Origin of the sequence: Streptococcus suis, from assembly GCF_029616525.1 — a bacterium.
In the GTDB taxonomy this organism is placed as follows: domain Bacteria; phylum Bacillota; class Bacilli; order Lactobacillales; family Streptococcaceae; genus Streptococcus; species Streptococcus suis_AF.
The window spans coordinates 1-181,284 of the sequence record NZ_JANFME010000002.1; the positions used below are offsets into that span (position 1 = coordinate 1).

A 181,284-nucleotide genomic window follows, 5' to 3' on the forward strand; every position below is an offset into this window, starting at 1 on the left:
TTAAAAAACGGATTTTGATTGCTTTGAACATAAAGAAAGAGAGAACGAAGTTCGTCATCTCTAGGTGTTAGCTTTTCATCTACCCACTACAGTTGACAAAGAGCCGACAGTTTTAGGTTGGAGATGAAGCTAACTCTGTTCGCCTCAGTGCTCATCGAAGGAATCAAAGATATACTAAACGACTATACAAAAAGAGAGAATCTTTCGACTCTCTCCACACCTTATTTCGTTTTTTCAACCTTCAAGATTTTTACATCATAGCTACCAGCAGGTGTTTCAATTGTTGCAACATCTCCTGTTTTTTTACCAATCAAAGCATGGCCAATTGGGCTTTCATTTGAAATCTTGTTTGCAAAGGCATCTGCACCTGCAGCACCAACGATATGATAGACTTCTTCCTCGGTCTCACCAACTTCTTGAACAGTCACAGTCTTACCAATTGCCACTTCATCCGCAGCAACTGCATCACTGTTTACGATTTCAGCATAGCGAATTTTTGTTTCGATTGTTGAGATTTGACCTTCAACAAAAGCCTGTTCATCTTTAGCTGCTTCGTACTCAGAGTTTTCTGAAAGGTCTCCGTAAGAACGAGCAATTTTAATACGTTCAACAATTTCTGGTCGACGAACTAGCTTTAGTTCCTCTAATTCTTTTTCTAGTTTTTCCTTTTCTTCCAAGGTCATTGGATATGTTTTTTCTGCCATTTGTCTTTCCTTTTCTTTTATTTTTCATGAAAACAAAATTATGTGGAAAACCACATAATTTTGTTGTAAAAATTTACTCATTATTAAGATGTGCATTTACATACTTAGCAACGTTTTGATTATGTTCATCAATATTATTTGTAAAGTAAACATTTCCAGTTGTAACATCTGCTACAAAGTAAAGATAGTCTGTCGTGTTGGCATTAATCACTGCCTCGATAGCCGAAAGGCTTGGACTATCCACTGGTCCAGGCATCAATCCTGGTGTCCAATAAATGTTGTATGGTGACTCAATTGATGTATCAATCGCTGCATCTTCTGCTAGAGTTGTTTCTTGACCAAGTTTACCCTGAGCATACAAGATTGCAATATTGGATTGTAGAGGCATTGCTGCATTCAAGCGGTTAAAGAAGACACTTGCAATGTTTCGACGATCTTCATCAGTAGAACCTTCTTTTTCAACCAAAGATGCCAAGGTAAGAACTTCATTTACAGTCAAATTCTTAGCAGCAATCGTTTCATAATATGGTTGTAAACGATTATCCATCGCGGCAATCATTTGCTCAACGAGCTCTTCGATAGTTGTTTCATCGCTGTATTCATAAACCGCTGGGAAGAGGTAACCTTCCAACTGATAAATAACTCCACTATCAGCAGCTGGTAAGCTGGCAAACAATTTTGGATAAGTAGCAACCATTCGATTAATAAAATCTTGGTTGGTCACAGTAGCCATAAATTGTTCTGTGGTAAATGGTGTTTTATCATTTTTATCTTCTGTCTTGGTATTATCTGTAATAGCCTGAGCAATTTGTGTCAGTGTATACCCTTCAACAATCAAAATCTTACCTGCGGCTTCTTTTTGAGCTGTCGGAGTGCCACTTTCTTGAAGTGCTTTGGCGATGTCATCCACAGACATATTTTGTTTTAAATTATAAAAACCACTTTGGAAATTATTATAGCTCTTAATTTTAGAGTAGTAATTAAAAATAGTAGCATTCTTAATCAACTTGTTATCAACTAAAATTTTACCAATTTCTAACGTTGAAGACCCTTCTGGAATCTCTACCTGAATAGCTTCTGTAGCTTTGGTATTGACTGGTTCCAGACTAGATTTTACCCACATATAGCCAGTAAGACCTGTCACTAGAACTGCCACTACAATAATCGACATGATAACAGAGACAATGCGTTTAGCGGCTTTATCCTGTTTTTGGCGACGTTGCTTGTTTGCTCTGTGCGACGATGATCGTCTAGACTGTGTTGGTTGCATCTGCTCTTCTGTCGCTGCAACTGGAGCTACTGACTTCGTTGCCACAATTGTTTCTTCCAGTGAGATAACCTCTGTATCACCCGTTACAGCTGATACATCTTCCGTTGGAAATTCCAAAAATGTATCTTCCAAAGAAGACTTCTCTGAAAGGACAGGCTCAACTGGTTCGGAAACCAATGAGCTTGATGGAGCCTCATCAAATTCTACAGTATTAGCAGCTACAAGGTTTCGTAGCTCTTCCAAGTTCCGCTCCACCGTATCTTGAGGAACCGGACTTGAAATGACTTCTTTTTCAATCACAAAAGTCTCTGGAGTTGCCAAAGTTTCTGATGTTGGCTCTTCAATACTTTCCGTCATAACTTCTGATTCTTGCTGTTCTTCTGGCAAGTATGAATCAGGGAAAGCAATACCTTCTACTTTTACAATTTCAGTCTCTCTATGGGGGGCTTTTTCTTCGGCAAGACTAGGCTGGAGCTCGTTGATAATTTCGTTACGCTTATCAACAAGAACATCCGCTGATTGTTCCGCCAAACGTTTCACCTTCAATTCTTCCAAATCTCGTAAAATTTGATCGCGGAAGCTTGAAGACTGCGTGTTTTTTTCATTCGTATCCTTTGTCACGCTGTTACTCCTTTCACACAGTTACTATACATTATATCTTAAAGGCTTATGAATTGCAAGAACTTCCCTTTCTACAAGGCTTTCCAATACATATCACTCCACATTTGTCCTCCAAATTGCGACAAGGAGGGGCCAAAGTCTTCAAACTGGTTCATTTCATAGTAGCCAATCAAATACTCCTTACAGGTCAGGGAAACTCCTTCAAATCCTCCCGCTGAAGCCACTTCTTTTATGGCTGCCAACAAAAGAGTCCCCACTCCCTGTCCCTTATAGGTATCCGCTACGGATAGACTGGCAATAGCTAGGTGACTGCCTGTCGGCATGTCACTCTCTGTCAAGTAAAAAATATCGTCTGTAACAGTCTGCGAAACAGAGGGACAGGATAATAAATATCCTGCTATTTCCCCATCGTGTTCCATTATTAAACAGGTTTTACTCAAAGCATTCAGATAAATTGCAAGAACAGACTCAGCTATCCGTTCTTCTTTAGAAAAATTGGCATTTTCAATCAAAACAACTTGTTCTAAATCCGAAGGAGTAGCAAAACGAATTTCCATAATTTTCTCCCTTATATAGCGGAAAAACAGGGGCCATAGGCCTCCGTCTTTCTTTTTATTGGACGTTATTTGTGAGATTTGACAAGAGTCTTTCGAAGGAGTATTCATAGGACTGAATATCACCAGCTCCCATAAATACATATACTGCATTGTCATGGTCTAAAAGTGGTGAAGTGTTTTCAACTGTAACAAGTCCACCTTTTTTGTTGATTTTAGCCGCCAAATCTTCTACCTTAACCTGACCATTGTCTGTTTCACGCGCTGAGCCATAAATTTGAGCAAGGTAAACTGCATCTGCTCCATTCAAAGCATCTGCAAACTCATCGAGAAGCGCAATGGTACGAGTGAATGTATGTGGTTGGAAAATGGCTACCAACTCCTTGCTAGGATACTTCTGACGTGCCGCATCAATAGTTGCAATGATTTCCGTTGGATGGTGAGCAAAGTCATCAATGATAACAGTATCATTGACAATTTTCTCCGTAAAGCGACGTTTGACACCTCCAAATGTCTTCAAATGTTCTGCAACCAGTTGCAAATCAAATCCAGCAATATAGAGATTAGCAATAACAGCTGTTGCATTCATCACATTATGCTTACCAAAGGTTGGAATTTGGAATTCTCCCAACTCTTCTTCACCATGGCGAACTTTGAATTGTGAACCACTTGTAGAAGGCTTCAAGTCATAGGCAACAAAATCGTTGTTTTCCTCAAAACCATAGTAATAAATTGGAGCATTTGCCGTGATACGACGAAGTTGCTCATCTTCACCGAAAACGAAGAGAGCTTTTTTTACTTGCTTCGCATAATCATTGAAAGCATTGAAAACATCCTCCAGACTAGTGAAATAATCTGGATGGTCAAAATCAATATTGGTAATGATGCTGTATTCAGGATGGTATGGGGCAAAGTGACGTTCGTATTCATCGGATTCGAACACAAAATACTGAGCATTTGCCGAACCGCGACCAGTACCATCACCAATCAAGAAGGAAGTATCTGTGATATTGCGCATAACATGTGCCAATAATCCCGTTGTAGAGGTCTTACCATGGGCACCAGCAACACCGAGGCTCGTAAAACCTTTCATAAATTCACCTAGAAATTCATGGTAACGTTTGTAGGTATAGCCCTGGGCATCAGCATAAGCGATTTCCACATTGTTATCTGGACGAAAAGCATTACCAGCAATCAATTCAACATCTGCTGTAATATTTTTCTCATCAAACGGTAAAATCTGAATCCCAGCTTGTTCAAGCCCGCGTTGTGTAAAGTAGTATTTCTCTACATCACTACCTTGAACCTTATGCCCCATTTGATGCAACATAAGAGCAAGTGCGCTCATACCTGATCCCTTAATTCCGATAAAATGATAGGTTTTTGTCATGTTATTCCTCTTCTATATGTGTCAAATTCAATTCTTGTGCCACTTGGCGATCTCGTTGTTGTCTGCGCTCAGGATAATTGTAAACCTGACTCTTTCTTAAAAAGTCATACGAATTTTTCTTTATAACCTGCTCCTGTTCTCTATCTTCTTTCTTCAAAGAATAGACAGCTGGCATATCAGCGAGAATATAGTCTGTCTGACGTAAGTTGTCCGCCAAACGTGTCAACCGACCTGCCTTAGATTCAGTTGTTGAAACGACAGGAGGTTTCACCACAACTTTAGCTGGCGCTGGTTTTTCATCTCTTAAGTAGGTTGCTGATCGTTTTTTCTTCAAGTCTTCTCTAGCCTGTTCGCGAGCCAACTGCCCCTGTGTTTTCACTGGAGAAGGCTTCGTTTTAGTCAGTTGCTGAAGGCGTTCCTTGCGAGAATAATGGCTTGGCTTAGCTTCAAACAGAGGAGGCAGAAGCTCATCTTCCGTTTGTGCTACTGGTTTTGCCGACGCAACTCGCTGTGAATCGGTAGACCAGCTAAATTCCTTTTCTTGATAGGGTCCCCTGATATTGCTAATCAGGTCGCTCTCATCATATAAACTCATAATTGGATTTTCTCCAACTAGTATCTCATCATCTGCGACTAGTGGAAATCTTTTTTCATGTCTAATCATAAGTCATCCTTTCGAACCCTTATTATACCATACTTAGGCCTTATTTCCTAATTCTACGCTGAGTCAACTGATTCCATATCACTCAATCCCTAAAATCTCACGAATATCCTCAACCGTCAAATTCGCTCGGCTTTCATTGCCATCAAGGACTGTTTTGACAAGGTTCTTTTTATTTTCTTGCAATTCTTGAATCTTCTCTTCGATTGTCCCTCTAGTAATCAGGCGATAGCATTCAACCTTTTCAGTCTGCCCCATGCGATGAGCCCTACTGATAGCCTGAGCTTCCACGGCAGGATTCCACCAAAGGTCGACTAGGATGACTGTGTCTGCACCTGTCAAATTCAAGCCAACGCCACCTGCTTTCAAGGAAATGAGAAAGGCATCTCGACTTCCTGCATTGAAGGCCTGTGTCATTTCTTGACGTTGGTTAGCAGGGGTTGAACCAGTCAGAGTATAGGATGTCATCCCAATTTCTACCAGCTGTTCTTCTATTTTTTCCAGCATATTTCTGAATTGAGAAAATATCAAGACCCTGTGTTCACCTTCTTTTAGCTGCAAGAGTAATTCTTTCAAACTATTAAGTTTGCCACTCTCACCACTAAACTCTTCCATGAAAAGGCTGGGGGTATCGCAGATTTGACGTAAGCGAGTAATTCCTGATAGGATTTCTATCTTGCTACGATTGATTTGAGCATCATCTGCGCCAGCTATTTGAGTCCGCATTTGTTGAAGCTGAGCTAGGTAGATGGCTTTTTGTTCATCTGTCAGTTCATTAAGTACATTGACCTCTATCAAATCAGGCAATTCCTGAAGAACGTCTTCCTTATGACGTCTGAGAACGAAGGGTTGAATGGTCCGCGCAATGTCCTTGGCTGCTAATTTACCGAAGTCTTGTTTGCCTGGCAATAAACCTGGTAAGACAATTTGGAAAATGGACCAGAGTTCCGTCAAATGGTTTTCAATCGGCGTACCTGAGAGGACAAAGCAATTCCCAACCTCAAACTCACGCAGAAGCTGTGCAATCTTAGATTGGGCATTCTTCATGACCTGCGCCTCATCTAAAATGAGGTAGTCAAAGCGTTCCTGTCTATAGAGTGCAACATCCTGTCTGAAGGATGGATAGGAGGTAACTAAGACTTGGTGACCATTGGCAATGATTTCTTCACGCTGTTCCTTGTTTCCATGGACAACAGCCACATCTAAACTTGGAGCAAACCGCTTACACTCATCTAACCAGTTATAAATCAAGCTAGACGGTGCCAATATTAAAACTTTGGAATCTTTTGTCATCCGACTGGACAGAAAGGCGATAGTTTGCAAGGTCTTTCCAAGCCCCATGTCGTCAGCTAAAATTCCACCAAAACCATACGTATCCAGCATAGTCAACCACTTAAGCCCTGTCTGCTGATAATCCCTAAGTGACGTTGTTACTTCCACAGCAGGAAGCGGGAACAAATCCGGCTGAGCTAGATAGCTTGCCATTTCCTCAAATTCCTTGGAGAAACTGACTTGGTTGAATTGTGACAAGGATTGAGCCAATTGGTAACCGGCAAGAGCATGGACTTGTACCTGCCCCTCCTTACCATGACGGGCCCGCAGATAGATTAGGGTTTGACTGATTTTCTTGGTTTCCTCATCAAAAACAAATACCTTACCACTCGGGCTAGTATAGTGATCCTCTTGATTCAGCAAGGCTGTAATCGCCTGATTGATTTCAGATTGTTCAATACCTGATAAGTCAAACGAAATATCCAAAAGTGATCCGTTACGCACAATTTCTAATTGTGGTTTGGCTTCAATATATAAAGCCTGGAGCTTTTCTACTAGATGAACCTGCCCCATTTTTTGTAATATAGGCAATTGTTGTTGGAAAAATGGATAGATCTCCTGCTGACTAAGAGCCGCTCTCTGAGCATGATATGTTCCCCTAAAGCCAGCTAAACGAATAGCCTGATAGACCCTCTCCAAATGTTGGAAATGGCTGGCAAAAGGCAGGAGAGCCAAATCTTCTTCACTCCTTACCTTACGTCCATCAAAATCCAAAACCAATTGGAGTGATAAACTTTCATTTGCCTCCATCTGAATATGAAATTCTGGCTTGAAATCATGAATGATGAAGCGTTTAGGTGCCTTAACAGTCCCAATTGTCTGCAAATCCAGCAAGCTTAAAGCCAGACGATTTTGGTCAGGGAAATCCACCTGCACTTTTCTCAAACCTGATTCAGTTGGAACAAGTTCGGAAATTTGGTAAATCAGATGTTCTTGATGGCGATTGACACTATAAACCGTGCCATTTACTAAGAGATAGCGCCCATGAAAAAGAGGTCGGACTGTTTTTTCGTGAATAACCATTTCAATCATCTGCGTGTGAACGGTCACCTCAAAATGATAGAGCCCTTCCTCCCCTGTCAACGGAAGAACCATCAAGGAGGAATAGGACTGCTGTTGATAGGAAAAGTTAAAATGTTCTAGCTGATTTAACAGCTCCAACCCCTCCTCAAAATAGGCTTGTGGCAGACGAAAATGTCGTCCAAAATGAGTAAGAATATCCGAATCTATACCAACTTTCTCTGGTACCAAGGCCCAGAGAAAATCCAGGAGAGCCTGACTTGGTTCATCAAAATTTTCATAAGTAACTTGCTCATAATAATTTTTACCTATCTGATAGTGACCGTTGGCTTTCACAATGCGCAAAAAAGCTCCGATGTCCCGCACAATGTACGAACGTGTATCTGGCAAGCGGGTAATTTTCAAGGTCCAATCTATCTGACGATCATAGGGCAATAAGCTCCCTTCAACTGACAACTGATACTTAAGCCCCAGTTCAGGTTCTGGCCGCAAAATTTCATCTAAAAAGAGACCGCCAAAATAAGTCCGACGGACGGTTTCCTTATGTTGTTCACCATCTTCTTTCAAAGACTGCTTCATATCCTTGCCTGAGGCATCATTTTTTAAAAAATACTCCGTGGCAGCCAGGTGTTGACAGTAGCCTTTGCTTTGAAATAACTGGCAACTACACTGTAAATCGCTATCTGCATCGCCGTAAGTAAAGCGCTCACCAGCAATATCCAGCACCATCTTTCCATTCTCACTATGAAGAACAGTCAGTTTTCCAGCCTCGTACAAATCAATTCCTTCTTGGCGAATCCGCCCTGGCATCATGCGACCCATTCTAACTCCTTTATCCTTCAACCAATCATCAGCTCTTCTGTAAAATATATCTAAAATATTATCTTTTCATTATAGCATATTTTCAATTTGAATTGTTTAAATAGGTATCAAAAAACACCAGCTGGTAAACTGGTGTCTCTAATGAATAGCTAAATAATAAATCGTTGCTTGCCACATTTTTAAGATTGTTTTTCCGCTTTTTCAAAGCCAAAATAGGGCAAATAGCAGGAAAACAACTGCCACTACTACGTTAATCAAGCCTTTTCCATCCAAGAAAAACTTGAAAAAGAAGACGGTCACACAAGTGAGCAAGGCAAGGAGTAAGACATGAATCAGAACTCCCAACCAACCTAGCCAGTAGCGAATTCCAAAGGGAGGGTGTTTCTTTTCATCGAAGTCTGCTAGACCAGTCAAAAACTCAACTAGCAACTCACCAAAAAATTCCATACTAGACTTCCTTTCTCAGCTGTCGGTAATATTTGGTTCGTCGAATCATCATCTTGATAGCCTTAAAGGAAAGTAAGGTTAGCATACTAGCCACGAATAGACAAAAAAGGAATATCACAACCAATGGCTGTTTATACTGATTATAGACCATAATTGAACCACCAGTAAAGGCGATAAAATAGGATACCAAAGTCACCAAATTGAGCCAGATGCAAGCCACCAGTCCTAGCCAATAACGAAAGCCGAAAGGCTTATACTGACTGTCTTCATAAAATACAAGAAAAAATGATGAAAAAGAAAGCAATATCAAAAAAGAACGCCAAATCGGAACCGCTACCATACCAACACCTCCAAGTCCATTCTAGCATATTTACGAATAGGTGCAAAGAAAAAAGAGGTTGCCCTCTTTATTTCCGTTTCCGTGCAATCAGATGAATCGGTGTTCCTTCAAATACAAAGGCCTTGCGGATTTGATTTTCCAAGAAACGCATATAGGAGAAGTGCATGAGCTCTTCTTCGTTGACAAAGACCACAAAGGTCGGTGGTTTGGTCGCAACCTGAGTCGCATAGAAAATCTTGAGACGTTTCCCCTTGTCAGTCGGTGTTGGATTGATGGCAATCGCATCCATGATGACATCGTTGAGAACAGCCGATGGAATACGGGTATTCTGGCTTTCACTGATGGCCTTGATCATCTCAGGCAACTTATGCAAGCGTTGTTTGGTCAAGGCTGATACAAAGATAATCGGTGCGTAAGACAAGTATTGGAACTGGTCACGAATATCGTCTTCCCACTGCTTCATGGTATGGTTGTCTTTTTCAAGCGTATCCCACTTGTTGACCACGATAATCATTCCCTTACCAGCTTCATGGGCAAAGCCTGCAATGCGTTTGTCGTACTCACGAATGCCTTCTTCGGCGTTGATAACCATCAATATGACATCCGAGCGTTCAATGGCACGCATGGCACGCATAACAGAGTATTTCTCCGTATTTTCATAGACCTTACCAGACTTGCGCATCCCTGCGGTATCAATCATGGTAAATTCTTGACCCTCTGGGTCTGTAAAGTGCGTATCAATGGCATCACGAGTCGTTCCAGCAACAGGCGACGCAATCACGCGCTCTTCACCCAAAATAGCGTTAATCAAACTTGATTTACCAACGTTTGGACGACCAATCAAGCTGAACTTGATAATATCTGGATTTTCTTCTGCTTCTTGGACTGGCAGATTTTCAATGATAGCGTCCAAGACATCCCCTGTACCGATACCATGCACAGATGATACTGGATAGGGATCCCCAAGACCAAGCGAATAGAAATCGTAGATGTCGTTCCGCATTTCAGGGTTATCGACTTTATTGACAACCAAAATGACTGGTTTGTTGGTCTTATACAGGATACGCGATACATATTCATCGGCATCTGTCACACCTTCTTTGCCTGATACAACAAAGACGATAACGTCCGCTTCATCCATGGCAATCTCAGCCTGATGCTTGATTTGTTCCATGAAAGGTGCATCCACATCATCGATCCCACCTGTATCAATTAAGGAAAACTTACGGTTAAGCCACTCACCAGTAGCATAAATACGGTCGCGGGTCACACCTTCCACGTCTTCTACGATAGAAATACGTTCCCCCGCAATACGGTTAAATAGTGTTGATTTTCCAACATTGGGACGTCCAACGATGGCGATAGTTGGTAGAGCCATAGCTCCTCCTCTTCTAGTTTACAATAATTTATTTTTTTCTAATACAGCCCTGGTTTCAGGCTGCTCTGGCTGACCAAACTGGGCAACCATACGCTCCGACCAGGTTTCTGTCTAGCGGGCACCTGCATAGTCTGTCTGGACTTGGTCGTAGGCTTGGATGACTTCCACGCCTTGCTCCACATATTCTTCCTGAAAGACAATGGCTTCGCTTTCCAAACGTGGTTTAACAGGATGGTTTTGGGCTGGTCGACCCAGGGCAATGCAGAAAATTGGATAGGTATAATCTGGCAAGTTGAACAGCTCTGCTACTGCCAAGGCCTTATGGCGAATCATACCGATAAAGACGCCACCGTAACCTAAGCTTTCCGCTGCCAAGAGGGCATTTTGCCCTGCTAGGCTCGCATCAACAGAAGAAATCAGGAGATTCTCTGTTCCTTTGGCATCAAAGTCTGAACCATGGAGTTGAGCCGCCTTGCTGGCACGATTATGGTCGCCCACAAAAACCAGAATAGCCTGAGCCTGTAAAATAGCTGGCTGGGGCACAAAATCATAGAGAGCCTGTTTTTTCTCCTCCGACTGCACCACAATGATGGAATAAGACTGGAAATTCTTCCAGCTAGACGCAGCTCGCCCTGCTGAAATAATAGCTTGCAAATGTTCCGCCTCAATTGGCTCCTCAGTAAAACGACGGACGGAAGTATGGTTCAGCATCAAATCAATGGTTTCATTCATCGGCGGTTATTTCCTTTCAAATGCAAATCGCGAGCCAGATAGCGAATCCGCTCCATAACCCGTTTGGCCTGCCAGGTCTCATCACCAGACTTGCCAGAGGCGAAATGACGCTCCAAATCATCAAAGGAGAAATTGGAGGTAAAGAAGGTCGGCAGATTTTCCTGCATGCGGTATTGAAGAATGACCTGCAATACATCGTCACGTACCCACGGACTATGTTGCTCCGCTCCGATGTCATCTAGCACCAAGACCTGAGCCATCTTGATTTCATCAATTCGCTCCTTGACAGAACCATCTTTGATGGCATTTTTTATGTCTACCACAAAGGTTGGATAATGGAGCATGGTGGTTGATTGAAGATGGGTCTTGGACAAAAGGTTGGCTAAATAAGCCATCAAATAACTTTTTCCAATACCGAAATTGCCATAGATGTAGAGCCCTTTTGGTTTTTCCTCAAATCGTTTGACAAAATCTGCAATAGCCAGCATGACTTCTACACGATTTTCATCGCTCTTATCAATATCCGCCACGGTTACATTCTTCAAACTCGCAGGCATATTGATGAGCTGGATACGGTTCTTGATAGCTTCCAAACGACGGTATTCGACCAATTCTTTTGTCTCAAGATAGGAAACATCCGCATAGCCCTCATTCATAACCAAAACAGGTTGATACCCCTTGGCAATATAGGATTCATCCTGCTTGACAAAGAGGTCACGCTGACTGATATATTCCAAAAACTTAGAAATGGAGAGGGTGATTTCCTGCTGGGTCAAACCCTCTTTTTTGATAAAAGCAGCGACTTCAGGATCGCTCACGATCTCCTGATAGAGTTGCTGATAAGATTTTGGACTTGGATTGGTTGTTTGCGACAACCTGTCTTGAACTGATTTCATCAGCTACCTCCTTTGTTTTCCATTTCTTCTAATTCACGATAAAGAGCCGCCAACTTGGCTTGACCTTCCTGCGTTTGTCCTTGCTGAACCTCTTCCTTACTCCACTCAGGCACATTGCTTTTCTGTGGCTGGCTCGACTTGGTAACAACTTGACCTGTCTTCAACTCTCTTAGGTAAAGAACAGCTGCCTCTGCACTGCCAATTCCCTTGTAGGAAAAATCATTGCCCAGCTTCATAGCGTATTTTTCATTTAGATTGGCTGAGTCCACCTTGTTAAAGGTATAGAGGACCAAGACATTGATAACTTCGTCAAGCAGACCCAAATTGGCCAAATCCGTCAAGCATTTTCGTTCTGTTCCTGTCACCGCTGCCTTGCGTTGCTCCTTGATAAAGGACAGGAAGGTTAGGCTGGATTTTGATTTCGCTTCACGAACAATAGCTTGTTCTTGGGCAGTGAGGTTGGCGCTTTCTGTTGGCAATGACTGACGTGACTGCTGCAAGCGTTTGGTCGAGATCGTCTGTCCAATAGCTGTTGCTTTAGCCTGCCGATAGGTTTCCAACCAGGTCCACCCTGCCTGCTCTGCTATGTAACTAAGCGCAATAACATCCTCAGCTTCATCCTGAAAAAGAAGCTTATCTTTAGCCATTAATGCCTTGAAGGCAGACCAGTCAAAATCATGTTTCGATTCAAAAACAACTGGAGCCTGCCCATCCATGGTAAAGACCTGAGAAAATGTTTTTGAAATATTTTGTTCTTGATTGGGTTGGTGAACAAGCAGATTCTCCATGCTTGACTCTCCAATCTTCCTTGCCAACAAGTTCTTATACAAGGGTTTCGCTAAAAAACTCTTTACGGTCAGAGGGGCTTGTAGCGCCAAACCTGTTAATTCATCTGCACGATAGAGTTCTAGGAGCCCCATGGCAGTCAGAACATCCAGAGCCTTCTCCAAACGATTCATCCCAAAATCCATGTGATTGAGAATGACAGTCCATTTGTAACGTCCTTGCCCTTGATCGGCAAAACTATAAAAGTAATAATAAAGCGCTAATGCATCAAAACCGATAATCGGCTGGTAGCATTGGCTAAGACTGACAATATCAGGTGTAAACGGGCTGATTTTTATATAGGCAAATAAATCATTTGGTTTCATCTTTTTTTCCCGGTTTTACCTTACTTCCTTTGGAGATCATCTGCTTAAGCAAATTTTCTAGCTCTCCAACATCTTTGAAAGAACGATAAACCGATGCAAAACGCACATAGGTGATTTCATCCAATTCGACCAATTCTTCCATTACCAAATTCCCAATGACATCGGATTCTATTTCACTATCACCTTGTGCTCGAACCTTCTGTTCAATCCGATTCACCACTTCATCAATATCATCGGTTGACACAGGGCGCTTTTGAGCAGAGCGAATAATCCCATTGAAAATCTTTTCACGTGAAAACTGCTCTCTAGTTCCGTCTTTTTTCACAACGACTAGAGTTTTCTCTTCAATCCGTTCATAGGTGGTAAAACGTTGACCACATTGGTCGCAGGAACGACGACGACGGATGGTATTGCCATCTTCAGCCTGACGACTATCAATGACACTTGATTTCAAACTCTGACATTTTGGACAACGCATACTCTTTCTCCTACATAAACTTTATCACTTCAGTATAGCATAAAAATGACAAAAATAAAAGAAAGCGAGAATTACTCACTTTCTACCAATAATTCATCTTGCTTTTTCAATCGACTGGCAACCCATTCACGAACCAGGCGGTAGACAACCGCAAAAATTGGGGTAAAGAAGACCATACCAAGTAGGCCAAACAAATTACCACCAATCAAGGCTGCAGCCAGGGTAAATAGGGTCGGAAGACCAACTGATTGACCAACCACGCGCGGGTAAATCACATTCCCTTCAATCAACTGAAGAATCTGGAAGAGTACGATAGACCAGAGTGCCAAGAGCGGATTTTGTACCGCCACAAAGAGTGCACTAATCAAACACGCTGAAAAGGGACCGATATAAGGTACAAATGATAGGACCCCAGCCAAAATACCAGCCATGCTGGCATAAGGAATTCCTGAGAGCGAATAACTAACAAAGACAAGTGTCCCAATGATACACGCCTCAACAATCTGACTCATCAAGAATCGGTCATAGGTATCAACAATAACTTCTCCAATATAGTTCACTACTCTGACAGCCTTCTCCGGCAAGGTAGCCTGCAAGAACTTTCTCGTCATCGCCTGCAAGTGTTCCTTGCTCCCTAAAATCGCTAGAGTGAAGAAGAAAGCCATTATCAACGTCATAGTGTTCGAAAAAATCCCCGTCACATTGGACACCAAGCCAGATAAAATCGGTGTGACCAAACTTGAAATAAGTGTTAAATTCTTCAACTGATCCAAAAAGCTGGCAATCTGGTCTCCGATTTGTCCCGACAAAAGACCATTTGATTCAAGAAAATTAGTTAGAGCATTTACCGATTTTGGAATGGCTGTGCTGCTAACCGAAACCAGTTCTGAAACAGTCGTCACCAATGTAGGAAGAACAATCACCACCAGTCCTGTCACAATTAAAGCAAATCCAATTAATACTCCAACAATTGCCAAAGACCGCTTGGATTTCTTTAAAAAAGAAATTTTTTCAAACTGATCTTCTAATTTTTTCATGGGAACATTGAGAATAAAGGCAAAAATAGCTCCAATAAAAAGCGAATTCATACTACCTAATAATTGTTGAATAGCTCCATAAATACTAGACCAGTTGAGAACAGCTAACAATGTCGCTCCAGATAAGAGTATCAATATGACTTTTTCTTTAAATGATGTATTCATAACTTTTCCATTCTTACTTATTGGCTATTATTTTATCACACGCTTATAGAAAAAGAAAGAGGGAAAGCTTCCCTCCTCTCTACTCTAAATCAATCGCGCATGGCATATCCGACACCACGAACTGTTTTTATATATGAATCTTGATGTGGCAAATCCAGTTTACCACGTAGATAGCGAATATATACATCGACGACATTGGTCTCAGAAGCCGCTTCATATTTCCAAACACGCTCAAGAAGTTGTTCTCGACTAACAGGCTCTGGGCTATTCATTAAGGTCGCCAACAGATCATACTCTCGGCGGGTCAAATTAATCAATTCATCACCTCGAGTCACTGTTCGATTTTGAAAATCAACCTTCAAATCACGATAGGCCGCATGCATGTGAACCTGTTTACAGTTATTGTCAATAAAATCACGACCACGAAAAATCGCAGAGATTTGCTCCACTAAATCACTGATGACAAAGGGCTTCACTACGTAGGAAACAGCATAAGAGAGGACTTCTTCCCCATATTGACTAACTTCTGTCGGCTCAACTACCACAATCATGACCGTGGCTGGTTTTATCGCTAATAGTTCTGTAGCCAATTCCTTGCTGGACATGTCTGAAAGCTGAAAACTCATCAGAATCAAGTCAAAATCCGTTTCATGTGCCAAGGACATAGCCTCTTTCCCTGTCGATGCATAATCAACAAGATAGTCTTTTTTCTGCAATTCCATGGAAACAAAATGCGAGAGATTGCGTTCTTTACCAGCAATCAAAATTTTCTTAGCCATTGTCCATCCTTTTCTATTCTTTCAAATGGTGTAGGAATCGTATTATGACTAGAAAGAAGGGCGCTTCCACGCCCATCTTTTCTATTTTGATTCGCTATACCAGTCGTAATGGAAGATTCCTTCTTTATCTTTACGGTTATAAGTGTGAGCACCAAAGTAGTCACGTTGTGCTTGAATCAAGTTCGCTGGCAAGTTTTCAGCACGGTAGCTATCGAAGTAGGTAATAGCTGCTGAGAATGTTGGTACAGGAACTCCTGATTGAACTGCCAAGGCAACAACATCACGAACTGCCTGTTGATACTTAGCTGTTACATCAAGGAAGTACTCATCCAAGAGCAAGTTTGCCAAGTCTTCATCACGTCCGTAGGCATCTGTGATTTTTTGCAAGAAGCGAGCGCGGATGATACAACCTGCACGCCAGATTTTTGCGATTTCACCAAATGGCAAGTTCCAGTTGTTTTCTTTTGATGCTACGCGCAACTGTGCAAAACCTTGTGCATAAGACATGATTTTTGAGAAGTACAATGCTTGACGGATTTTTTCTACCAATTCAGCCTTGTCGCCTTCGTATGCAAACGGAGCTGGTTTTGGAAGGACCTTGCTTGCTGCCACACGCTCATCTTTGTAGGTTGAGATATAACGAGCAAATACAGATTCTGTAATCAATGACAATGGCACACCCAAGTCAAGTGATGATTGACTTGTCCATTTACCAGTTCCCTTGTTACCAGCCGCATCCAAAATGTAATCAACGATTGGTCCATCTTGACCTTGATCATCCTTACGCTTCAAGATATCAGCCGTGATTTCAATCAAGTAGCTATCCAATTCGCCTTTGTTCCACTCAGTAAAGATGTCAGCCATTTCATCCACTGATAAACCGAGTAAGTGTTGCATGAGGTCATAAGACTCCGCAATCAATTGCATGTCGCCATACTCGATACCGTTGTGTACCATTTTTACGTAGTGACCAGCTCCATCTGGACCGATATAAGTCACACATGGTGCCCCATCTTCTGGTGCTTTTGCTGAAATTTCTTCCAAGACATCTGCAACCAATTCGTAAGCCTCTTTTTGACCACCAGGCATGATAGATGGACCTTCAAGGGCTCCTTTTTCACCACCAGATACACCTGTACCGATGAAGTTAATACCTGAGTTTGCCAATTCTTTTGAACGACGGATAGTGTCTTCGTAGAAAGTATTACCACCATCGATCAAAATGTCACCTTCATCCAAGTGTGGCAAGAGCGCTTGAATGGTTGCATCTGTACCAGGACCAGCTTGGACCATAAGCATGATGCGACGTGGTTTTTCGATAGATGCCACAAAGCTTTCCACATCGTAACTTGGTACCAAGTTTTTACCTGGGTTGCTTGCAACAACATCTTCTGTTTTATCAGCAGAGCGGTTGTAAATAGCTACTGAGTAGCCACGTGATTCAACGTTAAGCGCAAGGTTGCGGCCCATAACGGCCATCCCTACAACACCAAAATTTGCTTTAGTCATTTGTTTACTCCTCTAATTTGTATCTCTTTTATTATACACCGAAAGCTTAAAATTGACAAGAATTTTCAGATAATTTAACTATCTTGCCAATCTGAGTTAGTCCTCATCTCCAAATAACCCTTGTAATTGGGCAAAAGGACTATTGGCCTCTTTTTTCTCTTGAGCTTTTTGTTGAAAATCTTCTTCAGTCATTAAAGCCCAAGCTTGACCAGATGGTAGTTCCTGTCCAGCTTCTTCTTCAGGTGTCAAGACTTTGATTGGTATAGCCAGTAAAATATTATCTGCTACACTCTCATCAAGGACAATGTGGTCATCTTCTACTACCAGTACCATATCCTCATCAATCAAATCTTGTTCTTTAAGAACTGCTTCATTGGCAACAAAGAGTTCATTGACGTTTTGGACCTCATGCAAAACAACTGGTTGCAAAGAACGACTGGATGCCAAGGTAATATCATAAGTCATCTGATAGTCCAAGAAAAAGAAGCCTGACTCAAATCGAACATTACCAGATACTTGTACAGGTGACAATCCTAGAACTTCACCATTTCGAGCTTGCAATTCTTCCTGTAAATCCAAGGTTTTATCAAAGGAGATTCCATCTGGATTTTTCTGAATATCGTAAATATGAAACATTGTATTCCCCTATTCAGCTAGTTCTGTGATGTAGTTATAGACTTCTTGTCCAGCAACCGCTCCATTTCCAACAGCCGTCGCAATCTGACGCAGTTGATTTTGGCGAATGTCACCGATGGCATAGATGCCTGATCGAGTCGTTTCCATCTTTTCATTAGTGATAACCCAACCAGCTTCGTCTGTAATTCCTAGGTCCGCAACTGTATCAGTCATCGGATCCAGACCGACATAGATAAAAACACCTCCGAAATCAAGTTCACTGACTTCTTCAGTTTTCACATTTTTGATAACCACGCTTTGTACACGTAAGTCATCGCCCTTGATTTCTTCGACTACACTATCCCAGATGAAGTTAATTTTTTCATTGGCAAAGGCGCGATCTTGGATGACTTTTTGAGCACGAAGTTGGTCACGGCGGTGAACAATTGTCACAGACTCCGCAAATTGCGTCAAAAAGAGAGCTTCTTCAACCGCAGAATCTCCACCACCGACAACCAAGAGTTTTTGTCCACGGAAGAAGGCACCGTCACAGACTGCACAATATGAGACACCACGGCTATTGTAAGTATCCTCACCTGGAATACCTAACAAACGGTGTTTTGCCCCCATGGCTAGAACGACTGTCTTTGTCTCCAAAACACCATCCTCAGTAATCACTTTCTTAATTTGTCCTTCTTCCTCAATACGGACTAGGGTGCCAAAAATATGGTCCACACCGAATTTTTCCAAGGGTTCAAACATTTTTTCAGCCAAGGCTGGACCTGAAATATGGTCATAGCCTGGATAGTTTTCAATTTCCGCAGTATTATTCATCTGACCACCATAAATACCACGTTCCAAAAGAGCTACCTTTAAATTGCTACGCCCTGCATAAAGAGCTGCAGTCATCCCCGCAGGACCCGCACCAATTACAACTGTATCGTACATATACTTTTTCCTTCTACGCTTTAAACATTAATAAGATTCCCACTACTCCAAAGGCTGCAATGGGGATTGTCATCACATTAATCATCAACAAATCAAACAAGAAATCTTGTCGTTCTTGCAAGGTTTTATCCACACCCTTTGTCGCACGCCAGATGAACCAGACCAGACTAGAAGTGATAATCAACAAGGAAGCTATTAGCAATCCTTGTAAATAAAAACTTAGAATGTTTTGTAACATCTTTTTCCTCGATTACTTTAAAAGGTTTGACGCTTGGCTTTACGTTCTGCACGACCCTTTGCACGCGCTTCAACTCGCTTGGTCTTGCGACGTTTTTCATCAACAGCCCATTGAATTTTCTTCTTGTAGCCTGGTTTGACTTTTTTCTTTTTCTTCTTGACCAAGCCAATCATTTCCAAATCTAGTTTTTCACGAGATTTTTCACGGTTAGCACGGCGGTCACGGTCGTAGGTATCGACAAATTCGCCATTTTTCATTTCTTTTGGCAAGAATTTGATATTGAGTTTTTCTAGCTCTCGAATATCTGCATCATCGCTTGGCTGATAAAGGGTAATGGCAATGCCTGATAAACCATTACGACCTGTGCGCCCCACACGGTGGACAAAGAAGGAAAGGTCTTGAGGAATTGCATCATTGATGACATGACTGACGCCCTCAATATCAATCCCACGTGCTGCTAAATCCGTTGCAACAATGTATTGATAGTCCAAGTTCTTCACCTGGTTCATCATCCGCTTGCGCTCACGTGGAGGAATATCCCCATGAATCTTTGCGACACGAAGACCATTCGCAGTCAAATAGCTATGCAATTCATCTGCACGTGTCTTTGTATTGACAAAAATCATGGCCAAGTAAGGTTGCATGAGCTTGGTTACTTCCAAGATTTGAGCATTACGGTCACGCCCCTTGGTTGAAATCAGCCAGTTTTCAATGGTATCTGAAATGACCGTATGGGTCTTGATTTGTTCCATGACTGGATTGGACAAGTATTTTTTCAAAAACGGTTGGAGTTTCTGCGGAATGGTCGCTGAAAAGACCATAAATTGTAAGTCTTTTGGCAGGCTGCCAGCAATCTTATCAACTGTTTCCAAAAAGCCCATGTCCAAGGTCATATCTGCCTCATCCACCACAAAGGTTTTGGCTTTATGGATAGCAAGGTCACCTGATTTGACCAAATCATAGATACGCCCTGGTGTCCCAACAACAATGTGAGGCTGACTAGCTTGAAGCTTGTCAATTTGACGGTTCTTATCCGTACCGCCAACATAATTGGTCACACGAACTTCGATGTCCGAATGACTTGCCAACTGGCGTGCCGCTTGATAAATCTGAGTAGCCAGTTCACGAGATGGGGCTGTAATAACAGCCTGAACTTGGTCCAATTCCTCACTTAATTTTTGGAAAATAGGGATCAAGAAGGTATGGGTCTTACCCGAACCTGTTTTTGATTCCCCTATCAAGTCTCGCCCTGACAAAACAACAGGAATCAATTTCTCCTGAACTTCTGTCGGTTGGACAAAGTTAATTTCTTTCAAAGCCTCCTGAATATAAGGCTTGAGTTTCATATCTGTAAATTTCATAGTTCCCTCTTTAGTTGTACTGCTCTCTATTATAGCACGATTTAGGTGGACAAGCAAAAAGGACGGATACCCGCCCTAATCAACTCTCGCTTGCTTCAGTAAATTCTGCCTCAATAATTCCAAGTTCCTTCTCTTCTTCCAAACTTGCTTTAAAGGCCTCAGTGAGTTCTAATTCGCCATCAAAATCACCATTTATTTTTTTCACAAATGTGTCTGCCAACATCCCTCCCATGGGCTGGAAGGTAAAATAGGTCAAACCTCCTGAAATCAGACCACCCAAAATAGGAACTGCATTGGCAATGGTCTTTTCAACAGTCTTTTTGGTAATTTTCACACCAATCACTGCGGCTACCTTTTTCACCAAGGGATGGGAGCGGGAAAGAACTCGACTGGTCAAAAAAAGAGTTCCCATCACTTCCAAAAAGTAGGTTCGGGCTAAAGTAGTCCACTGGACTATTTTACTCCCACCCCCGTACAGCTCCAACTGTCTGGAAGACAGTTGGAGGTTGGAAATAAGGCGAACTCTGTTCGCAACAGTCGTAGAGGTCAGATTTGGAGTGTAAGACACGAACAAATCTGCCAATCAACCACTGCGCTGAGATGTTGACACGAACCCTGAGAAGCGAGGTTGGGCTTTTTGCCCAGCCTACAAAGCCTGCATAGCTACTTTTTTACCGATATTAGCTCCGACAGTCTTGGATACTTTATTGAGAAGAACTGCTGAACCACCTGCTCCAAACATGACACCAATGTAGGCAATAATGCGGATTTGAACCTCTTCTGAAATTTCCTTCCCTTCACCAACAAATAATTCATCTTCACCAAAAAGATAAGCGATTTGTTGCGACAAATTCAAGGCAAAACCAAAATACTGAGCTATATCAGCAGTACCTGCCGCCACCGCTGTAAATGGATTCCCCGGTAAACCAGCTGCGAAAGAAATCAAAGATGTTTTCGTAGTCATATCATTAATGATTTTTTCAGCTTCCTTACGCAAAGCTTTTGTAGTGAAGACCGCCGTTGGTCCATCCGCAATAATTTTATCTAGATAGGGACTATCTTTAAAACGAGTCTTCAAAAATTCTTCCCGATTGACTTTAACCATAGGAAGTTGACTAGCAGCTGTCATGGTTTGAATAACCACTCCATATAACTGTTCTTGATTGAATTGTTCCATTTTTATCCTCCACCAATTCTCTCTATCCCCCCCGACCATATTTGTCAAGGTAAAAAAACAGCATTTCTGCTGTTTCTGAAAATCTATAGATAAAGAATAGCCAGGGTAATCAAGCTCATGACAAGTCCAACTGACCATAAAAAGAAGTCAACCTGCCATTCACTCCATTTTTCAGACTTACCAGTCAAACCACCTAATTCTAAATGGTGGTGGAAAGGAGTCATTCGGAAGATACGACGACCTTCTCCAAAGCGTTTTTTGGTGTATTTGAAATATGAAACCTGCAACATAACAGATGATGTTTCAATAACATAGACCAGACCGATTAGAAGAAGAGTCCATTCTTGACGGAGGGCAATGGAAATAGTCGCTAGCATGCCACCAAGTGCCAAACTTCCCACATCACCCATGAAAATCTTGGCTGGTTTACGGTTATAGACGAAGAAACCGAGCAAACCACCAATCATGGTTACACAGACCAGAAGAATATCAAATTTCTGCTCATTGTAAGCAATGACTGAGTAAGCTAACAAGCTGATAACAACTGAGATAGAAGCCAAACCATCAATGCCATCAGTCAAATTGACTGCATTAGAAAAACCGACTAACCAGAACAAAACAAATGGTAGATAGAGTACTCCTAGATTGATAATATGCCCAAAAACATTAAGTTCACCACCACCTGAACCTCGTACATGGACAAAGTAGAAAACTAGTCCACCCAAGATTTGCAAGGCTAGCTTTTGTTTGGGATTGAGTCCCTCATTGATTTTACGGAAAATTTTCAAGAAATCATCCAAAAATCCAACTAGTCCATAAAGGGCTAGTATGAAGAGAATGGCTAAGACGCCACCCGTTAGCATTTTCAAACTAGCCGCAAAGAGGAAGCTAACAATAATCGCTACTACCAGAAAGACAGTTCCACCCATGGTTGGGGTTCCGGCCTTAAACTGGTGTTGCTTCACATCCTCATGCATCTGCTGACCTTCGATGCGTTTGGCTTGATAAAAGGTAATAAAACGTGGTATCAGGATAACCGTTACTATAAAAGCAACTACTCCCGATAAAATTGTAAATTGCATATTAGTCTCCTAATGTAACTGTAATATTCTTAGTTTTGTTTAGCTTTGTACCAACTTCGACACTTTGATCAATAACTTTCGCCCCCTGACCTTCATAGGTCACTTCAATGCCGGTCCATTCAGCAATCAAGTCCATATTCTCTTTTGTAACAGCGTACAAATCCGGCATCTCTTCAAATTTGTTAGTTAGCAAGAGTACCTGTTGATTAGCTGATACTGCGGTCCCCTTCTCTACAGAAGCCTGCTTGATTTCAGAACCATTCCCCAGAATGACTGGTTGCACTAGATTTCGACGTAATTCTTCTGCTGTTTCACCAGGTGCCTTACCGACAATATCTGGCAACTTATATTCCGTCTCATTTGTCAAGAGTGAGAGATTAGAGGCTGGCACATCTAAATTTAAATTATCTTTTAGTAGCATAGCTTCTTTCAAAGTCGGGCTTACAATAGTATTCCACGATAAGACACTCAATACTTCTGGTTGACGAATAGTCACATACATGATAAATTCTGGATCCTCAGCAGGAATCATGGCTACTACTGAGTTAGTATAGGCTCCTTTTATGTAGCCTAGACCATCTTCACTTGCAATCTCCGCAGATCCTGATTTCATGGCAATATCATAGCCTTCAACCTGAATAGCCGGTCCTTGTAAATCGTGAGAATATAAGGTACCAAAGACTGGGTCCGTTCCAACATTTATCATATACCCTAAGGTAGCATCTGCCGCCTGCTCTGAGACTGGATTTCCGATTTCTTCTTTCGTCGCAATTCTCACTGAATCAGAATTTGGATTGTAGAGAGCAGAAATAAACTTCGGCTCCAACATAATTCCGTTATTTGCAATGGCTGAGAAGCTTCGAAGCATTTGAACTTGGTTAGCTGAAATACCTTGACCAAAAGTTGACATTGCGATTGTGACAATATTGTCTTCCGGAACTAAGCCGGGTGCTTCATCTCCCATTCCGAAACGCGTTGGATAGCCATAACGAAATTTTGTCAGGTAATTTAGCCATTTTTCGTCACCCATTTCTTGTTGTAACAAAGTCATTCCGACGTTACTTGAGAGTGAAAAACCCTGAGCAAAATTTAACGTAACAGCTGATTGGCCAGCGTTTAAAGTCCAGTCATTGATTTTTGCGTCTGCAATTACGTATTCATTATTTGTGTAATATGCATTTGGATCAAATGTACCATTATCAATTGCAGAAGCTACTGTCAAAACCTTCATGGTTGATCCCGGCTCAAAGGCTTCTTGGTAAAGTAACGAACGCTCTAGCAAACCTTCCTCACCAAGACCTTCTTTGGTATCCGAATCATAACTTGGACGTTGTGTGGTCGCTAAAATTTCTCCTGTCTTGGCAGAAACAAGTGTTGCGTTTGCATACTTACCTTTTGCCGTATCAAAGAATGTATTCATATTGGTTTCTAAGGAACGTTGTAAATCTGCCGAAATTGTTGTATATACATCTTGGCCATTAACCGTTTCTTGTTCGACAGATTCCGTACCAGGCAGTACCCTACCTTGACTATCTTTTTCATAGATAACCTTACCATCTTGACCTGCAAGGATGTCATTCAAATAATATTCCATCCCACTCATACCTTGAAGACTATGACTACCATCCTTATTTTCAATTAAGTTAGCCAAGCCAACAAAAATTGAGGCAAAATTTCCATTCGGATACATCCGTCCTGGACTAGCATTAAAGGCAATCCCTTCAATACCTGCCGCCTTCATCTCTTCTTGGATTGAGGACATCGTACTATAGGAGATATTCTTACCTAAGGTCCCAAAGTATACCTGCTTCAGTTCAGGTTGATTCAGCTGCTCCATAACATAATCTGTCTCCATTCCGAGATGCTTTTTAAAGATTTCTGCTACTTTGCTGAACTGAGAAGACTGCACATATAAAACTTTTTTCAGTTCTGACACATATTCTGTGTCAATGATTGCATAGACTGTATAGGTCGTTGAATCTTCTGCAATAGGAATTCCTGTACGGTCGTATATCGTCCCCCGTTTAGCTTGAACGGTAACTTCACGCTGGTGTACCGCATCAGCTCTCTCTGACAAGTCCACCCCAAATTTACTATCGGTGCCGATAATATAGGCAAAGTTGATTAAAAAGAGAAAAAAGACGAAAACCGTCAAAAGAAGTAGACTCTGTCCTACTCTTCGACGATTTTTTGACGGAACATATCGTTTTTTCAAGACATACCGCAAGAGTTTATTATTTCTTCTGGGCATTATTCGGCTACTCCAATATTGTCATTATTAAAAGTTAATCCAGCTTTTTCAGCAATTTCCATCAAGCGAGCTGAACGTGTCAATTCATTGACAGCTTGCTTAGCATCGTTGATTTCAATCTGTTTTTGGCTAATATCTTGATTGACTTTGGCCATGCTAGATTGAAGTTGCAAAAGCCGCGTTTGCATAAAGATAATTCCTATCGCAAGGGCTAATCCAGATAATACGATGCTTGAATAGAAGGCTTTTTCTACACGTGTGAAGGTTCTAATTTTATCACCGATAACCCGCATAGTGGCTTCTCTACGTTTTTCTTGCAACATAGACTCTCTCCTATTTATGTACTTTCTTAGCTACACGCAGTTTGGCTGAATGCGCACGATTATTATCTTCTAGCTCCTCTTGACTTGGCAAAATCGGCTTACGATTGACCAATTCAAGTGGCGCCTTCAAGTCGTCTGGAATAAATGGCAAACCTTTTGGAACATCAATCGTACTTGCTTCCTTAAAGAGTTGTTTGGTCAGACGATCTTCTAAGGAATGGAAAGTAATAACAGAAATTCGTCCATCCAGAGCCAATAAGTCAATGGCCTGCTGGATAGATTCGTCTGCTGCTCCCAACTCATCGTTGACCTCAATCCGAATAGCTTGGAAAATCTGCTTAGCAGGATGCCCCTTCTTCTTAAGTTCCTTGGCTGGCTTGGCAGATTTGATCAGCTCTGCCAACTCAGTCGTTGTTTCAATCGGCTTGACCGCACGCGCCTGTTCAATCTTACGAGCAATCTGCTTGGAAAATTTATCCTCACCGTATTTAAAGAAAATCCGTACCAAGTCGTGATAGTCATAGTTATTGACCACATCATAAGCCGTCAAATGTCCATCACGGTTCATCCGCATATCAAGTGGCGCATCTTGTTTGTAAGAAAAGCCACGCTCCCGCTCATCCAACTGTGGACTAGATACTCCTAAATCATAACAAATCCCATCAATCTCTGTTACACCTAGCTCCGCCAAGCGAGTCTTGAGATTGCGAAAATTATCCCTGATAAAGGTCACTTGTCCTTTTTCAATGTAGGATGCCAAGCGAATATGGGCATGATCAATAGCAGTCTGATCCTGATCAAAGGCATAAAGATGCCCCCCATCCGTCAACTGACTGAGCAGATACTCACTATGCCCTGCTCCACCCAGCGTTGCATCTACATAAATTCCATTTGGTTTGATGTCTAACATATCGACTGTCTCATGCAAGAGAACAGTTGTGTGATTAAATTCCTTGGTCATATCTTTTCTATTGTACCACAAATTAAAATAAAAAGTTGTTGCAAACTTTTTACAAAAAAACTGTCAAATATAGTTGACAACTTATATGAACAGGTATATACTAACAGTAAAGAAACATGTCACATATAGTTGACATCAACAGGGAGGTCTCCCACATTTTTTTACAACCAACTGTCGCATATAATTGACATCGTGCCTAAGGATAGCTAGTCTATCCTCTCTCTTTACAATAGAGTGTCGCATATATTTTACACGAAAGGAGAACCCATGAACCGTGTCAAAGATTACCGCCTACTGCTAGGGATTTCCCAGCTGGATCTGGCCAAGGCCATCGGCGTATCCAGGCAGACCATCAATATGATTGAAAACAACAAGTACAACCCCTCGCTAGACCTCTGTATCAACCTAGCCAAGGCTTTACAGACCGATCTCAATAGTCTCTTTTGGAATGAATAGAAAGGAAAATATCATGAAAAAGAATATACGTCAAGCTCTTATCTCTACCCTTATTTTTATCCCTCTCTTTGTCCTCTTTCAGCTTTGGGGCAATAGCGGAGCAGACATCTTGCACACCATCAGCCAAGCAAAATTTTGGCTACAATTGCTGATTGCTGGGACCATCTACTTCTTAGGCTTTGTTTACATCTTACCATTGTTCGATCAAAAATAAGGAGCTGCTTATGAAAAAAGAAACCTTTCAAGATAAATTAATCAAACGATTTTACGGTATCGCGGGGCCCTTGGATGAATTTCGCAAAAAAGAAGCCTTCCGTCTAGGCAATACCTGCTTTATCCTGCTCTTTTGGGCCACCATGGCTCTCACCCTACTGGCACTTGCCTTATCCAAACGATTCCCAGAAGTCGTTGCATTTGGCTATCCCGTTGCCCTGCTCCTAAGCTATCTAGCGACTAGTACCTACATCATGTTTAAACTGCGTAACAGTCAAGTGGACAGTTTAGATGTAGAAGAGCTGACTACCAAGGAACAAAAGCAGCTCAAGGGAGCAAGTATCAAATTCGCCCTCTATTTCACTACCGTTATGTACATTTGGGCTGTTGTTTTTGGTGCCTGGATGGATGGGCTCAACCCGCTCGACCATTTATTTGACTTCCGAAAATTCCTAGCAGCCTGTCTAGGTGGTATTTTCACGGGCATTACTCTTGAAATCATGTTACGCAAACGCATGAAAAAGGCAGAAAAACTAACTGTCAGCTCTGCTATTGCCAAAGAAGAACCCAAGTGGATCCAGAATATGATTAAACGTTTTTATGGTATCCGCGGTCCTTTAGACGAATACCGACGGGCCGAGGCTGATGCTATCGGTGGACAGGCCTTTATCTACTACTTCTACTTCCTTGCTCTTGGAAATGCTGTCGCCTACTTCCTAGCTATCCGCTATCCTGTGGAGGTGGCTACTTACTATCCAATGATCATTGCCTTCTTCAGTATTATCCTAATTGGTATCGTTAATATGCGCACCCTCCATGCTGACCTATCTCAATATGACGTGGACGAACTAAGTCCTGAGGAAAAACAAGGACAGACCCTCAATCCACTGGTTTTGGGACTGGGAGTTGCCCTGCTATCTAGCCTCTTTGCTGGGCTGGCAGACCTCTTTAGCCTCCAGCTTCCCCTACTGGCTTCCATCTTCCACGTAAAATCCCTCCTCTTCGGTGGCATGATGGGCCTCTTTGCCAGTCTAGCCCTGTCTGCCCTTGCCTATCTGCAAAAATTGGAGGCAGACACGACCAAGAAAAAATAAGGACCTAACGCCATGAATAAAACTTTTACACCCAAACAAACCTGTCGATTCTTTGTTCTATTTTATGGTTTATTTTCTGCCTTCTTCATCTACTCTTACATGGTCAATGAGCCGATTAACGGTTCATTCTTGCTCATGCTACCGACCATCCAAATCATCAAATCCTATCAAACAGCAGAAGAAAAACGCTACTTTATCATTCAAGCCATCTTTGCCCTGTTTGCCATGACCTTGACCTATTCCGTGGGCATTTGGCTAGGACATGCCAAACCACTTATCCTCATCCTTCCTGCTGGATTTGCTGCCGCTATTCTTTATCGGATTTATTTCAAAAAGGAGAAAACAGATGAACGTTGACAACCCGAAATTCATACTCACTTTGATTGTTCTCTCCTATACAACAATTTGTAGCCTGTATATACATAGCTACCTTACTGGGGACAATCCACCAATCTTTATCTTACCGTTCACTATACTTCCAATCTTGAATAGTGACTGGCAAACTACCAGTCCAGAATCAAATGCTGTCCAAGAAGCTATCCATCTTTATCGTAAACCACTGCTCTGGTTTCTCTTTGCAGGTTTTGCCCTAACTTTCTCCATTGTATTTTTCGCTGGAAAAATTCAGCCACTTCATGCTGGATTTTGGGGAATGTTAGCCATCCTACTCTTCTTTAGACAATTGAAAAAGTAATCTGTATCCAACATTTTACAAAGTAGTATTTTTTCTATAAAATAGATTCTATATGACATTCAAATCCATTCTCAAACAACTCAAACTATTTGATTATATCTTAATCGGATTCACCCTAGTTTTATCCTTTCTTCCAGCAATTTTTACCTACACACATCTGACTACAGATGCAAATGAGGCAAAAACAATTGCCTATGTCCGCATCAATGGTGAGGTGGTCGACCAATTTGAATTATCAAAGGACACACCACATCAAGAAAAAACCTACTACCCCAATGATGGGCAATACAATATCATTGAAGTTGATGGCGAACGCATTCGAGTCAAGGAAGACAATAGCCCAGACCAAATTGCCGTTATGACCAGCTGGATAAGCCAGCCGGGTCAGCTCTCCGTCTGTCTGCCCCATAATCTCTTGATTGAAATCAAATCCGTCGGCGGAGAAAGCACTGATGAAGAAGAACTCATTTTACCACTATAGTCTTTTAGTTTACTTTTAGTACTAGCTCCAAAGGTTTGGGAAATCTTTGGAGGTTGGAGATAAAGCGAACTCTGTTCGCATCAAAAGCCGCAGGCATAACTCAATGCTTTCTTATTTCTAGGCATTAACTTGAAACAGTCCCCCAGACTGTTTCAATCAGGCAAGGCGAGTTCAAATACTCCAGTGGAGTGTTTGAAGTTGGAAATTAGGAAACAATGTTTCCTCGCTCGTCGAAGTAATAAAAGAAAAACTAAATGACGATATAACAAAGAAGACACAGCCAGATGAACGACTGTGTCTTTCCTTTTTAGAAAATAAGGGCTAAAGCAAGTATCACCACATATAACAGCGCAAAGAGTACAAAACTCTTTACTGCCTCGATAAAGGTTTCCCGTTTGACTTGCTTTTTCAAAAATGTTTCTAGACTCTTATAAGCAGGCCAAACTCCGATTAAACCGGCCAGTGCCCAAATTGGTAAGAATCCTATCAGACAGTAGATTATCCACAGCAACCATGGTAAACTTGCCAAGACAAAATACAATTTAAGAGCATTTTTCTTGCCAATATAGTAAACCAGAGTATAACGATGGTTGCGAATATCTTCCTCTAAATCACAGGTGTTGTTAGCCAACATGATATTGGCAATCAAGGTTACCAGAGGAATGGACATGAAAATAATTTCTATTATTTTTGTCCAAGAAAATTGCAAGGTCATCCACTGACCGCTCACTTGGCTGGTCAGTAGCAAACCTGGTTGCTGAATAAATACAGCAAGAAAGAAGATGCCGAATCCCATGGTTACTCCAGAGAAAACTTCACCCAGTGGCATTCTCGAAAGCGGAATAGGTCCAAAGGTATAGAAGATACCAATGAGGAAACAGAGAGCTCCCATCGGTAGGAGGAGCCAACTGGTCCGCCATACAAGGAGTAATGAAACCAGTAGAGAAAAAATAAGTAGGGCAAGGACGATTCCAATCATCTGACGAAAATCTAGGGAGAATTTTCCAATCACATTGCTTTCCTGACGATAGATTTCATCTTTGGCCTTGTGGTAATCCATGCTATTGTTGATGGCAGTTGTACACATGTCAAAGCTGAGTACGGCGAGAACGAACAAAAATGTATTGAGCCAATTGAATGCTTGATAGCGATACAGACTCCATAAAATCCCCAGGGTCATGGGAAATACACTGGCAACTTTAGTTTTAAGTTCAACAAATTCTAGAAATACAGGCAAACTGAGCCCTTTAGTTGATTTATTCATTGACAAGATGATACTCCTCATTCGTTAATTCAAAGCTTTCTTTCAAGCCATCACTCAGATGAACCCCCTGCTCCTTATCGATGAAAACAGCTTCTACACCGTCAATCTGATTGATAAAGTCAAGACCTTTTTCCACACCTAGTAAGAAGAGAGTTGTGGATAAGGCATCTCCTTGGATAGATGTTTTGGAAAAGACTGTCACACCTGAAATATCGTTTTCCACAGGATAGCCAGTTTTGGGATCAAGAATATGGTGATATTTGACACCGTCCACCTCTAAGTAGCGCTCATAAATACCTGAGGTAACAACCGAATCATGTGTCCCTGGCACAGAACCGACCGTTGATCCACGCACTTGGTCTGGGTCTTGAACTCCAACATTCCAACCATTTTGTGTCGTTGGCGAATCCCCCATAACCACTACATTCCCACCTAGATTGATGATAGCAGTCGTAATCCCTTTGCTGGCAAACAATTCTCTAACCTTATCTGCAATGTAACCTTTGGAAATGGCTCCTAATTCTAGCGTCATTCCTTCTTTGATAAAGACAGTCTTCTTCTCCTTATCTAAAGCAATGTCTTTATAATTGATAAATGGCAGAGCAGCTTTGATTTCCTCATCACTCGGCTTACGTGCATCCTCATCTCCAATTTTCCACAGATTGCTCACAGCTCCAACGGAAATGTCAAATAAGCCCTGACTTTCCTCACTCATCTCAATAGCTGTTTCAATCACTTCAAAGGTACGTTCATCAACCTTGACAGCTTCTTTTCCTGCTGCCTGATTGATGCGGTAGACATCTGCCCCTTCCAAGTTTGTGGACAACAAACTTTCCATCTCCTTGATATAGGAAATAGCTTCATCCATCACTTCTTCCTGATCCTCATGATAAATACTCAACTGCACTACTGTGTGAAGTAAGCTTTCACTACGAGTCAACGGAGTTTTCACAACAGATAGACTTTCATTTTGATTACCACCACAGGCAACAAGCAAAATAGTCACTAAGCTAAACAGTAACAAACCTAATATTTTTTTCATTATCTCACCTTTCTAATAGAAAAAACACAGTAACCAGCCTAGGGCTACTGTGCCTACATTCTACTGACCGATATTAGTCAAGCGTGATGGTGTCTGTATTACCTTCTTCAGCAGCTTTCAAAAGTGCTTCTGTCGATTTAATGAAGTTTTCAGATGTACTTGTCGCACCAGATACTACTTCTACATCAGCACTTTGTGCAGCAAGTAACTCTTCATCAAGTTTATCTGTTGCTTCAGCAGATGATACACCTGATTTTTCTTTCATAGTAGTATTGTATTCTGCATTTTCTGATTTCAAATTACCATCTTTGTCTTCATAATCTGCAGTTGATGCTGTGATTTTTCCACCTTCAATGGTAATTTCATGCACAAATTTCCATCCACGTTCATCATAGCCAGTTTCAGCTTTATAAGTACCATCTTTCCAAGTTGATGAAGTTGATTCAGAAGCTGAAGAAGATGACGAAGTAGTTGAAGAACTACTGCTTGAACCACATGCTACCAAGGTGAGGGCAGCACCAAGAACCACCAAACTTTTTAAGACAACTTTAGTTGTTTTCATAACAATACTCCTTTTGTTATTAAATAGTTTATATGTATAATGATATACCTAATTAAAGAAAATGTCTAGTCATTTTTTAAAAATATTGACTAAAAACAGTTTTGACAACACTCTCCAATGGTTGGATAGAAGATCGATCAAGTCTATCTAAATAACTTCTCATTTTTCTCAGATAAGCTGTAAGTAATCCTTCGGTTTTCGCAAGTGCATTCGTTGCAAACAACCTTTCTGTTATCACTTCCAAGTCCTCTTGATTTGGAGATTGGATGTAGCTCTGTAAGAGCTGACGAATAGAATTATCTTCTTGCATCGCAAATAATAGAGGAGCAGTATAGATACCATTTTGAATATCTTGAAGTCTAGGCTTTCCAGACTCCTCAACTTCTAATTGATAGTCAATCAGATCATCACGAATTTGAAAAGCCATACCAAGTGCTTGACCTACCCGAAAGGCTAATTTACTTTCTTTTTTAGATTGACCTTGTACAAAACTCCCAAGTTGGCAAGAAAGACCAAATAGAAAGGCTGTTTTACCTTGTATTTGCTTGAGATAAGTCTTCATCGTCATATTGGCGTCAAATTGATTAATTAGCTGTGATAGTTCCCCTCGAAGAATTGTTTCCATCAGCTTATCATTGCCCAAATCCAAATCATCTTGTGAAATATCTAGAAAACGAAGACCTTTTCCAAGTAAGCGACCAGAGTAGGCCAGAAGATAATCCCCTGTATAGATAGCAATTCGATTAGAAAATTGTTGATGAGCCGCCTCTACTCCTCGTCTTTTATCTGCTCCATCAATCACATCGTCATGAATCAGAGTAGCAAGATGCAAAACCTCCAGATGAGCGGCAAAGTAGAGCTTTGAACGGCTTATTTCTCCTTCCGACAGTTGTGCAAAGAGTAGGCAGAGACCCGCACGTAAGTATTTTCCAGGGGCCTCCACATATTCAACAACCTTGGACTTAATGGCAGGATGTAAGACCATCATTTCAGTTAGAATAATCTTCTTAACCTCTTTCAAACCCCGTTTTACATCAGGATATGCATTCCAAATTTGATGTACCACTAACTTTCTATATTTCCTTTATTTTTTATCCTTGATACGGTAAATATGCTTCGGCTTTCCATAAATCTTCTTGTCTAGGAAACGACCCAACCACGGCATAATCCAGTAGTCTAGACCGAATGCTCTACCCGCACCATTCATAAGAGAAATAGCTGCTGGGATGAACCAAATATTTACCCAGTAGAACATGCCTGACAGGCTGAACATAACTACCAAAGCAACGGTTGCAGCAGATACAATCCATACAAAGGCACCAGCAATCAAAGCCAGACCGATACCGATTTCTGCTACTGTCATAAATTTTTGCATAAAGAGTGCTACTTCTTGGTTTGGCATCATAAATTCCATGATAGTAGCAAACCAATCAGGCATTTTGTCCAAAACAGCCATCGGTGCTTCACCATAGGCATAGCTCAAACCAAAAATTGGTTCAGCTGCTTCTGCCGCAGCAGTTGCCGCTTGTGAGGCACTTGAAACCGCCTCAGCAGCAGATGCACCAGATACTGGATCAGCTAACCAAGGGAATGGGAAGACAACTTGATCCCCAAACCATGATGTTGTTCCAAATAGACCAAAGGCTTTCTTGATACCTTCGTAGAGCCATACTGAACCATAAAGGACACGCATTGGCACAGACCAGAGAAGATTTCCTTTGCCTGAAGTATGACCGCCAAAAATGTTTCGCTTATTCTGAATGTCAAAGAATTCATGACGAACATAAGAACCCATGTAGAAGAAACTACGGATAGTAAAGAAGTAGAGTAGGTTTACCATGTGTTTGACAGCCATTGCCATAAAGCCTGACATGTGGTATTTGTCCATCAAGAAGGCTACACCGTAGCGTGCTCCAATAGATACCATAAACCCATCATATTTACCTTTGTAGCTATGTTTTTCGCCACCCTTGATTGCTGCAATAATATTACTTGCCGCAGTATGGCCTGTCTGTTCAGCTGCTTGTACAATCTGTGGAGTTGGTTTTCCTTCTGATTCTTCAAAGTAAACCAAGTCGCCAGCTATATAGACATTTTCCTTGCCTTTCGCTTCCATGAACTCATTGGCTACCAAACGACCTGCACGCGCTTTCTCAATGCCAAATTCACTTGCATCCGTATTTGCTTGAACACCAGCTGTCCAAATAGAGGTATAGGTAGGAATTTGACGACCTGATGAAAGTGTCAAGCTATCTTCTTGTACACTTGCTACACCATCGCCAAGAACCAATTCAACACCTTTTTTCTCAAGGTATTTGCGAGCCTTGACTTGCTCTTTTTCAGTAACCATAGCCAAGATATTTGGCGTTGCCTCAACAACCTTAAGTGAGAATTCTTTTGGATCCAACTTGAACTCACGCGCCAAGATTGGTACCCAGTCAATCAACTCACCAATCATCTCAATACCTGTGAAGCCAGCACCGATAACGGTAAAGGTTAAAAGAGCGCGACGTTTGGCTTCATCATGTTCACGCATGGCACGATAGCAAGCATCAATCATGTGGTCATGCAAACGTTCTGCTGCTTCGATAGACCAAAGTGTAAAACCGTGTTCTTTAACACCTTTCACACCAAAGTCATTAGCCTCACCACCCATTGCAAGGAGCAGGTAATCGAAATCCAGAGTTTGGTGTTCCGCAACTACTTGTTTCTTATCGTAGTCAATCTCAACAACCTTGTCTGTTACCAATTGAACCTTTGGATATTTTTTAAAGATACGTTGAAGGTCATACTTGATTGCATTTGCTTCCACACGCCCAGCTGCAACTTCATGCAACTCTGTCATATAGGTATGGAAAGAGTTCTTATCAATCAAGGTAACTGTTACATCTTGATCCTTTTTAAACGTTTTTCCTAACAATCGAGCTGCTGCAATCCCTGCATAACCAGCACCGACAATCACAATATTTTTCGTCACAATGTTTCCTCCTTGTGAAAATCAAAACAAATTACATGTTTCCATTATACCGTATTCCAAGATAGTTGACAAGCAAATTTCAATAATTAGTAATATACAACAAACAAAACTTGCCATAGAGAACAAAAACAAGTATGATAGTAAAATAGATAATCGACTAGAAAGAGTTTTTCTCTACACACATGAATTCTAAACGTCAAACACTTAACTTTATTACAATGCTGGCAGCTCAGGCAGTTGTCATTTCTTTGATTGAACGACTCATCACCCCCCCATTTGCCTTTGCTCCAGGTGCCAAGCTAGGACTGGGAAATTTGATTAGCTTAATTGCTATTTTTACCCTCCCTACAAAGGATAGCCTAAAGGTTGTCGCACTACGCTTGCTCATATCAACCTTTCTGGGAGGCACCTTTTCAACCTTCCTCTATGGCTTTGCCGGAACTACTTTGAGTTATGTAGGAATGCTCTCTGCCAAGCAACTCGGTCCAAAACGTGTCAGTCCTATTGGAATTTCTATTCTGGGTGGGATGTTGCACAATCTTGGTCAGCTTCTTGTTTTTGCTACCATCGCCCGTTCTTTCTATGTACTAAACTACCTACCAATCCTCGCTTTTACAGGAATTTTATCAGGCTTATTGGTCGGACTGGCTGCTACCTACCTCCTCCAAAAGGTCGGACCTTTACGTCACTATCATCAACAAGTCTTAGCAGAATGGAAATAAATCTCCCTAGGTCAACTAAGGAGATTCTTTTTATGGTCCGCACCACTTTTTCATTACCCATAATAATTTCCCCATAATCCTGATGTCACAAGTAAAATGAGCCACCCCATGTAAACACCACTTATAAAATCCATGGTAATAAAAAATAATGAAGCTTTCAAGAAGAGAAAAAATCAGGTTCTTTGCGTGTTTTAGTCGTACATTTTCTTTCTTTTATGCTACAATATCTTCATCTTTTATTTTTTTGAGAAAAGGTAGAATTATGTCACCATTTAGGATCAAACTTTCTCCCAGTCAGCGAATCATTATCAGTTTCTTATTCGTGATTCTGACTGGATCAATTTTACTAAGTCTTCCCATCTCACAAATTAGCACCTCTACAGCAAGTTATTGGGATCATCTCTTCACATCTGTCTCCATGGTTTGTGTGACAGGGCTATTTACCAAAGCCGTCGCTGAAACCTATTCTACTTTTGGACAGATTATCTGTATGATGCTAATCCAAATTGGTGGTTTGAGCTTGATAGGATTCATCGGTCTCTTCGCTTTACGCGGTGGTCGTAAAATGAACTTCATCAATATGGCGACCTTACAAGAGGCTCTAAACCGATCTGACACAAAATATTTTCGTAACTTCCTCAAATCAGCTTTTGGTTTTACCTTGGCGGTCGAAGCCTTTGGAGCCCTCTTACTGTCCTTTCATTTTGTACCTGAATTTGGATGGGCAAGAGGTTTATTTACCTCGATTTTCGTAGCTATATCAGCCTTTTGTAATGCTGGTTTTGATAATTTTGGCGCAACTAGCATCATGCGCTATGTGGATAATCCTCTAATCAACATAACATTAGCCAGTCTCATTATTATGGGAGGTCTTGGATTCTCGGTTTGGTTTGACCTTCAGACACAAATCGGGCAAAAACGTAGCCTACGAAAACTAGGGTTCCATACAAAGATTGTTCTAGGCCTAACAGCCATTATACTAACCCTCGGAACTCTGACTACCTTACTCACCGAATGGAATAACCCTTCTACTATCGGGCAACTATCATTTGGTCATAAATTATTAGCCAGCTTTTTCCAAACGGTCACCATGCGAACCGCTGGTTTTGCCAGTATCGACTACACGAAGGCTGAACCAATCACCCTCTTGCTCTATATCTTTCAGATGATGCTTGGCGGAGCCCCAGGTGGAACAGCCGGCGGTATTAAAATAACCGCCTTCCTAACCTTAGTACTCTACGCTCGTAGTGAAATTCTCGGTCTCCCTCATACCAACTTTATGGGACGAACCATTGATAACCTCAGCATCCGCAAAGCTTTTGCGACATTCTCTGTCTTCCTGCTTATGTTTATCATAGGACTCTTCGCACTTGCCTTAACAGATGACCGACAACCACTTCTATTTTTAATGTTCGAGGTCATGTCAGCATTAGCCACTGTGGGGGTTACAGCAAATCTGACTCCAAGCCTAACCATGGCCGGTCAAGCAGTCATTATGGCGCTCATGTTCTTCGGCCGTATCGGTCCACTTTCTATTCTCGCAAGCCTTTCTGTTCGAAAATTATCTAAAACCGAAAGTCTTCAATACGCAAAATCATCTATGCTTGTTTAAAAGGAGAAATCATGCCAAACTATACTATCGGAATTCTCGGCCTGGGAGTTTTTGGTACTACCATTGCAAAAACATTACACAATTACGATTGCAATATCATTGCTATTGATAATCATGAGCAACGTATCAATCATCTAGAGCCTATTCTCACGCGCGGTATTGTCGGAGACATTACCGATCGCTCGCTCCTACGTGCAGCAGGAATCGGTAACTGCGATGCTGTTGTTGTAGCTACTGGCGAAAACTTGGAATCCAGTGTCCTTGCTGTTATGCATAGCAAGGTCCTAGGCGTCCCTATGGTCATTGCCAAAGTCAAAGGAACAACTGCGAAAGAAGTCCTTCTCCGTGTTGGGGCTGACAAGGTTATTTCTCCCGAACGCGAAACAGGTATTTCCCTAGCCAAACAATTACTCCACCGCGATACAACCAGCCTCTTTGAGCTCGAAGGCAATGTTTCCATTGTCGAGTTTCACCCGCCAGTAAAATGGATTGGCAAAACACTCGGCGAATTAAAACTCCGCCAACACTATAAACTCAATATTATCGGTTACCGAAGTGGCGAAAATCAGGAATTAAACATCCAACTGACTCCGGACTATGTCTTCAAATCTGACGAACTCATCTTAGCAGTAACAGACCATAACACTGTCGATCATTTTGAAGAACTGACAAATTAATACTCAATGAAAATCAAAAACAGACTAGCTCCAAAGGTTTGGGAAACCTTTGGAGGTTGGAGATAGGGCGAACGTAGTTCGTTACTACTTACGCAGATAGAACCCTGTTACTATTTTGTTTCAAGGTAACAGGCTGAAAGGCTCCACTGGAGCCTTTCACTCATCAAATCAAGTCAACAACGTCTGATTTTGATTTTCGAAGAGTATAAATAACAAATTTACGTCCTATACTCCGTTTTCAGGAGAAATATTTTATCCCTAGAAAGCCTACTAGACTATCATCTATCTAGTGGGCTTATCATCTGTCAAAAGGAGACGTTATGAATGATTTAACCAAAGGAAAGCCGATTGCGGTCATCTTACAATTCGCTATCCCCTTGTTGATTGGATCTTTTTTTCAACTGGCCTATAATTTTGCTGATTCCATGATTGTGGGGCATACTTTGGGAAAGGATGCCTTTGCAAGTGTCGGTTCGACAGCCAGCCTAATTTTTTTAATCATCGGTTTTGCCCAAGGTGTTACCAATGGATTAACCATTATTTCTGCCCAACGCTTTGGAGCTGGCGACTTAGAGGGGCTTAAAAAATCTTTTGTCCACGGACTCTTCTACGCTTCCCTCATCAGCCTTTTACTAACAGTCTTAGCCTTAGCTTTTTTGAAACCTATCTTGGTCTTAATGCAAACGCCTGTGAGTATCATCGACCACTCCCATGCCTTTCTAACGGCCATGTTTGGAGGATTGACCTTTACTATTTTTTATAATTTCCTGTCTTCAGCCCTACGCAGTCTCGGAAACTCTAAAACACCTCTACTGGCTCTAGTTATCGCTTGTTTTATCAATATCGGTCTGGATTTTTTCTTTATCTTAGTTATGAACTGGGGCGTTTTCGGAGCCGGCTTTGCAACTATCCTTGCTCAAGCCTGTTCGGTCCTCTTTCTTATTTTTTACATTATCCACAAGGTACCTCACTATCATATCGGACTAGCTGATTTAAAATTGGATAGAGGTAATCTCAAGAAACATGCCCAGCTTGCTTTTCCAATGGGATTTCAAGCCAGTATTATCGCCATCGGAGCCATGACCTTGCAGTTTATGGTCAACCAACTAGGAACAGACGCCATCGCCGCCCAGGCCATTGCCCTTCGTACTGACCAGTTGGCTATGCTGCCCATGGTCAATCTGGGCTTGGCTATCGCAACCTTTACTGCTCAGAACTACGGTGCCAAGCTCTATGACCGTATTCGAGAAGGAGTGCGCCACTCTTTACTCCTCAGCATTGCTTGGGCCATTGTATTTGCGGTCATTCTCATCTTGGGCAATCGCTTCTTCTCTGGTCTCTTTCTGCCAAATGCTAGTCAAACTGTACTAGACTTGGCTCTCATTTACTACATCATTAACGGCTCTTGTTACTGGATTGTTGCTTCCCTCTTTATTCTTCGTAGCTTTATTCAGGGACTTGGCAAGGGCTTTATCCCAACACTAGCAGGCTTTGGAGAATTGATTTTCCGAGCAGCAGTCGCCATCATCGGCATGCAGTATTTCGGCTTCTATGGAACCGCCGCTGCTAACCCCGCCGCCTGGATCGGAAGCATCATCGTCCTGATTCCAAGTTCCATCATCTTCATGAAAAAATTAAAAGCTGGACAAACTATATAAAGAAAACGCATGAAACTCTCATGCGTTTTTAAAATAATATTTTCGTAAGAATTGGATATGAAGGACATTCCAAAGCATAGCATAGCTGATCGCCACTACAAAAGCTAAGCCATATTGCCAATTAAATTCCAGCACAAGGCTGACAAAAAGGAATATTCCCAGAAGGACCAATAACAAACTACTTGCCTTTTTCTTATCCCACTTAACATAAGCCGACAAGGCTTTGTCAGGAAAAGCTTTTACTTCCTTGAACTGTTTGTAACTAGCACCAATACTAGCTCCTGCCGCTCCCATTATCGCACCTACATAATAATGAGGAAATATATAGACTGACAAATAAGCAATTGCAACATAGGCAAGCACCAACAAGGCATACATCATTTTTTTCATGACCAACCTCCCTATCTATTTGTCTCCGTCCCTATTTTAACATAAATTTTATCGCAAACACAAGTCAAAATAATCTACTATGGCAATTGACTTTCTAACTCAACTTCTGTCAAGAGCTTGCTATAATAATCCTGCTCATCAGCCAAAAGCGGGCTGTTGGGCAGCATTTTTTTAGCCTGATTTAGAGATTTTTTCAAGGCTTTACTATCTCGAGTAATACGCTGGTGGTAGAGAGCAGCTAGGACTTGGTAATTTCCCATAGGGTATTTGAGCAAGGACTTGACTTGTTTGTCCTGCCCCAAGTTCTTAGCCTCTTCATTCAAACCTTGCAAGATATATACTTCTAACAGTACAAGTTTCGCCAGCTTCACGATATAATCATTGTCCGATGTCGCTGTCACTTTTTCCAAGCGTTCCTGGGCTTCTTGATACTCCCCGTTGAAAATCAGTACTTCCGTCCAGTTAAGATAGTGAATCTGTGGCAAATGACCAGGCAAGATTGGCAAGTCCATGACAAAATCACTTAAATTCGCAGCAGTTGGAGCCACCATGACTTGAGAGGTATGTCTAAGCGCTTGATAAACCAATCGGCTATACTCAGGATGAGTACGCAACTCCTGAATCTTAGCTCCATCCGCCATACCAGAAGGGTTGGCGTTGAGGATAAACAAGGCTAGATTGAGGAGGATTTGCGATAGGGGCAGACTCCAATGCCCTGTCAAGAACCCAATCAAAACAGAAATAAGGACGAGACTGAGATGAACAATCAGGCCACCTGCAAACATCAAAATTGCCCGAGGGTCATTCTCGTCTCTTTTGACTCCGATATACTGAGCCGCTGCTCCTTGCACAATCACGGTTTTCTTCCATTTCCAGCCCTGGTCAGTCTTGACCAACAAGCGATTGCCCAAGCCAAGTGCCACCAAGTCAAAACCTGTCAACCAACCAAAGAAAGCATGCCCCAGTTCATGGAGAATGAGGGTTAGGTAAAAACTACCTAGAAACCAGACATAACCTAGACCAAACACCCACAATCCATGGAAGGAATCATTTTCTGGTAATAGCTGAGCCATCCCATAAGTCGAATACATGGCACTCGCGAAACCACAAAGAACAGAAACACCTATAACAAACCAATTCCACACTTTTTTCATAGCAAACCTCCTTTTGATATAGTATAACAGAAAAAGACTAGGAAACCTAGTCTTTACTTGTTTTTTTTAGCAACCTTATTCTTAGGAATTAGGGTCGTCCAAGCTACGTCCGTGCAAGCCTTTTTCACGTTGGACTTGGCGGAGTTTCTCAGGTGTCACATCATTGCCATCCTCATCGACAACCTTGATACCTTCGACATGGGCACGCACACTACGGCGGTAGCCCTCGATGTACTCCTCACGAAGAGCCGCCTGTTCCTGCAACTCCTCCTCTGTCAAGCCTTCTGCCTTTTTCTTGCGAGCCAGTTCGTTGATGCGATCGATTTTTGCTTGTTCCATGAATACCTCCTACTTACTATTCAAGAGATTGAAAACAGCTACTGCTGAAGCCTTATCCGCCAAGACTTTCAAGAGAGCCAAGCGGTTGGCTTTGACTGCTGCGTCATCTGCCATAACCATGGTATTGTCGAAGAAGGCTGCAATGACTGGGCTGAGAGCAAAGAGCTTGTCCAAGTTACCCGCCATGTCTTCTGTCAACTCCAAGCCTGCCACTGCAGCAGCAAGGGCCTTCTCCTGCTCATTTTCAAAGAGTGCCTCGTCAATCGCAGTCGCCTCCGCCTTTTCCGCCAAGTTGAAGACCCGTGACAAGTTTTCCACAGCTTCCTTGTAGTCAGCCTCTTTTGATTTTTGGAAAATAGCAGAGCTGGCTGCCAGTTGCAGTCTGACCACAAAGGTTGAGCTAGCCAGTACAGCCTCGCGGATGTCTTTCGGAATGGCCTTGTCCATCATCTTCTCTACACGGGCACGGATAAAGTCCATCACAGCTGGCTGGTTGTCGTAAGTCAAGCTAGCAAAGTTCAAGCTGTAGAGCTCCGCGATCAACTGATCCAATGGAATTTCCCAACCAAAGGCTTCCAAAATTCGAACGATACCTTGTGTCGCACGACGAAGAGCGTAAGGATCGTTTGAACCAGACGGAATCAAGCCAACTGAGAAGAAGGATAGGAGGGTGTCAAATTTGTCAGCCAGTGCCAAGACCGCACCGACCTTGCTTTCAGGCAATTCGCCTTCTGCTGAGTTTGGCAAGTAGTGCTCACGGATTGCTGCTGCCACCGCAGGTTTCTCCCCTGCAAGAAGAGCATACTTCTCACCCATAATCCCTTGCAGTTCATCAAACTCGCCGACCATACCTGTCAAGAGGTCAAACTTGTAGATGTCCGCCGCACGTGCCACATCTGCTTTTTCATCCGCAGACAAGCCTGCCAAGTCAGCCAGTTTTTCTGCGATAACCTTGGTGCGTGCCATGTGCTCGTAGAGGGAGCCGATTTTCTCATGGAAGGTCACGACTTTGAGGCGTTCCACCAAGTCAGCAATCCTGAGTTTTTGGTCTTCACGCCAGAAGAACTCGCCGTCTTCCAAACGGGCCACCAAGACTTTTTCATTCCCTTTGATGACATTGTCAAGGTACTGGTCATTCCCGTTACGGACGGAGATGAAGTTTGGCAAGAGTTTGCCAGCCTTATCACGCACCACGAAGTAACGTTGGTGATTTTTCATAGAAGTGACCAAGACTTCTTCTGGCACTTCCAAGTATTTGGTGTCAAAGGAACCCATGAAGGCAGTTGGATACTCGACTAAGTTGAGAACTTCATTGAGCAAATCTTCATCAATTTCGACTGTCACGTTGTATTTGTCCTCGATAGCCTTGATTTGCTCGACAATCATATTTTGACGCTCTGCGGGGTCTGTAATGACAAACTGTGCACGCAAGTCTGCCTCGTAAGAATCTGCACTCGCAATCTCGGTTTCATTTCCAAGGAAACGATGACCACGGCTGATGCGAGCTGATGAAATGTCCAAGAAATCCATATCCAGTGCCTCGTCGTCCAAGAGAACAGTCAAGGTGTGGACAGGACGGATGTAGGCGAATTTGTTGGATGCCCAGTTCATGCTGACAGGGAAGGTCATAGCCTTCAAGACCTCTGGAATGCCTGCCAAGACTGCCTTAGCTGGCTGACCAGCTTCGTGTTTGGTCACGTAGACATACTCTTCGCCCTTGATCTCGCGAAACTCGATGTCAGCTGTCGTCAGGCCTTTGCCACGGACAAAGCCTTCTGCAGCTTTAGTGAAGTTGCCATCTGCGTCCAAAGCAATCTTCTTAGCAGGACCCTTAAAATCTTCTGTAAGATCAGTCTGCTGGTCCGCCAAACCACGCACACGTACAGCCAAACGGCGTGGCGTTGAAAAGACATCAATGCTATCAAAAGCCAAGCGATTGTCTGTCAAAAAAGTCGCCATGCGGTCACGCAACTGGTGCATGGCTGGGGTTACGATGTAGGCAGGAATTTCTTCCAAACCAAGTTCAACAAGTAAATTCTTTGTCATTATTCTGCGTCCTCCTTCAACAATTCTGCTCGTGTTGCTTCGTCTAAAAGTGGGAAACCGAGTTTTTTCCGCTCTGCCACAAAGGTCTTGGCAACGACACGGGCAAGGTTACGGATACGGGCGATATAACCTGCACGCTCAGTTACAGACACAGCTCCACGGGCATCCAACAAGTTAAAGGTATGAGAGCATTTGAGTACATAGTCAAAGGCTGGATGAACCAAGCCCTCTTCCAAAGCCCGCTCTGCTTCTTTTTCAAACTTGGTAAAGTTTTCAAGGAGCATATCCTGATCTGATACTTCAAAGGAATATTTTGAATGCTCATACTCTGGCTGGATAAAGATTTCGCCATATTTAACGCCGTCAGCCCACTCAATATCGTAAACGGAGTCAACCTCTTGGATATAGGAAGCCAAACGCTCCAAACCGTAGGTTACTTCGGCTGTGACAGGGCCTGTTGCCAAACCACCAACCTGTTGGAAATAGGTAAACTGCGTGATTTCCATACCGTCCAACCAAACTTCCCAGCCCAGACCAGCTGAACCAGTTGATGGGTTTTCCCAGTTATCCTCAACAAAACGAATGTCATGCTCCAAAGGATTGATGCCCAAACGCTCCAAAGACTCCAAGTAAAGTTCTTGGATGTTAGAAGGCGATGGTTTCATAACGACTTGGAATTGGTGGTGCTGATAGAGACGGTTTGGATTTTCCCCGTAACGACCGTCCGCAGGACGACGAGAAGGCTCCACATAAGCCGCATTCCAAGGCTCAGGACCGATGGCACGCAAGAAGGTGTAAGGGCTCATAGTCCCCGCACCTTTTTCCGTATCATAAGCCTGCATGAGCAAGCACCCCTGCTCATTCCAAAATTGTTGTAAGGTCAGGATAATTTCCTGGAATGTTAATTTCTTAGACATATATTTCCTCTTTCTATATATATTTCATAATTGCTAGTTTTCCACACTCGGTATGGTTTCCACAAAAACAGCCTGCTCCGCCTGGTCCAGATAAGAACAGGTCATGGCTTCTAGGTCGATGACCCACTTGTAAATCCCTGCTTCTGCTGTTTCTTGACAGAAGGTGGGAAAATCTGTTTGTCCAGCCTGATGATTGCGTAAGATAGTCACAAACTGGTCCAGATTGGCTTGGTCCGAAACAGGTATCGTCACTTGATAGCCCGTCTTTTCCAGAGTCTGCCCTGTCTGTGAGCGATAGGTAACCTGTCCAGACTGGATATCCACAATATTTTCCACCATACCCATGGCCTTAAAATAAGCGATCAGTTTGGGAAAATCAGGACCAGTAAACTGCTCATGCCCGTGATTGATATTTTCTAAGGTGAACATTTGTCTCCTTTCTTTATAGTAGCTGTCTTCCACCTTGAAATGAAAAACAAGAAATACTCGGTCGGCAGACAAAAAGAACCACATTCTCTTCCCCTGTCAACAGACATAGGGGCGTTGAGAACGCGGTTCCACCCTAATTTATTACTTCATTTGTATGATTCTAATTGAGTCGAACATGGTCACGACTGGGAAAGCGCCAATTATTTCAAGACTGGCTTGGCTTTCACTCTCCCAAGCTCGCTAGACAGGCTTTTGAAACAACCTTCTTTCATGCTTAGTATTGTAGCAGAAAAATCAGCATTTGTCTAGAAAGACCACTATTTATCCGGATACAATCCCACTGACAAATCCTACAAGGCTATTGCAGGCCTATCACAATCTAGTAGATATTTTTCTGGTACTACTCCCAAGAATTTTTCTGCGTGTTGACTGATAAAATCTAGGGCATTTTCCAAATCTTCTACTCTATCAGAATTGACCAACTCCATAACCAAGAAAGCATTCTTTGTCTCATCTGTAATCATGGTTCGCTCACCATCGCGCCAGTTGAAACAACGACAAACTGCTCCTTTATCATCCTTATAGCAAACTTCACCTGGTAAAGTTGGATTATTGGTTTCATCACCAATGAGATAGAATTCATCCCCACCCTCAGTGACCGTTAGTTGGAGATTGCCTACAAATGTATCTAAATCTTCAGCACCACATGGAAGACCAAAACGTAAACTCGCCGCATTATAAATGTCCACTAATGGAGAAATTGTTGTGACTGGACGGTCACTAGTTGAACGTTTCAAAAGGGCTTCGATACTAGAACGCGCGCCTTTTTTTGTTTTAAATTTTTGATAGGCTTGACGATATGTACGAATGACCTCGTTCTCACTAAAGGTATCTTCCGTAAGAAATTTCTGGGCAATCCCGTTGCTTTCTTCCAGTAATTTCACTAATTCATCAGGCGATTGCGCCGGCGTTTTATAATCTTTCAATAATAGAACTCCAATTTTTGCATCTGGAAATAAATTCCAAAACGATGAATCAACAATAAATTGTGACATATTCTCACTCCTTTTATACAAAAATCAGCACCCTATGAACATCTTCTAAGACCTAACGATGTTCATAAAATGCTGTTGCATGACTACCCGGTGGCAGTGTTTATTTAATTAACATTATTGTATAAAATCCCAGAAAGAATGTCAAACATTATCTCAGAATATGGGGAAACATACTTTGAGGTTAGCTACAAGAAAATTAAAATTTATCTACAAAATTATCTCTATTGATGCGAACGTTTATGAACATATAAAATGCCGATAGGAGCGTACACAAAATCAAAACGATGCCAACTGGTTTCAATTCTGGGACATCATAATTTGCCAGAGCTAGTACAGGAATACTCAAAACAATATAGGGAAATAACATAGTTGACCCTGTAGCAACATCTACTAAATCTTTGTCAGGATCCTCAACAAACCAAAGGAATGGTAAGAATAAACGAAGCCATTTTGCTTTCTCTGTAGATTCTAAAATTGGTCGAATAAATAGTGTCAACAACTTGTATCCAACAAAAGCAAGCAAACGATACCACCATAGAAAAACAAAGGCAAGAAGGACACCAATTAGCCAGATCCAAATATCAAAACTATCTTCCTTACGACTTTTGGGCGCAAACAAATTCGCCAAGATAACTCCCACTCCTATTTGAGGAACAAGACTGACCCATGTATCTAAATTAGGATTATCATATCCAATTTTTATATACTCTAAGCCATTGTAATGATAGACATTATTATTCAAATCAATATAGGTTCCTTCTTTATAGGGTTGAAGCTCACCCACATCTTTCTTAACATATTCATTTGCTGTTTTACGAAATACCATATTTGCCTACCTCAATTTCTATTTTTTAATACATTGTATATTGTATTAAATGTTGTCATCTGTTGAATTTGCTCCGCTCGCTGTAGTGTGGCAGCTTGTTGGCGCAACAGTTGGTCATATTGACTTTCTTGATGATACAAATTTAAAGCTTCCTGTAAGGTATTGACACGCCCCTCGTTGACATAACCAAGCATTGTTTCAAAAAAGAATGATGAACTATGTTGCCCCTGTTGCATAATCAATGGATGCTCCTGAGCTTTATGATAGTGCCAACTTTTACACTCTTTTACTTCCTCAAGCCTTTGTTTAATCACTGCAATATCTTCTTGCTTTTTCTGATGCTTTCTCTTGGCAAAAATACCGATACCAGCCGATAATAAAAAGAATATAAAACTCCTTTGAAAATAGCCAGCCCTATCATTACCGAAGACCAATTCTCCAATAGCTAAGAAGAGGGTCAAACCAAGAAGCCACCAAATCCAATTCCCCTTTTTTTCCCTGTTAGACCAGGCAATAAGCACCTCATTTTCCCAATGCAGAGTTGATTCCCATCTACTCATCAAAATCACTGCATCATAAAGATACCACCTCAATTCATTCACATTGAATTTTTCAAAGAAACCTATTCCATATACCGAACGGTACCATTCCTCAGAGGTCATTACTTGACTAGTCAGATGCCGAACCCTTTCAAGAGTTCCTGCGCTCTCGCCTAATTCATCAACGGCTTTCTCATCTTCCGGCGAGAACACTATTTTATTCATTAAATAATGCTCATAAGTTGGGGCATCTTTAGCTGCTTCACTCTTGTAAGCATCGGGAATATCGTAATAACGATACTCTTCAATAATCCTGTTTTTCTTTTGCAAATTCTCTGCCTTAAATTGTTCGATTAGTTGCAAATCCTCTTGATCTAGAAACTTTGCCATTTTTACCTCCAAAATCTATCTCTTTTCAACCATTTTATGAGAGCATTTTTTGCATTTATAGACATGTGCAAGTTTGTGTACCTCTTAAAAAGAGCAAATCCGAATGATTATCACCAATTTTAATAACCTGATAACTTCCACATTTCGGACACACATATTTCTCCCTTTTTTGCTATTTAGGAAGGCTTGGCTGTAAAGTCAAGCCTTGTTATACTAGTATAACAAGGAATTTGTCAAGTATTTTGCATCAAAAAAGAGGACCAACTGTCCTCTCAAAAACCTCAAAAACATAACTTATCTATGACTAATCTTTCTCGTCAAGAAATCTCCAATAAACTGGATTACGAAGATGATAACTAAAATCAAAAGAGTTGCTAAAAAGGTCACATCATTATTATACCGTAGGTAGCCGTATGATAGCGCAACTTGTCCCAAACCACCTGCTCCGATGGCTCCAGCCATGGCAGTGTAGCCGACCAAGGAAACCAAGGCAAAGGTCGTCACACGAATCAAGTCTGGTAGCCCCTCACGCAGATAGACAAGGACAATATCCCAGAAAGTCGCACCTGATGCCTGAGCAGCCTCAATGACACCACGGTCTAATTCTGACAAGACCACTTCAACCTGACGTGCAAAGAAAGGAAAGACTGAAAGGGCGAGCGGAACCAAAGCCGCCTCTGTACCAATGGTTTTTCCAACAATAATTTTTGTCAAAGGAGCAATGGCCGCCAACAAAATAATGAAAGGAATGGCTCGGAAGATAGAAGCCACCTTGTCCAAAATCCAGTAGGCAGTCTTATTGGCAATAACCCCACGTGGACCTGTCAAAACCAAGAATAAACCAGACACCAAGCCCATAAATCCACCAAAAGCAAAGGAAACAAAGGTCATATAGAGGGTCAAATTAAAATGTGTTAACCAACCTGTCTGACCATCCCAGCCCAATTTATAAATATCTGGAAAATTCGTTTGAATCCATTCTAACATCTAGTTTGCTCCTTTCAAAATCGTCACTTCTACACGGGCCTCTGTCACTGCCTCAATCGCACGGTGTAATTGACCAGGTTCACCTGATAAGATCACCACCATCTCACCGACTGGCGTATGGTCCAATATCTCAATATTACCATATAAAATATTGGCAGACACTTGATAGAATTTATACAAATCATTGACAATTGCCGTATCCGTATTGGAACCAGCATATTTCAATTGAACTAAGATACTGTTCTCAGGCAAATTCTTAACAATATCCTGCTGGTAAATTTTCACCAGGGCCTCATCAATTCCTGTTGCTGTTTTGATGAAATCCTGTGTCAATTCTTCCTTTGGATGAGAGAAGATTTCTAAAACTGAACCTTCTTCGATCAAGCGACCATCCTGCATAACAGCCACACGGTTACAAATGTCTTTTACAATCTGCATCTCGTGGGTAATCATAACAATAGTCAAGCCCAATTTTTCATTCAATTCCTGCAAAAGTGCCAAAATCTGCTTAGTTGTTTTCGGATCCAAGGCTGAAGTAGACTCATCAGAAATCAAGATTTTAGGGTCATTTGCTAAGGCACGCGCAATGGCAACACGTTGCTTTTGACCACCGGACAACTGAGCTGGATAGTTTTCAGCACGGTCAGAAAGTCCAACCAAGTCCAAGAGTTTAGCTACTTTTTCCTTCTTCTCTTCCTTGCTCAAACCCGAATGCTTAAGGGCAAAGGCTACGTTTTCTTCTGCCGTCATCTGAGCCATCAGATTGAAATGCTGGAAAATCATGCCAATCTCACGGCGTTTGCTTCGCAATTGAGCTGGGGTAAGTGTGACCTTATCTCCCTCGTAAATCACATCTTCATCAATGGTAATCTTACCCGCAGACGGAACCTGCAACAAATTGATGACGCGGACAAGGGTAGATTTCCCTGCTCCAGAATAACCTACGATACCGTAAATATCCCCTTGATTGATATGAATGGTCACATCCTTGACTGCTTCAATGGTCCGTTTTTTCTGCTGAAAGGTTACATCAATATTATCTAGCTTAATCATTTCCTTACTCATAACTTGCAATTAACTCCTCTACTAATTCAACATGGCTATAGTAGTCAGCGATGCTGACATTTTCATCACCTGCATGGTCGCGACTGTTGGCATTTCCTAATCCAAATCCTGCAATCGGCACGCCCAAGGCATGGAAAACTGTATGCATAGGTCCTGTCCCCGGTGACGTCGGCAAGACAGCAACTCCTTCTGGTGTCAATTTTTTGGCCAATTCAATCACATTGACAATGGCAGGGTGCGACATATCACTTCGGTAGCTCATCTCTCCTAGAGTGAAGACAACCTCAACTTTGTCAAAACCATGTTTGTTCAAATGCTGTCGAATCTTATCTAATACATCATGCGGCTCCAACCCAGGTACCAGACGGACTTCCATCTTAGCAGAAGCTTGAGCTGGTATGATGGTCTTGACACCTTGACCAAGATAGCCAGTTGACAAGCCTTCAATGGTAATCGATGGCTCAAAATACAAACGCTTCAGAAACTCACGACGATCTTCTACCAAGGTTGGAAGGGTTAGTCCATAAATATCCGTCATAGACTGACTGGTAGCCAGTGCAAATTCTTCCACTAAGGCCAATTCACGCTCATTTGGCTCTTGCACTTGCTCGTAAATGCCATCTACCAGAATTTGCCCATCTGCAGCCCGCATGGATTGAAGTGCTGATAATAAATACCAGCTTGCCGAATCAATGACACCTCCATAGGAAGAATGAATGTCCAAGTCAGCTGATTTGACCTGAAGATCGAAGGTCACAATTCCCTTATTTCCCCCAGCAATTTCTAGCTGATGTAGGCTATTGCGATGCCCCTGCTCCCAGACCAGCAAATCAGCACCAATCAAGTGTTCTTTGTATTTTGAAAGATACTTATCCAAGTCGACAGAAGCTGACTCCTCTGCCCCTTCCATAATAAATATCACATTGACTGGTAAATGGCCATTCTGTCTAGACTGATATTTTTTCAAGGCCGACAGACGAGCTGTGATATGGCCCTTGTCATCGTCCACCCCACGACCATAGATATAGCCATCAGAAACAGTCAATTCAAAGGGGTTGCCCTTCTCCCAGACCTGATCGGCATCAGCAGGTACTGTATCATAATGATTGTAGAAAATCAATGTTTTCGCATCTGGCACCGAAGCCTTAAACGTTGCCATGACAAATGGTGCTGCATAGCTGTCGTCTAAAACAACCTCTGCACCAGCTTCTTCAAACATATCTTTCAAATAAGTCGCCACATCCAACAAACCAATCTGCTGAGCAAAAATGGATTTCTTTGAAATCAAGACCTTCAACTTTTCAAAATAGGTTTGAATAATCGCATCATTTTCAAATAATTGAACTTTACTATCTGCCATACTTTCTCCTCATACTCAATGAAAACCAATTAAATCTACTAACCAAAATCAAATATTCTCCCACATTTCTGACTTTGGTTAAGAGATTTTTTCTTATCTCTATAAAAACAGATAGAGGGCTGAACAATTCTGCCCAGTCCTCAACCTATTTACATTTTACCAAACTGGCTCATCCATACCGTCTGAAGTCTCTTCAATAACTTTTTTCACTTCATCCGTGTGGTAGGCTTCGATAATTTTCTTAATCGCTGCTGCTTGCTCTGATTTTTCCCAATCGCTACGAGCTGCAATCAAGTTGTACCACTGTTTTGAATTTTCATCTTTTTGCTCTTTGTAAAGGGCATTTTTGTAATCCAAACCAGCTTCCAACACAAATGTGTTGTTTACAACTGCTGCATCAACTGAGCTAAGTGAGCTTGCTGTTTGGCTTGCATCCAACTCAGTGATTTTCAAGTTTTTCTTGTTTTCAGTAATATCAGCAATAGTTGCCAATTCTGTACCAGATACACCAACCTTGATCAAACCAGCTGCTTGAAGAAGGTAAAGAGCACGACTTTCGTTTGTTGGGTCGTTTGGAACCGCAATTTCTGCACCATCTGGAATTTCTTCCACTTTAGTGTACTTGTTTTTTCCATCAGCTGTACCTGAGTAAAGACGGATTGGTGCGATATAAGTATCCGCAATAGCAACCAAGTCTTCACCATTTTCTTGATTCCAGTTATTCAAGAAGTTGTAGTGTTGGAAAGCATTGATGTCTACTTCATTTTCAGCAACTGCCTTGTTTGGCTGTGAGTAATCTGTAAATTGAGTGAATTCCAACTTCACTTCGTCCCCAAGAATTTCTTGAACTTTATCCCAACGGGCTTGCTCAGAATCGCTCAAGCTCATCACACCCACACGAACAGTTGTTGCTGAAGAATCAGATGAAGAGCTTGAAGAAGAGTTCCCACATGCAGCAAGTACACCTACTGATAAAACAGCTGTTGCCAAACTAAACAATTTTTTTAATTTCATAAAATGATCTCCTTAAATTAGAACTGTATCTATCTTAACACAGAATTTTCTTTCTGACTAATTGACTTTTTTTATAGAAAGTTATAACTTTTCGTTATAACAAATACCTTTGCAATTATAAGTATTGAGAGGGATACCCCTCTTAAAATATATCTACTAAATACTGAAATAGGTCTCGATGTTGCTTACAATCATTGTACAAAAATTCTGGATGCCATTGGATACCAAACAAAGCTTGGTTACCTCTACTTTCATAAGCTTCTATCGTACCATCTCTAGGATCCAAACCTGTAGCCACCAGTCCTGGAGCCAATTCTTTGATTCGTTGCTGATGGAAGGAATTAATAGGGCTCCCTTGGGCAAACAGTTGACCGATTCGGCTTTTAGGTTTCACTTGTAAACGATGGGATGTCCCCGCAATACCTTCTTGCCAATGATGAGCCACCTCTTGTTCCAAGCTTCCGCCTAGAGCAACATTCAGCAACTGCATCCCTCGGCAGACTGCAAAAATGGGCTTCCCTTGACGAAGGGCTTCCTCAATCAAAGCCAGTTCAAATTCATCCCGTTCCAAGAGGTAATCATTACTATCAATCAAGCGCTCTTGCCCGTATAGACTTGGGTCTACATGCTGACCGCCTGATAAAATCAACTTATCAATCATGTTGATATAGTCCTTGGCTAAGTCAGGAGTTCCCATAGGAATAACCATTGGTACACCACCTGCCTGACGCACACCATCTGCCAATTCACTCGCAACGGTTACATAAGTTCTACCAGATTTAGTTGGAAATTCTTGCTCGTTTCCTGAAATTCCAATGATAACTTTTCCCATAAAAAGCCCCTTTCTTTCATTTTTTCAATTGTAGCATGGCTACCTAGCCCTGTCTAATATAGAAGTTTTATGGGCTGATAAAAATTATTTATCAGTTGCCTTTAGTACAAAATGTTCCTTGTCTACCTGTGACCATTTACCTGTCGTTACAAAATCCTTTATAAGCCCAGTTTGGGATAGGTTTTGCAACTGAGCACGTGCCTCCTGTGGATCAAGGCTCAGATTGGATTGCAAGAGGTAACGAGTATAGGGATGTTGGGGATTTTGGAAAATATCCTGTGCTGGTCCAATTTCAACCAAGCATCCCTTGTACATGACCGCAATACGATCTGCGAATTGGTGCACCAAGTTTAGATCATGAGAAATGAAGAGATAGGTCAGTCCTAAATCCTCTTGCAACTGGTTCAACAAATCCAGTATGGTCGCCTGAATCGACACATCAAGGGCCGAGGTCGGTTCATCACACACGATAAATTGGGGATGTGAAACAACTGCTCGAGCGATGCCAATTCGCTGGCGTTGACCACCACTAAAAGATTTAGGGCGTTTGTGTACAGCATCCCCTTCTATGCCCACCCGTTTCAACATAGCCAAGGCCCTCTCTTCCGCCTCTTTCTTTGGGAGTGAATAAAGCGGCTCTTTGACTAACTCCAAGGCTGATAAATAGGGATTGAGTGAAGAATAGGGATCCTGGTAAATAACCTGCAGGGCCTGATTATTTATATCTTCTGCCGTCAAACCCGGAAAATCAACTCGTCCTTGACTAGCACTTTCCAGTCCTAAGACAATTTTAGAAAGTGTTGACTTGCCACTGCCTGATTCACCAACCAGACCAAGTGTCTCACCTTTATAAATAGACACATTTACACCGGTCAAAGCATCAACACGTTGCTCTTGCCCAAACCAATTCTTCTTAGAGTAAGTTTTGCTCACATCCGAAACCTGTACTAGAACTTCCTTATCCATTCTTCTCCTCCTTTCTAACCCAATGTCCTGGACTAACTTGAATCAACTGACTATCTTCGGAGTCGGCTAAAACCGCTCCAAGACTGGCTTCCAAACGAGCTGCTCTTAATAATGATTGGGTATATGCGTGTAAGGGTTGTGAAAAGATAGAATCAACCGTTCCGTGTTCCACAACCAATCCATTCCTCATGACATAAACCAAGTCGCAGATTCCAGCAATAACACTGAAATCATGACTCACTATCACAACGGTCAACCCCAACTGTTCCTGTAATTCTTTGAGCAAGGCCAAGATTTGAGCCTGAATGGTTACATCTAATGCAGTTGTTGGCTCGTCTGCGATTAACAAATCCGGCTTGGTCAACAAGGCCATGGCAATCATGATCCTTTGACGCATACCTCCTGAAAATTCAAAAGGAAACTGTTTGAGACGCAGTTCTGGATGTTCAATTCCCACCTTTTCCAACATTTCATGGATAGTTCTGTCCCGTTCTTCCTTAGTCAATTTGGGTTGAAAACGTCTTAGAACTTCCTGTAAATGATAACCTACTGTCCGCAAGGGATTAAGAGAGGTCATTGGATCTTGAAAAATCATCGACAAGGAAAGTAGCTTTGGATTTACAACTTGCTGACCATTCATCTCAAATCGATCATAGCTTGCTTCCAAACCTTTTGGTAAAATCCCCATCAGAGACTTCATCGACAAACTCTTACCCGAACCAGATTCTCCAACAATTCCAACAATTTTTCCTTGCGGAATGGAGAGATCAATCCCTTTGACGAGAATGGTTTGTGCTTTCCTTTTTTGATTGACAATGGTGAGGTTACTTATTTCGACTAGCTGTTTTGACATTAGTAGACCTCTCTTTCAAGGCAATCCCGTATCAGATCACCAATATTGTTAAATGAATAAATGGTCAATAGGATAAAAAGTCCAGGCAATATTGCCATATGAGGAGCACTCTGCAAGGTAGACTGGGCATTTTGCAAGAGACTTCCCCAGGATGCTAGAGGTTGTTGAATCCCCATTCCTAAGAAGCTGAGAGCTGATTCCGTCATAATAGCTGAGGAAATACTAGTTGAAGCGGTCACAATTAAAGTTGGAAGGATTGCAGGAAAGATATGCCTCCAGACAATCACTGGTTTCTTTAAACCAATAAAGGCAGCATACCCAACATAATCCGCCACTTTAGCTTTCAATGTTTCAGCACGCAACATCCGAGCAATGCTCATCCAAGAAAAACCACCTATAACAATGATAATCGTAGTCAATCCTGGTTTCAGAAAGACACTGAGGACGATAACTAAAACCAACCAAGGTATGGATGATAGGACATCGACAAACCGCATAATAGCATTATCCCATTTTCCTCCAAGATAGCCTGCTGTAATACCAACAAGACTTCCAATCGTAACAGAAGCAGTCATTGCCAATAAACCAACCAGGAGTGAAATGCGACCACCATAAATCACTCGAATGAAGTAATCACGGCCCACCTGATCTGTACCAAACCAATGCTCTGCACTAGGCCCCTGGTTCATCTGGCTAACGTCGGTCACATTTGGATCTATCGGTATCAGTGGTGCGATCAAGGATAGAAATAGTAGAAAAAGAATGAATAAAATCGAGAATAAATAGAGTGGCGAACTCTTTACAGTCTCCTTAAATTGCTTCAAAATCATTGACCTTCTCCTCCTTTCCAAATACGCGGATCCACCACAGCATAGAGAATATCTGATAAGAGATTCCCTAGAATAACTAAGGTAGCTGACAAGAGCATAACTGCCATTATAACCGGATAATCTAAGCTCTTTGTAGCTGAAGTCAAATAGGGACCAACTCCCGGCCATGCAAAAATAGTCTCTGTGATAATAGCACCTGTTACCAGCATCGGCAAGGCCATCCCAATTTGAGTCACAATAGGAATCAAAACATTGCGGGCCACATGTTTCCCAAATATCTCGAATCGACTGGCTTTGAAAGCCTCTTGAACGGTTACATAATCTTTTTCAACCTCTACAATCGCTGAGGCTCGGATAAACCGAATCAATTCTGGTAGGAATGCCATAGTCAAGGTCACATAGGGTAAAGTAAAATGCGCTAGAAAATCAAGAAGGTTTCCTTCTTTTCCCAAGGTATACATACCAATAAATGGGAAAACCTGCCATTTATATCCAAAAAAGTAAATTAAAATCATGGCAAACCAGAAGGTCGGGACTGCAATTCCTACAGAAGCAAAGGCATCAATAAACTTGTCCACCCATTTCCCCCTTTGGGATGCCGCAAGCAAACCCAGAATAATCGCTAGGATTAGGGCCGTCACATATGCAGGCAAGACCAATGAAATAGTGTTGGGAATTTTTTCAGCCAAATCAACTCCAATCGAGTGTTGAGTCATTAGTGAAAAACCTAAATCTCCTGTCAGTAACCCCTTAAGCCAGACAGCGTATTGAACAAGGAACGGTTGATCCAAACCATATTTTACCTTTAATAAATCAATTTGTTCTTGACTCATATTTGGCGTTGTCATCGAATCTATGACATCAAACGGTGCCAATTGAATCAAAGAAAAGACAATAAAAGAAATCAGCAGCAAGAGAGGAATTGCCTGCAAGATTCTTTTGATAATATATCGAAACATATATCCTCCAAAAACACGAAAAAGAGGGGAGGAGTTTCAGCTTTTGCCACTCCTTCTCCTCTTTGCTGGTCATACCAGCATGCAAAGACTATTCAATTGTTAACTTCGACGGATCTTCAAATGTATAAATTGGAATCAAACCCGCTTCTTCTACATTTTTCACACGGTTGTTCACCGCCAACACTTTCTTGTTATCTACGATTGGGTAAATAGCAGCTTGGTCAGCCAGTGTCGCTTGCAAATCATCATAGATTTGTTCGCGTTTTGTTTGATCCAATTCAACAGCTCCTTGTTCAAAGAGGCTATCTACCTCACTTGACGCTAATTTGAAGTAGTTTGAAGCTCCACCTGTTTTGAATAGGCGGGCATATTGATCTGGGTCATTTCCCATGATATAACCACCCAAGAAGAGGTCATAAGCAGTTGAACCTTCTTTTTTCAACTCTGTAAAGAGTGCTGTAGAGTCCCCACCTGCCAATTCAACTGTCACACCTATAGCTGACAATTGTTGTTGAATTAAGGTAGCTTGTAAGGTTTGAGCCGCATCAGAACCTGTATAACCAAGATTTAAAGTCAAATTGCTAACACCTGCTTCAGATAAGAGTTGTTTTGCTTTTTCCAGATTCTGCTCATATTTCTCAACATCTTCGGTCACATATGGATTGGCAACAGGTAAGAATGAATATGGCGTTTCATAGTATTTCTTATCAAGATAGGCCGCTTGGTTAAACTCCTCTTTATTCAACGCATAAAGTAAGGCTTGACGAACTCTCACATCTTTCAATTCTTCAGTCGAAGTATTGAGACCAAGGTAACCAACACGGTTTTCACTATAGGCATAGGTCGTTATGGTATCCGTACTCAAATCTTGAATATCAGAAGGAAGGACAAATGCCGCATCCACTTCACCAGTTTGTAAGGCTACTTTAGTCGTATCAGCACTTTCAATAATCCGCAAGACAAGGTTATCAATTTCAGCCTCTCCCTTGTAGTAGTACTCATTAGCAGCAAGTTTGATATATTCACCATGCTTGTATTCTACAAGCTTGTACGGACCTGTTCCGACAGGTGTCGCTGTCAATTGGCTTGCTGAGAAGTCTGCCTCATCCTTGAAAACGTGTTGTGGAATAATGTAAGTTTCCGTAACAATATTGTCCAAGGCTGGTGCAGAAACAGCTGGAAGAACGAATTTGACCGTGTAATCATCCAACTTTTCAAGCTTAACTGGTTGGTCATTTATATAAAGACCGTCTGAACCACCGTTTTCCTTTTTAATTTTTTGTTCATAAGTAAAGATGACATCATCAGCATTGAAACTTTCCCCATCAGACCACTTGACATCTTGACGGAGTTTAACGGTGATACTTAGACCATCTTCGGCAACTTCATAGGAATCTGCCAATTCATTTACATAAGTACCATCTGCTTCAACACGAATAAGTGGAGAGTAAATAAAGTTAGTTAAGGTCAAACCCCAACGATCACTAGTATTGATTGGGTTTGTCGAACTAGGATCTCCATTAATTGCATAAGTAAAAGTTTCCGTATCGGCAACTGAGTTTGAGCTTGATGATGCAGTTGATGAACCGCTACTAGCACAAGCTGCCAAGGTTAGTACTGCTACTGTAGATAATAAGCCTGTTAGCCACTTCTTCTTCATAACACTTCCTCCAATTTCAAAAAGTAGTACTAGTCTATCAAGGATTTAAAATTTTGACAAATATATAATATTTATCAACACATTAAGAAAAACTATAGCGATACTATCTACTCTGTATTATGAAGTGTTGAAAAAGAAAATAGTTGTATTATATAGTAAGCATTCTAAACACAAGATCCAAACTAAGATTGTTATAACTAAAAACTATAACAACATCTAATTTTTTACAATTATACAAGTGGTATTTTTTCTGTTAGGATAAGAGCATAGAAATATTTTTGGAGGAAATCCCATGACAACAACGATTATCGGCTTCCCACGTATCGGAGAACACCGTGAGTTAAAATTTATCACTGAAAAATACTTTAGAAATGAAATTCCACAAGAAGAACTCTTGACCGCAGCTAAAGACTTGCGTGCCAAGCACTGGAATATTGTTAAAGAAGCAGGCATTACTGAAATCCCAAGCAACGACTTCTCCCACTATGACAATGTTTTGGATGCAGCTGTTCTCTTCAACATCGTACCTAAAGCAGTACAGAACCTTGATTTGACTGACCTTGAAAAATACTTCGCTCTTGCACGTGGTTATCAAGGAGAAAAAGGGGACGTTCGTGCTAGACCCATGAAAAAATGGTTCAACACCAACTACCACTATATCGTTCCAGCTATTGAAAAAGATACAGAAATCAAACTAGCCGGTCATAAGATTTTCGATGAATTCCAAGAAGCAAAGAACTTAGGTATCACAACTCGTCCAGTTTTGATTGGTCCATTCACACTCTTACAATTAACTGATTTTGAAGAAGGTTTAACTGCTACTAATTTCGCTGATAGCTTAGTTGCAGCCTACGGACAAGTCTTTGAGAAATTGGCAGAACTTGGCGCTGAAAAAATCCAGTTAGACGAGCCTAGCTTGGTCAAGGACTTGACTGCAGAAGAAAAAGCCCTCTTCCTTAACATCTATCAAACACTCTTGGCAGATAAAAAAGGCTTGCAAGTCCTTATCCAAACCTACTTCGGTGATGTTCGTGATATTTACACTGAATTGACAAACCTACCAGTCGATGCCATCGGTCTTGACTTTGTAGAAGGTAAGGAAACTGCTGCACTTGTTGCGACAGGCTTCCCAGCTGACAAGACCCTCTACGCTGGTATCGTCAACGGTAAAAATATCTGGCGCAACAATTATGAAAAGAGCCTGGCTGTTTTGAATGCTATTCCAGCTGAAAATGTCGTGATAACAACTTCTTGTTCCCTTCTTCATGTACCTTTCACAACAGCAAATGAAGAATTTGAACCAGCTATCCTCAACCACTTTGCCTTTGCAGTTGAAAAACTGAGCGAATTGCGTGATTTGGATGCCATCCGTAACGGTCAAGGCGAAGTTGCTCTCACAGCTAACAAGGAACTCTTTGCCCTTGAACGTGTTGGTCGTGATGCAGCCCTTGCAGACCGTCTTGCAGGACTGACAGACTCAGACTATACACGCCTACCAGTCTTTGCAGAGCGTGAAGCCATTCAACGCGAGAAGCTAAACTTACCACTTCTTCCAACAACCACTATTGGTTCCTTCCCTCAAACCAAAGAAATTCGCAGCACACGCTTGGCCTTCCGCAAAGGAAACATCTCAGAAGAAGAATACGATGCATTTGTCCAAGCTCAAACAGATGAGTGGATCGCATGGCAGGAAGAAGTTGACTTCGATGTCTTAGTTCACGGTGAATTTGAACGTAACGACATGGTAGAATACTTCGGTGAAAACCTTTCTGGTTATCTCTTCAGTAAGAACGGATGGGTCCAATCATATGGTATGCGTGGGGTAAAACCACCAATCATCTGGGGGGATGTGACGCGCTTGAACCCAATCACTGTTAAATGGTCAAGCTATGCACAAAGCCGTACAAACAAACCAGTTAAAGGTATGTTGACAGGGCCAGTAACCATCCTCAACTGGTCATTCCCTCGTGAAGATATTTCTATTAAAGAATCAACTCTTCAAATCGCCCTTGCTATCAAGGAAGAAGTTCTTGACCTTGAAGCAGCGGGTATCAAGATCATCCAAATCGACGAAGCAGCCCTTCGTGAAAAACTACCACTCCGTCGTAGCGACTGGTACAGCGAGTATCTTGATTGGGCAATCCCTGCCTTCCGTTTGGTACACTCAACTGTTGCACCAGATACACAAATTCACACTCACATGTGCTATAGCGAATTTACTGACATCATTCCTGCCATCGACAATATGGATGCGGACGTTATCTCCTTTGAAGCCAGCCGTTCAAATCTTGTTATCCTAGATGAACTCAAGGCTAAAAACTTCCAAACTCAGGTAGGTCCTGGTGTCTATGACATCCACTCTCCACGTGTCCCTGCCGTTGATGAAATTGCACACACCATTCAAGCCATCCTTGCTAAAGTACCGAAAGAAAAAGTTTGGATTAACCCAGACTGCGGACTCAAGACTCGTGGCGAATCAGAAACAAAAGCTAGCCTTATCCACTTGACTCAAGCAGCTAAGGCAGCCAGAAAGGAACTCTAATTTATGATTGGTCAAACCCCAAGTCTCTCATTTGAAATTTTTCCTCCAAAACCAGAAGTAGGCAATGAAAAGATTATCCAAACTCTCGATGAGATGCAAGGTTTGGCCCCTCATTTTATCAGTGTTACATGCAGCAATAACAATTTGAACGTAGAAGAGACGACTGTCAAGTTGGCTAACCATGTTCGCAATGAATTGCATATTCCAACTATCGCACATTTGCCAGCTGCTTACTTGACAAAAGAAAAGGTCCGATCCGTTCTTCATTCTCTCGATGAAATTGGTGTGCATCAGATTTTAGCACTTCGTGGCGATATTATTGAAGGTCTTCCCCCTAAAGAGGACTTCCAATATGCAACTGACTTGATTTCCTTTATCAAGGAAGAAGCCCCTCATTTTGACATTATTGGAGCCTGTTATCCAGAAGTACATCCAGAATCACCAAATTCTGTCTCAGACATCAAAAATTTGAAAAAGAAAGTTGATGCCGGTTGCTCAACCTTGGTAACTCAACTCTTCTTCGATAACGAAGCTTTTTATAACTTTCAGGAGAAATGTTCTCTAGCAGACATCGAAGTGCCTATTATCGCAGGTATTATGCCTATCATCAACAGGAATCAGGCACTTCGACTCTTGAAAACCTGTAAGAATATCCGCCTCCCTCGTAAATTCAAGGCCATCTTGGAAAAATACGAGCACAATCCTGAATCTCTTCGGGCAGCAGGTCTGGCCTATGCTGTAGATCAGATTGTCGATTTGGTAACCAATGATGTCGCAGGTGTTCATCTTTATACCATGAACAATGCCGAAACGGCCCGCACCATCCATCAAGCAACTCATTCGCTATTCAAACATTATAGTTAGAAAACTCCCCTGAGCCCAAGCTCAGGGGAGTTTTCTATACCCTGTGACTCCCAAAGACCACATGATAAATTTTTCACCCCATCATGACATTAATCCAGCAGATGTCTAGGTATGTGACATCTTGCTTACAATAACGAACAGCCATTTAAAATACAGTCACAAGGAGTAAAAATGGCACTAAGAGGAGACAGAGAAGCGACGAAATAAAAAAATAAACTCCATCCGTTTTCAATTTACAATATTCAATACAGCATTATGCTGAATAAATCACATTGACTCCCATATATTTTAATCGTAAATAAAAAAACTGACCTTCAAATGAAGATCAGTTCAAGGATAATAAACAGATTACAAGATGGCTAGAATGATGAAATTCAGAATAAATAGAGCTGTGGCACCCCAAAGGATTGGATGAATTTCTTTAGCCTTACCAGTCGAAACTTTCACCAAGCAATAGAAGATAAAGGCTGCTGCAATACCGTAAGAGATAGAGAAGCAGAGGGCCATGAAGAAGGCTGCAAAGAAAGCTGGCAAAGCATCTTCAAATTGACTCCAGTCAACATCAAGGAATGATGAAACCATCATGACACCGACGATAATCAAGGCTGGAGCTGTTGCAGCATTTGGCACAATTCCAATGAATGGTAAAATCAAAATTGATAGTAAGAAGAGAACGGCAGTTGTAACAGCTGTCAGACCAGTACGACCACCCGCTGAGATACCTGCAGCCGATTCAACATATGTCGTTGTATTTGACGTACCAAACAGAGCACCAATTGAGGTACCGATAGCATCTGCAAAAAGCGCCTTGTCCATCTTAGAGTTAAATCCAGTACCATTTTCAAGAGCTTTCTCATCATCTTCTGAGAAAATACCAGTCTTACGACCTGTACCGATAAAGGTACCAAGTGTGTCAAAGGTATCTGACAAGCTGAAGGCAAAGATAGTCATCAAAACAAGTGGAAGACGGCTTGAATCAGCAAAGAGAGAAGACAAACCACCGAAGGCTGCTAGGAAAGTTGTACCCAATTCTGCAAAGGCAGTTCCAATATTGTTATTAGCCAAGTCAATTGTAGAAAGGTCTACAACACCTGCTGGAATACCTGCCAAGGTTGTCGCAAGGATACCAATCAAAATCGCACCACGCACATTTTTAATGACCAAGACCGCTGTCAAGAGAAGACCGAAAACAGTCAAGAGAACACTTGGATCAGTAAAGGTTGAAATACTAGGTACGACACCACCACCAGCAAAAACTGAGAAGACCCCATTTGCGAAAGTATCTGCTGTAGCATCTGCAGGAGCAACTCCGTTAACAGTAATAATATCTGAACCAGATGTCAAGAAGGTGATTAAATTAGAGTTTTTAAAACCAAGATAGGCAACGAATACACCGATACCACCACCGATGGCATGTTGCAAACTAACTGGAATTGCCTTGATAATACTCTTACGAACCTTTGTAACCGTGATAAAAACGTTAAACAAACCGCAAAGGAAAACCATTGCCAAGGCTTCCTGCCAAGTAAAACCAAGACCAATAACCACTGTATAGGTAAAGAAGGCATTCAACCCCATACCTGGTGCCAAGGCGTAAGGTACGTTAGCAAATAATCCCATAACAAGCGTTGATACAGCACTGGCAATTATTGTAGCCAAGAAAACAGCCTGTGTTGGCATTCCAGCAACACTTAACACACTAGGGTTAACAAACAAGATATAGGACATAGCAAAGAAAGTCGTAAGTCCTGCCATGATTTCTGTAGAAACAGTCGTTCCATGTTCTTTCAATTTAAAAAATTGATCCATATTTTTCATTTCTCCTTTTAATTTACGAACGATAAAAACATTATAACCAAAAAATATTCTAATTTCAAGTTTTTAAATCTTGAAAACGTTATTTTATTGATTTTCAACTTTAAACATTCGTAAATCCCGAATATTACAAACTTGTAAAAAAATCCATACAAAATTACTTGCTTCTTTGCTTTTATTATCTCCTTTTGTTATACTGGAAGTTATTAGTTCAAGATATGGCTACCTACAAGTACTATTCTTTAACACATAAAATAATTTCTCAGCAATCTAGCTACTAGCTAAACATTATTCACTATTAAAACTAGTATAACAACTCTAGAAAGGAATGCTATTAAATATGAAGAAAAAAATCATAGCTATCGATTTGGACGGCACATTGCTCAATAATGATAGCCAATTATCTGATTATACCATCTCAACTATAAAGAAGGTCCGCCAAGCAGGACACACCGTTCTTATCGCCACAGGTCGCCCCTATCGAATGGCTGAAAAATTTTACCAACAACTAGAACTGGATACTCCCATGATTAATTTCAACGGTTCTTTAGTTCACATCCCTGGAAAGAAATGGCAATGGGAACAAAATATTTTAATCGACAAAAAATACCTACTCGAATTTCTAAAAGAAGAAGAAACATTCGAGGCAGATTTTATTGCTGGTGAATACAAGAATAAATTCTACATCACTCAAAAGAACTTAGATAAGATTGATCCTGCTCTAATGGGGGTTGAACAGATTACTCCAGATACACTCATCAAACCTGAATTAATCAATAGTGATCCTCATTCCATCCTTATGCAGACTCGTGCAACTGATAAGTATGAACTTGCAAAAGAAATGAATGCCTATTTCAAAGATGAGTTAGAAATCAATACGTGGGGCGGACCATTAAATATCCTCGAAACTTGTGCAAAAGGTGTCAATAAGGCAACCGCTCTGAGCTATGTTCTTAACCTCTACCAAGCCACTCCTAGCGACTTAATTGCCTTCGGAGATGAGCACAACGATGTTGAGATGCTAGACCTAGCAGGAACAGCCTATGCCATGAAAAATTGTAGCGATACACTTCGTCCACATGCCGACAGATTGACAGCATTTGCTAATTTTGAAGATGGTGTCGCACGTGAACTAGAAAACCTATTTTTATAGACATCAAAAAACCTGATAAACTATCAGGTTTTTGTCATATTTGTTGCATATTTTTATCACTTTTCTGAAACATGATTATGAAAAGTTTCGGAAATATTTTGCACTTTTAACATAATTCCTCTTGACAAATGCACTGAAAACGTTTTATAATGTTACAGTTCGAACATGAAAGCCCATTCAATGGTTTTTACATGAACAAGAAAAATTTAGGAGGATCAATAATGAGTATTGGAATCATTATTGCAAGTCATGGCGAATTTGCTGCTGGTATTCATCAGTCAGGTTCAATGATCTTTGGCGAACAAGAAAAAGTACAAGTTGTTACTTTTATGCCAAGTGAAGGTCCAGATGATTTATACGCTAAGCTAAATGCTGCCGTGGACGCATTCGATACCGATGATGAAGTTTTGGTTTTGGCTGACCTTTGGAGTGGTTCACCATTCAACCAAGCAAGCCGTGTAGCTGGTGAAAATCCAGATCGTAAGTTTGCTATCATCACCGGTCTAAACTTGCCAATGCTTATCCAAGCTTACACAGAGCGTATGATTAACGCTGCTGCTGGCGTGGAAGAAGTTGCGGCAAACATTATCAAGGAAGCCAAAGATGGTATCAAAGTTCTTCCAGAAGAACTTCAACCAGCTGAAGCTGCTCCTGTTGCCGATGCTGCTCCTGTTGCACTACAAGGTGCTATCCCTCCAGGTACTGTTATCGGTGATGGCAAGTTGAAAATCAACTTAGCCCGTATCGACACTCGTCTCTTGCACGGTCAAGTGGCGACTGGTTGGACTCCTGCTTCCAAAGCAGATCGTATCATCGTTGCATCAGATACAGTTGCCAAAGATGAATTGCGCAAACAACTCATCAAACAAGCTGCACCTGGTAACGTAAAAGCGAACGTTGTCCCAATCAAGAAATTGATTGAGGTTTCTAAAGACCCTCGATTCGGTAACACACACGCCTTGATTCTTTTCGAAACTCCTCAAGAAGCTCTTGAAGCAATTGAAGGTGGTGTTGAAATCAAAGAATTGAACGTTGGTTCTATGGCTCACTCAACTGGTAAAACAATGGTTAACAACGTATTGTCAATGGACAAAGATGACGTTGCAACCTTTGAAAAATTGCGTGACCTTGGCGTTGAATTTGATGTGCGTAAAGTACCAAACGATTCGAAGAAAGACTTGTTTGAACTTATCAACAAGGCAAACGTTCAATAAATCGATCTGTTAGTATAGAAAGGATTACAACATGTCAGATATTACACTTATTTCTGCAATTCTCGTTGTCATCGTTGCCTTCTTCGCTGGTCTTGAAGGTATCCTTGACGAATTCCAATTCCATCAACCATTGGTAGCTTGTACCCTTATCGGTCTTGTGACTGGTAACTTGGCTGCAGGTGTTATGCTTGGTGGTTCTCTACAAATGATTGCACTTGGTTGGGCAAACATCGGTGCAGCTGTTGCTCCTGACGCTGCTCTTGCTTCTGTAGCTGCTGCAATCATCATGATCAAAGGTGGCGACTTCTCAACTGAAGGTATTGCCGTTGCAACAACAACTGCTATTCCTCTTGCCGTAGCTGGTCTTTTCCTTACAATGATCGTTCGTACTATCTCAGTCGGTCTTGTACACGGTGCTGACAATGCTGCTAAAGAGGCAAACTTCGCTGCTGTAGAACGTTACCACTTGTTTGCTCTTCTCCTTCAAGGTTTGCGCATCGCAGTTCCTGCAGCTCTTCTTCTTGCAATTCCTGCAGAAGCTGTTCAAGCAGTTCTTGAATCTATGCCAGCTTGGTTGTCAGGTGGTATGGCCGTTGGTGGTGGTATGGTTGTTGCCGTAGGTTACGCTATGGTTATCAACATGATGGCAACTCGTGAAGTATGGCCATTCTTCGCACTTGGTTTTGCCTTCGCTGCTATCAGCCAATTGACACTTATCGCACTTGGTGTTATCGGTGTTGCAATCGCGCTTATCTACCTCAACTTGTCAAAACAAGGCGGATCAGGTAACGGTGGTAACGCTGGTTCAAATGACCCAATCGGCGACATCCTTGAAGACTACTAAAAGAAGGGAGATTCATCATGTCAGAAAAAATTCAACTTTCCGTAAGCGATCGTAAAAAAGTTTGGTGGCGTTCAACCTTCCTTCAAGGTTCATGGAACTATGAGCGTATGCAAAACTTAGGTTGGGCATACGCAATGATCCCAGCTATCAAAAAACTTTACACTAAAAAAGAAGATCAAGCTGCTGCTCTTGAGCGCCACTTGGAATTCTTCAACACACACCCATACGTTGCTTCACCAATCCTTGGTGTAACTCTTGCCCTTGAAGAAGAGCGTGCTAATGGTGCTGAAATCGATGACACAGCTATCCAAGGTGTGAAAATCGGTATGATGGGACCTCTTGCTGGTATCGGTGACCCAGTCTTCTGGTTTACTGTTCGTCCAATCCTTGGTGCTCTTGGTGCTTCACTTGCACTATCTGGAAATATCATGGGACCAATCATCTTCTTCCTTGGCTGGAACATCATTCGTATGGCCTTCCTATGGTATACACAAGAATTTGGTTACAAGGCTGGTAGCGAAATCACTAAAGACATGTCTGGTGGTATCCTTCAAGACATCACTAAAGGTGCTTCAATTCTTGGTATGTTCATCCTTGCCGTTCTTGTTCAACGTTGGGTATCTATTACTTTCGCTGTAAATCTTCCTGCTAAACAATTGTCAGAAGGTGCTTACATCGTCTTCCCAGAAGGTACTGTTACTGGTGCTGAGTTGAAAGGTATTCTTGGTCAAGCTCTTAGCGGACTTAGCCTTGAACCAACTCAAGCTCAAACATTACAAGGTCAGTTGGACAGCTTGATTCCTGGTTTGATGGGACTTCTCCTTACTTTCCTCTGCATGCACTTGCTTAAGAAGAAAGTAACACCAATCACAATGATTATCGGTCTCTTCATTGTAGGTATTCTTGCTCGTTTCTTCGGAATTATGTAATCAAGGACCCCGCTCTTGCGGGGTTTTATGTTATAATGAACATCTAGGAAAGGAACACTATGGCACAATCACAAAATACAAGCGTTGAACTACAAACTACAGGGGTTTCCTACATGGGATTTGGCGGCAAGGTTGGTAAATTTCTAATTGGTGACAAGGCACTTGAATTCTACCCAGATAGCAACGTTGAACGCTATATCCAGATTCCCTGGTCAGAAATGACTAGCATTGGCGCTAACGTTTCTGGAAAAGCGATTAGCCGTCATTTTGAAATTTATACAGAGAAAAGTCGATTCTTGTTTGCATCTAAAGATTCTGGTAAGATTCTTAGAATTGCCCGTGAGCATATCGGCAACGAAAAAGTTGTGAAATTACCGACTCTTATGCAAACAATTGGCAGAACTATATTTAAAATTTGATTTTATTCGTGGTTTGGAATACACTATTGTTAATGAGTGCAGCTGTAAAGTTTTTTACGGAGAGATTATGATGGAATATTTATCAATAAAGCAAACATCAGAAAAATGGGTATTATAGTTAGAAGAATACAGGTTCTTTGCGCGGATGGACGTATACCTGGTGACACAAAGTTTGGCTCATATTGGGCTATTCCTGTAGACACTGAGAAACTATAGTGGGATTTATTTTTAAACAAAGAGAAATTAGAAATCTTAAGGAGGTATTTATGTTTTCTTTAAATTATAATAAAGATGAAAAGTTGGAATTTAATTATAAGAGAGCCTGTGGTTTATGGTTAATTGTAGTAGCGGTGATTATTTCATTGGCAACTTTAATAGGAGGAAAACAAATCATCAATATGCAAGTATTTTGCATTGGATATGTTATCAGTTTTTTCTCAATAAATATGAATAAAAAAGTGTTGAATAAACTATCCAACGGTTCGTCGAGTAAATTTCAAGATAAAGTTTCTCTGTATGCGATTATTTTATTATTCGTGTTAATGGTTTTCTTAGGTGGACCTTTTTTTGCAACTGAGAATTGGCGATTAATTTGGCTGGGTGCATTAATGGCAACAGCTTTGCATTTTTTTCCATATTATTTTGTGCATGGAAAATCAATGATATATTTGGGGATTATTTGTACTATAAATATTGCTGTAGCTTATATTTTTACTGATATTTCATTGGTGTTAGTTGCATATATTGATGCAGCAATCAAGTTCGTATTTGGAGTGTATTTACTATTTTTTTCAAAACCATAAAAACATAGATAACTCTCAGTTTGTCTAGGTACTACTTTTTGACGATAAACTCCATTTTGGACCTATGCGGAGTTTCAGACATTTATCAAATCATTTGACTTACATGATTTCAAATCTATTTGCCAAAAAATAAAAAATCAAGTATAATAGTAGAAACGGATAAGTAGCTTCTAGCTCCTTTCAGAAAGTCTGCGGTCGCTGTGAGCAGATAGGAAAAAGTTGTGAAATTCTACCGTTATGAAATTATCAAAAATACAATCAAGTGCACAGAATGTGAAGCTGGATGGAACCGCGGTAACTATCGCTCCAGCATCTTTCATTCTGTATTTTTTTCTAAAGGAGACATCTATGCTAGATATCAAACGTATTCGTACAGATTTTGACGGAGTGGCTGCCAAATTAGCTACTCGTGGTGTGGCTGCTGAAATACTGGCAGACATCAAGGAATTGGATGCAAAGCGCCGTGAAATCTTGGTTACTGTAGAAGAATTAAAAGCTGAACGTAACACAGTTTCAGCAGAGATTGCCCAAGCAAAACGCAACAAGGAAAATGCTGACGACAAGATTACTTCCATGCAAAAACTGTCTGCCGATGTAAAAAACTTAGATGCTGAACTCTTGGAAATTGATGAAAAACTAAATGCCATCCTTGCAGTTCTTCCAAATACGCCGCATAATTCTGTCCCTGTTGGTGCAGATGAAGAAGAAAACGTGGAGGTTCGCCGTTGGGGTACACCACGTGAGTTTACCTTTGAGCCAAAAGCTCACTGGGACTTGGGCGAAGACCTGGATATTTTGGACTGGGAACGTGGTGCAAAAGTAACCGGAGCCCGCTTCCTCTTCTACAAGAACTTGGGTGCCCGCTTGGAGCGTGCCCTCTACAACTTCATGTTGGACGAGCACATCGCAGAAGGCTACCAGGAAATCATCACGCCTTACATGGTCAACCATGACTCTATGTTCGGTACTGGTCAATATCCTAAGTTCAAGGAAGATACTTTTGAGTTGGCAGATACAAACTTCGTCCTCATTCCAACTGCGGAAGTGCCATTGACCAACTACTACCGCAACGAGATTTTGGAAGAAAAAGACCTGCCAATCTACTTCACAGCCATGAGCCCATCTTTCCGTTCTGAAGCAGGTTCTGCTGGTCGTGACACCCGTGGTCTTATCCGCCTTCACCAATTCCACAAGGTTGAAATGGTCAAATTTGCTACACCAGAACAGTCTTATGATGAATTGGAAAAAATGACCGCAAATGCAGAAAATATCCTTCAAAAATTAGGCTTGCCTTACCGTGTTTTGGCCCTTTGTACAGGCGACATGGGCTTCTCAGCAGCTAAGACCTACGACTTGGAAGTCTGGATTCCAGCCCAAAATGCCTACCGTGAAATCTCAAGCTGTTCCAACACAGAAGATTTCCAAGCTCGTCGTGCCCAAATCCGCTACCGCGATGCTGCTGACGGCAAGGTTAAATTGCTCCACACCCTCAACGGCTCTGGCCTAGCAGTTGGCCGTACGGTTGCGGCAATCCTTGAAAACTACCAAAACGAAGACGGCTCTGTCACCATTCCAGAAGTTCTCCGTCCGTATATGGGTGGGGTTGATGTGATTAAACCGTAACTGATCTAAGAAAAAAACAAACATCATGACGATGCTTGTCTGCCATTAACCCACTGATTATTCGGTGGGTTTTGTCATATTCAGATAAGGTTCTAGTAGAGAAAAGCTGTTAGCCAAGCGTTTTCGCAGTTCCTCATCAGAGGCAGTCATTCTAAATGGTACATCATACTTGACCAGTACTTTTCGAACGCGTCCTGCTTCGACGGCTTGTAATAGGCTCTGCCTATTCTCCTCAGTTCCATCTAGGCGATAAAATACCTGTCTCTCTTGCACCCAGTAATAAAGTGGTGCATGAATCGGACAGTTCAGCACACGGTTTTGCTGAAAAAGAGAGGCCTCTACCTTCTTTCGCTCAATGAAGCTGACTTCTACTGAAATCCCCGCTTCAGCTCCCTTACCATACAGACGAATAGCGAAAGCTGGGGCCGACGGACTAGCAGAGGGCAGGCGGTAATAGGTCCAAAAATGCGGTCTGCAAATCTGGGCTTGGTTCATCCATTGACTAACTCTTTCTGGCACAAAGGGACTGACTTGCTCAGCTAAGGCTAAACTTAATGTCTGAAACTCCTTGCGTGCTGCCTGTGCTAAGTTTCTTAAGGCTGTCATGTCGCCTGCCGAAGCCCCTGCCTTTTCAGGCTTGCAATAATGAACTCCTTGATAATCCAAGTATCTATGACACTGTTCAAGCATCTGAACCTCCTATCCACTTCTCCATATAGACCATACCCATACCCTCCTGCTCAGGCTCGGTTTTGATAGCCTTATAGCCGAGTTTTTCATAGAAAGCGACCAATCTAGGCTCCTGCAAGACTGTACAGAGTACCCACTGCTTGACTATCGGATAAAGGCTTTCCAATTCGAGCATAGCCTTATGACCATAACCTTTTCCTCTGTGGTCTGGATCAATGCCAATCAAGCCTAGCCAGCCCTGGTCTGCATCTTCAGCGATTGTTGTTCGTACCAATCCGACTGTATGACCCTCTTCCACAATCTTATAATAGTTGCAATTTGGTCGTGTAAATCGTGATTGAAAATAGTCCATAGTTTCAATGGCAGGGTTGTACTGGTCCTGATAGGTTTCATAAAGGGCAGCAAAGGCTCGGTGCTGAACGGGCAGCAATTCTTCTGCGTTTGATAAATCTGCTTTTACTAACATGGAAAACCTCCTGGAAACTATTTTATCTATTGTATCAAATCTAGCAAAAAAATACTAGGTCTTCCTAGTATTTTCTAAAGCGTTGATAGCGGTTTTCGAGTAGCTGTTCAAGTGGTAAAGCTTGTAGTTGAGCCAACTGACTGACCAAGTTTTCCTTGATGTCAGCCAAGACTTGCTTGGTCGCTCTGCCATTTTCCAAAACCACCCGATCGACCACTTGGAGCTTCTCTAACTCATAGGAAGTGATCTTCATGAGTTCTGCTGCTTCCATGGCCCGACTGCCGTCTTTCCAGAGGATAGAGGCGAAGCCTTCAGGGCTGAGGACAGCATACATGGAGTTTTCCAGCATCCAGACCTGATCTGCGACTGCTAGAGCCAGAGCTCCACCAGATCCTCCCTCGCCGATGATAATGGCGATAATGGGCACCTTGAGGTCGCTCATTTCCATGAGGTTGCGGGCAATGGCCTCGCCCTGTCCACGCTCCTCGGCACCAACACCTGGATAGGCTCCAGCAGTATTGATAAAGGTGACAACGGGGCGACCAAACTTTTCCGCCTGCTTCATGAGGCGATGGGCCTTGCGGTAGCCTTCTGGGTGGGGCTGACCGAAATTCCGTTTGAGGTTGTCCTGGAGGTTCTTCCCTTTTTGGATACCGATAACTGTCACAGGTTGACCTGCTAAAAAGCCAATTCCACCGACAACCGCTCCGTCATCACGGAAATTGCGATCACCGTGCAATTCGATAAAGTCATCAAAGAGTTGTGTGGCATAGTCCAAGGTGGTCAGGCGAGCTTGGTCACGTGCCAAACGAATCATACGTGCTACATCACTGGTCATCTGACACCTCCATGCATTCTCAACAAGCGACTGATGGTCGCTGGCAAGTCCTGGCGTTTGACAATGGCATCGACAAAGCCGTGTTCCTGTAAAAATTCAGCCTTCTGGAAATCGTCAGGCAGATTTTCCCGAACGGTTGATTCAATAACCCGTCGGCCTGCAAATCCAACCAAGGTCTGCGGTTCAGCCAAGATAATGTCGCCTTCCATGGCAAAACTAGCCGTCACACCTCCTGTTGTGGGGTCTGTCAAGACCGTCAGGTAAAAGAGGCCAGCATTTGAGTGGCGTTTCACTGTTGCTGAAATCTTGGCCATTTGCATCAGGCTCATAATGCCTTCCTGCATGCGAGCACCACCAGATGCGGTAAAGAGGACAACTGGCAAACGCTCTTCAATCGCCAACTCAAAAAGGCGGGTAATTTTCTCACCAACTACCGTTCCCATAGAGGCCATGATAAAGTGAGAATCCATGATTCCAAGGGCAACTGGTTGTCCGCCGATGATCGCCTTGCCTGTCAAAACAGCTTCATCCAAGCCTGTTTTTTGACGGGCGGCTGCCAATTTTTCGAGATAATTTGGAAAGTCCAAGGGATTTTTGGTTTCAATCCCTGTGAACAATTCCTCAAACGAACCGTCATCGACTGTCAGATCCAGGCGTTCCTGGGCCGTAATCCGAAAATTATAGGAACAGTGTTGACAGGTTTTCTCTGGTCCCAAATCCTTCTTGTAGAGGATTTCCTTACAAGCAGGACATTTGGAAAAGAGTTCATCTGGCACCTCTGGCTTTGCTTGAGGTGCTGACTCTATCCGCGAACGATTGGGATTGATGCGGATATATTTGTCCTTTTTGCGAAACAAAGCCATTGCATTCTCCTAGTTTACTTTTTTATCGTCATTTAGTTTTTCTTTTATTACTTCGTTAACTCGCCTTGCCTAACTCCAGTTATGCCTGTGGCTCGTTGCCTAGTACTAAAAGTAAACTAAAAGACTATAATTCTGCTTGATAGCGAGGTAAAAATTCTTCCATGAGGTAGGCAGTGTCATAATCACCAGCCACCACTCGCTTGTCGGAAATCAAGTCCAGCTGGAAGTCTGTATTGGTCACCACTCCGTCAATTTCCAATTCATAGAGGGCCCGTTGCATCTTCATCAGGGCTTCAAAGCGATTTTCCCCGTGCACGATAACCTTGGCAATCATAGAGTCATAGTAAGGCGGAATGGTGTAGCCTGGGTAGACAGCTGAATCTACACGCAGACCGACTCCTCCGCTTGGCAGATAGAGGTTGGAAATCTTACCTGGACTTGGAGCAAAATTGAAGGCTGGATTTTCAGCATTGATGCGGCATTCAATGGCATGACCTGTAATCCGCACATCTTCTTGGCGGACACTGAGTTCCTGACCAGCCGCAATCTTGATTTGCTCCTTGACAATATCCACACCAGTTACAAACTCAGTTACAGGATGTTCTACCTGCACCCGTGTGTTCATTTCCATGAAGTAAAATTCGCCCTTGGCTTCGTCCAAAAGGAACTCAATGGTCCCCGCATTTTCATAACCAACTGACTGGGCAGCCCGCACTGCTGCTTGACCGATACGTTCCCGCATGGTCTGGCCGATAGCAATCGACGGAGCTTCTTCCAAGACCTTCTGGTTGTTGCGTTGAAGGGAACAATCCCGTTCTCCCAGATGGATGACATGACCGTACTGGTCCGCCAAAATCTGTACTTCGATGTGGCGGGCTGGATAGACGACACGCTCCATATACATGGCTCCGTTGCCAAAGGCTACCTTGGCTTCACTGGAAGCTGATTCAAAGGCAGGCACTAGGTCTTCAGCTTTTTCCACCTTACGAATCCCCTTACCGCCACCTCCTGCCGATGCCTTGAGCATGACGGGGTAACCAATCTTCTCAGCGATTGCAAGAGCTTCTTGGCTGGTCAAAACTTCACCGTCTGACCCAGGAATAACAGGCACCTGAGCCTTAATCATCTCTGCTCGGGCATTGATTTTATCGCCCATGGTATCCATGACCGTCCCAGAAGGTCCGATGAACTTGATACCAACCTCTTCACAGAGGGTGGCGAACTTAGAGTTTTCACTCAAAAATCCAAAACCTGGGTGAATGGCCTGGGCACCTGTCACAACAGCCGCCGAGATAACAGCCTGCATATTGAGATAGGAGTCTGTCGAACGAGCTGGTCCGATACAGACAGCCTCATCTGCCAACATGGTGTGGAGAGCTTCCCTGTCCGCCTCTGAATAGACAGCCACCGTCGCAATCCCCAACTCTCTGGCCGCACGAATAATCCGCACCGCAATCTCACCACGATTGGCAATCAAAATCTTCTCAAACATGATGAATCCTATCTCCTTTTTAACATAGAATAATTATTTATCACAAGCTCAGCCCTTAACTAGTTTGCAAAATAACGGACCGATTCATACTCAATGAAAATCAAAATCAGGCTAGCTCCAAAGGTTTGGGAAACCTTTGGAGGTTGGAGATAGAGCGAACGAAGTTCGTTTCTCCAAGAGCAGATATACTCCTGCTACTTTCTTATCTTATGGTAGCAGGCTGTCAAGCACCACTGGAGCTTGACACTCATCAAATCAAGTCAACAACGGCTGAGTTTGATTTTCGAAGAGTATTATTTTCCAATAGCAAAAGTCAACGTCCCCGATGCAGCCAGTTTTCCGTCCACCTCTGCCTTTGCCTCAACGACCGCAATGGTTCCACGGCGTTTGACAAATTTAGCTGTCATGATTAACTGGTCACCAGGTACAACTTGCTTCTTAAATTTAACCTTATCCATGCCGGCATAAAAGACCAGCTTGCCCTTGTTTTCTTCCTTGGACAATTCCAAGACACCTGCGGTTTGTGCCAAAGCCTCCATGATGAGAACACCTGGCATGACAGGATAGTCTGGGAAATGCCCGTTGAAAAAAGGCTCGTTAATGGTCACATTTTTGAGGGCGACAATCTCATCTTCCGATACTTCAAGGACACGATCGACCAAGAGCATTGGATAGCGATGAGGAAGAGCCTCTTTAATTTTCAAAATATCAATCATTTGATGCGTACCAATCCTTGTCCAAATTCTACAACGTCCTGGTTAGCCACCAAAATCTCTGTGACCACACCGTCACGGTCAGCAGGCACTTCGTTCATGACCTTCATGGCTTCGATAATCATGAGAGTCTGCCCTTTTTTGACCGTATCGCCAACTGCTACAAAGGCTGGCTTGTCAGGGGCTGGCGACAAATAAGCCACGCCGACCAAGGGACTTTCCACTACCGTACCTTCTGCCACAGAGCTTGCACCTGCTTCTACTGGAGCTGGCTCACTGGTTTCGACTGCTGGTACAGGGGCTGGGCTTGCAGGAGCTACTGGAACAAGCGGAGCTTCTACTGTTGGACTCGGAGCCGCTGTCGCCTGCTGGTTTTTACTGAAATGCAAGGTTTCCCCAGCATTGCTATATGAAAATTCTCGCAAACTTGACTGGTCAAACTGACTCATCAAGTCCTTTATTTCTGTAATATTCACTTAAGCCTCCCAACGCTTGAAGGCAATTACCGAGTTGTGACCTCCAAAGCCAAATGTATTTGAAATGGCATGGCGGATTTCCATGTCACGCCCCTGTCCATAAATGACATCCGCTTCAATATCTTCAGATAATTCTGTCGTACCAGCTGTCTTTGGTGCGTAAGAGTGACGCATAGCCTCAATGACTGCTGCCGCCTCAACTGCACCCGCTGCCCCCAACAAGTGCCCTGTGAAGGACTTGGTGGAAGAAACTGGCGTGTTCTTGCCGAAGACGGATACGATAGCTTGGCTTTCCCCTTTTTCATTAGCCGGTGTCGAAGTACCATGGGCATTGATATAGTCAATATCAGCTGGCTCTAAACCTGCTTCTGAAATGGCCAACTTCATGGCCTTAATAGCACCCAGACCTTCTGGATGTGGAGAAGTCATGTGGTAAGCATCGCAGGTATTTCCATAACCAACGATTTCAGCCAAAATCGTCGCCCCACGCGCCTCTGCGTGTTCCAAACTTTCCAATACTAAAACCGCGGAACCCTCTCCCATGACAAAACCATTGCGGTCCTTGTCAAATGGAATAGACGCACGTTCTGGATCCTCAGTAGTCGACATAGCTGTCAAAGCTTGGAAACCACCGATTGCAAACGGAGTAATGGCTGCTTCTACTCCACCTGCCAACATGACATCTTGGAAACCAAACTTGATTTCACGGAAGGCTTCTCCTAAGGCATCATTTGACGAAGCACAGGCTGTGATGACACACTTACAGACACCATTTGCACCGACCTGCATAGCAATATTTCCAGCAGCCATGTTTGGCAAGGCCTTTGGAAGAGCCATGGGACGAATGCGTTTTGGACCTTTTTCGTTCATCCGAGCCACTTGCTCTTCAATTTCCAAAATACCACCGATACCTGTTGATAAGATAACGCCAAAACGGTCACTATCCACTGTCTCTGTATCCAGCTGTGCATTAGCAATCGCTTCTTTAGCTGCATAGAGTGCATAGAGCGAGTAATTATCGTAGCGATTTGTATCCTTTTTAACGAAATATTTGTCAAAAGGAAAATCTTTTAATTCCGCAGCATTATGGACCGAATATTCACTGGTATCAAACTTGGTAATCTTTCCGATCCCAATCTTGCCATTGACCAAGCTATCCCAGAATTCTTCTGGTGTATTTCCAATTGGCGATGTCAGACCGTAGCCTGTCACCACTACACGATTTAGTTTTGTCATTTTCAAACCTCTCTTACTGCATGGTCAAGCCGCCGTCAACCGCAATCACCTGTCCTGTTAGATATTCTTGCTTGGCAAGAAACACTGCAACATCAGCCACTTCTTCTGTCGCGCCAAAGCGTTTCATCGGAATTTGTGCAGTCATAGCTTCTTTAATCTTGTCAGATAAAACATCTGTCATATCAGACTGGATAAAGCCCGGCGCAATCGCATTGACACGAACATTTCGCCCAGCAACCTCACGGGCAATGGCTTTGGTAAATCCAATCACACCTGCCTTAGAAGCAGAATAGTTGGCCTGTCCAGCATTTCCAATCAAGCCAGATACACTTGATAGATTGATAATAGCACCCTCACGAGCCTTTGTCATTGGTTTCAAAACAGCCTGCGTCATATTAAAAGTCCCAGTAAGATTTACCTTCAGAACCGTATCAAAATCCTCTTCTGTCATACGAAGAGCCATACCGTCTTTGGTAATCCCTGCATTGTTGACCAAAATATCGACGCTACCGAGAGTTCCGATAGCTTCTGCCACCATTCGTTTGGCATCTTGCGCGCTCGAAATATCTCCTGAAATAGCTAGGACTTTCACACCGTAATCTGCAAAGCTATCCAGCAAGTCCTGACCTAGCTGACCACGACCGTTAAGAACAACATTTGCTCCTAAGCTGGCAAACTTATGGGCAATGGCCAAGCCGATTCCTCGACTTGAACCTGTTACAAAAACATTTTTATTTGTTAATTCCATGATTCCTCCTCATGATTTATTCAATACTATTTGTAGCCCCTCTATATCTTCAATTGCTATAACATGCGCCGTCTTATCGATTTTCTTGACAAATCCTGATAAGACTTTACCTGGACCGATTTCAATAAAGTTAGTCACACCAGCTTCCTGCATGATTGCGATTGACTCATAGAAACGAACTGGTTCCATCACTTGACGGGTCAAGAGGGACTTGATGTCCTCTTTTTTCATGACCTTGGCTTCCGTATTACCGACCAACTCTACTTGGAAGTCCGCAAATTCCACCTGCTCCAAGGCCTGAGCCAATTGCTCCGACGCTGGACGCAAGAGAGCCGTATGGAAAGGCCCCGACACATTGAGGGGAATCATGCGTTTGACACCAGCTTCCTTCAGCAATTCAACCGCCTCATCCACTGCAGCCACCTCGCCTCCGATGACGATTTGGGCTGGTGTGTTGTAGTTGGCTGGGGAAACAATCCCAGAGGTAACAGTCGAACAGATTTCTTCAATCAAGTTGACATCTGTGTTGAGAACCGCAACCATCTTACCAGTCCCTGCTGGCGCAGCCGTTTCCATATATTCACCACGCTTAGCAATCAGGGCAATCGCATCTTCAAAGGCCAAAGCTCCCGATGCCACCAGAGCTGAATATTCTCCCAAGGATAGACCAGCTACCATATCAGGTTGTACTCCCTCTTCTTCCAGCAATCGAAAAATAGCCACAGAAGTGGTCAAAATAGCAGGCTGGGTATAGCGAGTCTGATGTAATTTATCCTCTTGATTGTCAATCAGGTCGCGAATGTCATACCCTAGAATCTGACTAGCCTGGTCAAACGTTTCTCTAACTATCGGGGAATATTCGTAAAGGTCGCGAGCCATCCCCACTGTCTGAGCCCCTTGACCTGCAAAAAGAAAAGCTGTCTTTGTCATCCTATTCTCCAACCGAAGCCCAACGGCTTGCCTCTTCTCTAATCGCTTTGGCTGCTCCATAGTAGATGTCTTTCAAAATATCTTCACAAGATTCTTCTTTAGAAACCAGACCAGCAATTTGACCAGCCATCACGGAGCCATTTGTTACATCACCATCAACAACTGCATTGCGGAGTGCTCCTGCACCAAGTTCTTCAATAGCATCTGCCGAAATTTTACCTGCCAAGAAATCTTTCTCTGCAGCTGCATAAGCAGATGACAACTTATTCTTGATAGCTCTCACAGGATGTCCAACAATAGAAGCAGATACAGTTGTATCAATATCCTTAGCTTTTAAAACTTTTTCCTTATAAGCCTGATGGGCATTGGACTCTGTAGCTACTACAAAACGAGTTCCAACTTGCACCGCTTCTGCACCCAACATGAATGCTGCCGCTGCACCTGCACCATCTGCAATACCTCCAGCAGCAATAACAGGAATAGATACGGCTTCAACAACCTGACGAACCAAGGTCATGGTGGTCAATTTACCAATATGGCCTCCGGCTTCCATACCTTCAGCAATAACAGCATCTACCCCTAATTTTTCCATGCGTTTCGCAAGGGCTACACTTGGTACAACAGGAATAACTGTAATCCCTGCAGCATGGAGACGTTCCATATACTTCCCTGGATTTCCTGCTCCTGTAGTGACAACTTTCACACCTTCTTCGATGACCAAGTCAACAATGTCATCCGCAAAAGGAGACAAAAGCATGATATTGACACCGAAAGGCTTGTCCGTGATAGATTTAACCTTGTCAATATTTGCCTTGACCACCTCTTTGGGAGCATTTCCTCCACCGATGATTCCTAGACCACCTGCATTAGATACGGCACCAGCCAAATCTCCATCAGCTACCCAAGCCATACCACCTTGAAAAATTGGATACTTAATATCGAGCAATTCTGTTATTTTCGTCTTCATAATTCCCTCATCTTTTTTTCTTGCTTACCTAATCATTTGAATATCAAATCATTAGGTAAACAAGTGAAGGGTTTCCCCCTCACTCAAAAAATAGTTTGATATTTCAATGTTTTGATTATCAAAGTATTTGGTTTAAGAAAAATGCTAAATAGCACTTTCCTTAACAATCATTATTTTGTTTTTTCTTCAACATAAGCAACCAAATCGCCTACAGTTGTCAAACCTTCTTCAGTATCGATTTGAATATCGAAGGCATCTTCAATTTCAGAGATAACTTGGAAAAGATCCAATGAATCTGCGTCCAAATCTTCAAATGTTGTTGTAAGGGTTACTTCTTCAGCATCCTTACCCAATTCTTCAACGATGATTTCCTGTACTTTTTCAAATACTGCCATGATATGTGTCTCCTTTTGGAAAATAAAATATTTTAATCTTGCCTAGGGCAAGGAATTAACTAAAGTTGTAAGAGTAGAGTTCCCCATGTGAGCCCTCCACCGAAACCAGCCATGAGAACAATCTGGCTTCCATCCAATCGCAACATTCCGCTCTCTACACATTCTGATAAGAGAATGGGAAGACTTGCTGCGCTGGTATTGCCATATTTATCCATATTTGCTGGAAATTTTTCACGCGCCACTCCCAATTTACGCGCCATCTTATCTAGGATCCGTATATTGGCTTGATGGAGCAAGAAATAATCAACGCAATCCACAGTCATATCAGCTTGTTCTAGCAGCTCTGCCATGGTTGCCGTAACATCCCTCGTAGCAAATTCAAATATAGCTCTGCCCTCCATTTGGATAAAGGGTTGCTGACGGCTTTGTGTCGAGAATGGCGTCTCTTTCTGATCTATCCCTGCTGTCAGACTAGCACCTCGACCGCCATCCGTTCGTAAGATTTCTGCTAAAAAGCTCGGTTGCTCACACGCTTCCAGCAAAACTCCTCCAGCACCATCTCCAAATAAAACAGCCGTTGATCGATCCGACCAGTCGACAGATCTAGATAAGGTCTCTGCTCCAATGACAAGTCCTCTCTTATAGACTCCTGAAGCAAGCAATTTTTCCGCTGTTGATAGCGCAAAAACAAATCCTGAACAAGCTGCAACGAGATCATAGGCAAAAGCCTTTTTCGCACCAATTGCTGCTTGGACCATAGCTGCCGTAGATGGCATTGATGCATCTGGAGTAATCGTTGCTACGATGATGAAGTCAATTTCACTAGCATCTAGCTGAGACTTTTCCAGTAATTTTCTAGCCACTTGACTAGCCAAATCACTCGTCGTCTCTCCAGTAACAATGTGCCGTTGACCGATACCTGTACGGCTACGAATCCACTCATCACTGGTCTCCATTCGTTGAGCCAAATCATCATTGGTCACAATCTTCTTCGGAAGATAGTGGGCCACCTGACTGATTTTAGCATGGTTTCTCATTTCAAATCCTCCAAGAAGTGATAGAGTTTCATGAGTCCTTTCTTCATTACCTGATACTCTGCATCATCCATACCATCTGTAATCTGCTTAACCATTTCATTGTGAAATCGTTGATGCAAACGATAGACCAGTCGACCTTTTTTGGTCAGGTAGAGATGAACAACTCGCCGATCTTTGGTCGAACGAATACGTTCCACGTATCCTTTTCTTTCCAAATTGTTCAAGCTAGTTGTAACAGTACCTAAGGTTACCATCAAAGTCCGAGCAACATCACTCGGAGTAGCTCCATCAATACTGCCTATCACATCAATCGTGTGCATTTCCTTAATCGAAATATCATTGAATCGGCTACCACGCAGACTTGTTTCTTCAATCACCAACACATTGTTAAAAATGGCCGTTAGATATTCATTTACTTTTGGATCTTCCAAAACAGGCCTCCTTTACTTTGATAGTCAAAGTATAAACCATAAAACTTTGATTGTCAAACATTTTTTTACTAATTTAAAAATTAATCTCCCGTAAACACTGGTCTACGTCGTTCTGCATGCGCTCGAACTCCCTCTTTAAAATCCTCTTTATAGGCCAATGTTTCTTGCAAATCCAGCTCCAATCGGCGATAAGACTCCCAGTCTTTAAATTGACTTTCCCATGTCAGTTGTTTGATTGCTGCATAAGAATTTACTGAGCCTCGCAAGAGTTTTTTTATGACCTGGGCAACTGTCTTTTCTAGTTTTTCTGGCTCTGCCAATTTATAAACAATCCCATATTCTAAAGCCTTATCCGCTGATAAGCCCTCTCCAGTCATCGCCAAGTGACTAGCACGATTAGCCCCAATAGCACGACTCAGTAGAAAGAGCCCCCCCGCATCCGGCGCAAGTCCAACACCTACAAAGGCTTGGATGAATTTTGTCTTGCTAGAGGCAATAACAAAATCAGCTGCCACTGCCATATTGGCAGCTGCTCCAGCCACTGCCCCATCTGTCACCATAATGACTACTTTAGACAATTTCTTCATCGCAAACGAAATATCATTCACCAGCTCTGCTATTTTTACCAAAGAAGCAATATCATCATCATCAACCGCACGCTTCATCTCAACTAAATCTCCACCCACAGAGAAAATGGAACCCTGTGCTTGAATTTGTAAAATTTTGACGGAGGCATCCCCTTCTGCAAGGCGGATTGCTTCTAAGATTTCTTCACACATAGGAATATTAAAACCATTTGCCACTTCCGGTCTGTTTAAAGTTAGAATCGCTACGGAATCGATTACCTCATAGCGAATAGTTTGGTAGGCCATTCCCTTGCTCCTTTCAAAATAGTTTGATAATTAAAAGATTTGAATATCAAACTTCAAATTCTTGTTTTCCATTGTAACACAGTTTTTATAATTGTCACTTTTTTTCTAGCAAGGAAAGTGTGACGTCCGAAAAAGATGGGGGCTATCATCGCAATATAAAATTTAGATATGCTAGAAAATAACGTGTCTAAGAACCTATATTCACACGAAAAGCGCCTTGGCTTTTTCACTCATCAAGGTAGTTTTTGCGGGAAATACTGACTGTATTTTGAAAAAACAACCTCAATATACAAGTCTGAACTGTAAATTATAGGCTCTAAGTTTAATTTACAACTATCATTTTTCACGTTAATACTTTTGGAAGATTTAACTGGATTCTGAGCTAGAAATACCATTTTTCACCAAGAACTAATACTTGGACTACAATATCATATTTCTTAAAATCGCAATAAGTCAAAGGCATCTTCAAGATTGTCTACCAATTTGTCTGCTTTCGATTGATCAATTCCATAATGCTGGTCTCGAATAGCCCAAACTGTCAAACCTGCTTTTTTAGCCGCTTCAATCCCCTTCGCACTATCTTCAAATACTAAAATGTCCGATTTAGCTACTCCTGTTGCACTAGCTGCTTTCATATAAACTGTGGGATCTGGTTTTGGGGCCTCACAATCCATCGCTGAGAAAACATGACTAAAGTGAGAGCGTATACCAGCATCTAGTAGAGCACGTTCGATTTCTGAACGGTCGGTATTTGAAGCCAAAACTACAGGAATACCTTGGATAGTTAGTCTCTCCAATACCGCTTTAACTTCAGGAAAAATCCTCTCTGCATAAGGGGTTGGTCGCTTTTCTTTATACACACGATATTCTTCTTCCAAGGCAGGGACATCCCAGTTATCATAATCATCCCCTAAAATCCGTTGCCAAATTTGACTAGCCCTTCCACCGACAAATATAGATGGATCCAAATGATCAACCGATAAACCTTTTATCGCTAAAAAATCCGCTCGACGCTGAAAATAGAATGTTTCTGTGTCAAAAAGTACACCATCCATGTCGAAAATAATTGCTTTTACCATAATCGCCTCCTATTACTTTAATTGTAACACAGTTGAAAGAAAAAAATGTTTTTCTGAAATTTTCATATTTGTCTCTTGTTCGTTTTTCGATAAAATTCTTGGCAAGATTTGTCTGAACATACTGACAATTTCATATCATTCTGCTATAATAGAAAAAAATATCCAAGGAGATGAGAATGAAAGTTATTAAATTTGGGGGAAGCTCACTTGCTTCAGCTGGACAGTTAGAAAAAGTTTTCAATATTGTTCAATCTGATTCAGAACGTCGCTTTGTTGTGGTGTCTGCACCTGGAAAACGCAATGCCGAGGATACTAAAGTTACTGATGCGTTGATTAAATATTATAAAGAATATGTTAACGGAAAAGATGTGACTGCCAGTCAAGAATGGATCATCAACCGTTATCAAGCAATGGTTGACGAACTTGGTTTCACAGCTAACAGCATGAAGAAAATCGCAGACAGCATCGTCTCTTTGGCCAGCCTACCAATTGATGATAACAAATTCCTTTACGACGCATTCTTAGCAGCTGGTGAAGATAATAATGCCAAATTGATTGCCGAATATTTTACCCACAGAGGATTGCCTGCACGCTATGTACATCCTAAAAAAGCTGGTATTATTGTCAGCTCCGAACCAGGAAATGCTCGCATTTTGCCTTCAAGTTATGACAAAATCGAAAAGCTTCGTGATACAGATGAAGTACTCATTATCCCAGGATTCTTCGGTGTAACTGTTGATAACCAGATTTGTACCTTCTCACGAGGTGGATCGGATATTACAGGTTCCATCATTGCTGCCGGGGTCAAGGCTGACCTCTATGAAAACTTTACAGATGTCGATGGTATTTTTGCTGCCCATCCTGGCATCATTAAAAATCCACATTCAATCAAAGAATTGACCTATCGTGAAATGCGAGAATTAGCTTATGCAGGTTTCTCCGTCCTCCACGATGAAGCCCTCCTTCCTGCCTATCGCGGACGGATTCCATTGGTTATCAAAAACACCAATAACCCAACTCACCCTGGTACCCGAATTGTACACAAACATACCGAGCAAACAGTTCCTGTTGTCGGTATTGCTGCAGACGATGGTTTTGTCAGCATTAACTTGTCTAAATATTTGATGAACCGTGAAGTTGGTTTTGGTCGCAAGGTGCTGCAAATTCTCGAAGATCTCAATATTCGCTGGGAGCACATGCCGACCGGTATTGACGATTTATCCATCGTAGTCCGTGAGCGTGAATTGACTCCTATCAAGGAAGAAGAGATCCTTCGTCAACTCAATACGAAAATGGAAGTTGACAAGGCCGAAATCGAACATGGTTTATCTATTATCATGATTGTTGGTGAAAATATGAAGAGCCATGTCGGTGTAACAGCTACCGCTACCACTGCCCTCTCTAAACAAAATGTCAACTTGGCAATGATTTCACAGGGAGCCAGTGAAGTTTCTGTTATGTTCGTTGTCAAAACCGAAGAAAAGAAACGCGCTCTGCACGCACTCTATGAAGCTTTTTTTAACGAGCAATAATCACAACGAGGTCGGTCAGTTCCCTCTTCATACTCTTCGAAAATCAAAACCAGACGTTGTTGACTTGATTTGATGACTGTCAAGCTCCATTGGAGCTAGTCTGATTTTAATTTTCATTGAGTACCAATTAAAATTTGAATAAACAAAAATAGCTTAGAATCAACGTTTCTGACGATGCAATTCTAAGCTATTTTTTTATACTAAATGAAAATCAAAAGTAGCCTAGGAAACGAAGTCGAAGATAGAACCGGAGTTCATCAAGGCAAGTTGACAACGGATAATTTTGATTTTCTTTGAGTATTGGACTTTTTGACCAGACTCATTATAGTCTTTTAGTTTACTTTTAGTACTCTCTCCAACTATCTGGGAGATAGTTGGAGACTGGGGACAAAGTGAACGATGTTCACATCAAAAGCCACAGACATAACTCAATGCTTTCTTATTTCTAGGTGACCAGCTGATGTGCTTCGCTTTTTTGTTTTCAGGCTCAGGTACGAATAGTCCACTGGACTATTCGTATCCCCCAGATTGCTTGCAAAGCAAGTCACTTTTACAAAATCAGGCAAGGCGAGTTCAAACAATCCAGTGGAGTGTTTGAAGTTGGAAATAAGGAAACGAAGTTTCCTCTTACGTCGAAGTAATAAAAGTCAACTAAATGACGATATTTGTATTATAGACAATCTCTAGGCAACACTTCTCTAATATTTTAGCCTTCTATTCTAGTGAAAGAGGCGGATTATCGTCACGTTTACTCAAAAATTCGAGGTAGGCGATCTGTCAAAAGACAAACCACCTCGTAATTTATCGTTCCGATGCGATCAGCCCACTCCTGAACAGAGATAGTTTTATCTCCATCTTGACCGATTAGGGTGACTTTTTGACCAAGCGGATAAGCATGAGGTAAACGAATGGTGATCTGGTCCATCGAAATACGCCCTACAATTTCACAGGCCTGCCCATCAACTAGGACTGATAAGCCTTGTAAGCTTCGTACGAGACCATCTGCATATCCTATCGGAACGGTCGCAATCCATTCTGAATCGGTGCTGTGATAAGTAGCTCCGTAGCCAATTGTTGTGCCAGCTTCAACCTGCTTTACATGAACAATTTCAGATACGAGAGATAAGGCTGGTTGAACATCAAACGGGAGTTCTAGTACTCGTCCACTTGGATTAAGTCCATAAAGAATGTTTCCCAAACGAACCAGGTTAAATACTGTATCAGCATGCCAAATGCTTGTTGCTGAATTGCTGGCATGAATCCAGCGCGGAGTAATTGGTAGAACATCCAAAAATTCTTTAAAAACAGACAGTTGACTCTCGAAGTGCGCATGATCAACCTCATCCGCAGTAGCAAAATGAGTATAGACTCCTTCGATGTCATACTCTAATTCTTCAAGGATAGCAATCGCTTGTAGCAAATCGGCTATTTTTCTAAAACCAATCCGCCCCATACCTGTATCTAGCTTAAGATGGACAGTTAGACCAGATAAATCAGCCTCTAAGTCTTTTGCATCTTGCAACCAGTCCAGACTAGCAACTGTCACACTGATATTGAGTTTATGAGCTACTGGTAAAAAACGTACAGGAACCACTCCTAAAATCAAGATAGGATGCTCGATACCTGCTTTACGTAACTCTAATGCTTCATCCAAATTCGAAACACAAAAACCAGCTGCTTGACTAGATAACTTTTTCGCTACCGCAACAGCTCCATGACCATATGCATTCGCCTTAACAACAGCAAATGCTTCGGTCTTATGGGGCAAGTTGGTCATTACTTGCTCGAAATTTTCCGCAATCGCATCTAAGTTAACCCGAATTTGCGTGGGTCGATGTTCACTTTCAATCATCTTTCTCCTCCAAAATCACACTAGCTTGTACAAAATTTCCTGAATGGCTAATGCTGAGCCAAATATTCCCATCAAAGGGACTCTTCGTCACATAGGGAACTCCTTTGCTGGTATTCAGAATTTCAATATCATGAAATCCTATCTTACCAATACCTGTCCCCAAGGCCTTGGTCAGCGCTTCTTTGGCTGACCAACGTCCAGCTAAATATTCTAGCTGACGGCGACCGGACAGACTTTGATACCGTTCAAATTCTTTCTCTGTGAGAATCTTTTTGGGAAACCCTTGGTGTTTGATTCTGGCACTTTCAATCGCCTCCATCTCCTGAAGGTCAATGCCATGTCCTACTATCATTAATCGGTCTCCTTTTGCATAGTCATTTCATTTATTAAAATAAACGAACTGACTCTAGTGACTTGTCTAAAAATTGCAAAAGGACTGGACAGCCGTCCAGTCCACGCGTCATTCCTATTTACGGCCGTGACAATTTTTAAATTTCTTACCAGACTGGCATGGGCATGGATCATTACGATCAACACCTTCAAAAGATACATTCTCCTGAATTGCATGCGATTGGTTCGGCATAATATTCTTAACAGCTGTCGTATGTGCTTCTTGACTTGTACGCTCACGCTCAATATTGTCATGAATTTGCGCCTTCATCATCAAGCGGGTTACTTCAAACTCGATAGCCCCAATCATATCGTTGAACATAGTAAATGCTTCTGATTGATATTCAACGATTGGATTGTTTTGAGCATATCCACGAAGACTGACTGCATTGCGCAATTGATCCAAGGCATCAATATGGTCTGTCCATTTGTTATCCACAACACGAAGGATAAGAACTTTCTGGAATTCGCGTACACGTTCTTCATCGCGTAATTTTTTCACTTGCGAATCATAGACTCTCAAAGCACGTTCATAGAGCTCTTCGACAATCTCTTTCTGATTCATTGCTTCAAAAGTAGCTTTACTCAAGGTATCATCTTCAACGAGATTTGCATGCGCAAATTTGATAATACCATCAATAGCTTCATCTTTCGAACCAAGGAAGTGACCAGCAACTTGGCGTTCAATCGTCCGTTTCATCATCGCTTTGATTTCAGGAGCCAAATCACGGTCAGCAGTAATAACATCCTGGCGTTGGCGATAGATGATTTCACGTTGCTCACGCATCACATCGTCATATTGAAGGACTTGTTTACGTGAGTCGTAGTTGTTCCCTTCCACACGCTTCTGAGCAGATTCAACTTGACGTGTCAACATTTTAGACTTGATAACGGACTCTTCTTCTGTTAGATTCATACGCTCCATAAATACTTTGATGCGTTCTGAACCAAAGCGTTTCATCAAGTCATCTTCGAGAGATAGATAGAATTGTGATTCACCTGGGTCACCTTGACGACCTGAACGTCCACGAAGCTGGTTATCAATACGACGACTTTCATGGCGCTCAGTACCAATAACACACAGCCCACCAAGTTCACGTACACCTGGACCTAACTTAATATCGGTACCGCGTCCCGCCATGTTGGTCGCAATAGTGACCGCACCACGCTGACCAGCATTCATAATAATCTGCGCTTCACGATAGTGGTTTTTTGCATTTAATACTTCGTGAGGGACACCTGCAGCTACCAATTTTTGAGAAATCAAATCAGAAGTTTCAACCGCAACTGTACCGACCAAGACAGGTTGCCCTTTCTCATAGCGTCTCTTCACATCAGCAATAACGGCATTAAATTTGTATTCTAGACTTGGATAGAGTAAATCTTCGTGGTCAACACGTGCGATTGGGCGGTTGGTTGGGATTGGTACGACACGGATGTTGTAGATTTCACGGAATTCTTCCTCTTCTGTTTTACCAGTACCCGTCATCCCTGATAATTTTTTATACATACGGAAAAGGTTTTGGTAGGTAATAGAGGCACTTGTCTTAGACTCGTTTTGAACCGGTACACCTTCCTTAGCTTCGATGGCTTGGTGAAGTCCATCAGAATAACGACGACCTTCCATCGTACGACCTGTAAATGGATCGATAATCATGACCTCTTGGTCTTCATTGACCAGATAGTCAATATCATAGGTCATAATGTAGTTGGCACGAAGTGCATTATCCAAGAAATGGGTAATGGCTACATTTTCAATATCGTAGAGGTTATCTAACTTGAAGAATTTCTCTGCTTTGTCAATACCTGAATCAGACAGACCAATCGTTTTAGATGGAATGTCAATAATGTAATCTTCTGTTGTCAAGGATTTAACAAGATTATCTGCCAAGAAATACAACTGGTTTGTTTCCGAACCTTGTGCACCAGATACAATCAACGGCGTACGAGCTTCGTCAATCAAGATTGAGTCAACTTCATCGACCAAGGCGTAATTGAGAGGACGTTGAACCATGTCTTCTGCGCGCACAACCATATTGTCTCGGAGGTAGTCAAAACCAATCTCTGAGTTGGTCGAATAAGTAATATCGCAGTTATAGGCCTCACGTTTTTCCAAGGGTGATTTAGCAGCTAAGTTGATACCAACTGATAGACCAAGCCATGAGTACAATTCACCCATTTCAGTCGCATCACGAGTAGAAAGATACTCGTTAACCGTCACTACGTGAACACCTTGACCAGACAAGGCATTCAAATAAACAGGCATCGTTGCAGTCAGAGTTTTACCTTCACCTGTACGCATTTCTGGAACGTCACCGTTGTGAAGAACGATTCCTCCCATAACCTGAACCTTGTAGGGATAGAGACCCAAGACACGTCGAGCTCCTTCACGGACTACCGCATAAGCTTCGTACAAAAGATCGTCGAGGGATTCGCCGTTATTGTATCGCTCCTTAAATTCTGCTGTCTTAGCTTGCAACTGTTCATCAGTCAGCGCTTCCATTTCATCGGCATACGAGAAGACCTTGTCTGCCATTTTCTCAAGTTTTCTTAGCTCTCCCTTATCATTTTCAATGAGAGAACGAAGTACATTTGTTACCATACATTTCATCCTATTTCAGTTTTAGTCAATAATACATTGTAGCAGAAAACCAGTCAATTTTCAAGGTTTGCCCCTAGGATACACAGTATTCTTAGATAAAAATACCATAAAACAAACAAATCTGGAAAAATTTCTACACAGTAATATTTCATTGCTAAAAAGAACATGATTAAGACACCAATTACTAAAATAAATACCAGGATACCATCCTCTATCTCTAGTAAAAATATACCATTTAAAATTTTAAAAAAATATGCACTATTGCCCCAAAAATGTGAACGATTTGGCATTTTTTTCTTCGTACAAGTAGTATAATCTGATTGTACAAGTAAACATGTAAAAAGGAGAGGAAAATGTATACCAAGAAAATCGCTCTTAAACAACTAGCCATATCTAGTACTACAGTAGCCATAGTGAGTAGCCTATGGGGAAACCAGCCTCCGATAGTTTACGCAAACGATGCATCGACGGTATCTGTTCAATATCAATATATTGCACAAGATGAACTAACAAGTTCAGAGAAGGATTCTGTCTTATCTAAGCTGAAAACTGTCTCACCTTCCAAAGAAACAGCTACGGAGAATCAAACAATCTATCTCATCTACAAGACCGAACCTAAAAAAATATTTGGGATTCTTCCAGCTACAGGGGAGACTGGAATCAATCTATTAACGATTGGAGGGGGACTTCTTCTAGTTCTAGGAGTAAGTTTGGTCGGAAAAGGCAAAAAGAAAAGGATTATTTCATCCATTCTTCTTCTGACCGCCACTGGTTCTATTCTACCTATCCAGAGCATCCAGGCTCTAGAAAGCAATTTACTTGCAGACTACAATCAGGTTCATCAGCTAAAAGTCGGAGACCAACTTCCTGATCCAAGTAACATAAAGCAGTATCAGTATGTAGGCTATGTCACTGACAAGGATATAGGTCCGCAATCTACCGAGAATAAAGAGAGCTCTTCCACAACTGCATCATCTCAGCAGCAAGATAGTACCGATAGTGCTATAAATAATGAAACCTTGCTCTTCAATCTAAAAAAATTAGATCCAACAAGCGACAACCAGCAACTAACAAAGGCTGCCAACAATATTGGCGCAGACCACAAATTGGCTAGTAGTAAAATGATCAGCCTTGTCCCCATGACCGACAATACCATTATTTCTGATATACAGGGACGAGAAGAAAGCATCAATACACTCCTAGCTCACTTTGAAGATGGCAGCACCTTATTTTTCCCACTCCAATATACAGAAAGCAAAGATAAACGTGCTTACTACCAAGTAGCGGATTGGGGAGTTACTTATTCACCTTTCCAAACATTACAAGACTACTCTGACATTCTAGACAAGGTAGTTCCAAGCCTACAAGCGGTTGAATTTCGTTCTGAAAATATGTATACTGCTCTCTCCATTACAGAAAATCAAGAGCAGCAAATGGACCGTCTATATCTAGAAGAACCCTTTAACAAAGTTAAGACAAATATTCGCGACTATCTAAAAAAAGCGTTAATAAATGACGAGTCTGTTAAACTAGATGATCCAGAATCAGTCACACAAACCATTCGTACTATCGAAGAGAATAAAGAAATTATCTTACTCAGTTTAGCCTACCTCGATAGGTGGTACGATATTGATTACGGAGAAATTAATAGCAAGGAATTAACAATGTTCCATACTGATTTCTTCGGAGGAGAAGCTGATTCACTAGATGCTCTCATAACTTTTGGACAAAATGACTACCAGAGTTATAGCCCACAAAGAAGTTATTTTTCCTATGCAGAGAACTTTGCATCTGTCACAGATAAGGCATCCCTGACTGATTTCCTTGAAGCCTATCGAGAAATCTTTTTACCTGAAATGTCTGATAACGATTGGTTCAAACAAACGACAGATGCCTTTATCGTAGAGACAAAATCTACCGTTCTTAACGATGAAGACAACAGCAGACTAAATGTCTATGAGCGATTAAAAGATCCTCAAATCCCCGAAGAAGTGATTACGCCTCGTATCCGCGATACCTATCCAAATATGTTGCTCCCGCTATTAACAACGAGCGAGGACAATGTTTACATCATTTCAAACCTATCAAATCTCATCTTTAGTTCCTACGATCGTTACATTGATCAATCTCTAAAAATAAGCAATCCCGAAGTCTATCAGGCCGAACTATCCAAAATAAAAGAACAAATCCTGGCAGATGCCGAGTTGTATCGTGCTCATTACGACATGTGGTACCGTATCCTGCCTGATTATCATAAGCACACCTTACTCTACTTCCAGCCAGTATGGGGAGGACACGGCAATTACGCCTACGACGCCTCTTCTTACGCTTGGAAAGGTGTTTGGTATTCCGATACAGGCAAGCTCACTCCTGAATTTGTTGAGAAAATGCAAAACGACGCTACCGCTGAGACAACAGCTGCCATTCAAGAGGTTTTCGGTCCTTCTGGAACCTACTTCCTTCCTGAACTCACTTGGGCCGGTGCTTATGCTTGGAGACAGGAAGTCAACTTTGTCATTACCCCATTACTCGGAACAGATGGCGCCGTAACACTCACGCACGAGATGGTTCACGCCTTTGATTATGATAAATTCTTACTCGGTCATAACCGAAGAGCTGGTATGCAACTTGAAGCATTTCCTGAAGGAATGTTACAAGCACCAGACCGCGTCGACTATCCAATCATCGGCTTTAATTCTCTATCTGATTATTCAGGTCATACTGGCACTCGCTACCACAATGTCAGTCCTGAACGCTTCCAAAATTCAGCAGATTTACAACAATATATGCAGGGCTTATTCGATCTCATCTACACATTAGAATACGCTGAAGGTACAGCTATTTTAAAACAAGATAAAGACACTCAACGCCAATGGTTTCACAAGTTAGAAACGAAAGAAAAACTCATCCCAGGTGCGGAAGAGTATGGACCTTACGGAGTAAACCTTAAACGTGATTTCACAGATGAAGAATGGAATAGCATCGAGCTAAAAACTGTTGATGACCTTGTTGATAATGATGTGACCGTCCGTCGTGAATCTGCAAATCGCATTGAGCGAGACCCTGATAATCCTGAAGAGGTGATGAACAACGGCTATCACAAACTAAGTCTCTTTGCTCCTATCTGGGCTACCGCAACAACCGAGCGTGTTCCAGGTGATCTTTCTTTTCGACGTACAGCATTTGAACTTCTAGCTGAAAAAGGATATGAAAACGGCATGGTACCTTACATGTCTAACCAATACAAACAAGCAGATAGCGATGTCGTTCCTGATTCACTCATCTTTGCCAATATTCTCCCTGAATACAATGGCGATTATAAGACTTTCAAGAAAGCGATGTACCAAGAACGCGTCCAAAAACTTGCTTTCCTAAAACCTGTTACCATCAACTATGATGGGCAGGAGCTCACGGTAGCAAACTATGAGCAATTGCAAGAATTGATGGATCAAGCTGTCCTAGCCGATATTGCTGCAGGTAATTTTACAACAGAAAATACGAAAGTTTCTGAATTAAAAGGATTGTTACACGATGCCTATCTAAAACTTACCGATGATTATAGAACTAGTATTTTTACAGAATAAGAAAAAAGTTAGGGATTATTTCTAGTCCCTAACTTTTTATGTTACTTTTCTGATACCTGTTTTGCCAAAGCAAAGTTCCCAAGAGTTGCAGAACCATTTTCAGCAACAGCTGGCGTTACGATATATTCTTTGACATCTGGTGTTGGGAGATAATCGTTCATCAAACCGACAAACTTCTCACGTACACGATTAAGCATGTGCTCTTGAGCCATGACTCCTCCACCAAATACAATTACTTGCGGACGATAAAGCAAGGTTGCCTGTACTGCTGCTTGAGCAATGTAGTAAGCCTGCACATCCCAAACGTCTGAGTTGAGCTCGATCAATTCACCACGAATACCTGTACGACCTTCAAGAGAAGGACCTGCAGCTAAGCCTTCCAAACACCCATTGTGGAATGGACACATTCCTTTAAATTCATGTTTTACATCGTAAGGGTGTAGGGAAACGTAAGTATGACCCGCTTCGGTATGACCCAAGCCACCGATAAACTCACCATTCTGAATAGCACCTGCACCAATACCTGTACCGATTGTATAGTAAACTAAGCTCTTTACCCCTTTACGAACCAATGTTTCACCAAAAGCTGATGAATTCACATCTGTCGTGAAGTAGAATGGAATGTTAAATTCCTTAGCAATCAGACCAAGTAAATCAATATTTGACCAGTGTGGTTTTGGTGTCGAAGTGATATAACCATAAGTCTGTGAGTTTTGATCAATATCAATTGGACCGAAAGAACCTATCGCAATACCTGCCAAACGATCTTCATAGCGTTTGAAGAATTCAACCGTTCTCTCAATCGTTTCATAAGGAGTTGTCGTTGGAAATTGCGTTTTTTCAACAACTTGAAAGTTCTCATCGCCTACTGCACAAACAAACTTTGTACCACCAGCTTCTAAGCTACCATATAATTTTGTCATTTGATTGTCTCCAAAATTTTTATCACTTTTATTATAACATATAAGCAAACAGAAGAAAAAGGCTGAAAGCCTTTTTCCTGTTAATTATGTAGTAGAGTCATGCTCTACAAATCGATTTTATATAAGATTACTTAGCTACTTTCAAGAATTCTACACCGTGAGCGATTGTTCCCTCTGCAAGTGGAGATACTTCTGCAAAGTCAGCAGTGTTGGTTACAATGATCATAGTTGTATCATCAAGACCTGCTTCAGCAATCTTAGCTGCATCAAATTTAGCAATCGGAGTACCAGCTTTTACTTTATCACCTGCTGCCACCAATTTTTCAAATCCGTTACCGTTCATTGATACAGTATCAATACCGATGTGAATTAAAAGTTCAGCACCAGACGCTGTTTTCAATCCGTAAGCATGGCCTGTTTCAAAAGCAATTGTTACTTCTGCGTCTGCTGGAGCGTAAACAACACCCTCAGATGGTTTAACAGCCAAACCTTTACCCATAGCTCCTGATGAGAAGACTGGGTCATTAACATTTTCAAGGGCAACAACGTCACCTGAAAGTGGAGATACAAGAGTTTCTTCAGCTACAAGTCCTGTTTCTGCTTCTTCAAGCGTTTCAGCTGTTTCTTGTGTTGAAGCACTAGGCTTTTTTACTTCTTTCTCCTCATCTTCATAACCGAAGAGGTAAGTAAGAGCAAAACCAAGAGCAAATGATACAGCAACCATAAGGATGTATGGAAGAATTTGACCATTACCTGCATAAAGTGTCAAACCTGGGATGATAGTAACACCCATACCTGTACCAGCAAGACCAAGAAGAGATGCTACAGCACCACCGATGGCACCAGCAATCAATGAAAGAAGGAATGGTTTACGGAAACGCAAGTTAACACCGAAGATAGCTGGCTCAGTAATACCGAGGAAGGCAGAAAGAGCTGCTGGGAAAGCAAGAGCCTTCAATTTAGGATTCTTAGTTTTCACACCAACCGCTACTGTAGCAGCACCTTGTGCTGTCATAGCTGCAGTAATGATAGCGTTGAATGGGTTAGCACCAGTGTTTGCTACCAATTGAGCTTCCAAGAAGTTAAAGATATGGTGAACACCTGATACAACGATAACTTGGTGAACACCACCGATAAGGAGACCACCAAGACCCATTGGCAAGTTCAAGATAGCTTGTGTACCAGCCAAGATGTAGTTTTCAACCACGTGGAAGACTGGACCAATGACAAACAAGCCAAGAATAGACATTACAAACAAGGTCACGAATGGCGTTACCAAGAGGTCAAGAACTTCTGGAACAACCTTGCGGACAGCTTTTTCAAATTTAGCACCGATCAAACCGATGATGAAGGCTGGCAATACTGAACCTTGCAAACCTACAACTGGGATGAAACCGAAGAAGATAGTTGGTTTCACATCGCCACCTGATGCTACAACCCAAGCGTTTGGCAACTGACCCGCAATGAGCATCATACCAAGAACGATACCGATTGTTTGGTTACCACCGAATACACGGAATGTTGACCATACTACCAAGGCTGGCAATACGATGAAGGCTGTATCTGTCAAGATTTGTGAGTAAACGTTCAAATCTTCTGGAAGAGTATAACCAAGAGCTCCAAGAAGACCACGAAGACCCATGAAAAGACCAGTTGCTACGATAGCAGGAATGATTGGAACGAATACGTCACCGAAAGTACGGATCGCACGTTGGAAAGCATTACCTTGTTTAGCAGCTTCAGCTTTTTGCTCACCAGTAGTCGCTGTTGGCAAACCAAGGGCAACCACTTCATCGTAGATTTTGTTTACTGTACCTGTACCAAAGATGATTTGGTATTGACCAGAGTTGAAGAAAGCACCTTGTACTTTTTCGATGTCTTCGACTGTATCCTTGTCGATTTTTCCTTCATCAACAACCATGACACGAAGGCGAGTCGCACAGTGGGCAACACTGCGTACGTTCTCACGTCCACCAAGGGCGTCAATGACTTTTTTTGCAATTTCTGTATTATTCATCTTGCAAAAATCTCCTTATTAAATATTTTTTATTTTTTGAAAGTGTTTTCAAACTTTCGATGGTTTTATTATATATGGTTTTTACAAATATGTCAAACGTTTTGCAGAATTTTTTAAAAAATTCCAAGAATTACAGTAAGAACTTGATTTTTTTCAAGAAAACGTTTACTATATTAATGAAAAACTAGAAAATTTGGAGAAAATTATGGCATTTACAACAGAGGAGCGTTACAGGGCTTATGCTGACTGGACACCCGAATATATTGAAAAAATAAAGAAGAATACAGAGAGTTCTCCTTGGAGGACAAATTTCCATATTGAAACACCACATGGACTGTTAAATGATCCAAATGGATTTTCTTATTTTAATGGAAAGTGGACTCTTTTTTACCAATACTTCCCATTCGGTGCTGCGCACGGATTGAAATCGTGGGTCCATACAGAATCAAGAGATTTGGTCCATTTTGAAGAAACTGGGACAGTTATGTACCCAGATACACCACTTGATAGCCATGGCGCCTACTCTGGATCTGCCATGGAATTTGGCGACAAGCTCTTCCTCTTCTATACTGGAAATGTCCGCGATGAAAATTGGATTCGCCATCCATACCAAATCGGTGCCTTGATGGATAAAGATGGTAAGATTGAAAAGATTGATAAAGTCTTGATTGAGCAACCAGAAGATACCACCGACCATTTCCGTGATCCACAAATTTTCAACTATAAAGGGCAATATTACGCTATTGTCGGTGGACAAAATCTGAATAAAAAGGGAATTGTCAAACTTTATAAAGCTGAAAATAACGACTACCTCAACTGGTCCTATGTTGGTGACCTTGATTTTGCCAATGATATGACCGCTTATATGATGGAATGCCCAAATATTGCGTTCGTCGGTGAGCAACCCATCCTTCTCTACTGTCCACAAGGCTTGGACAAAGAGGTATTGGACTATGGCAATATCTATCCAAATATGTACAAGATTGGTCAGAGTTTCGATCCTGAAGCAGCAAGCATTGTCGAACCGAGCGAATTGATCAATCTGGACTATGGTTTTGAGTGCTATGCAACCCAGGCCTTTAATGCACCAGACGGTCGAACTCTATCTGTTAGCTGGTTGGCACTTCCAGATGTGGAATACCCAACCGATGCTTATGACTACCAAGGCTGTCTATCATTGGTTAAAGAATTAACAATCAAGGACGGTAAGCTCTACCAATATCCAGTCGATGCGATTACCAGTCTTCGTAAAGAAGCTCAGCCATTTTCAGCCCAAAAAGAAACCAATAATGTTTACGAATTGGAACTTGATTTTTCAGCGGGCACGAAGCATGAAATCGTATTGTTCGCAAATGAAGCAGAAAAAGGCTTGGTCTTGTCTGTAGACACCGAGCAAGGCAAGATTACATTGGACCGCGGCAACTGTGGTCAGCCATTCGCACTCGATTTCGGTACAAGTCGCTCTTGCGAGATTTCTCCAGGAGCTCTCACAGCCAATATCTTCATCGACAAATCTGTCTTTGAAATCTTTATCAATAAAGGAGAGAAAGTATTTTCTGGTCGTGTCTTCCCTGATGCGGATCAGTCTGGTATCGTCATTACGACTGGTAATCCGACCGGAACCTACTACCATTTAGATTATGGTCGCAAAACTAACTGATGTCGCACAGTTAGCTGGGGTCAGCCCAACAACTGTCTCGCGCGTTATCAATAAAAAAGGATACCTATCTGAAAAAACCATTCGCAATGTCGAAGAGGCTATGCGTGAACTGGGCTACAAACCTAATAATTTAGCTCGTAGTTTGCAAGGTAAATCTGCAAAATTAGTTGGTCTCATCTTCCCAACAATAAACAATATTTTTTATTCTGAATTGATTAGCCATTTAGAAAAAGAGCTTTTTGATCGAGGCTATAAAACCATTATTTGCAATAGCCAGCACGAGTCCGATAAGGAACGTGAATATCTAGAAATGTTAGCAGCTAACCAAGTAGATGGGATTATCTCGGGCAGTCACAATCTCGGTATCCAAGACTACGACCGTGTCGTAGCTCCAATTATCGCTTTTGACCGCAACCTCTCTCCTTCCATTCCCATTGTCTCTTCCGATAATTTTGCTGGCGGGGTATTAGCTGCCCAAACCTTACAAAAAGCGGGATGTCACAATCCATTAATGATTACTGGGAACGATGATTCCAATTCACCTACCGGTCTTCGCCAAGTAGGTTTCACATCTATTTTGAACAAAGCTGAAGTTTTTCATATCTCCAGTGATTTCTCACCTGTGCGCAAGGAGATGGAAATCCGAGCCATTCTTGAAAAGCAAAAACCAGATGGTATCTTTGTATCTGGCGATGCAACGGCTATGCTGGTATGGAACGTCATTCGTTCAATGAAACTGTCTATTCCAGAGGATATTAAATTGATTGGTTATGATGGAACCAGTTTCATCGAAAACTACTATCCTCAACTGACAACCATCAAGCAACCATTAACCGAAATAGCTCGTCTGCTGGTTGAACTATTAGTTGATAAAATCGAAGGAAAAAAACTGACAAAAACAGACTATATCCTGCCGATTAGCCTACTAGCAGGAGCTAGTATATAAAAAAAAGCTGTACCTAATAAAAATTAGGTGCAGCTTTTTTGTGATACATTCTCTTATTTCTCAAGTAAAAAAGAAGCTCATCAGGCTTCTTCTTTAATAAACTGGCTCAAAACTCCATTGACAAACTTAGCTGAAGATTCATCAGAAAATTCTTTAGCCAATTCAATAGCCTCGTTAACAGCAACGCGGTCTGGCGTTTCTTCGAAATGTAAGATTTCAAATAGGCCTAGTCGCATGATATTCTTGTCAATCAAGGTTAAACGGTCTAAGGTCCATCCTGCTTTTAATCGGCTAGATAACTCCTTATCCAAGTCATCACGATAGTCTGCTACACCATTGACAAGGTTAAGGAGAAAGAGCGGAATTTCAACTCCTTCTTGCTCTTCCTCTCTATCATAAAGATAAGAAAACTGAGCTGCCTGAACAGGTTCTTGACCAAATTCAAGTGATACGATTGCCTGCAAAGCACACTTACGCAGGGCATGTCTATTATTCTTCATCAAGGAAATCCTCTCCGAATAAATCTTTCAATGCTGGTTTTGGTGTTTTATCAGGAACAATGCCGCTGACATGGATATTAACCGCAGCCACTTGAACTTCTGCATAGTTGTAAACTGCTGTCTTGACTGCACGCTGGATGTCCATTGATACGGCAGGAACATTTACACCATATTCTAGATAGACGTAAATATCCGCAGTCACTCGACCTTCCTCGTCGGTTTCAAGATAAACACCTTTATTTAACGATGTTTTTGACCAACTGTCTGCTACACGCTTATTTTGAAGGGAATGCACTCCATCAACTTTCGCTGCAGCAATGCCTGTAATTACTTCAAGGACGCGAGGTGCGATAACAATCTCGCCTTGATATTCTGTTGTCATAGGCTCTCCTTTCTTAAGAGGAAACGATTAAGCACGTGATACGTAAGTTCCTTCAGCTGTGTTGATAACAAGTTTTTGACCTGCTTCGATAAAGTCTGGTACGTTGACTACAAGACCTGTTTCCATCGTAGCTGGTTTACCTGAACCTGTAACAGTCGCACCTTTGATAGATGGTTGTGTTTCTGCAACGACTAATTCAACAGTTGTTGGTACAGTAACACCGATCACTTCTGTTCCGTAGAACTGGATCTTCACATCGGAATTCTCCAAGATATAGAGCAATTCTTCTTTGATAGTCGCTACTGGAATTTCATACTGATCGTAAGTCTCAGTATTCATGAAATAAGCAGTGTCATCCATTTGGTAAAGGTACTGTGCTGGAACTGTTTCGATAATAGCTTGTTCAAATTTTTCATCTGGACGGTAAGTTGTATCGAAGGTTGAACCTGTACGTACATCACGCAATTTCATACGCATGATGGTGTTTCCTTTACCTGGTTTGTGGTGGCTTGCATCCAAAACTTTAATCAATTTACCTTCAGCTTCGAAGGTCATACCTGCTCTAAGTTTACTTGCTTCAATCATTGTATTGAATACCTCTTCAAATTTTATTTATTCGTTTTATTCTACCACAAACTGTCAAATTTCTCAAATGACAATCAATTCCTTGGGAGCTAATGTCAAGACTTCACAACCGTTTTCCGTAATCAATAGGTCATCTTCGATACGGACACCATATTTGTCATCCAAATAGATACCAGGCTCATCCGTCAGGACCATGCCTGCCTTGATAGTCTCGTCAGATTTTCCAAAGTATGGATACTCGTGAATGTCCAAACCAATCCCGTGCCCAATCCCGTGTGTAAAGTTGGCTCCATAACCCGCCGCATTGATAATCTCACGAGGAATAGCGTCAAACTCGCGGTAGGTGACACCTTCCTTGGCCTGCTCAATCAAAGCCTTATTGGCACGCAAGACCACATCGTAAATCTCACGCTCTTGATCTGTCACATGACCGATATGGATGGTCCGTGTCATATCGCTGACATAATGCTGGTAATAGCAACCAAAATCCAGTGTCAAGGTCTCACCAGCTTGGATAACCTTTTCAGACGCTCTTCCATGAGGCATAGCAGAGCGGTAGCCAGATGCCACGATAAACTCAAATGATGCCCCTTCTGCACCGAGTTGACGCATGCGGTGGTCAAGGAAATGATTGATGTCCATCTCAGTCGTCTGACCTGGTTTGATAAAGTCAAGAACATCAATAAAAGCCTGATCCGAAATTTGACATGCACGGCGAATGGTCGCAATTTCTTTCTCATCCTTAATCATGCGCAAGTCTTCGATAAAGTTTGACATAGCAGCCAGTTGATAACCCTCAAAAATGCTGGTCAGACTTTGATAGAAACCATAGGTCACCTGGCTATCAAAACCAATTTTTTCAAGGCCATCTTCCTTAATCACCTTTGCAATCTCTTCAAGGGCAAAACGGCTATCAATAATATCAAAGCCTTGTACGGTCGCCTTGGCAATCAAGGTGTAGCGTGCATCTGTCACAAACAAGCGACGCTTGCCACTGATGAAGACAGTCGCCTCTGTCCCCCAAAAACCTGTCAGGTAGTAAATATTGTTTTGACCAGTCACCAAGATTCCATCCACATCTGATTGGGCTAATTTTGCCTCAAATTTTTCCACACGCGCTTGCATAAGCTACCTCCAAAGATTTTGTAACCATTATAGCAGAAATACTAGGATTTACCAATTATTTTCAGCAGACAAAAAAGCCGCTATAGCGACTTTTCAAAACAGCATTAAGAGTTTCTTCTCATTTCCCTTTAAATTCACGAATCCGTTGAGGAATACCCTCTAAAAATTGATTCATTTTTTGTTGCCATTCATTTTCAAGAGCTTTCCTTTCTTGAGAATCTAGGTCGTCAATAACCTTACTATTTAGGCCGATTTCGCTTAAAACTGGACTGACATTAGAGATTGTCTTTTTGCCAAAATGAATTTTACTTTCTTCCATCCATAAATTAAGTGACGAGCTTAACTCAACTTGTTCCCAAGGGATTCTGACAAGTGCTGGTTTGCCGAATAATTTCTTCTTAAAAGTGTAGACAGCTTCCTCTGTAAAGATAAGATTTAAACTTAGAGTTCCTTCAAACATGGCAAAAATATGTTCTTCATGCAACTCCTTGTAGCTTGGATAATGATACCAAAATACTCTAGCCGAATAAAGACTTGCATACTCCTTTGGTAAAAGAATTGTATCTTGTTCTTGCAAGTTTTTTTCTGCAATCATCCATTCAAGATTATTCTCAATAAGGGGAGTCCAAAAAACGTAATCTGCAAGTTCGCTCAGGTACTGATAGCGTTCATAATCGATAAAAGTTGGGTCTATAGAGGTTCCTTCTAGGGAAGCAAGCAAATCATTTGAAGGCACAGTAAGTCCTGGAATCTCACCCTTATAATCCACACGATCTTGCCTTGATTTTAACTCTTTAACAATTTCTTCAGGTAAGAAGTTTTCTAAAAAGGCTGTCAAGTTGGCTAACTCATGATTTGCCCAAAAAGTACCATAAGAAAAGACATTCGTCGGTGCAATACAAAAAGAATAAACATCTACCACATATTCCTCAACGCTTGTAATCGTTTCTGAGCTAGGAACAAATTGAAGTAATTTTCCCAGTACACAAGAGGCTAAATAGTGTTCCCAAGTCTGATAACTATTTTTGATACGCTCTGTTTGCTTGGTAAACAGTTCCTCAAATTCTTCTTTAGTAATCAAGCGAGCAGCATACGATTTCGTCAAGACATCAATTATACGGCAGTCGTCAAAGCCTTGAATAGTTCGAGAACCTGTTAATGAATTTAAAGAAAGGTAAAAGTCTTTTACATCAGGATTGGCTATTCCATCAATAAATGACGAAACATCTTCTAAAGCATGATAACGACCATCTTCCAGTTTATCAATTTCTTCTTTTAAACTTGAATAATCTGTAATTCCATAGTTTGTTTCTAACATGGTTCGCAACAGGCCTCTGGTCATCATATTAGCACCTGGCATGACGACACTCATTAGTTCTTTTTCGATAAATTGTCTATTGACTGAATTGGCAAAAACTGAACTGTATCTGTATGGACTGCACAATAAAACGTATTCCGATTGCATGGTGGTCTCCTTGTTAAGAAACTTATTTTTTATATTCTATCAGATTTGTACTAGCTTATCAAGCGTAGAAAAAATCGGTGTAAGCTCCAAAAAAAGAGCCGATGGCTCTTTTTTACTTGCTTATTTCAACTTCATTTTCAGATACTGGCCTGTAAAGCTGGCTGAGTTCTCCGCCACTTCTTCTGGTGTTCCTGTCGCAACAACGGTACCACCGCCGACACCGCCTTCTGGCCCCATATCGATAATGTGGTCGGCTGTCTTGATAACATCCAGATTGTGCTCGATGACCAGCACGGTATTGCCATCATCAACAAAGCGAGCCAAGACCTTGAGCAACTGGGCAATGTTCTCCGTATGCAGACCTGTCGTCGGCTCATCCAAGATATAGAGGGATTTACCAGTTGACCGCTTGTGGAGTTCAGAAGCCAACTTCATCCGCTGGGCTTCCCCACCTGATAGAGTGGTTGCTGGCTGACCTAGAGTAACATAGCCCAAACCTACATCTTGAATAGTACGAAGTTTCCGCTCAATTTTTGGAATATGCTTGAAGAACTCGACCGCGTCATTGACCGTCATATCAAGGACCTGAGCGATATTTTTCTCCTTGTAGTGTACTTCCAATGTTTCAGAATTGTAGCGGTGTCCATGACAGACCTCACATGGCACAAAGACATCTGGCAGAAAGTGCATTTCAATCTTGATGATACCATCACCAGAACAAGCTTCACAACGGCCACCTTTGACGTTAAAAGAGAACCGTCCCTTCTTGTAGCCACGAATTTTGGCTTCATTGGTCTGGGCAAAGAGGTCCCGAATATCGTCAAAAACACCTGTGTAGGTAGCAGGGTTGGAACGCGGTGTTCGTCCAATCGGGCTTTGGTCAATATCAATCAGGCGGTCCAAGTGTTCAATTCCTGAAATGGACTTGAACTTGCCTGGCTTGTCCGAATTGCGATTGAGTTTCTGAGCAATAGCTTTTTTCAGAATGGAATTGACCAGAGTTGACTTACCTGAGCCAGACACCCCTGTCACCGCCACAAATTTTCCGAGTGGGAAGCGGACCGTCACATCTTGCAGGTTGTTTTCCTTGGCACCTGTTACCTCCAGGAAACGACCATTGCCAACACGACGTTCCAAAGGAACTGGAATTTCACGTTTACCAGACAGGTACTGGCCTGTAATGGATTTCTTGTTTTTAGCCACTTGGGCAGGCGTTCCAGAAGCCACGATTTCTCCGCCAAAGACACCCGCACCTGGACCGATGTCAATCAACCAGTCCGCCTCCCGCATGGTGTCCTCATCATGCTCCACCACAATCAAGGTATTGCCCAAATCACGCATCTTTTTCAGGCTGGCAATGAGACGATCATTGTCCCGCTGGTGCAGACCAATTGACGGCTCATCCAGAATATAGAGGACACCAGACAGGTTAGAGCCAATCTGAGTCGCCAAACGAATCCGCTGGCTCTCACCACCAGAAAGCGTCCCCGCTGCTCGTGAAAGTGTCAGATAGTTGAGACCAACGTTATTAAGGAAGGACAGGCGGTCCTTGATTTCCTTGACAATCGGTGTTGCAATGGTGGCTTCATTTTCAGACAAGGTCAGATTTTCAATGACTTCCAGATGATCCGCTACGGACAAGTCAGACAACTGCCCGATATGAAGTCCCTGCTCGCCACCGACTTTGACAGACAGGGCTTGGTCATTGAGGCGATAGCCATGGCAGGTCCCACAGGTCAATTCATTCATGTAAGTCTTCATGACTGTCCGTGTATAGTCACTGTTGGTTTCACGGTAGCGACGGTTGATATTGGTAATCAAACCTTCAAAGGGAATATCGATATCACGCACCCCACCGAACTCATTTTCATAATGGAAATGAAATTCTTTGCCGTCCGAGCCGTTGAAAATCAGGTGCTTCTCCTCATCCGTCAATTCCTCAAAAGGCTTGTCCATGTCCACACCAAAGTGATTCATGGCCTGCTCCAACATCTGAGGATAGTAGTTAGAAGAAATGGGATTCCACGGAGCCAAGGCACCTTCACGCAAGGTCTTGCTGGCATCTGGGACAATCAAATCCGTATCCACTTCCAGCTTCATGCCCAAACCGTCACAGTCACTACAAGACCCAAAAGGAGCATTGAAAGAGAAAAGACGAGGCTCCAACTCGGGCACTGTAAAACCACAAACTGGGCAGGCATAGTACTCAGAGAAGAGCAGTTCCTTCTCATCCATGGTATCGATGATGACATAGCCGTCCGCAATCCGCAGGGCCGCCTCAATGGAGTCAAAAAGCCGCGAGCGAATGCCATCTTTGATCACAATCCGATCGACCACAACTTCAATATTATGTGCCTTGCTCTTGGACAATTCAGGCACTTCAGACACATCATAGACATCGCCATTGACACGGACCCGAACATAGCCGTCCTTCTGCACTTTCTCAAAAATGGTCTTGTGCTGCCCCTTTTTCTTCCGCACAATCGGAGCTAGAATCTGCAAACGCTGGCGTTCTGGCAATTCCAAGACCTCATCGACGATCTGCTCCACCGAAGAAGCCGCAATCGCCCCGTGCCCGTTGATACAGTAAGGCACCCCAACTCGAGCATAGAGCAGGCGGAGATAGTCATTGATTTCCGTCGCTGTACCGACTGTCGAACGTGGATTCCGCGACGTCGTTTTTTGGTCAATGGAAATAGCAGGGCTGAGACCCTCTATGGAATCCACATCTGGCTTGTCCATGTTGCCCAAGAACTGACGAGCATAGGCAGACAAGGACTCTACGTAGCGGCGTTGGCCTTCGGCATACAAGGTATCAAAAGCCAAACTCGACTTACCAGAGCCTGACAAACCAGTCACCACCACCAACTTCTCACGCGGAATAGTCACATCAATATTTTTCAAATTATGGGCACGCGCCCCATGAATCACAATATTTTCTTGCATAATTTAAGATACAAAGGGCGTTAAATGCACAGTCAAAATAGGAAACTGACGATGTGTCTGAAAGACACAAGGAAGTTTATCTTTTTGACACTGCATTTAGCCCGTGGTCAATTCCTTTCTAGATATAAGTGCGTTCACAAGATAACTGGTGACGGTCGATTAACTCCGCGTCACCAGACGAAACTGCCTATGGGCAATTTCTATATCTTGTATTAGCTCGATTTTCAAAAAATATCGTTTTGAAAATCTCACGTTAAGAAAACCGTACAAAAATAGGAAATCTGCAAAGTATGCCAAACACACGAGAAGATTTATCTTTTTTGCTAGGTTTTTAGCACGCATCCGAATCCTTTCTTAAGAGACTATAAGCTATGGTATACGGAACAAGGAAAAGTCCGTACAACTTATTCGCTTAAATGTCTACATATTATATCACATTTCTATATAAAACCTTTCCGAAACTGCACATTTTTTGGTATAATAGAGGTTGCGTTAACGCAACAAAGATAAAAGGAGGGCAAAGATATGAAACAAATTTTTCTATCAACCATGACTGATTTAGAAGAAATCCAAACCTTTGAACCAGGGGCTTGGATTAATTTGGTCAACCCCTCCCAGAGCGAGTCTATGGAAGTGGCTGAGCACTATAAAATTGACATCGCTGACCTGCGAGCACCGCTCGATGCGGAAGAATCCTCTCGTATCACCGTCGAAGATGACTATACGCTCATCCTGGTCGACGTCCCAATTCTTGAAGAACGAAACAACAAGACATATTATATTACTATCCCTTTGGGAATTATTCTAACAGATGATGCGATTATCACGACTTGTTTGGAACCATTGCCACTGTTTGAGCAGTTTATCCATCGTCGTCTACGGAATTTCTTCACTTTCATGAAGTCTCGTTTCGTTTTCCAAATTCTCTACCGAAATGCTCAACTCTACTTGTCAGCCCTACGGACCATTGACAGAAAGAGCGAAGAGATTGAGAAGCAACTCCATGAGGCCACTCGAAATGAAGAATTAATTGTACTCATGGAATTGGAAAAAACCATCGTCTACTTCAAAGCTTCCCTCAAAACCAACGAACGCTTGGTTAAGAAATTAGCTTCTTCTTCACGTTTACTTCGAAAATACGAAGAGGACGAAGATTTGCTGGAAGATACCTTGGTCGAGACCCAACAGGCCATTGAGATGGCAGACATCTATGGTTCCATCCTGAACTCTATGACCCATGCCTTTGCTTCTATCATTTCCAACAACCAGAATACCATCATGAAAACCTTGGCTTTGGTAACAATCGTTCTATCTATTCCAACCATGGTCTTCTCTGCATACGGAATGAACTTTAAAGATAATATCATTCCATTTAATGACGTTCCATATGCATTTTGGTGGATTATTCTTTTCGCCTTTGCAATCAGCTTATCACTCACCTTCTACTTTATTCGTAAGAGATGGTTTTAACCTAAGGAGATTAACATGTCATTTACAGAAATCAACGGATTAACAAAAAAGAACCAAGAATTTATCCATATTGCGACCAACCAACTGATTAAAGATGGAAAGTCTGATAGCGAAATCAAAGAACTCTTGGAAGAAATTTTACCAACTATCATTGAAAAGCAAAAAACTGGCGTGACTGCCCGCAATCTCTATGGAGCACCAAGTGAGTGGGCTGCTAGTAAGACAATTTCTGAACAGGAAAAGAAAGACCAAGTGGAATACAATGAAAATCCATGGTTGATGTGGCTAGATTCTAGTCTTTTCATGCTTGCAATTATTGCTGGTATCAATGGTTTGATGAATCTTTTTGGTCAAGGTGCACAGTATGGGCTATTAACCTTATTTGTCATCGGTTTCGGTGTTGGTGCAGGGATGTACTTGATGTACCATTTCGTTTACAGAGAACAAATTAAAACTGGGCAACGTCCTAAATTGCTGAAAGCTATCGCTTTTCTTGGACTTGCTACGCTGGCTTGGTCAGTCGTTTTCATTCTGGCAGCACTGATTCCGGCCGCATTTAACCCTGTTCTCCCTCCGCTTGTTACTATTCTTATCGGAGCTGCTGCTTTCGGTGCACGCTACCTCTTGAAAAAGAAATATAACATTCGCAATGCCATGTCCCCAGTTCAATAATAAAACAAAGCGATTGGAATATTCCAGTCGCTTTTGTTTATCTATACAGTTCAGCTATCAAATCGCCCGAGAACTTGATCCGCTGTCACTTGTCTATGTAATCTGCTGAAACAGTCTATCCACAGACTGCGACTCGATTTTTCAGTCCTTCTCTCGTGAAAAAAACAGTCCATTATAGGACTTAATTCGCTTTCTTAATTTCGAGCTCGTTAAAAAACAGTCCATTCTGTCATTGCGCTTTGCACATTTCTAGAGCGCAAGAAAAAATCGCCACACAGGGCGATTTTTTTAATCTTCGTTTACGAATGGTAAAAGAGCCATAACGCGAGCACGTTTGATAGCTGTTGTTACTTTACGTTGGTTTTTAGCTGAAGTTCCAGTTACACGGCGTGGAAGAATTTTTCCACGTTCAGAAATGAAACGGCTAAGAAGCTCAGTATCTTTGTAATCAACATATTCAATTTTGTTAGCTGCGATATAGTCAACTTTTTTACGGCGTTTGAAACCGCCACGACGTTGTTGAGCCATGTGTGTTCTCCTTTATATTATTAATTTTGACCTAGAATGGCAGGTCATCGTCTGATATATCCATTGGATTACTTGCTCCAAATGGACTTTCTTCTCGAGCGAAGTTTGGTGTAGATTGTGCAGGCGCTTGATAAGGTGAGTTGTAGTCATTTCCTCCAGCAAACGAGTTGCCGGCTGAATAGCCTCCACCTTGACCTTCACGGGCAGTACGGCTTTCCAAGAGTTGGAAACTTTCTGCAACTACCTCAGTAACGTAGACACGTTGCCCTTGCTGATTGTCATAGCTACGTGTCTGGATACGACCTGTAACACCAATCAGAGCACCTTTCTTAGCCCAATTCGCCAAATTCTCAGCTTGTTGACGCCAAATGACTACGTTGATAAAGTCCGCTTCACGCTCACCGTTTTGATTTTTAAAATTGCGGTTAACCGCCAAAGTAAAAGTCGCAACAGCTTGATTAGACGGAGTATAACGAAGTTCTGCATCACGGGTCATACGACCAACCAATACTACATTATTAATCATACAACACCTTCTTACGCGTCAAGTTTGACAATCATGTGACGAAGAATGTCGCCGTTGATTTTTGACAAACGGTCAAACTCTTTAAGAGCTTCATCGTTGTTAGCTTCAACGTTAACGATGTGGTACAAACCTTCGCGGAAATCTTTGATTTCGTATGCAAGGCGACGTTTTTCCCATGCTTTTGATTCAACGATAGTTGCACCGTTGTCAGTCAAGATAGAGTCAAAGCGTGCTACCAAAGCGTTTTTAGCTTCTTCTTCAATGTTTGGACGAATAATATAAAGAATTTCGTATTTAGCCATTGATATGTTCCTCCTTTTGGTCTAATGACTCATGGTCTAGCCACGAGTAAGTGAGGGATACTCACAGAAAATAATTATACCATAATATAGAAAATGTGCAAGTGAAAACAGTTTGCCGAAAACATTTTCACAGAAAATAAAGACTGCCCAAACAAAGGGCAGCACTATGGATTAAGCTACAATCGCTTTTGCTACTTCTTCTGTTGTCATGCGTGAGAAATAGTGCGTGGTGTCGATTTCTTGCAATTTGGCAAGCACATCTGCATACTCGTAACGAGTACCGACCAGCAAGTCTTCAATATCCGATACATCACCGATACCGAAGAAGTCTCCGTAAATCTTGATAGATTCGATGACTGATTTTTCAGCCTTGATGTAGGTTGTGATTTTACCAGCTGGGTAACGCACGCTGCGCTCCACAGTGTATTCTGGTGTTTGACCGTAGGTCCAATCCCAAGTCGCAAACTGGGTGTCACGGATTTCTTGGATACGGGCCAAGTCATCTTCTGACAAGACATACTCGTCCATGTCTGGGTATTCTTGCTTCATCTGGTTGAGGATAGCATCTTTGAACTCCAAGACTGTCATCTTCTCTGGCAATTCGTTATTGATATTGGTCACACGGGCACGGACTGACTTGACCCCCTTGGACTCAATCTTGTCCTTGCTGACCTTGAGGGCACTTGCGAGGACAGACATATCCACATCAAAGAGCAGGCAACCGTGGTGCATCATACGACCTTTTGCATATGCTTGGGCATTACCACAGATTTTCTTGCCATCGATTTCCAGGTCATTACGGCCGGTGAAATTTGCCTCTACACCCAGTGTTGCCAGAGTATCGATAACGGGCTTAGAGAAAGTTTTAAAGTCAAATGCACCTTCTTCAGATTTATTTGAAATAATGGTGTAGTTGAGGTTGTTGAGATCATGGTAAACTGCGCCACCACCTGACAGACGGCGAACAACATGGATACCCTTTTCGTCTGTGAATTCCTTGTTGATTTCTTCAATAGCATTCTGATGCTTACCGATAATAATGGCAGGCTCATTGATCCAAAGGATAAAAATCTCGTCAATATCTGTCAATTCCTTGAAAGCGTAGGCTTCGAGGGCAATGTTATATGCTGGGTCATTGCTGTTGTTTACGATGTATTTCATGCAAAACTCCTTTATTGTTAACTAATTTTTATTATAGTGGAAACGATAACAAAAGGCAAGTGTTGGAACCTTACTTTTCTGACCTGTCTTGCTTTTTCTATAAATTGATGGTAGGCTAGAGAAGGAGGAAGTCATGAAAAAACAGTTAAGCACATTTTGGCAAATTTATATTATCTCAAGTATCTTTGTTCCTTTTATGTGGGTAATCAATATCCCCATCATCTGCTTGATTCTTCCTCTTTATCTGACTTGGAAAAACATCCGATATTTTTTGGACCTTTTGAAAAAACAGTTAAAAGAGTATAGTTTTTGGATTAACGATGGTTTGATTTTCTTTTTTGGAATCGGACTGAGTTGGTTAGCACTTGAAGGAGCTCAAGTTGTGTACGTAGATTGGCCAGAAACCCTTGTTAACATCCAACTTCACAGCCCAATACAAACGGAGGCCTGGTCGGGACAGTTCTTCCTGCTTCTTATGGGGATTTTAGCTTATTTGGTGCTAAACATCTACCAAACCAGGCTCCTCCCCCCTCTCCTAACCGTCCTACTCATCAGCTGCCTGTATCCAAGTTTTGTCTTTGCTGTTTTGTGGACCATACAACTTTCTACTTTGATTGAAACAGATTTCTTCACTTACTGCTACCTGTGTTTGGTTCCTTTCAATATTTGTCTCATTTACAGTCGGACCATTTTACAAACCATTCAACTGTGGCAAGCAGAATTAGCCAAGCAGAACAACCCACGCTTTCCTAGACTTTCTGCTCTCCTGCAAAGAAGTCTTTCTCTGCCAATTTGGCTGTTCTTCTTCATCCTTCCCTATCTTGCCGTTCTTGGCTCCTATCTCATTCTCTTTGGTCAAAAACCTGACCAGCTGCTTCAGATGTGGACAGAAACCAGTGATTGGGCCTTGTCGGAAAAAATCTCCCCACCAAACGCATTCTATGATGAACACTATCTTTGTACAGTGGGGGCTGCTGGTCACCATAAACTGGTCAAACCCATTCGTATGGGAGAACGACATGGACATCGTGTGGTGGTCAATCGTCAGCTACAAATTGCCAATGCTTTTGAACAGATTTTAGAAGAAAGATGTCCACGCCTGCATCGTTACATTCGTTCCAACTACGACCGGTATGGCTATCCCATTTCCAAACATATTCGAAAAGCCTGGCAGGCAGATCTGATTTACCTGATCATGAAACCAGCCGAATGGTTCTTCCTCTTCGTCATCTATCTGCACGATCGTCAGCCAGAAAATCGCATTGCACGTCAGTATTTACCAATAAAAAAATAAGAAGCTGGACCCCCAGCTTCTTTTGTGTACACATTACTCCACATCTGCTCCATTTGTGGCGATGACTTTTTTATACCAGTCAAATGATTTTTTCTTGGAACGTTTGAGGGTTCCCTTTCCTTCGTTGTCACGGTCAACATAGATGAATCCGTAGCGTTTTTTCATTTCGCCCGTTCCGGCAGACACCAGGTCAATACAGCCCCAAGTGGTATAGCCCAAGAGTTCAACACCATCTTCAACAATGGCATCACGCATGGCTAGGACGTGTTGACGGAGGTAGTCAATGCGGTAGTCGTCTTCCACATAGCCGTTTTCATCTGGCGTGTCGACTGCTCCCAGACCATTTTCAACCACAAAGAGTGGTTTTTGATAGCGATCCCAGATAGAGTTGATGGTAATGCGGAAACCGAGTGGGTCAATCTGCCAGCCCCATTCTGATGCGTCTAGGTAAGGATTCTTAATGGAAGCAAATATATTGCCTGCTGTTTTTTCCTTCTCTACAGGATCTCCAGAAGCCACACGGCTAGAGTAGTAAGAGAAGGAAATAAAGTCCACCGTATGCTCTTTCAGGAGTGCTAGGTCTTGGTCGGTCATTTCAATCTCGATACCTGCACGTTCCCATTTCTTCTTGGCATAGTTTGGATAGTAGCCACGTGCCTGAACATCGATAAAGAAATAGTTCTCACGGTCTTCTTGCAGAGCTTCCCATACATCACGTGGGTGACAGGTGTGTGGGTAGTATTGACCTGCGGCCAACATACAGCCAACCTTGTTTTCTGGATCGATTTCATGGGCCAATTTTGTGGCAATGGCAGAAGCAACAAGCTCGTGGTGGGCTGCCTGGTATTTGACCTGTTCCACATTTTCGCCTTCTTCAAAGTAGAGACCTGCCCCCATAAATGGTGCGTGGAGAATCATGTTGATTTCGTTGAAGGTCAGCCAGTATTTGACCAATCCCTTGTAGCGTGTGAAGAGGGTACGGCACAGGCGTTCGTAAAATTCAAGCATTTTACGATTTCGCCAGCCACCGTAGTTCTCAATCAAGTGCATCGGGCAGTCAAAGTGGGTGATGGTCACCAAGGGCTCAATACCATACTTGTGACATTCCTTGAACAAGTCCTCGTAAAATTGCAGGCCTTTTTCATTAGGCTCCAATTCATCTCCCTTAGGGAAAATACGGGACCAGGCGATTGAAAGACGATAGGTCTTAAAGCCCATTTCACCAAAGAGAGCAATATCCTCCTTGAAGTGATGGTACATATCAATGGACTCTTTGGCTGGGTAGAAATAACCGTCCTCAAAGTCAAACATCTTCTTACGACCAGTGATAATGGCACCACGGTCTTCACCACTCGGCACAACATCGACGTTGGCAAGACCACGTCCGTCTACATCGTAAGCTCCTTCACATTGGTTGGCTGCTGTTGCACCACCCCATAAAAATCCTTTTGGAAATACTTTTGTTACTGTCATTTTTTCTCCTTTTCCTTTCCTTCTTTTTGATAGAGAGTTTCTTTATTAACGGGATCCACAATGCTTTGCAAATCGTAGTGACCGTCTTCATAAGTAAAAGTCAGTATGGCACAATTCCGCATCCGCACTCGCGGAAAATCTGTCAATACCTGTCTGAAAAATTGGGCAATGGCAGCTCCATGGCTAACTACTAAAACGGATTGATTGTCCGCTTCTTCCATAATGCCTCCAATGGTTTCTTCCATACGTTTTCGGACATCTCGATAGGATTCGCCTCCAAAGGTGACAAAATAATCACCGTAGCCAATGTCTCCCTGTAAGGGAGGATTGAGGTATTCCTGTTGACCCTCAAAGGCTCCGAAATCCTGTTCTTTCAATCCTTTCAAGCGGGTATAATCCGTCCTCCCTGTGACCAATTCTGCCGTATCACAGGCCCGTTCTTGAGTGGAAGAATAAATCTTATCAAAAGAGATAGCCTGCTCTTGAAAATACCGACCAGCAGCCCGTGCTTGTTCCCTTCCTTCTTCTGTCAGAGGAGAATCGCAAGCACCTTGAATCCGTCCTTGGAGGTTGAACCGTGTCTGTCCATGACGCATCAAGTAAAGATAGTTCATACTAAACCTCCTTACTTAAAGTCATAAACCTTAAAATCATGTGCGGAATCAATCAGTTTTTCAAATCTTATTTGCCCATTTTCAACAGTCAGCTGGCAAATGGCACAGTTGGGCAGGAAGACACCCGGTGGGAAGGTGACCTCCAAAACCTGCACCAATCCCCAAATGGCTGCACCATGGCTGACCATGAGGATTGGATTAGCTGGATCGTTTTCCGCGACAGAGATAATCGCCTCTTTGACACGACTTCCAACTGCTCGAATGTCCTCTCCTCCAAATGGAACCAACAGGTCTTCGAAAGAACGAGCACCTGGACGGTGCTTGGGAAGCAATTCTTCCTCTCTGGCTTCGAAAATCCCGAAGTTCATCTCCTTGAGCCCCTTGAGCTGTTGGTAGGGAGCATCCGTGACTAATTTTAGTGTATCAGTAGCCCTCTCTTGCGTGGAAGAATAGGCACTGGTGAAGACAATTCCCTGCTCCTTAAAATACTGACCAACGGCTTGGGCCTGAGCGATACCACGTTCTGTCAAGGGAGAATCCGACCAACCCTGCACTCGTTTTTGCGTATTAAAGAGGGTTTCACCATGACGCATGAGATAAATCGTTTTTGTCATAAGACCTCCTATTTTTCTGTCAATACATTGGCTCCATTGCTGGCAATGACATCTTTATACCAGTAGAATGATGCCTTCCGTGAACGGTCAAAACTGCCCTTTCCTTGATCGTCCGCATCCACATAGATAAAGCCGTAGCGTTTGGACATTTCACTGGTTGAAGCAGAAACCAGGTCGATACAGCCCCAAGGGGTATAGCCCATGAGTACCACACCATCTTCAATAGCTTCATACATTTGCTGGATGTGTTTTTCTAGGTAGGCAATACGGTAGCTATCCTCAATACTGCCGTCTTCCTCCACCTTATCCAATGCTCCCAGACCATTTTCTACAATAAAGAGAGGAACTTGGTAACGGTCATAGAGCTTATTGAGGGTGATACGAAGTCCGACAGGGTCTATCTGCCAGCCCCAATCAGAAGCTTCTAAATAGGGATTTGCTTCTCCCAAGATCAAGTTACCTGCCGTTGCCTTGTCCTTGTCTGGCAGAGCACGGGTAATGGAGGTCATATAGTAAGAAAAACTCATGAAATCAACAGGATATTGTTTCAAAATCGCTTCGTCTCCCGGCTCGAACACGACCTGGATATTGTTTTCTTTGAAGAAGCGTTTCATATAACTAGGGTAGGCTCCACGCACCTGCACATCTGTATAGAAGAGATTTTCCTGGTCTTTTTTCAAGGCTGCCAAGACATCGTCTGGATTGCAGGTGGCTGCATAGTTCTCCATCCGTGCCAGCATGCAACCAACCTTGTTTTCTGGGTCAATCTCATGGGCAGCTTTTGTTGCCAAACTAGAAGCGATAAACTGATGGTGAACAGCTTGGTACATGGCTTCTAGGTCATTCTTTCCGTCTTCAAAGAGAAGACCGCCTGATAGATAACCAACCATGCCCAAAATATTGATCTCATTAAAAGTCAGCCAATACTTAACTTTACCCTGATAGCGTTTGAATACTGTCTCGGCATAGCGAACAAAGAACTCTATGACCTTACGGTTTTTCCAGCCACCGTATTCCAGAGCAAGATGAAGAGGAAATTCATAGTGGGATAGGGTCACCAGTGGCTCGATACCATATTTATTCAGCTCATCGAAGACCGCATCATAAAAGGCCAGTCCTTCTTCATTTGGTTCTAACTCGTCTCCTTTTGGAAAAATACGAGACCAGGCAATCGACAAGCGGAAGGTCTTGAAGCCCATTTCTGCAAAGAGGGCGATGTCTTCCTTGTAGCGATGATAGAAATCAGAACCCCAACGTTTTGGGTAGAGCCCTTCTTGATCTGCCAAGGCAAATTCCACATCAGCCCGCGAAACAGGCTTACCAAAGTGACTCATATCCTTCCGCTTATCTGAATCGACCGCTATATAGGTATCGGAAGTGGCTGGACCACGACCTCCCAAATTCCAACCACCTTCATATTGGTTGGCCGCTGTCGCACCGCCCCAAAGAAATCCTTTTGGAAATTGTTTTGCTGACATTACTTGTCTCCTTTCAGCTTCTTTTTTCACTTGAAAGAAAAACGGCTAATTGCCGTCTTCCTTATTCTACATCCTCACCATTGCTAGCAATGACTTTCTTATACCAGTAGAATGAATCTTTTGGTGCTCTAGCAAGTGTCCCATTTCCAGCATCATCCATATCAACGTAAATAAAGCCGTAGCGTTTTCGCATTTCACCTGTTCCTGCTGATACTAGGTCGATACAGCCCCAAGTCGTATAGCCAATCAAATCAACACCATTGGCAATGGCATCTGCCATAGCATTGACATGGGCGCGATGGTAGTCGATACGGTAATCATCGTGAATAGAGCCGTCTGCTTCAACTGTATCCAAAGCTCCCAAACCATTTTCTACAATCATCATCGGAATTTCATAGCGGTCGTAGATTTTCTCAAGATAGTATTGAAGACCGGTCGAATCTTGAGCCCAACCCCAGTCTGAATAGGTTAAGTAAGGGTTCTTGGCACCGATTGAGAAGTTGCCTGAAACCGTGTCTTCCACTTTATGAGTGGTCACAACGGTTGACATGTAATAAGAGAAGGTGTACATATCCACCTTGCCTTCAGCAAGGATTTCTAGGTCTCCCTCTTCCATTTGCAATACAACATTGTGTTTCTTCCACAGTCTGTTTGCATAGGATCCATAGCGACCTTTGGCTTGTGCATCACTACAATAGAAAATATTCTGTTCCCATTTGTGTTGATTTTCTAAAATATCCGCAGGGTCACAGGTTCCTGGGTAGAAGGTGATTCCACAAATCATGTTTCCGAATCGATAGTTCGGATCAATTTGATGGCCTAATTTTACTGCTTTGGCAGAGGCAACAAACTGGTGATGTAAGTGTTGGTAGGCATCTTGGTAATCAGAATCCTTTGGTTCACTAAACATATCCAAAAACATGATAGTGTTGTTAATCTCGTTGAAGGTAATCCAATATTTCACCAACCCCTTATATTCATTAAAAATTGTCTCAGCATAGCGGACATAGAAATCAATCAACTTACGATTGGTCCAACCACCATAGCGTTGCTCCAAGCTCAAAGGTGTATCGAAGTGCCAAATGGAAACCAATGGCTCAATGCCATATTTGCGGCATTCTTCAAAGACAGAACGATAGAAATCAAGACCTGCTTGGTTTGGCTCTGCATCATCACCATTTGGGAAAATCCGTGCCCATGAAATCGACAAGCGGAAAACGGAGTAACCCATTTCTGCGAAGAGCTTGATATCTTCTTTATAGCGGTGGTAGAAGTCCACAGCCTTATGGTTTGGATAATAGTGGTCTTCTAGGACGGCATAGGTCGCCCCTTCTGGCAGATGACCACCAGCATGCCCCATAGAAGCATATTTACCTGGCTTTCCGTCCTTATCAATGTAGGTTGTATAGCGGGGGCTGTTGACAGATCCTCCTGTTGTAACGTCTGTCTGGACTAAACCGCGTCCGTCCACATTATAGGCACCTTCTGCCTGGTTGGCTGCGATAGCTCCTCCCCAGAGGAAATTTTTTGGAAAACGTGACATCTTACTTCTCCCTTATTTTTTCTAACAAATATAGTATAAACAGATTTGAAACCCTTTTCTTCTCAAATAATATGCTATAATGATACTATCCTACGAAAAGGAGGAACGTATGCAACCACCATTAACGGATAAACAGTTTAAGCACACCATTGACTACGATAGTCGTTTGTTACCCTACAAGTATTACCATACCTGTGTCATGGATGGCATTCCTGACATTCTCTTTCATTGGCACAATGAATTTGAAATCAACTATGTTTACGGAGGGACAGCCCGTTACCATATCGACTATGATTATTTCAATAGTCAGGCTGGTGATATTATCCTGATTCGACCCAATGCTGCGCATTCCATCCATCCGATTGAGCAACGGGGGCACGAAACGGATACCCTTCTCTTTCACTTGGACATACTGGGGGCATCTCACTTGGATCAGACCAGTATGCTCTACCTGCACCCCTTACAGACAGATGTTTTCAAGTGTATTCCACGCATCCAGCCCCAAGACCCTGGCTACGCAGAGATTAGACAATGCCTGCTCACCATTTTTGAGTTGGTCAGACACCAGCCACCTTACTTTGAGCTACCTCTCAAGAGCCGACTCTTTGACTTCTTCTACCTGCTCTACCGCTACCGCTACATCGTCCGAAAAAATACCGATGATATGTATCGGAAAAATGAAAAACTGCGGTTGTTGATTGAATACATCCAACACCATTACGCAGAAAATCTCACCATCGAGCAGCTAGCAGAGCAAATGGGATATACAAAAACCCATTTTATGACAATCTTCAAGCAACAAACAGGAACTTCCTGTATGGAATTTATCATCCAAGTCCGACTGCGGGCAGCTACCGAGCTCCTGACAAACACTCTCAAACCTGTGCTTGAAATTGCGACCGAAGTTGGCTTTAATAATTTATCCAATTTCAACCGCCAGTTCAAGCAATACTACCATACCACACCTAGCAGCTACCGCAAACAACTGCGGAAGAATAGGACCTATACTAATTTTAACAAATAGAAGGAGAAAGCTATGATTACCATGCACCTCTACTACACTGGACCAGCTGACAATGCGCGTGCTTTCGCTCAGGAAATGGAAGCTAGTGGCATTGCCGACCGCATTCGCCAGCAGGATGGTAACCAGCGTTACCAATACTTTGCACCGCTCGATGATCCCCATTCCATCCTCTTGGTCGATAGCTGGACAGACCAAACCGCCTTGGACATCCACCATGCTTCCCCAATGATGCAGGAAATCCTAGACTTACGCAGTAAGTACCAGCTAACTGTCACCGCTGAACGCTATCAGAGTGATGAGGCGGGCATTCCAGAGCAGGATAAGGATTTTCTTCAACGCTAAACAAGATTCAAAAAAGTGATTGGCACTGCCAACCACTTTATTTTTTATTTGACCGTTGTCAACAAGTAATCACCACTGTTGATTTGGCTTTCTTGGGTTACCAAGATGTCCTCATAGTCAGCTGTATTGGTCACGATAATTGGAGTGATGACCGGTAGGTCAGCTGCTTTGATTTGGTGGAGATCAAATTCCAGCAATTTTTGTCCTGCTTCAACTTGGTCACCTACTTGGACGAAGGATTCAAAGCCTTTACCAGCTAGAGAGACTGTATCCATACCAATATGGATAAGGAGCTCTGCTCCATTTTCAGTACGAAGACCAATAGCATGTTTGGTTGGGAAAACAAGGGTCACTTCAGCTTTAGCTGGTGAAACAAGAATACCATCTAGGGGATCGATAGCAATCCCTTTACCCATTGCACCTGAAGCAAAGACTGCATCAGGAACATCTTCTAATTTAACTACTTTACCGATTAGTGGACTAGCAATAATTTCTTGTTTAATTTCTTTTAATTCTGGAACAGACTCCTTTGTTTCTTCAACGGACTTTTTTTCAGTTGGCTCTCCGTACAAGTAAGGAACTGGAAGGGCCATTTGGATAGCGAAGGATGCGACGATTGCAACTACTGTCAAAATAATCGCAGCAATCATACCTGACATATCACCGTTTGCTGGATTAACCAGAGACGGATACAAGAAGACACCCATACCACCTACAGAGTAACCTGTTACATTGAAGAACATAGTGGCAGCACCAATCACACCTGAAACAGCACATGAGATAAAGAACGGTGTTTTCATTGGAAGGGTCACACCGTAGATAGCTGGCTCAGTTACACCAAAAACAGATGAAACCAATGCAGGCATAGAAACTGTTTTAACCTTAGACTCCTTGGTCTTCAACATGATTGCCAAAAGAACACCGGTCTGTGTAAAGTTTGGAAGCAAGGCTGGTACAAGAATTGAAGACATACCGTTTGATGCTACTTGCATAATTGCCAATGGGACAACTGCCCAGTGCATTCCAAACATAACCAACACTTGCCAAGTCGCACCAAGAATCAAACCATAAAGCAATGGACTAAAGTTCATGATAGCAGTAAATGTATTTGACAAGACATCAGAGATAAAGTTTGCTACAGGACCAACCACCAAGAAGGTCAATGGAACAGCAAGCAAGATAGTCACAAATGGAACAACAAAGAGTTTGACAACATCTGGTGTGACTTTACGGATGTTTTTCTCAATAATTGAAGCCACCCACGTTGCGAGAATAGCTGGGATAACTGTTGACAAGTAGCTACCTGCTGTTGGTAAAACAAATGGAATACCAAATACATTATCCAGTCCTGCCTCTTTCAATGCTGCAAGCGATCCTGGCAAGGTTGGGTAAATCAAGGCCATACCGATTGCTAGAGCTGTAAATTCATTCATCTTAAACTTGCGAGCAGATGTCAAAGCCACCAACAATGGCAAGTATTGGAAGAAACCGTCGCCCGCTGCATTTAATATAGCATATATAGCACTATTATCACTCGTCAAGCCTCGCGAAGCCATAATGGCAACAAGACCTTTAATGATACCAGCAGCAGCCAAAGGTCCCAAAAAGGCTTGGAAGATACCTGATAACAAATCAATAAAGCGGTCAAACAGATTTCCCTTCGGTCCGTCACCTTCATCAATATCCAAGGCGCCATCTCCTGAGATACCAGCAACTTTTTGTACCGCTGCATAAACATCAGGTACATGGTTGCCGATAACCACTTGGTATTGACCACCTGCTTGAACTACTGTCACAACGCCATCACGCGCCTTCAAGTAGTCTGTATCAGCCTTGCTCTCATCCTTGAGACCAAAACGAAGACGATTCACGCAGTGTTTCAAACTGCTGATGTTTTCTTTTCCACCAACATGAGCTACAATATCTGTAGCTAAATCTGTATAATCCTTTGCCATTTTCCGGCTCCTTTCTTTTCTGGAAAAACAGAAAAACCTAAACATATACCAAACACTACCTCTTGGCCCAAGCCAAAAAGAGTATCTTGTATATATTTAGGTTTTGCCTGCTAACCAGTAACAATCCTTTTGTTGAGATTATGATAACACATCGCAAATTAAATTGCAAGCGTTTTTTTTTTTTTTTTTTTTATTTTTTAACTAGTTTTTAAACGTTGAATATGAATGGTTAAATAGACTTGTTCATCTTTGGACATTTCAAAATGGTAAACTTCCGCAATATGCTGACGAATCTTAGTCGTACAAGCAAATGAATCAGGATAGTTAGCCATCACCTGTTCATACAAAAATGCATCATTGACCCCTTCGACCACACCATTGGCCACACGTTGAGCAAAATACTGAATATGTGTTACAAATCGATGATAGCTGGTATCCTCCTCGTAGGTCACACTACCAAAATGAAGTCGGACAATGTCTAAAATCTGAGTCACGATTTTACTAATGGTTTGGGTTTCCTTGCCAAAAGCACCATTCTTCTGAGCATTTACCAGATGGAGAGCGATAGACGAGGCCTCTCCCTTTCCTAGTTCCAAGCCTAAACGCTCCTGCACCAACTGCAAGGCTTCTAAACCAATTTGGTATTCCTTCGGATAAAACTTACGTACTTCCCAAGACAGCGGGTTCTCAATAAAGATACCTTCACGGCATCGCTGAAATACAAAATGTAAATGGTCTGCTAAGGCTAGATACAAAGACAAATCAAACTGAACTTCTAAAGTTTCTTCTGCCCTATTGATAATGGCATTGACTACTTCGACTTCACTGCTCTCCATTTGCAGGTACAGACTCGATAAATCTGATTGTTGGTAGTCATTTTGTAGCACAAAGGTTTTCTCGATTTTGCTGGTGTCTAATTCTTCCCCTGCTTTTTTCTGAAAACCTAATCCCTTCCCCATGACAATCAGTTCACTTCCTTGATCATCAATCGCTTGAACAACGTTATTGTTGTAGACTTTATCTATATGCATGTATTTTCACCACCTCATTACTCTACTGATAAAAAAGAACCCAAGCATATAGCAAATAAGGCTGTTCCCAGACCCTTCACTATCTGCTTAGGTTTTGCCTGCTTATCAGTAACAATCCTACTCTTATCTTATCAGATTGTAAGCGGTTTTGCAAGGTTTGCTATGATTTATTCTGAGAGCTACTTGTCAAGTAGTCCCAATCGTTCAAAGGCATTATAGAGGCCATCTTCTTCTACATCGTCCGTTATCATATCTGCCATAGCCAAGATTTCCGCTCCGCCATTTCCCATAGCAACACCAACAGCACAATAGTCCAGCATGGAAATATCAATTTTAGCATCACCAAAGGCGATAGAGTCTGCCTGACTAGCTCCTAAGTGGTCCAGCAATACAGAAATTGCATGGGCCTTGTCGATGTCTCTCACCCCCAAGTCACCAAAGAGAGCTGACTCTCCGCGACCTCCCCATGTGTTTGCGACCAGTTGCGGAAAGGCTTGCTTGGAATCCAAGTGGTCCTGGTAGGAATCGAGCACGAAACTGACTTTGTTGAGGTCATTGCGGTAGAGTTGACCATCAAAAATCATGCCGTGTATAACGTCTTCTACTTCCTGATCGGCCACCTCTTCTGCAGTTTTCCCCTTGTTCATGGAATAAATTCGCAGGGTTTCACGGGCACGTTCACGGAAATTTTCACTGGCAAAGAGGCCGTTGTTGCTTTCCAGGTAAAATTCCAAGCCGCGTTCATGGAGCCAGTCCACAATCGCTCGGCTATCTTCTTCTGATAGGAGCTGGTGCATGATGACCTGACCTTGATGCTCGACATAAGAGCCGTTGCCACCAATCATTCCGTCAAGACCAATCTCCCATAGTTCTGGCTGCATTTCAGCCCGACTGCGACCAGTACAGACATAGACCAGGTGACCATTTTCTCTAGCCTGCCGAATAGCACGAATAGCTGATTCTGGAATCCGATTATGATAGTCTACCAAGGTTCCGTCAACATCTAAAAATATAATCTTGCGCATCTTTATTCTCCTTGCCTTTTTCTACTACAAGTATAGTCTGTTTTTCTATCAAATAACAGTCAAAAACTGCGAAAGATTGATACTATTGTATGAACATCAAAAAAAGAAAGCCACATGGACTTTCTTTTTGCTTAGCTGATTACTTACGTTTTGGTGGGTTGTGGATTGCAACACCAAGCACATCGAGGAAGGCTTCATACATAACTTCTGAGAAGGTTGGGTGACCATGGATTGATGCTGCCACGTCGTCAACTGTCAACTCAGATTCCATGATGGTTGCTGCTTCGTTGATCATTTCAGCTGCAACTGGACCAATGATGTGAACACCAAGGATTTCGTGGTATTTCTTATCCGCAATCACTTTTACGAAACCATGTGCTTCGTTAGATGCAATAGCACGACCGTTACCAGTGAAACTGTTGCGACCGATAAGGATGTTTTCTTTACCGTATTTCTCGATAGCTTGGTCTTCTGTCAAACCAACCATAGCGATTTCTGGGTGTGTGTAAACCGCTGCTGGTGTGAAGTCCAATTTAGCCTTGTGGTGGTTACCATGGATGGCATTTTCAGCTGCCACTTCACCCATACGGTAAGCAGCGTGGGCCAACATCTTGGTACCGTTGACATCACCTGGTGCGTAGATACCTGGGATAGAAGTTTCTTGGTACTCGTTGACCTTGATACGACCGCGGTCAAGCTCAAGGTTAAGATTTTCAAGACCAGCCAATTGTGGTACACGACCGATTGAAAGAAGGGCTTTTTCAGACACGATTTCTGAGCCGTCATTCAACTTGATTGTCAATTGGTTATTGGCTTCGACGATTTCAGATACACCAACAGATGTCAAGAATTTCATACCTTTCTTAGAAAGGACTTTTTGCAATTCAACAGACACTTCGCGGTCCATACCAGGAATGATACGGTCTGCCATTTCAACAACTGTTACTTCTGTTCCATATGATGCGTAAACCAAACCAAGTTCTACGCCGACTACGCCCCCCCCCATAACAGTGAGTGACTTAGGAATTTCACGCAAGTCAAGAATATCATCAGAAGTCAATACCAACTTAGAATCGATACCTGGAATATTGATGCGGGATACTTTCGAACCTGTCGCAAGAATGATGCTACGGCCTTTGATAACCTTGTCGCCGATGACAACAGTCTTGTCAGGGTTTACTTGACCAAGACCATTGAAGATAGTCACCTTGTTTGCTTTCAAGAGTCCGGCTACACCACCTGTCAAGGTCTTCACAACCTTGTTCTTGAAGTCAACTGTCTTGTCCATATCAACGGTATAGTTTGTTGAAGCAAGGTTGATACCACGCTCAGCTGCAATCTTCAAGCCGTCAAGGATTTCAGCGTTTTTAAGGTAGGTCTTAGTTGGGATACAACCCTTGTTCAAGCAAGTACCACCAAATTCTGATTTCTCAACGATAGCGATTTTACCGCCCAATTGAGCACCACGAATAGCAGCGTAGTAACCAGCAGGACCACCGCCGACAACAACCATGTCGTACTCGTCAGCTGCCAATTCAGCCTTAGGAGCTTGTGGAGCTGTTGCAGGAGCTGCAGGTACTTCCAAACCAGCTGCTTTCAAGTCAGCAGTTGCTTGAGCAACCTCAGCTGGATCAGGTGCGCTACCAACTTCAACTGATTCGCCTTCTGCACCAAGGTAAGCAATGACTTCTGTTACAGGAACAGTTGCACCGTTACCATGAACGATTTTCAAAAGAACACCCGATTCTTCTGCTTCCAATTCCATACTTGTCTTGTCTGACATCATCTCCAAGATAACGTCACCTTCGTTGACAAAATCACCCTCTTGTTTTTTCCACTCGATGATTTCGCCCTCTTGCATATCTACACCAAGTTTAGGCATAATAATTTCAATTGCCATAGTTATGATACAAAGAACGTTAAATGCGACAGAATTTTAGGAGTCCAACGTAGGATGCTTGCATCCGAAGCGAACTATCTAAATTCCGAAGCATTTAGTTCGTGTTCAAATGTCACGAACTCGTTCTACATCCTTTCTTTGTTTTTTCTCTTTACCAAATTGAGCACAGGCTAAAAACCTATTGAAAAAGATAAATCGCCTCGTGCCTCAAGGCACATCGTTGATTTCCTATTTTCATACGGTTTTCTTAACGCCTTTTGCATCTTATCTTAAATCAACAATTCCAATGGATTTTCCAGCAAGTTCTTCAAGTCAACCATGAACTTAGCACCATTCATACCGTCAACGATACGGTGGTCAATGGTCAAGCAGAGTGCCATGATTGGACGGATTTTGATTTCTCCGTCGATAACAACTGGTGTTTGAACAGTTGCTGCTACACCAAGGATTGCTGAGTTTGGTTGGTTGATGATTGGGTTAAAGGTTTTAGTACCAAACATACCCAAGTTGGTGATAGAGAAGGTTGAGCCTGACATTTCAGCTCCCTTCAACTTACCAGATTGAGCTTTCTTGATGACATCTTTCGAAGCCACCACGAAGTCAGACAAGCTCATCTTATCTGCACCATGAACAACTGGCACCACCAAGCCTTCATCCAAACCTACTGCGATACCAAGGTTGACAAACTTGTGCAATTCGATTTCCTGTGCATCATTAATCAATGACGCATTGAGGTAGCGGTGTTCTTCTTTCATCAAGGTACGCGTTACCGCTAGACCAATCAAGTCTGTGAAGGTCACTTTCAAACCTGTCTTATTCATGATCGGCTCAAGGACTTGCTTACGCAGTGCCATGAGGTTGGTCATGTCAATATCGTAGTTAAGCGTAAAGGTTGGAGCTGTCAAGTAAGAGTTGACCATACCTTTTGAAATCGCCTTACGTATTGGGCTCATCTTGATGATTTCAACGCCTTCTGGCAATTCTTTAGCTGGTTTTTCTTCAGCTTTTGGTGCTGGCGCAACAGTTTCTACAGCTGCAGGAGCAAGTACTGCAAGAACGTCATCCTTAACAATCTTACCGTTGACACCTGAACCTGTAAGGGTTGACAAGTCAACACCTTGGTCTGCTGCAATACGGGCTGCAAGCGGAGTTGCTTTTGGAGCTGCTCCCTTGAAGTCTTCGACGTCAACCTTGTGGACACGACCGTTAGCACCTGTTCCTGGAACAAGACCTAAGTCAATTCCAAGCTCACGCGCCAATTTACGTGCTGCTGGAGTCGCACGAACCTTGCCACCACCTTGTGGTTTGGCAGCAGTTGCAGGAGCAACGATTACTGGTGTACGACCCGCAGGTACTTCTTCAATAGCTGCAGCTGGCTCAACAGCAGGAGCAGATGAAGCGCCGGCTTCAACCGTTTCACCTTCAGCACCGATGTAGGCAATAACTTCTGTTACAGGAACGGTAGCACCGTTTCCGTGAACAATTTTCAATAGGACGCCTGACTCTTCTGCTTCCAGCTCCATGCTAGTCTTGTCAGACATCATTTCCAAGATGACGTCGCCTTCGTTGACGAAATCGCCCTCTTGTTTTTTCCACTCGATGATTTCACCTTCTTGCATGTCCACACCGAGCTTAGGCATAATGATTTCAATAGCCATTATTAAGATACCAAGTCCGAACAGAAAACGAATGAAAAATAGGAAATCGTCGAAAATCCTGATTTTCGTAACGATTTATCTTTTTTCCGAGTTTTCCGGACGGGTTCAATTCCTTTCTTTCAGTTTCTTACCTTGTCAAGAACCAAACCAGACTTCGATAATCGAAGCGGCTCAATTCTTTTCCAAGCATTCTTAGTCATGCTAGAACATTTTATTTCTAGCATATTAGGGTTGTCGTCTTTCCGATTGCTTTTCTGATAAAGCGATTTAGTGCAGGCATAACTTACGTTAGGCAAGCCAAATCAACACAGCCAGAAAAGATAAGTGGATGACGATAAGATTAACCCTTGTTTACTTGCTTGTAGATTGCTGCTTTGATTTTCTCTACGTTTGGCAATACTGCGTTTTCAAGAATGTTTGCGTAAGGAACTGGTACATCGTCTGAAGCGATACGGATGATTGGTGCATCCAAGTAGTCAAAGGCTTCGCTTTCTGTGATGATTGATGCGATTTCACCGATGAAACCACCTGTTTTGTAAGCATCGTTAACCAAGATAACCTTACCAGTTTTCTTCACAGATTCGATGATCAATTCTTTATCCAATGGGATAAGGGTACGTGGGTCAACCACTTCTACGCTGATGCCTTCCGCAGCTACTTCTTCAGCCGCTTTCAAGGCACGTTCCAACATACGACCGTATGAAATGATGGTTACATCTGTACCTTCACGTTTGATTTCACCTTTACCAAGTGGAATGTAGAAATCTGGATCCAAGTTAACTTCTTCTTTTTTACCATAAAGAGCTTTTGGCTCCAAGAAGATAACAGGGTTGTTATCAAGGATAGATGATTTCAACAGACCTTTTGCATCGTTAGCTGTACCTGGTGCAACCACCTTGATACCTGGAATGTGGGTCAACCAAGCTTCAAGAGATTGTGAGTGCTGTGCTGCTGAACCGATACCTGAACCTGAAGCCACACGGAAAGTTACAGGTGTTTTCAAACCACCACCAAACATGTAGTTGGTTTTGGCAGCCTGGTTAACAATTGCATCAAGGGCAATTGTGATGAAGTCCATGAAAGTCAAGTCAACGATTGGACGAAGACCTGTTTGAGCCGCACCAACCGCAGAACCAGCGATTGCAGCCTCAGAGATAGGCGTGTCGCGAACACGTTTTGGACCAAACTCGTCCAACATACCAACAGATGTACCGAAGTCACCGCCGTAGATACCGACGTCTTCACCCATCAAGAATACTTTTTCATCCTTACGCATTTCTTCGCTTTGAGCCAAGTTAATCGCTTCACGCAAGGCCATTACTTTTGTTTCAGCCATTTTTTACTCCTAATTTATATCAATTTATCTTTACTGTACTAAGGAAAATCAAACAATTACCACGATGTAGCATCATTTAGTTTTTTTATTACTTCGACGTAAGAGGAAACTCTGTTTCCTTATTTCCAACTTCAGTTATGCCTATGGCTCGTTGCCTAGTACTAAAAGCAAACTAAAAGACTATAATTGTTTATAGCTCCAGCTTGAGGCACCGTAGAATTGTACTCGAACTAAGGACTGTGCAAAAAAGATAAATCAGCAGGAAATCCCAATTTCCTTGGCTGATTTCCTATTTTCGCTGTGTCCTTTTAACGTTCTCGTTACTTACGACACGGAGACTATTCAGCCGATATTGCTGAATAGGCGAAGTTAGCTCCAAACATTTGGGAAATGTTTGGAGGTCTCCCAATAGGGAGAACTTTGTTCTCCTCCTGTAAGTAGGTAGTCCACCATAGTGGCTACCGTAGTTTGACTTGCTCTTTAGAGCTTAGTCAAACTTCTTACGTTAGTAGTTGGGTTCAGACTAGAGGCTTGGAAAAATAGATGAGCCATTAGTGATGTCCACATCACTAGCTGACTCCCTAATTTTTCTTTGCCTCTTTAACGTCCTCACACCCTAGTCTACAAACACATCCTCATACGCTACTGAGATGTCTGGATCTGGGCTTTCTTGTGCGAATTTCACAGATGCTTCTACTTGTTCTGCGACTTGTGCTTCGATGGCATCCAATTCTTCGTCTGTCGCAATCTTGTTTTCTGTCAAGTATTTGCGGTATTTCTTAAGTGGGTCTTTTGCTTTCCACTCATTGACTTCTTCTTTAGTACGGTAAACACCTGCATCGGCAGTTGAGTGACCAAACCAGCGGTACGATTCAACTTCGACCATGGCAGGACCATTTCCTGCACGAACGTACTCGATGACTTCTTGCATTTTTTCATAAACGGCAATAACGTCGTTACCATCCTCAACATAATGACCTGGAATACCGTATGCAGCAGCACGTTGGTAGAGGTGAGGAATCTTAGTAGAATAAGAAATATCAGTTGAAATACCGTAACGGTTGTTTGTAATGAAGAAGATAACTGGCAAGTTCCAAACAGCTGCCAAGTTCATTGACTCGTGGAATGAGCCTTCATTTGTCGCTGAGTCACCTGAGAAGGCGATAACGATGTTATCTGTACCAAGGTATTGTTGCGTAAGGGCCGCACCCACCGCAAGGGCATAACCACCACCAACGATACCGTTTGAACCGAAGTTTCCTTTTTCAACGTTGGCCAAGTGCATAGATCCACCACGGCCCTTAGATGTACCAGTTGCCTTACCAGCAAGTTCAGCCATCATACCGTTGATGTCAATCCCTTTTGCGATAACGTGACCGTGACCACGGTGGTGTGAGAAGATGATGTCCTGCTCTGTCAAACCAGCGATTGGGCCAACAGCCGCAGCTTCTTCACCGACTGAGAAGTGAGTCATACCTTGTACGAAACCGCGACGCACTAATTTGTTTAATTTCATATCAACATCACGGATTTGTTGCATTTTTAGGAACATATCCAAATGTTGTTCTTTTGAGATAGATACCATAATTTCCTCCAAAGGTTTTTCTCTTTCTGTACTATGATAGACCAATATTTCACAAATGGCAAGTAATTGAACCGTTTTCTTTTTACAGAAATTTTCGTGAAAACCTTGATTTAGTGCGATTTTTCACAAATCCTCAAAAGATTCGCTTTACTTATTTGAAACTTTTTTCACAAACTTTAAAATAAGCTTGCACGCCGTCTTTCTTTCTGTTAATATAGGTACGGAGGTTCTTATGGAATTCGATTTATTTCTTATGATTTGTAACTACATAGGCACTATCGCATTTGCTGTTTCGGGGGCCGTAAAAGGATTTAAGAAAAAGTTAGATATTTTTGGAATTAGCTTGCTCGGCATCATTACCGCCGTTGGTGGGGGAATTATTCGAGATACGATGGCCAATCGCATTCCTGCTGCCTTGACTGATCCTACAGCCATCTATTTATCTCTCGGAGTAGCGATTAGCATGTACTTAATTGTTATCAATCTAAAGCAGGACAAACCACTTGATAAGAAGATGATTCATTTCCTTTCCCAGACAAACCTTATCTTTGATGCAATCGGTCTAGCCATCTTCGCCCTCATTGGAGCCACTACTGGCATCTCTCTCCAGCTAAACGCTCTAACCAGTGGTATTCTGGCAGCTTTGACAGGTGTCGGAGGCGGAATCGCCCGTGATTTACTCGTCAATGAAACACCTATTGTTCTTAAAGAAGATGTCTATGCTGTCCTTGCATTTTTCTCAGGAGTCCTCTATCATCTTTGCGTTGTAAATTGGAAATTACCACAAATTCCAACCTTCATCACTATTTTTACCATTTCTTTAATCATTCGATTATTGGTAATTAAATACAAAATCAATCTTCCCAATATGGAAAGCAAACGAAAGGTCTGAGTTCGTCAACTCAGACCTTTTTGTATTATTATTGATTACCAGCCACCGTGGCCACCAGCACCTGGTCCTGTTGCTGTGATTTGAGTAATCTGCTCACCGTTAACTGTCACAGTACCTCCTGTCAATTCAGCAGTTCCGTCGAAGTCAAAAGCAGATTGAGCTGTTACATCGATTGTACCACCTGAGATATAAATGTCTCCATTAGCATCAAAGGCATCCGTATCTCCACTACCTACAGCTACTTTCAAGTCACCGCCAGTTACCTTGATGAAGATTTCTGATGACGTTGTACTTGCCGCATTAATAGCATCATCTGAACCGTAAACATCTAATGTACCACCGTTGATAGTGATATTAGTTCCTTCCAAGGCTTCTGCTGATTCTGATACTGTAATGGTACCTCCGTCAATTGTCAAAGCCGTCTCCGCTTTAATACCATCATCACCCGCTTTTACAGTAATTTCACCACCTGTGATAGTTGTATAACCTTTGGTAGTATCTGTATCATTTGTAGACTTGATACCATCACCACCTGCTGTTACATTGATTGTACCACCATTGATTGTCAATGAATCCTTACCACGGATACCATCATCCACTGCAGTGACGGTAATATTTCCTGAATTCACGACAAGGTCATCTGTCGATACGATGCCGTCTTGGAAGTTGCCTTCAACGGTTAGGCTACCATTTCCTGTAATGGTCAAATCAGCTTCAACATGGATAGCCCCTTCAATATTGGTATCTGTATGATTGCTGGTATCTTTCACTGTATTCGTCGTACCATCTTTGATTTCCAATTCAACATTGTCAGCATTAATAACATTGATTGCTGCTGTATCTGAACTTGAAATCTCAGCACCTGCTAGAATGATGCGAACATTGGCATCTGTTTCAACCGTTACACCAGCTGTTGTTGAACCAGTCAAAATATAGGTTCCACCCTCAGTAATTTTCAAGCCATCATTTGAAAGCGTCACTTCTGTCGTTGGAAGGGCTGACCAGTCAATAGTTGACGAGCTTGAATCTGATGAAGTGCTATTATTTGAAGTTGTCGCTACACTTGTCTGACTAGTTGCTGCTGAGCTTGAAGTAGTCGTTGAACTTGAAGTAGATGAACATGCTGCTAAGACACCAAGGCTCATAAGAGTAACACCAGAGTAAAGTAATTTTTTAAGATTTGTTTTCATAATGTAGATTCCTTTTCTTTCTTTAGGAAGTCGTATCCCTTCCTGATATGCTCCTAGTTTACCTTTCCTTCCTAAAAGAAAGATTAAAGATTGCCAAAAGAAAACTTAAAGTTCTAGGAACTACAAAAGGCCGGGAAACCCAGCCTAGGAATAATCATTGATAAAATCTATAACTTAACCCAATGCAAGCTTTTCAACTCAAGCAAGGGAGAAGTTTCAGGATTGGTATCTGATTCAGAAATGCGTTTTAAACCTGGAATCATCGCATTGTATTGATAAATGCGAAAAATACCATCTCCTTCAAATAAGTATGTTCCATCCTGTAAAGGACGAAGTAGGGCGTCCGGTCCAATTTCAAATCCAAGATTGCGGAAATTATCCACCAAACGTAGACTCTCTTCGGCAAGCTGAGTATAGAGGTCAATTAAGACATATTCTCCCGACTTGTCCAAAGCTAGAAGCAGCTCCTCTGTACCATCATGGTTGACATCATACAAACTATAAAATATTCCACTGTATTCTTGCCCCTGGCTAGTTAATAAGCTCAGATAGCTACTGACCTCATCCTGATTGATTGCCTCAGCAGGCTGCCCCATATTCGCTTGATAACGATCAATAACTGATTGGTATACTTCACTTAGCTCAGGAGTGGTCACTGAGGATGCTTGCATCTCGGAGCTAGATGCTATTGTTGACGCTTGCTGCAAACTAGAACCATCTGAAACTTGGCTTGAAGCACTAGAACTAGAACTCTCACCACCTTTTACCTGATTAGACTGACAAGCAGCTAATAGTACTACCGTGGACACTAACAGCAGTTTACTAATAAATGTTTTCATAACTTCCTCCTGTGCTCTATCTTTGGTCTTAGTATAACATCTTTCCGAGGGCTTGTAAACGCCACCATATTTGGACAAAGCATCCGAACCAGAAAAAGCCGAATGTTTCCATCCGACTTTTGTTGTTAATCTTTCTGATCAAGAGCACGCAACATTTGGTCAATTTTATTGCCGTACTCAATTGATTGGTCTTTTTCAAAGACCAAATCCGGAATTTTATAAAGAGTTAACTTACGACCAAGTTCTCTCTTAATGGTTCCCGTCGCTTTTTCAAGACCCGTTTGTGCTTTTTGATTATCGGATGCCAAATTACTCATGATTGTGTAGTAAACCTTGGCCATTGACAAATCGCCGACCATCTGAACATCTGTAATGGTCACTCCCTGCACACGTGGATCACGAACTTTCTTTTGCAAAATCTCATTGACTTCGCGCTTGATTTCCATCCCGACACGGTCTGTACGAAAATGATTCGCCATATTCTTTCCTTTCTTAGATGATAGAAAAGCTGAGTTTCCCCAGCTTGAATAATCCAAGTAGATTAAAAACTATTGCTTTAAAACCTACTAAAATCTATTAAATTGTCACTTCCTCGACAAAATCACTTGTCTATGACTTTGACAGTGAGAAAATATTATTTTTTGATTTCTTCCATGATGTAAGCTTCAATGGTATCATCAACTTTCAAGTCGTTGTAGTTCTCAATCATCAAACCACCCTCTTGGGCATTACCAACTTCTTTCACGTCATCTTTATAGCGTTTCAAACTAGCTAGTTTACCATCAAATACTACAACACCATCACGGATAACTCGAACACTTGAATCACGGGTAACCTTACCACGTACGACCATGAAACCACCGATCGTTCCAACTTTGGATACCTTGAAGGTTTCACGAATGATTGCCTCACCAATGATTTTTTCTTCATATTCTGGATCAAGCATACCTTTCATAGCATCTTCCATCTCTTCGATAACCTTGTAAATGATGCTGTGAAGACGTACTTCAACATCATCTGCTTCAGCTTGGCTACGCGCTTCAGCTGTTGGACGAACGTTGAAACCAATCACAAGAGCATTTGAAGCTTCCGCAAGAGTAATATCTGATTCATTGATAGCACCAACTGCAGAGTGGACGATATTGACACGTACTCCCTCGACTTCAATCTTTTGAAGCGATGATGCAAGAGCTTCAACAGAACCTTGTACGTCGGCCTTGATAATCACATTAACTGACTTAACCTCACCTGCTTTAAGGGTATCAAAGAGGTTTTCAAGACTAACTCGTTGCGTTGCTTGACGCTGTTTAAGAAGAGCACGTTTAGCACGTTCTTCACCTGCTGCACGAGCTGATTTCTCATCCTCGTAAACTGCAAAGTGATCGCCTGCCATAGGAGCTTCGTTCAAACCAGTAATAGATACCGGTGTAGATGGACCAGCAGTTTTAACACGACGACCAAGGTCGTTTGTCATGGCACGAACACGTCCGAAGGTATTTCCGACAACGATTGGGTCTTGAACATTAAGTGTCCCTTGTTGAACGAGGAGGGTTGCAACCGCACCTTTCCCTTTATCCAAATGCGCTTCGATAACTGTACCAATCGCACGAACAGTTGGGTCTGCCTTCAGTTCTTGGATTTCAGCAACCAAAAGAACAGTTTCCAACAATTCATCAATGTTTTGGTTAAACTTAGCTGAGATTTCTACAAATTCAGATTCTCCACCCCAAGCGGTTGAGATAACACCATGCTCAGCCAATTCACCGATGACACGCTCTGGGTTTGCACCTGGCTTGTCAATCTTGTTGATAGCTACAATGATTGGCACATTAGCTGCTTTTGAGTGGTTGATAGCCTCAATCGTTTGTGGCATGACACCATCATCTGCAGCAACGACTAGGATGGTCAAGTCGGTAACAGATGCACCACGTGCACGCATAGAAGTAAAGGCCGCGTGTCCTGGAGTATCCAAGAAGGTAATTTTCTTACCAGCTTCCTCAATTTGGTAGGCACCGATATGCTGTGTGATACCTCCAGCTTCTCCAGTAGCAACACGAGAATTACGTAGGGTATCCAACAAGGTTGTTTTACCATGGTCAACGTGTCCCATGATAGTCACAACAGGTGGGCGTTCTGTCATCTCTTCTTCATTGAGGTAGCCCTCTTCTACGAAGAAACGCTCAATATCTGCGTTATCGACCTCTACCTTTTCTTTCGCTTCAATACCATAATCAACCATGAGGAGTTCGATAGTATCTCCATCCAAAGATTGGTTTTGAGTCGCCATAACTCCCATAAGGAAGAGTTTTTTCACAATTTCAGCAGGTTCACGTTTGATTCGTTTTGCAATTTCTGCGACGGTCATGCCAGCAGTGTATTCAAATTCAGTTGGCAATTCGTGGAACTTGCGTTCTGTGACAGGCTTGGCAGGTTGGTTAGCCTTGCCTTTTTTATTTTTCTTGTTGTTATTCCAGTTACTTGTTCTTTGATTTCTCACTTGATTTTGACTATTTCGATTTCTTTGTTGTTTCCGTGGACCATCTTCTTCGTCACCATTAAAGTCACGTTTTTTATCTGGTCGAGCTTGTTTCTTACGACGGGTATCTACAGTAGTTTCTGCAACTTGCTCTGGTACCGATGCAACAGGTGCAGGCTTCACAAATGGTTTGCTTTCCACAACCGGTTCTTCAAACTTAATTTCTTTTGGCTTCTTAGGTTGCTTTTTAGCTTCCTGAGCCTGACGAAAACGTTCTTCACTGGTACGAGCATACTCCGCATTTTGTTCTGCTTTCAAAGCAGCAGCACGCGCTTTGAAGTCAATTTTAGGTCCTGCTGGTTTTGCAGCCTCTCTTTGTTCAAAGCGAGCTGACCGACCTGAACGATTGTCCTGACGACGGTTGTCTCGATTATCGCGACGGTCTCCAAATCGGTTGTCTTTCCGCTCTTCTGGACGCTGGTCACGACGATTGTCGCGGCGATCATTTCGCTCATTGTTTGAACGTCCCTGACCTAGTTGACGGTTGTCACGACGGTCCTGACCAGATTTAGCTTGACCACCTTTTCCTTGATTCTGAGCTCGCTTAGCAGCCTGCTCTTTGGCCCGTGCTTCACGTTCTGCCTTAAAGTTTCGACTCTGTGGACGATGTGGAGCTGATTGTACTGCACTTGCCGCAACTTCTTCTTTTACTACTGGCTGTGTTTCCTTAGCTTTTTCTACCTTAGCTGTTTCCACTTTTGGAGCTTCATCAACCTTCTCAGGCTTGCTAACTTTTGCCGCAACTTTAGTTGCCTCTGATTTTTGTCCCCCAAAGCTTTCTGCAAGGCGTTTAGCACTTGCTTCATCTACGCTTGAAGCATGACTTTTGACTTCAAAACCCAATTCTTGAGCCTTAGCAACAACTTCCTTACTGCTTACGCCTAATTCACGGGCTATTTCATTCAATCTCTTCTTAGACAATGCCTTGTCCTCCTGTTCTATTCCATAATAGACCTCATCTTCTTTGTAAATCCAGCGTCTGTCACTGCAAGAACTTTTCTAGCCTTGCCGACAGCTGCACTCAATTCCAGTGTTGAAAACACTGTTACAACTTCTACTTGATAGGTATGACTTTTATCTGTTACTTTTTTACTTAAATTTCCAGCAGCATCTTTGGCTAAAAACACCAACTTTGCCTGCCCTTTTTGAATAGCTTCAACAACCAGGTCCTCACCCGAAACCAGGCGACCAGCTCGCTGGGCCAAACCTAATAAATTTAAGATTTTCTGTCTCTTATTCGAGTCCAAGTTCTCTCCTCTTGATCTTATGATCAACATAGGCAATTAATTCATCGTAAAATTCTTCGGCCACTTCCATACTAAAGGAACGATCGAAGACACGACGTTTCTTAGCTTGGCTTGCCTCATCATTGTCAAGCTTGATGTAAGCTCCACGACCATTTGCCTTGCCTGTTGGATCGATAAATACTTGACCTTCTTTATTTTTTACAATACGGAGCAAATCCCGTTTGTCGATGATTTCACCGGACACCACAGACTTGCGCAAGGGTATTTTTCTAGCTTTTGCCATGGTTGCTCCTTTTGCCTTATTCTTGTTCTTCTGCGACTTCTTCTACAACTTCGTCTGTTGCATATTGAGTTGCTTCAAAAGCTTCATACTCCGATGCTGACTTGATGTCGATACGGAATCCTGTCAAATGCGCTGCCAAACGAACGTTCTGACCACGACGACCGATTGCCAAGGACAATTTATCATCTGGCACAACAACAGTAGCATGCTTGCCATCTTCTGTATCAAACAATACTTGGTCAACCTCTGCAGGTGCAAGAGCATTGTAAATAAATTCTGCTTCATCTGCTACCCACTCGATAACGTCAATATTTTCCTCAGTAGGAATCATACGGTCATTCTTAGCATCATAACGAGCTGGGTGGAACTTGCTGGTGATTTTCTTGATATTTGAACCACCACGACCAACGATCGTACCGATGGCATCTACGTTTGGATTATGGCTACGAACAGCCACTTTCGTACGATCTCCAGCTTCACGGGCAACACTCATGATTTCAACTGTTCCATCGTATACTTCTGGAATTTCCTGTTCCATAAGACGTTTGATCATTTCTGGATGGCTACGGCTGACAAATACGTTAACACCACGACCATTGTCTTCTACCTTGTAGACATAGACTTCGATGCGATCATGAGATTGGAAAACCTCACCAGGAATTTGGTCTTGTTTTGACAATTGTGCTTCAATCGTACCAAGGTTGACATAGATAAAGCGATTATCAAAACGCTCTACCGTACCTGACATAATCTCATTTTCATGTTGCTTGTAGGTATTGAAGGTAATGGCACGCTTTTGTTTGCGCATCTTTTCCATGATGGTCTGTTTAGCTGATTGAGCAGCTACACGTCCAAATTCCGCTGGGTCTTCTTGGAATTTAATTTTGTCACCCATTTCATAAGCTGATGAAATAGCCAAGGCATCTTTTAGACTAATTTCTAGTCGGCTATCAAATACTTCATCTACTACTTCACGAACAGTAAATACATGGAAATCGCCTTTTTTCTCGTCAAATTCAATCACTGCTGATTCTGATTGACCATAACGGCGTTTATAAGCTGAACGAAGCGACTCTGTAACTGCATCAATGATATCCGCTTTGTTAATACCCATGTCTTCCTCTAAAATACGGAAGGCTTCTAGCATTTCTTTACTCATGTTGTTTTCCTTTTGCGCTCAAAAGGTCCTTTCTTAAAGTCTAATATCTTTATAAAATACTCACGAAAGAGCATTATAACTTAACAGCCAAACGGGCCTTAGCCACCGTCTGGTAAGGAATAGTCACTTCCTTCTTACGAGTTTTATCCATATACTCCATAATCAGGTCTGTTCCATCAAAGGAGAGCAACGTTCCTTCAAAAACCTTGATTTTATCAATTGCCTGATAGAGCTTGACATGGATGTACTTTCCAACCGCCTTCTCAACAGCATCTGCCGTTTTTAAAGGACGTTCCAAACCTGGACTTGTTACCTCCAGCATGTATTGGTCTGGAAATGGGTCTGGTTTGATAGTGTCCAAAATCGGACTGATCTTTTCGGATAAATCTGCCGTATCTTGAAGGGAAATTCCACCCTCCTTATCGACAAAAATCGATAGGACATAGTCACCGCCCATTTTACCATATTCCACATCTACCAACTCGTAAGGAGTTTGAATAGCGGGGGTAATTGCTGCTGTGACCAATTCAATAATTGATGACATAAACACCTCCTATTTTTACAGTCGCTAGAAATACATTACTCAAATAGTTCGCACTATCCAGGACTCGCTATTTCCTTTGACAGTAAACTCCCTTGTACTATCATTCATTCTATATACAGAAATCCGTGTACAGGGAAAGGGTTGACTGACGCCAACCCCTTTTCTCATTATTCACTTCGATTATTCTATCATATCTATCCCTATTTGTAAAGGAAAAAGGTCTCTGTTAGACCTCTCCTCATTTTCCACTAAGGGAATTATTGAAACTGTGCTTCCACACGATAGATGACTTGACCCTTGTTTGAGAATTTCTCCTCATACTCCGTCATAACGTTGCCTTCCAAACCATCAGCATGCAAATCTAGCCAAACTTGCTTCAAGACCATGCCATATTGAGAAAAACTAGCCAGGCTATACTCAAACAGACCACGATTATCTGTTTTGAAGTGGATTTCTCCCTTCTCAGGTAGGATTTCCTTGTAGGTATCCAAGAATGACTTGTAGGTCAAACGGCGTTTCTCATGACGTTTCTTAGGCCATGGATCTGAAAAATTCAGATAAAGCTGATCTATTTCTGCCGGTGCAAAATAGTTGGTCAAACTCGAACCATCCACCTGCAATAATTTTATATTTGGTAAGCCAGCTTCAAGCACACGGTCCAAGGCATAGCTTAACACGGTCATTTGAATATCAATACCAATATAGTTAATATCTGGATTTTGCGCAGCCATACCAGTGACAAAGCGACCTTTACCAGAACCAACTTCTATGTGGATAGGATTATTGTTTCCAAAAATCTCTGCCCATTTCCCCTTACACTCCTCTGGATTGGAGATAACATACTGGGGATTGTTTGCTAGAAGCTCACTCGCTCCCTTACGATTTCTAACTCTCATACTTCCTTATAGAAACTCTGACGGAATTGCCGTAGAGCATAAATTTCTTTATTTGCAGCCAAAACATTGTAGCTTTCTACATGCTTAGCTATTTGGTTTAGATAGCCAAGCTGGCCATACCAATAAACCTTATTTAATACTGTGCTGTTATATTTGTAGCCATAAGCCCGAAGCCACTCTTCCCAGGACTGACGAGGAATATAATGCGTCAAAATATAGGCAACATCCAACATCCGATCCGTTACACAAGCGGTCTCCCAATCTGTCAAATACACCAAACCAGACGTTGTTTCTACCCAGTTACTATGATGCAAATCTCCGTGAACAAATGTTGCCACCTCTTGACGGAATCTTGGTAGATTATTCAATAAATCTTGACAGATAGATTGCAGATAAGAATTCTGTCCCAATCTAGTTGGCGCCTCTTTTTGCCAACGATAAACCAAATCCTGAGGTTCCATATAGGTATAATTCATCTGCAAAGCCTGATTGAGCAAAATGCGAGAATAGTGCATTCTCACAAGTATTTGACGAATCTGTTTACTAGTCATATCTTGACGCTCCAAGGTACGACCATTCAACCACTCCTGCTCTACACGATGCCCCATTCCTACTTCACGATTTGCTGACAAAACGGGTGGTGTAATTTGCTCACGCGCAAGAGCAGACACTATCGGAGGCATCTCATACTTCACAAAGACTGGCGTTCCGTCTGACCGTAGGCCTTTAAACGCTTTGCCACTATTTCCTGCAATAGACTGTAATTGTAGCCCACTGGTATCAAACTGCATGCCTTTCCTCCTTTAAAAATTCCTTACTATTTTACTAATTTTCGTCTATTTAGTCAATCAATTTTTTTAATTTTAGAGGCAAATATATTTCATGCAAGAAAATCCCCACGAGAAGTAAGACGACTACCATCGCATTCTCTTTAGAAAATAGCAGAGCAAAGCCCAATTCCACCAGTAATAAACTATATAAAATCACTCTAAGCAAATTCTGAAGACCGATTTTCTTGGAATCTTTCTCCAGAGGATACAGTTGTGTTACATATTGATAATCATAATGCTTGTAAAGCCCCAACAACTGGAAGACAAGCAAATAATGAAAGACTAAAACTAGGCCGATGGATAACCACGATTCTTCAATGGCAAATAGGGACAAAATCGCCAACAACAGTAGACGTATCGTCAAGCCCAAGTAGTCTCCTGAACGCAAGAAAGCCCGTAAGTAGAGATAAAACCAAGTCTGTCTCGACTTGACAAGACGCAAGATTCCATTGAGATAGCTTCTCGGTTTAACAGTCGTACTGATTCCTTTAACCGTCGTAAATAAGGCAAAGAAACGTAAAATAGACTGTTTCCTTTTTTGTTCATCTTGAATAACCTTAGACCAGTCCAATACTCCCTGTGACTGATAAGCCACTAATTGGCGCTTGACAAAAAGACATTTTAAAACCAACAAAGTAAGAATACCAGCTACAATCATCCACACCGGTAAACCCAGTTTCAAATAGATTGGTAACAAAACAAGCTGAACCACCACCTGTATAGAGGACCAAAACAAGACCGTGCGTCTGGCTGCAACCTCGAGTCCTTGCAGAATGTCTTTTTCCTTGGTCAATAGGAAGATTTGATCTGCTTCTTCTAGATAAGTCGCAATTCTTCCGGACACTAGTACCAGTAGACTGATTGCAATAACCACAAAAACAATCGGCAACGGATTCTCAGGGAACGACAACAATAATTGACGGTATTGCAAACTCAAAAAGCCTAATAAAACCATGAGAACCAAAACAAAATGGTCATTCAGAACATAGCGCAGATACTTGGAACAACGATTTAAAAAATCTAGTCGGCGTTGTTGAAACAATTCTTTCATCCAGCCACTCCTTCTTGCGTCAAGGCCAGATAAATTTCATTCAGACTTGCACCATCCATACCAAATGCGCTTTGTAGCTCCTCCAAATTTCCAGTTGCACGGACCTGTCCCTGATGTAAAATCACAAAAGAGTCACACATTTTCTCAGCTGAGTCAAGAACGTGAGTGGACATGAGAATGGAAGTGCCCTTAGATTTTTCTTCCTCCAAAAGAGCGATTAAATCAGAGATAGCCACAGGGTCTAAACCCAGAAAAGGCTCATCAACAATCAACAGACTCGGCTCCACCATAAAAGCACAAATAATCATGACCTTCTGCTTCATTCCCTTTGAAAAATTGACAGGAAACCAGTCCAATTTCTCATCCAAGCGAAACAGTTTTAACAAGTGCTCGACACGTCCCCAAGCTTGCTCCCAGGACAAATCATAGGCCATTGCTACCACTTCCAAGTGCTCTTTGAGGGTTAGTTCTTCATACAAACTTGGTGTTTCAGGGATAAACCCAATCTTCTTCCGATAATTTTCAGCCCCTTGTAGCAAAGTTAGGCCGTCAATTGCAATCTGTCCTTGATAAGGTGTCAAAAGACCGATAATTTCCTTAATAGTCGTTGATTTCCCTGCACCATTTAAACCAATTAGACCAACTAATTGACCATCCTCAACGGTAAAAGATACATCTTTCAAAACTGGGATATTGACATATCCTCCAGTTACATTTTTTACTTCTAACATACATTTCTTCCTACAATTTGATATAATTATTATAACAAAAATCCTAGAAAGAGGTTGCCATTATGTCGGATTGTATTTTTTGCAAAATTATCTCTGGAGAAATACCAGCTTCAAAAGTCTACGAAGATGACCAAGTATTAGCCTTTTTAGACATCACTCAGGTCACAAAAGGACACACATTGGTTGTCCCTAAAAAACACTACCGAAACGTGCTTGACATGGATGAAGAAGCTGCAGCCACACTCTTTTCTGTTGTGCCAACCATCGCTCGTCAGTTAAAAGAAACACTTGGAGCTAGTGGTCTAAACATCGTTAATAATAACGAGGAGGCCGCTGGGCAAACTGTCTTTCATACACACATCCATCTCTTACCACGCTTTAACAATCAAGATGGATTGAGCATTCAATTTAAAGCCAACGACCCTGACTTCCCAGCCCTGGCTCAACTGGCACAAGAGCTCTATCTAGGAGAATAATATGAAACTTCGTAATATCATTTTAGCCGTAAGCGCCGCTACCGCCAGCTTCCTTGCAGTCACGCATCGGGATAAAATCGCTAAAGAAGTACAGGAAACCAAACAACTTCTATCAGATATTCAACTGAGCAAGAACAATATTCAGGAACAACTTGCCATTATCCAAAGTTTTCAAGAACCCTTGCAGGAAATGGCTTCTGACTTACAATATAAGACTCGAGTCTATCAGCAAAGTATTGCAGGAAACTTGGAAGAAATCCAACAGATTCTCAAAAAATACCAGAATGAGAATAGCACTCCCTAACATAGGGAATTTCCAAATATATAAAAATAGAGGTTGTTTGCAACCTCTATTTTTATAGGCTTTTAGCACTCACTCGTTAAAGTAATAAAAGAAAAACTGAATGACTACATTATTGTGACCCGTTTTCATCACCGAGTACTGGCTCTGTTGAAAAATCGGTTACCTGCTCTTCTGTTGTCACAGTCGTAGTAGCCGATGGACTCCCTAATTCCGGATCCAAGCTTTCTGCCCATGGACTTGCTTCTAACAGCAAGAGATTTGTATATACATCATAAACGTTTATTGGACTTGGCAATCCCATCTGTCCTTCGTAGACCTTCACGTTTGTGACTAAGTCGGTATTTTCTTCTAAGCCGATAGATTTTTTCAGAATATTTTGCATTTCCAATAGATGTTCACTGGTTGGTAATTGATAATAGGTTTCATCAACCATTTGGTCCACACCGCGCAACTGATAGGAATTCAACTTAGAGACCGAGTCTTTATAACCCAAGAGGCTTGGAATTGTCGCAGGACTAATCTCAATGTTGGTTCGCATATTATTGGAAATGGCGGTCAAAATCTTCTTATACTGGGTCAAACCATCTAACTGGAGGAGTTTTTTTATAATAGCCATGATAACTTCTCGTTGGCGTCTCTGACGTCCGATATCCCCCTCAGGATCATCATAGCGCATCCGAGCATAAACCAGCGCCTGATCCCCATTTACCAACTGTTTCCCAGGCTGGACAATAGAGGTGTAGGCAGGCTCATGTTCTGAAATGGATATAGGGAAGCCAAGAGTATTGTTTACCTCAATACCTCCAACCGCATCAACAAGCTCAACCAGACCATCCATATTTATTTCGATATAGCGGTCAATGTTAATATCCATCATCTTTTCGATCGTGGCAATGGCCATCGGTGCCTGTCCGTAGCTATAAGAATGATTTAGTTTTTCGACCGTTCCTGAAGACTCACCATTGGCTTCTGCAATCTCAACCATAATATCACGAGTCAAACTCATCATATTGGTTTCCTTAGTCTTAGGATTGACAGTTACCAAAATCATCGAATCACTACGGCCACCCTCCCAATCTCCCCCGCGGGTCGCTTGGTCCATATCTACCCCCATTAGTAGGATGGTTAGGGGCTCTGTCGCATCAATAGGAGTGATTTCTTCCTCTCCATTTAACTGCTTAAAGGTTTTTGAAATAGCATCTGTAGAAAAATTTAACAAGCTGGCCCCATATATTAAGCCGGCACCTAGTGTCAAACCAACAATAGCCAAAGACATTAAGAATATTTTTTTTCCAATTGTCATACTTCACCAATTAACTTGCCCATATAATAAAGATCAAGCCATTCTCCTTCATCTGTTCTAGCCCCACGTATCTGGGTTCCTTCAATGTTGAATCCTAGTTTTTGGTATAAATGTACTGCCGCCTGATTGCGAACCTGAACCGTTAATTCCAAACGCTTCAATACATCCATTTCCTCTGCCCAATGCAATACTTCCTCCAGTAAAATCGTCCCTAAACCGTGACCCCAGTAGGCTTTTTTTACTGCAATAAAAATATTTCCGATATGGCTAATGCGAAACTGCTTAGAGGACTTAACAGAAATTGCGCCGATGACTTCCGAACCAACCTTAGCCAACAGGCACAATTCACGAGGATTTTCAATTCCTGCTTCGAAGATGGTCTCCATTTCATCAACACTAAATCGAAAACCTGTCTCATCCATGACCAGATAATCCGTTTCTCTAGCAACTTGATTCATAAAATCAATAAAAGCTGCTGCATCAGCTGGTTCAGCTTCACTAAAATACACTTCTTTTTCAGACATTTTGGAACTCCTTCGCTAAATCGCTACTTTGAGCCCCATGAGATTCGACTGTTAATCGTCGACCATCTCCCTCTTTCTCTATACGAATGAGCAAATAGTCATCAAATAGACTGACATCCAGTAATTCTCCCCACTCGATAACCGTTAGACCTCCTCCATAGAGAAAATCATCCAAATCAATCGAGTCAGGGTCATCTCCAATTCGATAAACATCTAAGTGATAGAGTGGCATGGTCCCCTCATACTCTCGAACGATCGTATAAGTAGGACTCTTAATCATCTGTTCAATTTTTAACCCCTTGGCCAAACCCTTGGTCAGAGTTGTTTTCCCAGCACCCAAATCCCCTGATAATACTAGAACTTGATTTGGCTTACAGGCTTTTCCAATTCTCTCACCAATGGCAATCAATTCATTTTCATTCTGACTATACATGTCTTTAATTATACCATAGCCCCAGTAGTTTGTCATAGGTCTACTGGAAATTGTAGACAAGTCGAAAGAAAAAAATCGCAAGCCATAGCCTGCGATTTTGTTTATTCTACGCTGAAAAGATATGGATAGACTGGTTGATTTCCTTGATGGATTTCGACCTCAACATCTTCAAATTGTTCTTCTAGCTGTTCAGCAAGAGTTTGAGCCACTTCTTCATTACCATCTTCACCGATATAGATCGTTACGATTTCACTATCTTCATCGAGCATTTTCTCAAATGTAGCGGCAAGTGTTTCCATCATATCTGGATTAGAAACCACAATCTTGCCATCAACCATACCAAGGTTGTCATTCTCATGGATTTCAAGACCATCGATGGTTGTATCGCGGACCGCAGTTGTCACGCTACCACTTTTCACCTCTGCGAGAGATGCTGTCATCGCTTCAAAGTTGCTTTCCAAATCACGACTTGGATCAAAAGCAAGCAAGCTAGTAAAACCTTGTGGTAGGGTCTTAGTTTCCACAACCTTAACCGCAACTTCTGCAACCTCAGCAGCCGTCTGAGCAGCCATCAAGATATTTTTGTTGTTTGGCAACAAGATGACATTGCGGGCATTGACCAATTCAATAGCATTGACAAAATCTTCTGTTGATGGGTTCATAGTCTGACCACCTGAAATCACATAGTCAACACCTTGTGATTTGAAGATTTCTGTCAAACCTTCCCCAGCAGCTACCGCAATAATAGCATACTCTTTTTGTTCAGCCGGTTTTTGGAAACTTTCTTCTTTCTCAACCTGAGCTTCATGTTGCTCACGCATATTGTCCACTTTTACCTTGACCAAGCTACCATATTGAAGACCCGCTTGCATGACCAAACCTGGATCTTCTGTATGGACATGGACTTTAACGATTTCATCATCGTTGACCACAAGGAGGGAATCCCCAAGGTCGTTAAGGTAGTTACGGAATTCTTCATAATCAAAGTCCTTGACATAAGTAGGACCCTGGCGAAGAGCCACCATGATTTCGGTACAATAACCAAAGGTAATATCTTCAGTCGCTACATGACCTGCAACTGACTTGTGGTGCTCAGCATTGATCATTTCAGACATAACAGCAGGTGTTGCCTCAAAATCTTCCGAAGCAATATACTCACCCGTCAAAGCTGACAAGAAGCCTTCATAAATGTAAACAAGACCTTGTCCACCTGAATCGACAACACCAACTTCCTTCAAGACTGGAAGCATCTCTGGCGTTTTCTTAAGAGCACGATTAGCACCGTCAAGAGTGGCACGCATGACCTCAACCGCATCATCAGTCTCTTCTGCCTTTTTCAAAGCGGCAGTGGCTGCCCCACGCGAAACAGTAAGAATTGTACCTTCAACTGGCTTCATAACGGCTTTATAAGCCACTTCTACACCGTGTTGAAAGGCTTGCGCCAAATCCTTACCGTCCAATTCAACCTTGCCTTTAACAGATTGACCAAAACCGCGGAACAATTGTGACGTAATAACACCTGAGTTTCCACGAGCTCCCATCAACAAGCCCTTAGAAAGAATTTGCGCAACTTCTCCAACAGTAGAAGCAGACTTATCTGCTACTTCTTTAGCACCATTGGTAATAGTCATCCCCATGTTGGTACCAGTATCCCCATCTGGAACTGGGAAAACATTTAGTGAGTTCACATATTCGGCTTGTTTATTCAGACGAGTTGATGCTGCCTGCACCATTTCTTGAAATAAACTAGTTGTAATTTTAGACACAATTATTCTCCTACGACTTTGATATTTTGGATAAAGACATTGACGGCATCTACAGAGATACCTAGTTGATTTTCCAAGTTGAACTTAACGCGTTCTTGGATGTTGCGAGATACTTCACTGATTTTTACACCGTAGCTCATCACAGTATAAACATCGACTGCAATGCGACCATCTTCCAAGGTCTTAATCACAACACCTTTAGAATAATTTTCTTTTCTCAAAAGTGCTTGAAAATTATCCTTGATCGCAGACTTACTAGCCATCCCAACAACACCGAAAATCTCAGTCGTAGCACCGCCAACAACTGTGGCAATCACGTCATCAGTCAATTCGATTTGGCCGTCTTTAGTATTGATTTTAACAGTCATAATTCGTTACCTCAAATAGTTTTATCACTCCATTTTACCACATTTTCTGCTTTCTGTAAAAAACAAGCTTGTTACATCGGATTTTACAAAAAAAAGAGTTCCCAAAGGAACCCTTTTCACAATTAACCTAAACGCTGCTTAGCATCTGCTGCACGTTGGAAAGCTTGTCCGACATAGTTGATACAGAGCATCATCACAAGGATGAAGATGGCTGCTGGCAACCAAATCCATGTCTTGTTTTCCAAAATATCTGCATTGCGGGCATTGGCAATCAAGGTACCCAAACTTGGTACTGTCGATGGTAGACCGAAACCAAGATAAGTCAACGAAGTCTCAATACCGATATTTCCCGCAAAGTTCAAGGTCAAGTTAACGATAATCAATGAACTTAAGTTTGGTAAAATTTCACGGAACATAATCATGAAGTCGCTTGTTCCCAATGTTTTTGATGCATTGACATAATCTAAACTTGCCTCTGACAAAGTCCTTGTACGGAATAGACGAGCCTTGGCCGTCCAATAAAAGGCACTCATGATGAGAATGAAGTGATAGATCGTATAGTTCTTGATAACTGTCACGAACACAATGATCAACATAGTCACCGGCAAAATCATGATGAAATCGACAATACGCATCAAGAATCCGTCCAAACGACCACCGTAATAACCAGAAATCAGACCGATAGAGATACCAACAATACTAGTAATAATCGTAATTGTAAAACCGATAATGATCGAGTTACGAGCACCGATAATCAGCTGACCAAAGATATCTTTACCACCTTCATCTGTCCCCAAGATATAGCCGTTAACACCTGGTTCCAAGTAACGTCCCAAAAGGTTGACTTTCATAACTTGTTCTTGATCCAACAGAAGCGCTCCGATAAAGACTGCCAAGAGAACCGTCACTAAGATAATTAATGAGGTCAATGCAAGTCGATCCTTCATAAACTCCCGCGCGATGACACGGAAGCCACCTGGAGGAGTTGAAGCAGATTGTACTTGTTTTTTATTTTCTTTACTCACCTTACTCCTCCTTCTATTTCACACGGATACGTGGATCCACGATACTCATGATAATATCTGAAATCAATGTCCCCAACAAGGTACCCATACCAAATATCAACAACAAAGCCAAGATGACACTATAGTCACGACTAGAAATAGAGTTAAAGAATAACTGACCGATACCTGGATAAGTGAAAATATTTTCAATGAAGATAGAACCACCAATCAATCCTGTCAATTCATAGCCCAAGAAAGATGCAATTGGCAAGATAGAATTACGGAAGATATGACGGTTATAAACAACTCTCTCAGGAACACCTTTGGCACGAGCTGTACGAACATAGTCCTGGCTCTTCGCATCGATAATCCCCGTACGAAGATATTGAATAGTTACTGTTGTTGACAAAATTGCCATTGTAATCGCTGGCAAAATCATGTGGTGTAAGCGACTGAGAATGGCTGCAAATCCTTCTACACCACCGTCAATCGACCCACGCGTTGGGAACCAACCCAAACTAAAGCCAAACATCCAAAGCATAAGGATGGCAAAAACGAAAGTTGGAGTTGAAAATGTCAAGAAGTTATACACGCCAATGATTTTATCTGCAAGCGAGTTTTGGTAACGACCTGCAATCATCCCCAATGGAAGGGCAATCAAATAAGTCAACACCATCGTCAATAAAGACAACCAAATAGTGTTGTTTAAACGTTGCATGATAACATCAACAACAGGTTGCTTGAAGAGGATACTTTGACCAAAATCCCCCTGCAAAAGATTACCAATCCAACGGAAATACTGAACAGGGATTGGGTCGTAGTAACCTGCCGCAATCCGTTTTTGTTCGATGATTGCTGGATCGATATTTGGGTCAATCAATCCTGTAAAGGGATCCCCCGGCATCATCTTCGCAACAAAGAAAGCAATGATGCTCAAGATAATAATCTGCGGAATCATCATGAGTAAACGACGTAATACTGTTTTCCACATCTTAGTTCTGACCTCCTTCTGGAAGGGCTACTTGATGAGTCTCTGAGAAGGATCTCAAATCGTACACACGACCGTTTTCATCATAGTATTGACCTTGCATTTCTTGATACTCTTTTTCAGCAGCTAAACGTTTTTCTTTATTCTTCAAACGGTTGACTGGATCAATCGTTGGAATCGCAGACAACAAACGTTTAGTGTAAATATGTTGTGGATTATTATAAATATCGTTCTTATTTCCTGTCTCTACGAAACGTCCGCGATACATGATAAACAATTCATCACACATGTGTTGTACAACACCGAGGTCATGGGAAATAAAGAGATAGCTAAGCTTGAACTCATCTTGGATACGTTTCATATAGTTCAAGACCTGTGCCTGAACAGACAAATCCAAGGCAGAAACCGGCTCGTCAGCAATAATCAAACGAGGGTTACTAGCCAAGGCACGAGCAACACCGATACGTTGGCGCTGACCACCTGAGAATTCATGAGGATATTTAATCAGGGCTTCTTCATTTAGACCGATTGTATCCAAGAGATGGAGAACCTTTTTCTTTTCTTCATCTGGAGATAAGCGGTCAAAGTTACGGATTGGTTCCGCAATGATGTCCAAAATACGTTTTTTCGGGTTAAAACTTGAAAGAGAATCTTGGAAAATCATTTGAACATCACGATTAAAGTTTCCTTTTTTACCACGTGATTTGTTGGTTACATTTTGTCCTTCATAGATAATCTGACCAGAAGTGGCACGCTCTAAACCGATAATTGCCTTACCAATGGTCGATTTCCCAGAACCTGACTCACCTACCAAACCATAGGTTTTTCCTTCTTCAAACTCAATATTAACGCCATCGACAGCATAGACATGATCCGTCACACGGTTAAAGAAGCCACTACGAATTGGATAATGGACTTTTAAATCTTTTACTTCAATAAATCCCACTATTAGGCCTCCCCTTCAAAATAGAATGTCTCATGGCAGGTACAACGAACAAAGTGATTTGGACCTACCTCGTGCATGCTCGGATTCTCTTCATGAGCCTCTGCTCCAATCCACGGAATACGTGGAGCAAAACGGCAACCCTTACGAACCATTTTTGTAATCGGCGGCACAATACCTTCAATAACATGAAGATCGCCTCCTTCGCTACCTGATTGAGGATTTGACTTCAAGAGCGAACGTGTATATGGATGTTTTGGATTGGTAAAGAGTTCTTCTACTGGCGCTACTTCGACAAACTGACCACCGTACATGACAGCCACACGATCAGCAGTTTCTGCAACTACTCCCAAGTCATGGGTAATCAAAATAATACCCGAACCTGTCTCCGCTTGAATATCATTTAAGAGATCCAAGATTTGTGCTTGAATTGTAACATCCAAGGCTGTTGTCGGTTCGTCCGCAATAATAATTGGCGGTTTACAAGACAAGGCCATTGCAATAATGATACGCTGACGCATACCACCTGAAAGCTCATGTGGATACTGTTTAAATGTCCGCTTAGGATTTGGAATACCTACCTGAGCCAAGAGTTCCAAAACTCGCTCTGTACGAGCATTGGCATCCAAATCAGTGTGATAGAACAGCGCCTCATCAATCTGTGCACCAATCGTCATCAATGGATTCAGAGAAGCCAAGGGATCTTGGAAAATCATACCAATATCATTACCACGTACCGTATTGTACTTAGCTTCATCCATACCAATCAATTCCATATCATTGTACTGGATGCTTCCTGTAATTTTGGTATTCAAAGGGTTATGCAAGCCCATAATGGTCGTTGCCAAAGTTGATTTACCACAACCAGATTCCCCTACAATTGCCAAAATTTCATTTTTTTGCAATGAGATGTCAACACCGTCAACAGCGTCAAAATAATCATCTCCAATACGGAAACCGACGTGTAAATCTTTAATGTCTAAAAGCGGTTTTTCGGTAGCCACGCTTTTTCCTCCTTTATGTGCCAGCTAATCAAGCTCAATCAATTCAATATCCTTACGATTATCAAGTTCATATAATGTTTGATTAACTGACTTTATGTAACTACTCTAGAATAACATATTTCTATCAATCATCGTTTGATAGCGGTTACCCAGAAGTAAAAAATGTACGTATATCCAATCATAAATCAAGACCATCCCTATTACTGACTCAATTAGAAATTGAGTAGGTTAATGTGATCCATCTTGAGTTTTTGTTAGTAGTGACTCATTTTTTGTGTACTGAGTCTACTATACCACAATTATCTGAAAATTCCAATAGCAATCTGAAAAAAGCCAATCAAATTGGCTTTTTCAGATTCTATTGTCTTCTAACAAATTATTCTGCCACTACACCTTTATCAGCAGTAAGTTCGATATTCTCAAGAGCGATACCTTTACCTGAAGCTGAACCGTAGTTAGTGTCATAGTTTTTCACACGTTTGTTAAGTGCTGTAACCTTTTCAGATTCAAATGTTGGAATAGCAAATGCTTGTTCGTAAGCATATTTTTGCCAAGCCTTATAGTTCTCAACATTTTTCTTATCGTCAAATGATTCTGTTGAGCTGATTGCATTCAACAATTTAGTGTTTTCATCAGACACGAAACGTGACATGTTGAAGGCAGCAATAGGACCCCAAGTACCAGTTGGGTTTGGATCATAACCTGTTGACCAACCACCAGCGTACATATCGATAGCAGGATCATTTGCTTGAACAGCTTCGTAGAATGTATTGATTTCAACTGTACGGCCTGTGTAAAGTTCAACGTTCAAGCCAACTTCTTTCCACCAAGCAATGTATTGTTGTACGAGCGCTTCGTTAGCTTCAGTACGTTTACGGGCCGCAAAGGTAATCTTGAATTCCTTACCGTCTTTACCTTCACGGATACCATCGCCATCTACGTCTTTGTAGCCAGCTTCATCCAAGAGTTTTTTCGCTTTTTCAGGATCGTATGAATAGCCTTCCAACTCTGAATCATGAATATCGCCGAAGAATGAGATAATCAATGATTTTGCAGGGTGGTAAAGACCATTGTACAATGACTCACCAGCTGTCTTGGTATCAATTGCATAGGCAATCGCTTGACGAAGTTTCACATCATTCATCTTAGCATTTTCATCCATGACGTTCTTCTCAGCAGAATCGTCATATTTACCAAGGTTGAATGAGATATATTCATAAGCTGAGTCTAACTGACCAACGATATTCAAGTTAGATGCATCTTTATAAGAATCCAACTGATCAACAGGCATCTCAGCAATGTCATAGTTACCAGCTTTCATCTCAGAAACGATTGTATCAGGAGATACAATATCAACCTTCAATGAGCTTGTTTTTGGTTGTCCCTTGAAATAGTATTCGTTTGGTACGTAAGTGATAGACTCACCGTTTACGATTTCCTTGATTTTCCAAGGTCCCATACCAACAAGTTTAGCTGTACGTGAGTACTCGCTCTTTTCCCAGTCTGCAACAGGGATATCTTTATAGATATGTTCTGGTTGGATATAGGCTGGGACATCACCACCCGCATACATCATAGAAGGTGACATTTCTTTTACAGTCAATTCCACTGTGTAGTCATCGATTTTCTTGATACCTGAGATGTCTGATGCTTTACCGTCAACAAATTCTTGCATACCTTCAATATTCAAGAATTTATCATCAAAACGAACACCTGTATAATCTTTGCTTGCCATTGACTTGATAGTAAAGATGTAGTCGTTGATTGTGAATGGTTGACCATCTGACCACTTGTAGTCCTTACCTGTCAAGCTAACTGTGATTTTCTTACCTGCTACATCAAATTCAGCTTTAGCAAGACCTGAATCATCTAACTTACGATTTCCATCGAAACCGAACAGTGAGATATCAACAAAACCACCAAATGTTGAGTCAGTTGTATTTTCAGTCAACTCGTCAATCAAGAGACCTGATGAAGTTGTTGGTGATACCCATGCGTATTTCAACTGAGCATCAGACACTGCTGTTCCGTCTTGTTTTACCTCAGCTGGGAATGACAATTCCTGTTTTGCTGCACCTGATTGTTTTGAACCACATGCTGCAAGAACAGATGCTGAAAGGAGAGTCACACCTGCAAGTGCAAAAAGTTTCGTTGTCTTTTTCATAAAACACCTCTGTTTTCTTTTTGTTTGACACTTATTACTATGTCTTATAAAAATCATTATATCATAAAATTTTCTTAAATAAAGTCTTTTTTGTCAGAAAATTTTGTAAAAACATAATTTTTCAGCATTTTCTTATTTTTTACATATTTTTTCCAAATTTTTCTCACATTTCTTGTGATATAATAGAATAAAATAACAGCCAAAGGAATGATTATGCGTAAATTTTTACTAACACTCACTACAGTTATTGCTCTTTTTTTCACTTCCACACCTATTTTGGCAGAAGATTTTTCTGTTGCAGCCAAGCATGCTATCGCGGTTGAAGTAAGTAGCGGCAAAATCTTGTATGAGCAAGATGCCGAAACCAAAGCAAGCATTGCTTCTATCAGTAAGACATTGAGCATTTACCTGGTATACGAAGCACTGGCAAAGGGTGAAATCACTTTAGATACTATGGTAGATATTTCTGATTATCCCTATAGTCTCACTTCTAATACAGAATTAAGTAATGTAAACCTGGATGCACGGTCCTATTCGGTAAGAGACCTATTAAACGCTTCTTTAATAACATCATCCAATAGTGCTATTATTGCTCTGGCAGAAAAAATAGCCGGTAGCGAAGCTGCATTCGTGGATCGAATGAAAGCAAAAGTCCAAGAATGGGGAATTACCGACGCAAAGATTGTCAATGTATCTGGACTAGACAATACCGACTTGGGTGAAAATATTTATCCAGGGTCCAGTCCTGAAGATGTAAATATGTTTTCAGCCCTAGATGTTGCTATCATTGCAAGACGATTAATACTCGACTATCCTCAGGTTCTCGACATTACCTCACTAAACGCCTACGATTTTGGTGGCTACACTTACTATAGCACCAACCAAATGCTAAGCGATGGTACTCACGCTCGTGGAGGGGTTGACGGCTTAAAAACTGGAACATCTGACTCAGCAGGTTCAAGTTTTCTTGCAACAACTCAACAAGCTGGTATGCGCATTATCACAGTAGTATTGAATGCCACTGATGGGCTGACCTTTCCAGAAAATCGATTTGTCGCGACAAATGATTTAATGAACTATGTTTATTCTAACTTTTCGCTTGTTACGCTAGTAAAAAAAGGTGAAGCTTTTGAAGATAGTAAGATAAAGTTTTTCAATGGTGAAAAAGAAACAAGTCCTGTTGTTGTGGCAGCAGATTTAACTGTTGTTCAGCGAAATCAAACTGATAATGTCCCCACCGCAACTTTCACAACGGATATAAAAGAAATTGATGCTCCCCTCAAAGCAGGGACACTGGTTGGCAAACTGCAACTGAAAGATCAAGATCTCATTGGCAAAGGTTATATTTCCGAACAAGCTAGTGTCGATATGATTATCCCTAGCGATATGAAAGAAGCATCCTGGCCTTTCTCTTGGTGGAATCAATTTGTCCGCTATGTTAATGAAAAATTATAAAAAAATAGTATGTCGAACGATTTTCGACATACTATTTTTTTATCGCAGAGTGACATCCGCTACTCCTTATCTCCTACCTCGGTTGGAGAGAGTTCCTACGAAACTCCTAGCTACATATCGTTTTCTTGCAGAAAACGACGAGCGTGGAAGGCATAGAATTTTTTTATGATTACAAAGAAGAGCGACTGCCGTCGCTCTTCATCTCCTACTTCAGTGGGGGAGTTTGAGTTGGAGAGAGTTTCTGCGAAACTCCTCACTACATATCATTTTCTTACAGAAAATGACGAGCGTGGAAGGCAACAATTCCCCAAATTGTTGCCTTAACCCACGCTCCCCTCCATCTCATAAGCAATCAGTCTGTTGAGTTCGACTGCGTATTCCATTGGGAGTTCTTTGGTGAATGGTTCGACAAAGCCCATGACAATCATCTCTGTGGCTTCGGATTCGGATAGGCCACGGCTCATGAGGTAATAGAGCTGTTCTTCTGAGATTTTTGATACTTTGGCTTCGTGCTCGAGGGCCACTTGTGAGTTGTGGATTTCATTAAATGGAATGGTATCTGATTTGGAAATATCATCCATGATAATGGTATCACATTCAATGTGGCTGATTGACTTGGCTGAGTTTTTAGCAAAAGTGACTTGACCACGGTAGTTAACTTCTCCACCGCCACGGGCAATAGATTTGGATACGATAGAAGATGAAGTCCGTGGTGCATTGTGAATCATCTTAGCTCCGGTATCCTGCACCTGACCCTTGTTAGCAAAGGCAATGGACAGCATAGTTCCACGCGCCCCCTCACCTTCCAAGTAAACCGCAGGGTATTTCATGGTCGTCTTAGCACCCAGGTTACCATCAATCCACTCGACTGTAGCATTTTTTTCGGCACGGGCACGCTTGGTTACCAAGTTATAGACATTGTCTGACCAGTTCTGAATGGTCGTGTAACGCATATAGGCACCTTCGTGGGCAATGATTTCCACAATAGCAGCGTGAAGGCTGGCCGTTGAGTAAGTCGGAGCGGTACAGCCTTCTACATAGTGAACACTTGCTCCTTCATCCACGATGATGAGGGTGCGTTCAAACTGACCTGTCCCCTCATTGTTGATTCGGAAATAGGTTTGGAGTGGAATATCCAATTTAACGCCTTTTGGTACGTAGATGAAGGTCCCACCTGACCAAACCGCTGAGTTGAGGGCAGCTAGTTTATTATCTGACGGCGGAACGAGTTTTCCAAAGTATTTTTTGAAGAGCTCTGGGTGTTCCTTGAGAGCCGTGTCAGTATCTGTAAAGATAATACCGTGCTTATCGTACTCTTCCTTCATGTTGTGGTAGACCACTTCTGATTCGTACTGGGCAGAAGCTCCTGCAAGGTAAGCACGCTCAGCTTCTGGAATACCAATGCGTTCAAAGGTTTCCTTAATTTTGTCTGGTACATCATCCCAGCTGCGCGCTGGCTTATCCGACGGCTTTTGATAGTAAACAATATCATCAAAATCCAGTTCAGATAAGTCGGCTCCCCAAGTTTGCATAGGCATTTTCTTGAAGGTTTGGTAGGATTTCAAACGGAATTCCAACATCCATTCCGGCTCGCCTTTGATACGGGACATTTCACGAATGACTTCTTCGTTCAAACCCTTACCAGTCGAAGCTACCAGTTCCACGTTCTCGTCATGGAAACCGAATTTGTATTCCCCAAGGTCAATCGGGGTTGGTTCAATTCTTTCTTCTGACATAATATAAGATACTAAGCCCCTTAAGAAAGCAAATGAAAAATAGGAAATCGACTTCGTGTGCAAACAGACGAGAAGATTTATCTCTTTTCAAAAGCTTTTAGGGCGAGTTCAATTTCATCTCCAATCAGAAACTGAACAATCCTTTCTGTATGATTTTCATTTTCATTTATTTGTTGATGCTCATTCAGCACTTTCATTTCGTTCGATTGCTTTCTTAATGGCATTCCATGGAAGTGTAGCACACTTGATGCGTTGGGGGAATTTGGCAACCCCTGCGAGGAGGGAGGCGTCCCCCAGTTCCTTCTGGCGTGGGTCTTCTTGGCCTTGGACCATTTGTGAGAAAATTTCTGCTAGTTCTTGAATCTGACTGATTTCTTTGCCAAGTACTGCTTCAGTCATCATAGAAGCCGATGCGGTTGAAATGGTACACCCAACTCCGTCAAAAGCAATATCGGTAATCACATCTTTTTCAATCTTGACTGATAGTTCAATCACATCGCCACAGGTTGGATTGTGGAGTTCTAACTTTTCCACTCCGTCCAAACTTCCGCGGTGACGAGGCGACTTGGAGTGTTCAGACACAACTGCCATGTAAAGAGAGTCTAATCTAGATAGGGCCATTGAAAAACTCCTTTGTCTTGATGATTGCCTCGACCAACTTATCACAGTCAGCCTTGGTATTGTAGATGTAAAAACTTGCTCGTACAGTAGCAGGCACCTGCAAATATCTGAGAAGCGGTTGGGCACAATGGTGGCCAGCCCGCACAGCAACACCTTCATAGTCCAAGGCAGTTGCCACATCGTGTGGATGCAAGTCATCCAAGTTAAAGGCAATAACTCCCGTCCGCTTGGACAGGTCCTGACTGCCATAAATGGTCAAGCCTGGAATAGCCTGCAATTTTGGAAAGACATAGTCAACCAGTTCTGCCTCGTGGGCCTGGATAGCGTCCATACCAATTTCGGTCAGGTAATCAACGGCTGCTCCCAGACCAATCGCACCTGCAATATTGGGCGTTCCAGCTTCAAACTTCCAAGGCAATTCCTTCCAAGTAGCTGACTGCTCATAGACAAAGTCAATCATTTCACCGCCGAATTCAACTGGCGACATGAGATTGAGCAATTCTTCCTTGCCATAGAGAACGCCAATTCCTGTCGGTCCTAACATTTTATGACCTGAAAAGGCATAGAAATCCACGTCTAATTCTTGCACGTTGACGGCTATGTGGGGAACTGATTGGGCTCCGTCCACCACTAAGTAGGCACCGACTTGATGCACCAGCTCTGCTATTTCCCCAATAGGAGCCACGCTGCCTAGGACATTGGATACGTGGGCTAGGGAGACGAACTTGGTCTTAGAAGACAGTAGCGACCGCAGGTGATCCATGTCTAGCTCGCCGTCTTTTAGGGTCACATAGCGGAGCTTGGCACCTGTTTGCTGACAGGCTTGCTGCCAAGGGATGATATTGGAGTGGTGCTCTTGGACCGAGATTATCACTTCCTGGTCTGGCTGGAGAATTTCCTTTGCAAACTGAGCCACCCAGTTGAGACTGGTGGTCGTTCCTCTGGTGAAGAGAATTTCCTTGCTAGACTTGGCCTGGATAAAATCAGCCACCTTCTGCCGAGCCGCTTCATAGCGAGCCGTTGCCCGTTCCGACAGGGTGTGAACGCCACGGTGGACATTGGCATTATCCTTCTGGTAATAATCCGCCAGCACATCTAGCACCTGCTGCGGTTTTTGAGTGGTCGCCGCATTGTCCAAGTAGACCAGCGGCTCATCGTTAACAACTTGGTCTAGGATTGAAAAATCCTTGCGAATGCGTTCCAAATCCATATCTTATCTCTTTGTTAGTTTTTCTTCAATCACGGCAATCAGTTGGTCACGAACTTCCTTGATAGGAATTTCGGTAATGACTGCGCCAAAGAAACCACGAACAACCAAGCGTTCAGCTGTTGCTCGGTCCAGACCACGACTCATAAGGTAGTACATGTCTTCTGGATCCACCTGACCGATTGAGGCTGCGTGTCCAGCTGTGACCTCATTCTCATCGATAAGGAGAATTGGGTTAGCATCGGAGCGAGCCTTATCAGACAACATGAGGACACGGCTTTCCTGCTGGGCATCCGCTCCTTTAGCACCGCGGACAATGTGTCCGATGCCATTGAAGGTCAAGGTTCCACTTTCTAAGATAACCCCATGTTGCAGGATGTGACCTACCGAATTATGACCGTAGTTGGTCACGCGCGTATCCACACCTTGGACCTGACGACCTGATGACAGTCCGACAACTTTGAGGTTGGCATGGCTACCGTTTCCTTTTAATTCGCTGTCCAAATCGGCAACCACATTTCCTTCGTTGAGCAGACCAATCGCCCAGTCAATCGTTGCATCGTTTCCGAGATAGCCGCGACGGTTGAGGTAAGTATCCAAATGCTTGCCAAGGCGGTCAATAGCCGCAAACTTGATTTGGCTACCAGCAAGGGCGATTACTTCCACGACAATATTGGCTGAAGTCGTTGCTGCGCCGTCGCCCAGACTTTCAAAGCGTTCTAGATAATTAAGCTTGGCATTTTTTCCAGCGATGATGAGGACACGTTTATTAAAAGCAACTGGACTAGTGCTGTCTTGGTAGAAAAGGGCCTCAACTGGCTGGTCGATTTCAACATTATCTGGCACGTAGAGGACAGCTGTTGCATTAAAATAGGCTGTGTTGTAGGCTGCTAATTTGTGCTCATCATAGGCTACGGCAGCGCCGAGGTACTTTTCAAGTACATCTGGAATGACGTCCATAGCCGATGCGAAGTCAGTAAAGACTACACCTTTCTCTACAAGGTCAACCGGCAACTGTTCTAGAACCGTTTGGCTACCAACTTGGACCAACATCGGATTGTCACCGATAGCGGTAAAATCTGGAACAGCTCCGATTTCATCATTTGTGGCTAGGCTTCCGTCACCAAGGTTCCAACGATGAAATTTGACCCGCTCAATAACCGGCAAGTCCAGCTCTGCTATTTTGTCAAAAGCCTTAAGGCGCAGGTCTGTCAACCAAGTCGGTTCTGCCTGCAAGGCTGAAAATTCTTGAATCTTTTCTTTGGTCATAGCTTCCTCCAAAGACTTAAATGTCATCTTCTTTGTAGTCAATGCCAAGCTCTGCTGCTACTTGGACATATCCTTCTTTTTCCAAGCGTTGCGCCAATTCTGGTCCGCCTGAAAGTACGACACGACCTTCCATCATGACATGGACAACATCAGGAGTGATGTAGTTGAGCAAGCGTTGGTAGTGAGTAATAATCATGGCACCAAAGCCTTCACCACGCATAGCATTGATCCCCTTTGACACAACTTTAAGGGCATCAATATCCAATCCTGAGTCAATCTCATCAAGAAGGGCAAAAGTTGGTTCCAACATGAGTAATTGCAGAATCTCATTGCGTTTTTTCTCACCACCTGAGAAACCTTCGTTGAGGTAACGCTCTGCCATTTCCTCTTTCATGTTAAGGAGCTCCATCTTTTCATCCAACTTGGTGATGAAATCGCGGACAGAAATCTTGTCTTCGTCTTCCTTACCAGCGTTCATTGCGGCACGAAGAAATTCCGCATTAGTAATCCCTGGAATTTCTGACGGGTATTGCATAGCCAAGAAGAGTCCCATACGGGCACGTTCATCGACTTCTAATTCTAAAATATTGACACCGTCAAACAGAATCTCACCTTGGGTAACTTCATAACTTGGATTGCCCATGATGGCTGCTGAAAGGGTGGATTTCCCTGTTCCGTTCGGTCCCATGATGGCTGCAATTTCACCTGTTTTAAGGGTCAAATTCACGCCTTTTAGGATTTCTTTGCCTTCAATTTCCACATGAAGGTCTTTGATTTCTAATACTGACATGCTGTGCTCCTTTTCATTTTTGTCCTCTTCAAAAACCACATTAACTGACCAAGCTAACTAGATACACCGATAAGACTCAACTTTGGCAGTGGGGAAAGAACTCGACCATTCATAGAAGAGTCCGTCAACAAGTCCTAGTTTTAAGTTGTTGAGCTGGGAGTGGGAAAGAACTCGACCATCCATAGAAGAGTTCGTTTTCCCACCCCCGCACAGTTGATTAGGTCAGATTTGGAGTGTAAAATACGAACAAATCTGCCAATCAACCACTGCGCTGAGATGTTGACACTAACGTTGAGAAGCGGTACGGGGCTTGAACCCAGCCTCACTCCACTGGACTGTTAAACCCAATCAACCACTACTGCTCTGAGATGTTGACGCTAACTTTGAGAAGTGGTGCGGGGCTTGAGCCCAGCCTCTTTTCTTGTTAATGATGATTTTCAGAGAGTGTTAATCTATAAAATAGTCTTTTCTGACAATTTTAATTAACCATATCCACTATATTATATCAAAAAAAGAGCCTGACGGCTCTTATCTTGTTTAGAAAGATTCTTATTTTCTTTTTTTTGAATGGCGACAAATTGCCCGTTTTTCTTTAAAATTAGCTATTGATTCTTGACGGTAACTACTATTTCCAATGAAACGAAGGAGATTGAGCAATGGAGTTCTATTAATACCAAAGATGCCAATCAATTCACAGAGAATCTCAATTCCCAGTCCCATGGTCACCAATAGGAGAACCCCCCCTATTCGACTCGAAACATTGAGCAAAAGAGAGGTCAGGGAGAATAAAAAAGAAATGGCGTAAATCACCAATACTGTGCCACGATGAGTAAGTCCCAGAGAGAGCAAACGATGATGCAGATGCATCTTATCTGCTTCATAGATTTTTTGCCCAGACAATTTTCGACGAATGATGGCTACTACAGTATCCGTAATAGGCACTCCAAGAATAATCATCGGAGTAACCACTGCAACAGCTGTCGAATTTTTCAGCCCTTGAAGGGACAAGACTCCAATCATAAACCCGATGAATAGGGCTCCTGTATCGCCAAGATAAATGATGGCAGGATTATAGTTATAAGGTAAAAAACCAACAATCGCCGCAACCAAAACAAAGATGGTTAAGGTTAAAAAAATATTGCTATCATGCAAAAAGAAATAAGACACAATCCCCATCGTTGTCAGGGAAATAATCGATACTCCCGAAACCAGACCATCCAGACCATCAATCAAGTTGACTGCATTCGTAATAGAAACAATCCAAAGGACCGTTAATAGAAAAGAGAGCCAGACAGGAAATTGAAGGAAAGGTCCTCCAAAAGGAATCTTAAAGCTATCAAAACGAAATTCCGTAAAAATCCAAATGAGCGTCGCTGCAGCTAGAATACCAAACATTTTAGGAGCAGGCTTTAGCTCCTTGACATCATCAATGAATCCCGTAAGAACGATAATGCTGGATGCTAGGACCAGGGGCCAGATATAATGCAAGTAAGTGCCATGGTAATTGACACGGGTAACAATTCCTGGTAAAAACCATAGAACAGAAATGGTAAATGCTACAAATATAGCCAGACCTCCCGCTGAAGGCATGGGCACCTTATTTATCCGCCGTGCATTGGGAGAGTCGACTGCTCCAACCCTCAGGGACATAAAACGAACCAAGGGGGTCGCAATGGCTGATATGACCATGGTTGTAATAATGACCATTATGTATTTTAGAGCAAAAGGAATCATACTGTCGGAACCTTCCTAAGCTCCTCGATTGCTGCAAGCGGAAGCATCAAAGTTCCATGTTCTTGTAAAGCAGGTCTGGTCAACTTAGTATCATTGGTAAATTCCAACATTCGTGAAAGAATGTAGCCTGGATACTGCTTGGAACGATTTTCTACATTGATAAGAACGGTCAAGTAGTAGTGACCATCCATTTTATATAATTCCGATTCTTCCACTGGATAATCAACCGTACCAACAAAAGTAAACAGATCCTCTATCGTTGGAAATTCCAAAATATAGTAAATATAGCGCTCCTGCTCCTCTTCATCTGCTTCTTCCTCTTGCTCTACCTCTTCCAAATGACGAACGGCTGTTGCATCCGGTGCGCTTTTCTCACGAACGGTTTGCTCCAAACTCTTGAAAAACTCATCTGGAGTCATACTTGCGACATCACCAAGTTCCGACAAATCTGTAAATTCATCGAAATTCAAGCTCTGATCCAAATCAGATTTGGTAACAAAGATGTCCACCCGATCTGGCTTCGGAGTCACACGAAAACTCAACATACCGCTTTCTCGGAAAGTCATTGGTAAATCCAATTCATCCAAAACAGTATAGAAGAACTCCTCTGTCTTTTCTTGCGGAATGAGAAAGTCCGAAAGTTCCATTCCTCTCTCTTCCAAATCATCTAATTTTATAGTGATTTTCAAGGTTGAATCACTAATTTGCTTTACTTTCATAACTACCTCATTCATTGATTCATCAATTTCCTAAAATTGATTGATCATTTTCAATACTCATACATATCTTCCACCATTATACTAAAACCAAGCTCGAAAGACAAAAGAAAAGCAGGTCTCCCTGCTCTTAAAATAAAAATGTGATAAAGGCATAAACCAATAAAACCGTCCCTAAAATGATGCGGTAGTAACCAAAGACCGTGAAATCATGTTTTTTAACAAAGTCTGTCAAGAAACGAATAACAACTAAGGATACCAAGTAAGCCGTCACACTAGCGACTAACAAGATCCATACCTGCTCCATATTCAGGCTATTGCCATCTAAGAAATATTTAACAGCCTTCAAGCCACTATAACCAAACATGGTTGGAATCCCAAGGAAGAAGGTAAAATCTGCCGCCACAGATCGGCTGGTCCCCAAAATAATCGCTCCCAGAATGGTCGCACCTGAGCGACTAGTCCCCGGAACAATGCTTAAGACCTGGAAACACCCAATCAACAAGGCAGTTTTATAAGACATTTTCGCTAAGTCCGTCACCTGTGGCTCTACACCACTGTTACGGTTCTCAATCCAAATAAAGGCAATACCGTAGACAATCAAAGCAATCGCAATCGGTACCATAAAATTGAAGTGCGCTTCAAACCAATTATCCAACGGGACTGCAATTAGGATGGACGGAATACAGGCAATGACAACCTTGGCCCACAATTGCCAAGTCAATTGAATATCACGCTTGGTTTTTCCAGGCTGAAATGGATTCAATTTTTTAAAGTAAATAGTCATAACTGCTAGAATTGCTCCTAGCTGAATGACAATATTAAACATTTCTAGGAAGTTCTTACTTTGATTTAATTTCACGAACTCTTGAACCAAAATTAAATGCCCCGTTGAAGAAACTGGCAACCATTCCGTCACCCCTTCAATGATTCCTAAAAATATAGCCTTCAACAATTCCAATAGCATAAAAAGCTCCTTTTCATCAATTCTCTACATTATATCATAAAAAACTCCCTATTCATAGTACAAGGATATTGAAATTTGTCAGAATTTTTAATAAAATGGTGTAATAGCATTTTAAAGGAGACATTATGAAACGTAAACTCAGTATATTTCTGCTGACCCTAATCGCTGTTTTTTCTGTAACAACAGGGGTTCGGGCAGACGAATACCTGCGGGTCGGTATGGAAGCTGCCTATGCACCATTTAACTGGACCCAAGAAGATGATAGCAACGGTGCCGTTCCTATTGAGGGAACCAATCAATTTGCCAACGGATATGATGTTCAGGTTGCAAAAAAAATCGCTGCATCCATGGACAAAGAACTCTTGGTTGTTAAAACCAAGTGGGAAGGCTTGGTCCCTGCTCTTACATCTGGTAAAATCGATATGATTATCGCCGGTATGAGCCCGACAGAAGAGCGCAAGAAAGAAATCGCCTTCTCAGATAGCTACTACACTTCAATTCCTACCCTAGTTGTTCGTTCTGATAGTCAGTACGCAAACGCAACCAGCTTGGCAGATTTTGCTGGCGCAAAAATCACTGCCCAGCAAGGGGTTTACCTCTATGATTTGATTGACCAAATTGAAGGGGCTAACAAACAGACTGCCATGGGAGATTTCTCCCAAATCCGTCAAGCTTTAGAATCTGGCATTATAGACGCCTATGTTTCTGAACGTCCAGAAGGTCGTACAGCAGAAGCTGCAAATAAAGCTTTCAAAATGGTTGAATTGGCAGACAGTTTTGAAACCAATGCCGAAGACGTGACCATTGCTGTCGGTATGCGCAAAGATGACGAGCGTATCGCTCAGGTCAACGAAGTCTTAGCAACTATTTCAGAAGAAGAGCAAATCGCACTTATGGATGATATGATTGAAAACCAGCCCGTTGAAGAAGCCAGCGAGGGCGAAACACCTAGTTTCTTCGCCCAAGTTTGGAATATTGTTATTAACAACTGGCAACAACTTCTGCGCGGAACTGGGATGACATTACTCATTTCCATCCTCGGTACAATTATCGGTACTGCTATCGGTCTCCTCATCGGTGTCTTCCGTACAGCTCCCAAAGCAGCAAACAAGGCACTTGCTATTGGTCAAAAAGTGCTCGGTTGGATTATCAATATCTACATCGAAATTTTCCGTGGTACGCCGATGATTGTACAATCCATGGTTATTTACTATGGTACCGCCCAAGCATTCGGACTCAATCTTGACCGCACACTTGCCGCTATCTTCATTGTATCCATCAACACAGGTGCCTACATGAGTGAGATTGTCCGCGGTGGTATCTTTGCCGTCGATAAGGGCCAATTTGAAGCTGCTACTGCTCTCGGATTTACCCATAATCAGACCATGCGTAAGATTGTCCTTCCACAGGTTATTCGTAACATCTTACCAGCGACTGGTAATGAATTTGTCATCAATATCAAAGATACTTCTGTATTGAACGTTATCTCAGTTGTTGAACTCTATTTCTCAGGAAATACTGTCGCAACCCAAACCTATCAATATTTCCAAACCTTTACGGTTATTGCTATTATCTACTTCATCCTAACCTTTACTGTGACACGTATCTTACGCGCAGTTGAAAAGCATTTTGATACAGATACATACACAACAGGTGCAAACCAAATGCAAGTCGAGGTGCCACATGACTAAAAATGTAATTCTTGAAATCAATAATCTAAAGAAATCATACGGACAAAATCAAGTCCTCAAAGACATCTCTATTAGCGTTGAAAAGGGCGAGGTTATCTCAATCATCGGTTCATCTGGTTCGGGAAAATCAACCTTCCTCCGATCTATCAACCTTTTGGAAACACCAACAGAAGGACAGATTCTATACCACGGACAAGATGTTTTGGCTAAAGGATATGATTTGACGACTTACCGTGAAAAACTAGGTATGGTATTCCAATCCTTCAACCTTTTCAACAATCTAAATGTATTGGAAAATGCCATTGTAGCACAAACTACGGTACTGAAACGAGATCGAGCTGAGGCAGAGAAAATCGCCAAGGAAAACCTCAACAAGGTTGGCATGACCGAACAGTACTGGCAAGCCAAACCAAGTCAACTCTCTGGTGGACAGAAACAACGCGTGGCCATTGCACGCGCCCTATCTGTTGACCCAGAAGTTATCCTCTTTGATGAGCCGACTTCTGCTCTCGATCCAGAGATGGTCGGGGAAGTTCTCAAAACCATGCAAGATTTGGCAAAATCAGGATTGACGATGCTTATCGTAACTCACGAAATGGAATTTGCCCGTGACGTATCTGACCGCGTTATCTTTATGGATAAGGGTGTCATCGCCGAAGAAGGCAGCCCTCAACAAATCTTTGAAAATCCACAGGAAGAACGCACACGTGAATTCCTTCAGCGTTTTCTTGGTTAAACTCAATCTGTTACATAGAAGACTATTACTTACCAGTTTCAAAGCTGGTAAGTTTTTTTAGACTAAAAAAGAGGAATTCGTAGAATTCCCCTCATTTTTGGACATCTCTAAATGAAACCATCTAGATTAGTTTTCAAATTTCTTGTGGTTTTTATCGTAAAAATCAATCAAACCCAAGGCAGTAGCAAATGAAATATTGTCAATCTTAGCGCGACCTTGTGCAAGAGCGATAACTGACATTTCACGAGTATTTGTTTCCTTACTGATACGGTATCCAGTGATTTTCTTTTCACGAACCCAGCCAACAACTGCGGCAACTTTTTCGTAACTAGTCATGAGAAACCCCTTTCCTTTTTATTCGTGCAATTAAGTATAATACAGTTAAACCTATTTTGTCAAGTAAAATGTTCGGTTTTTACTATCATTTTGCCCTAAGAGATGATAGTATTTGCGTCCTTATGTCTTCGACCCCCTCCGGATTCCCCGGAAGGAAGATAGTTTGATTACCTCCTTGTGCAAAATTATTTAATGTATCCAAGTATTGGTTGGTCAATAGGATAGACATAATCTGCTCTTCCGTCATACTGATGTTGGACTCTTTCAATTCACGAATAGAGTCCGCCAAACCATCTACAATGGCCTTCCTTTGTTGTGCAATCCCCACGCCATGTAGTCGGTCTTTTTCAGCCTCTGCTTCAGCAGCAGTAACTATTTTTATCTTATCGGCTTCTGCCAATTCTTGGGCCGCAACCCGTTTCCGCTGAGCTGCGTTAATTTCATTCATAGATTGCTTAACCTCGGCATCTGGCTCTACCTTGGTAATTAAGGTTTTGACAATAACATAACCGTAGGTTGACATTTCTTCTGCTACTTGTTTTTGTACCTCAAGTGCAATCTCATCCTTTTTCTCGAAGAGTTCATCCAGGGTCAATTTAGGCACAGATGAACGTAGGGCATCTTCAATATAGGACTTAATCTGTGCTTCTGGGTGCATGAGCTTGTAATAGGCATCCGTCACATTATTTTCATTTACTCGATATTGAGTTGCCACATTCATTGTGACAAAAACGTTATCCTGCGTCTTGGTTTCTACCACAATTTCACTTTGCAACATTCGCAATTGAATGCGGGCTGCGATGACATCGACTCCAAATGGTATTTTAAAGTTAATACCTGAAGTAGATGTTTTTTGGTATTTCCCAAAGCGCTCAATAATAGCGACCGTCTGCTGCTTGACAACGTATAGCCCTGAAGCAATCAAAATCAAAGCAATCAGTACAAAGAACAAGAAACTACCAATAAAAACAATTGGACCAAGCACCATAATGACCTCCTAAACTAGCATTTTATAAAGCGAATCATTTTCATGAAGATTGATGTACTGGGGATCAAATTCTTCCAAGCGAGAAATAAACTGCGCATAATCTATTTTATCCCCTAGGGCAATACCGATTAGAACCGGCCCTGTTCCCTTATTGGCACGTTTGATATATTCAAAACGAGTAATATCATCATTTGGCCCTAGAATATCATTTACAAATTCACGAAGAGCCCCTGGACGTTGTGGAAAATTAACAACAAAGTAGTGTTTAATTCCCTCGTAGATAAGCGCTCGTTCCTCCATTTCCGGCATCCTGTTGATGTCGTTATTACCACCAGAAATGATACAACAAATGGTTTGCCCCTTGATTTGGTCCTTGACTACCTCAAGAGCTGCAATCGTTGCTGCTCCTGCTGGCTCAGCAACAATACCCAGCTTAGAATAGAGGTCTAAAATAGTCCCGGAAATCCATCCTTCATCCACACCAATCAGGCGATCTACGTATTTCCGAGCCACTTCGTAGGTCGACTTACCAACTTTCTGTACCGCAATACCGTCAGCAAATTTATCAATTTGGTCTAATTTAACCGGACGACCTTTATCAAATGCCGCTTTCATTGACCGTGCCCCACTTGCTTCAACACCAACAATCTTAATTTCAGGTGCATGTTCTTTCAGATAGGCCGAAACGCCTGCAACCAGACCACCTCCTCCTATGGGAACTAAAATTTGGTCAAAACTAATGGTTTGCTCTTCCGCTTCTTCCAAGATTTCATAGGCTACTGTCCCCTGACCAGCCTGCACATTTTCATCATCGAATGGATCTATAAATGTTTTCCCACTTTCCTGAGTATAATCTTGTGCTGCCTTGGCTGACTCATCGAAGGTATCACCTACGAGCCGAATCTCTACGTAGTCTCCTCCGAAAAATTTAACCTGCCCTATTTTTTGTTGCGGAGTTGTAATGGGCATAAAAATCGTAGCAGGAATTTGCATTTCCTGACAGGTGTAGGCCACACCTTGAGCGTGGTTTCCGGCCGAAGCACAGACCACTCCGCGTGACTTCTCATCATCTGTCAATTGTGAAATAGCATAATAGGCTCCTCGAATTTTAAAAGAGCGAACACGCTGTTCATTTTCTCTTTTTAAATAAATAGTTGCACCATATTTTTCCGACAAGTATCGACTATAATCCAAGGGGGTACGTACTACCACGCGCTTAAGAACAGAGTATGCTTGTTCTACATTTTTTGCTGTAATCATAGTTCCATTAATTTCTTTCTATATTTATTGTATCAATATTCCCTAGAAAATCCTAGTATTTAGACTTATATTCAAGCTACTAGCATGTTGTTCAACAGAAAACGAATGTTTAATTTTGTAAAGATCTATTTATGAACAAAATGGGCAAAAGAGCCGGAAAAAACCAGCTCTTTTATTCATTTTCAGAGATAGGGGAAAAAAGGGAATGCCATCCCCTCATCCGCCAACTCAAACCTTAAATGTATTGCCATCACTCAAAGTAAAGCTGACCATCCCCCTATCCACCATAATAGTGTTTAATTATAGATTTTGAATGCGTCGTCATCATTGCGTCCGACAAATGGCATTGCTTTGCGGAGTTCTGCTCCGACTTTTTCAATTTCGAGTCCTTCTGCTTCTTTGCGGTAGGCTTCCATGCGTGGACGGCCTGCTTTATAGTCATTTACAAAGTCATTTGCAAATTTACCAGATTGAATATCTGCAAGGACTGCCTTCATATTTTCTTTAACTTGGTCTGTAATCACGCGTGGGCCTGATACATAGTCACCAAATTCAGCAGTGTTTGAGATAGATTGGCGCATTTTCTTAAAGCCGCCTTCGTAGACAAGGTCAACGATAAGTTTCATCTCGTGGAGAACTTCGAAATAAGCCAATTCTGGTGCATAACCTGCTTCTGTCAAGACTTCAAAACCTGCCTGCATAAGGGCTGTCAAACCACCGCAGAGAACAGCTTGCTCACCAAACAAATCTTCTTCTGTCTCTTCTTTGAAAGTTGTTTCCAAAAGACCAACACGGGCTGAACCAACACCTTTTGCCCAGTCCATCGCAATATGTTTTGCATTGCCAGTTGCATCTTGGTAGACCGCATAGAGGGCTGGTACTCCAAAACCTTCTTCAAAGGTACGGCGGACCAAGTGACCTGGACCTTTTGGTGCACACATGAAGACATCCACATCTGCTGGTACCTTGATAAATTCAAAGTGAACGTTGAAACCATGGGCAAAACCAAGGGCATTGCCCGCTTCCAAGTTTGGAGCGATTTCGTCATTGTAAAGGTCTGCTTGGATTTCGTCTGGAGCCAAGATCATGATGACATCTGCTTGTTTTGCTGCTTCTGCTACTTCAAAAGTTTCAAAACCGTCTTCTTTTGCCTTGTCAAATGACTTACCTGCACGCACACCGATGATGACATCGTGCCCTGTATCACGCAAGTTTTGAGCATGGGCATGACCTTGTGAACCATAACCGATAACGGCGATACGTTTACCGTCAAGTGCTGCTACTGTTACATCTTTTTCATACTGCATTGTTACTGTCATAATTTTTCTCTTTTCTATTTTTATTTGTAGTTTTGGATGTTCAAAGAAAATGAAGGCTAGACTAGGCGATGTAGGCGAAGATAGAACTAACCTTCATCAAGCCAAGTCAACGCAGGATAGGTTTTAGTATCGAAAAGGATTAGTCTCTACTAAAGCCAGTCGCACCCGTTCTTGCGATATTCTTGATGCCATAAGGCTGAATCACACGCAGGAGGGCGTCAATCTTATCTCCATCACCTGTCATTTGAATGGTAATGGAGTGCGGTGCCACATCAACAACATTTGCTCTAAAGGGTTGGATAATCGCTAAAATTTCTGCTCGTTTTGTTGGCGGAGCTGAAATTTTAACAAGAATCACTTCCCGTTCCAAGTGAGGAATATCCGTCAAATCGCGGACACGGACCACATCAATCAAACGGTTGAGTTGCTTGATAATCTGTTCCACTTCGTCCATGGTTGCTACATCGACAATCACTGTAACTCGGGAAATGCCATCTACTTCTGTCGGACCAACAGATATGGACTCAATATTGATTTGCCGGCGAGATAGGACACCTGTAAAGCGATTTAGGACGCCTGATGAATTTCGTAATTTTGCTGTTAACATTCTACGCATTGAACTTCACCCCCAACATCTCTGCATTGCTCTTACCAGCTGGCACCATCGGTTGAACGTGTTCTGCTTTGGAAATATGCACTTCAATCAACATAGGCTTGTCTTCCAAAATAACTTTCATATCTTCAGCCAGGGTCGCTGGATTGTCAAAACTGTAGTGAGCAATACCATAGGCTTCCGCTAATAGTTGGAAATTCGGCTCTGCATCAAAGACAGACTGGCTACGGCGTTTATCATAGAAGGATTCCTGCCACTGACGGACCATACCAAGCGAATGGTTGTTAATGAGGACTACTTTGATAGGAACTCCATAGCCATTGAGAATGGCTAATTCTTGGTTGGTCATCTGGAAACCACCGTCCCCGACAAAAAGAACGACTTCACGATCAGGGTTGGCTAATTTTGCTCCAATAGCTGCAGGAATACCAAAGCCCATGGTTCCCATGCCACCTGATGTCACCAACTGGCGTGCGTGTTTATAAGGATAGAACTGGGCAGTCCACATCTGATGTTGCCCTACGTCAGTAACCACAATAGCATCCCCGTTGGTTAGTTGACCAATTAACTCAATAGCCTGTTGTGGTTTGATAAATTCAGAATCTTCCTCATACCAGAATGGCGCTCTGCGTTTATTTTCTAAAACCTGAGCAGTCCAGTCAGCGTAATCTGTTTCCACAGGTTCCAGCTTGAGAAGAGCTTGGAGAGTTGCCTTAGCATCTCCTACGACTGGTATAGCTGTTTTCTTAACCTTACCAATTTCAGCTGGGTCGATATCAATATGGGCAACGGTTGCGTTCGGTGCATAGGTGAGAGGATTACCTGTCAATCGGTCGTCAAAACGAGCGCCGATATTGATAATGTAATCCGCATCATTCATGGCCATATTGGCAGCATAGGAACCATGCATACCACCCATACCTAGTGCTAATTCATGCTCAATCGGCATAGCACCTAAACCTAGCAAGGTAGAAACAACTGGAATCCTATAACGTTCCGCAAAGGCAATCAGCTCTTGATTGGCATCTGCGTAATTGACACCTCCACCAGCAAGAATAACAGGTTGCTTAGCCTGACTAAGCTGTTTCAATACTTTCTTGACCTGTAAACCATTTGGCTCAACTGTCGGTTGGTAACTTGGGAGTTGAACAGTTGGATCGTGATAAAAATCAACTACTCTCTCTTGAATATCTTTTGGAACATCAATGACAACCGGACCTGGACGACCAGTTGTTGCAATATGAAGCGCCTCTGTAATCACACGAGGAATATCTGCGGTATCTCGAATCTGATAATTATATTTAGTAATCGGCATAGTCATACCCAAGACATCGGCCTCTTGAAAGGCATCCTTACCGATTCCCCGTGTAGCTACTTGACCTGTAAAGACCAACAAGGGTACGCTATCTCCCATAGCATCCGCAATGCCTGTGATGGCATTTGTTGCTCCTGGACCAGAGGTCACAATGGCTACACCCACCTTTCCTGATGATTTAGCGTAACCTTCTGCCTCGTGAACTGCTCCTTGCTCATGACGAGCCAAGATATGTTGAATACCTTCATATTGGTAAATTGCATCATATAGTGGTAAGACTGCTCCACCTGGATAACCAAATACTAAGTCAACTCCTAATTGATGCAAGGTATCCAAAATTAGATAAGACCCCGAACGTGGTTGGTCTAGTTGAATTTCTTGCACGAATACTCCTCCTCTCTGCAAATGTTACCTACTATAATATCACAAGGAGATAGAATGTCAAGGAATTTTCTGAAAATTCCTACTTTTGTTCGTTTTCTTAACTATTTCCTAACATTTTCTTAACCAAAACTTAAGCAAATCCCTTGACCGGCTTGGTTTCAGCTTGCTTTTAGAAAACTTCAGTATAGTAGTCCCAACAAGAAAAATAAATGAGGTTTAGGATATGTATTATGTAGTGATACCGGCTTACCAGCCAGATGAAAAATTAATTCAACTATTAGAAATAATGAAAAACAGGCTAAATTGTCAGGTCATCGTTGTGGATGATGGTAGTACTGGCGCATCCAAAAATATTCTTGAAATCGCCAAAACCTATGCAATTGTTCTACACCATGATGTCAACAAAGGAAAAGGCCAAGCCTTGCGAACAGCCTTTAGTTTCATCCAAGATTTGAGAAAACCAGGTGTTATCGTAACTGCTGACGCAGATGGTCAACACGCTGTGAATGATATTGACCGTATTGCACGCGCCGCCATGAACCTACCCAGTCGCCTCATCCTTGGCGTCCGTCAATTTACCAAAGACATTCCCTTTCGGAGTCGTTTTGGTAACAAACTAACTAGAGTCTTGTTCAGACTACAAACCGGTGTCAATGTATCCGATACACAAACTGGCTTACGTGGTTTCCACACCGACATGATTCCATTTATGTTGGACATTGAGGGGGACCGCTACGAATATGAAATGAATATGCTGACCCAAGCAAGTCAAACCTATAAAATCACGGAAGTTCCAATTCAAACTATTTATATCGATGATAATGCCAGTTCACATTTTCGTCCCATAAAAGATGGACTGCTCATTTACAAGAATCTCTTCAAATTTGCCCTGGCATCTTTTGGTGGATTTCTAGTTGACTACGGAGTATATGCACTTGCCTTATTGCTACTCACTAACTTACCAACTGCTCTACGCTTATTGGTCGCAAACACGATTGCTCGCATTTGTAGTGCTATCTGTAATTTTGCACTTAATAAGAAATTAGTCTTTAACAATGAAGAGAGCATCGCACGAACAGGTGCTGGCTACTTTACTCTAGCTCTCATTCTCTTCCTAGCAGATACAGCTCTTCTTTATCTTTTCCATCAAATTCTTGGACTTAACCTCTACCTTGTCAAACTTGTGGTCGGTATCTTCCTTTTCCTAGCCTCTTGGTTTGTTCAAAAGAATATTATTTTTAAAGAAAGGAAATCATTTTCCCATGAAATTGCTTAAAAAACCCTTTGCCTACGCATCCATCTTCGGAATGCTTTTGACAGGAGGCTTTACTTACTCCATGTTAAAAACCTTCGTCATTTCTGAAGCGATAACAACTGTCTCAGCAAGCAATGCTACTTCTACAAGCGAGCAGAATACGACCACAGCTTCGTCTTCCACTACTGCCACAACAGCAACGAATGTCTCTACAACGGATACTAGTTACACTGATGACAATATCCAAATCAACTTAGAGACCATTACTACCAACAACACAACTGTTTACGTCGCAGATATCCAGGTCAGCTCACCCGAGTATTTAAAAACAGCACTCGCACAAAACACTTACGGTACAAACGTAACAGCTAAAACCTCAGAGACAGCGGCAGCAAACAATGCTATCTTAGCTGTTAACGGTGACTATTACGGTGCCAATTCAACTGGCTATGTGATTAAGAACGGCGTCCTCTACCGTGACACTGTTCGTGACAATGCAGCTTATGGCGACTTGGCCATCTACGCAGACGGCTCATTTGAAGTCATCTATGAAAATGAAATCACTGCTCAAGAATTGATTGACAAGGGTGTCGTCAACCTCTTAGCATTCGGTCCATCATTGGTCGAAAACGGCGAAATTGTCGTCGATACTTCAACAGAAGTTGGTCGTGCAATGTCATCCAATCCACGCTCTGCAATCGGTATTATTGATGAAAACCATTATATCATCGTCGTGGCCGATGGGCGAACATCTGAAAGTCAAGGACTTTCTCTCTATCAAATGGCCGAGGTTATGAAGCAGTATGGTGCCCAAACAGCCTATAACCTTGACGGTGGCGGTTCGTCAACCCTCTACTTCAACGGCCAAGTCATCAACAATCCAACAACAAACGGAAATACTATCTCAGAAAGGGCGGTGAGTGACATTGTCTACATCGGTTACTAATTCAACTACAAGAGTTTCAAGAACGTTTATCTCCTACTTAGCAATAACAGCTTTCCTGTTTATTTTCAGTCGAATCTATGAAAGTCTCAGCTATGGCGAAGTCTCTGTCTTTATGCATTATATGTTCTGTGTACCATTAATAGGCGGAACTGTGCTACTCGGTCTGCTGCAACTTATACCTACCCTTTCACGTCTCTCTTATAATTTGTGGAATTCTGGCGTTGCAACTATTACAGCTGGTTGTCTTCTCCGAGGCATTATCAACCTATCTGGACGTTCAACCACCTTGGACCAACCCTATTGGTTTATCGGTGCAGGATTCTTAATTCTTGCCTTAATTAGCCTCTTCTTTACCGGAAACAAGAAAGCACAACTCCGAGCAACTGCTCAGTAACAAGAACAAACTAGAACAGCCTTTAGAACGTCCAAGGCTGTTTTGTCTTTTTTTGAAATATTCAGAAATTTCACATCATTTAACAAATCCTTTTTCATTTCCCTCAGAACTATGGTATAATAAATAAAATAATTTTCTAAAAGGATAGGGAGAAGAGTAATGACCGAAAAAGATACACTAAAAAACCTCCGTCATCGTAGTTCTGTCTACGATTCGATGGTCAAATCACCTAACCGTGCCATGTTAAGAGCAACAGGAATGACCGACGATAGCTTTGAAAAGCCTATTGTTGGGGTTATTTCGACGTGGGCTGAAAACACACCCTGTAACATCCACCTTCATGACTTTGGAAAATTAGCCAAAGAAGGTGTCAAGGAAGCAGGTGCCTGGCCTGTCCAATACGGTACCATCACCGTTGCAGACGGGATTGCCATGGGAACTCCTGGTATGCGCTTCTCCTTGACTTCACGTGATATCATTGCAGATTCTATTGAGGCAGCCATGGGAGGGCACAACGTGGATGCCTTTGTCGCAATCGGTGGCTGTGATAAAAACATGCCTGGCTCCATGATTGCCATCGCCAATATGGATATCCCTGCTGTTTTTGCCTACGGCGGAACCATTGCGCCAGGTAATCTCAATGGTAAAGACATCGACTTGGTATCCGTTTTTGAAGGAATCGGAAAATGGAACAACGGTGACTTGACCGCTGAAGAGGTTCGTCAAATCGAGTGTAACGCTTGCCCTGGACCTGGTGGTTGCGGTGGTATGTATACTGCCAATACCATGGCAACGGCCATTGAGGTCATGGGCATGTCTATTCCTGGCTCTTCTTCTCACCCTGCTGAATCACCAGAGAAAAAAGCAGATATTGAAGAAGCAGGTCGGGCCGTTGTCCGCATGTTAGAACTAGGTATCAAACCATCTGACATTATGACTCGTGAAGCCTTTGAAGATGCCATTACAGTCACCATGGCACTCGGTGGCTCCACCAACGCTACTCTACACTTGCTAGCCATTGCTCACGCTGCCAACGTTGACTTGACCTTGGAAGATTTCAATGATTTCCAAGAACGAGTACCTCACCTAGCTGACCTCAAACCATCTGGAAAATATGTCTTCCAAGACCTCTATAATGTCGGCGGTGTCCCTGCGGTTATGAAATACTTGCTCAAAAACGGTTTCCTTCATGGCGACCGCATCACATGTACAGGTAAAACCGTTGCTGAAAACCTTGAAGCTTTTGCAGACTTGACTCCAGGTCAAGATGTCATCATGCCGCTTGAAAATCCAAAACGCGCAGATGGCCCACTCATCATCCTCAAAGGTAACCTTGCTCCTGAAGGTGCCGTTGCCAAGGTTTCTGGTGTGAAAGTCCGCAACCATACAGGTCCAGCCAAGGTCTTTGATTCTGAAGAAAAAGCTATCGAAGCAGTCTTGACTGATGAAATCGTAGATGGCGATGTAGTCGTTGTCCGCTATGTTGGACCAAAAGGCGGTCCTGGTATGCCTGAAATGCTGTCCCTTTCTTCTATGATTGTCGGAAAAGGCCAAGGTGACAAGGTAGCCCTTCTAACAGACGGTCGTTTCTCTGGTGGTACCTATGGACTGGTTGTTGGACACATCGCACCTGAAGCTCAGGATGGTGGACCAATTGCCTACCTCCGTACAGGTGATTTGGTGACGGTTGACCAAGATACCAAAGAAATCACCATGCACGTTTCTGACCAAGAAATCGAAGAACGCAAGAAAACCACTGTCATTCCACCACTCTACTCTCGTGGTGTTCTCGGTAAATACGCCCACACCGTATCCTCTGCCTCTAAAGGAGCCGTTACCGACTTCTGGAGACCAGAACGTACGGGGAAAAAATAAGGAACTCAACGACCCTGTCCTCGCGGCAGGGTTTTCCAAAAGGAGAAAAATGAAACTAAACGTCGAACTCTCCCGCTTTCGAGTCAAAGAAGGGAAAACTGCCAAAGTGGATGAATGGATGGCCTTTCTCAACGAGCACATGGAAGACACCCTTCTCACTCTTGAAGGAGAGAAAATGTATATCGAAACCATCTTCCGTGAGGTATTGGACGGACGAGAATACCTCTACTGGTACTCTGTCCAAGCTGAAGGAGGGATTGAAGTCGAAGATTCAGAATCCTATATCGACAAAAAACATTTAGAATACTGGGAAGAATGCATCGACCCGAGCTACAGCATGGTAGACTTGGCTCCGCAAGTTATCATGATTCCAAAGCCTGTTTATGAAACCATGGAAGAATTAGACAGACAATACGATGAAACATTTAAAAAGTGAGGCTGGACAGAAAGTCCAGCCTCACTTTTCAGAGTTCGTGTCAACATCTCAGCGCAGTGGTTGATTGGCTTTAACAGTCCATTGGACTGTTAAAGGTTGGAGATAAGATTTGCAAAGCAAATCTCAGCAATTCGTGTTTTACACTCCAAATCCGACCATTACGACTGTTGCGAACAGAGTTCGCTTTATCTCCAACCTCAAACTGTCTGGGAGACAGTTTTGTAGCGAACTCTATTCGCCCTATCTCCAGCCCCCGAACCTTTGGAGCTATGCGGGGGTGGGAGTGAAATAGTCCAGTGGACTATTTTAGCCCGAACCAACATATTTGGAAGCGAGGGGAACTCTTTTGATCGTCGAGTTCTTTCCAGCTCCCATTTTCTTTTTATTTCGGACTGATGCCAAGCGTAATGCGTCCGAGACGGCTGATACGGGTCATCTTCCAAGCAGGAGACCAGACAATCTCTACCTGTGCATCGCTTATACCATCAATCGTTTTCAAAGCTGCAACCAATTCACCAGGCATAGTATCCGCACAAGAACAACCTGAATCTGTAAAGGTCATGATAACCTTACAAAAACCAGCTTCATCTAAATGAATCTCATAAATCAAACCCAAATTGTAGATGTCTAGTTCAATTTCAGGATCGTAAATGGATTCTAAAACCTCTATCAACTGTTCTGATACAGTTAAGGCTCGTTCATTAATCTGAATATCTTCTCTCATTAGCTTTCTCATCTTTCTAATTTGTATCATTTTCTCATATTTTTTATCAATTTTCAAGAAAAATTTGCAAATTCTGAATATTCAAAAAAGAGGTTTGAACGAAACCTCTTTTTAATGATTAGCCTTCTCTAGAATCGACGTAATAGAGAATAGAGAATGGCTAGTGTAACTAAGAAAATGATGGTTTTATAGAAAAGACCTCGTCTTTTCTTATCCGATTTTGGTTCAACGTAACGAGCTTCTTGAATTTGTTGAGTGATTTCATCTTCTAATAGTTGATTTTTTTTTGTCATCAAAAGCCTCCCCTAGCCTAAGATAGCTACATAGTTTTCTACAAATTCATTACTTGTATGAGTGCGCTGTTCAACGACCTTGTCAGTCAGTCGCCCAGCATTCGCATTCAGTAGTTCTACTAATTTGTGTGGTTCTGCCTGCGGTACAATATGATCTTTAATAATTAACGAAGCATTATGAACAGTATTTTCAAAAGCAAAAATCACCATGTTTTGCTCAAAGGCTTTCCGAACCACTTCCATTACTTGACTTCCATGATTGATGTCCAAATAGATGTCACAGGTATCATATAATCGTTCAAGCGCCCTTTGTGAAATATTTGGGTAAAGTTGAACATTGTCCCTGGTATCAAAAGCCATCAAACGCTGTGACATTTCAGTCAAGGCAGCAATATGGAATTTGAAATTCGGCAGAGAAGTCGTCAAATAGTCCAGTTGCTCAATCTGATCCGAGTTTGTAAAAATGAAAATGTCTTGCCGGTTCTGATTCTCACGTCTTTGAGGGTAGATATAGCCAAGATACACTAACTTTTCAGCCTGTTCTGCAGGCAGAAGCGTCCGCATCTTGTCAAAAGTGGCCTTATCCTGAACCACGACGGTCTGGGTGCGTTGAGTAGCACTAGCCAGTAAAATTTTCATATTACCAGGAATGTCATCTCCTATCGTTTCCTGCCAGAAAAGAATATCCTGTCCTGGTTGTGGCATATTGTAAGATAGGAAAAAAGGAGTCGACAGGGAATTATACCAAATTTGCGAAGTGTCCCAGCCCATCTCTTTAAAGTAGTGTTTTAAAAATGCTACACGATTTTCAAAAAAATGAGTCTTTCCTTGCCAATTTAGGATAACATCGCCAGTCATAAAGTTTTCTACAATGACTTCCAAGCCTTCGCGAGTAAAATAACTACGCGTTGTTGCCTTTTGTTCTGCAGTAAAATAGGTCCGAGCATAGAGCCAGCCATATTGATTGTAATGGTCTGTAAAACGAACTTTTTCATTCTTATCCATCCAATCAACATTCTTCACATGTCGCAAATGCTTGGGCTCTGCATAGAAAATTTTCGCACGTTTTTCGCTATATTCCCAGATTTCTCCCTCACCGTTAGTCCCTGTAATTTCCCAGAATGATGGCACCTTTATCTGATTAAAATAAAGAGGTTTTCCGTGACCGGCTTCCATCTGGCAATAGTATGAATAAACGGATGTCACACCTTCTGGCAAAAAACCATCATCGTTGATGGCAACAGTAGAGCCTGTAAGCCCTGCTTGCTTCAAGGAGTAGTACAAATCTTGACTAGCTGTATGAAAATAATCAAATAATAAAATCATCGCTTACACCTCCTCGATAAATGTTTGCCAAGCTTCTTCTAGACGACTGGTTAGAAATTCTTCTGCCCGCTTGTAAGAAGCCTGATGCCAGGCATCCAATTGGTTAGATTGATACAGTTGAATCAAACGCTTCGCAAATTCTTGTGCATAGATAATGGCATCATCTGGGTCCTGTCTCGGAATAAGAGAACCATTTTTTTCATTTTCAACAAAGGTTTGGTTCCCGTACGGAACATCCAGACCAATAATCGGCAAACCTGAGCCGATAGCTTCCATCAGAGTCAAACCGAAGCCTTCACTAGTTGAGGCTGTCAGATATACTTGATACTGCTGATAAATATCAGTCAAATCATGGTGTCCCTTGAGATGAATATAACTTTGCGCTTGATGTTGCTCAATCATGCTTGCCAACTTCGATTGCTGACCACCAGCACCATAAATATCAAATGTTAGGTCAGGTAGTTGCTTCTGCGCTAAGACGACACCCTCAACTAACCAATCAATATGTTTTTCTGCAGCTAAACGTGAACAGGTAAGAAGCGAGAATGGCCGTCTTCCTTCGGCTGAATGACGCAATTTATCTAAACTACCGACTGGCAAGACAAAAATAGCTGGATCTAAATTTGTATATTTTTTAAATTGAGCAGACAGCGTATCTTTCTGCGCCTGGGTGGATGTGATGAAGGCGTCAATTTTATCAGCATTGGTAAACTGATATTCATAATAATTATTCCAGAGAATGGTATCCTCCGTCATTGAATTAATATTGTAGTGTTCTGCATGAATCACCACAGCAACCTTTGCAGCTCCCTTATGACGAAGAATAGCTTGACCTGTTCCCGTCGCTCGATCCACAAGAATAATATCTTGACTGGTCAACTGCAAACAATCCAACATATAGCCAATCAATTCTTCTTTTGAAAATAAAATCGTATCCTTGAAACGGAATAGAGACTTTTCACCATCACAGTTTTCTTCATAGGCTACACTGCCATCTTCATTGAAGAATGTCCGTTGATACAACTTAGGCTGATTGTCTACAGGTGCATAGTATTCAGAGAACATTTTTGTATAACTAAAATAGTCTTTACGAATAAGTTTCCCTTTGGATAGGTATTCGACACGTTGCACATAGTCTGGGTGATCTTTTCTCAAAAAACCAATGGCTACAATGCCCTTTTCCTTATCTTCATAGCGGATAGAGTCATTGTTTTGTGAGATTTTAACCATACCAGATGATAAACTCGATTCAAACTGACCAATGGTATAGGTTGTCGATCTGGTTTTCACATCAGTAAAAAATCCATACAGCCACACTACTTCCTCATCTTGAAAACCAATATTAGCTGTATAATGTGCAAGGTTTTCACCTTGGAACATATCCGTAAAAATAAATTTACTGTCTTGCTGAATATTTCTTAGTATGCTCGCACGATAGGCTTGAGCATACTCAACGCCACTACTGGCCCAACCGATACCTCGGTTGATATTGTAAATTGTCATTCACTTTCCTCACTTCACCTTATACAAAGTGGTTCTGTTGCAAAGTTTTAAATAAAGAATAAAATCCCTTACGGTATCTATGATTTAAGCTGGGATTCCCAATAATACCTTGATTTCAGTACAGACCGAAAACCCG

At 42.2% G+C, this 181,284-nt stretch carries 171 protein-coding genes and 2 pseudogenes; 39 read left to right on the forward strand and 134 right to left on the reverse strand.

Features of this window, described 5'->3' with window-relative positions:
• Positions 1–221: 221 nt before the first annotated feature.
• The 26 genes and pseudogenes from greA to rsmH form a co-directional block, all read right to left on the reverse strand.
• Entirely contained in the window at positions 222–704 is a 483-nt protein-coding gene (greA, locus tag NOL38_RS00885) for a transcription elongation factor GreA (protein WP_002938298.1), read from the reverse strand.
• A 73-nt stretch (positions 705–777) separates the two neighbouring features.
• The gene (gene mltG / locus NOL38_RS00890) at positions 778–2,595 is read right to left on the reverse strand and encodes an endolytic transglycosylase MltG (protein WP_277941106.1); all 1,818 of its coding nucleotides are present in this window, start codon (positions 2,593–2,595) and stop codon (positions 778–780) included.
• Positions 2,596–2,666: 71 nt separating this feature from the next.
• Positions 2,667–3,152, reverse strand: a complete 486-nt coding sequence (locus tag NOL38_RS00895) for a GNAT family N-acetyltransferase (protein ID WP_277941107.1) — start codon at positions 3,150–3,152, stop codon at positions 2,667–2,669.
• 55 nt (positions 3,153–3,207) lie between these two features.
• Positions 3,208–4,539, reverse strand: coding sequence for a UDP-N-acetylmuramate--L-alanine ligase (gene murC, locus NOL38_RS00900; protein WP_024385912.1), 1,332 nt, complete (start codon positions 4,537–4,539; stop codon positions 3,208–3,210).
• A gap of 1 nt (position 4,540) precedes the next feature.
• Positions 4,541–5,203 (reverse strand): divisome accessory protein ZapJ, encoded by a 663-nt coding sequence (gene zapJ, locus NOL38_RS00905; RefSeq protein WP_277941108.1) that lies wholly within the window; start codon positions 5,201–5,203, stop codon positions 4,541–4,543.
• A gap of 78 nt (positions 5,204–5,281) precedes the next feature.
• Positions 5,282–8,374 carry a pilus expression-regulating Snf2 family helicase gene (locus NOL38_RS00910; protein WP_277941109.1) on the reverse strand — a complete coding sequence of 1,031 codons (3,093 nt, stop codon included), beginning with the start codon at positions 8,372–8,374 and terminating at the stop codon, positions 5,282–5,284.
• Between the two features lie 201 nt (positions 8,375–8,575).
• Entirely contained in the window at positions 8,576–8,821 is a 246-nt protein-coding gene (locus NOL38_RS00915) for a hypothetical protein (protein ID WP_277941110.1), read from the reverse strand.
• A gap of 1 nt (position 8,822) precedes the next feature.
• Positions 8,823–9,161 (reverse strand): MFS transporter, encoded by a 339-nt coding sequence (locus tag NOL38_RS10460; RefSeq protein ID WP_341829385.1) that lies wholly within the window; start codon positions 9,159–9,161, stop codon positions 8,823–8,825.
• Between the two features lie 67 nt (positions 9,162–9,228).
• Complete coding sequence (der, locus tag NOL38_RS00920) at positions 9,229–10,539, reverse strand: ribosome biogenesis GTPase Der (RefSeq protein ID WP_044684118.1); 1,311 nt, start codon at positions 10,537–10,539, stop codon at positions 9,229–9,231.
• Between the two features lie 18 nt (positions 10,540–10,557).
• A pseudogene (locus tag NOL38_RS00925) lies at positions 10,558–11,271 on the reverse strand (NADPH-dependent oxidoreductase).
• Positions 11,268–12,167: a primosomal protein DnaI gene (dnaI, locus tag NOL38_RS00930; protein ID WP_277941111.1), complete on the reverse strand. Its 900-nt coding sequence runs from the start codon at positions 12,165–12,167 to the stop codon at positions 11,268–11,270. Before dnaI ends, NOL38_RS00925 begins: the two are co-directional and overlap by 4 nt.
• On the reverse strand, positions 12,167–13,318 hold the full coding sequence (locus NOL38_RS00935) for a replication initiation and membrane attachment family protein (RefSeq protein WP_277941112.1): 1,152 nt from the start codon (positions 13,316–13,318) through the stop codon (positions 12,167–12,169). The genes dnaI and NOL38_RS00935 overlap by 1 nt, the downstream gene beginning before the upstream one ends.
• Positions 13,305–13,796: a transcriptional regulator NrdR gene (nrdR, locus tag NOL38_RS00940; protein ID WP_002938341.1), complete on the reverse strand. Its 492-nt coding sequence runs from the start codon at positions 13,794–13,796 to the stop codon at positions 13,305–13,307. Before nrdR ends, NOL38_RS00935 begins: the two co-directional genes overlap by 14 nt.
• Before the next feature lie 71 nt (positions 13,797–13,867).
• Complete coding sequence (locus NOL38_RS00945) at positions 13,868–14,998, reverse strand: AI-2E family transporter (RefSeq protein ID WP_002942701.1); 1,131 nt, start codon at positions 14,996–14,998, stop codon at positions 13,868–13,870.
• A gap of 89 nt (positions 14,999–15,087) precedes the next feature.
• Positions 15,088–15,777: a response regulator transcription factor gene (locus NOL38_RS00950; RefSeq protein ID WP_012027645.1), complete on the reverse strand. Its 690-nt coding sequence runs from the start codon at positions 15,775–15,777 to the stop codon at positions 15,088–15,090.
• Positions 15,778–15,858: 81 nt separating this feature from the next.
• Positions 15,859–17,286 (reverse strand): NADP-dependent phosphogluconate dehydrogenase, encoded by a 1,428-nt coding sequence (gene gnd / locus NOL38_RS00955; protein WP_202054745.1) that lies wholly within the window; start codon positions 17,284–17,286, stop codon positions 15,859–15,861.
• 96 nt (positions 17,287–17,382) lie between these two features.
• Positions 17,383–17,922: a YceD family protein gene (locus tag NOL38_RS00960; RefSeq protein WP_044692167.1), complete on the reverse strand. Its 540-nt coding sequence runs from the start codon at positions 17,920–17,922 to the stop codon at positions 17,383–17,385.
• Positions 17,923–17,931: 9 nt separating this feature from the next.
• The gene (gene trxB / locus NOL38_RS00965; protein ID WP_174854778.1) at positions 17,932–18,849 is read right to left on the reverse strand and encodes a thioredoxin-disulfide reductase; all 918 of its coding nucleotides are present in this window, start codon (positions 18,847–18,849) and stop codon (positions 17,932–17,934) included.
• A 13-nt stretch (positions 18,850–18,862) separates the two neighbouring features.
• Positions 18,863–19,087 carry a DUF4059 family protein gene (locus NOL38_RS00970; RefSeq protein ID WP_002936682.1) on the reverse strand — a complete coding sequence of 75 codons (225 nt, stop codon included), beginning with the start codon at positions 19,085–19,087 and terminating at the stop codon, positions 18,863–18,865.
• A gap of 17 nt (positions 19,088–19,104) precedes the next feature.
• Positions 19,105–20,448, reverse strand: a complete 1,344-nt coding sequence (locus NOL38_RS00975; RefSeq protein WP_002936685.1) for a DEAD/DEAH box helicase — start codon at positions 20,446–20,448, stop codon at positions 19,105–19,107.
• Positions 20,449–20,527: 79 nt separating this feature from the next.
• Positions 20,528–20,860, reverse strand: a complete 333-nt coding sequence (locus NOL38_RS00980) for a PTS lactose transporter subunit IIB (RefSeq protein ID WP_277941113.1) — start codon at positions 20,858–20,860, stop codon at positions 20,528–20,530.
• Between the two features lie 237 nt (positions 20,861–21,097).
• Positions 21,098–21,625: pseudogene (locus NOL38_RS00985) on the reverse strand (hypothetical protein); the annotation flags it as partial.
• 83 nt (positions 21,626–21,708) lie between these two features.
• Entirely contained in the window at positions 21,709–22,707 is a 999-nt protein-coding gene (mraY, locus tag NOL38_RS00990; RefSeq protein WP_277941114.1) for a phospho-N-acetylmuramoyl-pentapeptide-transferase, read from the reverse strand.
• A gap of 1 nt (position 22,708) precedes the next feature.
• Entirely contained in the window at positions 22,709–24,958 is a 2,250-nt protein-coding gene (pbp2x, locus tag NOL38_RS00995; RefSeq protein WP_277941115.1) for a penicillin-binding protein PBP2X, read from the reverse strand.
• Positions 24,958–25,281 carry a cell division protein FtsL gene (ftsL, locus tag NOL38_RS01000; protein ID WP_012027653.1) on the reverse strand — a complete coding sequence of 108 codons (324 nt, stop codon included), beginning with the start codon at positions 25,279–25,281 and terminating at the stop codon, positions 24,958–24,960. Before ftsL ends, pbp2x begins: the two co-directional genes overlap by 1 nt.
• Before the next feature lie 10 nt (positions 25,282–25,291).
• Complete coding sequence (gene rsmH, locus NOL38_RS01005) at positions 25,292–26,242, reverse strand: 16S rRNA (cytosine(1402)-N(4))-methyltransferase RsmH (RefSeq protein WP_172090431.1); 951 nt, start codon at positions 26,240–26,242, stop codon at positions 25,292–25,294.
• A 267-nt stretch (positions 26,243–26,509) separates the two neighbouring features.
• On the opposite strand from rsmH, the gene NOL38_RS01010 reads away from it, so the two are divergent.
• The 6 genes from NOL38_RS01010 to NOL38_RS01035 are packed head-to-tail and all read left to right on the forward strand — an operon-like array spanning position 26,510 to position 29,180.
• Entirely contained in the window at positions 26,510–26,698 is a 189-nt protein-coding gene (locus NOL38_RS01010) for a helix-turn-helix transcriptional regulator (protein WP_002942681.1), read from the forward strand.
• Between the two features lie 13 nt (positions 26,699–26,711).
• Positions 26,712–26,912, forward strand: a complete 201-nt coding sequence (locus NOL38_RS01015; protein ID WP_024393877.1) for a hypothetical protein — start codon at positions 26,712–26,714, stop codon at positions 26,910–26,912.
• 10 nt (positions 26,913–26,922) lie between these two features.
• Positions 26,923–28,005, forward strand: a complete 1,083-nt coding sequence (locus tag NOL38_RS01020; protein WP_277941116.1) for a DUF3278 domain-containing protein — start codon at positions 26,923–26,925, stop codon at positions 28,003–28,005.
• 12 nt (positions 28,006–28,017) lie between these two features.
• Positions 28,018–28,362, forward strand: coding sequence for an MFS transporter (locus tag NOL38_RS01025; RefSeq protein ID WP_277941117.1), 345 nt, complete (start codon positions 28,018–28,020; stop codon positions 28,360–28,362).
• Complete coding sequence (locus NOL38_RS01030; RefSeq protein ID WP_044676248.1) at positions 28,352–28,699, forward strand: hypothetical protein; 348 nt, start codon at positions 28,352–28,354, stop codon at positions 28,697–28,699. Before NOL38_RS01025 ends, NOL38_RS01030 begins: the two co-directional genes overlap by 11 nt.
• A 52-nt stretch (positions 28,700–28,751) precedes the next feature.
• Positions 28,752–29,180, forward strand: coding sequence for a NusG domain II-containing protein (locus NOL38_RS01035; RefSeq protein WP_024381704.1), 429 nt, complete (start codon positions 28,752–28,754; stop codon positions 29,178–29,180).
• Positions 29,181–29,487: 307 nt separating this feature from the next.
• Here NOL38_RS01035 and menA read toward each other — a convergent pair whose 3' ends face one another.
• The 5 genes from menA to NOL38_RS01060 form a co-directional block, all read right to left on the reverse strand.
• Positions 29,488–30,444 (reverse strand): 1,4-dihydroxy-2-naphthoate polyprenyltransferase, encoded by a 957-nt coding sequence (menA, locus tag NOL38_RS01040; RefSeq protein ID WP_277941118.1) that lies wholly within the window; start codon positions 30,442–30,444, stop codon positions 29,488–29,490.
• Positions 30,437–31,486 (reverse strand): FAD:protein FMN transferase, encoded by a 1,050-nt coding sequence (locus NOL38_RS01045; protein WP_277941119.1) that lies wholly within the window; start codon positions 31,484–31,486, stop codon positions 30,437–30,439. The genes menA and NOL38_RS01045 overlap by 8 nt, the downstream gene beginning before the upstream one ends.
• Before the next feature lie 73 nt (positions 31,487–31,559).
• Entirely contained in the window at positions 31,560–32,048 is a 489-nt protein-coding gene (locus NOL38_RS01050) for an FMN-binding protein (protein WP_277941120.1), read from the reverse strand.
• A gap of 76 nt (positions 32,049–32,124) precedes the next feature.
• Positions 32,125–33,114 (reverse strand): polyprenyl synthetase family protein, encoded by a 990-nt coding sequence (locus NOL38_RS01055; RefSeq protein ID WP_277941121.1) that lies wholly within the window; start codon positions 33,112–33,114, stop codon positions 32,125–32,127.
• A gap of 18 nt (positions 33,115–33,132) precedes the next feature.
• Positions 33,133–35,025 carry an NAD(P)/FAD-dependent oxidoreductase gene (locus NOL38_RS01060; RefSeq protein WP_172064501.1) on the reverse strand — a complete coding sequence of 631 codons (1,893 nt, stop codon included), beginning with the start codon at positions 35,023–35,025 and terminating at the stop codon, positions 33,133–33,135.
• Between the two features lie 182 nt (positions 35,026–35,207).
• On the opposite strand from NOL38_RS01060, the gene NOL38_RS01065 reads away from it, so the two are divergent.
• From NOL38_RS01065 to NOL38_RS01080, 4 genes are all read left to right on the forward strand, one after another.
• Positions 35,208–35,747: a Gx transporter family protein gene (locus tag NOL38_RS01065; protein ID WP_024382894.1), complete on the forward strand. Its 540-nt coding sequence runs from the start codon at positions 35,208–35,210 to the stop codon at positions 35,745–35,747.
• Between the two features lie 262 nt (positions 35,748–36,009).
• Positions 36,010–37,359, forward strand: a complete 1,350-nt coding sequence (locus NOL38_RS01070) for a TrkH family potassium uptake protein (RefSeq protein ID WP_002938011.1) — start codon at positions 36,010–36,012, stop codon at positions 37,357–37,359.
• 11 nt (positions 37,360–37,370) lie between these two features.
• Positions 37,371–38,036 (forward strand): potassium channel family protein, encoded by a 666-nt coding sequence (locus NOL38_RS01075; protein ID WP_014638537.1) that lies wholly within the window; start codon positions 37,371–37,373, stop codon positions 38,034–38,036.
• A 320-nt stretch (positions 38,037–38,356) separates the two neighbouring features.
• Positions 38,357–39,694 carry an MATE family efflux transporter gene (locus NOL38_RS01080; protein WP_277941122.1) on the forward strand — a complete coding sequence of 446 codons (1,338 nt, stop codon included), beginning with the start codon at positions 38,357–38,359 and terminating at the stop codon, positions 39,692–39,694.
• A gap of 18 nt (positions 39,695–39,712) precedes the next feature.
• Here NOL38_RS01080 and NOL38_RS01085 read toward each other — a convergent pair whose 3' ends face one another.
• The 19 genes from NOL38_RS01085 to NOL38_RS01175 form a co-directional block, all read right to left on the reverse strand.
• Entirely contained in the window at positions 39,713–40,084 is a 372-nt protein-coding gene (locus NOL38_RS01085) for a hypothetical protein (RefSeq protein WP_277941123.1), read from the reverse strand.
• 77 nt (positions 40,085–40,161) lie between these two features.
• A complete protein-coding gene (locus NOL38_RS01090) occupies positions 40,162–41,238 on the reverse strand; it encodes a site-2 protease family protein (RefSeq protein ID WP_277941124.1) in 1,077 nt (358 codons plus the stop codon).
• An 81-nt stretch (positions 41,239–41,319) separates the two neighbouring features.
• On the reverse strand, positions 41,320–41,577 hold the full coding sequence (locus NOL38_RS01095; RefSeq protein WP_044681104.1) for a DUF896 family protein: 258 nt from the start codon (positions 41,575–41,577) through the stop codon (positions 41,320–41,322).
• Positions 41,578–41,586: 9 nt separating this feature from the next.
• Entirely contained in the window at positions 41,587–43,623 is a 2,037-nt protein-coding gene (gene glyS, locus NOL38_RS01100) for a glycine--tRNA ligase subunit beta (RefSeq protein ID WP_277941125.1), read from the reverse strand.
• Positions 43,623–44,540: a glycine--tRNA ligase subunit alpha gene (gene glyQ, locus NOL38_RS01105; RefSeq protein ID WP_002939388.1), complete on the reverse strand. Its 918-nt coding sequence runs from the start codon at positions 44,538–44,540 to the stop codon at positions 43,623–43,625. The genes glyS and glyQ overlap by 1 nt, the downstream gene beginning before the upstream one ends.
• Positions 44,541–44,573: 33 nt before the next feature.
• On the reverse strand, positions 44,574–44,969 hold the full coding sequence (locus tag NOL38_RS01110; protein ID WP_425244225.1) for a DUF1398 domain-containing protein: 396 nt from the start codon (positions 44,967–44,969) through the stop codon (positions 44,574–44,576).
• A 350-nt stretch (positions 44,970–45,319) separates the two neighbouring features.
• On the reverse strand, positions 45,320–46,024 hold the full coding sequence (locus NOL38_RS01115) for a B3/B4 domain-containing protein (RefSeq protein ID WP_277941127.1): 705 nt from the start codon (positions 46,022–46,024) through the stop codon (positions 45,320–45,322).
• Between the two features lie 196 nt (positions 46,025–46,220).
• Complete coding sequence (locus NOL38_RS01120; protein WP_253218247.1) at positions 46,221–46,850, reverse strand: hypothetical protein; 630 nt, start codon at positions 46,848–46,850, stop codon at positions 46,221–46,223.
• A gap of 11 nt (positions 46,851–46,861) precedes the next feature.
• Positions 46,862–47,779, reverse strand: coding sequence for a hypothetical protein (locus NOL38_RS01125; protein ID WP_277941128.1), 918 nt, complete (start codon positions 47,777–47,779; stop codon positions 46,862–46,864).
• 294 nt (positions 47,780–48,073) lie between these two features.
• Positions 48,074–48,766, reverse strand: coding sequence for a methionine ABC transporter permease (locus NOL38_RS01130; protein WP_012027676.1), 693 nt, complete (start codon positions 48,764–48,766; stop codon positions 48,074–48,076).
• A complete protein-coding gene (locus tag NOL38_RS01135) occupies positions 48,767–49,831 on the reverse strand; it encodes a methionine ABC transporter ATP-binding protein (RefSeq protein ID WP_238709975.1) in 1,065 nt (354 codons plus the stop codon).
• The gene (locus tag NOL38_RS01140; RefSeq protein ID WP_277941129.1) at positions 49,824–51,191 is read right to left on the reverse strand and encodes a M20/M25/M40 family metallo-hydrolase; all 1,368 of its coding nucleotides are present in this window, start codon (positions 51,189–51,191) and stop codon (positions 49,824–49,826) included. Before NOL38_RS01140 ends, NOL38_RS01135 begins: the two co-directional genes overlap by 8 nt.
• Before the next feature lie 156 nt (positions 51,192–51,347).
• The gene (locus NOL38_RS01145) at positions 51,348–52,205 is read right to left on the reverse strand and encodes a MetQ/NlpA family ABC transporter substrate-binding protein (protein ID WP_277941130.1); all 858 of its coding nucleotides are present in this window, start codon (positions 52,203–52,205) and stop codon (positions 51,348–51,350) included.
• A 142-nt stretch (positions 52,206–52,347) separates the two neighbouring features.
• A complete protein-coding gene (locus NOL38_RS01150) occupies positions 52,348–53,037 on the reverse strand; it encodes a gamma-glutamyl-gamma-aminobutyrate hydrolase family protein (protein ID WP_029751737.1) in 690 nt (229 codons plus the stop codon).
• An 84-nt stretch (positions 53,038–53,121) separates the two neighbouring features.
• Positions 53,122–54,003: an ATP-binding cassette domain-containing protein gene (locus NOL38_RS01155; protein ID WP_277941131.1), complete on the reverse strand. Its 882-nt coding sequence runs from the start codon at positions 54,001–54,003 to the stop codon at positions 53,122–53,124.
• Positions 53,996–54,856, reverse strand: a complete 861-nt coding sequence (locus NOL38_RS01160) for an ABC transporter ATP-binding protein (RefSeq protein WP_172048295.1) — start codon at positions 54,854–54,856, stop codon at positions 53,996–53,998. Before NOL38_RS01160 ends, NOL38_RS01155 begins: the two co-directional genes overlap by 8 nt.
• Positions 54,856–55,686, reverse strand: coding sequence for an ABC transporter permease (locus NOL38_RS01165; protein ID WP_425244226.1), 831 nt, complete (start codon positions 55,684–55,686; stop codon positions 54,856–54,858). Before NOL38_RS01165 ends, NOL38_RS01160 begins: the two co-directional genes overlap by 1 nt.
• The gene (locus tag NOL38_RS01170) at positions 55,683–56,645 is read right to left on the reverse strand and encodes an ABC transporter permease (RefSeq protein ID WP_053864229.1); all 963 of its coding nucleotides are present in this window, start codon (positions 56,643–56,645) and stop codon (positions 55,683–55,685) included. Before NOL38_RS01170 ends, NOL38_RS01165 begins: the two co-directional genes overlap by 4 nt.
• Positions 56,646–56,733: 88 nt before the next feature.
• The gene (locus NOL38_RS01175; RefSeq protein WP_277941132.1) at positions 56,734–58,305 is read right to left on the reverse strand and encodes an ABC transporter substrate-binding protein; all 1,572 of its coding nucleotides are present in this window, start codon (positions 58,303–58,305) and stop codon (positions 56,734–56,736) included.
• Between the two features lie 292 nt (positions 58,306–58,597).
• Between NOL38_RS01175 and metE the strand changes: the two genes are divergently transcribed.
• A complete protein-coding gene (gene metE / locus NOL38_RS01180; protein WP_277941133.1) occupies positions 58,598–60,847 on the forward strand; it encodes a 5-methyltetrahydropteroyltriglutamate--homocysteine S-methyltransferase in 2,250 nt (749 codons plus the stop codon).
• A gap of 3 nt (positions 60,848–60,850) precedes the next feature.
• On the forward strand, positions 60,851–61,711 hold the full coding sequence (gene metF / locus NOL38_RS01185) for a methylenetetrahydrofolate reductase [NAD(P)H] (protein WP_277941134.1): 861 nt from the start codon (positions 60,851–60,853) through the stop codon (positions 61,709–61,711).
• 348 nt (positions 61,712–62,059) lie between these two features.
• Here metF and NOL38_RS01190 read toward each other — a convergent pair whose 3' ends face one another.
• A complete protein-coding gene (locus NOL38_RS01190; RefSeq protein ID WP_277941135.1) occupies positions 62,060–63,520 on the reverse strand; it encodes an NCS2 family permease in 1,461 nt (486 codons plus the stop codon).
• Positions 63,521–63,866: 346 nt separating this feature from the next.
• Here NOL38_RS01190 and NOL38_RS01195 point away from each other — a divergent pair, with 346 nt between their 5' ends.
• The 7 genes from NOL38_RS01195 to serS all read left to right on the forward strand — a co-directional run bounded on the left by NOL38_RS01195 (position 63,867) and on the right by serS (position 70,511).
• Positions 63,867–64,679: a Cof-type HAD-IIB family hydrolase gene (locus NOL38_RS01195; RefSeq protein ID WP_277941136.1), complete on the forward strand. Its 813-nt coding sequence runs from the start codon at positions 63,867–63,869 to the stop codon at positions 64,677–64,679.
• A 221-nt stretch (positions 64,680–64,900) separates the two neighbouring features.
• A complete protein-coding gene (locus NOL38_RS01200; RefSeq protein WP_105095584.1) occupies positions 64,901–65,893 on the forward strand; it encodes a mannose/fructose/sorbose PTS transporter subunit IIA in 993 nt (330 codons plus the stop codon).
• 31 nt (positions 65,894–65,924) lie between these two features.
• A complete protein-coding gene (locus tag NOL38_RS01205; RefSeq protein ID WP_277941137.1) occupies positions 65,925–66,737 on the forward strand; it encodes a PTS mannose/fructose/sorbose transporter subunit IIC in 813 nt (270 codons plus the stop codon).
• Between the two features lie 17 nt (positions 66,738–66,754).
• Complete coding sequence (locus NOL38_RS01210) at positions 66,755–67,666, forward strand: PTS system mannose/fructose/sorbose family transporter subunit IID (protein WP_277941138.1); 912 nt, start codon at positions 66,755–66,757, stop codon at positions 67,664–67,666.
• 59 nt (positions 67,667–67,725) lie between these two features.
• Entirely contained in the window at positions 67,726–68,085 is a 360-nt protein-coding gene (locus tag NOL38_RS01215; protein ID WP_277941139.1) for a DUF956 family protein, read from the forward strand.
• Between the two features lie 266 nt (positions 68,086–68,351).
• The gene (locus NOL38_RS01220; RefSeq protein WP_029694287.1) at positions 68,352–68,888 is read left to right on the forward strand and encodes a DUF6609 family protein; all 537 of its coding nucleotides are present in this window, start codon (positions 68,352–68,354) and stop codon (positions 68,886–68,888) included.
• Positions 68,889–69,236: 348 nt separating this feature from the next.
• Positions 69,237–70,511 carry a serine--tRNA ligase gene (serS, locus tag NOL38_RS01225; RefSeq protein WP_277941140.1) on the forward strand — a complete coding sequence of 425 codons (1,275 nt, stop codon included), beginning with the start codon at positions 69,237–69,239 and terminating at the stop codon, positions 70,509–70,511.
• A gap of 57 nt (positions 70,512–70,568) precedes the next feature.
• On the opposite strand, the gene NOL38_RS01230 is transcribed toward serS, so the two are convergent.
• The 16 genes from NOL38_RS01230 to NOL38_RS01305 form a co-directional block, all read right to left on the reverse strand.
• Positions 70,569–71,201: a hypothetical protein gene (locus NOL38_RS01230; RefSeq protein WP_277941141.1), complete on the reverse strand. Its 633-nt coding sequence runs from the start codon at positions 71,199–71,201 to the stop codon at positions 70,569–70,571.
• Positions 71,194–71,667 (reverse strand): GNAT family N-acetyltransferase, encoded by a 474-nt coding sequence (locus NOL38_RS01235; protein ID WP_277941142.1) that lies wholly within the window; start codon positions 71,665–71,667, stop codon positions 71,194–71,196. The genes NOL38_RS01230 and NOL38_RS01235 overlap by 8 nt, the downstream gene beginning before the upstream one ends.
• A gap of 64 nt (positions 71,668–71,731) precedes the next feature.
• Positions 71,732–72,505, reverse strand: a complete 774-nt coding sequence (locus NOL38_RS01240; protein ID WP_277941143.1) for an acetyl-CoA carboxylase carboxyl transferase subunit alpha — start codon at positions 72,503–72,505, stop codon at positions 71,732–71,734.
• A complete protein-coding gene (gene accD, locus NOL38_RS01245; RefSeq protein WP_277941144.1) occupies positions 72,502–73,368 on the reverse strand; it encodes an acetyl-CoA carboxylase, carboxyltransferase subunit beta in 867 nt (288 codons plus the stop codon). Before accD ends, NOL38_RS01240 begins: the two co-directional genes overlap by 4 nt.
• 124 nt (positions 73,369–73,492) lie before the next feature.
• A complete protein-coding gene (locus NOL38_RS01250; protein WP_277941145.1) occupies positions 73,493–74,860 on the reverse strand; it encodes an acetyl-CoA carboxylase biotin carboxylase subunit in 1,368 nt (455 codons plus the stop codon).
• 293 nt (positions 74,861–75,153) lie between these two features.
• The gene (gene fabZ, locus NOL38_RS01255) at positions 75,154–75,576 is read right to left on the reverse strand and encodes a 3-hydroxyacyl-ACP dehydratase FabZ (RefSeq protein WP_024411006.1); all 423 of its coding nucleotides are present in this window, start codon (positions 75,574–75,576) and stop codon (positions 75,154–75,156) included.
• Positions 75,573–76,049, reverse strand: coding sequence for an acetyl-CoA carboxylase biotin carboxyl carrier protein (gene accB / locus NOL38_RS01260; RefSeq protein ID WP_277941146.1), 477 nt, complete (start codon positions 76,047–76,049; stop codon positions 75,573–75,575). The genes fabZ and accB overlap by 4 nt, the downstream gene beginning before the upstream one ends.
• Positions 76,050–77,285: a beta-ketoacyl-ACP synthase II gene (gene fabF / locus NOL38_RS01265; protein WP_105120109.1), complete on the reverse strand. Its 1,236-nt coding sequence runs from the start codon at positions 77,283–77,285 to the stop codon at positions 76,050–76,052.
• 13 nt (positions 77,286–77,298) lie between these two features.
• Positions 77,299–78,033, reverse strand: coding sequence for a 3-oxoacyl-[acyl-carrier-protein] reductase (fabG, locus tag NOL38_RS01270; protein ID WP_105120110.1), 735 nt, complete (start codon positions 78,031–78,033; stop codon positions 77,299–77,301).
• A 9-nt stretch (positions 78,034–78,042) separates the two neighbouring features.
• A complete protein-coding gene (gene fabD, locus NOL38_RS01275; RefSeq protein ID WP_277941147.1) occupies positions 78,043–78,963 on the reverse strand; it encodes an ACP S-malonyltransferase in 921 nt (306 codons plus the stop codon).
• A gap of 1 nt (position 78,964) precedes the next feature.
• The gene (fabK, locus tag NOL38_RS01280) at positions 78,965–79,930 is read right to left on the reverse strand and encodes an enoyl-[acyl-carrier-protein] reductase FabK (protein WP_105212449.1); all 966 of its coding nucleotides are present in this window, start codon (positions 79,928–79,930) and stop codon (positions 78,965–78,967) included.
• 170 nt (positions 79,931–80,100) lie between these two features.
• The gene (locus NOL38_RS01285; protein ID WP_002938891.1) at positions 80,101–80,325 is read right to left on the reverse strand and encodes an acyl carrier protein; all 225 of its coding nucleotides are present in this window, start codon (positions 80,323–80,325) and stop codon (positions 80,101–80,103) included.
• Between the two features lie 59 nt (positions 80,326–80,384).
• Positions 80,385–81,362 carry a beta-ketoacyl-ACP synthase III gene (locus NOL38_RS01290; RefSeq protein ID WP_105136344.1) on the reverse strand — a complete coding sequence of 326 codons (978 nt, stop codon included), beginning with the start codon at positions 81,360–81,362 and terminating at the stop codon, positions 80,385–80,387.
• Positions 81,359–81,793, reverse strand: a complete 435-nt coding sequence (gene fabT, locus NOL38_RS01295; RefSeq protein ID WP_012775319.1) for a fatty acid biosynthesis transcriptional regulator FabT — start codon at positions 81,791–81,793, stop codon at positions 81,359–81,361. Before fabT ends, NOL38_RS01290 begins: the two co-directional genes overlap by 4 nt.
• 80 nt (positions 81,794–81,873) lie before the next feature.
• Positions 81,874–82,665, reverse strand: coding sequence for an enoyl-CoA hydratase (locus NOL38_RS01300; RefSeq protein ID WP_009910717.1), 792 nt, complete (start codon positions 82,663–82,665; stop codon positions 81,874–81,876).
• A 437-nt stretch (positions 82,666–83,102) separates the two neighbouring features.
• Entirely contained in the window at positions 83,103–83,744 is a 642-nt protein-coding gene (locus NOL38_RS01305) for an HAD family hydrolase (protein ID WP_277941148.1), read from the reverse strand.
• Positions 83,745–83,920: 176 nt separating this feature from the next.
• On the opposite strand from NOL38_RS01305, the gene NOL38_RS01310 reads away from it, so the two are divergent.
• Positions 83,921–85,276, forward strand: coding sequence for an aspartate kinase (locus NOL38_RS01310; RefSeq protein ID WP_277941149.1), 1,356 nt, complete (start codon positions 83,921–83,923; stop codon positions 85,274–85,276).
• A gap of 748 nt (positions 85,277–86,024) precedes the next feature.
• On the opposite strand, the gene alr is transcribed toward NOL38_RS01310, so the two are convergent.
• The 3 genes from alr to secA form a co-directional block, all read right to left on the reverse strand.
• Entirely contained in the window at positions 86,025–87,128 is a 1,104-nt protein-coding gene (alr, locus tag NOL38_RS01315) for an alanine racemase (RefSeq protein WP_277941150.1), read from the reverse strand.
• Positions 87,121–87,480, reverse strand: coding sequence for a holo-ACP synthase (gene acpS, locus NOL38_RS01320; protein WP_012027718.1), 360 nt, complete (start codon positions 87,478–87,480; stop codon positions 87,121–87,123). Before acpS ends, alr begins: the two co-directional genes overlap by 8 nt.
• Positions 87,481–87,594: 114 nt before the next feature.
• Positions 87,595–90,120 carry a preprotein translocase subunit SecA gene (gene secA / locus NOL38_RS01325; protein ID WP_002938259.1) on the reverse strand — a complete coding sequence of 842 codons (2,526 nt, stop codon included), beginning with the start codon at positions 90,118–90,120 and terminating at the stop codon, positions 87,595–87,597.
• 353 nt (positions 90,121–90,473) lie between these two features.
• Between secA and NOL38_RS01330 the strand changes: the two genes are divergently transcribed.
• Positions 90,474–93,704, forward strand: a complete 3,231-nt coding sequence (locus NOL38_RS01330; RefSeq protein ID WP_277941151.1) for a ZmpA/ZmpB/ZmpC family metallo-endopeptidase — start codon at positions 90,474–90,476, stop codon at positions 93,702–93,704.
• A gap of 41 nt (positions 93,705–93,745) precedes the next feature.
• Here NOL38_RS01330 and scrK read toward each other — a convergent pair whose 3' ends face one another.
• Both scrK and NOL38_RS01340 read right to left on the reverse strand, forming a co-directional pair.
• Positions 93,746–94,627 carry a fructokinase ScrK gene (gene scrK / locus NOL38_RS01335; protein ID WP_024410996.1) on the reverse strand — a complete coding sequence of 294 codons (882 nt, stop codon included), beginning with the start codon at positions 94,625–94,627 and terminating at the stop codon, positions 93,746–93,748.
• A 127-nt stretch (positions 94,628–94,754) separates the two neighbouring features.
• Positions 94,755–96,644, reverse strand: a complete 1,890-nt coding sequence (locus NOL38_RS01340) for a sucrose-specific PTS transporter subunit IIBC (protein ID WP_248019394.1) — start codon at positions 96,642–96,644, stop codon at positions 94,755–94,757.
• A 205-nt stretch (positions 96,645–96,849) separates the two neighbouring features.
• Here NOL38_RS01340 and NOL38_RS01345 point away from each other — a divergent pair, with 205 nt between their 5' ends.
• Both NOL38_RS01345 and NOL38_RS01350 read left to right on the forward strand, forming a co-directional pair.
• Entirely contained in the window at positions 96,850–98,304 is a 1,455-nt protein-coding gene (locus tag NOL38_RS01345) for a sucrose-6-phosphate hydrolase (protein WP_277941152.1), read from the forward strand.
• Positions 98,285–99,250 (forward strand): LacI family DNA-binding transcriptional regulator, encoded by a 966-nt coding sequence (locus tag NOL38_RS01350; protein ID WP_002938271.1) that lies wholly within the window; start codon positions 98,285–98,287, stop codon positions 99,248–99,250. Before NOL38_RS01345 ends, NOL38_RS01350 begins: the two co-directional genes overlap by 20 nt.
• 80 nt (positions 99,251–99,330) lie before the next feature.
• Here NOL38_RS01350 and nusB read toward each other — a convergent pair whose 3' ends face one another.
• The 6 genes from nusB to uvrA all read right to left on the reverse strand — a co-directional run bounded on the left by nusB (position 99,331) and on the right by uvrA (position 106,253).
• The gene (gene nusB / locus NOL38_RS01355) at positions 99,331–99,750 is read right to left on the reverse strand and encodes a transcription antitermination factor NusB (RefSeq protein ID WP_002938276.1); all 420 of its coding nucleotides are present in this window, start codon (positions 99,748–99,750) and stop codon (positions 99,331–99,333) included.
• Entirely contained in the window at positions 99,740–100,132 is a 393-nt protein-coding gene (locus NOL38_RS01360; protein ID WP_002942446.1) for an Asp23/Gls24 family envelope stress response protein, read from the reverse strand. The genes nusB and NOL38_RS01360 overlap by 11 nt, the downstream gene beginning before the upstream one ends.
• 27 nt (positions 100,133–100,159) lie before the next feature.
• Positions 100,160–100,717 (reverse strand): elongation factor P, encoded by a 558-nt coding sequence (gene efp / locus NOL38_RS01365; RefSeq protein ID WP_002942436.1) that lies wholly within the window; start codon positions 100,715–100,717, stop codon positions 100,160–100,162.
• A 63-nt stretch (positions 100,718–100,780) separates the two neighbouring features.
• Positions 100,781–101,842, reverse strand: a complete 1,062-nt coding sequence (locus NOL38_RS01370) for a M24 family metallopeptidase (protein WP_277941153.1) — start codon at positions 101,840–101,842, stop codon at positions 100,781–100,783.
• A gap of 118 nt (positions 101,843–101,960) precedes the next feature.
• The gene (locus NOL38_RS01375; RefSeq protein ID WP_277941154.1) at positions 101,961–103,307 is read right to left on the reverse strand and encodes a DUF1266 domain-containing protein; all 1,347 of its coding nucleotides are present in this window, start codon (positions 103,305–103,307) and stop codon (positions 101,961–101,963) included.
• 120 nt (positions 103,308–103,427) lie between these two features.
• A complete protein-coding gene (uvrA, locus tag NOL38_RS01380; protein ID WP_277941155.1) occupies positions 103,428–106,253 on the reverse strand; it encodes an excinuclease ABC subunit UvrA in 2,826 nt (941 codons plus the stop codon).
• A 525-nt stretch (positions 106,254–106,778) separates the two neighbouring features.
• On the opposite strand from uvrA, the gene NOL38_RS01385 reads away from it, so the two are divergent.
• Positions 106,779–107,723 carry a magnesium transporter CorA family protein gene (locus NOL38_RS01385; protein WP_024409785.1) on the forward strand — a complete coding sequence of 315 codons (945 nt, stop codon included), beginning with the start codon at positions 106,779–106,781 and terminating at the stop codon, positions 107,721–107,723.
• 15 nt (positions 107,724–107,738) lie between these two features.
• Positions 107,739–108,395 (forward strand): DUF1129 domain-containing protein, encoded by a 657-nt coding sequence (locus NOL38_RS01390; protein ID WP_012027735.1) that lies wholly within the window; start codon positions 107,739–107,741, stop codon positions 108,393–108,395.
• Between the two features lie 288 nt (positions 108,396–108,683).
• Here NOL38_RS01390 and rpsR read toward each other — a convergent pair whose 3' ends face one another.
• The 4 genes from rpsR to lplA all read right to left on the reverse strand — a co-directional run bounded on the left by rpsR (position 108,684) and on the right by lplA (position 110,912).
• Complete coding sequence (gene rpsR, locus NOL38_RS01395) at positions 108,684–108,923, reverse strand: 30S ribosomal protein S18 (protein WP_002939250.1); 240 nt, start codon at positions 108,921–108,923, stop codon at positions 108,684–108,686.
• A 31-nt stretch (positions 108,924–108,954) separates the two neighbouring features.
• Positions 108,955–109,449, reverse strand: a complete 495-nt coding sequence (locus NOL38_RS01400; protein WP_002942409.1) for a single-stranded DNA-binding protein — start codon at positions 109,447–109,449, stop codon at positions 108,955–108,957.
• An 11-nt stretch (positions 109,450–109,460) separates the two neighbouring features.
• Positions 109,461–109,751 (reverse strand): 30S ribosomal protein S6, encoded by a 291-nt coding sequence (rpsF, locus tag NOL38_RS01405; protein WP_002942403.1) that lies wholly within the window; start codon positions 109,749–109,751, stop codon positions 109,461–109,463.
• Positions 109,752–109,922: 171 nt separating this feature from the next.
• Positions 109,923–110,912 carry a lipoate--protein ligase gene (lplA, locus tag NOL38_RS01410; RefSeq protein WP_044768462.1) on the reverse strand — a complete coding sequence of 330 codons (990 nt, stop codon included), beginning with the start codon at positions 110,910–110,912 and terminating at the stop codon, positions 109,923–109,925.
• Between the two features lie 133 nt (positions 110,913–111,045).
• On the opposite strand from lplA, the gene NOL38_RS01415 reads away from it, so the two are divergent.
• Entirely contained in the window at positions 111,046–112,206 is a 1,161-nt protein-coding gene (locus NOL38_RS01415) for a DUF6688 domain-containing protein (protein ID WP_277941156.1), read from the forward strand.
• Between the two features lie 33 nt (positions 112,207–112,239).
• On the opposite strand, the gene NOL38_RS01420 is transcribed toward NOL38_RS01415, so the two are convergent.
• The 5 genes from NOL38_RS01420 to NOL38_RS01440 all read right to left on the reverse strand — a co-directional run bounded on the left by NOL38_RS01420 (position 112,240) and on the right by NOL38_RS01440 (position 117,928).
• Complete coding sequence (locus NOL38_RS01420) at positions 112,240–113,679, reverse strand: 6-phospho-beta-glucosidase (RefSeq protein ID WP_277941157.1); 1,440 nt, start codon at positions 113,677–113,679, stop codon at positions 112,240–112,242.
• Positions 113,676–114,293 (reverse strand): histidine phosphatase family protein, encoded by a 618-nt coding sequence (locus tag NOL38_RS01425; protein ID WP_277941158.1) that lies wholly within the window; start codon positions 114,291–114,293, stop codon positions 113,676–113,678. Before NOL38_RS01425 ends, NOL38_RS01420 begins: the two co-directional genes overlap by 4 nt.
• A gap of 11 nt (positions 114,294–114,304) precedes the next feature.
• Entirely contained in the window at positions 114,305–114,907 is a 603-nt protein-coding gene (locus NOL38_RS01430; protein ID WP_277941159.1) for a histidine phosphatase family protein, read from the reverse strand.
• 8 nt (positions 114,908–114,915) lie between these two features.
• Entirely contained in the window at positions 114,916–116,385 is a 1,470-nt protein-coding gene (locus NOL38_RS01435; protein ID WP_277941160.1) for a glycoside hydrolase family 1 protein, read from the reverse strand.
• Positions 116,386–116,446: 61 nt separating this feature from the next.
• On the reverse strand, positions 116,447–117,928 hold the full coding sequence (locus NOL38_RS01440; RefSeq protein WP_277941161.1) for a family 1 glycosylhydrolase: 1,482 nt from the start codon (positions 117,926–117,928) through the stop codon (positions 116,447–116,449).
• 109 nt (positions 117,929–118,037) lie between these two features.
• Here NOL38_RS01440 and NOL38_RS01445 point away from each other — a divergent pair, with 109 nt between their 5' ends.
• Together NOL38_RS01445 and NOL38_RS01450 are read left to right on the forward strand one after the other, a co-directional pair.
• The gene (locus NOL38_RS01445; RefSeq protein ID WP_277941162.1) at positions 118,038–118,952 is read left to right on the forward strand and encodes an AraC family transcriptional regulator; all 915 of its coding nucleotides are present in this window, start codon (positions 118,038–118,040) and stop codon (positions 118,950–118,952) included.
• A gap of 12 nt (positions 118,953–118,964) precedes the next feature.
• Positions 118,965–119,294, forward strand: a complete 330-nt coding sequence (locus NOL38_RS01450; RefSeq protein WP_253220772.1) for a putative quinol monooxygenase — start codon at positions 118,965–118,967, stop codon at positions 119,292–119,294.
• Positions 119,295–119,338: 44 nt separating this feature from the next.
• On the opposite strand, the gene NOL38_RS01455 is transcribed toward NOL38_RS01450, so the two are convergent.
• The 7 genes from NOL38_RS01455 to NOL38_RS01485 all read right to left on the reverse strand — a co-directional run bounded on the left by NOL38_RS01455 (position 119,339) and on the right by NOL38_RS01485 (position 129,784).
• A complete protein-coding gene (locus NOL38_RS01455; protein ID WP_277941163.1) occupies positions 119,339–121,249 on the reverse strand; it encodes a beta-glucoside-specific PTS transporter subunit IIABC in 1,911 nt (636 codons plus the stop codon).
• A gap of 197 nt (positions 121,250–121,446) precedes the next feature.
• The gene (licT, locus tag NOL38_RS01460; protein ID WP_277941164.1) at positions 121,447–122,280 is read right to left on the reverse strand and encodes a BglG family transcription antiterminator LicT; all 834 of its coding nucleotides are present in this window, start codon (positions 122,278–122,280) and stop codon (positions 121,447–121,449) included.
• A gap of 179 nt (positions 122,281–122,459) precedes the next feature.
• Positions 122,460–123,305, reverse strand: coding sequence for an HAD family hydrolase (locus NOL38_RS01465; protein ID WP_277941165.1), 846 nt, complete (start codon positions 123,303–123,305; stop codon positions 122,460–122,462).
• A 139-nt stretch (positions 123,306–123,444) separates the two neighbouring features.
• Positions 123,445–125,205, reverse strand: coding sequence for a dihydrolipoyl dehydrogenase (gene lpdA / locus NOL38_RS01470; RefSeq protein ID WP_277941166.1), 1,761 nt, complete (start codon positions 125,203–125,205; stop codon positions 123,445–123,447).
• Positions 125,206–125,474: 269 nt separating this feature from the next.
• Positions 125,475–126,863 (reverse strand): dihydrolipoamide acetyltransferase, encoded by a 1,389-nt coding sequence (locus tag NOL38_RS01475; protein WP_277941167.1) that lies wholly within the window; start codon positions 126,861–126,863, stop codon positions 125,475–125,477.
• A gap of 340 nt (positions 126,864–127,203) precedes the next feature.
• Positions 127,204–128,199, reverse strand: coding sequence for an alpha-ketoacid dehydrogenase subunit beta (locus NOL38_RS01480; RefSeq protein WP_002942393.1), 996 nt, complete (start codon positions 128,197–128,199; stop codon positions 127,204–127,206).
• 616 nt (positions 128,200–128,815) lie between these two features.
• Positions 128,816–129,784 (reverse strand): thiamine pyrophosphate-dependent dehydrogenase E1 component subunit alpha, encoded by a 969-nt coding sequence (locus NOL38_RS01485; protein ID WP_029173494.1) that lies wholly within the window; start codon positions 129,782–129,784, stop codon positions 128,816–128,818.
• A gap of 232 nt (positions 129,785–130,016) precedes the next feature.
• Here NOL38_RS01485 and NOL38_RS01490 point away from each other — a divergent pair, with 232 nt between their 5' ends.
• Positions 130,017–130,676, forward strand: a complete 660-nt coding sequence (locus tag NOL38_RS01490; protein ID WP_277941168.1) for a trimeric intracellular cation channel family protein — start codon at positions 130,017–130,019, stop codon at positions 130,674–130,676.
• Between the two features lie 35 nt (positions 130,677–130,711).
• Here the strand turns inward: NOL38_RS01490 and NOL38_RS01495 are convergent, their stop codons facing one another.
• The 12 genes from NOL38_RS01495 to NOL38_RS01550 form a co-directional block, all read right to left on the reverse strand.
• Positions 130,712–131,866: a carbohydrate-binding domain-containing protein gene (locus tag NOL38_RS01495; RefSeq protein WP_014736337.1), complete on the reverse strand. Its 1,155-nt coding sequence runs from the start codon at positions 131,864–131,866 to the stop codon at positions 130,712–130,714.
• A 167-nt stretch (positions 131,867–132,033) separates the two neighbouring features.
• Complete coding sequence (locus tag NOL38_RS01500; RefSeq protein WP_277941169.1) at positions 132,034–132,705, reverse strand: colicin lysis protein; 672 nt, start codon at positions 132,703–132,705, stop codon at positions 132,034–132,036.
• A gap of 125 nt (positions 132,706–132,830) precedes the next feature.
• The gene (rbfA, locus tag NOL38_RS01505; RefSeq protein ID WP_002942382.1) at positions 132,831–133,184 is read right to left on the reverse strand and encodes a 30S ribosome-binding factor RbfA; all 354 of its coding nucleotides are present in this window, start codon (positions 133,182–133,184) and stop codon (positions 132,831–132,833) included.
• Positions 133,185–133,339: 155 nt separating this feature from the next.
• Positions 133,340–136,162, reverse strand: a complete 2,823-nt coding sequence (gene infB, locus NOL38_RS01510) for a translation initiation factor IF-2 (protein WP_277941170.1) — start codon at positions 136,160–136,162, stop codon at positions 133,340–133,342.
• Positions 136,163–136,179: 17 nt separating this feature from the next.
• Complete coding sequence (locus NOL38_RS01515) at positions 136,180–136,488, reverse strand: YlxQ-related RNA-binding protein (RefSeq protein WP_277941171.1); 309 nt, start codon at positions 136,486–136,488, stop codon at positions 136,180–136,182.
• Positions 136,475–136,771 (reverse strand): RNase P modulator RnpM, encoded by a 297-nt coding sequence (rnpM, locus tag NOL38_RS01520; protein ID WP_002942375.1) that lies wholly within the window; start codon positions 136,769–136,771, stop codon positions 136,475–136,477. Before rnpM ends, NOL38_RS01515 begins: the two co-directional genes overlap by 14 nt.
• Before the next feature lie 16 nt (positions 136,772–136,787).
• Positions 136,788–137,930, reverse strand: coding sequence for a transcription termination factor NusA (gene nusA, locus NOL38_RS01525; protein ID WP_004194726.1), 1,143 nt, complete (start codon positions 137,928–137,930; stop codon positions 136,788–136,790).
• Positions 137,931–138,003: 73 nt separating this feature from the next.
• Complete coding sequence (gene rimP, locus NOL38_RS01530; RefSeq protein WP_002942369.1) at positions 138,004–138,474, reverse strand: ribosome maturation factor RimP; 471 nt, start codon at positions 138,472–138,474, stop codon at positions 138,004–138,006.
• Between the two features lie 257 nt (positions 138,475–138,731).
• Positions 138,732–139,370 (reverse strand): tRNA (guanosine(46)-N7)-methyltransferase TrmB, encoded by a 639-nt coding sequence (gene trmB, locus NOL38_RS01535; RefSeq protein WP_002939002.1) that lies wholly within the window; start codon positions 139,368–139,370, stop codon positions 138,732–138,734.
• On the reverse strand, positions 139,367–140,161 hold the full coding sequence (gene ccrZ, locus NOL38_RS01540; protein ID WP_002942360.1) for a cell cycle regulator CcrZ: 795 nt from the start codon (positions 140,159–140,161) through the stop codon (positions 139,367–139,369). The genes trmB and ccrZ overlap by 4 nt, the downstream gene beginning before the upstream one ends.
• Positions 140,162–140,210: 49 nt before the next feature.
• Positions 140,211–141,251 carry an ABC transporter permease gene (locus tag NOL38_RS01545; protein ID WP_172042802.1) on the reverse strand — a complete coding sequence of 347 codons (1,041 nt, stop codon included), beginning with the start codon at positions 141,249–141,251 and terminating at the stop codon, positions 140,211–140,213.
• Entirely contained in the window at positions 141,248–141,982 is a 735-nt protein-coding gene (locus NOL38_RS01550; protein ID WP_002942356.1) for an ABC transporter ATP-binding protein, read from the reverse strand. Before NOL38_RS01550 ends, NOL38_RS01545 begins: the two co-directional genes overlap by 4 nt.
• Before the next feature lie 62 nt (positions 141,983–142,044).
• Between NOL38_RS01550 and NOL38_RS01555 the strand changes: the two genes are divergently transcribed.
• Together NOL38_RS01555 and NOL38_RS01560 are read left to right on the forward strand one after the other, a co-directional pair.
• Positions 142,045–142,458, forward strand: a complete 414-nt coding sequence (locus NOL38_RS01555; protein WP_277941172.1) for an HIT family protein — start codon at positions 142,045–142,047, stop codon at positions 142,456–142,458.
• 1 nt (position 142,459) lies between these two features.
• Positions 142,460–142,762 carry a hypothetical protein gene (locus NOL38_RS01560; protein ID WP_024389462.1) on the forward strand — a complete coding sequence of 101 codons (303 nt, stop codon included), beginning with the start codon at positions 142,460–142,462 and terminating at the stop codon, positions 142,760–142,762.
• A 109-nt stretch (positions 142,763–142,871) separates the two neighbouring features.
• Here the strand turns inward: NOL38_RS01560 and NOL38_RS01565 are convergent, their stop codons facing one another.
• The 10 genes from NOL38_RS01565 to NOL38_RS01610 all read right to left on the reverse strand — a co-directional run bounded on the left by NOL38_RS01565 (position 142,872) and on the right by NOL38_RS01610 (position 153,259).
• Positions 142,872–144,065, reverse strand: coding sequence for an LCP family protein (locus NOL38_RS01565; protein ID WP_277697668.1), 1,194 nt, complete (start codon positions 144,063–144,065; stop codon positions 142,872–142,874).
• A complete protein-coding gene (locus NOL38_RS01570) occupies positions 144,062–144,589 on the reverse strand; it encodes a GNAT family N-acetyltransferase (RefSeq protein ID WP_024411651.1) in 528 nt (175 codons plus the stop codon). Before NOL38_RS01570 ends, NOL38_RS01565 begins: the two co-directional genes overlap by 4 nt.
• The gene (gene tsaE / locus NOL38_RS01575; protein ID WP_024376437.1) at positions 144,582–145,022 is read right to left on the reverse strand and encodes a tRNA (adenosine(37)-N6)-threonylcarbamoyltransferase complex ATPase subunit type 1 TsaE; all 441 of its coding nucleotides are present in this window, start codon (positions 145,020–145,022) and stop codon (positions 144,582–144,584) included. Before tsaE ends, NOL38_RS01570 begins: the two co-directional genes overlap by 8 nt.
• Positions 145,023–145,123: 101 nt before the next feature.
• The gene (gene fakA, locus NOL38_RS01580; protein ID WP_277941173.1) at positions 145,124–146,788 is read right to left on the reverse strand and encodes a fatty acid kinase ATP-binding subunit FakA; all 1,665 of its coding nucleotides are present in this window, start codon (positions 146,786–146,788) and stop codon (positions 145,124–145,126) included.
• A 2-nt stretch (positions 146,789–146,790) separates the two neighbouring features.
• A complete protein-coding gene (locus tag NOL38_RS01585; protein WP_002939192.1) occupies positions 146,791–147,156 on the reverse strand; it encodes an Asp23/Gls24 family envelope stress response protein in 366 nt (121 codons plus the stop codon).
• Between the two features lie 122 nt (positions 147,157–147,278).
• Positions 147,279–148,181, reverse strand: a complete 903-nt coding sequence (locus NOL38_RS01590) for an ABC transporter permease (RefSeq protein ID WP_002942329.1) — start codon at positions 148,179–148,181, stop codon at positions 147,279–147,281.
• Positions 148,182–148,194: 13 nt separating this feature from the next.
• Positions 148,195–149,151, reverse strand: coding sequence for an oligopeptide ABC transporter permease (opp4B, locus tag NOL38_RS01595; protein WP_024389682.1), 957 nt, complete (start codon positions 149,149–149,151; stop codon positions 148,195–148,197).
• A gap of 1 nt (position 149,152) precedes the next feature.
• Positions 149,153–150,094, reverse strand: coding sequence for an ATP-binding cassette domain-containing protein (locus NOL38_RS01600; RefSeq protein WP_029694475.1), 942 nt, complete (start codon positions 150,092–150,094; stop codon positions 149,153–149,155).
• A gap of 2 nt (positions 150,095–150,096) precedes the next feature.
• Positions 150,097–151,095, reverse strand: a complete 999-nt coding sequence (locus NOL38_RS01605; protein WP_002942324.1) for an ABC transporter ATP-binding protein — start codon at positions 151,093–151,095, stop codon at positions 150,097–150,099.
• Positions 151,096–151,471: 376 nt separating this feature from the next.
• Positions 151,472–153,259, reverse strand: coding sequence for an oligopeptide ABC transporter substrate-binding protein (locus NOL38_RS01610; protein WP_277941174.1), 1,788 nt, complete (start codon positions 153,257–153,259; stop codon positions 151,472–151,474).
• A 213-nt stretch (positions 153,260–153,472) separates the two neighbouring features.
• On the opposite strand from NOL38_RS01610, the gene pbp3 reads away from it, so the two are divergent.
• Positions 153,473–154,714, forward strand: coding sequence for a D-alanyl-D-alanine carboxypeptidase PBP3 (gene pbp3 / locus NOL38_RS01615; RefSeq protein ID WP_277941175.1), 1,242 nt, complete (start codon positions 153,473–153,475; stop codon positions 154,712–154,714).
• Positions 154,715–155,034: 320 nt separating this feature from the next.
• On the opposite strand, the gene sufB is transcribed toward pbp3, so the two are convergent.
• The 8 genes from sufB to NOL38_RS01655 form a co-directional block, all read right to left on the reverse strand.
• Positions 155,035–156,450: a Fe-S cluster assembly protein SufB gene (gene sufB / locus NOL38_RS01620; protein ID WP_024387517.1), complete on the reverse strand. Its 1,416-nt coding sequence runs from the start codon at positions 156,448–156,450 to the stop codon at positions 155,035–155,037.
• A 180-nt stretch (positions 156,451–156,630) separates the two neighbouring features.
• Positions 156,631–157,071, reverse strand: coding sequence for a Fe-S cluster assembly sulfur transfer protein SufU (sufU, locus tag NOL38_RS01625; protein ID WP_277941176.1), 441 nt, complete (start codon positions 157,069–157,071; stop codon positions 156,631–156,633).
• Entirely contained in the window at positions 157,058–158,281 is a 1,224-nt protein-coding gene (locus NOL38_RS01630) for a cysteine desulfurase (protein WP_277941177.1), read from the reverse strand. The genes sufU and NOL38_RS01630 overlap by 14 nt, the downstream gene beginning before the upstream one ends.
• Positions 158,282–158,284: 3 nt before the next feature.
• Entirely contained in the window at positions 158,285–159,547 is a 1,263-nt protein-coding gene (sufD, locus tag NOL38_RS01635; RefSeq protein WP_277941178.1) for a Fe-S cluster assembly protein SufD, read from the reverse strand.
• 16 nt (positions 159,548–159,563) lie between these two features.
• Positions 159,564–160,337, reverse strand: coding sequence for a Fe-S cluster assembly ATPase SufC (gene sufC / locus NOL38_RS01640; protein ID WP_002938165.1), 774 nt, complete (start codon positions 160,335–160,337; stop codon positions 159,564–159,566).
• Positions 160,338–160,886: 549 nt separating this feature from the next.
• Positions 160,887–162,071 carry a glycosyltransferase family 4 protein gene (locus tag NOL38_RS01645; protein WP_277941179.1) on the reverse strand — a complete coding sequence of 395 codons (1,185 nt, stop codon included), beginning with the start codon at positions 162,069–162,071 and terminating at the stop codon, positions 160,887–160,889.
• Positions 162,068–162,790 (reverse strand): adaptor protein MecA, encoded by a 723-nt coding sequence (gene mecA, locus NOL38_RS01650; protein ID WP_002938171.1) that lies wholly within the window; start codon positions 162,788–162,790, stop codon positions 162,068–162,070. Before mecA ends, NOL38_RS01645 begins: the two co-directional genes overlap by 4 nt.
• Positions 162,791–162,917: 127 nt before the next feature.
• A complete protein-coding gene (locus tag NOL38_RS01655) occupies positions 162,918–163,754 on the reverse strand; it encodes an undecaprenyl-diphosphate phosphatase (protein WP_277697659.1) in 837 nt (278 codons plus the stop codon).
• 125 nt (positions 163,755–163,879) lie between these two features.
• Between NOL38_RS01655 and NOL38_RS01660 the strand changes: the two genes are divergently transcribed.
• Both NOL38_RS01660 and NOL38_RS01665 read left to right on the forward strand, forming a co-directional pair.
• Complete coding sequence (locus NOL38_RS01660) at positions 163,880–165,445, forward strand: ABC transporter substrate-binding protein/permease (RefSeq protein ID WP_277941180.1); 1,566 nt, start codon at positions 163,880–163,882, stop codon at positions 165,443–165,445.
• Entirely contained in the window at positions 165,438–166,181 is a 744-nt protein-coding gene (locus NOL38_RS01665) for an amino acid ABC transporter ATP-binding protein (protein ID WP_024389055.1), read from the forward strand. Before NOL38_RS01660 ends, NOL38_RS01665 begins: the two co-directional genes overlap by 8 nt.
• A 126-nt stretch (positions 166,182–166,307) precedes the next feature.
• Here NOL38_RS01665 and NOL38_RS01670 read toward each other — a convergent pair whose 3' ends face one another.
• The 6 genes from NOL38_RS01670 to NOL38_RS01695 all read right to left on the reverse strand — a co-directional run bounded on the left by NOL38_RS01670 (position 166,308) and on the right by NOL38_RS01695 (position 172,396).
• Positions 166,308–166,517, reverse strand: a complete 210-nt coding sequence (locus tag NOL38_RS01670; RefSeq protein ID WP_277941181.1) for a capsule biosynthesis transcriptional regulator — start codon at positions 166,515–166,517, stop codon at positions 166,308–166,310.
• Between the two features lie 85 nt (positions 166,518–166,602).
• Positions 166,603–167,505 (reverse strand): SPFH domain-containing protein, encoded by a 903-nt coding sequence (locus NOL38_RS01675; protein ID WP_172046330.1) that lies wholly within the window; start codon positions 167,503–167,505, stop codon positions 166,603–166,605.
• Between the two features lie 9 nt (positions 167,506–167,514).
• A complete protein-coding gene (gene ilvA, locus NOL38_RS01680; protein ID WP_277941182.1) occupies positions 167,515–168,765 on the reverse strand; it encodes a threonine ammonia-lyase IlvA in 1,251 nt (416 codons plus the stop codon).
• Positions 168,766–169,061: 296 nt separating this feature from the next.
• Positions 169,062–170,084 (reverse strand): ketol-acid reductoisomerase, encoded by a 1,023-nt coding sequence (ilvC, locus tag NOL38_RS01685; protein WP_099778468.1) that lies wholly within the window; start codon positions 170,082–170,084, stop codon positions 169,062–169,064.
• Between the two features lie 139 nt (positions 170,085–170,223).
• Positions 170,224–170,700, reverse strand: coding sequence for an acetolactate synthase small subunit (ilvN, locus tag NOL38_RS01690; RefSeq protein WP_277941183.1), 477 nt, complete (start codon positions 170,698–170,700; stop codon positions 170,224–170,226).
• Positions 170,693–172,396: an acetolactate synthase large subunit gene (locus NOL38_RS01695; protein ID WP_277941184.1), complete on the reverse strand. Its 1,704-nt coding sequence runs from the start codon at positions 172,394–172,396 to the stop codon at positions 170,693–170,695. The genes ilvN and NOL38_RS01695 overlap by 8 nt, the downstream gene beginning before the upstream one ends.
• A gap of 223 nt (positions 172,397–172,619) precedes the next feature.
• Here NOL38_RS01695 and NOL38_RS01700 point away from each other — a divergent pair, with 223 nt between their 5' ends.
• From NOL38_RS01700 to NOL38_RS01720, 5 genes are all read left to right on the forward strand, one after another.
• Entirely contained in the window at positions 172,620–173,672 is a 1,053-nt protein-coding gene (locus NOL38_RS01700; protein ID WP_277941185.1) for a bifunctional glycosyltransferase family 2/GtrA family protein, read from the forward strand.
• Positions 173,659–174,597: a phosphodiester glycosidase family protein gene (locus NOL38_RS01705; protein ID WP_277941186.1), complete on the forward strand. Its 939-nt coding sequence runs from the start codon at positions 173,659–173,661 to the stop codon at positions 174,595–174,597. Before NOL38_RS01700 ends, NOL38_RS01705 begins: the two co-directional genes overlap by 14 nt.
• Entirely contained in the window at positions 174,572–174,991 is a 420-nt protein-coding gene (locus NOL38_RS01710; RefSeq protein WP_277941187.1) for a hypothetical protein, read from the forward strand. Before NOL38_RS01705 ends, NOL38_RS01710 begins: the two co-directional genes overlap by 26 nt.
• 159 nt (positions 174,992–175,150) lie before the next feature.
• The gene (ilvD, locus tag NOL38_RS01715) at positions 175,151–176,866 is read left to right on the forward strand and encodes a dihydroxy-acid dehydratase (protein WP_277941188.1); all 1,716 of its coding nucleotides are present in this window, start codon (positions 175,151–175,153) and stop codon (positions 176,864–176,866) included.
• Between the two features lie 49 nt (positions 176,867–176,915).
• Complete coding sequence (locus NOL38_RS01720; protein WP_167786692.1) at positions 176,916–177,302, forward strand: DUF6176 family protein; 387 nt, start codon at positions 176,916–176,918, stop codon at positions 177,300–177,302.
• A gap of 382 nt (positions 177,303–177,684) precedes the next feature.
• Here NOL38_RS01720 and NOL38_RS01725 read toward each other — a convergent pair whose 3' ends face one another.
• From NOL38_RS01725 to gtfA, 4 genes are all read right to left on the reverse strand, one after another.
• Positions 177,685–178,026: a metal-sulfur cluster assembly factor gene (locus NOL38_RS01725; protein ID WP_167786695.1), complete on the reverse strand. Its 342-nt coding sequence runs from the start codon at positions 178,024–178,026 to the stop codon at positions 177,685–177,687.
• Positions 178,027–178,154: 128 nt separating this feature from the next.
• On the reverse strand, positions 178,155–178,319 hold the full coding sequence (locus NOL38_RS01730) for a hypothetical protein (RefSeq protein ID WP_277941189.1): 165 nt from the start codon (positions 178,317–178,319) through the stop codon (positions 178,155–178,157).
• Positions 178,320–178,331: 12 nt separating this feature from the next.
• Positions 178,332–179,645: an accessory Sec system glycosylation chaperone GtfB gene (gtfB, locus tag NOL38_RS01735; protein WP_203178405.1), complete on the reverse strand. Its 1,314-nt coding sequence runs from the start codon at positions 179,643–179,645 to the stop codon at positions 178,332–178,334.
• 3 nt (positions 179,646–179,648) lie between these two features.
• Positions 179,649–181,148: an accessory Sec system glycosyltransferase GtfA gene (gtfA, locus tag NOL38_RS01740; protein WP_024401287.1), complete on the reverse strand. Its 1,500-nt coding sequence runs from the start codon at positions 181,146–181,148 to the stop codon at positions 179,649–179,651.
• Between the last annotated feature and the right edge of the window lie 136 nt (positions 181,149–181,284).

Bases quoted from the DNA above. Each gene is read 5' to 3' on its own strand.
- greA (WP_002938298.1), bottom strand. From the start codon at position 704: ATGGCAGAAAAAACATATCCAATGACCTTGGAAGAAAAGGAAAAACTA.
- NOL38_RS00895 (WP_277941107.1), bottom strand. From the start codon at position 3,152: ATGGAAATTCGTTTTGCTACTCCTTCGGATTTAGAACAAGTTGTTTTG.
- murC (WP_024385912.1), bottom strand. From the start codon at position 4,539: ATGACAAAAACCTATCATTTTATCGGAATTAAGGGATCAGGTATGAGC.
- zapJ (WP_277941108.1), bottom strand. From the start codon at position 5,203: ATGATTAGACATGAAAAAAGATTTCCACTAGTCGCAGATGATGAGATA.
- NOL38_RS00910 (WP_277941109.1), bottom strand. From the start codon at position 8,374: ATGGGTCGCATGATGCCAGGGCGGATTCGCCAAGAAGGAATTGATTTG.
- NOL38_RS00915 (WP_277941110.1), bottom strand. From the start codon at position 8,821: ATGGAATTTTTTGGTGAGTTGCTAGTTGAGTTTTTGACTGGTCTAGCA.
- NOL38_RS10460 (WP_341829385.1), bottom strand. From the start codon at position 9,161: ATGGTAGCGGTTCCGATTTGGCGTTCTTTTTTGATATTGCTTTCTTTT.
- der (WP_044684118.1), bottom strand. From the start codon at position 10,539: ATGGCTCTACCAACTATCGCCATCGTTGGACGTCCCAATGTTGGAAAA.
- dnaI (WP_277941111.1), bottom strand. From the start codon at position 12,167: ATGAAATCAGTTCAAGACAGGTTGTCGCAAACAACCAATCCAAGTCCA.
- NOL38_RS00935 (WP_277941112.1), bottom strand. From the start codon at position 13,318: ATGAAACCAAATGATTTATTTGCCTATATAAAAATCAGCCCGTTTACA.
- nrdR (WP_002938341.1), bottom strand. From the start codon at position 13,796: ATGCGTTGTCCAAAATGTCAGAGTTTGAAATCAAGTGTCATTGATAGT.
- NOL38_RS00945 (WP_002942701.1), bottom strand. From the start codon at position 14,998: ATGAATACATCATTTAAAGAAAAAGTCATATTGATACTCTTATCTGGA.
- NOL38_RS00950 (WP_012027645.1), bottom strand. From the start codon at position 15,777: ATGGCTAAGAAAATTTTGATTGCTGGTAAAGAACGCAATCTCTCGCAT.
- gnd (WP_202054745.1), bottom strand. From the start codon at position 17,286: ATGACTAAAGCAAATTTTGGTGTTGTAGGGATGGCCGTTATGGGCCGC.
- NOL38_RS00960 (WP_044692167.1), bottom strand. From the start codon at position 17,922: ATGTTTCATATTTACGATATTCAGAAAAATCCAGATGGAATCTCCTTT.
- trxB (WP_174854778.1), bottom strand. From the start codon at position 18,849: ATGTACGATACAGTTGTAATTGGTGCGGGTCCTGCGGGGATGACTGCA.
- NOL38_RS00970 (WP_002936682.1), bottom strand. From the start codon at position 19,087: ATGTTACAAAACATTCTAAGTTTTTATTTACAAGGATTGCTAATAGCT.
- NOL38_RS00975 (WP_002936685.1), bottom strand. From the start codon at position 20,448: ATGAAATTTACAGATATGAAACTCAAGCCTTATATTCAGGAGGCTTTG.
- NOL38_RS00980 (WP_277941113.1), bottom strand. From the start codon at position 20,860: ATGGGAACTCTTTTTTTGACCAGTCGAGTTCTTTCCCGCTCCCATCCC.
- mraY (WP_277941114.1), bottom strand. From the start codon at position 22,707: ATGCAATTTACAATTTTATCGGGAGTAGTTGCTTTTATAGTAACGGTT.
- pbp2x (WP_277941115.1), bottom strand. From the start codon at position 24,958: ATGCCCAGAAGAAATAATAAACTCTTGCGGTATGTCTTGAAAAAACGA.
- ftsL (WP_012027653.1), bottom strand. From the start codon at position 25,281: ATGTTGCAAGAAAAACGTAGAGAAGCCACTATGCGGGTTATCGGTGAT.
- rsmH (WP_172090431.1), bottom strand. From the start codon at position 26,242: ATGACCAAGGAATTTAATCACACAACTGTTCTCTTGCATGAGACAGTC.
- NOL38_RS01010 (WP_002942681.1), top strand. From the start codon at position 26,510: ATGAACCGTGTCAAAGATTACCGCCTACTGCTAGGGATTTCCCAGCTG.
- NOL38_RS01015 (WP_024393877.1), top strand. From the start codon at position 26,712: ATGAAAAAGAATATACGTCAAGCTCTTATCTCTACCCTTATTTTTATC.
- NOL38_RS01020 (WP_277941116.1), top strand. From the start codon at position 26,923: ATGAAAAAAGAAACCTTTCAAGATAAATTAATCAAACGATTTTACGGT.
- NOL38_RS01025 (WP_277941117.1), top strand. From the start codon at position 28,018: ATGAATAAAACTTTTACACCCAAACAAACCTGTCGATTCTTTGTTCTA.
- NOL38_RS01030 (WP_044676248.1), top strand. From the start codon at position 28,352: ATGAACGTTGACAACCCGAAATTCATACTCACTTTGATTGTTCTCTCC.
- NOL38_RS01035 (WP_024381704.1), top strand. From the start codon at position 28,752: ATGACATTCAAATCCATTCTCAAACAACTCAAACTATTTGATTATATC.
- menA (WP_277941118.1), bottom strand. From the start codon at position 30,444: ATGAATAAATCAACTAAAGGGCTCAGTTTGCCTGTATTTCTAGAATTT.
- NOL38_RS01045 (WP_277941119.1), bottom strand. From the start codon at position 31,486: ATGAAAAAAATATTAGGTTTGTTACTGTTTAGCTTAGTGACTATTTTG.
- NOL38_RS01050 (WP_277941120.1), bottom strand. From the start codon at position 32,048: ATGAAAACAACTAAAGTTGTCTTAAAAAGTTTGGTGGTTCTTGGTGCT.
- NOL38_RS01065 (WP_024382894.1), top strand. From the start codon at position 35,208: ATGAATTCTAAACGTCAAACACTTAACTTTATTACAATGCTGGCAGCT.
- NOL38_RS01070 (WP_002938011.1), top strand. From the start codon at position 36,010: ATGTCACCATTTAGGATCAAACTTTCTCCCAGTCAGCGAATCATTATC.
- NOL38_RS01075 (WP_014638537.1), top strand. From the start codon at position 37,371: ATGCCAAACTATACTATCGGAATTCTCGGCCTGGGAGTTTTTGGTACT.
- NOL38_RS01080 (WP_277941122.1), top strand. From the start codon at position 38,357: ATGAATGATTTAACCAAAGGAAAGCCGATTGCGGTCATCTTACAATTC.
- NOL38_RS01085 (WP_277941123.1), bottom strand. From the start codon at position 40,084: ATGAAAAAAATGATGTATGCCTTGTTGGTGCTTGCCTATGTTGCAATT.
- NOL38_RS01090 (WP_277941124.1), bottom strand. From the start codon at position 41,238: ATGAAAAAAGTGTGGAATTGGTTTGTTATAGGTGTTTCTGTTCTTTGT.
- NOL38_RS01095 (WP_044681104.1), bottom strand. From the start codon at position 41,577: ATGGAACAAGCAAAAATCGATCGCATCAACGAACTGGCTCGCAAGAAA.
- glyS (WP_277941125.1), bottom strand. From the start codon at position 43,623: ATGACAAAGAATTTACTTGTTGAACTTGGTTTGGAAGAAATTCCTGCC.
- glyQ (WP_002939388.1), bottom strand. From the start codon at position 44,540: ATGTCTAAGAAATTAACATTCCAGGAAATTATCCTGACCTTACAACAA.
- NOL38_RS01110 (WP_425244225.1), bottom strand. From the start codon at position 44,969: ATGTTCACCTTAGAAAATATCAATCACGGGCATGAGCAGTTTACTGGT.
- NOL38_RS01115 (WP_277941127.1), bottom strand. From the start codon at position 46,024: ATGTCACAATTTATTGTTGATTCATCGTTTTGGAATTTATTTCCAGAT.
- NOL38_RS01120 (WP_253218247.1), bottom strand. From the start codon at position 46,850: ATGGTATTTCGTAAAACAGCAAATGAATATGTTAAGAAAGATGTGGGT.
- NOL38_RS01125 (WP_277941128.1), bottom strand. From the start codon at position 47,779: ATGGCAAAGTTTCTAGATCAAGAGGATTTGCAACTAATCGAACAATTT.
- NOL38_RS01130 (WP_012027676.1), bottom strand. From the start codon at position 48,766: ATGTTAGAATGGATTCAAACGAATTTTCCAGATATTTATAAATTGGGC.
- NOL38_RS01135 (WP_238709975.1), bottom strand. From the start codon at position 49,831: ATGAGTAAGGAAATGATTAAGCTAGATAATATTGATGTAACCTTTCAG.
- NOL38_RS01140 (WP_277941129.1), bottom strand. From the start codon at position 51,191: ATGGCAGATAGTAAAGTTCAATTATTTGAAAATGATGCGATTATTCAA.
- NOL38_RS01145 (WP_277941130.1), bottom strand. From the start codon at position 52,205: ATGAAATTAAAAAAATTGTTTAGTTTGGCAACAGCTGTTTTATCAGTA.
- NOL38_RS01150 (WP_029751737.1), bottom strand. From the start codon at position 53,037: ATGGGAAAAGTTATCATTGGAATTTCAGGAAACGAGCAAGAATTTCCA.
- NOL38_RS01155 (WP_277941131.1), bottom strand. From the start codon at position 54,003: ATGGATAAGGAAGTTCTAGTACAGGTTTCGGATGTGAGCAAAACTTAC.
- NOL38_RS01160 (WP_172048295.1), bottom strand. From the start codon at position 54,856: ATGTCAAAACAGCTAGTCGAAATAAGTAACCTCACCATTGTCAATCAA.
- NOL38_RS01165 (WP_425244226.1), bottom strand. From the start codon at position 55,686: ATGATTTTGAAGCAATTTAAGGAGACTGTAAAGAGTTCGCCACTCTAT.
- NOL38_RS01170 (WP_053864229.1), bottom strand. From the start codon at position 56,645: ATGTTTCGATATATTATCAAAAGAATCTTGCAGGCAATTCCTCTCTTG.
- NOL38_RS01175 (WP_277941132.1), bottom strand. From the start codon at position 58,305: ATGAAGAAGAAGTGGCTAACAGGCTTATTATCTACAGTAGCAGTACTA.
- metE (WP_277941133.1), top strand. From the start codon at position 58,598: ATGACAACAACGATTATCGGCTTCCCACGTATCGGAGAACACCGTGAG.
- metF (WP_277941134.1), top strand. From the start codon at position 60,851: ATGATTGGTCAAACCCCAAGTCTCTCATTTGAAATTTTTCCTCCAAAA.
- NOL38_RS01190 (WP_277941135.1), bottom strand. From the start codon at position 63,520: ATGGATCAATTTTTTAAATTGAAAGAACATGGAACGACTGTTTCTACA.
- NOL38_RS01195 (WP_277941136.1), top strand. From the start codon at position 63,867: ATGAAGAAAAAAATCATAGCTATCGATTTGGACGGCACATTGCTCAAT.
- NOL38_RS01200 (WP_105095584.1), top strand. From the start codon at position 64,901: ATGAGTATTGGAATCATTATTGCAAGTCATGGCGAATTTGCTGCTGGT.
- NOL38_RS01205 (WP_277941137.1), top strand. From the start codon at position 65,925: ATGTCAGATATTACACTTATTTCTGCAATTCTCGTTGTCATCGTTGCC.
- NOL38_RS01210 (WP_277941138.1), top strand. From the start codon at position 66,755: ATGTCAGAAAAAATTCAACTTTCCGTAAGCGATCGTAAAAAAGTTTGG.
- NOL38_RS01215 (WP_277941139.1), top strand. From the start codon at position 67,726: ATGGCACAATCACAAAATACAAGCGTTGAACTACAAACTACAGGGGTT.
- NOL38_RS01220 (WP_029694287.1), top strand. From the start codon at position 68,352: ATGTTTTCTTTAAATTATAATAAAGATGAAAAGTTGGAATTTAATTAT.
- serS (WP_277941140.1), top strand. From the start codon at position 69,237: ATGCTAGATATCAAACGTATTCGTACAGATTTTGACGGAGTGGCTGCC.
- NOL38_RS01230 (WP_277941141.1), bottom strand. From the start codon at position 71,201: ATGCTTGAACAGTGTCATAGATACTTGGATTATCAAGGAGTTCATTAT.
- NOL38_RS01235 (WP_277941142.1), bottom strand. From the start codon at position 71,667: ATGTTAGTAAAAGCAGATTTATCAAACGCAGAAGAATTGCTGCCCGTT.
- NOL38_RS01240 (WP_277941143.1), bottom strand. From the start codon at position 72,505: ATGACCAGTGATGTAGCACGTATGATTCGTTTGGCACGTGACCAAGCT.
- accD (WP_277941144.1), bottom strand. From the start codon at position 73,368: ATGGCTTTGTTTCGCAAAAAGGACAAATATATCCGCATCAATCCCAAT.
- NOL38_RS01250 (WP_277941145.1), bottom strand. From the start codon at position 74,860: ATGTTTGAGAAGATTTTGATTGCCAATCGTGGTGAGATTGCGGTGCGG.
- fabZ (WP_024411006.1), bottom strand. From the start codon at position 75,576: ATGATTGATATTTTGAAAATTAAAGAGGCTCTTCCTCATCGCTATCCA.
- fabF (WP_105120109.1), bottom strand. From the start codon at position 77,285: ATGACAAAACTAAATCGTGTAGTGGTGACAGGCTACGGTCTGACATCG.
- fabG (WP_105120110.1), bottom strand. From the start codon at position 78,033: ATGGAATTAACAAATAAAAATGTTTTTGTAACAGGTTCAAGTCGAGGA.
- fabD (WP_277941147.1), bottom strand. From the start codon at position 78,963: ATGACAAAGACAGCTTTTCTTTTTGCAGGTCAAGGGGCTCAGACAGTG.
- fabK (WP_105212449.1), bottom strand. From the start codon at position 79,930: ATGAAGACGAAAATAACAGAATTGCTCGATATTAAGTATCCAATTTTT.
- NOL38_RS01285 (WP_002938891.1), bottom strand. From the start codon at position 80,325: ATGGCAGTATTTGAAAAAGTACAGGAAATCATCGTTGAAGAATTGGGT.
- NOL38_RS01290 (WP_105136344.1), bottom strand. From the start codon at position 81,362: ATGAGAAACCATGCTAAAATCAGTCAGGTGGCCCACTATCTTCCGAAG.
- NOL38_RS01300 (WP_009910717.1), bottom strand. From the start codon at position 82,665: ATGGCCTACCAAACTATTCGCTATGAGGTAATCGATTCCGTAGCGATT.
- NOL38_RS01305 (WP_277941148.1), bottom strand. From the start codon at position 83,744: ATGGTAAAAGCAATTATTTTCGACATGGATGGTGTACTTTTTGACACA.
- NOL38_RS01310 (WP_277941149.1), top strand. From the start codon at position 83,921: ATGAAAGTTATTAAATTTGGGGGAAGCTCACTTGCTTCAGCTGGACAG.
- alr (WP_277941150.1), bottom strand. From the start codon at position 87,128: ATGATTGAAAGTGAACATCGACCCACGCAAATTCGGGTTAACTTAGAT.
- acpS (WP_012027718.1), bottom strand. From the start codon at position 87,480: ATGATAGTAGGACATGGCATTGACCTTCAGGAGATGGAGGCGATTGAA.
- secA (WP_002938259.1), bottom strand. From the start codon at position 90,120: ATGGTAACAAATGTACTTCGTTCTCTCATTGAAAATGATAAGGGAGAG.
- NOL38_RS01330 (WP_277941151.1), top strand. From the start codon at position 90,474: ATGTATACCAAGAAAATCGCTCTTAAACAACTAGCCATATCTAGTACT.
- scrK (WP_024410996.1), bottom strand. From the start codon at position 94,627: ATGACAAAATTATATGGTAGCTTAGAAGCTGGTGGTACAAAGTTTGTT.
- NOL38_RS01340 (WP_248019394.1), bottom strand. From the start codon at position 96,644: ATGAATAATACAGAAATTGCAAAAAAAGTCATTGACGCCCTTGGTGGA.
- NOL38_RS01345 (WP_277941152.1), top strand. From the start codon at position 96,850: ATGGCATTTACAACAGAGGAGCGTTACAGGGCTTATGCTGACTGGACA.
- NOL38_RS01350 (WP_002938271.1), top strand. From the start codon at position 98,285: ATGGTCGCAAAACTAACTGATGTCGCACAGTTAGCTGGGGTCAGCCCA.
- nusB (WP_002938276.1), bottom strand. From the start codon at position 99,750: ATGAAGAATAATAGACATGCCCTGCGTAAGTGTGCTTTGCAGGCAATC.
- NOL38_RS01360 (WP_002942446.1), bottom strand. From the start codon at position 100,132: ATGACAACAGAATATCAAGGCGAGATTGTTATCGCACCTCGCGTCCTT.
- efp (WP_002942436.1), bottom strand. From the start codon at position 100,717: ATGATTGAAGCAAGTAAACTTAGAGCAGGTATGACCTTCGAAGCTGAA.
- NOL38_RS01370 (WP_277941153.1), bottom strand. From the start codon at position 101,842: ATGCAAGCGCGTGTGGAAAAATTTGAGGCAAAATTAGCCCAATCAGAT.
- NOL38_RS01375 (WP_277941154.1), bottom strand. From the start codon at position 103,307: ATGCAATCGGAATACGTTTTATTGTGCAGTCCATACAGATACAGTTCA.
- uvrA (WP_277941155.1), bottom strand. From the start codon at position 106,253: ATGCAAGAAAATATTGTGATTCATGGGGCGCGTGCCCATAATTTGAAA.
- NOL38_RS01385 (WP_024409785.1), top strand. From the start codon at position 106,779: ATGAAACAAATTTTTCTATCAACCATGACTGATTTAGAAGAAATCCAA.
- NOL38_RS01390 (WP_012027735.1), top strand. From the start codon at position 107,739: ATGTCATTTACAGAAATCAACGGATTAACAAAAAAGAACCAAGAATTT.
- rpsR (WP_002939250.1), bottom strand. From the start codon at position 108,923: ATGGCTCAACAACGTCGTGGCGGTTTCAAACGCCGTAAAAAAGTTGAC.
- NOL38_RS01400 (WP_002942409.1), bottom strand. From the start codon at position 109,449: ATGATTAATAATGTAGTATTGGTTGGTCGTATGACCCGTGATGCAGAA.
- rpsF (WP_002942403.1), bottom strand. From the start codon at position 109,751: ATGGCTAAATACGAAATTCTTTATATTATTCGTCCAAACATTGAAGAA.
- lplA (WP_044768462.1), bottom strand. From the start codon at position 110,912: ATGAAATACATCGTAAACAACAGCAATGACCCAGCATATAACATTGCC.
- NOL38_RS01415 (WP_277941156.1), top strand. From the start codon at position 111,046: ATGAAAAAACAGTTAAGCACATTTTGGCAAATTTATATTATCTCAAGT.
- NOL38_RS01420 (WP_277941157.1), bottom strand. From the start codon at position 113,679: ATGACAGTAACAAAAGTATTTCCAAAAGGATTTTTATGGGGTGGTGCA.
- NOL38_RS01425 (WP_277941158.1), bottom strand. From the start codon at position 114,293: ATGAACTATCTTTACTTGATGCGTCATGGACAGACACGGTTCAACCTC.
- NOL38_RS01430 (WP_277941159.1), bottom strand. From the start codon at position 114,907: ATGACAAAAACGATTTATCTCATGCGTCATGGTGAAACCCTCTTTAAT.
- NOL38_RS01435 (WP_277941160.1), bottom strand. From the start codon at position 116,385: ATGTCAGCAAAACAATTTCCAAAAGGATTTCTTTGGGGCGGTGCGACA.
- NOL38_RS01440 (WP_277941161.1), bottom strand. From the start codon at position 117,928: ATGTCACGTTTTCCAAAAAATTTCCTCTGGGGAGGAGCTATCGCAGCC.
- NOL38_RS01445 (WP_277941162.1), top strand. From the start codon at position 118,038: ATGCAACCACCATTAACGGATAAACAGTTTAAGCACACCATTGACTAC.
- NOL38_RS01450 (WP_253220772.1), top strand. From the start codon at position 118,965: ATGATTACCATGCACCTCTACTACACTGGACCAGCTGACAATGCGCGT.
- NOL38_RS01455 (WP_277941163.1), bottom strand. From the start codon at position 121,249: ATGGCAAAGGATTATACAGATTTAGCTACAGATATTGTAGCTCATGTT.
- licT (WP_277941164.1), bottom strand. From the start codon at position 122,280: ATGCATATAGATAAAGTCTACAACAATAACGTTGTTCAAGCGATTGAT.
- NOL38_RS01465 (WP_277941165.1), bottom strand. From the start codon at position 123,305: ATGCGCAAGATTATATTTTTAGATGTTGACGGAACCTTGGTAGACTAT.
- lpdA (WP_277941166.1), bottom strand. From the start codon at position 125,205: ATGGCAATTGAAATTATTATGCCTAAACTTGGTGTAGATATGCAAGAG.
- NOL38_RS01475 (WP_277941167.1), bottom strand. From the start codon at position 126,863: ATGGCTATTGAAATCATTATGCCTAAGCTCGGTGTGGACATGCAAGAA.
- NOL38_RS01480 (WP_002942393.1), bottom strand. From the start codon at position 128,199: ATGGCTGAAACAAAAGTAATGGCCTTGCGTGAAGCGATTAACTTGGCT.
- NOL38_RS01485 (WP_029173494.1), bottom strand. From the start codon at position 129,784: ATGGTATCTATCTCAAAAGAACAACATTTGGATATGTTCCTAAAAATG.
- NOL38_RS01490 (WP_277941168.1), top strand. From the start codon at position 130,017: ATGGAATTCGATTTATTTCTTATGATTTGTAACTACATAGGCACTATC.
- NOL38_RS01495 (WP_014736337.1), bottom strand. From the start codon at position 131,866: ATGAAAACAAATCTTAAAAAATTACTTTACTCTGGTGTTACTCTTATG.
- NOL38_RS01500 (WP_277941169.1), bottom strand. From the start codon at position 132,705: ATGAAAACATTTATTAGTAAACTGCTGTTAGTGTCCACGGTAGTACTA.
- rbfA (WP_002942382.1), bottom strand. From the start codon at position 133,184: ATGGCGAATCATTTTCGTACAGACCGTGTCGGGATGGAAATCAAGCGC.
- rnpM (WP_002942375.1), bottom strand. From the start codon at position 136,771: ATGGCAAAAGCTAGAAAAATACCCTTGCGCAAGTCTGTGGTGTCCGGT.
- nusA (WP_004194726.1), bottom strand. From the start codon at position 137,930: ATGAGTAAAGAAATGCTAGAAGCCTTCCGTATTTTAGAGGAAGACATG.
- rimP (WP_002942369.1), bottom strand. From the start codon at position 138,474: ATGTCATCAATTATTGAATTGGTCACAGCAGCAATTACCCCCGCTATT.
- trmB (WP_002939002.1), bottom strand. From the start codon at position 139,370: ATGAGAGTTAGAAATCGTAAGGGAGCGAGTGAGCTTCTAGCAAACAAT.
- ccrZ (WP_002942360.1), bottom strand. From the start codon at position 140,161: ATGCAGTTTGATACCAGTGGGCTACAATTACAGTCTATTGCAGGAAAT.
- NOL38_RS01545 (WP_172042802.1), bottom strand. From the start codon at position 141,251: ATGAAAGAATTGTTTCAACAACGCCGACTAGATTTTTTAAATCGTTGT.
- NOL38_RS01550 (WP_002942356.1), bottom strand. From the start codon at position 141,982: ATGTTAGAAGTAAAAAATGTAACTGGAGGATATGTCAATATCCCAGTT.
- NOL38_RS01555 (WP_277941172.1), top strand. From the start codon at position 142,045: ATGTCGGATTGTATTTTTTGCAAAATTATCTCTGGAGAAATACCAGCT.
- NOL38_RS01560 (WP_024389462.1), top strand. From the start codon at position 142,460: ATGAAACTTCGTAATATCATTTTAGCCGTAAGCGCCGCTACCGCCAGC.
- NOL38_RS01565 (WP_277697668.1), bottom strand. From the start codon at position 144,065: ATGACAATTGGAAAAAAAATATTCTTAATGTCTTTGGCTATTGTTGGT.
- NOL38_RS01570 (WP_024411651.1), bottom strand. From the start codon at position 144,589: ATGTCTGAAAAAGAAGTGTATTTTAGTGAAGCTGAACCAGCTGATGCA.
- tsaE (WP_024376437.1), bottom strand. From the start codon at position 145,022: ATGTATAGTCAGAATGAAAATGAATTGATTGCCATTGGTGAGAGAATT.
- NOL38_RS01585 (WP_002939192.1), bottom strand. From the start codon at position 147,156: ATGACTGTTAAAATCAATACTAAAGACGGCCAAATCGAATTGACTGAT.
- opp4B (WP_024389682.1), bottom strand. From the start codon at position 149,151: ATGTGGAAAACAGTATTACGTCGTTTACTCATGATGATTCCGCAGATT.
- NOL38_RS01610 (WP_277941174.1), bottom strand. From the start codon at position 153,259: ATGAAAAAGACAACGAAACTTTTTGCACTTGCAGGTGTGACTCTCCTT.
- pbp3 (WP_277941175.1), top strand. From the start codon at position 153,473: ATGCGTAAATTTTTACTAACACTCACTACAGTTATTGCTCTTTTTTTC.
- sufB (WP_024387517.1), bottom strand. From the start codon at position 156,450: ATGTCAGAAGAAAGAATTGAACCAACCCCGATTGACCTTGGGGAATAC.
- sufU (WP_277941176.1), bottom strand. From the start codon at position 157,071: ATGGCCCTATCTAGATTAGACTCTCTTTACATGGCAGTTGTGTCTGAA.
- NOL38_RS01630 (WP_277941177.1), bottom strand. From the start codon at position 158,281: ATGGATTTGGAACGCATTCGCAAGGATTTTTCAATCCTAGACCAAGTT.
- sufD (WP_277941178.1), bottom strand. From the start codon at position 159,547: ATGACCAAAGAAAAGATTCAAGAATTTTCAGCCTTGCAGGCAGAACCG.
- sufC (WP_002938165.1), bottom strand. From the start codon at position 160,337: ATGTCAGTATTAGAAATCAAAGACCTTCATGTGGAAATTGAAGGCAAA.
- NOL38_RS01645 (WP_277941179.1), bottom strand. From the start codon at position 162,071: ATGATTCCTTTTGCTCTAAAATACATAATGGTCATTATTACAACCATG.
- mecA (WP_002938171.1), bottom strand. From the start codon at position 162,790: ATGAAAGTAAAGCAAATTAGTGATTCAACCTTGAAAATCACTATAAAA.
- NOL38_RS01655 (WP_277697659.1), bottom strand. From the start codon at position 163,754: ATGCTATTGGAATTGTTGAAGGCTATATTTTTAGGAATCATTGAAGGG.
- NOL38_RS01660 (WP_277941180.1), top strand. From the start codon at position 163,880: ATGAAACGTAAACTCAGTATATTTCTGCTGACCCTAATCGCTGTTTTT.
- NOL38_RS01665 (WP_024389055.1), top strand. From the start codon at position 165,438: ATGACTAAAAATGTAATTCTTGAAATCAATAATCTAAAGAAATCATAC.
- NOL38_RS01670 (WP_277941181.1), bottom strand. From the start codon at position 166,517: ATGACTAGTTACGAAAAAGTTGCCGCAGTTGTTGGCTGGGTTCGTGAA.
- NOL38_RS01675 (WP_172046330.1), bottom strand. From the start codon at position 167,505: ATGGTGCTTGGTCCAATTGTTTTTATTGGTAGTTTCTTGTTCTTTGTA.
- ilvA (WP_277941182.1), bottom strand. From the start codon at position 168,765: ATGATTACAGCAAAAAATGTAGAACAAGCATACTCTGTTCTTAAGCGC.
- ilvC (WP_099778468.1), bottom strand. From the start codon at position 170,084: ATGACAGTAACAATGCAGTATGAAAAAGATGTAACAGTAGCAGCACTT.
- ilvN (WP_277941183.1), bottom strand. From the start codon at position 170,700: ATGCGTAGAATGTTAACAGCAAAATTACGAAATTCATCAGGCGTCCTA.
- NOL38_RS01700 (WP_277941185.1), top strand. From the start codon at position 172,620: ATGTATTATGTAGTGATACCGGCTTACCAGCCAGATGAAAAATTAATT.
- NOL38_RS01705 (WP_277941186.1), top strand. From the start codon at position 173,659: ATGAAATTGCTTAAAAAACCCTTTGCCTACGCATCCATCTTCGGAATG.
- ilvD (WP_277941188.1), top strand. From the start codon at position 175,151: ATGACCGAAAAAGATACACTAAAAAACCTCCGTCATCGTAGTTCTGTC.
- NOL38_RS01720 (WP_167786692.1), top strand. From the start codon at position 176,916: ATGAAACTAAACGTCGAACTCTCCCGCTTTCGAGTCAAAGAAGGGAAA.
- NOL38_RS01725 (WP_167786695.1), bottom strand. From the start codon at position 178,026: ATGAGAGAAGATATTCAGATTAATGAACGAGCCTTAACTGTATCAGAA.
- NOL38_RS01730 (WP_277941189.1), bottom strand. From the start codon at position 178,319: ATGACAAAAAAAAATCAACTATTAGAAGATGAAATCACTCAACAAATT.
- gtfB (WP_203178405.1), bottom strand. From the start codon at position 179,645: ATGATTTTATTATTTGATTATTTTCATACAGCTAGTCAAGATTTGTAC.
- gtfA (WP_024401287.1), bottom strand. From the start codon at position 181,148: ATGACAATTTACAATATCAACCGAGGTATCGGTTGGGCCAGTAGTGGC.